The following is a 229,858-nucleotide window of genomic DNA, read 5'->3' as shown; positions in this document are numbered from 1 at the left end:
GGCCCAGGCCGTCACCGCAGCGACGGAGTAGTACCCGGCGATCGTCGAGTCGGTGAGGAAGCCGAGCAGCAGCACGTCGCCCTGGATGTAGACCGCGTTGGCGAGGTTCTCCGAGAACAGCATCGACATCTCGCGCCACGATCCGGGGATGCGCGGTGCCGCGACTCGGGTCTGCAGCGCGGCCAGCAGCGCGATGACGAAGTACGGCGCAGCGTAGAGCAGGCTGGCCTCCGTCAGCGACGGGTCCGGAACGGCGAACAGGTACGCCGTTGCGAGCGCGATGGAGGTCGCTTGGCGAGTGGTGTCCAGGCGCTGTGTCAGATCAGGACGGCCGTCGCGTAATGCCCTGCTCTTGTAGGCATTGAAGACCAACTCGCCGCCGCCGATGACGAGAGCGAACCAGGCGATGTAGCTCACCTGCACCAGGCACAGTCCGCCGACGATCAGTACGGCGCCGGCCAGCACACGAGTGGTGCGCTCGCCCAGGAACTCTCGTTCGCTCACGCGGATGGAGCGCACGGTGAACGGGTGATCCAGGGGTGCGGCGAGGATCGCGGCCAGTGCGAACGCCATGGCGTATTGGCCGTAGTCGCTGATCCCCAGCTTGGCGATCAGCGCGACTGTCCACAGCAGGCCGATTCCGCGCCCGCCGTAGGTCCACAGGGCGGCGACCCCGGCCTTGATCAGATTGCCGTTCACTTCGACCACACAGACACGAAGTTCTCGGCCACCAGGTGGGGAGCGTTGGCGCTGCGCAGTGTCTCCACTTCGTGGCGGAGTCGGGTCAGCGCTTCTCGATCGGTGACGAGGCGAGCGGTGGCGTCGGCGATCTCGACGGTTCCGCCGGCGACAACCAGTGCACCGCCGTCGGTTTCGGAGAGAGCGCCTTCCTCGAGGCAGACGACCGGGGTTTGGTAGGCGATGGCACGGCTCACCGAACCGGAAGCGGGGAACGCGTCGCCGTAGATGGATCGTTTGCCGTAGGGCACCACGAGTGCACGGATGGATTCGAAGAAGGCGTCCTCGTCGGGTCCGTTCACCTCTCCGAGAATTTCGACTCCGTCCACGGGGTCGAGCAGTTCGGTTCCGCGTCCGGCGATGCGAATGGCAATCTCGCTCGGCAGACGATATCGCAGCTGCTGGAGCTGATCGAATCCTTTACCGCGGTAGACGAATCCGAACAGGCCGACGGCAAGGGGGCGATCTTCGGCCGGGGTGATGTCGGGCCGTTCGGGGACGAAGTGCATGACAGCTTCCGCCGTCACGGCGGGGTAGCTGCGTTCCAGGGAGTCGGCACCGGAGCGGGTGAGTGCGAACAGCGTTCGACGTCCGACGACGGCGCGTTCCAGCCTGCGCCACGCTGCCCGCAGTGGGTAGTGCAGGCCGTGGTTGAGCACCTTCTTGCCGGCCAGGAATTTGGTGCGGGCAGGCCACCAGACGATGCCGGGTGGGTCGTGCACGGTCGCGGTCACCAGCGGGTTGCCGGTGAGACGAGCGGTAGCCCAGAACGGCATCACCGAGCCGCCGCTGAGTTCGCAGTGCACGATGACGCGCTCCGGATCGGCGTCGACGAGCTCCTGAATTGCCTTGCGGTGCCGCAGAATGTCTCGTACCGAGTGCGACCCGGGCCCGTCGTGGCGATACTCGATCACTTCGCCGAAGTGGTGACGCACGGCGTCGGCGAAATCGTCGGCATAGTCGCCTACCCCGCCCACTCCGGATCGAGGGGCGAGGTAGACGAGTCGGCAGTCGCGCAGAATCATCAGTAGAACAGCGGCCGATACTTCGGGCGGTAGGCGAGAGCCTTGGGATCGCGCATCGCGCGCACCTTGGCAGGCACTCCGGCGACCACTTCGAGTTCGCCTACGTCTCCACGAACCATGGAGCAACCGCCGACGACCGCTCCGCGGCCCAGGGTCACACCGCTGAGAAGCGTGCTGCGACTGGCAATCCACACGTAATCGTTGATTACGCAGGGCTCGAGGATCGGGGTGAACTCCGGCGAGTTGTGGTCGTGGTAGCCGGCGATGATGTGGGTGTCACTGGCGATGACGACGTTGCTGCCGATCGTGATGCCGCCGCGGGCGTCGAGCATGCAGCGGAATCCGATGGAGCATGCGTCGCCGATGGTGAGGCCCTCGGGATCGAGGATGGTGGTGCCGCGGAAGATCGAGACGTCCTTGCCGATCGTCGCTCCGAACGCGCGCAGGAAATTCTGCCGAATCCAGTGTGACGGAATGAAGGTCACGAACATGTTGAAGCCGAGCGTGCCGACGCGATTGCGCAGCTTCCGTTTGAACGTGATGTCCTGCATCTTGTAGTTCGACACGTCGTAGATCTCGGGTTCCGCGTCGCCCACAGGCCGTTCCACCGCTGTCATGCTGCCATCTCCTCGGTCATGTCGAACTCGACCATCGCCTTGACGATCTGATCGAAGTCCTTGGTCGGTGCCCAGCCCAACAGGTCCCGGGCTTTGGTGGCGTCGCCCACCATTCTTGCCGAGTCGACGGGTCTGAGCATCTCGGAGTCGCTTTGCACGTGGTCACGCCAGTTGTCGATCCCCACGGCCTCGAACGCGGTGGCGACGAAGTCCGCCACGCTGTGCGCCTCACCGGTGGCGATGACAAAGTCGTCACCCTTGCCGTAGTCGGCCATCGCAGCCATCGCGTCGACGTAGTCGGGTGCCCAGCCCCAATCTCGCTCCGAGGTGAGGTTGCCGAGCTCGAGCGTGTCACGAGTGCCGCGGGAGATGGCGGCCGCCGCCTTGGTGATCTTGCGGGTCACGAAGGTCTCCGGGCGTCGCGGCGATTCGTGGTTGAACAGGATGGCATTGGTTGCCTCGAGACCGCGGGAACGATAGACCTCGACCATGTTGTGGCTCAGAGCTTTCGACACACCGTACGGAGAAGTCGGCGCAACTCGGGTCCCCTCGTTCTGCAGTGGTACTCCGGATCCGGCGAAGATCTCGGCACTGGATGCATTCACCACCATGATGCGCCTGCCCGACGCCTCCTGCTGGGTGAAGCAGGCATCGAGCAGCGCAGCTGCAGAGAGTCCGTTGACCTGAGTGGTGAGAACCGGGTCGTTCCACGATCGCCACACCGACGAGATGCCGGCGAGATGGAACACGTAGTCGGGCTCGATGTCGCGAATCAGAACCTGGGCAACCCCGGGCTTGCTGATATCGACGTGGTGCTGCTCGACGAGCGGGTTCACCGAGCTGTGCAGCGCACCGGGTTTGGCAACGCCGTGGAGGGCCCAACCGCGTTCGAGCAGCAGTTCAGCGAGGTAGCTACCGTCCTGGCCTGCCACTCCGGTGATCAGCGCGGTCGGGCGGTGCCCGGTGTTCACGCGATTGCGGCCGTGTCGGGCGATTGCTCGGCGAGGTCGTTCTGCACCATCATCGCAACCAGTTCGGGGAAGGCGACCTTCGGCTTCCAGCCCAGCGCTGCATGGGCTTTGGCGGAGTCACCGACGAGTAGATCGACCTCAGCGGGACGGAGGAACTGTGGGTCGATCTTGACGTAACGCTCCCAGTCCGTGATGTCCACTGCGGCGAACGCATGGTCCAGAAGTTCTCGGATGGAATGCGTTTCGCCGGTGGAGATCACGTAGTCGTCGGCCTCGTCCTGCTGCAGCATCAGATACATGGCCTCGACGTAGTCACCGGCAAATCCCCAGTCGCGCTTGGCGTCGAGGTTGCCCAGCGAGATCTCGGTCTGCAATCCGAGGGCGATGCGGGCGACGGCCTGGGAGACCTTGCGAGTGACGAATTCCGGCCCGCGACGGGGTGATTCGTGGTTGAACAGAATGCCGGAGCTGGCGTGCATGCCGTAGGACTCGCGGTAGTTGATGGTCATGTAGTGCCCGTAGACCTTGGCCACGCCGTACGGGGACCGGGGCCACAGCAGCGTTTCCTCGCGCTGCGGTACCTGCTGGACCTTGCCGAACATCTCCGAACTGGACGCCTGGTAGAAGCGAACCTGCTTGCCCGATACCTGCTCGTAGAGCCGAGTGGACTCGAGCATGTTCAGCACACCACCGCCGGTGACGTCGGTGGTGAGGCGCGCGTTCTCCCACGAGTACGCCACGAACGAGACAGCTCCGAGGTTGTACACCTCGTCGGGGTCGGCGACGGCAAATGCGCGCATCAAGGCCGAGAGATCCAGAAGATCGCCGTGCAGGATCTGGACCTGAGGTAGCTCCCGTTCGACCATGGCGGCCTTCGGGTTGTTCTGTCCGCGAATCAAACCGAAGACTTTGTATCCCTTGCTCAACAGCAGTTCGGCGAGGTAGAGGCCGTCCTGGCCGGTGATGCCGGTGATCAGTGCGCGCTTGGTCATCACGATGCCGCCCTCTCCATGTTTTCTGTGTACATCTCGGACACTGCCGCGTGCAGTTCGGCGGCAAAGCGTTCTTCGTTGAATTGCTCGACGTGCGCTTTGATCTTCAAGGGTTCCCACGTGGTTTGCTCGAGCGCTGTTACCGCGTCACGGATCGAATCCGGTTGGGGCTGACCGAAGTACACACCGGATACGCCTTCCTCGACGGTGTCGAGGAACCCGCCCCAGTGCAGCACTGCGCTGGGCTTGCCGTGGAAGCCCGCTTCGATGGGGGTCAATCCGTAATCTTCATAGCTCGCGGCGATCAAACCGTTACAACCTTGGTAGAGCCAGGTCATCTGTCCCGAGGTCAGATCGCTGAGCATCAGTACGTTGTCGGACTTGAGCTTTCGCAGCCGGTCTGCTTCGGGGCCGCGGCCGACGACGATCAGCTTGCGGTCGGTGCCGGCGAACGCGGCCATGACCTTGTCGACGTTCTTGTACGGCAGCAGTCGTGAGATGCACAGGTAGTAGCCCGAGCCGCTCAGAAACGCGTCCGCCTCGGGGATCGACTCCGGCGTCGCTGTCTCGACGGTGAAGGGCGCGGGTAGCACCGTCGACTCGATGCCGTATGCGTCGGTGATGCGTTGCTTCACCACGGTGGAGATGGCGAGATATCGGTCGGCCGAGAGGGCCGCTCGTTGGTCCCAGGTGCGCAGCGGCGCTGAAAGTGTCTTTAGCGCAGCACGTTTGAGCGGACTCCGCGCCTCACCCAGGTACATCTGTGATTCGTACAGCCAGCGTGCCGGGGAGTAGCAGTAGACGAGCTTGCGACCGGAGGTGTGGAAGCCGTGGGCCCAACCGCTGGTGCTGGTGAGCACCACGTCGGCGTCGATCTCGATCGACGAGGACGCGAACGGGAGCAGTGGCAGGGCGGCGCGGTGGTTCTTGCGAAGGAACCCGATTCGGTTCAACCTGGAAGGCCGCACGTCGAGGTCGGAGAACTCGGGGAACGTCGTCGACGGCTCGAAGAGTGTGGTGTAGATGGGCGCGTCCGGGAACGCGCGAGCCATCGCCAGCACAACCTTCTCGGCACCGCCGCGTTGGGTCAGGTAGTCATGGGCAATCGCAACGCGGAGCCCGGTGCCGTCGGTCATGGTTCCACCTGGCAGTGCTTACGCGAACTAACATGCGACACAACAATATTCGTATCCATCAGTTACCCATCGTGTCGAACCGTACTCGAATGGAGCGAGAGCATCTCGAGCACCGACCCGGGTTCGAGCGTGCGGCACTGCACGACGGAACCGTGGACAAATCGGCGTCCCCCGACGAGACATACGAACAATGGACGTAATCCTGCCACGAAGAGTCATTCGTTCGCTGTATATGAATATCCGTTTCCACGACAAATAGATAGCTCTGAGTGAGGTTCTTCACAACGCAAATTAATCCAGCGAGCCGCCGAAACCCTGCCTTCGCCCAGAGTTAACTTGACCGCAATGAAGACGCCGAGAAAGTCCACTGAGAATGCGAATAAAAAGGCCTACCGGTATGTGAATACCCGATCAGATAGTGCCGAATTCAACGGGTGACGGTCGTCCCCACGAAGGGAGCCCACGTGATGGCGCCGTACTGGAACGTCACGCGCACGCCGCCGCCGTACTGAGGGATCTCGTCGCTCGTGGCCGGGCCCAGGGTTGGATCCCAGGCGCTGAAGATGCCACCACCGATGTTGTGGGTACCGCCGACGGCGGTGGAGAACACACGAAGGCCGTAGGGGCTGTCGAAGTCCTGGTAGGTGCCGTTGAACGGGGTGGTGGGTAGAAATCCGGTGTACCGGATGGCCTCGGCTACAACGCGAGGTACGCCGACGAATCCGTTGGGCATCTCGTACACCACGGCGTCCTGTCGATACTGGGCCCACGTGTCGCGAACGGGGAACACCGGGCCGAGGACGGCTCCGAAGTTGTTGGGAGCGGCCGCGAAGCGGTTGTACTCCGGGGTCCGCGGAATGTTGTTCTGCAGCAGGCTCATCAGCGCCCACAGTGCGGGTTTGGCCGACCAATCGGTGTGCAACAGCCCGAACGTCATCTCCGGATCGTTGCTGCCGGTCTGCTGGTCACGCAGCTGATACAGGAAGATCGGGCCGGTGTACGGCAGCTCACGCCACTTGGTGACGAAGTCGGTGATCATCGCGCTCTGCTGATCTTCCGAGGCCACCGAGGTCGGCACGCCGTACTCGGTTCCCCAGATCTTCTTGGCGCTGTCGCCGTTCGCCACCATCGTCGCGCGCATGTCCATGACCTGCCGGGCCGGGGAGTGGTCGACGTACGGGCCCTCGGAGAACTTCAGCGAGTACTGATACGGGTGGTAGGAGAGCGCGTCGAAGTAGTTCTTCGCGCCTGCCGTGTACATCTGATTGGTGAAGTCGACGGGGTTGACCACTCCGTATGCCTGCTCGGCTGCACCCAGCACGCCGCCGACGACTGTCGCGGCCGAATCGGCTGCTTTGATCTTGGGATATGCGGCCTTGAGCAGGGCGGTGTACCCCGACGCGTCGGGTTGCGGTGCGTAGAACATCGCCCCGTTGGGTTCGTTCCAGATCTCGTAGTCGGCCACTTTGCCCTTGTACCTGGCGGCGACTTTGCCGGCGAAATCACCGAATGCGGCCGGCGAGGCAGGACGGGTGTTGATGGGTTGGTTCACCGGCGAGGTGGCCCACGATGGGGTGTAGGCGATGATGCCCAGCATCGAGATATTGGCTGCTCGCAGCTTGTTCACAATGCGGTCGACGGGTGCCCAGTTGAGCTGGCCCTGGACGGGTTCGACGGTCGACCACGGGATGGCGATGCGCATCGACTTCACACCCATGGCGGTGACGAATTGGACGGTGGTGTCCAATTCGGCGTCCGTGGACCAGAGCAGGCCGCCGCCGTCCGAGATGCCGACACCGGGAGGTGTCGGGGCTGCTTGGGCAGGCGCTTGCGCTCCGAATGCAAGACCGGCAGCGACGATCATTGCTGTTGTCGCTGAAATCAATGTGCGAAAGCCACCGCGAAAGTGAACCATCTTCAATTCTCTCCACCAGGGGGCCTGTGCCAACGTTCGACGGGCCGGTGCGGAGAATCATTGCACTACAAACTGGGTTTTGTGCAATTCCCAAATATCGTCTCGATCGTTATGAAACTGCTGGTCGAGCTTCTCTCGGTGAAACCAAGCTTTTCGTTTCGAGAGCGTGGGCGTTGTCGGCAAGTGGATCGGTTTCCGACGACTTTTCCCATGCGTAGACGAGAAATGCGTACATCACCGAAAACGCCATTGTGGTCGCTGGGATCGTGACAACGGGGAAGTCGAGTTGCAGCGCGACGACGGCAAAGCCGATCATTCCGCCGCCGTAGAACCCGTACTCCCACTGCCGGGCCCGGAGCAGTTTGTATCCGACCACGGCGATGACGACGAGTATCGCGACGAAGGCAATGCCGGCCACCAACCCTCCGCGGTAGATGGTCAGCAGCGGGGTGTTGGCTACGTAGTTCACTTCGAAAGCGACCGTGGGGTCTTTGAATTCGGCACGGCCCCAGCCCAGTCCGAACATCCAGTGGCCCTGCATGTGGCCGGGGAACTCCACCAGAGCGTCGCCGCGTGCACTCGAGCCTGCGTCCCCGCTACCGAACGACGAGAAGACGCGATTGCGCACACTCGGTACGGCGAGAGCGCCGACGAATGCTGCCGCGAAGGAGCCGACGATGGCGAGCCGCTCGCGGGTGCGCAGTTGCTGGAACGCCAACATCAGCAGTACGCCGAAGACCACGGAGAACAGCGCTGCCCGAGAGAGCGTCATGACGATCGACAGGAACAGCAGTGCGGCAAGCATTGTGCGCAGGTAGCCGCGCAGAAGCAGCACGCACAGCATCAGGGCCAGGACGAATCCGATGCCGGCCGCATTGGGGTCGATATACGTCCCGGCCAGGCGAACAGTGGTGGCTCCGGTGGGGCTGTAGACGAAACGAGTGCTTTCTTCCTCGCTGCCGTAGCCGAAGATCGACAGGTAGCGAATCAGTTTCCCGGCCGGATCTGCGACGAAGATCAGCACGGCGAAAGCGGCTGCGGCCGAGGCGGCGTAGACATAGATTCTGCCGAATAGAGCCAGCTCGTCCCGCTGCATACGCAACAGGCAGACGACGACCAATGTGGAAACGACCCATTGGCCGAATTCCACGTAGTCGACGAGTGCGCCACTGGTTGCGAACAACGACAATGCGGAGAGAACGAGCAGTGCGATCATCGGCATTTCCGGCCATGTGATGCGGCTCACCGCTGTGCGGTGGATCACAGTGGCGAGGATGACCGCGATTCCCAAAGCGAAAATTAACGGGGCGTGAACACCGGGAACATATCCGAACGGCAATGCGCCGAGTGAAAAAGCAAGAGCGCGAGTCAGATACAGCGGATGACGTAGGCCGATGTACGCTCCCACAGTCAGCACGACGAGGGCGAACGCGCCCAGTTTCGCTGGAGTTCCGCCGAGAATCATTGCGAATGTAACGAAAACGGGGACGACCACGATGGCCGCCGCACCGACTCGTTGCGTGATGCTCATAAGCACTGATGTTGTCACGCTTTCACCCGCTCGCAACATGTACGCCGTGCCGAATCGTTCGCTGCGCTTTATTCTTTCCCCTTGACCGACGTCATTCGATTGGAGCACTCGTGGAGATTCGAGAGTACGGGCGCATTCTTCGCGCGGGATGGTGGATCGTCGCGCTCGCGATGGTCGTCGGCATCGTCGGAGGTTGGGCCTACACGCTCTTCACGACGCCGCAGTACCAGGCGTGCGCCCGTCTGTTCGTCACCACCGAAGGTGGCAGCTCGGTCGGCGAGGCCTACCAGAACAACCTGTTCTCGCAGGAACGTGTCACCTCCTATGCCGGATTGGCAACCAGCACACAGGTTGCCCAGCGTGCGATCGATCAGTTGCAGTTGGACATGTCTCCGGACGAGCTGCGTTCACGCGTCACCGCCACTCCGATCGACAAGACGGTGTTGCTCGATCTCTGCGCCACCGACGCCGACCCCGCGGTCGCCCAGGTCCTGACCAACGCGGTCGCCGGTCAGCTGACCCAGTTGGTGCAGGAACTCGAAACCTCACAGCGCGGCGGTAGCCCGGCCGCCGGTGCCACCATCGTCGATCAGGGCGATGTTCCGGCCGCACCGATCGGCATGGGGTTGACCACCGTCCTCGGACTCGGTGCTGCCATCGGCCTCGTCGTCGGTCTTGCACTCGCGTTGCTTCGCGGATTGCTGGACCGTTCTGTTCGGGATCGGTCGCGCGCGGAGGAGATCTCGGGCCGCACCGTTCTCGGCGGACTCCCGGTCGATGCAACACGGCCGAAGGCAGCAGTGGCGTCGATGATCAAGATGGGCGAGCCACTGCGCGCGCTGCGCACCAACATTCGCTTCCTCGGCGGTGGCTCGCCGCCGCGCATCATCACCGTCACGAGCCCGTCCGCGGCCGAAGGCCGCACCAGCACCGCCATCGATCTGGCGGCAATTCTCGCCGAAGCAGGGCACCGGGTCCTGCTCGTCGGCGGCGATCTTCGCAGCGCAGCCCTGGGAACCCGCCTGGGCATCGAGCAGCACAGCGGACTGTCGACGGTGCTCTCCGGTGAGCACGGCGTCGAGGACGCGGTTGTGCACGATGTGTTCGACGGTGTGTCGGTACTGCCCTCGGGCCCGGTGCCGCCCAATCCGAGCGAGCTACTGGGATCGGACCGCGCCCACGAGGTGCTCGAGGAACTGCGCGGCGACTACCGCTACGTCATCGTCGACACCCCACCTCTGCTCGAGGTCACCGACGGTGCGATTCTCACCGCATTGTCAGACGGCACACTGGTTCTCGCGCGCACCGGTCGAACGACGCGGGAGAAGCTGCGACGTGCGATCAAGGTGCTCGACGGTGTCAGCGGCACCGTACTGGGAGTCGTCACCACGTTCGAGCCCTCCGCCCGACGCCTTCTCGGTGGCAACTCGTCGTCCGGCGAGTCCTCGGTAAAGCCCTCTGCTGCAGAACCTTCCACGCCGGCTCCGTCGGCACCGGCCCAGTCCGCAGCACCCCGGCCTACGCCGGCGACGAGCGACACTGCGAGCTCCTCGGCGAGCAGAGGATAGCTTCGATGGCAGGTAGGTTCGCGGCCAAGGTCGGCGTGGTGCTGACCGTCGCGGCGGTGCTGGTCTCCTGTTCGCAGGAGGCACCCGTGGTCATCCCTCCCGGCGCGCCGACGGCTCCGGTCACGGCGTCCGCGACGGCGTCGGAGCCGCCTCCTCCGTCGAATTTCGGTGGTACGGCTCCAGGTTCGCTGATCTCGGCCGAACCGATCGACGACATCGCCGTCGACATCACCGAGCTCGGTGCCTCCGCCACCCGGGTGGTGTATCGGTCGACCTCGGGTGTCACCGGTCAACCGACGGAGGTCTCGGGAACCGTCATCGTCCCGGCCGGCACCGCGCCCGAGGGTGGCTGGCCGATCGTGTCGTTCGGGCACGGAACCACGGGAGTGCTGAACGCCTGCGGCCCCTCGCTGTACGCGAACCTGCTCGGTAACGCTCCTATCGTGGCCGCTCTCGCTCTCAACGGATTCGCGGTGGCGATGACCGACTATCAGGGTCTCGGGCTCGAGGGGTCCTACCATCCCTACCTCGACTCGAAGACGTTCGGCTACAACATGATCGACGCCGTGCGAGCGGCCAGGAACTTCATGCCCACGCTGAGCTCTCGGTGGTCGGCATACGGAGTCTCGCTCGGCGGGATGGCGGCGTGGGCCGCAAGCGACCGCAACGCCGAATACGGCGGCGGACTGGAGCTCGTCGGCACGGCCGCGATGGTGCCGGTGTCGGATATGGCCGGTCTGGCCGACGCGGCAGCGAACGAGACGCTCACCCGAGCGCAGTATCCCTTGCTGATGTACGCGTTGGATACGCTGGCGATCTCGCATCCCGAGATGAATCTCGACGACTACCGGTCCGGCTTCGCGCGGGAGCGATGGAACGATCTGCTCGAGTGCGTCCCGCCGGGATCGTTGGATGTTCCCGAGCTGCAGACGCAGCTCGAGCCCTCGGATCTGAAGCCGGTGAGCCAGGAGGCGACGGATCGTCTGCGCGGCTACCTCTCGGCCATGGCTCTGCCGCAACAACGTTCGACAACACCACTGTTGGTCATGTACGGCAGCGAAGACGATCTGATACTCGAACCGTGGACCGAGAAGGCGTTGCAGCGCGCGTGCGACTCCGGAGACGTCGTCGAATACGAGCTGCATCAGGGCGAAGGTCACGGCAATCTGGACAGCAGTCGGTCGTTGCCGTGGGTCAAGGGTATGTTCGCCGGCCAACGACCCGTCAACACGTGTGAGCAGAAGCGATGATCGCGCCCGCCGGTGTGCCGACCCTCAAGGACTACGGCCGTATTCTGTTGTCCGGCTGGGCTTTGATCGTGGCTGCGGCCGTACTGTCGGCGGGCGTCGCGTGGTTGGCGACATCGTTCGTGGAACCGTCCTACACGGCAGCCTCACGAGTGTTCGTCACTGCGCCCGGTCCACCGTCACCCAAGAATTCGTTGGACGGCAACCGTGGATCTCTGGTTCGTGTCGAGTCGTATGTTCAGCTTGCCACCGGCGAGCAGGTGCTCCGACGCGTGATCGCGTCCCAGGATCTGCCGATCGAACCTGCCGAGCTGAAGAAGGACATCACAGTGCTGCCGAGTCCAGGCTCTGCGCTGATCGAGATCTCGGTGGTGAACGCCGACGCCGACCGCGCCCGTGATATCGCCAATTCCGTTGCGGTCCAACTGGTCAAGCTGGCCGCGGAGATCGATCTGGGGGCCGACGGGCCGGTGTCTCAACTTACTCTGGTGGACGCGGCCGCCACTCCGAGCTCGGCAACCAGCCCCAAACGCACGAGCAACGCGATGCTGGGCGGCGTCATGGGGATCGTTCTCGGCAGTGTGCTTGTGCTCGCGAGGGGGATTTCGCGAGATTCGATCGACCATCGAGACCACGTCGAACAATTGCTGGGGCAAGTCATGGGGGAGAAGCGATGAACTACACAGGAACGACGATGCTGCGCAGAGCGGCAACGGCCGGCGCATTGGCGTTGGTCTTGATATCGGCGGGGTGTTCTTCGGACGACGCGGTGGTGGATCCGCAATCCGTGGCTGTCGGGGCCACGCTGCCCGCCGATTACGGCAACGACGGTCCTGGCTCTCTGGAAAGTGCAGAGGAGTTGCTCACGGTCGATCGCCGGCTGAGCGGGATCTCCTCCATCGCAGCGCGGGTGGTGTACACATCGACGTCCGGAGTGGACGGATCCGAGCAACGGGTATCGGGCACCGTCTTCGCCCCGGAAGGTACAGCGCCGGAAGGTGGTTGGCCGATCATCGCCTACGGCCACGGCACCACGGGGGTGCTCGAGGATTGCGGCCCGTCGACCGACCCGGAGCTGCTCGGCAGTTCCCAGATCGTTGCTGCGCTGGTGCGCTCCGGACACGTGGTTGCGGTCTCGGACTACCAGGGGCTCGGTCTCGACGGCACCTATCACCCGTATCTCGATGCACGTACCGTTGGGAACAACCTGATCGATTCGGTACGTGCCGCCCGCAAGTTGGTGCCGAACACCTCGACTCGATGGGCTTCGTTCGGTGGTTCTCAGGGTGGTCAAGCGTCCTGGGCTGCAAACGAATTGGCGAAGAGTTACGGCGAGGGTCTCGACATGGTCGGATCGGTCAGCCTTGTTCCTGCAGCAGACATCACCGGGTTGGCCGCGGCGGCAGCGAGCGGCACGCTCACCGAGGATCAGAAGCCGCTGCTGCAGTGGGTTCTGGTGGGCTTGGCTCAGGCTCATCCCGACCTGAATCTCGACGACTACCGCAGGGGCATCGTGGCCGAGAAGTGGGACGAGCTGTCGGCCTGTGGCGGCGTCCTCGCTGCCGACCGTACGTCCTTGGCGGCTCAGATCAGCGACGACGATCTGCGCCCGGCAACTCCGGAGGCGACCGCGACGCTCGAGGGCTATCTGAGGGAGATGAGCCTGCCCAAGTCGCCTGCGTCGGCTCCGATGTTGGTGATCTACGGCGGCAAGGACACGTTGATCTCACAGCCGTGGACGGATGCGGCGATCGCCGCCGGCTGCGGCAACGGCGACAGTATTCAGTATGTGCTCCAACCGAATTCCGGTCACGCAGACATCGACGGTGCTGCTGCGTTCGGATGGCTGGCGGACCGGTTCGCCGGCACCGAGGCCGTCAGCTTCTGCCCAGCCTCAGCCCCAGCGGCTCCGGCTCCGTGACCTTCAGAAGGCAGCCATGACAGCAACTCCAGACAGCACCGCGGCCGCAGCAACCGAGCCTGCGTCTCCGGTGAGCAGTGAGTCGAAGCGGCCCGCTCGTATTCTCGGCCTCGACGGGCCGCGTGGCTTCGCGTGTCTGTGTGTGCTCGCCGTGCACGTCGGTGGTCACTACTCGCCGCAGACCGTGCTCACGTACAAGCTCGGGCTGCTCGGCCAGGGTCTGATCTTCTTCTTCGCCCTGTCGGGCTTCCTCATCTTCCTGCCTATGGTGCGAAAGTTGTTCGCGGGCAAACCGATGCCGAACAACGTCAGCTACGCGATGCACCGCCTGCTGCGCGTGTTCCCCGCGTACCTGTTCATCTTCCTGTTCGCGAACTTCGTCATGCGCGCGGTGTTCGTGGAGAACGCGGCCGTCGCCGAGCGGCATTTCACCGACAACGGACTGGGAGTGCTCACCGATCCGCTGACGCTGCTGGCCAATCTGACTCTGGTGCACTCCTACATTCCGAGCATGCTCCAAACCGGGATCAACCCGTCGTGGTCGCTGTCGTTGGAGTTCGCGTTCTATCTCGCGCTTCCGCTGCTGACGGGCATCGCGTTCTATCTGCGTAAGCGAACGTCCATCTCGGCCCCGCTGCTGGCGATGATTCCAGTGGTGATCATGTTCGTCATCGGGGTGACCGGAAAGCTGTACACCGCCTCGCTCGTGGGGCCGTCGGGCATCACCGATCCGAAGTTGTTGGATTGGGGACCCAACGAGGTCGCGGTGCTCAGCCGTAGCTTCTGGTCGTTGGCCGACAATTTCACGTACGGGATGCTCGCAGCCGTGGTGTTCGTCGCGATAGACAACGGAATCATGAAGGGTGCCATCGCAACCAAGATGCGGTGGTGGACGGGAATCGCGATGATCCCCACAGCCGCGATCTCACTGAAGCTGATCGACGACAACTCTCGCTGGCAGAGTTCCACCGTCGCCCTCGGCTCGGCCCTGCTCATCCTGTTCATCATCGTTCCACTGGCCCGAGGGGAGAAGTCCTCGCTCGCCGAGCGTGCCGATTGGGCACCGCTGAGCTATGTGGGAACGATCTCGCTCAGCGTGTACCTGTGGCACTTTCCCATCCTGATCATGGTGGGTCGCTTCGGTTGGATGGCCGGCGACAGCCCGCTGGGCATGCTTCGCAATTTCGTTCTGGTCAGCGTGGTCAGCATCGGATTCGGAACGTTGACCTACCGTTTCATCGAGAAGCCTGCGTTGACCTACGCCCGTAGGTTCAAGGCCAGCAAATAGTTTCATGCGTCGAACCCATCGAGCGCTCACAGCATTGCTGCTGCTGCCCGTCCTGGCAGGATGCACCGCCGTCGTACCGATCGGTGCGGAGGTGCAGCGCGGCGTCGCGGCGGCGGTGCGAGGTTCGGATCCCGAGCCAATGGTGATCGCGGACCCTGGGACAGGTAGCGGGTCGATAGTCAGTGCCGAGACCATGCCCAATCTGCCGATCCAGGTGCGGCTTTCGGGAGTGAACGCTGCGAAGGTGGTGTATCGCTCGGTACAGCCGGGAGCGGGGGAACGAGAAGTATCGGGCACGGTGTTCACCCCGTCCGGTGATGCCCCCGAGGGCGGTTGGCCGATCATCTCCTACGCCCATGGCACGACGGGCATCGAGCAGGACTGTGCGCCGTCGGAATCCAGCTCGTTGCTCGGTGCTTCGGCGCTCGTACAGGGCTACACCACAGCGGGATTCGCCGTGGCCATCACCGACTACGAGGGCCTGGGGGACCCCGGCAGTCACGCTTACCTGGACAACATCGCGGCCGGCTACGACGTCATCGATGCCGTTCGGGCTTTGCGTACAGTCTTTCCCGACGCTGGTACTCGGTGGGCTGCGTTCGGTGGTTCGCAGGGCGGCGGCGCTGCGTGGGCCGCGAACGAACTCGCCGGGTCCTACGCCCCCGAGTTGGATCTGGTCGGTTCGGTGGCGCTGGCACCGGGTGCGAACATGGTCGGGTTGGTGGACAAGGCCATCGCGGGGACACTGACCGTCGATCAGGGTCCGCTGCTCCAATGGGTACTCGAGTCGTTGTCGCGACGTGATCCTGCCCTGAATCTCGACGACTATCGCAGCGGAAACGCCGCGCAGGACTGGGCTGCGCTCACCGGGTGTACTCCGGACAAGGCCGGTGCCCGCGACGACGCGGTGAAACGGCTCGGCGACAAAGACTTTGCGCCCAAGTCCGACCAGGCTGCGGCGGCACTGCGCGCGGCGCTGACGGCGATGGCCGTGCCCACGGGGCCGGCGTCGGCACCGATGCTGGTGGCCTACGGCGACGCCGACACCTTCATCGACGCGGCGTGGACCGATGCGGCACTCGAGCAGGCTTGTGCGTTCGGAGACGTCATCACCATCGATCGACAGGCCGGGCGGGGGCACGGAGACGTGAACGGCGACGCCGTCAATCAATGGATAGGTGATCGATTCGCCGGGGTACCGGCGCAGAACGATTGCAGTCGATGAGGGGGATTGAAATGGGATTTCGTGACGACCTGAAGGTGCGTGCGAAGGACGTCGTCAAGAAGCGTCTGGGACGAGGCATTCCGGTGGAGGAGTTCGACGAGCCGTACCTGGTGGTCGCAGTGTTGGGGCAATCGAACGCTCATGGCGGGGGCCGTGGGTTGGATCGATCCGGTCTCGACGCTCCGCATCCACGGGTGCATCAGTGGGCAGCGTCGGGTCGGTCGAAGAACACCATCGTGGCGGGCAGCAATCCGCTGTTTCACGAGGTCCCCTCCAAGGCAGTCGGATTCGCTCCCACGTTTGCAGCGCACCTCGCCGATACGACGGGTAAGCCGGTGTTGCTCGTTCCCTACGCGCGCGGAGACTCGGGGTTTGCTCGCATCCATGGCATCTCGTGGGACCCGGCCGATACCGGGGCCCGCGTCAATTTGTTCTGGGATGCTGTGCAGCGCATCCGAACCGGTCTGGCCACCAAGCCCGGCAACGAGCTCGCCGCGGTGCTGTGGCATGAGGGCGAGAGCGACGTACCGTTGCTGACCGGGCTGGCATACGCCGAGAAACTCGACAGTCTCATCGACGCCTTGCGTGAAGAATTCGGTGATGCCCCGTTCGTTCTGGGTCAGATGGTGCCGGACGAAATCGAATCGGGGGACCCCAACTACGCCGTCATCGACGCGGTACATGCCGATACTCCGCGTCGAAGGACAAACGTTGCGTACGTGCCGGGCCCGAAGGGGCTCTACAACAGCGAGACCGAGAAGATCCACTACAGCGGTGCCGGGCAACGGGAACTGGGACTCCGAATGTGGACGGCCTTCTCGGGAATGGCACCGCGCGTCGTGCAATCGACCGACAATGCTTGACATCGAACGAGAATCTGTTGCTTAGTGGTCCCCGGGGGTGGAACAGATCAGGGAATTCGGCGCTGCCAGAAACACTCTGGACGCCTCTGGTTAATGCACTCGAAACATGTAACGACCTGCGGCTTCGCGTCGATCAACATATCGTTATCACAAGTCACGTTCAGCGCGATGAAGGCAGATAATAGGACTGGGAGGCACGGTGCTGTGTCGATCACGGAAGTTCGACAAGGCACACGTACCGAGGGGGAATCAGTGTCGGTCAGCGATCTGAATACGCAGAATCCGGTAGTTTCGCGGCGCGACGCGAGGAGGATGCGGAAGGTGACGTCTCGGCGCGAGTGGGAAGCGCACTACACCGAGGGTCTGCGGGTGACCGACACTCTTGTTGTTCTCGGTGCCGTGACGGTTGCTCAGATCATCCGTTTTGGTGATATCGACTTCGGTCAGCCGTGGGCCATCGTGAGCTATTTCGGAGTCTCGTCTGTACTCGCGGTGTTGTGGTTGGCGTTCCTCGCCATTTTCCGCACTCGTTCCCCACGGGTGATCGGCAACGGGTCGGAGGAATACGGACGCATCGTCTCGGCCACGTTCCGCTTGTTCGGCACCATTGCCATTCTGTCGCTGCTCTTCCGGTTCGACATTGCTCGTCTGTATCTCGCTATCGCGCTACCTGTCGGCATGATCGGCCTGTTGCTCAGTCGGTGGGGTTGGCGCAAGGTTGTCTCCCGCAGGCGCGCCGGCGGCGGCTATCAGACGTCGGTGCTCATCGTCGGCAGCCGTAGTTCGGCGCTGTCGATGGCCGCATCCTTCGAGCGTTCCCCCCAAGCCGGCTACAGCGTGGTCGGCATCTGCCTCCCCAACTATGAGCCCGGCAACGACACTTCTTTCACCATCGACGGCGTCGAGATCCCCGTGTTGGGAGACGAGCACAGTGTTGTCGAGGCCATCGAGACCTCCGGAGCCGACACTGTCGCGGTGACGGCCACCGAGCACATCGGCCATCGCGGCCTGCGAAAGATGGTGTGGGACTTGGAGAAGAAGAAGGTGGATCTTGTCGTCTCGCCGGGTGTGGTGGACGTGGCCGGCCCGCGGCTGGTGATGCGGCCGGTGGCGAACTTCCCGCTGATCCATGTGGAGAAGCCTCAGTACAACGGCGCGAAGCGGTTCAGCAAGACGGCCTTCGACTTCGTGTTCGCCGCATCGGTGCTGCTGCTGATCTCACCGATCCTCATTGCGCTCGCAGTGATCATCAAACTCACCAGCAAGGGTTCGATTTTCTACAAGTCCGAGCGAATGGGCATCGACGGCAAGCCTTTCCAGATGATCAAGTTCCGCAGCATGGTGCAGGATGCAGACAGGCGTGTGCAGGAGTTGGCCGCTCTCAACGAGGGCGCGGGCGGGGTGTTGTTCAAAATGCGTGACGATCCACGGGTCACCCGCGTCGGCAAGGTGATGCGCAAGTTCAGCCTCGACGAGCTACCGCAGTTCGTCAACGTGCTCAAGCGCGAGATGAGTGTGGTCGGTCCGCGCCCGCCACTTCGTCGAGAAGTGGAAACCTACGACGGCGAGGTGCGACGCCGGCTGCTCGTCAAGCCGGGTATCACCGGGTTGTGGCAGGTGAGTGGCCGCTCCGATCTGTCGTGGGAGGAGAGCGTGCGCCTCGATCTCTCGTACGTCGAGAACTGGTCGATGACGGGGGATCTGCTCATCATCGCCAAGACCGCTGTGGCCGTGTTCAAGAGCGAAGGCGCGTACTGACGTCGGTCCTCTTTCTCGGCCCACTCACCGTGCAGGCGGTCGGTTTTGTTCGTATGATGGTGTGATGTCGACTATTTCGGAGAACGGATCCGGTATTACCATGGCGCAGAGTTCTTTTCATGATTTCTTGTCCGATCGAGTAGACCAGATCGCACGGGTGCATCTGAATCGGTCGACCTCGCTGCACGCGGTGATCTCCGACAGCGTGGACGCCTACACATCGGCATTCGCCGAGTATCACGGCACCGAGGCCCCGTTGGATCTGCTTGCCCCTGATGTTCGCACCGAGTTGAGCGATTTCATCCACCGCTGCGCCGAGGCCGTCGAGGAGCCCGAGAATCCGCAGTTCCCTGTTCGCAGGTGAGAAACCTTCTAGAAGCTGATTGTTTGGCCGGTCCTGTGACTACGGTCTCTTGGGTGACGACCGTGATCGCCTGTGTTTACTATTCCCATGTGTGCGCGTGACCTGAAGGCGGTGTCCTCCAGGCGCTTACTGTGACTGATCGTCACAGGCTCCTTTCTGGGTGCGTAATTGTTCAGAACGACCGACGGGGAATAGAAATGCGAATCACAGTCTTCGGTACCGGCTATCTCGGTGCCACTCATGCCGCGTGCATGGCCGAACTCGGCCACGAGGTGCTCGGTGTCGATGTGGACCCGGCCAAGCTCGCCAAGCTCGAAGCCGGTGAGGTCCCGTTCTGGGAGCCCGGTCTCGAAGAGGTGTTGCAGCGCAACATCGCGGCCGGCCGTCTGCGTTTCACCGCGTCGTACCAGGAAGCCGCAGACTTCGCTGAGGTGCACTTCCTCGGAGTCGGTACTCCCCAGAAGAAGGGGGAGTTCGCGGCCGACATGAAGTTCGTCGACTCGGTCATCGAGACGCTGGCACCGCTGCTGACGAAGCCTGCGGTCATATTCGGTAAGTCGACCGTGCCGGTGGGCACAGCCGAGCGGCTCGGCCGTATCGCCCGCGAACTCGCACCCGCTGGGGACGACGTCGAGGTCGCCTGGAACCCGGAATTCCTCCGCGAGGGTTACGCCGTGAAAGACACCCTTCACCCCGATCGCCTGGTGCTGGGTGTGGACCGTGCCCGCCCGGGCCGCGCCGAGGAACTGGCCCGCGAGGTCTACGCCCAGCTGCTCGACGAGAAGATCCCGTTTTTGGTGACCGATCTGGCTACCGCCGAGCTGGTCAAGGCATCGGCCAATGCATTCCTGGCCACCAAGATCTCGTTCATCAACGCCATTGCCGAGGTGTGTGAGGCAGCTGGAGCGGATGTCACCGTCCTTGCCGACGCCATCGGCCACGACGAGCGCATCGGCCGCAAGTTCCTCAACGCCGGCATCGGCTTCGGCGGTGGCTGCCTGCCCAAGGACATCCGGGCGTTCATGGCCAGGGCGGGCGAACTCGGTGCCGACCAGGCCCTGACGTTCCTGCGCGAGGTCGACAACATCAACATGCGACGCCGTACCCGCATGGTCGAGCTGGCCCGCGAGGCATGCGGATCTCTCCTCGGCGCTCGAGTCGCCGTGCTCGGCGCGGCCTTCAAGCCCGATTCCGACGACGTGCGTGATTCACCAGCTCTCAACGTGGCCGGGCAGATCCAGCTGCAGGGTGCCGCGGTCAACGTGTACGACCCCAAGGCGATGGAGAACTCGCGGGCGCTGTTCCCCACGCTGACCTACAGCAACTCCGCGCTCGAAGCCTGCGAGGGCGCAGATGTGGTGTTGGTGCTGACGGAATGGAAAGAGTTCAAGGCACTCACTCCGAAGGACCTGGAGGGCGCAGTGCGCAGCAAGACCTTGATCGACGGCCGCAACTGCCTGGACCCGGAGCAGTGGCGGGCGGCGGGGTGGAACTACCGCGGGCTCGGCCGTCCCTGATCGCGACCGACAATCCCAAGCGACAAATTCATTCGTTGGAATGATTCTCACGGTCATTCCTTTAGATGTAGCTCGTCGGCTATTCGACTTCTCGCGTACGCCCATGTAGGCAAAATCCTTGTTTCGCCGTCGCGGAGCGGTGTGGTGGTTTGTTCGGCGTGCTATTGGCAGGAGTGAGGCTGTCAATTACACAATAAACGGCGCTGTAACCTGTGGAGCCTCACATTGCGGTGCCGATTGTGTTCAGATGTAACGTTTTTCGGCCCTGTCGCGGTTACACCGAGTGGGCTTCTGTCTCACATATCGCCTAGTCAGCCATGGTGTGGTAGACCGGATACCTGCTGTTATTTATTTGTGATCTCGGCCGCTCGCGTGGTGCATTGGATAACGGCATGGGACTATTTCAATTCGGTACCAGTTGCTTTCCGGATTGGTTCGAACCGAGCAGGTGCGTTCACCTTCGGTGGGCGCCGCAATGCAGAGGAGGGGAGCACGTGGCATCTGTCGGGGCTGCACAACGCTCTCTGTGGGGATATCCGCGTCGGCAGGGCGCTGTCGCAACACGCACCCTGACGTCGCGTCACGTGTGGGAACAGCAATACATCAGGCGGCTGCGCGTAGCTGATGTCGTCGTCGTCGTTCTGTCGATCGCACTGGCTCAGGTCGTTCGTTTCGGGGACAGCGATGTGGCGACGACGGGCTTGCTACCGACACTCACGTACACCGGGGTATCCATTGCCCTGGGCGTTCTCTGGATCGCCTTCCTCGCCATCTTCCGCACCAGATCCCCTCGCGTCATCGGAAACGGCGCGGAGGAGTACCGACGTATCGTCTCGGCAACCTTCCGTCTGTTCGGCGTCATCGCGATCGTGTCGCTGTTGTTCCGCATCGACTTCGCTCGCCTGTATCTGGCCATTGCTTTGCCCGTCGGACTGCTCGCACTGCTGCTGAGTCGCTGGGTGTGGCGCAAGGTCGTCACTCGAATGCGCAGCAAGGGCGAGTACAAGACCTCGGTGTTGATCGTGGGTAGCCGATCGGCCGCGGTATCGATGGCACAGTCTTTCGAGAAATCTCCGTCCTCGGGTTACGCGGTGGTGGGTATCTGCATGCCCGGCTACGAGGCTCCGCGGGACGGGCTGGTTCATGTGGAAGGCACCGACATCCCGGTGCTGGGGGATGAGCACGATGTTCTCGACGCAATCGGTGAGTGCGGTGCCGACACGGTTGCCGTCACCGCAACCGAGCACCTCGGCAACAAGGGCATTCGCAAGATGATCTGGGATCTCGAGAAGAAGGACGTCGACTTGGTGGTCGCGCCGGGTGTGGTCGATGTTGCCGGGCCACGCTTGGTGATGCGTCCCGTGGCCGGCTTTCCGCTGATTCACGTCGAGAAGCCTCAGTACAACGGCGCGACCCGGTTCAGCAAGACCGCCTTCGACCTCACGTTTGCAGCTCTGGTGCTGGTGCTGATCTCGCCGATACTGCTCGCAGTCGCCATCGCAGTGAAGACAACCAGTCGCGGACCGGTGTTCTACAAGTCCGAGCGGATGGGCATCGACGGCACGCCGTTCTCGATGATCAAGTTCCGCAGTATGACCGCCGATGCGGACAAGCAGGTTGCGCACCTCCTCGATCAGAACGAGGGTGCAGGCGGGGTCTTGTTCAAGATGCGTGAAGATCCGCGCGTGACACCCGTGGGCAAAGTACTGCGCCGTTTCAGTCTCGACGAGCTTCCGCAGTTCATCAACGTTCTCAAGCGCGAGATGAGTGTGGTGGGGCCGAGGCCACCGCTGCGCCGCGAGGTCGAGACCTACAACGGTGAGGTTCGTCGGCGACTGTTGGTCAAGCCGGGAGTCACCGGCCTGTGGCAGGTCAGCGGACGATCCGACTTGTCTTGGGAAGAGACTGTCCGGCTTGATCTTTCGTATGTCGAGAACTGGTCGATGGTCGGAGACCTACTCATTATTGCCAAGACCATGAAAGCCGTGGTGGCCAGCAATGGTGCGTACTAAGAACAGAAATCGTCGAGTCATCGAAGAGCCCCACCTCCACGAAGTCGCATTCGGCAGACTTGTGGGCCAAACTGTCCATGCTTTCTTACGAAAGCCCAAGGAATGCAACATTCAGGGTGATTTAGTTACGGTGCAGAATGTATTGGACCCTCTTCACGCCTCACAGCGGCAGACGGGCATTCATCCGAGTGTGATTCCGCGTACCGACGACAGTAAAACCGAGGTCTTATTATGAAGTCGGCAAGGCCGCACCCCGCAGCGCAAATTGTTCCTAGTAAAGCAAAGGTGCTTTGGGCTGCTAACTCCGGGGGGCATTTCGCTCAGCTTAGGCGAATTGCTGCCTCCGCAACCGTATCGGCAGACTCACTCTGGATAACATTCGATACGCCTCAAACGGCCGGTGCCATCGGTGACGAACGCCACGAGTTCGTTGACTATATATCGCCGCGGGACTGGCGAAACACGATTGCAAATGCCAGGATCGTCTGGAAAATACTGAAACGGGAGAAATTTGACTTCTGCATTAGCACTGGTGCCGCATTAGCAGTTGCAGTACTTCCTCTCGCGGCGATCCGAGGTATACCGAGTGTATATCTCGAAAGCATTTCCCGGACAGACGGCCCTTCCCTGAGTGGACGTATCCTTCGCCGGATTCCTGGAATTTCTACTTACACGCAGCATGAGCGTTGGTCGAACAAAACGTGGGCCTACAAAGGCTCCATTTTAGACTCGTGGGAGAGCGTCAACCCACCATGCAGCCGTAGCTCGGCAGACGATGGAGCGCCGCGAACTTTCTTCGTCACGCTAGGTACCATTAAGCCATACCGGTTCGACCGGTTAGTGGACGCGGTAAAGGGGCAGCTTCGGCCAGGTGACAAGGTGACGTGGCAGGTGGGATGCACCACGCGCGCCGATCTCACTGAAGGCGTCCTTTCCGAGGTGTCACCACAAGAGTTCCGCAGACTGGCGCAAGCGGCAGACGTTGTCGTTACTCACGCCGGAGTCGGATCAATAATGGAGCTATTGGACTTAGGGATAAAGCCTCTGGTAGTCCCGCGATCAATGAAATACAACGAACACATCGACAACCATCAGAGTCTCATTGTTCGCGAACTGATCACACGAGACCTAGCGGTCGTGCTCGACCTTGAGAAGCCGACGCGGAGTCAGTTAACCGACACTATCGGCCACAGCGTTCATCAGGCCGACAGAGGTGGGATTTGAAGCACCGATGCCCGCCCGAACATTCTGTTAAGGCGGAGATCAGTAGCAGTGAGCACGATGTGGCGAGCATGACGTGGGTGCAGGCAGGACCCTCCCACAAGGAAAGAGAGAGCATTCGGTGAAGACACCTCATTTCGACCGCATAATTTTTCACAAGTTCGACCCCAAAACTCCGGCACCTGGCGGCATCGACACCTGCATTCGCGGAATACTCAAGTATCACCGCGCAGACGAAAAAATCGGCATTGTTGGGGTCTGGGGAAATGAAGTACTCACCAATCGACATGTCCTCGGCAAGTGGTCTGAGATCTCGATATCTGGACGAACGATCGGATACTTTCCTGTCACGGAATTGGATCCAGGTAATCAGCTGCGAAAGATTCCGCATTCACTACGTATTGGCGTAGCAGCTATCCGATTCCGTAGGAGAATTGGATCTCATGGCGTCGTCCAAGCGCATCGTGCAGACCTCGGGGCTCTCTCGCTCTTGCTGTGGCCAAGGAGCGGACATACCTACTTCATTCACACGCAAGAGTCTGGTATTCTAGGGGAAAATTCTGACTCGTTTTGGCGAAAAGCGGCGGTTGTTCACAGGCTAATTGAGAAGTTTACCGTCAAGCACGCCGATCAAGTCCGGGTGTTTAACCCAGATTACATTGCGGCAGTGGAGAAGTGGAACGCAAACGCGAAAAGCTCACCTACTTGGTGGGATCCAGAAATTGTTGGACAGGCGGAAGAGCGTAGTCCGAAACGCAATATACTCTGGGTTGGCCGATTTGAGCGGCCGAAAGATCCACATCTCGCCCTGGCGACGCTTGAAACCTTAGTGCAGCAGCATCCAGAGGAACAATGGCACCTCACTATGGTAGGAGCTGGGAATTTACATTCTCAGATTCTCGCTGACATTGAGCACCGCGGTCTCCAACGGCACGTGGTATGCACGGGTCGGCTGGCTCCGGCAGACGTTATGCGAGAGATGTCGAGGGCAGATATCTTCTTGATGACGTCTGTACCGGGATACGAAGGCTATCCACGAGTGCTAGTTGAAGCATTAGCTAATGGCCTTCTGTCCGTAGTTACGCCAGGGGCTGACACAGGAAAGCTCGTCGCAGACGGTGTGAACGGATATACCGCGGGTGGCAGGAGCCCGTCGGAACTGTCGAAACTCATACGTGAAGTGCAGCAACTTTCCTCTTCGCAAGCAACAGGCTCTGTGATGCACTTATCCGCACCAGCGGTAATAAGTGACCTATACCAAGACACGCTCATCTGAAGGCAAAGGAACCGCGATGCATGCCCTAGTTACCGGAGTAGCAGGATTTATTGGAAGCGCACTTGCTCGACGCCTCATAGCCCTAGGTCACGACGTTCGCGGAATAGATTCGCTCACCGACTACTACAGTGTTGATCAGAAGAAGTCGAACATAGAAAGCATCGGACTGGACAAATTTGAGTTTCACAACTTAGACCTAAATACGGCGGACCTGAAGAGCCTCCTATCAAAGGTTGACGTTGTATTTCATCAGGCCGGTCAGCCTGGCGTTCGAAAGTCCTGGGGATCTGATTTCGACTCATACATCTACTCAAACATAGCAGCAACGCAGAAGCTTCTTGAGGCGGCTAACGCGATAGACCAAAAAATAAAAATCGTATATGCATCATCCTCATCGGTTTATGGCGACGCACTGTCTTATCCAACATCTGAGAATGACGTCCCGCGGCCAATGAGTCCATACGGTGTCACTAAGCTGGCTGCCGAACACCTGGTGTCCCTGTACGCACAGAACTACGGACTGGATACAGTCTCCTTAAGATACTTCACGGTCTACGGTCCCGGCCAACGTCCAGACATGGCCTTCAATCGCTTCTTGGATGCGGCCCTCAACGGCAGACCCATACCGATCTTCGGAAACGGTGAGCAAATTCGCGACTTCACATATGTAGACGACATTGTGGCTGCAAATATCGCCGCTGCGGAGTGCGGGACGAACCCGGGCTCGGTCTTTAACGTCGCGGGCGGAACATCGGTGAGCGTAAACGAAACCATTGAATTACTCTCAAGAATAACATCTTTGGACATTCAGAAGCAGTACAGTGCTGGCGTCAGCGGAGATGTCTATCGCACTGGTGGCGCAACGGACGCAATACGCAACATTATCGGCTGGAAGCCCCAGGTAACGCTTGAGGAAGGTCTTCACAATCAGTATCGATGGGCACAGGCGACCCTGACCGGGCGCAAATGAGTGTAGCTTTGTGTCCGGCACGCGCTACTGAGAGGTAAGTCTATGGACGGCAGGACCAAACAGGTGGCCGTGTTTACAGTCGTCGGGCTAACTGTCGCCGCACTCGGTGCCGCAACCGCGATAGATATACGGGTTCTTGCAGCAGTGGCGGTTATTGCTACCGCGGCTCTCTTCCTGACGGCGTCTCCCCTCGTGGTTCTGGCGGTGCTCGTGGTGACGCGAACGCTGTCTGACAGTAAAATGCTGCCAGGTTCAGTGAGCTTTGGAGTCAACCTTTTGATCGCGTTGTTCGTCATTGGATATGCGGTTGGGTATTTTGTCTTAAGAAGATTCGTTGTAGGTCAGATTGTACTCTGGGTACCTATTGGTGCCTTGTTGTCATCGATCTACGCGTTATGGCTTGTCGATGGTACTTCCAGCATACTAAACGAGTACACCAGACTTGTTTCAATTGTTGGGATGGCATGTTTGGCCGTGGTGGTGCGTAGGGATGTTGGCGACTTGAAGGTTGCTCAAGCACTCGTGCTAGCGTCATTTCCTGCAGCAACTTTTGTGTTTTTCGGCGAGATAACAAAGACGCCGGAATTTTATAACGCTGCCGGAGGCGCTTTTGGAACATTCGCGAATAAGAACGCCGCTGCGGGCATGTTCGCAGTCGTCGCAGTGGTGTCGCTATACGCGTTTCTTATGACCAAACAAAAGCTGTTTGCCGCGGGTTGCATCTCATCTGTTGCAGCCATGGTTCTTAATGTAAGCCTCGGCGGTGCCATAACTGGATGTGTCGGGATAGCAGTTTTGCTTTTAGGTTATAGGCAAAGAATTACGTTCGGAACGCGGGTAGTGCTATCTCTGGGAGTCTTAGGTGCGCTGGTGCTACTCGCGTCGAACTCCAGCTACATCAAACGATTTAGCGAGATCGACGACAGCGGAGTCAGGGTTGCGTCGGCAGGCGAGCAGACCAACAGTCTGAATTGGCGGCTTTCGAATTGGAGTCGACTGCTTGAAATTTGGCAAGATAGGCCGTTATTTGGGTGGGGATTTGGTTCGACATCTCGGGCTATACAACCGTTGGGCAAACAGCCCCATAGCGAGTATGTACGGTTCCTCGTTGAAGTCGGGCTGGTTGGATTCGTGGTTTTGGTCTTGCTTGCTTGGCTTATTCTCCGGTCTCCAGTTGCTAAATCCTCCATGCCGTTTCACATTGCGTTGTCATCGCTGGTGCTGGTGAATGCCACTGTAGCGAACACCCTAGCTTACGTTCCGATGATGTATATCGTAGTTATTGCTTGGCAAGTTCGAGACTTGAGCCCAATCGGGGCCAAAGACGCCGTATTGTGCGACTCGTCACCCGGGCCGTTCGGCCACCAAAGATCGGCAAGTTTCGTTGGGGTGGTAAAGAAATGAAAGTATCTTGTGTCATTCCGACGCATGACAGGCTTGAGCTACTTCAGCTTGCAATATGGTCCGCTATAGGGCAGACGTGGCGGCCTTTGGAGATCGTGGTGGTCGACGACGGTGACCAATCAGCGGAGGAGCTTGTAGCTTCGATCGCGAAGCAGAGTCAGACCGATATCCGATATCTAAGGAAGAGGACTGGACCATTTGGTGCGTCTTCTTCTCGCAATTTTGGTGCATCAGTCGCGAAGGGGGAGCTACTGGCATTTTTGGATGACGACGATTTCTGGCTTCCGTATCATTTGGAAAGTGCCATCTCGACAATGACGTCCGATGGAAGTCAGTTATGCATCGGTGGACTTGTCCATCTCGCTGGTGAGGACTTCGTGAACGGCCCTCATATGCAGTCCGGTCTGATCGCAAGTGACGTGTTGGCCAAAAATCCGGGCATGACGGGGAGCAACTTTGTCGTGAGCGCAAATACGTTTCGGTCGATTGATGGATTCGATCAGGGACTGCCGGTGTCCAATGACAAGGATCTGCTGGTTCGGTTACTGCAAGAACTAGGCAACTATAGCGTTACTCGAGATCGAACCGTAGTTTATCGCCAGCATGACGGCCCGAAGTTGACCCAGTGGGATTCGCGCCGTGCTCGCGGCCTCCGACTATATCGTGAAAAATGGGACGTCGACCTGTCCCGAGATCAACGTCGGTTCTTGCAGCGCCAGATTGTCAGTTGCGAACGAAGGTCTGCAACGGGTTACGAGCGACTTAAGCTGACGTATTTACTGCTTAGATTGACATCGCCGCCAGAAATTCTACGACAGGGCCTTGGCCGAGTTGGCATCCTCAATTTTTAGAATTAATCCGGTTTTATGGAATAGGCAGACGGAACTGAAATGACGAAACGACTAGGAAAGCGTGGCAAGGTGCGAGATTCTGGTAGAAGGCCTTCGGTCTTTGTCATCGCGTCTGGTCAAGACGACAATATTGGGGACGTCGTACTCAGACGGAGGATGCTTGACAAGCTCGATCACGGACCGGCTTTACACGTTTTCGTCGGCGATGCCAGCGACGGCTACATTCTAGGTTTGGGTCTTTGCCCGAAGACAGTATATCGGAGCTATAGGCGATGGTATATTGCCCTTCTTAGGACGTGCATAGGGCGCAGATGCGTAGTATTAGACAACGCTGGCGAGATAAATGGAAATTGGCACACAGCAAAGAGGTCACTAAGTCTAGTTCTATTTCGAGTAGTTTCCTCTGTGCGTGGAGGCCGTCTATGCCGTGTTGGTGCGGGTATTCGTTCAACCAACGGGCCATGGATGGCGATTCTGCGTCGGTGTGCTCGATTGAACGACTTATCAATCTGGCGTGATGAAGAGACGCAATCATTCTTTGGGTTCGGGCACGTAGGACCTGATTGGGCGTTTGATGATCATGCGTCCCCATCTCGTGAAGTGCAGCGCACATTGCTGTCAGTTTCACTTAGATACGATCGACCGCTACCGTCTGCGGCTTGGTTCCAGGCGGTGGCAACGTTCGCTAAAGACCGGCGCCTGTCAATTCAAGTGCCCGTGCAAGTAGAACGCGACAATGCGATATCGGCGGTAGTCGCTGCTCGACTCGACGCGACCCTTGTTCCTTGGTCGGGGGTTGACCATGTGACCCAGGAAGCTGTGGTCCGTGAAGTTTATGGTAATTCGAGGTACGTCCTCAGTGATCGTTTGCATGTTCTTTTAATTGGCTGGAGTGAAGGTGCGTTTCCGCTAATGGCTCTGCACCATGAAGATGTAAAGGTCGGAAGGAGCTTAGCGCCCGGCGGATTAGCTGAGATGGTAGTCGACACTTCGGTAATGGGTTCGGCCGAAATTTCGTCACTTTTATCTTCAGCGGCTCAAAGTGTAGGGCTGATAGCCGAGACCGCGAAGGCAGGGGCTGAGGCCTCCGTTATTCAGAACGAGCTGTTGCTCCTTGAATACTTGAGTGCGTACTAGTGACTGCGTCGCGGGACGATGACTCGATAGTAGCCGGATCAGGCAATCGTGACCTGAAGGCTGGTTATGGCGGCGTGGCCGCTCGCGGCGCCAGCGCTACATTGGCCGGACAAGCGATCAAATTTTTGGTCCAGTTCGGTTCAATCCCAATTTTGGCGCGCCTGTTAGAGCCGGACGCGTTTGGTTTGGTTGCAATGGTGACTGCTGTTATCGGAATTGCGGAAATTCTTAGAGACTTTGGTCTCTCGACCGCGGCTGTACAGGCTCGTTCCTTGACTGATCGCGAACGGACAAATCTATTCTGGGCAAATTCATCAATAGGAATCTGTTGCGCCGGATTGGTTATGCTTCTTAGTTGGCCGATAGCTGCGATTTATGGTGATGGCCGATTGGGGCCGATCTGCCTAGCTCTATCTGTAATTTTTTTCCTGAACGGCATGGCGGCGCAGTTTATCGCTGAGGTCAACAGGTCGATGAAGTTCGTCCGGTTGGCAATCATAGATCTTTTACCTCAGATTGTTGGTTTGGCCGTTGCGGTAGTAGCTGCGTTTTCAGGTGCGTCGTACTGGTCTCTGGTGATTCAGCAAATTGTCGCGTCAGCTTTTTCGTTGTTGATTGCCGTATTGCTTTGTAGATGGCGCCCCGGATTGCCATGCCGAGAAGTATCGATCGTTGGTTTTGTAAGATTTGGGGGAGGCCTGGTAGGTACTCGTGTGATGTCCTATTTTGCGCAGAACGCCGATAATGTCGCTATAGGTATTACGGCTGGTTCTGCGCAACTTGGCTTGTACAGCAGAGCCTATCAGTTGCTGCTGCTGCCACTTCAGCAGATTAATGTCCCAGTGAGCCGGGTCGCGGTTCCTATTTTGTCGAGAATTCAAGACGACCGCCAGCGATATGATTCGGTTATCCGGAGGGCTCAGTTACTCGCTTGTTACTTCACCGCGACGGTGTTTGCGTTCGTGGCCGGCGTTGCTGAACCCGTTGTTCGAATCGTATTTGGTAGTCAATGGACCGAGGTAACCCCTGTCCTGGCTGTTTTGGCAATCGGTGGGGCCTTTCGCTCCGTGAGTCAGGTAGGCTACTGGATGTTTGTATCCAAGGGCAAGACTGGTTCGCAATTTCGCCTCTATTTGTGGACCCAGCCGTTGATCGTGGTCGCTCTAATTGCTGGGACTGCTTGGGGAATTATGGGTGTCGCCGTCGCTCATTCGATCGCGTATTTCGTTTTCTGGATCCTACTGCTCTTCTTCGCGGGACGGATGACGAACACGAGCGTCAAGCCGCTGTTCCTCGACGCTTGTCGTTCGCTTCTGCTCGTTGCAATGCCAATTGGATTGTTGTCTTTGCTTGTCGTGTCCGCCCTGTCTTTCGGTGATTTCTTGGAGATCATTATCGCTTTCGGAGCTGGTTGTTCATACGTGGGTCTTCTGGCGTTGTTAGTGGTTTCGGTGCGTCGCGACTTATGGTTGCTATTGACTTTCGTTAAGAAGTCGATGGGGAAGTAGGTGATTCTTTATGTGCATTGTCGGACGGTCCATGCGCGATAGAGTATTGATCCTTGTAGTGATGCTTGTCGTTGTCCTTAACGGTGGCCCGTTGATGACGGATAGTGTTTATCAAAAAAGTGATCTGGTGTGGCATGGCGATTTCTCGACTGGGGATCTGAGTCAGTGGTCTAGTTTGCAGGCGGTTGACGAATCTAGAGTTGGGGTGCGGTCGCTGGGAGGGTCGGCTTGGCCGGGTCTTGGTGTCGTTAAGGTCGAGTCTGGTGACCATACAAATTCTCAGAATACCGAGCGTGCTGAGTTGGCGTTGTCAGCGGACTTGACAGGCGGGAGTGAGGGTGAGTTAAGAGAGTACGACTGGTGGAGCTACTTTCCCGATGAGCTCGAGCTCAAGCCATCGGTTGGTTGGTTGACATTTACACAGTGGCATCAGACCGGGTCCAGTAAGTGCTCGCCAAACATCGCTCTGAAGATATCGAAGTCGCCTTCGCTGGGCTATGGCATTTACCTCGAAGTGCGTGGTGGCGACGCAGGCGGAGGGCGCTGTGCATCTGTGCAGGAAACTCGCGTTCGAATTGCTGATTTCGCGAGTCGCAAATGGTACCGTTTTGCCGTTGACGTTCTGTGGTCTGAGTCGAAGGGGTCGGTGGCCGTGTTCGAGTCGGGCGAGAAGCTTGTGACCTTGGTCGATGTCCCAACGCTTTACGTTGGGGAACAGGCTTATCTGAAACAAGGCATTTACCGGTCAAATTCAACGACTGAATCGAACGTGATGTTAGCAAATACGCGCGTTCTTCGCAGGCGTGTGCTTTGATTTTCTCTGGCTGGTGTATCTGATTTAGAGCTTTTTGCCTTCCTGGATTACTGTTGGCTTTTGACTGCTCGATATCTCTGGATTCCTGGAGTGTGTGTATCCCCGTTCAAGACCGAAGCCCAGGTATTTGTCTAACCCGAGTGCAGCGGAACGGTTGGGGCCCGTCCGTTCATTCAGAATCGATATGTGTCCCCTTGTTGCGCGAATCCGTTAGCCGTGATTTTCCTTCTAGCCGCTTCCGAAGCCTTCCGCAGGGTTTTTCGACAGTCAAGAAGACGACCTGGGCCACTGCAATGGTCGCGAAAAGTGACAGTAAGTCTGCGATTGGTCCAAATGATATCGCGTCGCCGATCAGGGCGAGAAGCAGTCGGTGGAAGAGGTAGATCGAGAACGAGAGCACGCCGAGCTTTTTAATCCATTTGTTGTTTAGCCATGACGTGATTGGCCCATCTGGGCGTTCGATCGCGGTCCAGAACAGTGGTGCCATGCAGGCTACGAGTATCAAATCCGCCCAGACGAGGCGAAACCAGTAGGGTTGGTAAAGCGTTACTGCTGAGAAGATGACTAGTGCTATCGGGGCGATGACGCGTGAAGCATTGCGGCGGAACCAAGTCGGAACCGGGTCGCTGAATACTGGATTCGCCAGTAGCGCCATTCCGCTTCCGAACAGCAGTACGTCGAATCGAGTGTCAGTAGAGACATACAGGCGAAAGAAGTCTCCGGTGGTGATCCAAAGGTAGAATCTCCAGAACGTGACACAGGTGGCGATTCCGATAATCACCCAGCCGAGGTTGCGAATCGAGAGCTTGAGTGCGAGTGCCGCGAGAACAAACGCGGGGAAGATGAGGTAGTAGTGTTCCTCCACAGCTAGCGACCAAAGCTGGCTGGTTTCGGGCGGCAAACCTTCACGGCCCTGGAACACGAGATAATAGTTCGTGAACATGAAAATCTCAGAATAAGTCCCCAAAGGGCGCACGGATGTATGGATCAAACCTGTCGCCGCAATGGCCAAGCTTGCGCCGATTGCCACATACGCGGGTGGGAGGATTCGTAGTGCCCGTCGGAGATAAAATTTGCCGATCGCAAACTGCGCGGTCTTTTCCCGTTCACGGCGAAATAGCGTCGTGATCAGGTAGCCGGAAAGGAAGAAGAATATTGTCACCCCGACGTGCCCTGGCCAAATCCTTGGTGCCGTGAACCCGTGCCCGATGAACACAGTGAGTACAGCGATAGCTCTAATTCCGTCAAGCGACGGAATTTGGTACGCCGTGCCCGCTGCAGATTTGCCAGTCGTGTTACTCGCCATACGGCAATTGTGCCGTACGGGTTCGGTTCGCGCGCGTGCTGAGTTAGAGCTGAGGCGGTGTCGCTTTCATCCGAGCCCGTTCACCACCACTTTGGCGATTTCTCGATGCCCGACATTGTTGGGATGGAGACCGTCGGGGGCGATCATGTTCGGATGATCGGCCAACGGTTCATCGATGTCGAGGTAGCGAACATCGGCGCGTTCGGCCGCCGTCTCGACTCCGTCGATCAACGTTGTGAATTCTGCCGGTGGTTCCGTCGAATCCCAGATCGGGCTGGTGACCATCAGCTCCGCATACGGAGCGGCCACCTTGATGGCTTCGAACAGCGACAGTGCAACCGCCCCGGTGACGCTGGAGGTGCCGGCCTCGTAATCATTGCGCCCACCGGACACAACGACGATGTCGGGCTGCGCTGCGGCAATCACATCCAACTTGATGCTGTAGTCGGTTTTCTGGCCGAGGTAGGTCGTGGTGTACCCAGATCCGCCCTCCGCGAGATTCAGCTCCGACCACCCCATCGCTGCCGAGACCAGCGTCGTCCACCGCTTCCCGTTGGTGGAGGCACCGATGCCCTTGCTGTAGGAGTCCCCCAGAAAAGCAACCACCGGTACCGAATCGGGAATGAAACGTGCCGGTGGGGGTGCCGGTTCTGCCTGCTGGGGCTGGGACCGTGTGCCGACCTGCCAACCAACGATTCCGCTGAACGCCACGAACAGCACCGAGACCGCGAGATAGACAAGTACCGTCCGCCGCGCCCTCATGGTGCTGGGACGCTGATGTTTGCGATGAGGGCATCGGTGACGGAGACGGACCAAAGGCGGTATCCCTCGGGGTTCGGGTACCGACTCTCGCCGTCGTAAGTTCCCTCGGCTCCATCGACCGTCGTCGCCGCGTCGATGACCTGGAAGTTGTTCTTCCGGGCGGATATCTCCAGATCGTGAACGTTGGCCTTCACCTGCATGCCGAGCTCTTCGGGCTGCCGAGGTGCCGGTTGGAGTACCGCGACCACAGATGCCTGCGGGTACGTCTCGGCAAGTCTGCGCAGCAAGGGAACGGACTCGGCAGCGAGGGTGCGAGGGCCCATGTCGAGACCGTTGCTCACTAACACCACATCGACATCGGATGGTGGACGATTCTGGAGAAGAGCGTTGGTCAGAAACTCGACGTTGCGTGACACCGACGCATTCCACAGCGAGATAGGCGTGCCGACGCCATCGGCCACCGATATCGGCGGGTCGACGTACCCCTCGCCCGCGAGAACATCCCACTCGTGGATCACAGCAGGTCGGCCGTACTCCTGCGCCAGGCTCTGCATGGTCAGGAACACCCAGCTACCGAGCGAGATACCGGTGCCGTCGCCGATGAGCAGAATGTCGACAGGGTCGTCCGATGCGGCCAACTTATTGGACAGTGGTTGCTGCCCAACGGTATCGGTCGTTGCGGCCGTGACCGGGCGATAAGTGTCCGAGGTACTGCTGCACCCCGTCGCGGCTACCAGCGTCACCACTACCACGGCGGCCGCCAAGCGCCACCGCGTCACGACGTCAACCGCCGACGTGACATACCTTTCGTATCGGTCATCGCGCCGCGCATTGTGTGGACCATGTGCTCCCACGACGGAAACTCGAAGTCAGATGCGAGTGGGAGTCGACCATCGGACAGGCTGAGCTTCATGGCCTGCGCCACTGCGTCGATGTCGGTGGGATCGCAGTACCGTACCGATTCACCGAGCAGTTCTCTGAAGATCGGCCGTTCGCTCACCAGCACGGGTGCGCCGAGGCGCAGCGCCTCGAGCGGGGGTAGCCCGTAGCCCTCGTTCAGCGAGAGGTACACGAACAGAGCGGTATTGCGATACAGCCACGCCAGGTGTTTGGTCTCGACGAAGCCGCTGTACCGAATCGAACCGTCGTCGATGGCCGCGAGTACTCGGCGCTCGAGCTGGTCGGCCTTTCCGTTTGCCGGACCCACCACCACGAACGGGTGGCTCGGTGAGATCGCTCCCGAACTGACAGCGGCGGATAGCGTTGTCGCTAAATTCTTTCGCGTATTCAACCGCCCGACGGACAGTACGAAGGAGCCGGGCCGAAGGTCGAGAGCCGGAGGTGGTTCGGGATTCGCGTCGAGCAGCGCGTGAGAAATGCCGAAGCCGGTGACGGCTGTCGGTGCCAGGCGCGGGTTGTGCTGAACGATCCGAGCCGCCTCGGTTTCACTGCTGACGAACAACACGCTCGCCGCGCGTGCGGCGATCATGATGGGGGAGAGGTAGATGCGCTCGATCGTGGTGAACCACTCGGGGTTGGACTGGAACAGTGCGTCATGCACGAAGACGGCCGATTTTCCCAGCAGCGGAGAATAATTCGAACCCCACGCCATGTCGTACGGGCCGAGACGTACTCGAAGCGAAAGCTCCACCATGTTCTTCAGCGGCTGCGTCGGCAGGTACGTGCGGATCCACCGCAACCCCTGTCGTTCCAAGTCCGACGCCTCGTCGGGAGAGGGCCTCCGTCGGAGCGCGACTGTGAGCACGTCATCTGGAAACTCGCGTCGCCACGCTGCGATCTTCTCGTGTGTGATGACGATGCCGGCGGGCGGACCGCCGAACCAGTAGTAGCCGTCGAACAAGACCCTCATGACGTCTCCGTTCTGTCGCGTCGTGGCAATACGACGAGCATCGCCACCGATACCGCGATGCGTAGCGCGCTCAGGACTGTCAGCGTCCAGACCAAACCGGCTGCACCGCCGACGAATACGCCGATCGTTTGGCTCCCCACATCGATGAGCACCGAGGCCAGGCGCGCGCGATGCGTGAAGACGGGACCGACAAAGAACCGGGTGGCCATCAGCGCCACCTCGAAAGTCTGTGCAGACAGGATCGCCAAGCCCACTGGAACCACGTACGGCAGCGCGGTGGCGGGACCGATGTCGGAGAACACCGTCGAGAGCGCCGTGTACCCCACCAGCCCGCACGCGCCGAGGCCGAGAGCCACTGCGATGTTCCACCGCACCGAGACCGCGAGAACTGCGCGCGTGCCCTGCGCACTGAGGGTGGCGAATTGCTTGAAGATCAACGGCTGGATGCTCTGGATGATGACGAACGCCGGCGCGAACACCAGCGAATAGGCGAACCGAATACCGGCAGTGGCAGTGTCGTCCTGGATCAGATACAGCAGCAGAGTGGCGATCTGGCTTCCGAACCCGAGGTAGACGGCCTCCGCGGTGATCCGCCATGCGATGGAGAAGTGGGAATCGGACTTGGTGGTGGAGGTGGACGTGCCGCAGAAGACGAGCCCGGCCCCGAGCACGATCAGCAAGGTGCTGAACCAGATCGGCAGCAGCGCGGTGTTGTCGACACCGAGCGCAAGCGCACCGGCAGCGATGAGCGCACCAAGGGCATAGAGCGCCGCCAACAGTGCCGCGCGGGAGTAGCTGCCTCGGATTATGAGGACCTGACGCGGCAGATCGGAGATCACCATCGTCGCAGCCAACGCTGCCACCGCGGCGGCATACCCCCACTCACCGCCGCGGCCGATCCATACGAACGAGGCAGCGGCGACGACAGTCGCGAAGGCAATGGTGCCCCGCCAGCTCGACCACCGGTCGATGGAGTCTCCCGGACGCACTCCGATCTTCGCCGCGTCCACTATCGGTGCATAGATCCCCCACGCCCGGGAGGTACCCACGGCGATGAAACCCAGTGCGGCACCCACTGACAGAGATGCGAACTCGCTCACCGTCAACGACACACCGGCCGTGACGTTGAAGACGAAGAAGCCGAGGGACCACAGGCCTTGATCCAGAGTGCGGATCAGCACGCTCGCCCGAGTGACGGACGAGTTCTCCACGTCGGCACCGGTGGTCATCACGGCCGACCCGCCCGGCGGGGAGGTGCAGCATCGAACGCAAGGCCTTCGGCGTAGAGCTGCGAAGCGAGGTCGACGAACCGCTGCTTCGTCCACTGCGTCGTGCTGATGCGCTGCATGGTCGACGCGCGAACGATGGCTTCCGCCATCATGTCCCGGGTAGTCGCCGAATCGGCCGGAAGCACTACCCCGGATGTACGGGAATCCTCGAGCACAGAACTTGCTCCGGTCCGCTCGAAACACACCACCGGTAGTCCACACGCCGCCGCTTCGCCCACGACGCCGCTCGCACCTTCCCGTCCTGAGGGATGCATCAACACATCCGACTGGACCATCATGTCCAATACCGCGGCGCGGTCGAGCGATCCATGAAAGGTCACTCGATCCTGCACGCCAAGCGTCTTTGCGCGTCGATACAGATACGCCCCGTGGCTCGTGCTGTCGAAGCCCACGATGTGGAGGTGGGCATGCTGCAACCTGCTCGACGCCAACGCCTCGATCGCCAACTCCTGGCGCTTGCGAGTGATGAGATGCCCGACGACCAGGATCACGATGCCGTCGTGCTCGGTCCGAACAGGCCAAGTGGTCGGGAGATCGACGACGACGTTGGGGAACCGTCGGCATCTGGTATCCGTTTGTGCGACAGTCGCTTCCATAGCTCCGTTTTGTGCGAGTACCAAGTTGCATCGACGAGCGATATGTTTCGCCGGGATCGAGGCCAGCTGATCGCGCGCCGTCTGCAGAAACCATTGCCTCCGTGAGGCAGATGAGGTGGGGGAGATGGCGAACACCTCGGCGACGCCGCCCGCGCCGATCGGGCCCCAGACCTTGTAGGTGCTCGGCGACATCCTGGTGATCGGCGTCGACAAAATCTCCGAGGCGAATGTGACGTGGTGTGCATAGACAACCGAGTACGTTCGATCGATCTCACGGATGTGCTTGACGGCCAATCGAACCCACAGTTCGTGTTCGATACGGGTGAACCGTGGATAGTGCCATCGAAAGAACGGCGGAGCCAGGGGGATCTCGACGGTGACGATCTCGAGGTGCTGCTCGAACTCGGCGGGGATCCGCCCGGAACACGCCTGAGCCGAACGACGCATCGTCACCAAGATTACCGTCGCGCCTACCGTTCGAGCATGCTCGAGTGTGGCGATGAGGAACTGCCAGCCGATACCGGGTTCGCTGGGCATATCCGGGTGAACAGTGAAGGAGGACAGCACTATCGCGTGTCTACGGTCGTTCACGCGATCACCGACACTCGGTGCCGTCGGCGTTGCCGAGGACGGCTGTGCCCGCGGCCGTCGGTCGCGCTCGGCGGGGAGCTCGACTCCTTTCGTCGCGCCGTAACCGTCAGGGCCATGAACACCCACGGAAACGCGAACCAGATCACGTTGGTCACAGACGTGCAGATGGCCAGTGCCACGAACAGAGGGAGGGCGTGCTTCTTCTGCCGCACACCGAGAAACAGGCTCACCGCGAGCACGACGAAAAAGGCGAACCCGAAGAACCCGACATCGTAGATCAGCGTCAACCACATCGAACTCAGATATGCAGCACCGACGTTGGTGGGGTCGACCGGATTGAACTGTGAGAACGAGTTGAACCCGGTCCCGATAGCTGCGCTCCAGTCACGGGAGGCAATCTGGTCGATTGCCGTGTTCCACAGTTGCAGTCGATATGCCCCGGTGCCACTTTCGGTATCGATGACGTGGACCACCCGCCACAGGAACGTGTCAGTGTCGCCCACGCGGTAGTAGACGTCGTGTAGATACGCGAGCCCGACCGTGAAAGCCAGCAAAGAGCTGACGATGGTCACCGGGTAGGTTCTCGCACTTCTGCCCATCACACAGACGGCGATGATTGCGAGCGCGATCCACGCCGCGCGAGTGGAAGTGAGGACGAGTGCGACGGGGATGGGAGCGGCCAGCAGCAGCACCCGCGGGGTCACAACGGTTCGGTCGTCTGCGAAAAAGTAGATGACACCGATCCACCCGGCACACAGGCACCCCATGATGTTGTACTCGAAGGCGAGGCCATCGACCCGGGTACTCGGGTCGATGAGGAAGCTCAGCACACTGAAAGCCGAGATAGTCGACAGGATTGCGGTACCCGAGCGCACCACAAATCCGTGGTCGAGTGCCACCTGCGTCATGGGCACCACCACGATCAGTGCCGTGATCAACTGCACCGCCATGCGCAGGCTCGCTGCGGTGTCGGGGGCGAACAACACACTGGAGGTGAGTCCCACGGCCACCACCCCTACCGAGCCGATGATCAAGCCCACTGCGAATGGAGATCGGGTTCTGGCCCCGGGCTCGCGACCCGCGTAGGCATGAAGCGCGACGAGGAACAACGGCGTTGCGAGGTATTCGGGTCGGAGGGTGAAACCGCCGACCGTGACCTGCAGGCCGTTGGCGCACAGCGCAAAGAAGTAGATGCTCCAAGCCCACCGGACACTTCGGATCGACAGTATCGCCGCGACGGCTGCCGCTGTCACACAGACCGCAACGATGGCCACCAACGGCGCAGCCAACGCGACGAACACCGCCGCGGCGGCGAACGCGATCAGTCCGCACAATTCTGTCGTGGACGCACTGGGTCTACCACTGATCCATCGACCACCGATATGCGGACGCACGTCCCACAAATCCGATCAGTGCCGGTTGGTGCTGATGGTCGGTGGTGTTGGAACTCGGGCCGGGGTGCGGCCCGACTCGAAGTCGTATCCGTAGCGGTACTCGGACTTCTTCGACGTCGGCACCACCGACATGACGACCCCGAGAAGGGGCGCGCCGATCGTCTCCAGATTGGCTGCGGCCCTACTCACCTCGTCGCGTCGAGTGAAACCGTAGCGAGTGACCAGGATCGTGCCGTCGCACTGGGTGGCCAGTGTTGCGGCATCGGTGACCGGTAGCACCGGAGGGGAATCGACCACCACGTAATCGAATGCGCGCCTGAGCTCATGCAGGAGTGATTGCGCAGCAGCGCTTCCGAGCAGCTCGCTCGGGTTGGGTGGTGCGGGCCCCGCGCCCAGCGCCCACAGATTGTTGAATGTGGTGGTCTGGATGACCTCGTCCACCGTGGCCTCGTGCGCGAGGACCGAGCTGACTCCGACCGATCCGACGATGTCGAGATACTCCGAGATTCGTGGCCGTCGCAGATCGGCGTCCACCAGAACGACCCTGTTGCCCACCTCGGCCAGAGACAGTGCCAGATTGACCGCGGTGACCGATTTGCCCTCTCCAGCAATGGAACTAGTGATCAAGAGTAGGCGTGGGGGGTTGTCGACGGCGAGAAACTTCAGATTCATGCGTAGTTCCCGGTACGCCTCGGCAACGGGGGCAGTGGACCGGCCGAAATCGATGGCTGCGGTGTCTCGCACTTTCTTGGCGTACGGGATGGTGCCCACCAACACGCTGTCGGTCAGCTCCTGTAGTTCACCGACTTTCTTCACAGTGTTGTCGAGCCTGTCCCGAACGAGAGCTCCGGCGATGCCGACCAACAGCCCGATCGTCACGCCCAGAATCACGTTGCGCAGCTTCTTCGGCGTCACCGGTGCCGTCGGGGTCTCGGCGGCTTCGGCTACGGCTACGGACGCGGACGCAGTCCCACCGTCGGCCGGTGTCTCCAACTCGCTGACGAGTGCGGGGAATTGCTCTCCGAGTGCGTTGGCGATGTCGCGGGCCCGCAGCGGGGATGTATCGAGCACAGACGCGTCCAGCAGTACCGAATTGGGTGTGGACGTTGCCTCGATCTGCGCACTGAGTGCGTCCGCGCCGATGGGTAGGGACAACTGATCGACAACCCGCTGCGCCAGCGTGCGTCCGGTGAGAAGTTCGGCGTAGGAGACGACGCGCTGCTGCGAGGCCAGATTGCTCTGATAGACGTCACTGGCGGTGATAGCGGTGGTCGAGACGAAGAAGCGAGTGGTGGCCTGATACGCAGGCGTGGACAGAAGCGAGAACAGCACGGCCGCAGTGGTTCCGACGATCGTCGTCGCCACGATGATCAGCCATCGAGCCTTGAGCGCGGCCGCATACTCGCGAATCAACACGCGGCTACCTCCTCGGCAGGGTGGATCTGTGCGGCATCACCGGTCGTTCGAATGTCATCGTCCATCAATCTACTGGCAGGGGATGGAATTGGGGGAGTATCCACTCGACCGAAGCCGTTACGTGCGCTAGCGACGAAAGCTACTGAGGCGAAACATTCTTCGTAACGGTTTGTCGAATCGAAACCTACCGCCGATAGGTGTTGAGCGGTGCGAATTAGATCGGTGCCCGACGCCAGAATGCTCCGGAACCGTCGATGTCGACAATGTCCTCGTCGATGGAATGGGCCAGTCGATAATCGCGCACAGCCTGCCCCGCTTGCGAGGAGTGGCTGCCGTAGTCGTCGATGATGCAGAACCCTCCGGGGGAGAGTTTGGGGTACAGCGATTCCAGAGCTTGAATGGTCGATTCGTACATGTCGCCGTCCAGTCGCATCAGCGCCAGCGACTCGATGGGTGCGGTGGGAAGTGTGTCCTTGAACCATCCCACGAGGAACTGCACTCTGTCGTCCAGGAGGCCGTAACGCTCGAAGTTGTGCTGCACTGTCCGCGTTCCTACCGCGAGACCGCCGAGCTCGTGATTTCTGTCCCCGGCGTCCGCCGGAAATCTGGTGGGATCAGGTGGCGGCAGACCTTCGAACGAGTCTGCGACCCAGACTGTTCTGTTTTCGTCACCCCATGCAACGAGGTTGGCCTTCATGAAGATCGATGCCCCGCCCCGCCAGACCCCGGTCTCGATGAGATCGCCGGGGACGCTCTCGGACACGACGGTGGCGATACATTCTTCGATGTTCGTCATCCGAGCCAGGCCTATCATCGACTCGGCTCGCGATGGCCAGTCCAAGCCGATGGCGCGATGGTGCTCGTCGTATGGCTTCTTTATCGCTATCTCGATGTCGAACTTCGCCGCGGCTGCGGCGAATCTACTGGCCAGGCGTTTGGTGAGTGAGGGATTGCCCTGCCACCGGACCCCACCCAACACCGAGTCGTTGTCCTCGGCGAGGGCACCGGTAAGCGACCGTTTGACGATGTTCAGATACAACCGTCGAACCTCGTTCGAGTTCGTCTGATCGCTGATCATCGGCACACACTAGCAACGAAATAGGCGGTGCGCCTTGTGATGTGCTTTCCGGTCACGCTGGCAGCAGAGCTTCTTGGACGCGCGGTATCAAGTATTCTCCGTATTGCCGGGTGATATGCCCGGTATCCCAACTGATAACGATGCCCGACACGAACAGTGGGCAGTTGTCGCGATAGCAGAACCAGGAACTGGTATCGATGAACGTTGCACCCGTCTGCTTCGCGGCGGCTTCGTCTGCGCTACGTTTTTTGAGCCAGTTCTCCGATATGGTGCTGGTGCAGTTGGACGGCACCGACAGCCTCCCCGCGCATTCTGTGGCGGCTTTTCCGAGTGGATTCGGAGTAAGGATGACGGCGGCCGCACCGCTGGGTGCAATACGGGCGATGATGTCGGTGCGTGCGGTGGTCCATGCCCGCACAGAGCCCTCGCTGTTCACCATTCGTTGAATCCCGTATTCCATGTCGATCATCACCACCATGCTGGGGCGGGCGGCGATGATCTGATCCACCATCGCATCGCGACTCGCATTGCATCGATCGGTCGCATCCTGATCCACGTCGATGGTGACGTCGGAAGCAATGAATGGGCAGTTGTTCAGGGCCATTCCGTGCACGCGAAAACCATTGGGTACCAATGCCCCGACAATGGGATGCAACCACGCCGCAGAGAAGGAATCACCGACGACGATGGCCGACTGCGGTGCATCCGCGGCCCCGAAGTTGCAGGTATCGAGACTGAGTTCCGGCGGATCCAGGCAACCGGCTTCTGGTGCCATCTCGACTGGCTTACCGCTCTCGACATCATCCAACGGCGGACTGGTCACAGGAAAGGATCTGGCAGCGAGCGATTCCCGGATCGCGGTCTCCAACGGATCCTGAGTCTGCCCCACGGCCGCCGCGGCGAGGACCGGCCTGGGCCCCTCGTCAGGCAATACGACACTCGGCTGATTGAACAGCGCGACCAGCAGAAAGACCATCACCGCACCCAAAGCGCCGACGAACACCCGCTGCCCATCGCGGCTGTCGGTCGAAGCCGGCCGGTGCCCACGGTGCCGAGAGCGGGGCGCGAGGAAGTTCGAGTCGAGCACGGCCTTCTCCACCAGGTGGTACGACGCGATGGACAAGACGATCGTCCCTACGATCGCAGTGACGTAATACGTGATGCCGACGTCGTGGACTGTCAGGAGCAATACGACCAGCGGCCAGTGCCACAGATACAACGAATACGAGATTGTGCCGATGTAGACGACCGGCCGCAGGCGGAGCGGCCGCGTGACTGCCAACCCCGACGAGCCGATTCCCGCTGCGATGACCAAGCACGTCGCAATCACCGGAATCGCGCCAGAGGGGGCGGGGATTGCAACTCCTGCAACCAGCACGCCGTACGAGATGCCGACGAGTCCCGTGACGGCAATGAGAGACCGCAACCACGCCGGCGTACCAAGGAACAGCGGAGCCATCGCAGCCAGTAGCGCACCAGCGGCCAACTGCCAGATGCGGCTGAACGTGGAGAAGTACGCTGCCGTGGGGCTCGCAACGCTCTCGCTCATGGCCCACAGGAACGAGACGGCAATGGCGACACAAGCAAAGGCGGCCACGAGAGGCCGCAACGGTAGGTTCTTTCGCCACCGCATCGCAATGAACAGCAGCCCCGCCATCAGCAGCGGCCAGACCACGTAGAACTGTTCTTCGACGGCGAGTGACCAGTAATGCTGCAGCGGTGAGGGCGGCAACGCCGTCTGGAAGTAGTCCGTGCCCACCGAAACCAGGTGCCAGTTCATCGCGAATGCGGCCGACCACCAGCTGTCGACGACGATGGACTCGAACCTGCTTGTGAGCACTAGTACATACGACGCGGTGACGGTGGCACCGATGACCAACAACGCCATCGGCAGGATGCGACGGGCTCGTCGTCGATAGAAGTCCGCGATGGATACGCGACCGTAACGCACGCCCTCCCGCAGCAGCAGGCTGGTGATGAGGAAGCCCGAGATGACGAAGAACATGTCGACACCGACGTACCCACCCTCCGGCCACTGGAAGACATGCTGCAAGACGACCGATGCCACCGCGATCATCCGCAAACCCTGAATATCGAGCAGGAACCCGAAATCGTTCGACTTCCCGGGTGCAGCGACAACTTCCGGTGGTGCCGCAGCGGCCGACGTGGAGTCGGCTCTCCTCTCGAGCAGAGTCATCTACGATCCCCGATGTGATTGCGCGATACCGGAATACCCGGCCGATGTCGCGAATGATAGTCCCAATCGGTGCGCATTTTCGCGGTAAGAAATCGATCCATTTCGACGAATTGACGAATCCTCGTCTCATTGCCTTTTCGGTGGTCGGGTGAATGCTCCCGTATCCATCCCGGTGATTGTTTGGGGTCTCATTCCTGGCGGTCGAGAACGGTTTCCGTTGCGGTGCAGTATTGTTCGCCACGCGTAAAGCTCTCGATCGGGATGCCGATCGATGGGCGGGGCGCTACCGTGAGCGCATCGGTTGCGACTCGAGGGAGTGCGTCATGCTGCACACGTTGATCGACAGGATCTATTGGCGACTGCGTCACCGGCATATGCCCGACGACATTCCAGCCGGAACATTGATGAGCTTCATCCTCGATCGAGTGGCGCAAGCTCTACGAGGCCAAATTCTGGGGTTGCCTTACGTAAAGGGGCCCGCGGTGCACTTCCGTGGTCGTGGTGTCAAGGTACGTAACGCGGCCAAGCTTCATGTCGGAACCGGCGTCGTGTTCGGCGACGGAGTTGCGATCGACGCGCACTCAGCACACGGCATCACGATCGGAGATCGCACCACGGTTGGCCGCGGATCGTCGATCAACGGATCCGGAGTGATCTCGGAGCCCGGCGTGGGCGTGGTGATCGGTGAAGGCGTGGCTGTGGGAATGTACAACGTGATCTGGGGGCAGGGCGGGATCACCATCGGTGACAACGCGATGATCGGGCCCCACGTATCGATCTTCAGCGAAGACCACGAGTTTGCCGATATGTCCGTGCCGATGAACCGTCAGGGATTCATCCGTAGCCCCACGGTGATCGGTGCGGACACCTGGATCGGTGCCGGCTCCGTCGTCACCCGGGGTGTGACCATAGGTGAGGGGGCAATCGTTGGCTCCGGGTCGGTAGTCACGAAAGATGTGGCTCCGTACACGATCGTGGGAGGGGTGCCGGCCAAGCTGATCAAGGCAAGGGAGCACACTGCCGGATGAGTCGGCCGGAGGTCTCCGTTCTGATCGTCACCTACAACAGCTCGCACGTTATCGGTGATTGCCTGTCGGCGTTGGGTTCGGAACACGAGGTCATCGTCTACGACAACGCCTCGTCCGACGAGACCGTGACTTTGATCGAAGAGACTTTTCCGCATTGTTCAGTGATCGCCGGGGACCTGAACCTGGGCTTTGCGGGTGGAGTGAACAAAGCCGCCGCGCAGGCCACCGGCCGAAACATCATGCTGCTCAACCCCGATGCCGTCATCTCGGCCGCAGACGTGCGGATCCTCGCCGAGACCGTTGCATCCACGCATGGCGGAATCGTTGCTCCGCTCATTCGTACCGACGATGTGCGAGTGGCCGCGGCCGGCCGGATGCCCACCGCGTGGGCGATGGCCTCGCACTACTTCGGGCTCTCCAGGCTTGCCCGTGGCAGACGCGGATTGCAAGGCCATTACCTGCTGCCGTCCGATATCGGCAACGATCTTGTGGCCGTCGACTGGGTCACCGGTGCCTGTCTGATGGTCGACGCCGAGACCTGGCGTCGAGTTGGCGGACTGAGTGAACGCTGGTTCATGTATGCCGAGGACATCGAGTTCTGTTGGCGGGTAAGCCTCAGTGGTGGCGCGGTATTGATTCAGCCTCGCGCCCGGGCACGACACCTGGTGGGCAGCAGCAGCAACACCACGACCGAGACCAACTCGGCCTGGGTGCTCAACCTCTACGAGTTCTACCGCGCCGACCTGGCCCGGTCAGGACTGCAGCGGCTGTGGTGGGGCGTGGTCGTGGGTGCCGGGCTCGCGTTTCGGGCACTGGTGTTCCAGGTGCAATCTCTGCGGAATCCCGCTGGCGGATATCGTCGTTCGGCCCGTGAATTCGCGCATCACTCCCGCGCGATCTTCGGTTCGCTGACTACTTCGTCCGACGGCAGATGACTGCGTAACGCGCTGTCGTAATCGGCGCAGACCCGGTCCCACGTGTAAAGGTCGTGAGCGCGTTGGGTCGAGATGGAGCTGAACTTCTGCTGTAGTTCGGAGTCGTTGAGCAAGGTTTCGATACCGGCGGCGATGCTGTGCGGCGCCGGTTCGACGAAAAGTGCTCCTTCGCCGAGAACTTCGCGGTTGTAGACGGTGTCTCGAGCCACCACCGGTGCGCCGCAGGCCATGGCCTGCACCAGGGCAGGATTGGTGCCGCCCACACTGTGGCCGTGGAAATATGCACCGGCGTTCTCCCACAGTGAGTACAAGGTGTCATCGTCGCTGAGATGCCCGTACCACCTCACGTTGGGCTTCTCCGCAGCCAGCGCGGCCACGCGGTTGTCGAATTCGCCGCCGTATCCGGATGAACCGACGATGACCACATTCCAACGGTCGCTGAGCTTCTCGGCCGCATCGAGAAAGGCGGTGATCGTGTTCTCGGGTACGAATCGCGCGACCATCAGCACGTACTTGCGTCGACCGAGCCCTTCGGGTGGGTCATCTCCGGTTCGAGGGTCACCACCGTACGGAATGAACACCCCCGTTCTGCCGGAGAGTTCCTCCCATCGAGCGCCCAATTCGCGGGAGTCATAGATCAGAGTAGTGGCATGCTGCGCAGTCGCGCGGCCGCCGATGGCGAAGATCGTCTTGGCGATCCGGCCCCATTTCTCGCGTTCCCACTCGATGCCGTCGACGTTGACCAACGTAGGAATGTTGCGGAGACGAAGGAACGGTAACCAGAAGCCGTTCGCGACGTTCATCACAAGTGCCGCATCAGGTTTCGTGACTAGTGCATGAAGCGAGGACGTGGCACCGTAGGTGAGTGTGCTCGCGGATTTGCTGTCGAAACCGGGTGTGACGACCGACCGCACCCGCGGATCCATATCTGCTGGATTGGAGCTCAGCGCAGCATGCCTGCCGTAGACCACGACGTTCCACCCGTGATCTGCCAGGTAGGGCGCGAGATGCCGAACCAGGGTCTCGAATCCACCGTAGAAACTCGGATATCCGCGCGTGCCGATAATTGCGACCGTACGAGTCATGCGTGGCCCCCACCGGAAAGTGATGTGCTGTGCGCTCGCCGACCTCTGTGCACGATCGATAAATGCGCTGTCGAACGCGATGTTATACAACAAGTGCTTTGTCGTCTCAGTAAGCGAGTGTAGTGAATAGTTCGGAGTGCGAACAGTTTTCGAAAAAAGTCAGTGTCTCGCGGAATCGGATTTGGATGCAGGACCGAGTCCGTAATAAGCGCGTAGACGCCGGGTAACTCCCCGAATGCGAGGCTTTAGCAAATAGGCCGGTTTGTTACGATCGCCAGTAAGTTTCGTGAAGTACCGATACAGGGGATGGTGCAAAGAACGCGGGTTCGCTACGAGTGAGCGTGTTGTGCCGAGGGGCGAGGCGTCGGCCGTGCCGATCCGTCCGGATCTGCGGCACACGCAGCGAGTGGTGCCGGAGTCAGGTTGCTCATCGACATCGCACGGGCGTGTTCGCGTCATCGTTCTGTGGTATCCGCTGCTCCGAGTGAGAACCGGGTCGCTGTTTCGGTCGACCAGCAGCTCGAGGCGGTCGGGTGTCGAGGATCACTTCGAGTGACGTTGTGGGTGTGTTCCTGTCTATCGTCGCTGCACAGGCAAGCGTGACCGTAATAGAGGAACAGAGCCGAACAGTGAAGTTCGCACGCACGAATTGGGCTCGATTGCCCCGGTGACACGTCACAACGGGGAATTAACTTAGTTGTGCTCGCATATCGAACGAATGAATTGACACGCGTCAACCCCGAGCTCATCCGGTGCACGGAAAGCAACCAGCTATGTAACGATTGAGCCACGCAGTGACACGTTGCGAGCTGTACGAAACGAACGAGGAGCGCGAAGCATGGAGATACAGGATTATCTGAAAATCCTGAAGGCGAGGTGGATCATCATCGCCGTCACCGTGGTCGTAGCGATCCTGGGGGCCTTGGGTGCGTCCCTGTTGACGACGCCGCTCTACGAGTCCAGCGCACGGATGTTCGTCTCGACGTCTGGTGGTACCTCGGTCAATGAGGCATACCAGGGCAACCTGTTCTCCCAACAACGTGTGGCGTCGTACTCCGAGTTGGTCACCAGTGAAGCGTTAGCCGCTCGAGTTCTCGAAGTTCTGCCGCTCGGACTGACGCCGTCGCAACTGGCTGCGAAGGTGAAGGCATCGTCGACCCCCGATACCGTTCTGTTCGACATCACCGTCACCGATGCATCGCCGGCGATTGCTCGCGACATTGCCAATGCAATGGCAACCGAGCTGACCAACCAGGTACGCGAGCTCGAAACCCCTGAGGACGGGGGAACCCCGTCGGCCGGAGTGAAGACCTTCCAGCAGGCCGATGCATCGTCGACGCCTGTCAGCCCCAAGACCAAGCGCAACCTCGCCTTGGGTGCCGCCGTCGGCCTGCTCCTCGGCATCGCACTGGCGGTCTTGCGCGACCGTTTGGACAACACGATCAAGAATCGTCGTGAGATCGAGTCGATCTCCGGCAAGTCGCTCGTAGGCACTATTCCGTTCGACAAGGAACGCAAGGCGCATCCGGCAGTCGATTTCCAAGACCTCACCCAATCGGCCAGCGCCGAGGCATTCCGTGAGCTCCGCACCAACCTGCAATTCCTCGAAGTCGATCATCCGCCGCGCGTCATCGTTGTCACCAGTGCGATTCCGAGCGAGGGTAAGACGACCACTGCACTGAATTTGGCGATCTCGCTCGCCGAAGCCGGCCATCATGTCGTTCTCGTCGAAGGCGATCTGCGTCGTCCTCGCATCTCGAAGTACATGGGCCTCATCGGTTCGGTCGGCCTGAGCACCGTGCTGGCTGGGCAGGCGAAAGTGGACGAGGTGCTTCAGCCGACCAAGTACGAGGGCCTGCAAGCTATGGCGTCCGGTCCGATCCCGCCGAACCCGTCCGAGCTACTGGGTTCGGAAGCGTCTCGCGCCTTGCTGGTGGAACTGCGCTCCAAGTTCGACTACGTCATCGTCGATGGTGCGCCGTTGTTGCCGGTGACCGACTCGGCCGTCCTGACCACCCATGCCGACGGTGCCCTCTTGGTCACCCGCTACGGGCATACCAAGAGCAACGAGTTGTCCAGGTCCATCGGCAATCTGGAAACAATCGGAGCGCACGTCCTCGGTGTGGTGCTGGCATTGACGCCTTCGAAGAAGGGCGACATGTACAGCTACTCGTACAACTACACCGCCGACACCAACCTGCCCAAGCAGGTGACACCGCCGGTCCCCGCGCCGGCACCTCAGGCACCCGTTGCCCCACTGACGCCGGTGTCCCCTCCCACTCCCGCACCGGTGCCTGCTCCGCCGACACGACAGACATCCCCTCGGTCTGCTTCCGCGTCTCCTGCTGCCGGCCCGCGTACAGCAGAGGCAGCTCGGGAACCCGAGACCTACCCTCGATCCCAGCGGCCGGAGACTCTGCCCAGAAACGGCACTGAAAACCCGAGACTGCGGAAGTAGTTGGTGGAACGTCGGACTCACTTCGACCGCGAGGATTTCGGCTTCGGTCGCCCACTTGCACCGATGACAAGTCCCGCGAGGGTCATCGCCGCCAGGAGTAGCGGGGTCGAGACGTTGGGAAGCTGCGCTGCCAAGACGACTACGGCCAGTAGCTGAATAGCTGCAGTGAGCCTGCCGCTGATGCTCGGGTCGATCTTCTTCTGGGTCATGTGAGTACCTCCTGGGTTGTTGCCTGCTGTCTGGCAAACCCGAAGCTACACGGCTTCTGCTCGTGAAAAATCTTCTGCTACAGCTCATTTCACGCGCTATGTGCCGCTTCAAGGGGCACTCGACACACGTTATGTGCCCTTGTCAGGGCTGGGTTTTCCGTGCCTTTGTATGGGTATCGGCTGGGAGCGCGCCAGTTGAAGGCCGGTGAAAACTCGAGCATTCGAGCAGGAACATCAATGTGGTGGGCAAACGCTGCGGTTTGAAACGGGTGCATAACGCGAGATATGTGTGCACTTACCTCGACCGTCGCCAGACCTGAGGTCACTGGAAAGTTCATTCGATTGAATTACTCCGACCACCACTCTCGCCGGTCCGGCATCTGGACCGACGAGAGTGTGGGCGAGTTACGGTGCGATCAGCACTGCGGAACGTCGACGCTCACCGTGGGCTCATCCACCAACGGCTGCACGGGCACCGTCGCCTCACCTCCTGCGTAGGGCTCCGCGTGTTCCCATGTCACCGTCCGCGACTTGCCCGGCGAATGGTGAGGTACGCAGCGTGCACCCGGATATCGGGGAGGAAGCGGCGCATCGAAAACCCAAGACCGCGGAAGTAGTCAGCAGGAGGGCGGACTCACCTCGATCGTGAGGAGTCCGGCTTAGGCCGTCTGCGCGTACGTTTTTGCGCTACCGGTCGCTAGAGCCGACCCTCGTACTCGGTGAGAACGAACAGCGCGACAACGGCAATTACGAGGATCACCAATACAATCCAAAGAAATGGATGTGTCTGTTCTGGGGGCCGTATCTCGTCGCTACGTCTTTTTCCTATCACGGAACGAAACTGTAGGTCAGTCTTCGGGCAACTGCACTACCCTCGCGTCGACTGTGACGAAGACGCCGGGGATGTTCAGCACTGCGGAACGTCGATGCTCACCGTGGGTTGATCCACCAAAGGCTGGACGGGCACCGTCGCCTCGCCCGGAGCGGAGGGCTCCTCGAGTTCCCACGTCACCGTCTGCGACTTACCCGGCGGAATGGTGAGGTACGCAGCCTGCACCGGCCTGCCGAGCTCGGTGCCGGCCTGGATGGAGAATCCCGTGATCCCGTTGACCTTCATCGACGTGATCTTCGCGCCCTGAGTGCCGTACAGGTAGACGATCGATTCGTTGGTGCCGTACTCCACCGTCGGCTGGAATGTGCTCGCCACGTAGGGCGTCAGGCCGTTCGGATCCACGTTGTTGGTGAGCGTTGCCGTCACCGTCGACTTGCGGGTACCGGCTGTGCAGAATTCAGCCGAATACGTGATGTCGCGAGTCAGGTAGTAATCGAGTTTGTTGCCGCCGGCGTTGTTGACCACCACGTCGGCGAACGGTGCCGGGCTGTCCGGCAACACGTGACCCACTTTGGTGCCGGCCAGAATTGCCTGCTCGGCCGGGTCTGCACTCCACACCGAGATTCGGCCCTCGCTGCCGGCGCGGCCCACCGCGTCGAGCAAAGACCTGGTGGGTGCCGCGCCGGTGGTCATCTTCTGCACCACCGCCGCGGCGATCTCCTGCAGGTAGGCTTTGCGAGCCAGCTGGTCGTCGCCGAACCTGGAATACGCGGTGCTGAGGGTGATGTCGACGACGTTCTCGGCGGTGATCTGCTCGCCGTCGGCCAACGTGACCGGGCCGGTGGCACCGAGGATGTAGCTCAATGCAATCGGGTCGGTGGCAATAGCGCCGTTGAGCACCTCACCCGTCTGCTCCGTCCACATGGACGACCAGATCTGGCCGGCATACGGAAAGTGCGGACTCGCATTCGAGTTACGGAAGTCGGTGGTGGTGTTTCGCGGGGCCCACAGTGCGTTGTACTCGGGACCCAGATCGATGGGCTGTTTCGCGAATTCGAGTTCGTTGTTCGCACCGAGAGTGTCGACTCGGGCCGTACCGTTCTCGGCCCGGATGATGCCGTAGCCACCGAGCAACCCGCCGGTGCCCCGAGCCTCCGCGTTGGTCTGGAATGCGAGAAAGTAACTGCGCGGGCCGTTGTCGCCGAGCATCGACGGCAGTAGTTCACTGGCGATCCGGGTGTTGGTGAGCAGATTCGCGAGTTCGTTCGTCTGATCGATCAATGACGTGCGAGCCTCGTCCACCACGCCGAGGAATGCGGGCTCCTCCACCTGCTGGGCACGCTCACTGAGCTCGGCGGCCGCGGCGGAGGTTTGCTGCAGCACCGGTTGCGCGTCCCGCAGCGCCGCGGTGTCCACCTTGCCGCCGCCCTCGACGAGGCTGCTCGGGTTCAGGCTGGCACCCGCTGCCGACGCGGGGGCCAGCACATCCACGGCCAATCCCTGCACCACATCGCTGATCTGCGCTACCGATTTCAAGGGACTACCGAGATAAGGAACGGCTTTGGCTATCGAAAACGGGATGGACGTCGTCGCCGAGACTGCATCGTTCGCAGATTCGGAGGCACGAGCCGCTGCTGCCTCGGCTCCGGCCGAATCGCCGTCGAGCAACGCGTCCTTGGCCTGAGTGGCCGCGTCGCGCGTGGCCGTCAGACTCGACTGCGCGGAATAGGACTCGTAACCAAGCCACACCACAAAAGCAATGACAATGACCAGAAATACGCCCACCGTGATGAGAATCGGCCGCTTTCTACCCGATTTCCGAACTCGGGTATCAGTGGAACTGGTTGCCATCGTCGGTGGCCTCTCGGTCGAGGAAATGTATTCGCGTGCACAGCCTAAAGGGGAGTGGACAATCTGGCGTACCTGTCGTTCGATCCAGGTAGAGCATTCACACCCGGTCGACTAGTTTGTAATGGGCGATGAAAGATCGACGTCGATGAGCGGCGCGCAGGCCGAATCGAAGCCGTCAGGGCGCGTCCGTTGAGGAGGTCGGGGAGTGTCGCCAGAGGCGGACGAGCGGTTCGAGGATGGCCGCTTCCCCCTGTCGGCTGCTCAGATGAATATCTACCTCGCTCAGCAGCTGGCACCGGACGTGCCGTTCACCATCGCGCAATACGTCGAGATCCGCGGTGATATCGATCCGGCCGTGTTGATTCGTGCGACGGACATCGCCTGCCGACGGCTCGAATCGCCTGCCGTACGAATCGGCGTGGACGACGGTCACCCGTACCAGTGGTCGGACCTGCGGGTGCCGTACGCGATGATCTACCGCGACTTCACGGACCGCGACCATCCCATCGAGGATGCCCAGCGCTACATGGACGAGCAGTACCGGCAGCCCGTGGATCTGGTTCGCGACCAACTGATCGCCTCCGACATCATCCGAGTGGGCCCTTGCCACTACTACTGGTACAGCCGGGCTCACCACATCGTGATGGACGGCCTCGGCGCAATCTCGGTGCAGGAGCGCACCGCTGCGGTCTACACCGCGCTGACCGAGGGCACCGAGATCCCGAAGACTCGTGCCATCGGAGTGCGGGAGATCTACGACTACGAGGCGGCGTACCCCGACTCCTCCCGCTACGAGACCGACCGTCAGTACTGGCTGGGCCGACTCGACGGCCACCTCGAGGCCCCGAGGCTGGCCGGAAGCCCGAGTGAACCTGCCGCTCCCAGCGGAGTGACGGTGAGTGTCGGTGCCGTGTTGGACGCGGACCTCACCGAAGCCGTTGCCGCAGTGGCACATCGGTACAACTCCTCCGACGTTCCCGTCGTGCTCGCCACGTTCGCGCTCTATCTCGCGCGCATGACCGACACCGAAGACGTGATGCTCAGCTTGCCAGTCTCGGGCCGAGCGACCACCAAACTGCGCGAATCGTCCGGCATGATGTCCAACGTCGTGCCGCTGCGCATCGGCGTCGAACCTGGGGTCACCGTCGAAGAACTCCTTCGACGGATTCAAGTGGAACTCACCGGTGCACTTCGCCATCAGAGGTTCCGCGTCGAGGACATGCAGCGAGCAACCGGCGACGGCACCGGCAGTGCCGCTGCCGGACGCGGCGTGTTCGGTCCCACGGTCAACATCATGATGTACAACAGCACAATTCGGCTCGGCGACGTCATCGGCGAATACCGTGTGCTCTCGAGCGGACCCATCGACGACATGATGGTCAACGTCTACCCCGGTGTCGCCGGTACGAGTACCCGCGTCGACTTCCTCGGCAACCCGGCGCTGTACACCACCGAAGAACTCGCAGCCCACCATCGACGCTTCCTGGCACTCCTCGGCGAGGTGGTTCATGCACCCGAGGGACTCGCTGTGTCCGAGCTGGAGGTGGTCGACGCCGAGGATGAGGTGATCGGCGCATCTGCAACTGCAACCGCCGCGCCGCTGCCCTCGCTGCTGACGGCCGGTGCGGTGGTGCGGGCCACCGGGGTCGATCAATCCAGTGACGACTTCACCAGGGTCGCGGAACACATTGCTGCGCAGTTGGTCTCGATCGGTGCAGGCCCGGAGACGCGCATTGCCGTGGCCGTCGATCGCTCCTACGAATCGCTGCTGGCGTCATGGTCGGTCTCGACCTCGGGCGCATCGTTCGTTCCACTCGACCCCACCGAGCCCGCCGAGCGATTGGCTGCAGTACTCGCCGATGCGCACGTCGAGTTCGGCATCACCACTCGTGCCGGTGTGCACCACCTTCCGAGCACGGTCCGATGGTTCGCCATCGAGGACCTGCTCGACGCAGACCCGATCGCGTTCACCCCGCCCACCCTGCACGTCGACAACGAGGCCTACGTCATCCACACCTCGGGGTCGACCGGGAAACCCAAGGCCGTCAGTGTCACTCACCGCGGACTCGCGCAACTCGCGGCCAACGTCGTCGACCGGTATGCCGTCACTCCCGACTCGCGGGTGCTGCACGTGGCCTCGCCGGTCTTCGACGCGTCCATCCAGGAAGTCCTTGCCGCGTTCGCTGCGGGTGCCACCCTGGTGATCGCCCCGGCCGACGTCTACGCCGGTCCTGCCCTCGCCCACGTGCTGGACCGCGAGAAGATCACGCACCTGATCACCTCGCCGACGGTGCTGGCCACTCTCGATGCCGACGACCTCAGCTCCATCGATGTGTTCGACGTCGGGGGAGAGGAGTGCCCTCCTGCGTTGCGCGACAGGTTCGTCGCTGCCGATGCGTCGATGCTCAACGCCTACGGGCCGACCGAGACGACGGTGTTGGCCACGCTGTCCGAGCCTATGCAGGCCGCCGAACGGGTGACCATCGGCGCGCCGCTACCGGGTGTCCGCGGGCTGGTGCTCGACGCGCACCTGCGGCCCACGCCCTGTGGAGGCGTCGGCGAGCTCTACCTCGGCGGCGACGGACTCGCCCGCGGGTACAGCGGGCAGGCGGGCGTGACCTCGACGCGGTTCGTCGCAGACCCGGGGGTACCCGGAGCTAGGTTGTACCGCACGGGAGACATCGTCCGCCGCTCGTACGACGGTTCCACGATGGAGTACCTGGGCCGCGGCGATCAGCAGATCCAACTGCACGGGCGTCGTCTCGAACTCGGCGAAGTGGAGTCCGCGGCAACAACGTGTGCGGGAGTGACCGCCGCTGTGGCCGTCGTTCGCGACAACCGACTCGTCCTGTATGTCACCGGAGTCTCGGCGGGGCTGGACGGTCATCTTCGGAATCGCCTGCCGGCCTGGATGGTTCCCAGCATCGTTGTTGTTCTGGATGCACTACCCATCACTTCGAGCGGCAAGGTAAACCGTCGTGCGTTGCCGGCCCCCATCGCATCGGTCACCACCGACTACGTTGCGCCGCAGACCGACACGGAACGTACCGTGGCGAAAGCATTCGCCGACGTCCTCGGTGTCGAGGATGTGGGGCGTGAGCACTCCTTCTTCGAGCTCGGCGGTGACTCGCTCAGCGCCACCCGGGTTCTCGCCCGTCTCGGTTCCTCGATCTCGTTGACCGTGTTGTTTGCCGACCCCACGGTTCGCGCCGTCGCGGCGGCCATCGACTCGTCCGCGACGCGCGAGGTGTCGCTCGAGCTACTCGATACCGTTCTGCCCGAACGTATCCCGCTGTCGTACGCGCAGCAGCGGCTGTGGTTCCTCAACCAGTTCGATCCCGCATCACCCGCGTACAACATGCCGGTGGCAATCCGAGCTCGAGTGGGATCCGGGGACGATCCCTCGATGGTTCTGACGGCTCTCCGCGACGTCATCGAGCGACACGAAGCGATGCGCACGTACTACCCGGCCGACGGCGACGGGCCGCGGCAGGTGGTGCGGCCTACCGATACCGTCCTGGCCGAGGTATCCGAGCGCACTGTGTCCGAGCGGGATCTGGACTCTGCTGTCGCAGCGGCCGCGGCCGAGGGGTTCGATGTCTCGGCCGAAGTACCCATCCGTGCAACTCTTCTGAGCGTGGAAGAATCCGGCGACGCCGTCGTCGTCGTGGTGGTGCACCACATCTCGATGGACGGGTGGTCGGTCGACCCACTCGTGCGCGACTTCGCCTTCGCCCACGCGTCTCGTGGAGCAGGTCATGCGCCCACCTGGCCACGTCTGCGCGCGCAGTACGGCGAATACGCGGTGTGGAACCGGGCCATGGTGGATTCGGTTGCCGACGAACAGCTCTCGTTCTGGGCTTCGGTCTTGAGTGATTCGGTTCTGGGTGATGCCGACACCGCAGCGGCGGAGCTACCAGCGGACTTCCCCAGGCCTTCGGTGCAATCGATGATGACGGACGCGGTTCCCTTCGAGATCGGATCGGACCTGCACGCGGGTATTCGTGAGCTGGCCCGATCGACGAACTCGACCACGTTCATGGTCGTCCACGCCGCCGTGGCTGCCGCCCTGAGCCGATTCGGTACCTCGAACCGGGTGGTGGTCGGGTCTCCGACCGCAGGGCGAGGTCACGAAGCACTCGACGAGATGGTGGGGATGTTCGTCGGAACCTTGCCTCTCGCAGTCACTGTGGACCCGTCGGGAAGTTTCGCGTCCCTGCTCGATGCTGTCCGCACCGCAGACCTCGATGCCTTCTCGCATTCCGACGTCCCGTTCGAGCGCATCGTCGATGCCCTGACGACCGATCGATCCCTCGACCGGCATCCGCTGTTTCAGGTGATGCTGGCATTCGACAATGCGCCGCACCGATCGGTCGAGGACCTGCCCGTCTCGGTGCTGGAGATACCCACCCGCACCTCGGAATTCGATCTCACGCTCGTGCTGACCGAGGAATACGGTGACTCGGCGGTTCTCACCGGCCAGATCGAGTACGCGTTGGACCTGTACGAGCGGGCTACCGTCGAACACTTCGCCTCGGTGATTCTGAACATCCTGAACGCAGCGGTTGCGAACCCCGCTGTGGTGGTCGGTGACCTGGCCCTTGCCGGCCCGCCGGCACTGCCTTCCTCGCTGGCCGACGGAACGTTGCTCGACGTGTTGTGGCGTGACACAGCTGTTTCCGGTGATGCTGTGGCTATCGACGGCCTGGAATCGGTGACGTACGCCGAGCTCGATCGTCGCTCGAATCGGATCGCACGGCTGCTGATTGCACACGGCGTCGGACCGGAAACTCTTGTCGCTCTGTCCCTGGAACGCTCGGCCGAGTACATCGTTGCGCTGTGGGGCGTCGTGAAGGCGGGCGGAGCGTTCGTGCCCGTGGACCCGCGCTACCCGGCGGCTCGGCGAGAACAGCTGCTGGAGCACATCGAGATCGGGTTCGGCAGCGTCGAGCCAACGGTGAACTGGCTCGACGAGACTCAGGCCTGGAACGTCAGCGACCTGCCGCTGACCGACGCGGACCGCCTGGCGGCGATCGAACCTGCGCACCCGGCCTACGTGATCCACACGTCGGGTTCGACGGGAACACCCAAGCCCGTGATGGTGACGCATCAGGGTGTGCACGCTCTCGCGCAGCAGGTGATCCCGCGGTACGGCGTGACGTCGAGTTCGCGAGTGCTGCATGGATACTCGGTGAACTTCGACGCCGCTGTACTCGAGCTGGTCCTTGCCTTCGGGGCCGGCGCGACCATGGTGATCGCGCCGCCCGGCCTACTCGGCGGGGACGAGATGTCGGCCTTCCTCACTACGCATCGCGTCACGCACTACCTGTCGACGCCCGCGGTGCTGGCCACCGTGCCGCCGACCCCTGGGATCGAGACCGTCGCGGTCGGCGGAGATGTGCTGGGCACCGGCGTTGTGGACGCCTGGTCGGCCGGGCGGTCGATGCTGAACGCCTACGGTCCCAGTGAGGCGACGGTGGTGGCCACGCTGGCCGAGTCGCTGCGCGCCGGTGAACCGGTCACCATCGGTCGGCCGCTGGCGCATGTGGGAGCGTTCGTACTCGACGACCGGTTGCACTCGGTGCCGGTCGGTGGCGTCGGGGAGCTGTACGTTGCAGGCTCGGGTGTGGCTCGCGGCTATCACGCGGACCCGGCGTCGACCGCCACGCGCTTCGTCGCGGCACCCGGCGGCACGCGGATGTACCGGACCGGTGACCTCGTTCGGCAGCAACCCTCGGGCATCTTCGACTACCGCGGGCGCCGGGACGATCAAGTCCAGATCAACGGTGTGCGCATCGAACTGGGGGAGATCGAGAGTGCACTGACGGCGCACCCCGACGTCAGCGGAGTAGTGACCGCTGTGCGTGAGAACAGAATTCACGCCTGGGTCGTTGGTCTCGATCCGCAGGACGCTGCCCAGTGGCTACTGGACAGACTGCCGTTGTCGATGCAACCGGCCGCCATCACCCGGATCGACGGTATTCCACTGACCGGCAACGGCAAAGTGGATCTCGCCGCCTTGTACTCGGAGCCGCTTCCGGTCGGCGATCCGGCGGCGGCGCGCACCTTGGCGCAGGAGGTGGTGCTGGGGATCTTCGCCGACCTGCTGGACATCGACGATCCTGCCGTCGACGCCAATTTCTTCGTCCTCGGCGGGGACTCTCTCATCGCGACGCGTGCCGCCACCCGCATCAGTGCGGCGCTCGGCACCCACGTACCGGTGCGGACGATCTTCGAATCACCCACTGCGCAGCAGCTCGCGTCCGCGATCGAGTTGTTGTCCGAGAACTACACTCCACTACCGGCTCTGGTCCACGATCCCGACGCGCGGTCCTACCCCGGCCTCGCCCCGGCCGAGCGACGAATCTGGCTGCAGAATCGATACGACCCGGCGTCGGCCGCGTACAACATCGCCTTCGAGGTGCCGCTTCCGCCGGACCTGGACCTCGATGTTCTGCGCGCCGCGATAGCGGATGTGCTGGAACGGCATACACCGCTGCGCACGGTGTACCCGTCGACCGCGGATGGCCCCGTCACCGTTGTGCTCGACCCGCAGATCGTGCTGTCGACGTTGGACGACGCCCATGCAGGGCAGGATGCTCTGGCCCTGCACGGCTTCGACCTGACCCTCGAAGCGCCGCTGCGACTGGGCTTGGTGGATCGAGGCGGCGAGCGGACGCTGTCCGTCGTCGCGCACCACATCGCGATCGACGGCCTCTCTCTCCGTCCATTGGCCCGAGACGTCGAGATCGCTCTGCTGGCTCGAACGTCTGGATCCGTACCGGAATTCGGCTCTCTCGCCGTCGACTATTCGGATTATCGAGTGTGGCAGCGGGACGTGCTCGACGCTGTGGCGTCGGATCAACTCGAGTTCTGGCGTCGCACCCTGGCCGGCGTGCCGGAGTTCCTCGACCTGCCGACCGGAACCCCTGAACCCTCGGCCGACACCGCCGTGGAGTTCTCCGTCGGCCCGGAAACCCTCACTCGGCTGCGGTCGCTCGCGCATCGGTTGGGCGCAACGGTGTTCGTCGTGGTCCACGCAGCGCTGGCCGCCGTGCTCGCCGAATCCAGTGGCACCCAGGACATCGCGATCGGAACCCCGGTGGCGGGCCGATTCGACCCCGAGCTCGACCACCTCGTCGGCATGTTCGTCGGCACCGTTGTACTCAGGACGCAGGTCGATCCGTCGACGACGTTCGAGGACTTCGTGACCGTGGTCCGCGACCGGGATCTCGATGCCTTCGCGAACTCGGACGTCCCGTTCGAGTGGGTGGTGGACGCGGTGCAACCCACTCGCGCCGTCGATACCCATCCGCTGTTCCAGGTGCTCCTCGCCTTCGGTGATACAGCAACTCCGACAATCGAACTGGGGTCGTCGTCGATCACCCCGCGTCGGGTGGACATCACGGCCACACAGTTCGACCTGGAGGTCTTGGTCGACGAGTCCGAGGCCGGACTGATCGGCCAGCTCGGGTACTCACCCGCACGGTTCTCGCGATCGGTGATTCTCGGACTCGCCGAGCGCCTGACCGAGGTATTGACCATGGTGTCCACGCAGCCGAACTTCCGGCTCGGCAGTGCGGAGTTCGGACACGCCCCGTCGGCCGTTGTATCTCATCGCGGCAGCGCATCCGAATGCACGCTGGCGGAGGTGTTCGAGCAGGCCGTGACGAGCTGGCCGGACAACACCGCGGTGATCGACGGGTCGCGATCGTTGACCTACCGCGAGGTGGACCGACAGTCGAATGCATTGGCAGACAGTCTGATACGTGCAGGCGCTCGGCCCGGCGCGCTGGTGGCCATTGCCTACCCTCGTTCCGTCGAGTACCTCGTCGCGATCTGGGCCGTGGCCAAGATCGAGGCCGGCTTCCTGTCCATCGATCCGTCGCAACCAGTGGCCCGGGTGCAGGAGATCCTCGATCGCGCAGCTCCGGTCACGGGGATTTCGGCTGCAGACTTCCATTCGGTCGGTGCCGACTGGGTGAGCGTCACCGGCGACGAGCTCGACCGTGTCGATGTTCGTGCAGCACCGCTGGACAGCGTGGCCTACGTCGTCTACACCTCCGGTTCGACCGGGGTGCCCAAGGGCGTGCGGGTGACGCACCGCGGCATCGCGAATCTGGTGCAGAGCCAACGAGACCTCTTCGGAGTGGAGCCGGAATCTCGGGTGCTCCAGTTCGCGTCGCCGAGTTTCGATGCGTCGATATTCGAGACACTGATGGCCGTCGGTGCGGGAGCCAGCGTGGTGATCGTTCCGTCCGAGGTGCACGGAGGGCGCGAGCTCGAAGCGCTCATCGATCGACACCAGGTGACCCACGCCTGCCTCACGCCGACCGTGCTCCAGGTGACCGACGCCGAAGCCGTGCCGTCACTTCGGGTGGTCGTCATGGCGGGTGAAGCCGCCAATTCTGCTCTGCTGCAGCGATGGTCACGTGATCGATCGGTCTTCAATGCCTACGGTCCCACCGAGGGGACCGTCATGAGCACCTGCACTACCGATCAGCGTGCGTGGGGCTCGGCAGAGGCGGCGGGTCCGGTGACCATCGGTGGGCCGATTCGTGGCTACGACGCTGTGGTCCTCGATGCCCGTCTCCGCCCGGTGGGGAACAACGTCGTCGGGGAGCTCTACCTCGGCGGTGCCGGTCTTGCCGAAGGGTATGTGGGGCAGAGCGGAACGACGGCAAGTAGCTTCGTTGCCAATCCGTTCGGGGACGGTCGGCTCTACCGAACCGGCGATCTTGTGCGCTGGGTTGTTGAGAGCAGCGTTGTTCGGGGCAGCGATCGAGAACTGGAATACCTGGGCCGAGTCGATTCACAGGTGAAGGTGCGCGGCCATCGCGTCGAACTGTCCGAGGTGGAAGCAGCGCTGCTGCGTCACCGGAATGTGCGTCAGGCCAGCGTGATCGGACATGCGCACTCGCTCGCTGCCTACGTGGTGGGACGCGTCGAACCGCGGGAGGCTCGCGAGTTCCTGGCCAGGACACTTCCCGCGTACATGGTGCCCGGCACCGTGACCGTCGTCGACGCACTGCCGATGACGTTGTCCGGCAAAGTCGATGTGAGCGCTCTGCCCGAGCCCTCGGTGATGTCGACCGAACGGCGGGCCCCGGTCTCCGCGAACGAGGTGTTGGTGCACACCGTGTTCTCCGACGTACTGCAGGTGGCCGGCGAGGGCGTCGGTGTGGACGACAACTTCTTCGATCTCGGCGGGCACTCCCTCTCGGCGGTGCAGGTGATGGATGCGCTGGGGGACCGACTCGACCGTCGGCTGCCCATCAGTCTGCTGCTGGTGCACCCGACGATCTCGGCTCTGGCAACGCAACTCGACGCGGGCGAGCACGGTGTAGACAGTGCCTTCGAAGTGGTGCTTCCGCTGCGAACCGAGGGTGTGGGCGCGCCGCTGTTCTGTGTGCACCCGGCCATCGGAATCGCCTGGAGCTACTTCTCGCTGCTCGGGGAGACCGACCGCCCGCTGTACGGGCTGCAGGTGCCGGGCATCGCCGACGGTGAAGCTGCGCCGACTTCGATCGAGGAGTTCGCCGAAAGGTATGTGCGCGAGATCCGAGTTGTTCAGGCGCACGGCCCCTATCACCTGGTCGGGTGGTCGCTCGGCGGCGTGATCGCGCATGCTGTTGCCACACAACTGCAGTCGGAGGGTGAGGACGTCGCGCTGCTCGCGCTCGTCGACGCGCAGCTCTCGGCACCTGAAGGTGCCACGGAGTTCAGCATCGACGATCTCGCTCGTCAGCTCGGGGTCGAGGGTGACTCGTTCGAGACCATCGTGGATCGATTGCGCGAGAACAGAAACGAACTGTCGTTCCTGACCGTCGATCATCTGCAGCGAATGTATCGTCCCGTTGCGATGGCTCCCACCTGGGTGGCGTCGTACGCGCCGGCTGTGTTCGCGGGTCCGGTGCACTACTTCGCCGCTCGCGGCTCGCACGGTGCGGAGCACTGGACGGAGTTCGTGGACGGCCGGATTTCGGTTCACCGGGTGGATGTAGAACACGAAGACATGCTGGGCGAGTTCGGTGCCCGTGCACTAGGCCGAGTGATCGGCACCGATGCTGTGGGGAAAGGTGTGGCGTGATGAGCGAACAATTGGAGCCGTACGTCGATGACGTGCGAGCACATTACGACCTGTCGGACGAGTTCTTCGCTCTGTTCCTCGATCCGAGTATGACGTACAGCTGCGCCTACTTCGAGCGTGAGGACATGACGCTGGAGGAGGCGCAGACGGCCAAGATCGATCTTGCGCTCGGCAAACTCGACCTGAAGCCGGGGATGACGCTGCTCGACATCGGCTGCGGTTGGGGAGCTCTCGCCAAGCGGGCCGTCGAGAAGTACGACGTCAACGTCATCGGTCTCACGTTGAGTCGAAACCAGTACGAGCACGGACGCACCGTTGTTGCCGACCTGTCGACCGACCGCACCGTCGACATCCGGTTGCAGGGGTGGGAGGAATTCGACGAGCCCGTCGACCGGATCGTCAGTATCGGCGCGTTCGAGCATTTTCGGCGCAACCGATACTCGGCGTTCTTCGCCAAGTGCCGCTCTGTATTGGCGAACGACGGGCGAATGTTGTTGCACACCATCGTCATCACGCCGCCCGATCCGGCGTCCGGTGCAGGTGGACTCACCCGCGAGGATGCACACTTTTCGCGCTTCATCCTGCGCGACATCTTCCCCGGCGGACAGTTGACGCTCGTCAAGGTGGTCAAGTCCAAGGCAGCCGACGCCGGGTTCGAGTTGCTGCGGGAACACCCCCTGAGGCTGCACTACGCGAGGACCCTCGACACGTGGGCCGAGAAGTTGATCGCGTCCCGGGACGAGGCCATCGCCGTGTCCTCGGAGGCGACGTACGACAAGTACGTGCAGTACCTCACCGGCTCGTCGGCGCGATTCAAGAGTTCACGCATCGACGTTGTGCAATTCACGCTGGCCGCTGCAGACATACCTTCGAACTGACAAGGAATGCCCACAATGAAGAAGGCCCGACTCGGTTGTGTCAGTGGACTGTTCGCTGCCGCGGTGCTGGCGGTCACTGCGTTAGCCCCGGGAACCGCTGCCGCAGCACCTCTTCCGGTCGTCGGGCCCGGCAGTGGTTTCGTCACCACCGGAGGCATCGACGATCTCACCGCCTGCTCCATCGCGGCCGTCGGATACGACGACGCCGGCCGACTCGTTGCGCTCACCGCAGGGCACTGCATTCTGCGCACGGGTCTGCCCGTCACGCTCGTCGGATCGCCTGCCGCCCCGGTCGGCACTACGGCCGTCGGGCATTGGGGACCCGACTACGGCGTCATCGTCCTCGATCCCACCAAGGTCACCCCGGTGTCGAGTCTGGGCGGAATCACTGTGACGGACATCGGCATCGGATCGGTGGGACAGCCGGTCTGCAAGAGCGGGCTCGGCAGCGGACTGACGTGCGGCACCATCGTCGACACTCGGGGCAGTGATCTGATGTCCGATACCGTCACCGTCTGGGCCGACTCCGGAGCTCCGCTCGTGGCCGGAACCACGCTGATCGGAATCGCGAGCCATGCCTCGGGGGCTCCGTTGCTCAGTCCCACCGCCTACGCGTCGGCACCAGAATCGTTGCGCTTGCTGAGCGCATCGGGGGCTCCAGGTGCGGGCTTCCGGCCGGTGTAGTTCAGCCGGTACCGCGAATCTGCGCCTCCGTTCGAGCCTCTGCCTCGGCATAATCGCGAGCTGATGCCTGCAGTTTTCGAGCAAGATCTTTCACGTCGGTCGACAGTGTCGAGTCGGCTGCCTCCCACGCAGACAGCAGGGACGAGAACGCTTCGCCTGCTGCTCCCGGCCAGCACACTGCACCCGCCGGCAATTCGCGAGCCACCACGGCCAGGTCGTCGGATGCCATCTCGATCGCGAGGTCGGGGTGAACGTAACACCCGGTTGGCAGGGCAGTGGGCTGGTACCTTGACCGCGTGGTTGACATCGGGGGAATGAACGACTGGGACACGGCAGGGCTCGAGCGGCTCAGCAGCTCGCTCACCAGCAGAATCAGCACACTGATCGATCTGGGCGATCAGCTCGATCGCCTCGAGCTCATCGACGGCTGGGTGGGCGAGGCAAGTGAGGTGGACGGCACCGACGTCGCGCTCATGTCCACCGATCGATTCACCGGCCCGATTGTCGATCGGATGGGAAGTCACAGCGACTACTACAAGCTGGACACCACGAGTCAGTTCAATCAAGCAGCCGTGATCGCAGGCATTCCCGATGTGGCAGTGGCCCGATGACACGACGAAGAAATGCGTGCACGGCAGCAGCAATACTGGCTGCCGTGTTCCTGGGGGGATGTATGAGCAACACACCGGAACCGTACGAGGGGGAGCATCGTCCGCGTGGGAAGGCCGACTCGGAAATCGTTGCCGAGCAGACCGCCTTGCGGTTCGAGGAGCTGAAGCAGCGGGTAGGGCGGCAGAGCACGGTGGAGCCCGCTTTCGAGCGGATGCAGGAAGACATCAAGGCGGCGATCACGGCGCTGGTGCCGGGACTGGAATGGTCGACCACCCGCACACGCAGCGAATCACCCTGCGATGAGCCGTATTCCAATACGCCCGGCTTGAATGTGAAGCTCGTGCCGTTCAGTTCCGACGCGCCGATTCCAGCCGATCGGTGGCGGGCCGTGCTCGAGGCCGTCAATTCCATCGCCGTCGCCAACGGGTTCGACGGTGTCGGTCAGGGGCGTGACGACGGGACACGGCGCTCGGTGAGTCTGCGCGACCCCAGCGGCGGACAGATACTGCTGGGTGCAGGCGGACGCACCGCGCTGATGATCACGACGGGTTGCTACCTACGGTAGTTCGACGGATCGGTAGGTCATCTATTCGGTGGATAGCGCAAACGATCGGGGAGAGCCAGCATTGTCCGAGGTCCGCGCACCGGCGGATATTTGCCGCTAGGGGAATGCCATGTCCGCTTCGAGTCCTCGCAAGTCACGTCGGGCCAAAGGACGTCATAGGGTCGCCCGGCCGGAACCGACCACCGTGCAATGGCTTCGGGTTGGAGCCCTGACGGTAGGCGTCGGTGCGGCCTTGGTGACGGGCCAAGGTGCCGCCGTCGCATCACCGAGCACAGCAGTTGTGGACTCGGTCAATCTCGACGAAGAGGAAGAGGGCGCAGCGATCGGCCCGGACGAGTTGGTGGACGGGGACTCTGGCAGCTCATCGACCGTCGTGGAGGAGTCAGAGGCACCGGCTGTCGATGATCCTGTCTCGGATCCGCCACTACAGCCGACGACCGCCGCAGCAACGACCGAACCGGCGGTTCCGGCCTCGCTGACCGAAGATCCGGAAAAGGATCGAGCTGAAGATCTGATCAACGGTGATGACGGCCAGTCGTCGTCATCGACAGGAGACGGCTCCATCGAGGGGACCGTGTCGAACTCAGCGCCCAACGTCGACTCGGGCACCAGCGCGCCGCCCACAACTACGCAGGTAAAGCCCACGTTGGAGCCGCCTATCACAGCGGTGGTGCCGAATAAAACCAAGTCGACAGCAACCGCATCCGCCGGGACGCCGCCCTCTTCCGGTATCGACGCTCAGGTCGCGGTCAACTTTTCGTCAGGGTCGCAACAGAACGTAATCGATGCTGCAGTGTCGGTGCACACAAGGACTGCGCCGCAAACGCTGTCGGTCTATGCAGATATAGCCCCGCAGACACAGGAACCAACGCTGCAGCGAAACCTATTGACACTGCTCGGTTTGATGCCATCGAATGGAACGACCCCCAGTACTCCGACAGGAGCCTCGCCATACTTCGCATTGGTGTGGGGACTCACGAGGCGTTTCCAATCGACCTTCTTCAATCAATCCCCCTACGCATCACCGATCGTCACCGGGTCCCCGAGCAATGGGACCGTGTCCGGCAGCATCGGAGCCGGCGACCCTGACGGTGATCCGCTTCGGTACGCACTTGCGGTTGCACCCTCCAGGGGAACGATTCAGCTGAATGCAGACGGAACCTACGTCTACATGGCGAATCCAGCACTAACGGCGTCAGGTGGCACAGACACATTCACCGTGACAGTGGCTGAAACGAACGCGTCCGAACACATCCATGGACCGTCGGGGTTCCTCAACCGCATCCTCAGCGCATGGTCCGGCGGGCGAATACCGCTCAACGATGGTAGTACGACGCGTGTGGTTGTGCCGGTGTCTATCACCGCGGCCGACGGCACTCCGATAGTGGCGACGCCGGCCTTCAGCTACACCGTCGACCCGAACACTGCTGTCGTGATCGGACGAGTGAACGTAGTCGATCCCAACACTGATCCACTTCGATTCACCGTTGTCTCGGCCGTCGACCCAACGAAGGGTGTTTTGTCCGTCAACGCAGCCACCGGTCAATTCGTCTTCACGCCGACTGCCCAAGCGCGTCACGCCGCCTATGCGACGACGGCGGAGGACGCCACGGGATTCACGGTGTCCGTGACAGACGGCAAGGGCTTCGATGCCAGCGTCGTCGTCACACTCCCTATCGTTGCCAAACAGGTTTCCCAGGCATCATCGATACAGCTTTCCGAATTGGCTCAGCTCGTGGCAACAGGGCAGATCGACGTGGTCGAGAACTCCGATGGCGAAATACGCACTATCGAGGGTAAATTCATCGATGCAAGCGTGAAAGACGCGGCCGACGCAGCCGCGACGCTCAACCGTGTCGCCGCGTTGATAGGAGCACCGTCGCAGTTTGCGGATACGGCGCACATTACTTCGAAGACTGTGCAGCAAGTGAGGCGTGACGGCACAGCCTTCGCTGAGACGTACTACTACGCCAGCCCGACACAGAACGGTATTCGCGTGATCGGATCCCAGATTGTGTTGGTGACCAATGCGTCCGGCGACGTTACCGGTCTGTACAGCACCTACGACAACGACTTGACCGCAGTTGACACCGCCGCGGCGGAAAGTATTGACGAGGTGGCCGAAGCCATTGCCGCAGTGAAGGCAGCAATCGCTGCCAAGTCATCCGGAGCGGCCTCGGGCGTTTCTTCGATCTCGTTCACCGCTGAGAAGGTGATTGTCCCTGATACCAACACGGGGAGGCCGACTCTCGCGTGGCAAGTAACAGCAGTCGACACGAAAAGCTTTGGCCTGCGTGCGGTGTCGACGTACTTCGTCAGCGCGAACGGAGCGAGCAGCGGAACCGTAATCGACGAGGATGGAGAATTCGAAGGTGCCAGCGCCATCCGGCAGGGGAACTGGGGCGGAACGAGTTTCAACTACAACATCAAGACAGAAGGAAGCACTCTCGTTTACGAGGGCGTGGACCCAATCAGCGGGCAGATCGTGCGGGTATACAGGGCGACGCGGGATGATGCCGAAGACGCGGTGCTCGTGAAGACGCAGACCGGTTCGCCCGATGGCGCGGCGCTCACCGCACTGCGGTATGTCCAATATGTCTCGAATCATTATCGAAACGTACTGGGATTCGAAATCCCATCGGAGAGAAACAATGCAGACGGCGGTGCATACGGGCACGCAACCGATGTATATATAGTTCCGAAAATCAACATAATAGCTGGCGCTGGAACGAATTTGGCGTCGAGCGACATGATTTTCGGATACGGCAGTGAGGCGGCTCGCGACATAGTTGCTCACGAATACACGCACATCGTCGAAAAGATGATTGTGGGCGACGGCAAGGGCCTCGACTACAACCCCGAGGGTTACGCGATGAAGGAGGCGTACGCCGACCTGATGGGCAACCTCATCGAGAACAAGCCGATGAGCAATCGTGGTCGGTTCGATTTCGGCGAGGATATGCTGGTCTGCGATTCCGTCCCGGACGACCAGAAGGCTCTGTCCCAATGTGCGTTCAGGAACAACCTGGTTCCGGGCGCCGTCAAGAACGAGGGTAACGACTTTCACTACCACTACGACGATTTTGATGGATCGAAAGGAAATGAGCGCGACGACAAGCCCGGCGGTGGATATCGAGCGTATAACAACAGCACGATCTTCAGCTCCGCGGTATCCGCTGCAATGGCAGACGATCGAACCCAGGGCGTCACCAGCGTGGAATGGCAACGGGTTGTGCTTCATTCGCTGTACAAGCTCAGTGTCACCTCAGGCTTCACAGACGCCCGCTCGGCGATCATCGGTTCCGCGAAAGCACAGGGTTTCAGCGTGGACGAGATCCAAGCGCTGCAGAAGGGGTTCGACGACGTAGGAATCGTTGCGACCAACTACCGCATCGGTGCGTCGGTGTCGACGAGCTTGGGTGCGTCCGGAGCACCCATCGACATCGTGACTTCTGCGGACGGAAAGAAATCCTTCGTCATCGATGGCACGAATGCCTTGTACGTCGTAGACACGACTGCTGCACCGAAGCCCGACGTAGTCAAGGTCGAACTGTCTTCATCTGCGACGGACATCGCAGTGAACGCTGCGGGTACTCGCGCGTACGTAGCCAACGGGTCGGCCGGAACGGTGACCGTCGTCGACTACTCAACCGGCGTTCCGATTAGGACGACGGTAAACGTCGGTGGCCAGGCATCCCGCATTTCCACCAGTGATGATGGTCGGCGCACAATCGTCGTCGACTCATCCAACGGCACAGCGATAGTCCTCGACTTCGATGGCGTCACAACGTCGGTCAGCGCTCCGATCAATATCGGAACGAGCCCGGTGGCTGTCGCGATCAGCGCGACCGGATCCAAAGCCATCATTGGAAATTACCAGTCCAGAACGGTGACCATCATCAACGAAGGCGGGACTCAACCGACGCAGACAGTGGCGGTCAGTGGATCACCTCGGTCGGTCGTCATCAGCGCGAACGGAACGCGCGCAATGGTTTACAACGCCAATGGTTCCGTGGACGTCATCGATTTGATCTCCGAAACACTGGAACCCATCAGGATCACCGACACGTTCGATTCCTACGATCAAGTCGGTTTCATGGCAATCAGCGCGGACGGGACGAGAGGCTGGATCACGAATCACTCGACCAGCAATACCGTGGCCTATGTGGATCTCGAGGCAGCGCAACCCGCAGTTTCCTACATCGACATCAATGACTACGCGCACTCGATCGCGACGACCGCAGACGGAAAACGGGCCTTCGTGGTCACCCACGGCAAGCTGTACGTCATCGATGTGTCCAAGCACTTGAACGACCCCTCACGCAGCACCCCCTACGCCAGCAACATCGACATCAACAACAACGCAAGCGATTACCAGCAAGTGACTGCCAGCCGGAACGGCTCGTACATTGTCGCCACGAACATCAGCGGAGACGTGGCGGTGTTGTACGGAACCGCATTCTGACGGGACTAGGGGAACGCGGTTTGGCAAGCTGATGTCCGCTGGGGCAGTCGAGACCGCAGTTATTCCGCGCATCACTTCGAGGGATGCGATTTTGAACCGTCGAACAGCTCGGTGTGCGCTCGCAGGAATGGGAACGGACTCTCGCCCTATCCGTCGCCTTGATCGTTGCGTCGAGTTGTTCCTAACTTACGCCCTGAGGCCGGCTACACCCGATCGATCCCTGCCTGATGTGTCGGGTCGATGAGGAACAGGCTGCTGCCGTCCAATCCGTCTCTGCGGTGGATGTTTCCGCGCAATCCGGCTTCGACCAAACGCACTGCGATGTCGTAGATCTCGTCGAGACGTTCGTCGGTGAGGTCGGGCCGAACCGCAAGATCGATTTCGTCACCGATGTGCCGCATCACTGCCTGGAACGACGGGCTCACTGCGCTGTAGAGCTCTTCGCATTGGGCCACCAGGGCGTCGGACATCACGTAGTCGTCCGCCGCGCCCAGCAGTGGCGTCACACCGAAATCCTCGAGCAGGTTGATCAGCTGCACCCCACTGCGTCCGGCTGCTGTCGACCGATCCGACAGCACCCCCGTTTCCACTTCCTTCGTGGTGAAGATCAGTGTGGCCTCGGCGCTGGGATCGAGTAGACCCAGATCGGCGCGCATCGCCTTGAGCAACAACGAGTGCATTCTGATGATGTACGCGTGCTCGCTCTGCAGGCGTTCGTAGGCGGGCCCGGCAATTCCGGTCTCGGGTGCCAGCGGGGTCAACACTCGGCGATCGATGCCCGTCGACAACTCCAGCGCCAATGGATGAACGCGTCGGCGAGCAACCACCAGTGCTGCGCTGAGTGCGAGGTTCAACTGGTCGTAGGCCTTGTTCAGGGCCCGAGTCGCAGCAGCGAGATCGCCCACCGGCGTCGAGATCACCGCTGCGGAAATCTCCTCGGCCACAACACGATCGACATTGGAGAGGGCGAAGAGCAGCTCTTGATAGCGCGCGGTCACCTGATCGCGATTCCACGAGTCGTTGTCGCTCGACTGGCGCACCTGACGATCGACAGCATTGTGCAGTGCCGCCACCTCGCGGGAGATGACGTCCTCGTTCGCGCCGACCCGACGCACGCTCAACGCAGCCCACGCGGCACCGACAGCGGCGATCACCACGACGATCAAGGTCCACAACGCAATTGCGGACACACCCGACTCCGAAGCAGCCAAGACGCTGGTAGTCATCGCTACATCATGCCGGATTGTGTTACTCAACGTCCTTCTTTCGCCGTTCTAACCTGCAGTGCGACATTCGCCGACGACCTGTGCCGCGATGCGGCGTGGGTCGTTTTCGGGCAGTGAATCGATGAGGATTCGGCGTGGATGCGACGACGGACCGGTGATCAGATATTTCTGACCGGGTCGCACTCGGCCGGCCTCAGCGAGGACCTCGTCGGGCCACTCGGTACTCGGGGCGACGTCGGTCTCGCGTAAGGCGTCGGCGACGATGCGTCGCGGGTCGTACTGGCGCACGTCCATCGTCTCCCAATGGCTGCGGCGCAGCGGAACGCCCATCTCGTCTTCCGCTGCACTGCGAGTGGTGTCGACGAAATGTCGAACAGAGCGCACGGCCCGTCCGAGTTGTTGGGCGTATCCGGGGAGGCGCGAGGGGCCGAGAACGAACCCGGCGATGATCGCGACCAGGAACAGTTTTTCGAAGGTCAATCCGAACATGACGTGAGCTCCGGTTTCGAGGGTGTGAGGGCGCGCCTGGCAGCTCGCCTGTCGTGTACCTCGGTGATCACGATGGCCGCACCGAACAGGGTCGCCATCGGTAGCGCGACCAGGAACATGGACAGGACGTCGGCAGCAGGCGTGACCAGCGCGCTGAACAACGCAATGGCGACGACACTGAGCCGCCAGCTACTGCGCAGTCTGTGTGCGGAGAGGATGCCGAGGCAGTTGAGCATCACCAGCACTGCCGGAAGGACGAAGGCGACACCGGTCGCCAACACGATCTTCATGACGAAATCCACGTAGTACGAGGCGTTGAGGATGGTGCTGTCCTCGTCGGAGGAGAAGCCGGCAAGGACGCTGACCATGCGCGGGAAGATGGTGAACCCGAACATGCACCCGGCCACGAACAGTGGGGCCGCGGCGGCGGAGAATCCGTACACGTACTTCTTCTCGCGACGCGTCAAACCGGGAGTGAGGTAGGCGAACAGCTCACGCAACCAGACTGGACTCGACACGATCACGCCGGCGAACAGGGCGATTCTCAGTTCGAGATCGAAAGCGCCGGTGACAGTTTCGAAGTTGAGACTGGCTTCGCGCGAGAGGGCGAGTTCCTCGACGGGTGCGCGGAGGATATCGAGAATCTGGTCGGAGAGGGCGAACCCGATTGCTATGCCGACGAGCAGGGACACCGCCGCGCGGATTGCACGGCGACGTGCCTCGCGCATATGCCCTGCCAGGGGCATGGTGCCCCGCGGAGCGGTAGCCCGTGTGGTAGCGCCCCGCGGAGCGGTAGCCCGCGAGGCAGTGCTCCGTGGAGCGGTAGCCCGCGCGGCGGTGGCCGTGATCACGACGCGTGTCGGTACGGAACTGTGGCGGACGAAGCGTCGGCAACCGCGTCATCGCGGAGTGCCGCGTTTTTGTCCTCGCGCACTTCGTCTTTGAGGATGCGCAGCGATTGGCCGACGCCCTTGGCGAGTGACGGGAGTTTGGTGGAGCCGAACACGAGCAGCAGGATGGCGAGAACGATGAGGGCGTGCCATCCGGTGAGGTTGTGCAACATGATGTTTCCTTCGGGGTGTGGGGAGAGGGGATCAGTTGGTGGGTGCGGCGCCGTCAGCCGGTGGGCCGCCTGCTGGGGGAGTGCCGCCGCCCATCGGAGGCTGACCGCCACCTCCGGCAGGTGCTCCGCCGCCGCCTGCGGCGGGTTCGGTGGTGGTGTCGATGGCCACGGCCAAGGACCCGACGTAACCGGATGTGGGGTCGCCCGAGAACGTCCCCATCTCGAGGTCGTAGCCGTCGCCGAAGACGTTGTCGTTGTCGAGGCTGCCGAGCTGGGCCAGGTTCTTCGCGGAGCTCGGGTAGGTGTCGAGCTGGTAGATCGCGTCGAGCATGTCCTGAGGGAACGCGACCTGCGAGGTGGCAATGGCGTTGTCCGCGTTGGTTGCCGACGCCGCGTCGGGATAGACCTCGAAGTGCATGTGGGTCCATCGACCGGAATAGCAGCCGGGGACGATGGTCTCGAACGTCACCGTACCGTCGGCACCGGCAGCTTGAATGCCGCGCAGGTACGTCTCGTCTTCGACGCCCTCGGAGTACATCGAATACAGGCCGGCGGCATCGCACTGCCACACGTACACGGCCGCACCCTCGAACGGTCGATTGTCGTTCGCCATGTCGGTGAGTATGAAGGTGAACGACAGTGGCGTTCCCTCGACTGTGGTTCCGCCGTCGAGGCTGGACGTGATGTCGTTGCGCACGATCCCTGATTCTTCGAGAACATTGACGCCGTTGGTGCCGTCGGCCGGGTAGGGGCCGTTGGTCTCCTGGGGGATTTCGCTCGTTGCGCTCGCGGTGGCGGTAGCCGTCGTCGTGGAAGTGGTTGTGCTGGTGACACTTGCGCCGTTCGACGTCGAGGAGCAGGCGGCGAGTGCCACCGCTCCGGCCCCCGCGCCGACGATGCTGAGCACGCGGCGGCGAGTGATCAGGGTGGTGATGTCGAACCCGGCACCCTGATCGACCACCTCTTCGGTGGGGCGATCGAGCAGCCGTCCCTCGTAGGTCGGTCCGGCAGAAGTGTTGGTGGGCTCTGGAATTGGGGGCATCGTCTGATCTCCTGAGATGGCATCGGTTCTTTTCGGTAATGCCAATACTCTGGGATGTTCCGGTGAGAACCCTGGACTCTCACTGCGAGGTTCCTGTGAGCCCCGGGCGGTCGGTTTTACCGACATGGATAGCTAAGGCTAACCTATAAGTCCGATCACCGACATACAGGACATTCATGACTCATCGCGCAACTATTCGATTCGCTGCCGTGCTCACCGCCGCGTTGGCCGGGTCCATCGCACTCGCGGGCTGCAGCTCTTCCGATACCGCCGAGACTCCGACCGCGGTGTCATCCACCGGCTCGTTTCCGCTGACCGTGCAACACATGTACGGCGAGACCACCCTCGACGCTGTGCCTCAACGGGTTGCGACCTGGGGCTTCGGCACAACGGACGCGGTACTCGCGCTCGGCGTCGTGCCGGTGGCCATGCCCGCGGCCGAATACGGCGGCGGCGACGATCTGATCTACCCGTGGATCTCCGACGCCATCGACGCGAGCGGCGAGGCGGCACCGGTTCTGCTCGACAACGTCACCAATGCGTTGACGGTCGAGAAGGTGCTCGCCGCCGATCCCGATGTGCTGCTGGCCCCGCACTCCGGCCTGACGCAGGCCGAGTACGACGCGGTGACCGACGCTGGAATCCCCGTCATCGCTCCGCCCGAAGAGCTGTGGTCGACGCCGTGGCGCGATGTCATCACCACCACCGGAGATGTTCTGGGCGTTCCGGATCGGGCCCGCGATCTGGTCTCGGATCTGGACCGGCAGGTGAGCGAGGCAGGTGCGCAGCATCCCGAATTCGACGGCCGTTCGATCGCATACGTGTCCGAGGCTGCCGACGTGTACTACCTGCTGCTCCCGTCGGACCCCCGAGTGGAGCTGCTCGAGAATCTCGGCTTCGTCTCGCCTGCATCGGTGACCGATCTCGCGACCGACGACGCCACGTACTCGACCACCGTCTCGGCAGAGAACATCTCGAAAATCGACGCGGATGTGGTGTTCACTCAGGTCGACACCGACGACGCCCTGCAGCAGTTCGTCGATTCGCCTGTGTCACGGCAGATTCCGGCCGTTGCCGCGGGTGCAGTCGCAGGATTCGTCGGCCAGGAAGCCGGAGCTGCAGTGGGCCCGACGGCACTGTCGATTCCGTACTTCCTGCCGACCCTGGTCGACGGACTCGCAGCCGCCGTGAACAACGCCGGCTGATAACTACCGAGGAGCGGGGCGGCGGCATTCGGGAACGTCCGGAAGAGTCTGTGCACGAGTAGTCTGACCGCGATGTCCGTCCGTCGACTCCGGGAGTGCCCATGACCTCACGCTTGCCCGACGTGTTCAGCCCATCGGCCGTGCAATACGGCGAGACCGTCAGAGTGGACGACCGCACGACCATTCTGCCGGTATCGCGTCGATCGGCTCGGGGAGCAGAGACCGCCGTGGGGTTGTTCACCATCACCGACGGTACGGCCACGTGGACTCCGGCTGTCGATATGGGCCGTATCCATCTCATCGGTGCACTCACCGGCCTCATTGCAGCGACACTGGGATGTGCGGCGGTCGTGAGACGGCCACCGTGGCCGAACGTCACCATCGATCGTTGAGGGGTCACTCCTGACGAAGGATGTCGCGTGTGATTTCGAGCTGGCCGAGGTGTTGGGCCAGCTCGCGCACCAAGTGGGTCAACACCCACTCCGGGGTGGCGGTTGCGAGCTCCGGGCGTGTGGTGCCGATGACGGTCCGATCGCGAATCCCTTCGCGTAGTGCGACATCCACCCACTCGGGTAGACGCGCCCGAACATCATCGAGCCGGGTGATCACATCGTCGACCCGGCCTGTGGCAGTGAACTCGGCGGCGCGGTCCCGCGGGATCTTCAGGCCAGCGATCACCGAGCCCGCCCAGTACTCGATCACGGCTACGCAGTGGAACACGATGGCGTACGGACTGTTGGCACCTGGCAGGTCCGGTTTCGTGTTGGCCAACTCGTCACCCAGGTCCCGCAGGATCTCCGTCATCGACGACAGGCTTCCGCCGGTGATCGCCAGAACGGCGTCAGCGACTCGGCTTTCGGCGTCGTCTTGCTGCGATATCACCATCGGTACGGTTCTTTGCCTTGCATCACCGGACCGTACACCCGAGCCGCTGCGACGCCAGATCAGGTCTGGCGCGTGACTCGAACCACCGCGTCGCGCAACGTTTTCGAGTGACCGGCCGGTCCGCCGACCGTCCTCGAGCGTTCGGCTGCGGTGTCGACGCGCCACGCTGTGGCGTCGAACAGAGCAGTGATGTCTTTCGCGGTGACGGTGGCCTCGTGCGGCGGCTGTTCGTCGTCCCCGTGTGAATGGTGATGCCCGCCGTCGTGCAGGTGTCCGACGATGAGCAACGAACCACCCGGTGCCACCCACTGGGCGATGTGTCGATAGAAGTCCAACTGCGGAATCGACGGATGCGCGTAGTGGGTCATCACCAGATCCCATCGCTCGTCAGGACTCCAGGTGGTCAGATCGGCCTCGATCCAGGTGACGTCGACGCCCGCCCCCTCGGCCTGCTGCGCGGCGGTGGCGAGAGCGGCGGCGGAGATGTCGGCACCGGTGACCTGCCAACCCTGCCCGGCCAGCCAGATCGCCTCCGCTCCCGCACCGCAGCCCGCGTCGAGTGCGGTGCCGGGTGTCGAACCTGCTGTCTCCTCGACGAGATACGGATTGGCCTGGGCGGTGTGGGATGTTCGATCATTCCAATGCTGCTCCCAGTAGTTCTTGTCGAATGCGTGTGTCATCCCATGGCCTTTCGCGGTGGCGTACAGATGTCAGAGTGTCAGCCCATGCGGCTGTATGGCAAGTAAGTTTGCTGGATCGGCAAGTTTCGGGAAGCACTCGCACCGTCTCAGCGAGGTGCGTCGGTGAACATTCGATTGCGGCCGGCGCGCTTCGCCTGAAACATCAATGCGTCGGCTCTGTCGAGTGTGTGGCGAAGACCTTCGTTCGGTCGCTGGAGCGTGTATCCGGCGGAGAATGTCACACCCGAAGTCGCGGTGGCGGATGCCAGAGCCTCGAGTGATCGAAGAGCGCCACGACGATCGCAGTTGCGCAGAGTGATCACGAATTCCTCTCCGCCCCAACGTGCTAGAAGTCCATCGACGCCGATACACTCACGGGCCGCCGACGCGAAGTCGCGCAGCAACCTATCGCCCGCTGCGTGGCCGAAGTTGTCGTTGAACTGTTTGAAATGGTCCAGATCGAGAACCGCGACGACGGTGTCGACCGAATGGCCGTCGATGACGGACACCGCGTAGTCCGACCAGCCGCGACGGTTGAGTGCCCCGGTCAGCTGATCTGTTCGGGACGCACGCAGGATGCCGTCCTCGACTTCCTTTCGTTCGGTGATATCGAGAGCGGCAGCGAGCGTCCACTCGGCATCGGACGGACCGGTGAAAGGAACCAGAGTCAGGAGAACCCAGCGAATCTCGTCGTTCGGTCGAACGAACCTCACCTCGGCCTTCACGGATTTGTTCGCGGCCATCCCGGCGGCCATCAGATCCTCGACGCTTCCGTGGAGTGCGAGGTCGTCCGGGTGAGTGTGCACCGTCGCGGATCGACCCAACAGTTCCGAGGAGGACAAGCCGACGAGTTCGCAGTAGGCGGCATTGACGTCGACGAACAATCCGTCGGCGTCGGAGAGAGCCTGCGCCACGGGGCTGGAGGCGAACATGCGCCGGTACCAGTGATCCTCCACGACGCACCGACCCGCTTTCTCCCCTTCCTGCATCGGGAGTCTAGTCGAGGTCCGGGCGAGCCCATCGACACGTGCGTCTGCTGGAAGGCAGCAAAACTGGCACGAATGTACGACTTTTGGGAACCGTTTGCTGTCGGGCGCCGTCGAAGTAGTGGGGCAGCCGGCCGACGATGGGGGTTTTCGATGATGACGAAGTGGCGAGAAGTGACGAGCGCCGAGTGCCAAGAAGATTTCGACGATCTACTCGACGTGTGTGTCGAGATCGCCGCCGAACGAATCAGCGAGAGGTGGGGACTCGAACCGGTGGCTGTCGTCAATCACATCTCGCTCGGTCAGAGGGTTCTCCCTTCGGAGGGGCAGGCGGATGCGTCGTCGACCATGTCGGTTCATCAGCAACTCGTCGGACGGTTGCGAGCCACGTCCGACGATCTTCGCTCGTACGCCATCGTGTCCGACGCGACCGTCGAGGGGGCGTCGGACGCTCATCTCGAGGTTCTGCTCGAACACCGCGAATACGCGATGCGCATTCTCGTGCCCTACCTCATGCCGGATGCGAAGACATTCGATCTCGGTCCGATGAGAGCGGTTGTGGGGCAGCGTCTTCTGTGGGGATGATGGCGATGGTGGAGCCCAGTAGGCGGCCCCCGTTCAGGGCGCGGAGTACCGAGGTGGCTCCGGGGTAGGTGTTGTAGTAGATCCCAGCAGATTCGCCCACCGCATACAGGCCGGGAACAGCACTGCCTGCGGTGTCCAGAACTCGTCCCGACGCATCCGTGGCCAGTCCACCGAAGGTGAAGGTGATGACGCACGCCAACGGCCAGGCGAGAAACGGTGCCTCGGTCAGTGGCCGGGCCCAGTTCGATTTGGGTGGAAGCAGCCCCTGTGTGCCGAGGCCATCGCAGGAGTGTGGGTCGAATTTACCTGTGGTGCAGGCATCGTTGAACCGAGAGATCGTCCATTCGAGCTCGTCGACCGGGACGTCGATACGCTCGGCCAGTCCGGCAACTGTCGACGCGGTGTACGGCGGGCGGTCGGTGAGGATTGCCCGGTCGATGCCGACGATATCGAGCAGCCGGGAATCGGCTATGAGGTAAGCGCTTTGGTGTGCATCGCGCCAGATCCGGTAGGCCAGCTCCTCGAAGGTGTTGTCGGGTGAATCGGACCCTTCGTCGAGGAACCGCCGACCGTGAGAGTCGACGACGATGCCGTAGGGGTACGCCATCACCAACGCTTCGGGACGAGTGGACCGCGCATCGGTCGGCTCACCGTGGAAACGGTCGTATTGGCCCCCGCGGGCCGCGCCGTTGTGCACGGCGAATTCGATGCACGCGCCGTCGTTGTAGTTGCCGCCCGGGGCGATGGTCCGCATGGCCTCGGCTGTAGGACCGAGGTAGCGTTTCCGCAGGTCGGGTGACCCCTCGAAGCCGCCAGATGCAACCACTACATGGGCAGCCCGCACGTCGTACGCGCCGTCGGGTCCGTCGATCGTCACCTCCCAGCCTTCGTCGAGTCGAGACAGTCCGATCACCTTCGATTCGTAGCGGAATTGGGCTCCGAGTCGTTCGGCCGACTGCACCAGCTTCTCGACGATCGATGCTCCACCGCCCTGCGGCATGAGCCGCGGACCCTTGGACGTCAGGAAGTACGTGTTGTCGGTGACGAATCGGATGTCGTGTGTGCCGCTCAACCATTCGATGGTCTGTCGGCAGCCGAGAGCGAGGGCGTCGATGTGCTCGCTCGGGGTCCGTCCCTCGCTCAACGAGTGCATTCGCTCGACGAAATCGATGGACGGGTCACCCTCTGCGGTCGTACGAAAGAACGACGATGTCCATGCCGTGTTGCCACCGCGATGGCGTACCGACGCGCGCTCGAGAACCAACAGCTGCGCGCCCGGTGAGTGCTCCAGAATGCTGACGGCACTGGCCAATCCGGCCGCACCGCAGCCGATGACGATCACATCCACATGCTTCATGAGAGGTCCTCGTTCTCGGTCGGTCGAACTTTCCTGGGGAGCGTCAGTGCGACGATTGCGGCGAGCGCCATGCAGCACAGGCACAGAACGGTGACGCCGTTCCATCCGTGGGAATGGAACGTGGCGGTGGCGACGGTGGCACCCACACTGTTAGCCACGTAGTAGACCGTGAGATAAAGAGCCGACGCCTGCGCTCGTGCGGTGGATACCGAGGAGCTTGCGCTCGCCGATGCCACGACGTGGCCGGTGAAGAATCCGGCGGTGACGATCGACAGGCCGATCGCGATGGCGATCAGTGAATCGGCACGCGTCACAACGGTTCCCACTGCTGCCAGAGCTGCACCTGCCAGAAGCGTCCGGTTCACGCCGATCTTTCCGGCGACGCGGCCCACGCGCGGGCTGATGACCGTTCCTACCAGGTAGATGAGGAAGAACGCTCCGACGGCACCCTCGGTGAGACCGAAAGGATCTGCCTCCAAACGGAATCCCAGCACCGTGTACACCGCGCCGAACACCACCATGAACAGGGCACCGAGGAGATACAAGCGCAACAGCAGGGGGTTTCGCAAGTGAAGGCCGAGTGTTCTCACCAGAGCTCGGGGAGTCAGGGGTTGTTCCGGTCGAGCGCCCTCGCCGGGTATCAGCAGCCGAAAAACGACGGCACACGCCATGGAGGTGAATCCGAGAACGCCCAGAGCGATCCGCCAGCCCGCGAATTCCGAGACCACACCCGCAAGGAACCGCGAGCCGAGTCCGCCGATGCTGTTGCCGGACAGATAGATCCCGATCGCGGCGGTGGTGTACCGCGGGTCGACTCGATCGGCCAGGTATGCCATCGCGGTGGCGGGCAGGCCGGCCAATGCCAATCCCTGGACGGCACGCAACGAGATCAGCCACCATGCGTTGGGAGACAGCGGAAGTAACACTCCGATGGACGCGGCGGTGAAGATCGACCCGGTCATCACCGGTACGCGCCCGACGATTTCGGACAGGCTGCTCATGGGGATGAGTCCGATGGCAACGCCTGCGGTGGTGGCCGAGATGGTGAGACTGGCAATCACCGGAGTCACGTGAAGTCCGGATGCCAACTGGGGCAACAGACCCTGGGTCACGTACAGCAGCAGGAACACGCTCACGCCGGCACTGAAGAGAGCCACCATCGCACGCCGATACCGACGGTCGGTCGGAACCAGGAGTCCAGTGCTCCGACGGTTCGACGAGGCAGTGGCGGTGTCGTTGGTCATGGCTGCGACAGTAAGCAGATGCCGCAGATGCGTCCAATGATCAATTGACCTATTATCCATGCAATGATGCATGAGGGGGAGACCGGCGCGGCGGTGACAGCTGCGGATCTGATGCCCAAGCTGGCGCAGTTCGCAGCGGTTGCGAAATCCGAACACATGACCAATGCTGCTGCTGCGCTGGGTGTTCCGCAGCCCACGATGAGTCGGTCGTTGGCCCGGCTCGAGGAGGAACTCGGCATCCAACTGTTCGTGAGACGTGGCCGCTCGGTGCGCCTCACGCCGGCCGGCAAGATCTTCGCTCAGTACGTCGAACGTGCCGTCGAGGAGATCGAAGCGGGAATTGCGCACACGCTCGAGGCAGTCGACCCCGGTCGAGGAAAGGTGTCTTTCGGCTTTCCGCTCACCATGGGTGGCGATGCCGTTCCGCGCATAGTCCGCGACTTCCATACTCGATACCCCCGGGTGTCGATCGACTTGATGCAGGGAAGCGGTGAAGATCTTCTGGATGCATTGAGGTGCAATGCAATCGACCTCACACTCATCTCACCGCCCCCGTCGTCTCCTGAAATCGAGACGGTGACGGTGCAAATCCAGTACCTCCGCCTGCTGGTGCCGCGCGGTCATCGACTCGCACAGCAGCGTTCGGTGTTGCTGCGCGAGGTTCAGGGCGAAGCGTTCATCGGCTTCCCCGACTTCTACTGGATCAGCGACATAGTGCGAAAGCTGTGTACTCGAGCCGATTTCAGTCCCAATGTGGTGTTCACGAGCAGAGAATCCGAGACGATCCGTGGATTGGTGAGCTCCGGACTCGGTGTTGCGGTGATGCCGCCGACGGCAGCTCGGTGGCCCAATATCGTCGAGCTCGAACTGATCGATCAGGATGCGTTCCGAGAAATCGGACTGGTGTGGCTGCGCGATCGGACCTTGCCGCCACCGGTGGAGCTGTTCCGCGATTTCATCGTTTCTCGGCGGCACCAGTTCTCGGGAGCTCCGACGATCGATCCGAAGCGGATCGACCGAAAGCGCTGAAGAACACGCCTTCGGTCGATCCAGTCACGTTGCGCGGGTTACGAACTCAGCGCTGCCTTCGCGGCGCGATCGGCCAGCGTCTCGCCGCCGATCGACCAGTCGTCCTTCGACACCTCTTCGATGGTCGCCCAGACACTGGCGGGCTTTGCGCCGGTGACCTCGACGTAGGTCGACGTCAGCTTCTCCAGCAGTTCCTTCTTCGCCTCGGGCGACTGTCCCGGGGTTTGAACGATGTGCAGTATCGGCATTGCAGCTCCTGACAACGGGAGGGAAGTGTCGGCCGGTCGATCCGACCGCTGTGAACGCTGCCGACGCTAACAGTGTGTACCGAGCCATGTACCGGCAAGTGGCCGTTGTCACATATCGAAACTGCTATACCCCGGACAGCCATCCACTGGCCACGGCGGCGCGTTGCACGATCTCGGCGTAGTCGGTTCCCTGCATGGCGGTGAGGCCGAGCCTCTCTTCCAGCGCGGGCCCGTCGGAGATCGATTTCCACTGCAGGATGGGATCCGGTTCGATCGCCGACCGTGGCCGCAACGACACCAGATCGGGGTTGGTCTGCAGGAGATGCTGGAACAAGATGTGGCGGCTGGTGTCGGCAACCACGAGGTCGGGTGCCCAACCGGCCGCATGCAGGGCGGTGAGGAGTGAGCTTGCGTAGAGCGGGGCCTTCGCGGTGTCGAACCACAGAAGTCGTTGAGTGACGAGCTGCGACCAGGTGACGGTGGGGCCGGCGGCGAACGGGTGGTGTTTGCCCACCACGACACCGAGCTCCTCGCGCCACACCTGCGCGGCGACCAGCCGGTCGTTGTCGAGCGGCAACCGCGCGAGCCCGAAGCTGAGCTCTCCGTGCTCGAGCAGCGTGGCCTGTCGCGTCGAGCCGGCCGAGCGCAGTTCGATGCTGGCCGAGGTCCCCATTGCATCCCGGGCCTGCCGCTCGAGCGCTCGTTCCACCAACTCGATGACGTGCGACGGAACGCCCGAACACACCCCGATCGACCAGTTGTGTTCTGCTCGCACAGCATTGGCAACTGCCGCTCTGAACTGGGTGGGAATGGTCTCCACGCCGTCGAGGAAGATTCTGCCGGCAGGCGTCAGGGTCATCCCACCGGCCGAGCGGGCGAACAGCTCGACGCCGACACGCGCTTCGAGCTTGCGCAGCTGATTGCTCAGACTCGGCTGGGCGATACGCAGTTCCTTGGCTGCCGCAGACACGCTGCCCTCGCGGACCACGGTGAGGAAGTAGCGGAGATGGCGCATGGCGATCTCGTCGAGGTCGGTCATCGTCGGCTCGCCGGGCCATATCCGAAGGACATAGCCCCCAGGCTATACCCCCTACGCTGATTCGGTCTTACCCGATACCGATCTCCTGTCGCTAGCCTCGTCTGTGTCGACACACCGCCGTGTCGGTCCATCTGCATTCACATCACTCGTGCGTACCCGACGAGCACGCGAACGGAGCATTCTCGTGACATCCACTGCACGTACCAGTAGCGGCGACACGGCCGCATTCGCATCGAACGATGTCGTCGGATCCGCTTTGGTCGAAGATGCGATCGAGGCGGCGTCTGCTGCCGCGCCTGCCCCGCCGGCATCGCGCCTGTCCTTCTGGCTGGTCACCGCCGCCACCGCGCTGGCCCTGGCCGCCAGCGGAACACCCTCGCCTCTGTATGTCGACTACCAGGCGAAGTGGGGATTCTCGGCCACCACGATCACCCTCATCTACGGGATCTACGCGGGCGGTGTGCTGCTCGCCTTGCTGATGATGGGTGGTCTGTCCGATCGCATCGGCCGGCGTCCGGTGATGCTCGGCAGCATCGGAGTCCTGGCGGCGAGCATGGTGGTCTTCGTGTTCGCAGACAACGTGGGATGGCTGTACGCGGCCCGTGCGATCCAGGGTGCCGCCACCGGCGTGTTCACCGGTGCAGCCGGTGCTGCGTTGTCGGAGTTGCACTTTCGCCGCGATCATCGCGTCGCGTCCCTGGTGAACAGCACGGCGACGGCGTCGGGCATCGCCTTCGGTGCCGTGCTCACCGGCGTGTTGGCGCAGTGGGCACCGGCGCGGTTGGTGACCCCGTACCTGGTGGTGGCCGGACTGTCCGTGGTGGTTCTGGTGGGGATCGCGATCTGGGTTCCGGAGACGGTGGCGAATCGCCAGTCGTTGCGTAGCAGCCTGATCAGAATCCAGCGACTGAGCCTGCCCGCGGGTATCCGCCGTGAGTTCGCCATCGGGGGACTCAGCGTGACCGCGGCGTGGTCGGTCGGTGGCCTGTATCTCGCGCTCGGCGGCACCATCGCGAAGGAACTTCTGCACGTCAACAATCATCTGGTGGCCGGTCTGGTGATTCTGGCCGTTCAGGGCGTCGGCGGGGTCAGCCAACTGATCTGGAATCTCACCAGGCCCGCGGCCACCATTCGCTCGTCGGCACTGGTTGGATCTGCTGCGCTGATCGTGGGCCTCGTCCTGGCCTCGATCGGACTTGCCACGTCCACCTCGGTGACCTTCTTCGCCGGAGCCATCGCAACCGGTGTCGGCTTCGGCCTCGCTTTCATGGCAGGAACGCGCCGGGTGACCCAAGCGGCACCCGATGCCCAGCGCGGCGAAGTGCTGGCCGCGTATTTCGTGATCGCGTACATCGCGATCTCCGTGCCCGCCATCATCGCGGGGTTGGTGTCGACACACCTCGGCATCACCGAAACCTTCTACTGGTTCGCCGGCATCACCTCGCTGATCGCCGCGGTGGTCTTCGTGTCCAGTGCCCGCGAGCACAATCCCTGATTCAAAAGTGGATGTAAGGAACACGCTCCCCGGATCAGCCCGTCGGTCCGGGGAGCCCGCGTTTCACCTGGGGACATTACCGAGCACATAGCTATCGTTAACGCGCTGTTCACGGCCGGTTTCGTGGTGCGGGTCACGACCGCCCGTCGCCGGTTGCGCAACTCGAATAGCTTTCCTAACTTTCTCCCTGGGACGCGACGACGCCTCCCGCAGAACGTGTGTCACGATCCGACACTTTCTCAGCGGACTGGGGGCTCCATGATCACGAACATCGATGTGACGCTGCGAGACGGCGGCTATCGAAACGGTTTCAACTTCACACTCGACTATGCACTCGAGCACGCGCGGCGAAGCGTCGATGCAGGCTTCGACTGGGTCGAAATCGCCTATCTCAAAGGGTCTTTCGATCCGTCGAAGAGCACCGGACTGACCGGGCGAGGTGATCCGGACTACGTGCGAGCACTGGCGCAGCACATCGGGCCCGATCACACCGGTCTGATCGGACACCCGAAGAACATGAGCTACGCCGACGTGGCGGCATCGTACGACGCGGGGGCGCGATTGATGCGGTTGTGCCTGACGCAGTCGCCGGCGGAGTCCGATTTCGCGATGCTCACTGCGGCCAAGGACATGGGATTCACCGTGTGCGCCAACTTGACTCGTGTCAGCCGTCTCGCACCTCGGGAGATCGCCGATCTCTCACTGCGTGCCAGCGAGGCCGGTGCGGACGTGGTGTACCTGGCCGACTCCAACGGCAGCCTCCGCCCCTCGGATGTCGGATCGCTGATCAATCTCGTGGAGATCGTCACCCCGGCCGCGGCGGGTCTGCACGCCCACAACAATCTCGGATTGGCCCTCGCCAACGCCCTCGCCGCTGTGGGCAGCGGTGCCACGTGGATCGACTCGTCGGTTCTCGGTATGGGCAAAGGTGCGGGCAATCTCATCGCAGAGCAGTGGATCGCATACCTCGATCGTGACCCCGCGATCGACTCGCGAGCTGTGGATCTCGGTACCGTACTGGAGCTTTCGGACTTTCTTGCCGCATCTGTAGCGGAGTCGCGGCCCGCAATTCCGATGACCGATCTGCTGATGGGCCACTTCGATCTGTCCATCGACCAGCGTGAGCACTTCCGCGGCAGCCATCGGGACTCCGTTCTCGCGGCCCGGGACCTGCACGGTATCGCCTCGTGACGCGGGGACGTGCCGTGGTCTTCGGGCCCGTCCAGCCGGTGTTCGATCCGGGCTTCTTCGATCCGATCAGCGCCTGGCTACGGGCGGCGGGCTACCAGGTGGAGCTTGTCGACACCCTCGCCGTTCTCGAGGACGATGCGATGTCCGTGTCGGACGTGGCCGCCGAATGGCTGCGTCGTCGACCGGATCTGGCGGAGTCGAATCTGCTCTGCGGTAACGCATTCGGCGGTGCAGTGGTCCAGGCAATGTTGCCCGCGGTAGCGCCCGACGCCGCGGTGTTGACCGTGTCGGCACCGACGATCGCCGACGCATCACTGGCGCAGCGGCTCGGCGAGGTAGCCGAACTTGCCCGGCACCGGAGGATCGACGACGCTCTACGCACCTTGGACTTCTACGTCCGATCGCACTCTGTTCGGTCTCCGTCCGTCGACGGTGCAGCAACCCGTATCGACGACATCGACGACGCCTGCCGCCGGATCGAGATGGGGATGTCGATGCTGACCTCGATCGACCTCGAACCTGTCGTTGCGGATCACCGAGGGCCGATGCTCGCGATCGTCGGCCAGGAATCCAGATTGGTCACCACGGCAACCGTTCGTGTACCCGAACACGGTGTGATCGCCGATATCCCTCGTTCCGGAATGCGTCCACATCGAGACAACTGGCCGGCCGTCGCGCGTGCTCTCGCGGCGCACCCGATATTCGCAGATGCGCGAGACACGAACCGCCACAACATCGAAGGAGCGGCATGACCACCATCGCAGTATTGCCCGGCGACGGCATCGGTCCCGAGGTGACCGATGCAGCCCTGCCGATCATCGCCGCTGCAGGCCTCGACTGGACACTCGAATTCGGTGACGTCGGATGGTCCTGCTGGCAGACCGAGGGCAACCCGGTTCCGGAACGGACGTGGGATCTCATCGACCGGACGGACGGGTGTCTGCTCGCGGCGATCACCAGCAAGCCGTTGCGCGAGGCCGAAGCCGAACTGCCCGTGGAGCTTCGCGGCACCGGTGTGCGATTCGTATCGCCCGTCATCCAGCTTCGGCAGCGACTCGGCTTGTACGCCAACCTGCGTCCGGTCACGGATTACCGCGCAGACACCTTCGCCTTCGAGGTGGTCCGCGAGAACACCGAGGGGTTGTATGCCGGATTCGACTACCACGGACTCGACGGCGAACTCTGGGATCTGGTGTCGAATCACCCGAATGCGGCCGCCTCGGGACCCGCGGACACCAGTGTCAGTCTTCGCCTGCAGACCCGGGTAGGAATCGATCGGCTACTGCGCTTCGCCTTCGAGCGTGCGGTGGTGGGTGGGCACTCGCTCGTGACACTCGCAGACAAGCCGAATGTGCTGCGGCAGAGCAGCAACTTCCTGCGCGGACGGCTCGAGACCATTGCCGCCGACTACCCCGATATCGACTTCGAGATCGCCAACGTGGACGCCGTCGCACTGTGGATGGTCAAGAGCCCTGGGCGATTCGGCGTCGTCGTCGCCGAGAACATGTTCGGAGACATCCTCTCCGATCTCGGCGCGGGTGTGATGGGAGGGTTGGGATTGGCCAGTAGCGCGAACATCGGCGACGGTGGGTGCTACTTCGAGCCGGTCCACGGCAGCGCGCCCGGAATGGCAGGAGCCGGGCGAGCCAATCCGATGGCCATGATCCTGACCATCGCGCAGCTCGCCGAGCATCTCGGTGAGGACGCCGCGGCCTCCCGAATTCGCACCGCGGTATCGAACGTCATCCGTGCCGGGACCACCGTTACGTACGATCTCGGCGGTTCCGCCAGCACATCCATCGCCGCCAAGGCCATCATCGAGGAGCTATCGTGACACTGCCAGCACCCGCGCTCGACGACGTGATCGATCGCCTCCGCCTCACCGACACCGCCGCAGTGTCCGATGCCCTCGACAGCCTCGGCATTCCGGGTGTGCTCACCGGAATCGCTTGTCGGGTACCGGGAGTGACCATGGTCGGGGTCGCCTACACCGTCACGTACGGGCCGGTGGAAGATACGACAACCTTCCACAATGCCGCCAACTACATCGACGACGTGCCCGCCGGGGCGGTCATCGTCGTCGACAACGGTGGCAGCCTCGAATGCACCAACTGGGGCAACATCCTGACCGCGGTGGCCATGCAGCGCGGTGTCGCCGGCACGGTGATTCACGGTTCCGCCCGCGACATCGCCGAGATCCGAAGCCACGGGTACCCATTGTTCAGCACCGGGGTGTCGATGGTCAGCGGAAAGAATCGCGTCACGCTCGCGGCAACCGGCAACGACATCGATGTACACGGGGTGCGAGTGAGCCCGGGCGATGTGATCGTCGCCGACGACAACGGTGCGATTCGGATTCCTCGGGCGATCGCGGAGGCGGTGGCCGAGCGCGCAACACAGGTCGACGAGACCGAACGACGCATCGCCGACGCAGTGCGGGCCGGTACTCGATTGGACCGAGCGCGAAGCGAATTCGGCTACGCGACACCGTGGGAGCCGGCAAGGCCGTGATGGCGGACCCTGTGCATCTGGAGTTCGTGGATATCCACCACCACGCCGGGGTCGATACGCTGCGGCGACGGCGCACTGTGCTGGAGGCGGGTGAGGAGTATCGGCGGCTCGCAGGATGGGTGGTGGTCAAGTCTCACCTGGCCTCCACCACCGCGGTCGCCTGGGAGGCTCGCCGACGAGGACTACCGGTATCGGGCTCGGTGGTGCTCAATCATCTTGCGGGTGGCCTCGATCCGAGGGTCGTCGAGCAAGCGGTGCTGACCCACGGGCCCGATTCTCCGGCTCGCCCGCTGATCTATCTGCCCACACTGACCGGGCATGCGCATGCCCCGTCGCAGGATGCGTTCCATCCGGACATCGGCGCCCGCAGCGTGGGCATACGTGTGAGTGACGACGAGGGTCGCTTGCTGCCCGAGACCGTCGAGGTGATTGCCGCCTGTGCCGATCTGCCGGTTGTGTTGGCCACCGGCCACTGCGTGCGCGACGAGGTGATGCGCGTCGTCGATTGTGCCGTCGAGCATGGAGTTTCGCGCATCGTCGTCACGCACGCCACTCACCCCATGGTCGGACTGACCGACGACGACCTTCGTGCCCTCGCGGATCTCGAACAGGTCTTCATCGAACTCACCGGTCTGACGTACATCCTGAAGCGGCGCACGCCGGAGGAACTCCTGACGGCCATCGGGGCGCATCCGCGGGTGATCCTCAGTTCCGACCTCGGGCAGCCGGCCAATCCCGATATCGAGGAGTGGCTGAGCGGGACACGAGCGTGGTTGCGGAGCAACGGTGTGTCCGAGCGCGAAATTCGTGAGCTACTCGTCGAACGGCCCTCGAGCCTCATTGCGTCCTAGCAGGGGATTGGCACTCTCGGTTGCCGAGTGCCAAAATAGTGGAGCGTACTTTCGCGCACCGAACCCCAGCTCAGCCTGCCTGAGGAAGGAGAGAACCGTGACTGTCACCTCCCCGAATTTCGATGCCCACGATATGGACGACGACCTGTCGCCGAAGTGGTGGAACCGACGCATCCGTACCCGCGCTCAGGTGACCGAGATCGCCGTGATGCTCGGCGCGATGTCGATCGTCTCGTTCTGGGCCGCCGGGCTCGGCATCGCCGCCGGGATCATCGCCGTCGCCGCCGCGCTGTGGGCCGACCGCACCCCCGACCTCACCGGGGAGCGTGCCGAACGCACCGACACGGCGTTGGCCATCGGCACCGGAATTCTCGGCATCATCGTCGGCGTGGGCTTCCTTGCGATGGTGTTGTAGAGCGACTTCGTCGCACGTGAGCGGAACCTCGTAGCCCGCTACGAGTTTCTATGCACGACGACGGTGAACGAACATTCTGGAGACCGGTCGACCGCACAGCGGTCGGCCGGTTTCGTCGTTTCGAAGCGAATTCCTGGAGTATCTGCGACGGTCCGTTGCACTAACTCGGTTTATGTGTGACGCTGTGTTGCGTACACATTCTTCGTACATATTGTTCGGACGCAGGCGGAAGGAACACCATGACTGCAGTCGACGACTCTCGGACGGTCTACCGAGACACCTTGCATGCGCTGTCGACGGCATCGGTGCATCAGCACTTCGACGCCTTCCTCGACATTCCGTGGGACGAGCCCGAGTACGCGATCGTTCCCAACGATCCGCGCTGGGTGCTGCCCGACGCGGACCCGCTCGGTCACACCGACTGGTACAAGTCACTTCCCCTGGACCGGCAGATCCACATCGGCATGTATCGCCAGGCCAGCATGGTCAAGGTGGGATTGCAGTTCGAGCAGATCCTCATCAGCGGCCTCATGCACTACGCCCTGACGTTGCCCAACGACTCACCCGAATTCCGGTACTCGACGCACGAGGCCACCGAAGAGTGCCACCACACCCAGATGTTCCAGGAACTGGTGAACCGCATCGGCATCGACGTGCCAGGCGGGCCCGCATGGTTCCGCAAGATCGTGCCGGTGCTCGCACTGTTCGCCAGCCGATCTGCGCCGTTCGGATTCTTCGTCGGCGTCCTCGCGGGAGAAGAGCCGATCGACCACATGCAGAAGGGCGTTCTGCGTGCCGGGAGCGTCGGACACCCACTGGTCCAGCGCGTGATGCAGATTCACATCGCCGAGGAAGCCCGCCACATCGGCTTCGCGCATCAGTTCCTGCAGTACAAGGCTCCCCGCCTCGGCCCCTTCGAGAAGGCATCGATCTCGATCCTGACGCCGGTCATCATGCGACTGCTGTGCGACGTCATCATGAAACCGAGCAAGCAGATGCGACGCGACCTCGACATCCCCGACGAGGTAGTGGACGCCGTGTGGTGGAACAGTGACTCATCACGAAAGATATTGCGCGACACCTTCGGTGACGTACGGATGCTTGCCGGCGAATTGGGACTGATGAACCGAGTGTCCCGACGCGTGTGGCGTGCCCTCGGTATCGACGGACGGCCGTCGCGCTACCGCAGTGAGCCGTCGTTCGGCTGAGCTTCTCGGGCGGTGTCGAGAGGGACGGTTTCGAGAGGGACCTGGGGAATGGCGATGCCGCGGGAGGCACCGAGTCCCTTGACCTGGAGCCAGATGGTGTCGGCCAGGAACGTGGCGAAATGGTCCAGGCCGGTGCGTGATTCGGTCTGCCCGCTCCAACTGCGTACCGCGCCCATGCACCCGGAGACCAGTCCTGCCACCCACGGCCGTACCAGCGACCAGTCGTCGGCGGTCAGGTCCGCGTGCACGATCGCGAGGAACGCGGCAACGCTCGCTTCCAGCTGCTCGGCCAGCATCGCATTGGTTTCTTCGAGGGGAGTGGGCGAGTCGGCGCTGACATCCTGTTCGACGAAACGCGTCCACGCGGGATGTTCGGCAACCCATCGCACGTAGGTGCTCACCGTGCGATGAACCACATCGCGTGGGGTGCCGGTCAACTCGAACGAGGTAACCAGGGCGGCCGTCAACTGGTCGCAGATGGCCCGCTGAATGGCGGTGTCCAGGTCGGTGCGATCTCGAAAATGACGGTAGAGCCCGGTGCGATGGACCCCGGCCTCCGCGGAAATCTGAGCGGTGGTGAGCCGTTCACCGGGTGCGATATCGCGGGCCAGCACCGTCATGGCGGCCGCGATGATATGGCGTCGACGATCGGTGTTGTGCTGTTCCCAACGCCGCTTACGGCCATCGGACTTGGGGCGTGACCCACCGTCGCTCATGCTGCATGTTCTCACGTCCGCACTGGCCGGGAGTGCAATGCCTCGGCACCGCTCCTACGCTGGCACCATGACCGACCGTCGTGCTCGAAGTCCCCGGACGCGCACCGGTTGCCATCGGAAGCGCCACGAGCACCGCGGACGAATTGCGCGCCGAGCTCGACGGCTATCTCGGTGTTTCCAGCCAGGCCGGTCGACCCTGACACCAAAGGTTTTCGTGGATCGTCACGGGGTGCGCTTACGTAGTGCGAACAGGACACCCGATGCACCGACCGCGACGACGACGACCGCAACGATCCAGATCGGGAAGCCGCTGTTGTCCTCGACCACCTCGGTGTCCTGAGGTGCGGCCTGTGCGGCCTCGTTGGTGAAGTCGAGGTTCGTGGTCGGCGGTGTTGTCGCCGCCGGGGATGCCTGGGTGAGCTGGAACGGGACACTGCCGGTGATCGGATGCCCGTCGGCCGAGACCACTCGATAGCCGATGGTGTACTCGCCTGCCGAGCCGAGGCCGTCGAGATCGACCGTCACCGTGCTGCCGTCGACAGCGGGATCCGATGCTGCCCAATCGATCCCGTCGGGCGCGATGACGGTGACGGTGGCGAAGTTCGACTGCACCGCCTGATTGAACGTCAAGGTCACCTCGTCCGGCGCGGCGTCGAGCGCGGCGTTCTCGGCAGGATTGCTCGACTGGAGAGCTGCGTGCGCGGACGCGGGAGCGATCGACAGCGCCGTCGCGGCGAGAACAGTGGCTGCAATAACGGCCAGGCGTTTCATCGAGTGCTTCCTTGCTATTCGTGTGGAGGTTCGCCGGTTACCTTGTGGTCGGCGAAATTGAGGCCCTCCCGCACGAGACGGGCGAGGTGGCCGTCGGCCAAGCGGTAGATGACGTTGCGGCCCTCGCGTCGGGTCTCGACGAGTCCGGTGAATCGGAGTTTGGCCAGATGCTGGCTGACGGCGGTACGCGAGGTTCCGGTGGCTGTGGTGAGTGCGCTGACGTCCGCGGGACCGCGATCGAGCAGCCAGAGGATGTGGAGTCGAGTGGGATCGGACAGCATTCGAAAGGTGTCACTGGCAGTCGCCAGGCGGGCGGAGTCGGGTTGGACGGCATGGTCGAGACTGATGCGCGGTTCCTTCTTCGGTGGCATCGAACGTCTTCTCCCTACGCGGAGACGACGACCGGATCACGGGAGCGACTCCACAGGCGTGCTGCGGACAGTCCCGCAAGTGTAGCCAAGCCGGTGAGCACTGCCGCCGCGGTGAACTGTCCGAATTGTGCCCCCACCCAGCCTGCGACCGGATACGTGATCAGAAACGCCGCATGAGACAGCGAGAACTGCGCGGTGAAGATCGACGTTCGAGTTCTCTCGTCGGATTCACGACGCAGAATTCTCGCCGACGGCGTGTTGATCATCGAGGTTCCGATGCCCAATATCGACCATGTGGTGGCGAGAGCAATCCAGGCCGCCGGCCCTCCGCTCAGGGTCGAGACTGCCGTTGCCGCGGCGGTTCCCGCGACGGCTACTGCGGCACCGGTCAGCATGAGGCGGTGGTCGCTAGTAGATCCGAGGGCTCGCGGGATGCACAGTGCTGCGACCATCGAGCCGGCACCGTAGAAACCGAGCGCGATGGCCAGTGAGCTGCTTCCACCTCCGAACAGATCGCGAACGTAGACCACGGAGTTGACGGTCACCAGCGCCGTGGCTGCGGCAACCACCGTGTTCAATGCCATCAAGCCCTGCAGCTCATGGCTTTTCGTGAACGTCCTGATTCCGTCGGTCGGCCTGCTGCGTTCGGCCGCAACGTACTTCGGCAGACGAGTCCCGATCACCATCACCGCGGAGACGACAAAGCCCAGTGCCGTCCCGGCGAACAGGGTGTGAAAGCTGATCACCGTCAACAGTGCGGCCGCGATCAACGGGCTCACCAGGGATTCGAGGTCGTAAGCGAGACGGGACAGCGTCAATGCGCGGGTGTACTGGTGTGTGTCCGGAACGACCGCAGGGATGACCGCTTGGAAGGTGGGCGTGAAGGTCGCCGACGCCGCCTGCAGAACGAAGATCAGGACGTAGATCTGCCACACCTGATCGATGAAGGGCAATGCCACCGCGGTGAGTGCCCGCACGGCATCCGCGGTGACGAGTACGAGCTTGCGGGGGAGCGCGTTCGTCAACGACGAAACAATAGGTGCGACAAAGACATACGCGATCATCTTGATCGCCAGTGCGGTGCCGAGGACCGCTCCGGCGGAGCTGCCGGCGATGTCGTAGGCGAGTAGGCCCAGGGCCACCGTCAGCAGCCCAGTGCCGATCAGCGCGACGACCTGCGCCGTGAAGAGGCGTCGGAATGCGAGGTTGGCGAGAAGCATGGGTCCAACGTACACATATGTGCGCACTTGCGCACGCATGTGAGTTGATGCGTGCTTCTTACAGGCCAAGTGCGAATACTTTCGGTACCGTTGCGAGGTCGGCGTCGCAAATGAGGTGGGTCATGACCGTCATGCGTAATTCATCGAACGAGGTGATGCGCCGCGCCGTCGATCAGTTGCCGTCGATGATCGGCTATTGGGACTCCGGCCTTCACAACGTCTTTGCCAACAAGGTGTATGCGGACTACTTCGGCATCGAGCCGTCGGTTCTGGTCGGTAAGCACATCAGTGAACTGCTCGGGGAGGCGCTGTATCAACTGAACTTGCCGTACATCACCGCTGCGCTCGGCGGTGAACAGCAGCAGTTCGACCGGACGCTCATCGACGTCAACGGCGCTGTGCGCGTCACGCAGGCCACCTACGTCCCCGACATCGTCGACGGCACCGTCGTCGGATTCACCGCGTTGGTCGTCGACGTCAGCGCCCGCGCCGAGATCGAACGGGAGCGCGATCGCGCGATACGACTGTTTCGAATCACGATGGAGAACGCCCCGATCGGCAAAGCTGTGATGACCCGCGACGGACGATGGCTCCAGGTGAACAAAGCTCTGTGCGAACTACTCGGCTACACCGCAGAAGAACTGCAGCACAAAACTTTTCGTGACATCACCCATCCCGACGACATCCCCCTCGCCGACGAACATCTGAAGGGACTGGCCGACGGGACTCTGACGAACGTGGCGTCGGAGAAGCGGTACATCCGCAAGGACGGTGCCACCATCTGGGTGCAGCGCAACGCGACCGTGGTGCGCGACGACGAATCCGGCGACGTGATCATCGCGCAGATCCAGGACATCACCGCACGCAAGGCCGCCGAAGCAAGACTCGAACGACAGGCGCTGATCGACGACCTCACCTCGCTGGGAAATCGTCGACGACTGATGACCGAGCTGAACAGTCTCAGAGACAAGTCCATCGATCGGCCGGTCGGAATGCTCTTCGTGGACGTCGACGCGTTCAAATCCATCAACGACAGATTCGGGCACGCAGTGGGCGATCGCGTGCTCGCCGCCATCGGACGTCGCATCCTCGACAACGTGCGCGCGGACGATGTGGCCTGCCGCATCGGTGGAGACGAATTCGTCGCCCTGCTGCACACTGCCCGATCGGCCGAAGGAGTCGAACGCCTCGCCGACCGAGTCCGCGGCCTCCTCGCCGGTACCTACGACATCGACGGCGCAGACATCCCGGTATCGGTGAGCGTCGGATGGAGTTGGGAACCGACCACCGACCCGGACCAACTGCTGCGAATCGCAGACGAACGAATGTACTTGTCCAAGCGCGCCTGAGATCCGGATCAATGTGGGTGCCAGTCGGTCAGAGTGCAACAGAGTCGCATTCATCCGCAGGCGGGGTGCGTGGCCGGTGGGGTGCGGGGTGCGGGGTGCGTGGTGCGGCGGGGTGCGGGTGCGGGGTGGGGTCTTTCGCAAACGCGCGCGCGTTTGTCAGACGCGAGGGGAATAGGCCCGAATCGGACGCGATCTTGCGCGCGTTCAGCAAACGCGCGCGCGTTTGCGGAGGCGGTCACGACGTCAGATCGATCTCGGTTCCCACTCCGGCGGCACGGGCGCGCTGGATCACCAATTCTGCGACCGCAAGATCCTCGAGTCCGATCCCGGTGGAGTCGAACAGCGTGATCTCCGCGTCGGTCGATCGTCCGGTCTTCCGGCCGGTGATGACGTCGCCGAGTTCGGTATCGAAGTGCCTCTCGTCGACGGCACCCTCGGCGATCGCCAGCAGCGCATCACCGGACTTGGACAGCGCTGTCGCAGTGCTGTCGACCACCACCCTCGACCGCGCCATGGCGTCGCCGTCGACCTCGCGTTCGCCCGGACGCGGCGCGGCTCCGACGACATTGAGGTGAGTGCCCGCATTCAACCACGCGCCGAGCAGGATCGGAGTGATCGACGGGGTGAGCGTGCAGACGATATGGGATTGCCGCACAACATCTTCGACCGACACGGCATGTTCGATCTTCAGATCCAGGTCCGCGATGCTGTCACGAAACCGTTCCACGGTATCCGCGGATCGAGACCAGACGACGACGCTCTCGAGATCGCGTACGCCGTGTAGCGCACGAACGTGTTCGACGGCCAAGTTACCGGCGCCGACGACGCCCACGACGGAACTGTCGGCACGTGCGAGGTGCGCGGTGGCCACGGCACTGGCGGCAGCCGTACGAATCGCCGTGATCGCCCGGCCGTCGAGTACTGCGACGCACTCGCCGGTGCGAGTCGACGTCACCAACATGGTCGAGCGCTGCCGGGGAAGGCCGCGTGCGCGGTTCCCCGGCAGGTCCGACAACACCTTCACCACTGCAAGCTCAGCGGTGCCGGACTGCGCCACCATAGGGATGATCCGACCGTCCTCGGTCCCGTCCATCGACGGCGGAGCCGGATTCTGAGCGCTACCCGTGGACAGCTCGGCCAAGGCGCGCTCCACCGCACCGAACACTGCCGTGCGGTCGAGCAGCGACGAGATCTCCGAATGGCGCAGTACCAGTGTCATGGTCAGCCGACAGACGTGAGCTCGGCTGCGTCGACGACGCGAGAAGTGACCAGGTCTGCGAACGCCGGTGCCGAGCGAACCATGCCTTCTTCCTGCAGTATTCGCATCCAGCGGTCACTGGCATCGCCGTCGATACGGACGGTGTCCCAGGTTTGCGACTGCTGAATTCTGGTGCATGCCGCAGAGAGCGTTGGCATTGCGATGTTCGGCCAGTGCTCGGCAAGCAGCGGTTCCAGCTCGGTCACCGGGGTGGCCTTGACTGTCGCCATAGCGGCGTCGAGACCCGTCGCGAACTTCACCAGACGCTCTTCGAGTTCCTCGAAACGGTCTGTGCGGCAGTAGTACACGCTGTTCGGTCCGAGTCCACCGACCTCGGCGTATTCGACGACGATGTGCCCGGTGCCGCGATCGGACATGATCTGGGCGGTCGTGATGTCGAGAATGATCGCATCGCCCAGGCCGTCCTCGAACAGTTCGACGAACATCGGCGTCGACAAATCTCGCAAGAAGGTGGTGCGAGACGAGTCGACTCCACTCTCGCGCATCATGCCTGCGGTGATTGCGTACGGTGCACTACCGCCGATTCCCGGAGCCAGCACGGTCTTTCCGGTCAGCATCGACCAGTCGAATCCATCCGGTGTCGGTTCCCGCATGACGAGGGCTTTGGGGAACTGGTGATTGAGCTGCGCAAAGACGGTGAGCTGTCGTGATGTGCCCCAGTACATTCCGGGGACCCACAGACCGCCGAGAGCGATGTCGGCTTCGCCGCTGGCGAGGTCGTCGAGCACGCCGGTCCACGGATCGCATGCCTTCGCATGGACGGACAGGCCGTTGTCTGCGAAAAGTCCTGCGTGATCGGCGTAGTACTCGGGAAGGTAGTTCAGTCCGTGCGCGGTAGCGGAGATGGACAGGAAGTCGGTCATGGTGTTCTCTTCTTTCTTTCGTGATACGGCTCTGAATTACGCTGCTACGAAATCCTTTTCGTTCACCGCCTCCAACGATCGGCCGAAGGTCTCCGGGCCGAACTTCGCGGCGACGACGAGGAGGACGTACATGCCGGCGATCATCATGAAGACCCCAGCAACACCGGCGATATCGAAGAAGAACAGTGCGGCGAACGGCATGACGGCTCCGGCGACATTGCCGATTCCGTTGACCACCGAGGTGCCCATGCCGCGGATGGACGTGGGGAACAGTTCGGGTGTCCATACCGAGAGCATCGTGTTGAGCATCATCGTGAAGAACTGGAAGATTGCGCCGAGGATCAAGATGGTGGCAACGCTGTTCGCCAGGGTTGCGAAGGCGATGGCGGAGATGCAACCGAGAGTCGCAGCGGTCATGACGGTGGGGCGTCGACGGACGCGTCCGGCCAGATAGCATGCGGCACAGGCACCGAACAGGCTGCCGATGTTCATGATCATCGTGAACAACAGTGAGTCGGTGAGGGAATAACCGCGGGAGACCAACAGGATCGGCATCAGGAACAGCAGCGTGACCTGAGCACCGAAGGACATCCACGACGCGGCTCCGACGGCGGCTGTGCGGCGCAAGTTCTGTCCCTTGAAGACCTCGGCGTACGACGTCTTCTCGGTGCTGGGCAGAATGTCCTCGGCAGTGACGAATTGCTTTGTCGGTCCGGGGTTTCGGAGACCGGAGATGGAGCCGCTGGCCAGCCGAGTCAGGCTGCGATTGGCCTCGTCGACCCTGCCCTTGGACATCAGGAACCGAGGAGACTCGGGCAGATAGCGACGGAAGAAGACCACCAGTACTGCCGGCAACGCGAGGATGACGTAGGTCCAGCGCCACGAGGTGTCGTCGCCTCCGAGCATGCCACCGAGCGGGCCGAGTACCAGCATGAAGAAGCCGAAGGAGGCGATATTGCCGATGCCGCCGGACGAGATGTTGAGCGTCGCCAGCAATGAGCCGCGGTGTCGGGTTGCAACGAGTTCGGCGAGAATGGCCAAGCCGACAGTGAATTCGCCGCCGAGGCCGATGCCGACGATGAAGCGGCTGGCGAGCAACATTTCGTAGCTCACGGCCGCGGCGCTGATCAGGCCACCGAGCGTGTAGACGAGAAGGTTGAGGCTCAACGCAGTTCGGCGACCCCAGCGGTCTGCGATGTATCCGCCGACGAGGCGTCCCACGAGACCGCCGATCACGGTGGCTGTGTTGATGAGTGTCAATTGGGCGTTACCGATTCCGAGAGATTCCTTGATGAGCGGTCCCATCGCGCCGGTCGAGTTCTGCTCCAGGCTGTCGAAGAACAGACCGGCCATCAGCAGCAGGATCACTGCACCTTGCACTCGGGTGAAGCCGATGCGATCGAGCGCATTGGTCAGTCCTGATGCGGGTGGCGGTGTGGGTTCGTTCGGGGGGATGGGGGTAGGTGGGACGGATTCCGAGGTAGAGGCAGACATGGTGTGCTCCAGCGGGCTGGCAGGCACCGGCAACGGATGTTTCCGGTGAGTCGCCTCTCGTAACTCTCCGAAACGACTGCCTAATTTGTATACAAAAAGTGTGTCATTTCAGTTATCTCCCGCTACGAACATGTTAAGGACTGGATATATCCATCGAATCGTATACGACTTTGCGCTTCAGGCCTCGCCTGGGGCGTTGGTCTCGTCACGTCGGAGATGTTCGTCCATCAAAAAACCGGCTTGTACGGGTGAACCGTTGAGGATTGCCGCAGCCAGGGCCGCGTGATCGTGGACGGACGCGCCCGGATCGTGGCCGAGACCCCAGGCCACCCGGCGATTGACCCCGGCCAGCATCTCGCGCAGTTGATCGTTGCCTGCCGCGATCGCGACCAGGTCGTGAAACGGTCGGGTCGTGTCCGCGGTGGGGGACTGTGCCCGGGCCTGCTCGACTACTGCGGTGAGTTCATCCGCCACCGAGCCGCCCCTGTTCTTGGCGGCGAGCTGAGCGGCCAACACCTCCAGCCCGTGTCGAACTTCGAGGAGTTCCTTGTTCTCCTTGTGCAGCGTTGTCGAGACCGTCGCACCTCGATAGCGAACGATGGTGACGAAACCTTCGGCCTGGAGCTGGGCGAGCGCTTCCCGCACCGGTACCCGAGAGACGCCGAAAGCCTTGGCTATCGACTCCTCGACCAACCGCTCACCGCCGACGCGACGGCCGGACAGAATCTCCTCACGCAACGTCTGAGCAATGATGCCGCCCGAAGATTCGCCGTCTGGATTCACGAGGCGAGTCTAGATCGGATCGACGGCGACACCGATCCGGTCGCCGCAGTCAGTCCAGACGGTTGAACCATCCTCCGCCGCGTAGTCCTGCTCCACCCAACCCGTTGGGATTTCGCCTACCTGTCCACAACCGCTCGACCTTCTCGGACACTGCAACGATGTGATCGCCGTCGAGGGTGACGACTGCTTCCGATACATCGAGCCCGGGGATAGCGGTAACGAATCGCAGAGGACCCGGCGGAGGGATCGGAACGAGGAGCACGCTGGCCTGCAACGAACCCGCCCCTGAATATGAATCTCGGACCTCCATCAGAACCCTGTCGGGTGCCGGACGATCTAATGCCACGGTTCGACCGTCTGCGAACTCGACCCCGAACAACACCGACGTCCGTGTGCCCGGATGGTGCGCAAAGTCAGGCTCGCCCAGAACCAGATCCACGTCCAGTTCGGGGGTGAGAACGGATACGGAAAACATGAGGCCGAACGAGTAGACGCGAATGTTGGACAGCCACGCCACCGCCTTCTCTGTTCTGTTCAGGTCGGGTGACTCGGCCAGCACGGTCGGTCGCTCGCTGCGGAGGGCTTCGTCCGTTGTCGAGTATTCGTATGGCATCTCGGCTCCCTCGAATCTCGTCGGCCCGGATGAATCGTGCAGAACGGTCGACCTAGGTCCGTTGGTCGTGCTTGTACGCAAGATAGAGGTACAGAACTCCGGTGATCGCGCCGCCCAGGCATCCGACCGCGATGTCGAGGGGAATCGATCCGAAACTCGCTACCAGTCGAGCCAGGAGAAATCCGACCGCCACTGCGGGAACCAATGCGAGAGCGTTGATGTAGTCGCTGCGAGTGGCCCCGCCCTTCTTGCTCATCGGGCCGGTCATCACGTACTCGCGAAACGTTCGCTGGTTCGACACGTCGATCCTTCTGTGGTGCAGTCGGTACCGTAACAATATACCGAGCGGTCGACTTTGTCCGATTCGAGTGAGAGACAGGGACGCAATGCGCGCGGTGATCTTCCTGGTGGTACTGGGCGTTGTGTACAAGTGGCCGATGTTCGGAGACAGTCCTGGTGAATGGTCGGCACTGTCACAGGGCATCGCTTTCGGAGCGATCGTGAGTACGGTCGCGACACCCGCGGGCTGGAGGGCCATCCGCCGCATCAGAAGTCGACTCGACGGGACCTATCGCTCGAATCCTGAAGTCCCCGAATGAAATCGGGTGTACCGACCGCGTTGAGTGCGTTCAGATGCACCCAACTCGATTGGTGCTACCCGTTGCGAGCGTGATCTCCGGGAGGCACACTTTTGGAATGGAGGGTGAACCGAATCGGTGGTCGGATAGTCAGGCGGTGCTGGCTATTGTCAACGAGTACTTTCGTAGCCTCGACGATCGTGAGCTCGACGCCGAGCATCTCCGTCGTATTTTCGGTGACGATGGCCGGATCGTTCGGCCGGACGACACCACCACCATCGGTCCCGAAGAGATCGGGCGGACGCACACACACAACTTCTCACGGTTCGAGGCCACCCAGCACCTCGTCACCGGTCACACCATCACGATCGAGGAAGATCGTGCCCAGTTTCGAGCGAACTTGGTGGCCTTACATATCTGGAAGGATCGACCGAAGGGCAACCTCGACGATTGCGCATTCACTGCGGGAGGTGTGGTGACCGCGGCCCTCGACCGGACTTCCAATGGTTGGCGGATTTCGACACTGCACCTCCGTGTCGTCTGGCGAACAGGTCACTTCGGCGACATGAGGCCATCGCACTGAGGCGTGACCTCCGGGTGTCGAAAGGCAACCGGACTTTCAGCTCGCAAGCCTGAATTCTCTACTCGATTCGATAGCTTCATCGACTCGCTTCCGAAAACGGGTGGCAGGCCAGCGACGCTGCTTGCTACCGTCGGGGCATGCATTTGATCTTCGAGTGACGGACTACGTAAGCATCACCGAGCGCCGGGAATACCGGCGTCTGTTGGTGCCGTCGTTCTGGGACCGTCGTGGTCCAGTCCCGTCAACTCAGGCGCACTTATTGTGGTGCGCTTGCTCTTTGGAGATCCAATGTCACATTCAACAGCTGTCTCTGCGCGCTCCGACGCTCAACTCATTGCCTCGAACATCACTGTCGCCTTCGGAGGATCGACTGTATTGAGCGGTGTCGACATCGCGGTGACTGCCGCATCGCGGTGGGCGATCGTGGGCGAGAACGGGTGCGGCAAGTCAACCCTCCTGAACGTCCTGGCCGGAAGGCTGACGCCGGATTCCGGCTGCGTGTCATGCGTCGGAACTGTCGGAGTGGCCGAGCAAGAAATGGTGACCACCGATGAACGAACAGTGGGTGAGGTGCTTCGAGAATCCGTCGCCGATTCGATTGTGGCTTTGACAAATCTCGATGTCGCCGCGGAGGAACTCGCTCTTGGCGTCGGAAGAGCCGAGCAGAGGTACTCCACAGCATTGGAGCGAGTCGAGTCTCTCGATGCGTGGGACGCCGAGCGGCGGGTGCATATCGCTCTCGATGGCCTCGGCGCAGTGAGCGAAAGATCTCGGCTACTGACCGAACTGTCTGTCGGACAACGTTATCGTGTGAGACTGGCGTGTCTACTCGGAGGAAATCACGATTTCTTGCTGCTCGACGAGCCGACCAATCACCTCGACCGAGCGGGCCTCGACTATCTGACAGACCGACTTCGAGCTCGTACAGGCGGCGTCGTAGTGGTCAGCCACGACCGTGCGCTGATCTCCGATGTAGCGCAACATATTCTGGACCTCGACCCGACGCCGGACGGCAGGCCACGCATCTACGGGGACGGATACGACGGCTATCGCGCCGGGCGCGCTGCCGAGCTGGTCAGGTGGGACCAGGAGCATCGACAGCAGTTGGCGGAGACGGCGAGACTGCGCGAGGATCTGAGCAAGGCGCAGAACAGGCTCGTCGGCAGTTGGAGACCCGACAAGGGCACGAGCAAGCATCAACGTGCCACGCGCGCAGGTGGTCTCGTTCGGAACGTGCAACGCCGGCAGCAAGATTTGGAATCTCAGCTGCTGCCCGTTCCGGAACCCCCCTCAGCGGTTGAGGTTTCCGGAGATCGCTGCAGCATCCGGTTCTTCCCTGTTGATTGCGGATGATGTCGCAGTCGATGGTCGGCTGAATGGGCCGGTGGCGTTGAACCTGAAGGCGGGCGGCAAGCAGGTGGTGACCGGCCCCAACGGGTCGGGAAAGTCCACACTGCTGTCCGTGCTGGCGGGTGAGCTGGATCCGACGGCTGGGCAGGTTCGGGCTTCTCGTGCTGCGCGAGTAGTGCTGCTGCGGCAGGAGTCCGTACTACCTCCAGAATGTTCAGCAGGGCAGTACTTCCGGTCCTGTGCGGGCATGAAGGTCTCGTTGTCTTCGCTCGGTCTGTTGCGATCGAGGGAGGCGAACAAGCGAATCGGGGAGCTCTCGATGGGTCAACAGCGTCGACTCGATCTGGCGCTCGCACTGGCTCGCCGCCCACACGTCCTGTTGCTCGACGAGCCGACGAATCACCTGTCCATCGCTTTGGTGGACGAATTGACCCAGGCATTGCACGCAACCGACGCGGCGGTGGTTGTCTCCACCCACGATAGACAGATGCGTCGGGATCTGAGCGACTGGAATGTTCTTGATCTCGAGGGTGAACGATAGATGCGGGGCCGGGTACTCCGACTCACGCGCACGCGTCGGGGCCGTCGAAAGCGCCCACGAATCCGCAAGCGAAGGCGCGGGAGACCTTCCATTCGTTTTCCCAACGGACGAAGGGAATCGGACCGACTGGATAGGGCTCCATATTTCCGAAATGCCCTTGCCCACTAGCGTTGACGGCGTCCGGACCGGCGGGTTCGACCGTCGTGAATTCGATGTGTTGCGGATCGGGTTGGGCACCCCATGCGCGTGCGAGTGACACGTTGTGTTCGACGGGTCCGTCGAACAGACGAGCCCGATGGTCCTCCCGTACACCGTAATTCAGGCTTGCAGCGAGAAGTTCGGTCAGTTGCTCTGCGGTGGGAACAGTGTCGGTGACCGGCTGAGGGGGAGGGGAGAACTGGGTCGAACGAACCGAGGCCACCGGAACTCGGGGTTCATCGACTTCGGCAGGCGCGCAGGCACAGACCATCATCGCGAGAGCGATAGCAGTAACTCCGACGCTTCTCATCCGCTCAGTATGTACCGATTGTCGTGCCACCACTGCTTATTTCCAATGCAATCGGCCGTCGACGACGGCAGGAGTTTGACCGTCGAAGACTGTGTCGGTCTCGAGGCTATCGGCCAAGTCCGTCAACATCGCGCTCAACGATGGCCACTTGGGGCCTGCGCCGTCGGCGTCGACCTTCTGGAACTCTGTGACGCAGCCATGGAGAGGGCCCCACCGAGCGTCGACGAACAGCAGGTAGCCGTCTGCTCCCGCGAACGGAATGAATTCAGGCAAGTAGGTTCCGACGTACTGTCCAGCTGACGTCCCGACCTGAGGTTCGGCACCCATCTCGGCGTCGATCTCGCCCCAGATGTCGAGCTCGAGCTGACGTTCGCTGACGGTGCGGTCGACATCGAACAGCTCGTGCATAGGAAAGATCGAAACCCAGTTTTCGCGGGGGAAGCCATTGACCAGACGGAAGAACGACGTCAATTCCTCGGGCCACAGGCCGCCGGTTGAGCGCATTGCGTCCTGAATCTGTTCGTCTGTGGCACCGGCGATCGAGACGGACGCGAGGTTGCCTCTGAGCCACTGGGAGATTCGGTCCCATTGTTCCGCGACGGACCCCGACTGAATGGGGGACGCGGGTTGATGCGGAGCGGGGTTCACGACTCCGGCGTCGTACTCGGTTTGCTGCTGTATGCGTCGTCGGAGGTCATCTTCGCTCGCGGTACTGCTGCCGTCGGCGGTCGACACCCCCTCGCCGTCGCCGATTCGATAGTTCCGCGCGGGGCCGAGCTGAGTGCCGTCGTCCGCGTGCGTCAGTTCGCGGCCGGTCTGTATCGCCTGCGCTACGGCCTCGTCCCAATCTGCTGATTCGCCAGTACGAATGGTGCTGCTGATGGTCTCGGCACTGCGGGCCGACACGAACCACTTCATCGAGGTTGTTCTCCTTTTGGTGCGACCGAGGTGCTCACGAGGTAGGGCGACGCGAATCCGACAGACGGCTGTTGTGTCCGGAGGTGATGACGATGACTGGAACTGCAACTGGCACAACGAGGGTCGCACAGGTGGCCATGATCGACGGCCAGGGCGCAGTGTAATTCCACGTCGCTTCGAGGACTATCAACGTAGCGACGACGACGACGGCTTGCGCTCGCACCCGAAGAGCTGTGACGTTCATAGGAGATGCAACCGCGAATTTACCGATGATCGCCGGCAAGTAGTGGCCTTCGTTCGCGTGCGACAGTTGCCTGGTCGCGACCGTCATCATCACCGCACCGAGCGCAGCGACCAGAAGACCGACAAACAGCATGCTCGGTACGATACGCGACGGAGGGCTTTAGACTTCCAGGATGACGAAAGCACTCGACAGTCAGCGACGCAAAGCCCCGTCCTGGTTGCGTGAGACGGCCATACTCGTTGTCGTCGCGCTTGTGCTGAGTGTCTTGCTGCAAACGTTCGTCGGTCGGGTGTACTTGATCCCGTCCCAGTCCATGGAGCCCACGCTGCATGGGTGTCCGGGGTGTACAGGTGATCGAATCGTGGTGGACAAGATCACCTTTCGCTTCGGTGATCCGCAGCCCGGTGATGTGGTGGTGTTCAAGGCACCGACGTCGTCGTGGAACGTCGGCTACACCTCGACGCGATCGACCAACCCGATCGCCAAGGCTTTGCAAGACGTGGGTTCGTGGGCCGGACTGGTCGCGCCCGACGAGAACGATCTGGTCAAACGAGTCATCGCAACCGGCGGGCAAACCGTCCAGTGTTGCGACTCCCAGGGTCGCGTCGAAGTAGACGGGCGGCCACTCGACGAGCCGTACGTCGTCATGGACTTCCCGTTCGTCGCGAACACGCTCACGTGCGAGACCACGCCGCAATCCGGTCGCTGCTTCGGCCCGGTGACCGTACCGTCTGGCAATCTCTGGGTGATGGGCGACAATCGAAGCGGCTCAGCAGATTCCAGATCTCATGCCAGGGATGAACTGGGTGGCACCGTTCCGGTCGACGATGTCATCGGAAAGGCGCGTCTGATCGTGTTGCCACCCTCGCGCTGGGGAACCATCGATTCGCCGTCGATTCAACAACACTGAGCGAGACGGCTGGCCCGACTTCAGTTCTGAACCGTAGGTCGCAGAGTGATGTCGCCGATCTCGACATCCTGCGGTTGTTCGATCGCAAAGGCGATGGCCCGGGCGACGGCGTCCGGAGCGATCGCGAACTCGGACATGTTGCGGTGGATCTGGTCTCGGACTTCGGCGTCGTCGATATGGTCGGCCAATTCGGTTCGGACATACCCGGGTGAGATGGATGTGGTGCGCAGAACCCCGTCCGTCGACTCCTGCCGGAGTCCTTCGAGGAGCGTGCGGACGGCATTCTTGGTCCCCGCATACACCGCCTGGGTCGGAACAATTTTCAGACCCGACGTCGAAATGGTCGTCACCAGGTGCCCACTACCCTGCTTGCGGAAGGTGGGCAGTGCCGCGGCAATCCCATGCAGGACTCCTCGTAGGTTCACATCGATCATGGTGGCCCACCCGTCGACATCGAGATCGGCCATCGGGCTGGTTCTGGCCACCCCGGCGTTGCTGACCAGTACATCGAGCCGGCCGAACGTGGCGACACTGTGTTCGACGAGACCGACGAGATCTTCACGGCGGACAACATCGACCGTCAGCATGCTCGCACGTCCTCCGCGTGCACGAATGTCCTCGACGATGTCGCTCAGCCGGTCGGTTCGTCGGGCACCGAGCACCACCGCAGCACCGCGCTCGGCCAACAGTCGTGCGGTTGCTTCCCCGATGCCGCTGCTTGCGCCGGTGATGGCTACTACCTTGTCGCTGAGATCGCCCATGTCGAGACCTTTCGGTTAAAATGGACACGTGTCCGCTTGCTCTCGAAGCGTACCGGACAGGTGTCCACTTAGGGGATGGAGTTTCGTGAACAGCGAGGAAGTACGTCGCGCCGATGCGGTCGACAATCGATCGCGGCTCATCGCTGCGGCCCGAAGGATCATTGCCGAGTCCGACGATTTCAAGCTCAATGCGGTCGCCAAGAGTGCAGGCGTGGGGCAAGGAACGTTGTATCGACACTTCCCCACCCGAGAGGCGTTGCTGTCGGAGGTCTATCGGAGTGACGTCGAGGAGTTGGTCGCGGCCGCCCCGAGGCTGCTTGCCGACCACCCGCCGATCGACGCGCTTCGTCTGTGGTTTGCCCGCGTCGCCGAGTATGCCGAGATCAAGCGTGGAGTCTTGGCTGCCGTCGAAGATGCTGTGTGGCAGGGCTTGTCGGCGCACAGTCTGGGGCCGATCGGTGATGCGGTCACGGTCTTGCTCGACGCCGGTCAGACCGACGGGTCCATCCGGCCCGACGTCGACGCGCGCGATGTCATCCTGCTCATCGGGTATCTCACCCGTCTCGACGCCGGTGAATGGGACCAGCGTGCACGCCATCTACTGGAAATTGTTCTCGACGGGTTGCGGACCCCTCACACTCGCTGATCGCTCAGGTGGGGTGTGGAAACGGCTCAGAACCCGAGATCGCGGTTGCGACGCTCACGCTCGATGCGACGCTGTTCTTCGGCCCGTTCTCGGCAGCGACGCAGAAACTCGGCGTCGGCTTCAGGATTCTGTGCAGCTTGTCGCCCGGGCCGCGTCTCGTATTCCGGGAACTCGGAGTTGGTTGCCCTCCGGTAGCCGGAGCCGCCGCCTGGACCTCCCCAGATTCCACCCCCAACCGGGCGTCCCGCGAACAGCCAGGCCAGCGATCCTGCAAACGGTAGAAACACCACGAGCAGCAGCCAGACGATCTTGGGGAGATACCGGACCCCGCCGTCATCGGCAGTGATCACGTCGATCAGGCAGAACACCCACAGCAGCATCACCAGCAAACCGACGTACGGCATTCGATCCTCCACGCTCGAGACCATCCGGTCTGTTGTATCGAGGATCGTAGCGGGAGAATCGTGAATTCGACAGTGGAAGAGCACGGCCCGGGCGAAAAGTATTCGCTGGCCGAGTGCGTTGTCCCCTGCTACCTTCTGTGCGACGTACGAGACGAAGGAGGCGGTAACCGTGAACGCAGTACCGATATGGGTGCTCCTTCGGAGTGACACGATCTGACAGCAGGTCGGTCCGGGAGCGCCGTTGATCAGCTCTCCCGAAAGGCACGACCATGCACTTCACGTCCGAACAACGTCTCGATGATCACGTTCTCGAACGCAAGTTCACACTCGGCGACATTCCCGGGATCCTGTGGACTCCGGTATTCCACACTGTTCCAACACCTTTGATTCTCGTCGGCCATCCCGGTGGTCTCGATATGATGTATTCGCGTCTTGCCGCACGGGCGCGACACGCGGTGACCGCAGGTTACGCCGCAGCAACCCTCGAACTACCGGGCAGCGGGATGCGTCCGCGATCTGTCGTCGCCGAGCAGGCGCGAGCAGATCTGCGCCGAGCAGTCGGAGCCGGCGAACCGGTCACCGACGACATCATCGATCGACTCGTCCTTCCGCTGGTCGAGCAGGCGGTACCTGAGTTGCAGGCTGCTCTCGATTCGTTGCTCACTGCTCCGGAAGTTATTGGACCTGTCGGCTATTCGGGAGGTGTGATGGCCATCGGTGTTCGACTCGCCGCCGTTGAGCCACGAGTCGCGGCTGCGCTGCTGTTCGCCGGTAGCTATGTCCCCCGCGCCACCTTCGACGAGGCGAAGCAGGTGAGCGTTCCGCTGCAGGTTCTTCTGCAATGGGACGACGAAGGAAACGACAGGAACATGGCGTTGAATTTGTTCGACGCTTTCGGCTCGACCCAAAAAACGTTGCACGCCAATATGGGTGGGCATACCGGTGTCCCGTACTTCGAAAGCGATGATGCAAACCGATTCTTCGACCGGCACCTGAAGTAGCTCCTTTCGGCGGGGTGCGACTGTAAGGTTTGCGATCATGTCGATGACGTGGCCACAGGTTCGGGGACTCAGCTACAGCACGATGGGCAGGTCCGTTCGTGCAGAAATTTACGGACCAGGCGATTACTCGCTGAGAGTGTGGCATACGCCGAAATCGCTGTGGCGACACGAAAAACTTTCGGGTGAGGTCACGTTCGTCGAGAACGACTCCGACCAATATCGCGTCGCAGACGACGGCGTGATGGTGCATTCCGAAAAGTCACCGCACCGGATGATGTCGACCATGGGCGGCGGTCCGGGACGGCTGTTGCACGCGTACGCGCGGTGGCCTCACGTGGAGGCGCATTCCGGGCGAGAATCGGTTGAGGCGATCACTGCACCTCGTCGAGTGGAAGTTCGTGGCCGTGTGGGTTGGGAGGTCAAGATTCATGATCCCTCCAACGGACAGGAAGACACGTACGTTATCGACGCAGTCCTGGGCATCGCCCTGTCATGGAGACGTGATTCGGCCTGGTTCGAGCTGGCGAACCCGGTTCTGGACGAGGATTTCGATCCGTCGATCTTCGTGTGGTCCGGTCCGATCCGTGAACAGGCCGACGAGGCTGTTCCAACAGGGCAAGCAAAGCGCGAGGCTGAACTCCGTGAATTGGCTGGCATGCCTCAACCGGTCATCACCTGGCTCCCCATGCGGATTACCAACCAACCACAGAGCGGAGACGTGCGTACCGGCGCACTCGATCTGCACGTCACAGGTCAGTTCGTACAGATGCTGCTTCGTCAGTGGATCACCGAACTCGGTGAACCGCAATTGGATTGGTCCGTTCAGAACATGCCGGCCGTGTATCGGGCGGACAACGGGCCGTGGACCTACGAGATTCGGGGGTTCACGTCCATGTCGCCCGAGGACTGCGAGCGCATCATCGCATCCATCGAGACGCCAGATCCACCGAGTAGCTCGGTCGATCAAATCCGACAAACCCTGGAGCGGGACGAAGATGAGCGACGCCGGTCGGAACTGGATGCGGTGATCGGCACCGACCGCACGCTGGACGACTACCTCGACGACCAGGGAGGCATCTCACTGCTGATACGCACGGACTTCAGCGACGACATCGCATGGCGCGAGCTGGTGGCGTCCGTTACGGCACCCGGTAGCGGGGACGAGACGGACTTCTATGTCAACCTGACGTGCATCGATAATGAGCGGTACGACGGTCTGACGATCGATGCCCTTCTGGCGTCGATCGGTGAGAGCCCCATCTATTACGTCTTTCTCGCGGACCACCAGACGATCACCGATCCCGAGAGCCCGATCGTGGTAGTCGACACCGGACCCGAAGAGTCGGGTCATCAACCTGGACAGTCATTCCGAGTAGTTCTGTCCGAGATCGCGTCGATCGAGAACAATCTGTCCATCGCGAACATGGATTTCGAGGACTTCTCCGAGAACACAGACGACGACGGAGTGTTCCGAGGATTCGGAGGGTAGGGCCGTCGCTGTCCGCCGCCGGTTCACTGACCCGCGCAGCATCTCCGATTTGGATCGTTACCGATCTCGGGCGAGGACGTCGTATGCCTCGAGTGGTAATTCTCGGAGGAACCCCAATCCTGCGACGCGTCGACACCCGTCCAATTCGACTGTGATGCGGGCAGTTCCGGAACCATCGGGCCGACGCAGGTCGGCCCAGGCGAACCGTGTAGCCGGAGTCGAGCATGGCTGCGCGACGGGTGCGTCGGCGATGTAGCCGAGCAATTCGATGCTGTCCGGCCGGTCGAGGGTGAAGGACGTTCCAGGGACGGTCCCGTACTCGGTCGGCAGGGCAGAGGAGCGGTCGAACACCGGGTACGTGCAGATCTGCAGAAATCCGACATCGTCTGTGGGTGCAACCAAAGCAGGAGGAACCATAAGATCGCCTGCGCGTTGACGCTCGACTGCACTAGCGACGTGAGCGTCGGAGGTCTCGTAAAATTCCCCGGTCGTAGCTGGGCCCGAACACAAGGTCGCGTAGTCGTGGTCGTATCCGGTGGGATAGACGGATCGAGAGACTTCGTCCAGGTCGTTCAACACACGCAGCGGTTCGTCTCGTAGCCCGCACGGTTCGGCAGGCCAGGCAGGGCGAAACGCTCGACCCGATGCGTCGACGAACCACAGTCCGGCGGGTGCTCGGACCTCGTATGCACAGCTCGCTGTGATGCCGCTCGCGAAACGTTTCGAGGGGACTGCAAACGCGCCCATCGCGGCGTCGACGTCCCCGCGGAGACGCGCCGAATCCAACGTCAGAACGTTATCGGTGCTGAGCGCCCGTTCGCATCTGAGCACTTCGACCGGCTCGAAATATCGCGGGGGATAGCCAGGCGTAGGGGCATCGACAGTGACGTTCGGATCCCACGACGCAGAGCCGCCCAGTGCGGCAACGATGTCCTCGGCCATACAGTTCGGAGTCCGCGTGGTGCTTGCTGTGGGTGGTCGGTACGACTCGGTCTCGATTCCGACGAACGGCAGTATGTGGCCACAAGATGTCAGCAGTCCGCACAGGGCGATCACTAGAATCGCCCGAGCGGATCTACGCATACTTCAGGCTACTCAGCATCGCTTTGCGTACCGGTCGGATGCCGCACCCACACATTCGGTTCGGTGTACACGGCCGTCCCCTGCTCCACGTCGGCTATTACCGGTACCAGTGCCCCCGGCACGTGCACCGGCCCAGATCGGTCGAATGGCAGACCCGTCCACTCCCGCCACTCGCCGAGTGTTCCTGGCACAACCATCGACCGCGGCGCAACACTGTCGATGCGACCGCCGGCACGGACGTGGACGCGCAGCCACGGGTCGACCGGCAAGCAGTCCGGCCGAGTTCGGTGGATGTACGACGCGATCGGCTCATCGAGATCGGTTCTGCCGTTGGGGCGGAGCGGAGCCACGAGTTCGCTGAACCCCAGTCGTCCGGCGTTGTCCCGAAGAGCAGCCAGCAGGGTCATCGACAGGTTTCGTCCCTGGGAGCTCGAAGTCAGGGAAATTTCGAGCGCCGACACAACATTGGCGGTCTCACCAGTGAGTCGGGTGGAGATGCCGCGTCTGATCGCGCCGTCCCAGCCGTCGGTAGGAAGCGCGGCGGCGTCGGGCAAATGGAACGGTATGGACACGGCCTTACCGACCACGGCACCTGCCTCGTCCTGACACACGAGGACGTAGTCGGCGAACAGCTCGAAGATGGCGGGATCGAAATACATCGAACCGATCGGATCTTTGGTCATGAACGTCGGCCACGACGAGTCCATGTTCCACAGTGGTTCTACGAGATCAGGACGATCGGCGAGAACGGAAACGGTGACGGTCACCTGTTCATCTTGCCGTGGTGGAACGATGAGATCAGGGTGACGGCGATCATGGCCAGAAAGACTGCTGGGTAGGTGAATTGAACGGCAGCCTCGAAAGCGGGTGATCCCTCGAACATGAAGATTCCGATTGCTTTGATTCCGCGGTAGTCGGTGAAGTACCAGGCGATCATCGGTGCGGTGACCGCTACCGGTGCCAGCCAGCTCCACCAAGTGCGACGGCGAATGGCGTAGTCGATGGCGACGATGGCCAACGGTATGCACCACACCCAGTGGTGACCCCATGCGAAAGGAGACACCATCGGCGTCGCGAGGCCGCAGATCACCAATGCCAGCAACGTCTTACCTGCTTTGTGCGCGCGTGCAGCTGTCCAGAGAGCGAGGAAGGCAACGGCGGCAGCAATGACAAACCAGACCATGAACGGCGGTGTGTGACCCGGCCACAGACGAGCCAGGGCTCCGTGGATCGACTGATTCGCCGGTGACGCGAGTGCGCCGATCCGTTCGGAGTCGACCATCGTCGCGGTCCAGAACTTCCACGAATCGGAAGGGATGATCAGAAATCCTGCTGCAACGGTGACCATGAAGGCGGCACCCGCGGTGAGCGCCGTACGCCACTGTCTGACGGCCAGCAGATAGAGGACGAAGAACGCGGGAGTCAGCTTGAGCCCCGCAGCAATTCCCACACCGACACCGCGGAGACGACTGCCCTCGCCTCGGCTGAGATCGCACAGAACCAAGACGAGCAGCAGCAGGTTGATCTGCCCGAGCCAGATGGTCATGCGCACGGGCTCGAGCCAGGTGAACGCGATCGCCATCGGCGCGCTGACCAGATACATTCCGACGCTTCGATATCCGAGCGCCCGCCAGCTCAGGACTACCGTCGCGTAGACCAGCAGCACATTGATCGCCTGCAGCAGTGTCACGGCAGTCGTCACGGTGAGCAGCGCGAGCGGGGTGAAGACCAATGCCGCGAACGGCGGGTAGGTGAAGGGCAATCCGACATCGAACAGTGCGAACTCGTACAGCGGCTGACCTTTCAGGACCACCTCGCCGCCGTGTCGGTAGACGATGGTGTCTATTCCGTTGCCGAAGAGGCCGAACGGCACTTTCCATCCCAGGAAGTACGCATGTGCTGCGATGGCGATGCACGCTGCAAGGGTCGATCCCGCCAGCCATCGAGGACCGAAGCGATCCGGCGTGTTCTGTCCAGGTTGAATCGGAACGGACTGCGCGCGTGTGCCTTCGACGAACGACTCTTGCCCAGCATGCGTACGCGATCCAGTTTCGGTTCGTAACGGCATGTAGCTGGACGACGTCATGAAAGACACGATAGAACGTTGTGGCTGTGACCAGGGACGCGACACGGACTGACCGGTCGTTTTATGGATCAGTCGTCACAACGTACCGGATTCAGTCCCTGAATTGACGCCGCGATCCAGATGCACTACTTGTTTCTGGACGGGAACAAGGAATTCAGTTGGTATCGAGGATGGTTCGACGAGCCGTGTTTCTTGCCAGCCGAATCGGCTTCGGGTCCGTGTCGCACGAACTGCCCGGCTATCGAACCGATGAGTGCGATACCGAACCCCAGGCATTGAAGTCCGGTCATGTTCTGTCCCAGTGCGATCCATCCGACGACTGCCGCAGTCAGAGGGCTCAGCACGCCGAGGAGCGTGACGTTGGCGGGAGGAAGAGCGCGGGCACCGCGAAACCACAGTGAATAGGCCAAGGCACCGCCTATCACTGCGAGCCAGGCATAGCCGACTACGGCCTCGGTATCGATTGCCCATGGACCGTCGTCGACGATCGGAATCAGCGGAGAAATGACAATGCCGCCGACGAGTAATTGCCACGTAGTGGAATTGAGCGGGTTGGTGTTGGGTGGCACGCCCCAGCGTCTCGTGAAAGTGACACCGGTGGCCATGCTGACCGTTCCGACTACTGCAGCGGCGAGACCGATTGCGTCGAGTCGGATTGTGCCCGATGTGGCCGTCAGTGCGACCCCGGCGACGGCGACGAGGGCCCATCCGATCTGCACGGGGCGTGTGCGGCCCCAGTCGAACCCCGTGGATATCGCGATGATGATGAGTGGTTGCGCAGACCCGACGACTGCGGCGACCCCTCCGGGTAGTCGGTAGGCCGCCACGAACAGCATCGGAAAGAACACGCCGATGTTCAATACGCCGAGGGTTGCGGTCTTCAGTCGCCAACCCTTGCTAGGGATGCCTGGCGCGACGAGCAGCAGAAGTAGGCCGGCGGGCACCGCACGCAGGACGCTGGCCGTCATCGGCCGATCCGGAGGAAGAAGTTCGGTGGTCACCAGATAGGTCGTGCCCCAGAGGATGGGAGCGAGCGCGGCAGCGGCCGTCAATCCGAGAGTCGAGGGCGCGATGTCACGCGGGAGGCGTCGAGAATCGGCTGGTTGTGTCTGCGTGCGAGGTGTCCGCATTGTTGGCTCATCTCTGGCATCGTGTCGTTCAACATCTTAACGCTCAACTATCTAGTGTTGAACGGTAGAACTGCCGTGGCAGAATGTCAAACAATTGAGCGCTGAAGTCTTGAAGGGTGGTTGGTCGATGGCGAACGAGGCACTCGACGCAGTGGACCGGATAGTCGAGCAATGGCGGGCCGAGCGGCCAGATGTGGATGTCAGCCCTATGGCCGTTATCGGCCGCATCAGCCGAGCAGCGTCCGTTCTGGACAAGCGCACGCAGGCTGTGTTGATCGAATTCGGTTTGCAGCCAGGTGAATTCGATCTGATTGCGACGCTCCGACGCGCTGGGGCTCCGCATCGCCTTACCGTCGGACAGTTGTTGGACAGCGCGATGGTGACGTCGGGCGCTGTTACGCACCGTCTGAACCGGCTGACCGACAAAGGGCTGATCGAGCGGGAAATCGATCCCACCAATCGTCGGGTGGTCATCGTGCAATTGACACCGGACGGAGTTGCCGCAGTGGATGCCGCGCTGCCCGCGCACGTGGCCAACGAGGAAGCTCTGCTCAGGTCATTGAATCCGGATGAGCGCAGCCAACTTGCAGACTTGTTGAAAAAGCTTCTCCTGGACCTTCGGTGAAGGTGCGGCGATCGGTCACTCGCACAAGACCTTCCGTATCGCGACGAACTGTAGTACTTGTTGTTCTATGAACACATTCGATACGTCGAAAGGCGCATGAGCGCCCGTAGTCATCCCACCTCCGGTTCCAGTACACCGAGGTGCAGATCATGAAGCTTGCCGAGGCCCTCGCTGAACGAGGGGAACTGATCAAGCGCTCCGAACATCTGAAGATTCGGATTCTGGCGAATGCCCGCCACCAGGACGGTGAATCACCGGCCGAGGATGCTTCGATTCTGTTGTTGGAGTACGGATCTGCACTCGATCGGCTCGAAGTACTCATCCGCAGGATCAACCGGACCAACAGCACCGCGACGATGCGGGACGGAACCATCACCGATGCGCTCGCGTCCCGCGACGTGCTGCGTATGCGGCACAGGGCGATCTCCGCCGCGGCGGACGCGGCGTCGGGACGTGATCAGGAGCGCAGGTACGGCCCGCGTCAACTGCGATCGGAGTTGGTCTACGTTGCAGCTCTTCCGGTTGCCGAATTGCGCTCTGCTGCGGACGATATCGCCCAACGGATTCGGTTGGTGGACCTGGAGATCCAACGCGTCAATTGGGAGTTCGACCTGATCGAGTAGCTCACCACATGCCGGGTAGTAGGTAGTTTTCGTTCGAGGCGAGCACGTGCCGTGGCCGGCGGTTTCCGGCCCTTCTCCTGCGTGATGAGCGGCGTCACGGGCATTGCCCGATCACAGTGCAGCTCAGTACAATTCACGGAGTACGGCGCACATAACACAACGCACTACCGTGTGCTGATCGAACTAAAACGAGGGTGGGTAAGGGGCCACCCGGCATCATGGTCTCCGGGGCTGTTGGCGGCTAGTCTGAACAGCATGAAGGCTCCATCGATATCACTGGAACGGCCCGCTCTGGTCGTCGTCGACGTGCAGGCTGGGTTCGATGATTCCGACTTCTGGGGTCCACGTGACAACCCGCTGTGCGAGAGCAATATCGCTGCACTCGTTGGCTTGTGGAGATCGAAGGCATGGCCGATCGTGTTCGTTCGACACGACTCCGACAACGCGCAGTCACCGCTGTCGCCGTCGGGTGCGGGGCATGCCTTCAAGGACATCCTGGAGGGGACACCTGATCTGTTGATCAGCAAGCGGGTCAACTCGAGCTTCTACGGCACGCCGGATCTGGACGCCTGGCTTCGCAATGAAGGCATCGATCAGGTGGTGATCTGCGGTATCACCACCAATCACTGCTGCGAGACAACCGCAAGGATGGCGGGCAACCTCGGCTATGACACCTATTTCGTCATCGACGCGACCCACACGTTCGATCGCGTCGCACTCGATGGAACCACCGTGCCTGCCGCGACATTGTCGGCAATCACGGCAACAAACCTGCACGGTGAATTCGCGACAGTGGTTACGACGGAGGCCATGCTCTCGAACTGAGGAAGGCACACAATGCAAGTGTCAGGTCGACTGTCCCCGGAGGAATTCTGGGAACAGATGAACCAGATCGAGGGCCGTGTTCTTTCGGGAGCTCGGCAGGTGCGCGTGTTCGGGCTGAAAGAGTGGGTCGGACCGATCATGATCGGGGACTGGGAGTGGGTGGACGACCGGTTGTCGTCCGCCGGACTCGTGCACGGCACTCCCGACGGCGACGTGTCTGTGCAGATCAACACCGTGGTCGGAGATCCTCGGCGAGAGGTGGTTCGAGCGATCGAACGCGCTACCGGGATCTCACCGATGCAGCCCGAATACGAGAGTCGGCACCAGGCAGTCATGGATGCTCAAGGAGACGCCGTGTCGATTCTTGCCGATGGAGTGAGTATCGAATTCACGCAGTGGGGTGGACGTGATCGATGGTGGGCCGCAGGCGTGGTCGACGATGTAGCACTCTTCCTCAAAGGTCGAAACTACCCGGTGCACTCCGTCGATCTGACGGAAATCGACGATGTGCAGCCCTATTTGGACGGATGGCGAGAACACGTGCGGGCCTATCGCGGGGGAATGTAGTCGGACCATGGTGGAACTCCGCCATCCGGAAGTGAGGTCGTTGTGAACACCGCACTCGCTCTAGGGCTGGTCGTGGGTATCGTCGCGTTCGGTTACGGCTCGTCGGTCGGGTTGCGAGGCAAGGTTCTCTATCCCGACTACTACGGCGGCGACGTACCGGACCGAGTGAAGACCACGCCGCACCTGCGCGCACGGGCGAACAAGCTGTTCGTAGTCTGCGGCATCGCTGCCGCCATTCTGCTTCTGGCCCCGCTGTTCTGGATATTCCTCGACTTCCAACGGGACAGAACAACGTGGGAGTTGGCAGGGCTGGCTGCCTATGTGTTCGTCGCTGTGGTTGTCGGTGGCTACCCTTTCGCCAAGATCAAAACCTTATGACCGGCGACCCATCGCTTGCCGTCTGGCAGGCTGGAAGCCATGACCCGATCTTTCGAGGAGATGGTGGCCGAAGCGGACTCCGTTTCGGTCGATGGCTGGGACTTCTCCTGGCTGGATGGTCGCGCGTCCGAAGTGCGGCCGACATGGGGATACCAGCGGCTCATGGGAGAACGCCTGGCGATGGCCGAGGCTGCACTCGATATTCAGACAGGTGGGGGAGAGGTCCTGGCGGGAGCATCATCGTTCCCGCCGGTAATGGTGGCGACCGAATCATGGCCACCGAACGTCGCGCAAGCGACCGCACTCCTGCATCCGCGCGGGGCGGTGGTCGTGGCCGACTCCGACGAGCCACCCCTGCCTTTTGCTGACGGTGCGTTCGATTTGGTGACGAGCAGACACCCCAGCACCGTGTGGTGGGACGAAATCGCCCGTGTCCTGCGTTCGGGTGGAACCTATTTCGCTCAACACGTGGGGCATTCGAGCGTCTTCGAGCTTGTCGAGCACTTCCTGGGCCGCCAGCCCGACGAGATTCGTCGCGCTCGTCATTACGAGGACGAGAGCGCGGCCGCACAAGCCGCTGGACTCGAGGTGATGGACATTCGATTCGAGTCATTGCGAATCGAGTTCTACGACATCGGCTCTGTCGTTTACTTCTTGCGCAAAGTTATCTGGATGGTACCGGGATTCACCGTCGAGCAGTATCGCGATCGGTTACGTGAACTGCACGAACAAATCCTGAGGGAGGGACCATTCGTTGCGCACTCGAGCCGCTTTCTGATCGAGGCCAGAAAATCCTGATGACTGGGCGTGCCCCGGTCTATCCATCAGGGCCCGGGGTCACGAGAACAGTGACGGCACGCTCCGTGAGCGCGTCTTGGACTCCGTCACCTTCTTCCCCCCGAGCCGCCGCGCGCCAGGGCCCTGTTGTCCGAGAACGTCATTCGGATTCGAATACGGACACGATGTGAGTGACAGGCATCCGCATCCGATGCAGTTCGAGAAGTTGTCACGTAGTGCAGTGAGCTCATCGATTCGTGCCGTCAGGTCGTCGTGCCACTGTCGTGAAATTCGCATCCAGTCACGTTTGCCCGGAATCTGCTGCTCCGGCAGTTGATCCAGTGCGTCCTTGATCTTCTCGAGGGACACCCCGAGGCGTTGGGCAGTTCTGATAAATGCGATGACGCGTAGTACATCTCTGCGGTACTCACGCCGGTTTCCACTGGTGCGCCGACTCGAGATCAATCCCACTTGCTCGTAATAGTGCAGGGCGGACACCGCGACGCCGGCACGTTCGGCGACCTGGCCGGGCTTGAGCCACACGGCGTCGGTATCGAGTTGCGTCATGAATTCGTCCTGATTCTCGGTCGCCTTGACATCAAGTGCACTTGATGAAGTGCACTGTACATCGCACTCGACGGCGATGGCAGGAGAGAAAATTGACGACAACGATCACGATGTGGGCCGACGTGCGGTGCCCGTGGTGCTGGATCGGACACCGACAGCTCGGTAGGGCGCTCGATCAACTCGGTCCCGATACGAAGGTCGAATACAGGAGCCTTCTTCTCGAACCCGACGGTCCGGCCCAGTCTGGAATGACAGTCCGAGATGCAGCGCTGACTTCCTGGGGTTTCGACGCCGCACGCTGGGCGGCGCAGAGAAACCGAATCGTGCAGGGTGGCGCATCCGAGTTGCTCGCCATCGACATCGACAGCTCGTTGACGGTCGACTCGCGTGATGCGCACCGTCTTCTCAAACTCGTTGCGGCTCGTGGGCTGAACCGATTCGATGCGTGGGATGCCCTGTACTCGAGCCATTTCGAGCGTAATGAAGATATCGGTGACTGGACTGTTCTGCGCTCGATCGGACTTCGAGTAGGACTGGCCGACGGTGACATCACGCGGCTCGAAGAATCTGACGAATACTCCAGCGAGGTCGACGACGATCTTCGTCGTGCAGCCGACCTCGGCATAAGCTCCGTGCCGACTGTCATGGTCGACTCTGTGCGTGCCACGGGAGATCTGAGCCTGAGTGTCCCTCGGCTCGCGACCGGGTCGGTGGTCGACCGATGAGTGCCACGATGCGCGCTGCTGCCATCGACGAACACGGGCCTGCGTCGGTGCTGAGGACCAGAACGCTTCCTCGGCCCGCACCGCGCGCAGGTGAAGTGCTGGTGAAAGTGCAGGTAGCGGGAGTTCAGCTGACGGACGCGGCAATTCGCGGGGGATGGGTGCCCCCGGGTGCGAGGATCGAGTTTCCGCAGATTCTTGGCAACGAATTCTCGGGAACCGTCGAGGCGCTCGGTCGGAATGTTCACGACGTGGCTGTCGGCGATGCGGTTCTCGGGTTCCGTGTGCTCGGCTGTTACGCGGAGTACGTCACGGTTCCCAACAGTCAGATCGTCCGAAAGCCGACCACGGTCTCGTGGCGCGCCGCGGGGGCACTATCGGCGTCCGGCCAGACAGCGCACACTGCGCTGGAGCGGTTGAGTGCACGTCCAGGCGAAACCCTGCTCGTGCACGGTGCCGCGGGTGGGGTGGGTTCGATGGCGGTGCAGTTGGCGCGCCACCGTGGCCTGCATGTCGTCGGCACCGCAAGCCCAGTCAACCACCGGTACATCGAGGGGATGGGGGCGAGACCGGTCACCTACGGCGACGGCCAGCTCGAACGAATCAGGGCCGAGGCACCGGACGGAATTGATCTGGTGCTCGACGCGGCCGGGCATGAGAACCTCCGTACAGCAGTCGATCTACTGCCTGACCGAACTCGAATCGGCACGATCGTCGACATGGTCCTGGCGAAAGAGCTCGACTGTCGGTGGATCTCGAGCGACAGGTCTGCTGTGCGACTGCAGGAACTGATCGATCTGTGCGCCTCCGGAAACCTGGATGTCACAGTGAGAGAGGCATACCCGCTCGACAACGCAGCCGATGCACACCGCGATGTGGAAACCGGACACGGTCGAGGCAAGGTCGTACTTCTCGTCGGTGACGAACGCTCGTGACCGACAGTGAAGCTCGGCCGGTGAGTGTGCTCCGCGGGCAGCACCGGCCATTGATTCTCGCCCTGCTGGGCATGATGACGTGTGTTGCATTCGAGTCGTTCGCCATCACCACCGCGCTCCCGGTCATTGCCCATGATCTCGATGCCGAACGCTGGTACTCGCTCGCGTACGCATCGACGCTCACCGCAGCATTGATAGGGATGACCATCGGTGGGAACTGGGCGGACCGTCGCGGAGTCGTGGTGCCTCTGGCGGTGGGCGGATCCACCTTCGTAGTCGGTATCGCACTATGCGTCGTGGCACCCACGATGGAAGTGTTCGTAGCAGGCCGACTTCTGCAGGGGATCGGCGGCGGAATCGACTCCGTCGTGATGTACGTCGTGATCGCACAGTTCATCCCGGCCGGACTACACCCACGCGTATTCGGTCTGCTGACGGCCGCGTGGCTCCTGCCCGGCATTGTAGGACCGCTGGTCACCGGTGTGGTCGTCGAGTTCGTCGGCTGGCGAACGGTGTTCGCGCTGGTTCTGATCGGATCTGCAGCGTCGTTGACGTCGCTGCTGATCATGGTCCGCGGTTCGACCCGATTACGTACTGGCACAGCTGTATTCGGCAGTCGGGGAGTGTGGGCTGTCGTTGCGGCGGCGGGTGTGCTGGCTCTGCACTACGCAAGTCAGCAGGAAATCGGTGTTCTCGTCCCGGGCACCCTGTGCGCCGTTGCGCTGATCGGGCTGTCCGCAACACGGCTTCTTCCCCATGGCACGTTCAGGATTCGGCCAGGCGTTCCTCGGCTGACGGCGCTGCGCGGATTGCTCGGAGCGACCGTCGCGGCGACGGACATCTATCTGCCGCTCTATCTCCAACGCCAGCTCGACTACAGTCCCACTCGTTCCGGCCTGATCGTCGCACTCGGGGCCCTCGGATGGATTGCAGGTGCCTGGCTGCAGGGCAGAACCTCCGGCCGCAGCGATGGACATACTCTCGTGCGGAAAGCGGCGGTGTTGGTACTGATCGGGCCGGTCTCTGCATTGCTGTTCATTACCGGTGCGATACCGGTAGCTGCACTGGTGGGTGGATGCATCGTCATGGGAACAGGAATGGGCATGGCGTACCCGCGAATCACTGCCACCGTTCTCGCCGAGTCCACCGAGGACAAACAGGGGACCAACAGCTCTGCCTTGCAGATCGCGGAGTCGATGAGTCAATCGATCCTGATCGCAGTGACGGGTGCGGTGCTTTCTCTCGCAATCGCGCACGAATTCACGATCGCGTACAGCGTAGTCGTCGGTGTAGGGGGAGTCGCTGTTCTTGTTGCGTGCCAGTCTGTTCGCCGCTGAAACGAGCTCAGTGGACCGCCTCAGCGACAGACGAGTTGCTCTGACTCGGGGACGAAGCTGACGCGTCGTCGAATACCTCACGGGCTCGGGCGATTCGATTTTGGTTCTGTTCGGTCCATTCGACGAGAGCTTGGATGGTGCCCAACAACGTTCGCCCTAGTTCCGACAGCCGGTACTCGACGCGCGGTGGGATTTCCGGATACATCCGTCGGTCGATCAGCCCGTCGCGCTCGAGGTTGCGCAGAGTCACCGTCAGCATTCGGGTGCTGATGCCGTCGATTTCTCGTCGGAGCTCTCCGAATCGAAACGTTTTCTCCTCCAGCAGTGCAATCACGAGAAGCGACCACTTGTCTGCGACGCGATCGAGAATCTGCCTGACGCCGCAGTCTTCTCGCGCGTCCCATTGGTATGCGTCACGTCCATCTCGGCAACATCCGTCCACTACCTGGTCGCTTCCCTGTGGGGAACCGACTGACTTCGAAGTGCCTTCTTGTGCCATGCGTTCATGATGACCCAGGCTGAGCACGGTTACAAGAAGTAACCGACTCATTTTTCGTCACCGAGGAGAACATTGTGACCGAATCCGATACTGCTATCGAATGCGATGCGACGAAACGACCGCGGCACGCATGGGCTGTTCTGGGTGTCGTGACCGGAGCCTTGTTTCTCGAGGGCATCGACATCGCAATGTTGAACGTGGCAGTGCCGAGCATTGCGTCCGACATCGGGCTCGAGACCGGCTCGGCCCACTGGGTGATCAGCGCCTACGTGCTTGCGTACGCAGGCTTCATGATTCTGGGAGGTCGCGTCGCCGATGTACTCGGACGACGACGGGTGTTCCTGACGGCCCTCGCTGTGTTCGCGGTGTTCTCGGCCATCGGTGGTCTGGCGCAGGAATCCTGGGTGCTGATTGTGGTCCGCTTCATCACCGGTGCGACCGCAGGCTTCATGACACCGGCCGGATTCAGTCTCTTGACCACCGCCTTTCCCGAAGGCGCACTGCGCAACAGGGCACTTGCCGTCTATGGCGCAATCGGCGCATCCGGATTTCTCCTCGGAGTGGTCGCCGGCGGTCTCCTCACATCTCTGGACTGGAGATCGGTCTTCTTCGTGCCGGCTGTGCTGGGACTCGGATTCTTCGTTGCTGGCTGGTCTTTCATCGTGTCCGACGTGCCCGAGCCCAGGAGTGGGGCTCGCGGATCTTTCGACCTTCTCGGTGGAACGACGCTGACGGCGGCGATGGTCAGCCTGATCTACGGCATCGTTGCAGTCGGAGAAGACACGTCGAGCAATCTGGGGCTGATCGCTTTCGGATCTGCCGCAGCATTGGGTATTGCCTTCGTGGCGATCGAACGGCGATCGGAGGATCCGTTGATTCCTGAGGGAGTCCTGACGACCGGCCTGCTGCCGTGGGCAAGCTCGGTGGGAACACTGTTCATCGGCGCATTCTTCGCCTGGCAATTCGTCTTGACGCTGTATCTCCAAGAGCTACTGGGCTGGACACCGCTGCAGACAGGCTCGGCCTTTGCGGCGATGGGAATCGAACTGGTCATCGCCCCGTTCCTGACACCGAGGTTGGTAGCACGATTGGGCAACGTTGCCGTGATGGTGGCGGGCCTCGTGGCGGTCGCACTCGGTTTCGTTCTCACCCTGCGGTTGACTCGCGACTCGGGATTCGTAGATCTGCTGCCATCGCTATTGCTGTTGGGCGTTGCCTTCGCCTTCATCTACGGACCATTGACGGCCGCGGCAGTAGAAGGAGTCGACGACGAAAAGCATGGCGTAGCAGGCGGAATCGTGTACACCGGATTTCAGTTCGGTGCCGCATTGGGCGTGTCCATCGCGACCATCGTCCTTGTCGCCGGAGATGCGACGGTCCCTACGATCGACGACTATCGACGCGCGTTGATCGTTCCTGCAGTGGCGTCGGTCCTCGCCTTGTTCATAGGCCTACTCCTGCTCCTTCGACAGGAACATCGCGTGAATCAGGATGTGAATTGACCGCAACGGTGACCGCGTCGCGGCGGGTGATGGCTTTGGACTGCCTATAGATCGAAGACTCGGGAAGCAGGAGCTGTCCGGGTAGTCTCGACCTCCAATTGCGCATCGATACGGAGTCCCGATATGGCGATCGAGAACCATCACCTCCTCCAGCTTCCTACGACTGCAGCGTGGCGGCACTGCGGGTTGCGAGACGGCTTCGAGGTGGCGTACTTCGCAACGGGTTCAGCAGACGGTGCGACCCAAATCTGGGGTAGCAGTGTCGCGGTGGAAGGAACCGCGAGCTATGCGGTCAGCTACCGCGTGGTCGTCGACGAAAATTGGAAAACGCGTGAGGCAAGCATCGAGACGCGGACCCGTGGCGCGACCTGGAGCATGGAACTCGTTCGCGATGAGCACGGCACATGGTTTGTCGACGGTGAAGAACGAGCTGACCTCTCAGCATGTACGGATATCGATCTCGAAGCGTCTGTCGTCACCAACACCATTCCCGTTCACAGGCTCTCGGCCATCTCCGGCCCGCACGAAGTACGCGCCGTGTACGTCCGCGCTACGGAGCGCAGGGTGGAAGTACTCGATCAAACCTATTCATTTCCAGTGGTTGGCGCGTCATCGTTCGCATGCGCCTACAGGGCCCCGCAATTCGAGTATTCCGCAGATCTACGGTACGACGCGTCGGGACTCATCGTCGAATACCCGGAGCTCGCCACTCGTGTCGATAGCGTTCACGGCGATATCCAGTGATCGGGCGCTCTGATCAGTTGAGTGGTGTACACCAGGCCGAGCCGAGTGGCTGCAGTTGCACCAGATATCGGGACACTCGCCTCCCTCGCCGGATGGGCGTGATGTCTTGATCGGCAATGTATGTACTGCGCCCGACGCCCGAAGTCAGGGATCCGGTGGGAGAGCGTTCGATGCGGTGATGGAGTTGGGCTCGTGCAACCGGGATCGCGCGAGTGGAGCTGGTGGCGACGCCCTCCGGGCTGGGCATGTATGAGCGGAACGGATTCACTGCCACAGCCTTTCCGGCCATGCGGGCGCAGCTGTGACGATCAGATGTACGCCGTCGCGACCATGGCCACGCCGACTACCGCGGTGGTACTGAGTGCCGTGCCGATAGCGTTATAGGCCGCGAGGCCGTAGCGTCGCCGTTCGAGTAGGCGCACGGTCTCCACACTCGCGGTGCTGAAAGTGGTGTAGCCACCACAGAATCCGACGCCGACTATGGCCTGGACCTGTTCCGGAGCCGAGCGAAACGCCACCAACCCCGCCACGACGCCGAGCACAGCTGATCCGGTGACGTTGATCAACACTGTGGCGTAGGGAAATTCGGTCTTCAGCCGTGATCGGATGACGCCGTCGAGCACGAATCTGCTCACTGCCCCTGCACTTCCGGCGAGAACGACCCACAGCGCGATCATCTCTTCTCCTCCGCCCGGGTGCCGAACCGTTGCGCGAGAACGATGCCCGCTCCGGCAGCGAACGTACCGATGACAACGCTGACGGTCATGTACACCGCGGCAGCGACCACACGATGATCTCGTAGCAGCTCCACGGTCTCGAGGGCGAACGAGCTGTACGTGGTGTACGAGCCGAGTACCCCGGTGCCGATACACAGCCGGATTCGGCGCCGCCATCCCTGGTCGGGGCCGGACAGTGCGAGGCGCTCCAGCAGCATTCCGAGGATGAACGCACCGGTGAGGTTGATGACGAGAGTGGTGAACGGGAACGAGCCGGCGACGGCCGGGTACGCGGACTCCGCGCCGTAGCGAATACCGGTACCCACCACGCCACCGAGAGCTACCGCCGCGATCGATTGTGGTTGGAGGTGCAGTGGACGTGACGAACCCGGGCTGTCGGGGTCTACCGGCATGGATCGATCGGCGGAGGTACCGCTCTGTGTCTCGTCGAATTCGTTCATCGAACCTCTCCCTATCTGCGGACATGCGAGTGCCGAGACAGGGACTGTTGTCGGTCCGAAGACCGAGGTTCGGTTACGGCGAGCCCCACCGCCGCTGCGCACCGAGGCGCGTTTTCCATCATGGCATACCTCGGTGCGGCTTCGCCGCAGTGGCACGGTTAAGTGCCCTGGGCGGCACCTATCCGCACCACTGCCGAAGGCACTGGACCGTCGTAGCGGGCGATCGGGCGAATGATCTTGCTGTCGTGTGACTGTTCGACGATGTTGGCGCACCACCCGACCATGCGGCTGCACCCGAACGTGGGGGTGAACATCGATCGCGGAATTCCACACAGTTCCATCACAACGCCGGCGTAGTACTCCACATTGGCGTACAGCTTTCGATCCGGCTTCAGATCTGCGAGCGCAGCGGCGATGACCTTCTCGACCTGCACAGCCTTGTCGATGAGCTCTCCGCCCATCTCCTGCGCAGTCTCGCGCAGCATCACCGATCGGGGGTCATCGGTTCGATACACCGGGTGGCCGAATCCCATGATTCGTTCGCCTGCAGTGATTTTCGAGCGTGCCCACGCATCGGCGGATTCGATGTCGGCAATCTCGTCGAGCCCGTCGAGGGCGCGATCCGGCGCGCCTCCGTGTAATGGACCGGCGAACGCCCCGATCGCTGCGCACAACGCGGACGCGATGTCCGAGCCTGTCGACGCGACAACTCGTGCGGTGAACGTCGAGGCGTTGAATCCGTGATCGATCGTGGCAGTGAGGTAGCGGTCGACGGCTCGGGCACGGTCGGCGTCGGGCACTTCTCCGGTGATCATGAGTAGCCAGTTCTGCGCCGTCGTCAGCTCTTCGCGTGGCTCGACGGGTTGCTCGCCGGACCGAATCCTGTGCACAGCAGCCAAAATGGTCGGCGTCATCGCGCACAGGCGTAGAGCCGTGGTCCGCTTGTCCGCCTCCGACGACTCGTACAGCGGTACCGCGCCCGCCAGACCGGACAGCACCGTCCGCAACGCCAGGAGAGGCTGCACGGGTCCTGATTGCGCGACCGTTCTCACGGCGGCAGCGACGTCGTCCGGCAGCACTCGCAGGGGTGCCACCGCGTGCAGGAACTCGGCGCGCTCGGTCTCGCTCGGCAACCGGCCTTCGACCATCAGGAACCAGGCATCTTCGAACGTGCCCGTCAGGGCCAGGTCGATGGCCGAGTACTGGCGGTAGTGATAGAACCCCTCGTCACCTCGCACGTCTCCGATCGAGGTGGTGGTGACGACGACGTTGTGCAGCCCGCGTGGGGCTTCGAGAACGGTCATGTCTGATCTCCTTTGTCCTGGTCAACCCCTACGATCCGCGTTACTGTTGATTGTTGTCAATGTTGATCCAGTCAATACGAAGGACGAGCATGACGTCGAACGACGGCCGAAATCTGCTCACCACGGCCCAGGCCGCAGCGCGACTGGGCGTCAAGCCTGAGACGGTGTATGCCTATGTCAGCCGCGGGCTGCTGACCAGCACTCGACTGCCCGGGGTGCGGGGGAGTGTGTTCGACGTCGACGAGGTGGAAGCGCTCGCCGGCCGCGACACAGCCCGTCGAACCGATATCGGTGCAGTGGAACGTATTCGGACCCAGACCACACTGATCGACAACGGGCATCTGTACTACCGGGGGCGTGATGCCGTTCAACTCAGTTCTCTTTCGTTCGAGTCGGTTGCACACTTCGTCTGGACAGGTGAGCTGCTGGAAGACGTGCAATTTCATGCCGATTCCGCAGTGGTGCAACGATGTCGACAAGCACTGGCGTCGATGGCTCCGGACTGCCGCTCGATCGATCGGATACGCATCGCCGTCGATGTAGCGGCCACCTACCGCCCGCTGCGATTCGATATCGGCTCCACCTCCGTGGTGCGCGAAGCGGGGCAGCTGCTGGCCACGGTGGGTGCGGCCCTCGGTGGGCAATCCTCGGAAGGGTCGGTGACGGAATCTGTTTGGGCGGCAGTGAAGTCCGATGTATCGGATCCAGGTGGACGAGTCCCGCTGCAGGCAGCGCTGGTGTTGATGGCCGATCACGGTCTGGCGGCGTCGACTCTCGGCGTGCGGGTAGCCGCGAGCACCCGGGCCAATCTGTATTCGGTTCTCGCGGCGGGACTCGGGTGCATCGACGGCCCTCTGCACGGGTCTGCTGCCGACCCCGTGTACAGGTTCTTGGCGACGGCGATCGATGATCCGGTAGCGGCTCTCGCAACACAATTGAGGTCCGGAACGCGTATCTCAGGGTTCGGTCACGTCGTCTACACCGACCGAGATCCACGTGCCGAGGAACTACTTCGGTTGCTCCGAGATCCCGCGCACGGTGCCGATTCCTCGGTGATCGCTGCCGCGGATGTCGTCATCGACGAGGTGAGCGATCGGTTCGATACCTTTCCCAATTCGGACTTTGCTCTCGCCACGTTCGCCCTTGCCTACGGACTCAGGGCAGACACGCCGGAGATGGTGTTCGCACTCGCCCGAATCGTGGGATGGACGGCACACGCGCTCGAAGAATACGAGGAGGCACCTCTACGCTTTCGAGCGCCGGGCATCTACACGGGGACCCGGCCGGGGACCTACTGAGGCGTCGAGCAATCCACCATCGCGAAAGCGGCGCGCAATTGTGCTCGCGCGGCGTCGATCTCGGCCGGCTTTCCTGCGAGGTGGTGCAGAAGGGCCCGCTGAAAGATGCCGTCGAGGAGGACGTACGCCGACGCCCGATCGAGTGAAGGCGTGGTTCCGCGAAGATCGCAGTAGCGAGCCACCACGCGCCAGATCATGTCCACCCGACGCTCTTCGATCTCGAGCACCTCGGTACGGAACGAATCGTCGAACAGGGCTTGATTCCGCAGGTCGTACCAGAGTCGGTGGATGCCGGCGTCCGCAGCGAGAGTGGCGAAGTACTTGGCCTCGAAGTCCGCGTAGAGGCCCGTGGCGTCGACCGCGTTGGCTACCACCTCGTCGTAGCGGGTGACACAGATGGCCTCGTACTGGCGAACTGCGTGCGTGATGAGGTCGAGTTTGTCGGTGAAGTAGTAGTGCAGGACGCCGTGCGAGAACTCGGAATTCTGCGCTATCTCGCGGAGTGAGGTGCGCGCATAACCCAGTTCGGCCAGCGTGTGCAGCGTCGCCTGCGCCAGTTCGGTTCGTTTGGACTCGAACTTGTTGCGAGCGCGCTCTTCGATACGCGCGCGCGGATCGACCGTCTGTGTCATGGTCCGGGTCCTTTCCGCGCGTAGGTCTCCCAGTGTATGCCCGACGGTGGATTCGCGAACCACTGCATTTCGCCCGTCCTGGACAGTCGTCAAGAAAAAGCTTGACGTCTGTTCAAATTCTAGCTTACTGTGACCCACAGCACATGCCGGAACGGTGGATGCAGATGCGTCCCCTCCGGTGCTCGAACTCGACACCCAACTCGGTCCGCCGTGCGGACGGGCCATCCACGAGAGGACTTTCCATGCCAACGGACAAGCGCGTCGTCGTCTACGGTGCATCGGGATATACCGGCCGACTCATCTGTGAGTACCTGCGCGAGTACAACATTCCCTTCCTGGCCGCCGGACGCGACGAGGGCCGCGTCAAAGGCATTCTCGACGCGGTGCCCGGTATCGAGACCGTCGAACACGACGTCGTCGAGGTCGAACACACGGCCGCGGCCCTGGCCGAGGCGTTTCGTGGGGCCGAGATCGTCCTCAACACGGTCGGGCCGTTCTCTCGATTCGGTCACGAGGTGGCCCAGGCCTGCCTCGAGATCGGGGCGCACTACACCGACACCACCGGTGAGCAGGACTGGATGATCGACGCCGAAACCAAATACGGTGCCGAGTTCGCCTCCCGAAACCTGGTGCTCACGCCAGGTTTGGCGCAGATGTACAGCATCGGCGAGATCGCCGCGAACATCTGCCTCGAGACACCGGGCCTGGACACCCTCGACATCGAGGTGTTCTGGAAAGGGCATCCGACGGTCGCGTCGACCAATACGATTCTCACGAACGCCGCGTTCTCCAAGGCCTACTACCTCGAGCAGAACGAGTACGTGGAGTGGCCGGACGACGGAGTCATGCAGGTAGTGGTGCCCGGCCAGCACGACCTGGGCCTGGCGCTTCCGTGGGGCGGGACATCCCATCCGGTGTGGTTCAAGAACGACCCTCGAGTAGCGAACGCTCGCGCCCTCGGCGGCGTGATCAACAAGCCCCTCATGCTGGCGGTACCCCAAATCATCTCCGCCGCAATGGCTCAGATGGAGGGCAAGTCGGATGCGGAGAAGTACCAGATCATCGACACGGTCTCTGCCTCGGTACGAAGTGAGACACCTCCCCGCGAGAATCCGCGCATCAACACCTCACTCGACTCGGTCTACGCGTCGGGACCACTCGGGCGCGTGCACACGGTGATTCACGGCAACTGCAACTACAAGCAGACCGCACTGCTCAACGCGTTCGCCGCGGCGCATCTGCTGCAGGGACCGCCGAAGAAGGTGGGCTTCGCGTCCAGCTGCCAGGCATTCGGGCATCGGGAACTGCTCGGTGTGCTCCGCGCCTTCGGACTGGTGCTCGAGCCCATCGTCACCGCGCACAGCTGAGGATCGGGCCGATGCGGTTGTCCGACTACCTCGACAAAGGGGTGTCGCTGGGCCGAGACGCGCCCTGTCTCACCATCGGTGACACCACTCGAAACTACGGCCAGGTGTACGACGACACGGTGACCATCGCCGCTGGGTTGCAGCACAACGGAATCGAGGTCGGCGATCGGGTCGCGGTGCTCTCCGCCAACGACCCGCTGGCGCTGACCTGCGTGTTCGCGATCTCGCGAGCAGGGGCGGTGTGGTGCCCGATCAACCCGCGCAACGAAGCCGACGAGAATCGGCAACTGTTCGATCTGTTCGGTTGTCGATTCCTGTTCTTCCAGAAAGCCTTTGCAGACCTGGTCGGTCGCATTCGCGACCAGCTCCCTCGGTTGGAATGGCTCGTCTGTCTGGACGGCGACGTGCCGGGAGCACTCTCCTACGAGCGATGGCTCGTCGAACACGGCTCCGATTCTGTTGCCGAGAGACGACCGGCGGACGGCCTGTGCATGATCGCAGGCACGGGTGGCACGACCGGAAAACCCAAGGGAGTGAGACTGACCGAGGAGAACATGATGACCTCCACGGCAACCGCACTCATGAGCTACCCCTTCGGCGACCGGCCTCGTTACCTGGCTCTCGCCCCACTGACGCACTCTGCCGGAGTACTGACGTTTCCCATCCTCAGTCTGGGTGGACACGTCGTTGTCATGGGCGCTCCGGACGTCGGAAAGTTCCTCTCCCTCATCGAGCAACACGGAATCACCCACGCGTTTCTTCCGCCGACCGTGATCTACGGTGTGCTCGATCATCCGGATCTCGACATCACCGATCTGTCGTCGCTGCGGTGCCTCTGGTACGGGGCCGCGCCGATGTCGCCGACTCGACTGGAAGAGGCGCTGACCCGTATCGGCCCGGTTCTCGGACAGCTCTTCGGGCAGACCGAGGCACCGAACATGATCGCCACTCTTGCTCCGGCCGACCATTTCCGTAGCGACGGTTCCATCGCCATCGAACGACTCAGCTCGGCCGGCAAACCGACGCCCCTGACAACGGTGGCGATCATGAACGATGACGGTGGACTGGTCGAACGCGGCGAGCGCGGTGAGATCGTCGTTCGCGGTCCCCTCGTGATGCAGGGCTATCACGAGAATCCGGACGCGACAGCCGAAGTCGGTGCACACGGCTGGCACCACACCGGCGACATCGGGTATCTCGACGACGACGGCTATCTGTACGTCGTCGATCGTGCCAAGGACATGATCATCACGGGCGGGTTCAACGTCTACTCGGCCGAGGTGGAGCAGGCTCTGCTGTCGCATCCGGCGGTGAAGGAATGCGCCGTCGTCGGGCTGCCCGACGACAAGTGGGGCGAACGCGTCACCGCCGCAGTACTTCTGCGTCCTGGCCGGGATGCATCCGACGAGGAGTTGATCGCCCATGTGAAGGCGAAGATCGGAAGCATCAAGACACCCAAACAGATTCAGATATGGACCGACCTTCCCCGCTCGAAAGTGGGAAAGATCCTCAAGACCGAAGTGCGCAGCACCATGTCTCACTCACTATCGAAGGGAAGCACACCATGACCGAGTTCGAGGGCAAGCGAGTATTCGTCACCGGATCCGGAGCCGGCATCGGAAAAGCCATCTCCACGATGTTCATCGAGCGCGGTGCACGCGTTGTCGTCAGCGACATCGACGAAGGTGCAGCAGCGAAGACGGCCGAGGAGATCGGAGCTGCAGGCATCGCCAACTGCGACGTATCCGACGAGGGTCAGGTACAGAGCGCAGTGGCACAGGCTGTCGAGATTCTGGGTGGACTCGACATCGTCATCAACAACGCCGGCATCGAAGTATCGTCACCGCTGCTGCAGCAGTCGACGGAAAGCTTCGACAAGATCTACGCCGTCAACGTCAAGGGCACATTCTTGGTGATGAAGGCCGCGATCGGCGCGCTGATCGAATCGAAGGGGAACATCGTCAACATTGCGTCGCTGGCCGGCGTCGGCGGAACGGCGTTGCTCGGTTCCTATTGCGCCACAAAGGCTGCGGTCATTCAGCTCACCCGGGTCGCGGCCATCGAGATGCGAGCATCGGGAGTACGCGTGAACGCCGTGTGTCCCGGATTCGCCGACACCGCAATGGTCGATCGCTTGGTCCCGGACTTCGAGGCTGCGACCCAGATCCCGTTCGGAGACCTGGTGGCAGCGAAGCAGGGACGACTGGGAACACCGGAGGACATCGCCGAGGTGGCATTGTTCCTCGCATCCGACCGGGCGACGTGGATCACCGGAAGCCACTACATCCTGGACGGCGGTTTGTCTGCGTCGCTGGTGTAGAGATCGAGGAGCTCCCCGTCATCCCAGGGCGACGGGGAGCAACCCTCGGGGCGTCTCGGACGCGATGTTCGCCAGCGCGTCGTCCAGTCTCGGATATCGAAACTCGAAACCGCTGTCTGTCAACACTTGTGGATCAACCCAGCGACTCTTCAAGACCAGTTCGGTCTCGGTGCGAATCACCCGTGCACCGAACTGAAGCAGCCATGCCGGTGTCGGTAGGCCGTGATTGCGGCCCAGTGCATTCCGGACCTGATGCATCAGCTCTGTGTTGGTCACCGGAAACGGAGTGGCGACGTTGACGGGGCCTGAAATTCCGCGGTTGTCGTAGAGATGATCGAGAACCTGTGCAACGTCTGCGACGTGCACCCAGCTGAACATCTGACCGCCGTCGCCCATCGTGCCGCCGAGTCCGACTCGTGCCAGGTCGATGATCGGATTGATAGCTCCTCCGCCTGCACCCAACACGATCGACATGCGAAGCGCTACTTTCCGAATGGCCACATCGGCGTCGAACAATTCACGCTCCCAGGCACGGGCGACCTCGACCGAGAAACCCGACCCCAGCTCACCCGACAGTTCGTCCATCGGCCGATCACGGGAATCGCGATAGATGGTTCCGGTGCTGGCGTTGACCCACAACTCGGGTGCGGTCTTGACGTCGGCCAGGGCACGTCCGAGGTGGGCCGTCGTCTGGATGCGCGACGACATGATCTCGTCTGCGTTTCTCTTGTTGTAGCGACAGCTCACCGAGCGGCCTGCGAGATTGACGACCAGATCGGCACCGTCGAGAACCTCGACAATGCTGCCGTGATCGGACCACGTTGCATCGCTGGATGTTCCGCGCCCGATGGTCTTGACTTGGATATCGCGTTCTTCGTAGTTGCGACGCAGATACCGGCCGATGTAGCCGGAGGCACCGCAGATGACGACAGTCGATGGTGAATCGTTCACTGGTCCAACCCTTCCGAAGAGGTCATTCGTTTCAGGAGACCGGTAACGTCGGTGACCAACCCCCGCGCCACGGGGAGACGAGCAAGGCGCACGGCCTTGGATACGACGGGCACGAGACCGTCGACCAGTGCGCGCGTGCGTCGCTGGTTGTCCGAGGAGTCGGTCACCCAGTGCAGAGTGACTCCCATGTAAATCATCCAGAGCAACGTCGGGAGAGCGTCTTTCAGTGACGCCGGAACCTTCTGTTTCGACGCGCTGAGGGTGGTTCGCATGAGATCGATGGCCATGGATCTGGCGTCGGACGATTCCTCCGAGAACGGACTGGAGCTTGTGCTCGTCGGCAGCGCCAAGTGCAGGAAGGATCCACCGAACGCGTGATAGGGCTCCATCACGTCCAGGCCGGAATGCAATACAGCGGCCAGATTTTCGGAGAGCGATCCGCCGTCGACGAGAACGCTGAGCGCGCGCTCGCGATGATCGCGCTGAATCACCATGTACAACTCGTTGACGAGCTCATCCTTGCCGGCGAAGTAGTAGTAGGCGTTCCCCAGTGAGACGCCTGCTTCGTCGGCAATGCGACGCATCGTGGTTGCCTGAAACCCCTCCTCGCGAAACAGGCGAAGAGCTACCTCGACCACCTTGTCGCGAGTGTCGGACGTGCGGGCCATCGTATTGACCTCATTTCTGAACGTGTTCAAATTCGACCATAGACCGCAGTTTGAACATGTTCAAGTCCCTGGCCGTGAGGTTCATCCGGGTGCCCTCTCACACCGCGACGCGCGGAACTCAGCAGGCCCTACGGTGTACGCATGGTCTATTGGGCAATGTCACAGGTGGATTCGATGGCCGGCGTCGCGGTCCGAGACGGCTACATCGACGGCGATGACGCTGCATTTGGCGAGATCGCGGATGCCGCGTTGGCATCCCTGGCGGAAGCGCCGTCGGCCGCCGTCTGGGCGACGTTGAGCGCGACGCACGTCTCGGTACCCGAGTTCGGTGATTCGTCGAAGACTCGCGCAGATCTGATCGGTGACGTGCAGCGGCGTATTCGTGACGAGGAGAACCGGCAGCGAGCCGGCGGATCGATGCCGCCGAGCAGTCTGAATACGACGCCACCAGGATCGGTTCGGGAGCAGTGGGCGCGCATCACGGACTGGCTGCACGAGCGTTTTCCGGAGAACAGGATCTCGGGGGCCGAATCCGAATCGATCGAACATGCGATATCCGCGACTGGGCAGAAGTGGCCTCCGGAGCTGGTCGAGTTCTTCGAGCTGGTCGACGGCGACACCTCGGGGCCCGCATTCGTAGCGATCTTGCCGCGCTACCAATTCTTGAATCTCGACCACGTGGTCGTGGAGCGAGCAAGAATGGTCGAAATCTGGGCCGACGTGTGGAGCTCACGTGGGCTGGAAGTGCCGCCCTCTGCGGGGGAAAATGCCTTCACCTTCGCTCCTGCATTCGTCCCGTTTGCAGGCATGGACGGCAACTTCTTGTTCGTCGACGCCCGTCCCGGCGAGCTGTATGGATGCGTCTCCGAATTCGACAAGTCAGGATCGGACGAACGCGGTCCGCGATGGCTATCGATCAGCGCCATGCTGACAGATCTGGCAGACAGTCTCACCCAGAACAGAGAGTTCGACGAGGGCTGGATGTGGTCCGTCGAAGGCGGCGCGCTTCAGTGGGATTGGAGCCGCGCAAATTCGGTTGCGAGGGACATCAGGCGTGCCATCGAGGGCGGCGTTGCCAGGTCCTGATGTACTCAGCCCGCAGGGGTTTCGATGTCGTCTCTGTCGGCGGTCCGGCCTTGATCGAGGAAGCGTACGTCAGCGGTGGCGTGCGAACAGGCGACAAAGTGCATCGAACCCGGGCTTTCGGGTGTAGTCGTCGCGAAGTACGCCCCACTCGTTCTGCCATCGGGCGTCGGTGACGATGTCCCTCAGGCCGAAGAGCTCGTAGGCCGTTACATCGCAGTCCGCGTTGACGACTGCCTCGGCAACCAGTTCGAGGATCTGTGCTTGTGTGGCTTCGTCCCGACCCGCTCCGGTCGGCCACCCGGTTTCGGTGACGTGAAACGGGAGAACGGAGGAGAAGCCGGCGACAGTAGCGCGGTGTCGTGCTGTGCGCACGAGATAGGTTGTCGCGTCCGAAATCTCGTGCAGCGGAACCGGGTGGAAGACATCGGGGAAGAAGTCGAGTCCCAAGTAGTCGAGCTGAGCGACCAGGGCTGGAGTCAGCGAGCCGGCAAGGCGATGCCAGAACTCCTCATCGGCAAGCCCGGCTGCGTTCACGCCGATGAGGACATCGGCACCTGTCCGCGCACGTTCGTCGAGAGCGGCTGCAACTGCTGCGGAGACGGCCTCGAAGCAGCCTGGGCTACCGCCATCGAGCGGTGCTGGCATATCCAGCTCCTCGCCGATCTGAACCTTGCCGCCGCCCCAGGCTTGCACGTCGTTCACTGCCCTCCGCACGAACCGTGCAAACCCTTCGGCGTCCGGTTCGGAGGACTGGTAGCTACAGACGAGGTCGATTCGTCGCCCACTGCCGGCGTACGCCTCGGGGTTCGCAGGGGTGGCCTCGATATTCGCGAAATTCCCTACGCCGGAGCCGAAATGGCGGAAACATCTGACGTAGAACTGCTCGGCACGTCCCTGCAACTCGGTCAACGCAACCAGTGTTTCGTTCACCCGCTCGGGCGGGGCGTCGACTGACTGAAACGTCACCAAGTCTGCGTTCACCACGCCGGGCCATATGCCGAAAATCATAGATTCCCCTTAGCCGTATACGGTCACTCTCCAGGAAACGGTAGCCGTATACGGTCATGGTGTCTATTCTTGACCTGTGCCGACCAATGCTCTGCTGAACCCGCTGGTCCTACCGATCCTTGGGTTGCTCGTCGAACAACCGCGGCACTCCTATGCGATCTTTACCGAGCTCAGGTCTCGTCACGTGCACATGACCGTGCGCAACGGCACTGTCTACACGCTGATCGAGCGGCTTCGAGCAGAAGGCTGGATTCGAAACGGCGACTCCCGAACGCCTCCGGCCGTCGAAATAACTCCCGACGGTGTGGAAGCGCTCAGGCAGAACGTGATTCGACAGGTGAGGGACTCGGAATTGATTGATGGACACGCCTTCACTACCGCACTGGCGTATGTCGGAATACTCGACAAACACGACGCCCGAGAGTTGTTGTTCGTGCGAGCCGCAGCGGTCCGCGACGGAGTTGCCCGACTGGACGACGTGCTGAGCAAGACCGACGTTCCTCCGCTGCACATGATCGAAGCCCACTACATGCGCTCGAAGCTCGCCCACGACGCTGAATGGCTCGAACAGGTCATCGCCGATGTCGACAGCGGGAATCTCGCCTGGGTGACCGGTCGTTGATCGTTTCCGACCTATGCGTGGATCTGATCCGGTCTTCCTCAGGTGAGGATGCTGGTGGCGCGATTCCCGCGCGGCGAAAGCTCATCGTACGTAGCGTCGCTGGTATGAACCACGAAGCCGCTGTAGCAAGTCGACACGTCAGTCGAGTCATAGGGCGCACACCCGATGAGGTGTACGAGTTCGCAGCCAATCCCGCGAACTTACCCAGATGGGCAGCAGGACTGGCGAACAGTCCCGTGACCATCGACGACGATCGACTTATTGCTGAATCGCCGATGGGGCAGGTGACAGTCCGATTCGTGCCACACAACGACCTCGGTGTCCTCGATCATGACGTCACGTTGCCGTCGGGGACCGTAGTGAACAATCCCGTAAGGGTGTTGAGCCATCCGAATGGCGCGGAGATTCTGTTCACGGTCCGCCAGATCGAGCTCAGCGATGAAGAATTCGAGCGCGATCTCGACATGGTCGCCGAAGACCTGAAGAGACTCGCGGAGGTGTTGGAAGCTCAGTGACCATTCGCGTCCATCAACATGGAGATGTACGCGTCCAATCGATCCTGGACAACACGTGGCGTCAAGTCGGTGCGGCCCGCTTCGCGCCACGGGGCAGCCCACAACTGCACTTCCTCGGAGCACGCCAGTGCGTCGCGCACACGCCAGTATTGCCGCGATCGTGTGCTCTCGGAGAGAACGCCGCCGGCATCTTCGTAGGCAGAAGCGAACCGCTGTCCCCACTGAGGCCCGTGTAGCAGAGCGAGATTGGTCGAACAGTGCGCGACGTCGAGGTCCGTCGGACCCCACGAGGCCCCTGCCCAGTCGACAACGCCGGTGATTCGGGGCGTGGCGTTCTGCGGTATGTCGAACAGGACGTTGCCGGGTTGGAAGTCGCGATGCAGCACTCGCCCGTCGTATGCCGGGACAGGGCTGCGGAGTATGTCTATTGCGGCGGCCCATACTTCCCCGTCGGCTCCGAACGGCACCACGACGGAACCCGCAGTCGTCATCGCCTGGTACTCAAGGGGTCTGGGTTCCGCGTTCACCGCGTGAATCTCGACGAGTTGCCGGGCAAGAAGGGGGACCCGCTCGTCCACGCCCTCGTCGGTGAGAACCGTCGAACCTGGCAGATGGGTCATCAGGAGCGACGGGTACTCGCAATGGGCAGCGGTGGGATCGAAGGCCACCAGTTGGGGAGCCGGCACGCCCGAGCCCGAAAGAAGTGTCAGGCCTGCGCTTTCTCGGAGCAATGAATCCTCGGCGTGTAGCAAGCTGGCTGGATCTGTATACGTGCGCAACACCAGGTTCCGACTGAATCCATCTGTCGTCCAGACGGTCAGCCTTCGCATCTCTGCGGTGATACCGCCGGAGAGCGTTTCGGCTTTAGTGATTCGTTCACCGGCGTTCAGGTGTCGACTCACCCATGCACGAGTGGACGGACTCACTGCCGAGAATGAATCGGGTCCGCTCACGATGTCACCGTCTCACTTCGATCGACTCGAGATTGTCGAGTACTCGCTGCACTGCGCGCATCGGGTGAGCAGATCATGTGTGCACGAGACGACGTGCGTCAGAAAGCGCTCGGCATGGTCGAGTTGAGCTTGTTGCCGTCGTATTCGAGCCAGTTGTTCTTCGATGACTGCGGTTCGTCCGAGCTCGTCTCGATGAAGTATCAGGCGAATATCGGCCAAGCTGATCCCGACGCCCTGGCAGGCTTGCAACACCCGCAGTCGTCGCACATGTTCCTCGCTGTAGTCGCGGTGGCCCGACGGTAGGCGCTCGGGCACAACAACACCCACGTCGTCCCAATGCCTCAGAACATGGGTCGGAACGTCGAGCTCCTCGGCAACCTCTCCGATCTTCACCGTGCCGATGCTCTCACGTTGACTTCAGGTCGACCTGAAGTATTACGTTCATCGCCATGACGATCGACAGATTCGATCTACCGGAGCCCATCTTCGTGTCCGTGGGCGGCGCTTCGGTAGCGACCTACGAGCTGACTCCCGATGTGGACGTGCCATCCGCCGACGTCGTGTTCTGCCATGGAACCCCCTGGTCGGCACAGGTCTGGATCGAGGCCGCTCGACACCTCGGCGCTGGACATCGGGTCTATCTGTGGGACATGCCCGGATACGGCCGCTCCGCACAGGGATCCGATGTGCGGACCGGCCTACCCAGCCAGATGCTGCGTTTCGCGATGTTGCTGGACCACTGGGGGTTGGAGCGGCCCTTCGTCGTCGCACACGACATCGGCGGTGCCGTCGCCCTGGGTGCCCATCTGATACACGGACGCGACTACGGCAGTTTGTACTTGTGGGACGTGGTGACCCTGGACCCGTGGGGGTCCGAATTCTTCCGGCTCGTCGCGGACAACAGTGACGTCTTCGCTGCCTTGCCGGCTTCCCTACACAAGGCGTTGGTCTTCGAATACATTGCAGGAGCGGCACATCAGCAGCTGGACCCAAACATTGTGGCGACGTTGACCGAACCCTGGATATCCGACAAGGGTCAGCCTGCGTTCTACCGACAGATCGCCGAACTGCGCCCCGAGGACACGCGACCGACAGTCGACGCGCTTCCCCGAGTCCGCTGCGACACGTCCATCGGATGGGGTCAACAAGACCCCTGGATTCCCGTCGACCAGGCATTTCGACTGGAACAGTTGTTGCCGGGTCGATCGAATGTGATCATTCTTCCGGGCGTGGGGCACCTGGCGCCGCTGGAAGCTCCATCACTCGTGCAACAAGCCTTGGACACATGGTTGGGTTGACATCGTTCTCCGAGGTGGGGTGGCCGCGCCTCGTGGATACTGGGTTCCGTGGTGCTGAGACGAATGGGAACGTCCCTTATCGGAGGCAGAGGGGCCCAGTGGGTTCGCGAGCTGAACGAGCGACACCCATGGAGTCACAACGACTACTTCCACAGTTGGATTCTGGCGAACCTGCCCGACAGGCGTGGCCGTGCAGTCGATATGGGCTGTGGTCGAGGCGGTCTGGTGCGTGCGTTGGCTCCCCATTTCGATCAGGTCGCGGGGGCCGACCGCGATTCGGAGATGCGCCGAATCGCAGAGATCACCTCTGCCGACGTGAACAATGTGTCGATCACAGACAGCCAACTCGACTCCTGGGCAGACGATTCGATCGATCTCGTGACGATGGTCGCCGTCCTCCATCACCTCGACATGGACGACGCATTGCGTCATGTCGAACGAATTCTCGCGTCGGGCGGACGCGTGCTCATCGTCGGGCTCGCGCCACCGCAAAGCGCACGAGATCTGCTGTGGGATGCGGTCTCCATCATCACCAATCCGCTGATCGGATTTCTGCACCGCCCGTGGCCGAGCCCGGTGCCGGCACCGCCGGCACCGTTCCCGGTGAAGGACCCGGTGCTGAGCTTCGACGAGATCGGTCACACGGTGGAGAAGCGGCTCCCGGGCGCGGTCATGCGACACCGCATAGGGTTTCGGCACACGATCGAGTGGACCAAGCCGCGCGTATAGTCACACCCACGGTGCTCGACGTTCCCACCATGGCATCGATCTGGACCGGTCGATCTCGACGGTCACGTCGCGGTACCGCTGATCCAATCGAGCTACCGCGACGCGCAATCGGTGGGCACGACGCCCGTCGCGTCGCATGAGTCGTTCCAATGCGTCGCGGGGCCCGTCGCCGAAGAAGCGGCCGTCGCACGCTGGACAACCCGTGAACCCGGCCAAAATCGGTACCCGATTATCGAGCAACGCTCTGGGCTTCTGGTCGACGCGATCTTCCAGATACTCGACTCGTCGACGCCACTGCGCCAGATATTGGAGTGCCCAACCATCGGTCCGCGCCTTGCGCTGCCTGTGCGGGTTCACCGGACGAACGGGGACATTGCCCTTTCGTGCAGAATCGTCATCATAAGCGCCATATCGGAGGCGGGGCCGGTGAGTGGTGCGGGCTGGTGAAGCGAACGATACCGCAGTATCGGTACTTGCAGAAGTCGACGCAAGGGAAGGCGGAGTCACATGTGGGATGTGCAAACGGCGGGTGTGCTGCGGCTGCCGTCGGGCAGTCTCGTTCGTGGACGCGCCTTGCGCGATCCGATACCGGACGGCCCACGGCCGGATCTCGGGGTCTACCTGCAGGGCAGGGATCCTGGTGGATTCGATTGGGACAGCCGATGGGTTCGGTGGCCCGACTTCTGGCTCCCGTCCGACTCGAAGGAACTCGAGGTTGTACTGCGAGAAGTACTGCGACGCTGCGCAACCGAGAGGGTTGAGATCGCATGCACCGGTGGGGTGGGGAGAACTGGCACAGCACTGGCGTGCCTCGTCGCGCTCGACGGTGTGCCCGGCGCCGCAGCCGTCGACTACGTTCGAGCCAACTACGCGCGTCGAGCAGTGGAGTCGCCCTGGCAGAAGCGCTTTGCGAAGACATTCGTGAAACCGGGTTCTCTGCTCTGAGCAGAATCCCCGACACCTCATGGAATCGAGGCCTAGGCTCCGATCATGGGCGAGGTCATACGAATCGATGAGCGCCGAGCAGCGCGCGCAGTGGAACCGTTGTGGCGTGAAGTGGTCGGCCGGAGGCTACGCGAGCGCAGGCACGCCCGCGGCGACACCCTTGCCGAGACTGCAGCCCGCGCAGGCATTGCGCCGCAGTACTTGTCGGAGGTCGAACGTGGCCGCAAGGACCCGTCGAGCGAAATCCTTGCGGCCGTTGTCGGTGCGTTGGGCACGTCGATGGCGGACATCTCACGCCTAGCGCATCACGACCTGTCGCGAGGAGATGCGACGTTGATGGCTGCCTGACGCCCCTCGAGAACCTGGTCGACGACGCCGTACTCGCGGGCGGCAGAGGCCGTCAACACCAGATCGCGGTCGGTGTCATGGCGAAGCTTCTCGACGTCGCGTCCCGTGTGTTTTGCAAGGATCGATTCCATCTCGGCCCGGACGCGGACCACCTCGTCCGCAGCCAGAATCAGGTCGGGAATGGTGCCGCGTCCCTGCGCCGCAGGTTGATGCAACACCACCCGACTGTGGGTCAGCGCAGAGCGTCGCCCCGGTGCCCCGGCGGCGAGGAGTACTGCACCAGCTGCAACGGCTTGGCCCACACATGTTGTGGCAACAGGTGATCCGATGAACTGCATGGTGTCGTAGACGGCCAGCATGGCGGCCGTGTCACCGCCCTCGCAGTTGATGTACATCGAAATCTCCTGATCGGGAGAGTCGGCCTCCAAGTGCAGAAGTTGCGCGATCATCGCGTTCGCGACACCTGCATCGATTCCGGTACCGAGGTAGACGATGCGCTCACTGAGCAAATGCGAATACACGTCGACGACGCGTTCTCCGCGCGAATCTCGCGTGATCACATTGGGAATCGTGTACGTGCTCATCGTGCCAGCTCCATTCCGAAGGATACCCGCCGCGCAGGCATGACCTGATCGAACGAGTCGACGATCGCATCGACGAACCCGTACTCACGGGCAGCCTCCGCAGTGAACCAGCGATCGTGCAGAGAGTCGTCGAAGATCTGCTCACGTGTTTGTCCCGTGTCGTCGGCGATCAGGCCGAGCACCGTATCTCGGGTATGACGCAGATCGTTGGCCTGCACCTCCACTTCGACGGCCGACCCTCCGATGCCCGCCGAGCCTTGGTGCATGAGTATCCGTGAATGCGGCAGGGCGTACCGCTTTCCTCGCGTGCCCGACGACAACAGGAATTGACCGGCGCTGCAGGCCAATCCGAGCGCGAGGGTCGAGACGTCGCACGGGACGAGGCGCATCACATCGCGGATGGCGAGCATTGCGGGAACCGATCCGCCTGGAGAGTGAATCCACAGGGCGATGTCGGCCGAGGAATTCTCGGCGGCCAACGTCAGCAGGTGAGTGGTGAGGACGGTGCCGTTGTCGTCGTCGAGGGGGCCGTCGAGCACCAGGACTCGGTGCCGTAGGAGTTGGTTGCGGAGTTCGGGCGGGAACATTCGAGGCGATTCGCTCATGACTCGAGTGTGAATCCGAATTCGGTTGCACACCAGGTGTTCTGCTGTGGGCAGCGACTCTGCTCACAGCTGCGTCGGCCGCGGAGGGACAATGGTGAGATGACTGCACTCGAGTTCTCCGAATCCATCACCGTCGCTGCGTCGGTCGACGATGTGTACGCCGTCGTCTCCGACGTCACCCGTACGGGTGAATGGAGCCCGATCTGCCAGGAGTGCTGGTGGAACGAGCCCGGTGGCGGTGGCGTCGGATCTACGTTCACCGGCCGCAATGTGGTGCCGGGTCGCACCTGGGAAACGGTCTCTACAGTGGCGGCGGCCGAACCCGGCCGCGAGTTCGCTTGGGTGGTGGGCGACAACTTCGTCCGCTGGGGCTACACGCTCGAGCCCGTGGACGGTGGCACACGGCTGACCGAGAACTGGAACTTTCTGCCCGGCGGCATCGCCCACTTTCACCGCAAGTTCGGCGACGACGCGCAGCAGGAAATCGACACTCGTAGCCGAGCCGCTCTCGACGGCATCCCGCGCACCCTGGCGGCAATCAAGCGAATCGTAGAAGCCGAAGCCTGACTGGCCACCGACGGATAGCCTGTCCGCATGGCAGCAACGGTTCTGCGTGTGTCTACGGTCCTCGAATCACGGGGCCCTGCAGCAGCAATAGTGCTCAGTGACGAACAGGTTGCGTCCCTCGGCTCCACCAAGACTCCGCCGGTTCGGTTCACGATCGGCGGTCAGACGGTGCGCGGTCGGATCGGGCGGATGGGCGGCGAAAATCTGCTCGGACTCAACAAGAGCGTTCGCGCCACACTCGGCGTAGCGGCCGGCGACACCGTCGACGTGACGATCGAATTGGACGACCAGCCGCAGGTGATCGAGGTACCGCCGGCGCTGGCCACAGCTCTGGACGCGGATCCCGCCGTCCGAGCAGCGTTCGATGCGCTCGCACCGTCGACGCGAAAAGAACACGCCCGCTCCGTCGCCGACGCGAAACGCGACGACACCCGCGAGCGGCGCATCACGGCAATCGTCCAATCCCTTCGGCCCTGAGGCCACGTCCTGCCTGCCGGGAGAGCGCCACAGGCAGCGGTGCGAGCCCATCGTGACACCAGTAGGGCTTGACGGGACACCACTGGGGCTTGACGTGACACCACTGGGGCTTGACGTGACACCATTGTGGTGTCACTCTTGATGCATGGAACTTGGGCAGTACGTCAACGACCTCCAACGTCGGTTGGTCGAGTCGGCAGCAACCGGAGACGAGAACACTCGTGCCGCTGCTGAACGACTCGTCGACGGCATGGATGCGGCGACGCGTCTGGTGATGCTCGACGTGCTGTCGGCCGCGGTAGGAGACATCAACCGCGACCTTGCCCCTGGTTCCGTGGACATCAGGCTCCGCGGACGTGAGATCGAATTCGTCGTGGCGGCACCCGTCTCGGAACCGGAAGACGACGAACAAACCCCTCCCAGCATCGAACTCGACGACACGAGCACATCCCGCACCACTCTTCGACTGCCGGACGCGCTCAAATCGCGAGTGGACGAGGCCGCGGCGTCGGACGGTATGTCGGTGAACACCTGGTTGGTGCGAGCCGTCGCCACCGCTCTTCAACCCAAACAACGCCGAGCCGCGCAACGAACGGTTCGTACCGGGGACAACTTCGCCGGCTGGGCGCGCTGATCGTCGGCTCCAACAAAGCTTTTCAGTAACTCTGCGCCGAGCAGAGTGTCACAACCATGCCCATAGGAGGCATCGCCATGCCCGAATTCGCTACTCCGACGCCGATCGACCTGGCCATCGATCTACAGGTCGGGAGCATCGACGTCGTTGCGACAGAACGCGCCGACACCGTCGTGACCGTCACTCCCACCAACCCGTCCAAAGCCGTCGATCGTAAGGGGGCCGAGAACACGAAGGTCGACTTCGACGGCGAGCGCCTCACCGTCATCGGTCCCAAGGCGCGCATCAGCTTCTTCGGTCCGACAGAGTCCGTCGAGGTGAAAGTCGAAGTGCCGCAGGCGTCTCGACTCACTGCGGAGATTGCAGTCGGCAGCCTCCGCACCGTGGGCGATCTCGGTGCCGTGCGCATCAAGAGTTCGATGGGTCCGGTCGAATTGGATTCGGCAGAGGACCTGTGGGTGCGCGCCGGGCACGGTAACGCGACAGTGGGTACGGCACTGGGCAATATCGATATCACCGCCGACCACGGCCAGATTCGACTCGGAACGGTCGTCGGTGATGCAGTGCTCAAGGCGTCGCACGGCTCGATCATGGTGCGGGAATCTGGCACCGAACTCGATGCCAAGCTCTCCTACGGCGATCTCGATGTCGAGAAGTCGCTCGGCGGAGTGAGCGCGAAGACCGCGTACGGCAGCATCACTCTCCACGAAGTAACCGGTGGCGCAATCCAAGTCGAGAGCGGATACGGCCAGGTCACCGTCGGTGTGCGGCGCGGTGTGCCCGCGTGGCTCGATCTGTCGTCGAAAGACGGACACGTTCGCAACGAACTCACGCCCGAAGGCGCACCCGACGAGACAGAAGAGAGCGTGTCGATTCGCGCTCGAACGCGATACGGCGACATTGCCGTCCGGCATGCACAGCACAGCTGACAGACAAGGACCGGATATGGAAACACCCGCAATTCACGCCCGTGGTCTGCAGAAGTCCTACGGCGACAAATGTGTACTCGACGGTGTCGACCTCACCGTCGACGCCGGCACCGTCACCGCTCTGCTCGGGTCCAACGGGGCAGGCAAGACCACGACCGTCCATATCCTGTCCACTCTCGTTGGGCCGGATGGCGGTTCGGCAACAGTCGCAGGCTGCGACGTCGTCGGCAATCCCGACGGCGTTCGTGCAGCAATCGGTCTCACCGGTCAGTTCTCGGCGGTCGACAACCTCTTGACAGGCGAGGAAAATCTGATGCTGATGGCCAGACTCCGGCATCTGGGACCGAAGCGATCCAAGCCGCGGGTCGCAGACCTGCTCGAGCAGTTCGATCTGGTCGAGGCCGCTCGAAAGCCGTTGTCCACGTACTCGGGTGGCATGCGGCGACGGCTCGATCTTGCCATGACCCTCGTCGCCCCACCGCGCGTCATCTTCCTCGACGAGCCGACCACCGGCCTCGACCCCCGCAGCCGACGCACCATGTGGGATATCGTGCGATCCCTCGTCGCCGACGGCACCACCGTGCTGCTCACCACTCAATACCTCGACGAGGCAGACGAACTCGCTGACCGGATCGCGGTTCTCGACGGCGGCCGGATCGTCGCCGACGGTACCCCGGACGAGCTGAAACGCCGCATGCCCGGCGGCCACATTCGACTGCGCTTCGCCGACATCCTGACGCTGGACGACGCAACCCGCGCATTCGGCGATGCGGTCGTCGACGCCGAGGGTCTGGCGTTGTCGGTACCGACCGACGGAAGCGTCCGCACCCTGCAGGCCGTCTTGAGCCGGCTGGATGCGGCAGGCGTTGCGGCCGACGACCTCAGTATCCACACTCCGGACCTCGATGACGTGTTCATGGCATTGACCGGCCGGACCGGCAGCAAGGTCGAATCATGACGACTGCAACGACATTCGCGATAAGTGACTCGGTCACCATGCTCCGCCGCAGTCTTCTGCACATTCGGCGATATCCGGGCTTGACGATGTTCGTCATCGGCGCGCCAGTGGTGTTCCTGATGTTGTTCGTCTTCGTATTCGGAGGAACCCTGGGCGCAGGTTTGCCCGGTGTGGACCCAGACGCCGGACGGTCTGCATATCTGCCGTACGTGATGCCGGGCATCCTCGCCATGACGATTGCCGGTACCGCCGGTGGAACGGCGACCACCGTTGCCATGGATATGACGGAGGGCATCACCGCGCGGTTCCGGACGATGGCGATCTCGCGTGCAGCGGTTCTGGCAGGCCACGTTCTCGGCAACACGGTGCAGGCCGTTCTCGGAGTGGTGGTTGTGCTGGCAGTGGGAATTGCCGTCGGCTTTCGACCGAATGCCAATCCTCTGCAATGGGTCTCGATTCTGGGAATGGTGCTGCTCATCGCCTTCGCGATCAGTTGGCTCGCGGTGGCGATGGGTATGGCGTCGAAGTCGGTGGAAACCGCGAGCAATCTTCCGATGCTGTTGCTGCTGCTGCCGTTCCTGGGAAGCGGATTTGTTCCGACCGACACGATGCCGTCGGGGCTGCGATGGTTCGCCGACTACCAACCGTTCACGTCGTTCGTCGAAACCCTGCGTGGACTGTTGACGGGGGAGCCGCTGGGTACGAATCTGCCACTGGCACTTGCCTGGTGCGCAGTGATCACACTGGCGGGATACGTCTGGTCGATGGCAATCTACGAGAAGAAGTCGGTGCGCTGACTCGTCGGACATCGGTGGTTGGGTGTCGGCGTCACAAACGCGCGCGCATTCGTCAGGTGCGCGCGATTCCGCTGGCGAACAGGTGACCAATACGCGAGCGTTTCGCAAACGCGCGCGCGTTTGCGGGGACCGGCGGGCTCACACCACCGCAGCAGGCGAGCTCGACGCGACGGCCGCCGCCGGGTCGATCCCCGAGGACAGGTCAGCGAGAATGCCCACAGCCGAGGTGATGTCGGGAAGTGAGCGAGTGAACGGAATACGCTGATGATCGTCGAAGGCGTATCCCGTTCCGAATCGTAATCCGGGTGCCAGCAGCAATCCGTGCGAATGGGCGTCGGCGACGAGGGCACTGGATCGGGTGCCGTCGGGTAGGGAACACCACAATGCCAGGCCTCCGCTCGGAACGCGAAAGTGCCAATCAGGCAATCGATCTCGTATCAGCGCGACGGTGTGATCGCATGCGACTCTCGACATATCGGCGCGCACCCGGCGTACCTCGTCGTATCGACTGAGTAATTCCGTCGCGGCCAGCTGATCGATGACGGACACCGAAAGTTGGCGTCGCGCATACATTGCGGAGATTCTCGCCACCAGACCTGTTTCGGCTCGAACCCAGCCGACTCGCAGCCCTCCCCACACGGTCTTGCTCGTGGACCCGATCGTCACCGTCGCAACGTCCGGGGTTGCCGCACCGAAGGGTTCGATGTCGGGCGACCCGTCTAGGGACAGGTCTGCTGCTACCTCGTCGACGATGGTCAGTATTGCGTGGCGGTGCATGGTGGCGGACAGCTGTCGACGGGTGCGGAGGGGGAGTCGCGCACCGGATGGATTGGAGAAGTCGGGCATGAAATACGCCAGCGTGGGAGCGCTCTGTCGAGCGGCCCGATCTGCTGATGCCACGAATTCGTCGGTGTCGTCCGGGTCGATGGGTACCGGGATGCATCGGCCGCCGAGCGAATGAACGAGCTCGACGACACCCGGATACGTCGGATGCTCGACCAACACTCGGGCACCGGGCTCGGTGAACGTTGCCAGCACCGCATGAATGGCGTCGGTGGCACCGGAGGTGACGAGAATGTTGTCGGCGGTGGTCGGGACCCCTCGCCCTCGGTAGTACGCGGCGATGGATTCGCGGAGCTCGAACAGACCGGACGGAGCATAGCCGCCCAAGGTGAAACGGTCTCGAATCTTCTCCGCCGCAACGCCGTACGCATCGGACAGCATGGGCGACGCAGAGGGGGACGCGTTGACGAACTCCAGGTTCGCAGTCTCCCGATCGCCCGCGAGCGAACCCCACGACGGCAGCGAACCGGTAGGCGAAACGTATGTGCCCGAACCGCGCTGGGCGCTGATCCACCCGCCCTCGCGAAGGTGCTTGTAGGCCGACGCGACCGTGACCCGACTGACATCGAGACTGATCGACAGCGCCCGCTCGGCGGGCAACCGCGTCTGAGCCGACACCTCGCCGTTCTCGATCAACCGCCGCAACTCATCGGCGATCTCGAGGTAGAGCGGACCGCCGGATCTGTTCCGCAGCGTCGACGGGCCGATCCGTGCTGCCAACTCCGGGGCCGAGATCGCCGTTGCGTCGAAAGGATCCATACAGGCCACTCTTGCACACTGGACTGCAATATTCGGCCTAGAACCAGTCCATTGTTGTTCCATGATCGCAATTGGAGCTGTTGTGGCCCTATCTGTCATCGGAGCAGGGTGGACTGTGGTCGCATTGCGCGACGGTGGGAGAAGTGCCCCCACGGGGCCTCCGCGCAGTCGGGTGCAGGCAGACTGATGTAGTTGTCCACGGATCGCAGACGCAATCCGGGGTCGCGGAGGACAATCGAATCCATGCCTGCTCCCGTCGAATTCTCCACCCTCGATCTGCCGCTCGAGGAACGGATCGAACGCTGGGAGGGGCACAATGCGGACGTTCTGATCGGGCTGCGCTGCCGCATGCTGGAGGTGAAGCAGCTCGAAGCCACCGGAACGAACCTTCGGCTCGAATCGATGGACCTGGCGCGCGTCGTCGGAACTTCGCACGTGGTGGAACGAGACGCGGAGTTGATTCGGCGACACCCGTCGGACTCCGTCATGCTGTACTTCAGCCTCGTGGGAGATGCATTCTTCTACTCGGAGGACGGCATTCGTGCTGTCGGGCCGGGTCAAGGGTTGTTGCTCGACGCCGACACAGCCTTCATGCGGGGCTTCTCCCACGGCCTGGAGGAGCTGGTGGTGAAGATGCCCCGCTCGCTGTTCGCGGACGTTTCGGGTGCGGCGTCTCTCGTGGGCCCCACGATGTTCGACTTCTCCCCGAGCGGCAATGTGTACGCGGCGGCGCTCGCTCGGCAAGTGGGAAGAGCAACCGGTCGCGACGCGGCTTCGCCCGACGAGCACGCGATCCTCGAACTCGTCTCGGTGCTGACCACCGGTGCCCGCGCGAACCTGAACTCGGCGCATCGAGCGGCGGCGCGTTCGTTCATCGAGCAACGCCTGCCCGACGCTTCGCTGTCTGCCGCACAGGTGGCACGCGCAGTAGGGATCAGTGCCCGGCACCTGTCGCGGGTGTTCGCCGACGACGGCATCAGCGTGCCCAAGTACATCCTCGAGCGGCGGCTCGCACGTGCCCACGCGCAGCTCACCGCACCCCTCGATGTGTCGGTGACCATTGCCGACATCGCTCGATCGTGCGGGTTCTCGTCCGCCACATACTTCTCGAAATCGTTCGTGGCCAGATTCGGCCACCGTGCAACCGATGTCCGACGCGACGCGGTGATCATTCGATCGGCGGGGTGACACTCACGAAATCGGCCATGTGTGTCGGTTTGCGCCGAGCTCGGCACGATTGATGACAACACCGCAGAGTGATGCAGGACACTCGATCACAGAGCCCGAGACGAGAGTCGGGCACGACGAAGGGTGTGTTCCATGCCGGTGTTCGACGACGGCCAGAAGGCCACAGAGCTGCCCGATTCCTCGGTGGTCGAGACCGACGTTCTCATCGTCGGCTCGGGACCGGCCGGTGGATCCGCGGCATTGCTGCTGTCCACTCTCGGGATCCCCAACATCATGATCACCAAGTACCGCTGGACGGCCAACACCCCACGCGCTCACATCACCAACCAGCGCACCATGGAGGTCTTCCGCGACGTCGGTATGGCAGACCAGGTGCTGGCCGACGCCACCGAGCACGGGCTCGTCGGAGACACCGTGTTCTGCACCTCGATCGCGGGTGAGGAGATCGGCCGCATCCGCACGTGGGGTACCGGGGCCGATCGAGAGGCGGACTACCAGCTCGCGTCGCCGTGCCTGACCGTCGACATTCCCCAGACGTACCTCGAGCCCATCCTGGTGAAGAACGCGACGATGCGGGGAACCCAGGCCCAGTTCTCCACCGAATACCTCTCACACGTGCAGGACGCCGACGGGGTCAGTGTCTCGGTGGTCGATCGACTCACCGGACACCGCTACACGATCCGTGCCAAGTACCTGATCGGCGCGGACGGAGCGCGTTCCAAGGTGGCCGCGGACCTCGATCTTCCGTTCGAGGGCGCGATGGACATCGCCGGGTCGATGAACATCACCTTCAAGGCCGACATCGCCGAGTACGTCGGACACCGACCGTCGGTGCTGTACTGGGTGATTCAGCCCGGATCCAACGTCGGCGGCATCGGTGCCGGGTTGGTTCGCATGGTCCGGCCGTGGAACGAGTGGCTCGTGGTCTGGGGATTCGACATCGCGCAGCCACCGCCGGTGGTGAACGAGGCCGCCGCCGTCGAGATCGTTCGCAGCCTGCTGGGCATGCCGGAGCTCGACGTCGAGATCACCGGAACATCGCTGTGGGGCAACAACGAAATGTACGCCACGCATCTGCAGAAGGGCCGGGTGTTCTGTGCGGGCGACGCCATCCACCGACATCCGCCGAGCAACGGGCTCGGCTCGAACACCTCGATCCAGGACTCCTACAATCTCGCGTGGAAGATCGCCGAGGTGCTGAAGGGTCAGGCAGGCGAAGCGTTGCTCGATACCTACACCGCCGAGCGTGCCCCGGTGGCCGAGCGAATCGTCAAGCGTGCCAACCGCTCCGGTCGTGAGTTCGCAGACCTGTTCCACGCCCTCGGGGTCACCGACGCCAAGACCGAGGAGGAGATGGTCGAACGCATCGAAGAGCGCAAGGCCAACACGCCTGCGGGCGCGGCGAAGCGGGCCGCGCTGGTGAAGGCGATGGAGATCAAGAACTACGAGTTCAACGCCCACGGAGTCGAATTGGGCCAGTTCTACACGTCCTCGGCCGTCGTGCCCGACGGGGTTCTGCCCGAGGCGGTACGAGACCCGGACCTGTACTACCAGGTCTCCACCGTGCCGGGATCCCACCTGCCGCACGCCTGGGTGGGCGACAACATGCATAAGTTCGCGATGATGGATCTTGCGCCCTACGACCGCTTCACGCTCATCACGGGAGTCGCAGGATCGGATTGGGAGTCGGCGGCCGACAAGATCGGTCACGAGTTGGGTGTATCCGTCGAGGCCGTTGTGATCGGACCGGGACGTGACGTCACCGACCTGTACTTCGACTGGTCTCGGCTCCGTGAGGTGACCGAGAGCGGTGCATTGTTGGTCCGCCCGGACAAGCACATCTGCTGGCGTGCACACGAACTCGCGGCAGACCCCGCGGAAGCCCTGCGACAGGCATTGACCGCGGTCCTCTCGCGATGACCTACGACTTCGCCTACGAGGCGAACCCGATGCGGGTGCGATTCGGCGCGGGCTCACTGTCGGCTCTGGCCGACGAGCTCGACCACCTCGGCCTGCGGCGCGTCCTCGTTCTCTGCTCGCCGAGCCAGAAGGGCACAGCCGAACGTATTGCCTCGATGCTCGGAGACCGATGCGTGGGGGTGCGGGCCGACGCCGTGATGCACGTGCCGTCGGAGGTGGCGAAAAGATCCAGCGCCGAGGTCCTTTCCCTCGGTGCCGACGGCTGCGTCACCGTCGGCGGTGGCTCCTCGATCGGCCTCGGCAAGGCCATCGCCCTCGTACACGGGCTCCCGATCGTGGCCGTTCCCACCACGTACGCCGGATCGGAGATGACCCCGGTGTGGGGTCTGACGACCGACGGGCACAAGGAAACCGGTCGCGACATCAGGGTGCTGCCACGCAGCGTCGTCTACGACCCCGAGCTGACGACCGGCCTTCCGGTCGACATCTCCGTCACGAGTGGAGTCAACGCCGTGGCGCACGCCGTCGAAGCGCTCTATGCACCCGACATCAGCCCGATCGTTGCACTGATGGCCGAGGACGGGGTGCGCGCACTCGCGTCGGCGCTCCCGGCGATCGTGGCCGACCACCTCGATCCGCAAGCGCGCAGCGACGCGCTCTACGGTGCCTGGTTGTGCGGTGCCACTCTCGGTGCCACCACGATGTCGTTGAACCACAAGCTGTGTCACTCGCTCGGCGGCACCTTGAACCTGCCGCACGCTCCGACTCATACGGTGGTGTTGCCGCACGTGTTGGCCTTCAATCAGTCGGCTGCACCCAGCGCAGTGACCGCGCTCTCGCGTGCACTTCCCGGTTCCGGGGACCCGGCAACCCGGTTGTGGGAGCTCTGTCGCAGACTCGGAGCGCCACGTTCTCTGGCCGAATTGGGTATGAAGGAGAAGGACATCGACCGGATTGCCGACGACGTGACGAGCAGGTCGTACGGAAACCCGCGTCCCGTCACCCGTGAGGCCGCCACAGCCATTCTGCACGCAGCGTGGGCCGGCGACCCGCCGACCGACATCGGACAGCGAGAGAGACCATGACCGAGCAGACCATGACCGGACAAGCACAGGATGCCGTCGAAGAGCGGTTGGTGGAGAACGTACTTCGATCGTTCGACGACTGCACCGATCCCCGGTTGAAGCAGGTGATGACCTCGCTGGTGCACCACCTGCACGGATTCATTCGCGATGTGCGACTGACCGAACAGGAGTGGAACACCGCCATCGGATTTCTGACCGAGGTCGGTCACATCACCGACGACCGTCGTCAGGAATTCATTCTGCTCTCCGACGTCCTCGGGGCATCGATGCAGACGATCAACGTGAACAACCCCGCCTACGAGGACGCGACCGAGGCGACCGTGTTCGGTCCGTTCTTCGTCGACGACGCACCTCGTATCGAGAACGGTGGTGATGCATCGGGAGGTGCTGCCGGACAACCGTGCTGGGTCGAGGGAACCGTGCGCGACACCGACGGCACGCCCATTCCCGGTGCACGCATCGAAATCTGGGAAGCCGACGAGGACGGGTTCTACGACGTTCAGTACGACGACGCGCGTGTCGGCGGTCGAGCGCACCTCTACAGTGACGACAACGGGCACTATCGATTCTGGGCGCTGACTCCGACTCCGTATCCGATTCCGCATGACGGGCCGGTCGGACGCATGCTCACTGCGACCGGTCGCTCGCCGATGCGGGCATCGCACCTGCACTTCATGGTGACGGCACCGGGAATGCGCACGCTGGTGACGCACATCTTTGTCAGCGGCGACGACCTGCTGGGCAGCGACACGGTGTTCGGAGTCAAAGAGTCCCTGATCAAGGACTTCGTCGAGCAGCCGTCGGGAACAGCGACTCCGGACGGTCGCGATGTCGGTGACAGAACGTGGGCCAGGGCCGACTTCGACATCGTGCTCGCACCAGTAGGCGAGTCCTGACGCGTCAGTGTTCGACCGACCGACCGGCAGTGATCGAATCGACGAACGGAGTCAGCAGCAGCGCGAAATCATCTGCAGCAGCAGCAATATCGTGCGGGGGCTCGGGGATGTAGCTCAACGCCAGACGCACGATTGCCCTGCTGATGACGTCTGCCTGCCGCGGGCTCGCGCCTACCCAGCCGCGTTGGAAGGTGCTCGCGAGTCGGTCTCCCGCGCGCTCGATCAGTACGGCACTGTCGGTGGTGATCAGGCGGAGCAGATCCTCGGGGGCGTCGCCACCGTGCAGTGATCGCACGAGGGGATCCAGCGCACTCAGCTGGAAGAACGACGAGAAACCCTGGCGCAGGGCAGCGCCGGCATCGTCGGGATGCTCGTACAGTGCGGTCTCGCACAGGTCGACGAAAATGTCCGTCAATCTGATGGCGTACCCCTGTGCGACGCCGCGCCGTGAACCGAACTCGTTGTACAGGCTTTGTCTGCTCAGGCCGGCAGCCTTGGCGATGTGACTCATCGTCACGTTGCGCCAGTTGCGCTCGTGCAACAACTCGCGCAGCGCATCGAGTGCGGTATCGCGGGCAAGGGTCGACGCGGCTTCACGGTATCGACCGGGGGTCGACGTCTGTTCGGCTGCGGGCATGAACACGACTCTATCGAACGACCGCATGCGGCTGATCCAGCCAATCCTCTCCGAGGAGATCCCGATCGACACGGTCTTGGCTCGAGATGAGGGATCTGATCTGCCGGATGTCCTTGGGATACCCCACTCCGATAGCTCCGACGAGCGTATCGCCGCGCAGCGCACAGACGGTGAAGCGCCGGTCCTCGATGGAGCCGCGAACCACGACGTACTCGTCGTCCGCGCTGGTCCACCCCGCGAACTGCAGGTTGACGCCGTGCTGAGTGGACCACCCCCACGGAACGTCGAGATCGCCGACGTCGAGACCGAGGATGGACCGGGCGGCCCGGGTCGCCTGATCGACGGCCCCGTTCCAGTGCTCGCTCCGATAGGTGCCGCCGAGGATGGTGTTGGGCACCTCGGCGACGTCACCTGCCGCGTAGATGCCGGCCGCCGATGTTCTCATCTCGGCATCCACCAGGATTCCCGACGCGGTTTCGAGGCCCATGTCCGCCCCGAGCTCGATGTTGGCGACCGAGCCGACGGACACCAGAACTGTGCCGGCGGACCATGAGCGTCCGTCCTGAGCGGTGGCGAGGAGCGTGCCGTCGGGCAGCTTCTCCAGCTCGGTCACGGAGACGTCGGTGTGCATCGTTATACCGTTGTCGCCGTGCAGGTCTCGATACATCTGCGAGATCGCGGCCGGTGCGATCCGGCTCAGCGGAGTCGAGGCTGCCTCCAACACCGTGACCTCGGCACCGAGTGACCGGGCCGCTGCCGCCGCCTCGCACCCGATCAGGCCGCCACCGATCACCAGCAGTGATCCTGTTCGGAGGATGTCGGCGTGCAGCGGGGCGACGTCGGCGGCGCTGCGGAGCGTGAACACGTGACCCGATCCCAATCGATCGAGTTGTCGTGCCCGAGAACCCGTTGCCAGCAGCAGGGCGTCGTACGGGACCTGATCGCCGTCGTCCAGTTGCACGGCCGAATCGGTGACGGCGGTAGCCGTGACGCCGGTGCGAACGTCGACACCGTCGATGGCGGCACCCAGCTGAACCTGATCGACCGACTTGGTTCCCAGCAGCAGCTCCTTGGAGACCGCCGGACGACGGTAGGTGGCCTCCTGTTCGTTGCCGATCAGCGTGACGGACCCGGTGAAGCCCTCGGCGCGTAGCACTTTGGCGGCGGTGTACCCGGTGGCACCGGTGCCGACGATCACGACGCGGCCGGGTTGCCGAGTATTCACCCGCGTTCGACCTCGACCATCTCGAAATCGGCCTTGGCAGCGCCACAATCGGGGCACGACCAGTCGTCGGGAATATCGTCCCAGCGCGTGCCTGGCTCGATTCCGTCCTCGGGCCAGCCCAGTTCTTCGTCGTACTCGAATCCACACTGAACGCAGCGGTAGAGCTTCATGCCTTACTCCTGAAGTCGATTTTTTCGCGAACACCGCAGTCGGGGCACGGCCAGTCGTCCGGTACCTCGGACCATGCGGTGCCGGCCGGAAAGCCCTCGCGCGGTGCGCCGTTGGACTCGTCGTACACGAACTCGCACACCGGGCACTCGAAGGCAGCCATCACTTCGCTCCGTAGGCAGCGAGGATCTTCTCCCGCTTGGACGGCTGGATGTTGACGCGGGTGATGTCGCCGTCGTAGTGATCGAGAACGCGGTGGTCCATCACCTTGCGCCACACGGGCGGGAAATAGGCCAGAGAGATCATGCTCGCGTAACCACTCGGCAAGTTGGGTGCACCGTCCATGCTGCGTAGTGTCTGGTAGCGCCGAGTGGGGTTGGCGTGGTGATCACTGTGTCGCTGAAGGTGATACAGAAAGATGTTGGTCACGATGTGATCGGAGTTCCAGCTGTGCTCGGGGGTGCATCGTTCGTAACGGCCGTTGTCCTTCTTCTGACGCTGCAAGCCGTAGTGCTCGAGGTAGTTGACCGTCTCCAGCAGGGAGAAGCCATAGATTGCTTGAATGACCAAGAACGGCAGCACGATCGGACCGAACACGGCAACGAGAACGGCGTAGAGGACGACGGACATCAACCAGGCGTTGAGCACATCGTTGTGAATACTCCACGTGCTCTTGCCCAGACGCTCCATGCGAGTCTTCTCGAGCTCCCAGGACGACCGCAGGCTTCCCCACACGCTACGGGGGAGGAAGGCCCAGAAACTCTCACCGAACTTCGAGCTCGCCGGATCCTCGGGAGTGGCGACGCGAACATGGTGGCCGCGATTGTGTTCGATGTAGAAGTGGCCGTAGAACGTCTGTGCCAGAGTGATTTTCGACAGCCAGCGCTCGAGCTCGTCCTTCTTGTGCCCGAGTTCGTGAGCGGTGTTGATGCCCACCCCGCCCATGACGCCGATGCTGATGGCCAGGCCGATCTTCGAGAGCAGCCCCAATCCGCCGTCGATGCCGAGCCACGAGAGGTTGTCGGTGGACCAGAGGTAGCAGGCGAACACCAGGCTCGCGAGCTGGAACGGAATGTAGGCATAGGTGCAGTAGCGGTAGTACTTGTCTTCCTCGAGCGCCTTCATCACCTCGTCGGGTGGATTGTCGCCGTCGGGACCGAAGAAGCGGTCGAGAATCGGGAGCAATCCATAGACGAGCAGCGCGCCGATCCACCACCAGACCGGAGCCACCGCATTCCAGCCGAGCTGGTTGAAGGCCCACACCAGACCGGTGGCCAGGAACACTGCCGTGGGCGGAATCAGGCCCATGAGCCAGAGATGTCGCTTGCGGTCGTGCCACTCGTCGACCGGCGTCTGTGCCTGGTCGTCGATGTTCGATGCGGTCATCGTCACTCCTCGTGTAAGTCCGATCACTATGAATTGGACAATACACCGAATTTGTCAGCCTGATGGACAAATCTCGAAATTTGTACAAACTGCTGATGTGGGTGTGGCCACGCCCACAGCGACACTTTTCGGTCAGATCCAGCTGCTACCTTCCGATTCGTTGTGGCCGGTAACAGTCGGCCATGACATTCGTAGGTCCGTCTGTATCCCGTCGGGGGTACTTCACAACAGGAGTAGCTATGGACGCATTCATCGCCAAGATCATCGTCGACGTCATCCTCGGGCTCATCGGCAGCGGAAGCGCCGAGAGCGGCAGCACTGCAGTGAGCGCATTGCTCGGTTCCTGACGACGGGGGCTGCGCCGGTGCGATACCGGCGCAGCCTGCCCGGGAGTCGAGTCGCGGTGAGGGGGGCTCGTTTGTACTCTTGGCCGCGAGACAGGGAGACCGCCACCGCGCCATGAGCAATGACAACGATGACCCGCACGGCGACAGCCGTAGCTCTCGCGGGCGCAGCAGGCACCGACGGCCCAAGAAGACGAGTCGACGCATCCTCGGGGGCTTCGGCCTGCTGGTCGTCGTCGCTCTCGGCCTCGGTGCGTGGTTGGCTTACACGGCCAACGCCGCGTACACCAATTTGAACCAGGCCAGCGAATACGCCCAGGCAGCGAAAACTGCACTGCTGGCGGGAGATACGAGCAAGGCCGAGGACTCCGTCGACGATGCGGTGCGGACCTCGACCCGCGCGAAGGACGCCACCGACTCACTGATCTGGACTGCTGCTGCGGCAATTCCCTATGTGGGGCAACCGCTGGACGTCGTTTCTCGAATTGCCGACGTCGTCAACGGTCTGACCGTCGACGTGCTGACGCCGGCGGTCGCGGTGGGCACCGCTCTCGACCCGAGTCAGCTGCGCGGACCCGACCGGGCCATCGACATCGGTGCTCTGCGCGACGCCTCGCCGGCGTTGTCTCGGGCCGCCGCCGCGGCCGCCGAGCTCGATGTGCAGTCGCAGGCGATCGGGGAACCGGCGTTCATCGCGCAAATCTCCGACGCTCGGACTCGGCTGCAGGATCGGACGCACGAGCTGAACTCCCTGTTGGCGAACACCGACATCGCGGCCAAGGTACTCCCGGCGATGCTCGGGGCGGACGGCCCGCGCAGTTACTTCATGGCTTTTCAGACACTGTCGGAATCCCGAGGAACCGGCGGACTGATCGGCGGATTCGGGATCGTGCGTGCCGTCGACGGCACGGTGACGGTCGATTCGCTCGCCAGCAATGCCGAACTCCGGATTCCCTACGACCCGATCGATCTCGGTCCGGACTTCTTCAACGCCTACGAGACTCGCTTCCAACCGACACAGAATTGGCAGAACAGCAACGTCAGCCCGCACTTCCCGTATTCCGGGCGGATCTGGCAGTCGATGTGGCAGCAGGAGACCGGCGAGCGTGTCGACGGGGCGCTGGCAACCGACCCGGTTGCGCTCGGGTACATCCTCGATGTCGTCGGCCCGATCACGATGAGCGACGGTGAAGTGATCGATGGATCCAACGTCGTACGAGTCACGCAGTCCGACGCCTACTTCCGCTTCGAGAACGACAACTCCGCACGCAAGGCGTATCTCCAGGACATCGCCGCCAGGGTCGTCGCGAAGATGCAGGGCAACATCGCGTCGCCGCGCGCTCTTCTCGAAGCACTCGGAAAAGCGGCCGGCGAAGGCCACATCGCCGTATGGAGCGCGGACGCGGCACTGCAATCGATTCTGGGTCCCACCAAGATCGGCCACGAAGTACCGGACAGCCCCGACCCGTACGCCGCACTGGTGGTGAACAACGGTGCGGGCGGCAAGCTCGACTACTACTTACAGCGCAAGGTCACTTACTCCGCGCAGACCTGTGACGGCGCGACGCGGACCACCCACGTGGTCGCCGAGCTCACCAACAATGCGCCCCTGCAGGACTACACCACGTATATCGCAGGTAGACAGAACGATTCGACTCGATACGACGGGCCGCCGGGAACCAACCGCTCGGTGGTGGCGCTGTACGCAACGCAGGGTGCAACGTTGACGAACGCGACGATCAACGGCACACCCCTGTTCTTGCTGACCGCCGCCGAACGCGGCCACCCGGTGTTCTACGTTCCGGTCGTCATCGAACCGGGTAGGACCAAGACCATCGAGTACAACCTCGTCGAACCGAACGTAGCCGGCAAGGCTTCGGCACCGGTTCAGCCGCAATCGGTTCCGGTACCGACCGAGGTGGATTTCCCTGACTGCTCGTGATCGCAACCCGGCATCGGGAACGGTGGGGCCGATGGGCCCGCGACAACTGCGCGGATACCCGGCCTGCCTCGCACATCTGCGCACGCTGCGAACGGCGATGCTCGCGGGTGGTGATGACGCCGGAGTGACGGACCCGAGTGTTCAGGATCGTCCGTCGGACGCGGGATTCCGCCGATGGGCGTCGATGCTGAACACTCCGGTGCGGTCGGCCTGTGGATAACTCCGCTATGTCCACAGGTTTCGAAACTGCCTCTGGCGCAGACTTCGTCGATCGTCCACCGTATTCACATGGGGGTATGTACAGCGGGGGACTTGATGGCCCGAGGGATGAGTCGCAGCACCATCACTCGTAGAACTGCGTCGGGGCAGCTGATTCGAGTGTTGCCCGGAATCTATGCGACGGACAAGCCGGACTACCTCGATCTGTGCACGGCGGTAACGCTGTGGAAGCCGGGCGCAGTACTCAGTCATCTGACTGCGGCCTGGGCGTGGGGATTGCTGGAGGAAGAGCCGCCCACCGTCGCGGCGACGGTGCTGCCGTCGACCCGGCAGCGCGCACCGGAGTGGGTGAAGATCCATCGCCGACGCCTCCCCGAATCGGCTGTGTGCCAGGGGCTTCCGGTGGTGACGCTGGCCCAGGTGTTCGTCGACGTCGCGGCGATTTTGACCGGTGCGGAATTGGAGCGGTTCTTCGACACGGCCATCGCGCGGCCGGAGTTGCGCCGTCGCATCGCGTCGACGTGTGAGAAGTCCCGCGGAATGGCCGGGATGAAGACCGTCCGAAGACAACTGCGCCTCTGTTGCCTCCAGACCCGATCCGAGGCCGAGCGCGTGGTGGCACGGGCTCTGTCTGCACACAACTTCTTCATGGAGATCAATGCCCGGGTGGGACCCTACTTCGGTGACCTCGTCGACTTCAGGGCGCGGGTGATCGTGGAGATCGACGGGCGTGAATTTCACACCTCGAGCCAGGCATTCGACAGCGATCGCAGACGACAGAACGTTTTTGTGCTGGAGGGCTGGTTGGTGTTGCGCTACTCGGCGGTGCAGGCGCTGGGTGATACGCGACGCGTGGTCGACGAAATCATCGAGGTGGTCAGGCGTCGTCGACGGTCGATCGATGCGGACGGTCGTACGTTGCCGAGGACCTGAAGGTTCGTCGATCGTCCATTGCATGCGGGATCCCGCCGATGGGCGTCGATAGTGAACAACGAGATCCGCGATCAGAGGCGGCCCTCATGGATTGCCAGGATGACCAGAACGACCACAGCAATCGTGAGGATTGCTAAGAGCGCCACGTACATTGGATGTGTCGAGCCTGGCGGTCGAACCCCGTTCGGACCCCTCATCTGGAGCATGTCACAGACTGTAGGCCACCTTCTCGGATTGTGCACAGGATGAGTGGTACAAAACCGCCGCCTCGAATTGATTCGCACACGTGTTCGATCAAGCGTAGTGTTGCGGTCGGTGGAGCTGGGAGGGAAGCCCGGCTCCGCCGCCCAATCTGTGCACAGCTCCCGTGAAGTGGACGGTGATCCGATGGACGACGTAATGCGCAAAGCGAAGGAACTCGAGGCGGTGGTCATCGAGCTCGAGGCGTTGGATCATCGGCGCGTCGGACTGGGGGATCGGCTGGTGGATCTCGAGCACTTCTTCCGGAGAGCCGGGTGCCCCGAACTGTCCCAGCAAGCGCTCGACGCGTTTGTGGTCACGTACGCGGGCCGGGTGCTCGAGTTGGCCGACGGTATGCGCGGTTAGCCCCTGCGTCGGGAAGTTCACGACTTCGCAGACCAGGTGGTTTCGTCTGTGGTTGACTTGTCGATCCAGGTCGGGATACGAGGAAAGCCGCTCTTCACAGTGAACAGTCTTCGTCAATGGTGGTCGCTCCCGGTCGACTACGGGTGGAACGTCGCGTACGCGCGGTCGCAACGCGCACTGTCCATCACCAGAGTTCTCATCGGACTCTTCTGCTGGCTGTACGGCACCGCCGCCGCGATCGCCCTGACCATTCCGGGGCTCGGAGACAGCACTCTCGGTCGTTGGGCCCTGTGGTTCACCGTGATCACGACATTTCCGGTGGGTTCGGCCTGGTTGATCGGCGGCTGGCCGAGATGGCAGATGTCGATCGCATTCGTGCTGTACGCCGATATCGTGCTCGCCGCGGTTCTGCTGAGCGTGGACGGGCCGTCGGAGATGCTGCCCATGGCGGCTTTGTTCACCGTCATGGGCAGCTACGTCGTGGGATTTCACGGACCGAAACTGTTCACCGCACATCACGTGTTCGCGCTGGTGACTACGGCCGCACTGTACGTCTCTGCCCTGGTGGACGGCCCGGAGCAGCGTCTGCAGACCAACCTCTACCTGATCATGCTGATCCTGGTGATGTTCTCGGCCCCTCTGATCTGCCACTCGTTCCTCATGCTGCTGCGCCGCGACGCCACCGGCGCGTTCTACGACCCCCTCACTGGGATGCGGAACCGGCGGGGATTCGATGCGGCGATCGGAAACCTGGAGTTTCGATCCGGTTCGGACGCGTCGGTTACCGCAGTGGTGATCGACATCGACAATTTCAAAGCAGTCAACGACAGGTACGGGCACGAGCACGGAGATTCCGTCATACGAACGACCGCGACCCGAATTCTCGAGGCCTTCCCCGCGCCTGCGATCACCGTTCGGCTCGGCGGCGAAGAGTTCGCGGTCGTCTGCGTGGACGACCGCGATTCGGTGATCGAACGATCCGAATTACTGCGAATCCGACTGTGTGACAAGACGGATCGATCTCCGCTGACCGCTTCGTTGGGCGTCGCGGAGGCGGTTGTCGAGGCGCGGAACATCGAGGCCGACATCAACGATCTGCTGAGCCGTGCCGATAAGGCGATGTACCAGGCGAAAAGGCTGGGCGGCGATCGCGTCGCGCTGTACGTGGACGATTCACTCCCGAGTGGAGCCGTGGGCGAACGGCAGTGACGGCGCCGACCGATTCCGAATCCGGAACCGATCGACGCCGCGAGTGTCTGCTGTTACTTCTAGCGGGCAACCTCGGCTGCGATCGCGGACTGCGTGCCGACGTCGAAGACCGGGTTGGTCAGGTGCACGTCGAGGGTGTTGCCGGGGCCGGCGATGATGGCGTTGAGCACCGAGGTGAACGCGCCACAGTTCTGGAACTGCGGAATCGTGTAGGTGCCCTTGACATGTGAGTCGGTCTGGTTGTTCTGGATCAGATCGATGGCATCGAGAGAACCGGTGAGGTTGGCGGTGGTCTCGGCGGTGACGCAATTGGCACCCGCGGGGATCAGATCGAGCGAGGCCGACCCTGCCGATCCGGTGTCGATACCCAGCGGCTTCACCGAATCGATTCGGATCTTGAAGCTCTGCTGAACATCGAGATCCAAGGTGGGTGCCTCGGCGGGTCCGCCCTGGACGAGGGTGCCGGACACTGGGGTCGCGTCGACGATGGAGATGGTGAACTTCGCCAGCGTTGCAGGGCCGAGTTTGAGGTTGGCGGATGCTTGCGGGAGGGCGAGCGAGCCGGTGACGGTGGCGCCGACCAGGTCGACGTCGGTGACCAGATCGGTGGTCGGGAACACCACCGGCTGACCGGTCTTGGCGATGACCGTCGTCGTGTCTGCCTGGAAGGTGATGGGAAGCGTATCGGCGGCGTTGGCCGGGGCGGCCACCATCGTTGCCAGTGCGACGGACGATGCCAATGCCGCCATGGTGACGACAGACTTGTTGCGGATCTTCACGTGGTTTCCTTCGAGTGATGGGTTATTCGGACGAGGTCGAGCGTCAGGACAGGGTGAAGGCCGGATTCGGCTGGACCGACAGGCTGTTGACCGTGCAGTTACCGGACATCGGCTGGTTGGTCGACGTCAGCGTGTTGGTCATGTTGTCGAACGAACCGGCCAGGGTTGCCGGTCCGCAGTTGTACCCGACCAGCGAGAAGCCCACGTTGGACACTTCGCCGGTGGTGGCGCTGGTGGGGGTGAGGGTCCAGGGCAGGTTCTTGAGCTGCGGCAGGTTGCACAGGCGATTGGAACCGCTGATCTGGGCGTCGGTGATCGATGCCGAGGAGCCGTCGGCGCTGGTGGTACCGATGAGGTTGATGGAGCAACTCACCGGAACTCCGAACGAGGCCGGGGTGCTCACGACGATGGTTCCGGGGGCGGTGAAGGCGGTGCCGGCAGGCGAGATCGTTGCGGCACCGGCGCTGGCGGCACCGACCGTCGCGCCGGTGATGGCAACGGCGGCGAGTACGGCGGCGAGTGTACGAGAGCGGGTCGGCGGGTTGAGCGTCATCGATCGATCCTCCAAGTCCGAAAAGCGGCTCCGGAGCCCTCTCGGGGCAGCCGGTGGCACCGGAGCTCCGGTAGCCAGGAGGGACGTTAGGGCGACGAAACGTATGTCGGAATTGTTTCATTTCAACTCTGTGACAAGTCACAATACGGTCGGTACGTTTGTTGTACGCCATAGTAATGAAACTGGGTTCGAACTTCGAAAGTCCACTCCGTCATGGGTTTTCGGCCCGGTTTCTCGTCGTCGACGAGTCCGAGGAGGCATGACCGCCGGGCAAGGTGCCCGTTATCGGAACGTTATTCAAAGTTACCCAAACGAGATAGTTGCGACGTCGTCCACGACACCTCCGTCGTCCACGATCGTGAGAGCGAAAAGAAACTGACGAAAGTCAGGTTTGAAACACGGATCCACCCCCGCCGGACGGGGGTCGATTTTTCGTGTCAAACTGTGGTGTGACGTTCGCGCTGGCCGAAGCAGGATCCGCAGTCGACACGGACACGGGAGAGTTGACGGTGCAGCCGTATTTCGCCCCGGTCTGTCGGCTGGACAACGGCGCGCTCGCAGCGATCGAAGTGCAGCTGCGTGGTCCCGAGAACGGTCCACTTGCCTCCGCCGACGCACTCAAGCGTGCGGCCAGGGCCATGGACGCCAAGCGTGAGCTCGACGCCCTGGCCTGGGGGGTCGCTCGACTCGAGCAGTCGGTGCGACTGCCGATGCTCGTCTCGATGGACGTCGATTCGCTCGCCGCCATCGACTCCGCCACCGAAGAGCAACTCCGCCGCGACATCGTCGTCGTTACCGAGGCGGCGCTCGTGGACAGCCCGGCTCGTACTCTCGCGGCGATCGACAAGGCCCGGCGCGACGGCAAGGTGGTCGCCGTCGACGATGTCGGTCGTCGGCCACAGTCGATGACGCTCCTGCCGCTCATCGAACCGGATGTGATCATCCTCGCGGGAACGATGGTGTCCACCCGTCCCGACCTGTCCACCGCGCGAACCGCCCACGCCGTGTCTGCTCAGGTGGAACGAACGGGAGCGGTTGTCGTCGCCAGCGGCGTCGACACGGCGCTGCATCGGAGCCGTGCGCTCGGACTCGGTGCGACGTACGGGGTGGGCGAGCTGTACCCGGCCGCGCAGTCGACAGAAGAGCTTCCGGCCGACGCCGCCGAGGTTATGCCTCCGTTCCCGACGTGGAGCACTCCGGCAACAGCGTTGGAATCGCCGTACGCCATCGCATCCGCAGGCAAGATCGCGACGCGAAGTACCAAGCGGTTACTGGTCGCGATGAGCACGTCGCTCGAGATGCAGGCTGCATCTGCGGGACCGGAAACGTTGGTACTGGGCACTTTTCAGAGGGCCGAACACTTCACTCCCACCAGCCGTGCACGCTGGGTGTCGATGGCCGAGCAGATCTCGTATGCCGGCGTCTACGGGGTGGGGATGGGATACGTGCAAGAGGGCGGCATCGTGCATGCACCTCTCGATCCGACGGACTCGCTCGTCGAGGAGTGGAACGTGGTGGTGCTCGGGCCACACTTCTGCGGAGTGCTCGCTGCAATCGACCTGCACCGTGGTGAGGCCGACGCGGACCGTGAATTCGACTACGTGATGTCGTACGACCGAGCGACCGTAGTTCGTTGTGCGCGTGCGATTCTCGCGCGTTTCTGACATACCTGTGATGGCGGTGCCGGAAGGGATGTTTCGGGCAGCCACGGCAGGGCATACCGGTCAGCAGGTGATGAAGTGGTCCGGACTGCAGCATTGCTCAGGCCCCGTACGTTGAAAAAGCAGCGTACGGGGTCGACTCAGCTATGGCCGTTCGGTCGAGGCCCTGTCCACCAACTCCTGCGCGATATCGCGAAGCTTGCGATTGCTGTCCTGCGACTTGTCGACCAGCATCGAAAATGCCGCATCGGCAGAAATGCGATGTATTGCCATCAACATTCCCTTCGCCTGTTCTATCGGTGCTCGCTGCGAGAGTGCCCTCTGAACATCGTCCGGCAGCCCGAAGTGGGTTACGTGCGCTGCGGTCATGGAAGCATTGTTGCGCAACTTGTTCCGACGCAGGTCAGGCACGATAAGACACACCGAATTCGCGTCGAACAGAGCTGTTGGCGTTACCTGATTCGTAGCTTTTCGTGACCGCAGTGTTATCGAACGACTGCGTGATCAGGCGGCAGGGTTGGACAGCGGTCGTCCGATCAAGAACTCGAGAGTGCGGTACGCGTCGGTCCGGCGACCGTTGCTCGCATTGTCGTGGTACGCGGCACCGGCGACGACAACGCCGACCGGAATGCGACCCGACTCGATATCGCGCGCCGTTTGCTCCGCGCAGTTACGCAACACCGGGCAATCGGCGCACAGTCGCCATGCCTTTTCTGCGCGTTTGCGTCCATGGCGGGGAAGTTGCTGCGAGTCGTAGGCATCCATGTCGTCGATGCACGCACCCTTGAGGCGCCAGACCTGGTCATCTGTCATCGTCGTGATCCGTTTCGCGTCGTGCCGATCGTTCCATGACCCGCATTCCCCACCACGGGTAACTCGAAACAACCGAATGCCTTGCGCCGCCGCGGACCGTAGGAGTCAGACTGCGCGACGGGCCGATACCCGCGCGGCTGCGCCCGCCGCCGCGATGGTCACCAGGGCTCCGAGCACGATGGCCGGGCCCTCACCGGGAGCCAGGACGCCACTTTCCGCGCCGAGCGTCACTGCCGAAACCGGAACGCCGAGTTGGGCTGCCGCGAGTATCCCGAGTCCGGCAGGTTGGCCGGTCAGGCGCATGGCAACGTGCACCGCCACGGCTCCGCCTCCCAATACGAGCCCCAGCACGATCATGCCCGGATGACTGCCCAGGGCACGCAGATCGAGGGATGCTCCGAGCCAGACGAAATACATTGGCCCCAGGAAACCTTCGGTGATGGCGAACAGTTGTTTCGTCAGACGTCTCGGTTCTCCGATTGCAGCGACGGCCAGACCGAAACCGAAGCCGGCGAGCATCACCGAGGCGTGAGTGTGGACCGCAAGGGCCGCGAGGCCGAACAACAGAACCAGGTTGAGGCGCAATTCGAGCGCGAGCTTGCGCTGGGCGGAGACGTGGTGGATTCGGCGGCGCAGTCCGGTGAGGTCGAAGTGGCGCAGGACAACGAAGATCAGGCCGGCAGCGGCGATGACCGCCGCCGATCCGAGCGCAGCGGGAACGGCACGCGGTGGATCGATCACGAGGGGCAGCGCGACGATGCAGACTGCGTCGGCAAGCGCGATCTGAGGCAGAAGGGACATCAGCCCGGGTGTGGCCGTCTTGCTGGACTCGACGATCGGCATGATGACCGCGGCCGAGGACGATGCCATCAGTACCGCGTAGAGACCAATGTGTGGTGGATCGAATGCGGCGGAGACGGCCCAGCCGAGCGCGGTGGCCAGCAGCCCGACGGCCACAGCCCGTGCAGCGCCTACCCGGAGGCCGACCCGTAGTCGCGGGTCACGAATGGGAACCTGACTGCCGGCCACGAACATGACGAGGGCAAACCCCACCTGCGCCAGGAAGCTCAGTGTCTGTTCACTCGGATCGAGGACGCCGAAGCCGGTGTGGCCGATGGCAATTCCGGCGACGAGTTCTCCGATGACGACGGGTATCCGAAGCCCGCGCGGCAGCGCCAGCAATGGGCCGAACAATCCCACTGCGGCACACAGGGCAAGGGTCTCGAAGGTCATGCGACCGCGCCGTAGGATCGCAATCCGCTGCTGCCGTCAACGTGGATCCTTCGAGTGCTGTTGGAACGGCGAATGATCGACGGCACTAGCACGAAGGATGATCGCGCGACCGAACGAAGCGTTGCCAGTCTTCGTCCCACTGCCGCATGCGCGAACGGTCGCCGGCCACGGTGGTGAGATGGACCAGACCACCGATGACGACTGCGCCGAGAAACCACACGAACACGGCTGTGGCAGTTCCGTTGACGACGGCACCGGCAGCAGAAGCGGGCGTATGCGCGAGGTTCCCGCGCGCATCGATCCACAGTGGCGTGGTGTCACCGATCGAGACGGGTGATTGCACCTGGGCCGAACCCGTGTGCGTAGTGCCGTCCGGTGCAGCCCATCGCACCGTCGCGGTACCGGTCGCATTCGTGGTGACGTAGTCGTCGGACTGGATCGGCTTCGGATAGTCGATGATTCGAGCATCGACCCGAAGATATTCTGCGCGTTGCTGTTGCGATCGGTGCGACAGGTCGCTGTAGGTCACCGAACCGACCGTCGCGGCGACGGGTACGAGCAACAGAAGCATCGAGACCCCGACGACGAACACCGTTCGTTCGATCCTGTCGGGCACTCGCATCAGTGGATTGGAGATCCATGGACTCCGTCGCCACCAACGGTGCACGTGTTCTGTGAACATGCCCGTCACCTACTCCCGCCGGTCGTGTGTTCGGCATCGACTACGAGTCTGCGCCGCCGTGCACTGATTGCGTAAGGGCACAAGGTCCCGATACGCCCAGGGCGGTGGACCGCGAATTGTTCGATCGGACGTTGGATCAGCTCAGAAATGCCGCGTCGATGACGACATAGGCGGCCACTGCAAAGACGAGGTAGGCGAACAGGCGTTGCAATCGCCCTGTGTCGAACCGAGTTCCGAGGTGTGCAGCCAGGAGTGAGCCGACGATCGCGGTACCTGCGAACGCGAGGGTGATGGACCAGTCGATGCTCGTGCCGCTCAGATGCGAGGCAAGACCGGCCACCGAGTTGGCGACGATGATGACCAGCGAGGTGCCGACCGCGACCGACATCTCGATACCGAGCATCAGCACCAGAACCGGGATGATGAGGAAGCCGCCGCCGACGCCGAACAGGCCGGTCATGAAGCCGACGGCCAGGCCCGCTGGAATCGAGCGTGGCGCACAGCGTCTCCAGTTGATGCTCGATCCCGTTGTCTTGCATGCAGTTCCGATATCTCCGCGCTCGGCGAGCATCCGGGCCCCGGCGGCAACCATCACCGCTGCGAAGCCGAGCAGCAGTATCCTCTCCGGCAGCAGTCGACCGACGGCGCTGCCGGCGAAGGTCGCCGGGATGCCGGTCGCGGCGAAGACGGCCGCCAGTCGCCATTCGACTCGGTTGACTCGCAGTTTCGGTATCACCCCCACGGCCGAGGCGGCACCGACGACGATCAGTGAGATGGGAATCGCTTCCTCCACTCCCAAACCCAAGGCGAACACCAACACCGGCACCGCAAGAATCGACCCGCCTCCGCCGAGAAGGCCCAGCAGAATTCCGATCGCCGCGCCGAACCCGAGCGCCAGAGCCACTGTCATCGTGCAATCACTTCGTTTCGTAGAGTCGCTGTCATACCCCAGGGGGTACTTGACATACCCTAGGGGGTATTGCACACTGTGTCTATCGCCCCGTGAATCGCGCCTGGCGACAGCAAGATGGAGGAAACCGTGATCCTCGAGCAGTACTACCTCGAATGTCTTTCCCATGCTTCGTATCTGATCGGTGACGAGACCACCGGACGTGCGATCGTCGTGGACCCGCGTCGCGACATCGCCGAGTACCTGGACGATGCGGCGAAGTACGGACTCGTGATCGAAGGCGTCGTCAATACCCACTTCCACGCCGACTTCGTCTCGGGTCACCTCGAGCTGGTCGATGCGACCGGTGCGTGGATCGGCTTCGGTGAATCCGCCGAGACCGACTACCCGATCCGGCGACTGCGCGACGGGGAGCGGTTGTCCCTGGGTGAAGTCGAACTCGAAATCCTCTCGACGCCCGGTCACACCTGGGAGTCGATCTCGGTGCTGGTTCGGGAGCGCCCCGGTGCCACACCCACCGCGGTCCTGACCGGTGATTCCCTCTTCATCGGAGATGTCGGACGTCCGGACTTGGTCAATCTCGGGGATGGCTCCACCACCGACCTCGCCCGCGCGATGTATTCGACGATCCACGAGAAGCTGCTGACGCTGCCCGACGAAGTCGTCGTCATGCCCGCCCACGGAGCCGGCTCGTCCTGCGGCAAGAACCTGTCCACCGAGCTGACCTCCACCATCGGTGAACAGCGCGTCAGCAACCCGTCGGTGCAGCCGATGACCGAGGGTGCCTTCGTTGCGCTCGTCACCGACGGTCAACCGGCGGCGCCCTCCTATTTCTCCGCCGACGCCGCGATGAACAAACGAGTCCACCCACTGCTCTCACGAAGCCGCATGATCCCCGCTCTGACGCCCGACCAGGTTCGAGACGAGCTGGCTGCGGGAACCCGAGTGCTCGACGCGCGCAGTGTGGACGACTTCGCGGCCGGTCACCTCCGTGGGTCGGTGAACGTGGGGTTCGACGGCCGCTTCGCCGAAACCGGAGGCATGGTCGCGGAGATCGGCGGGCGCATCGTGCTCATCGCGTATCCGGGTGACGAGCAGGAGGCCGCAGTGCGCTTGGCCAGAATCGGATCGGACAACGTGATCGGATATCTGGGAGTCGATAGGGACGGAGCATTTGCTGCGGGGCTGACCGAGCTGGTCGAGACCGCGCCCCGTACCACCGTCGAGCAACTGGACGCGATGCTCGCAGCGGGTGAGGTGACGCTCGTCGACATTCGTAACCCCGGTGAACGCGATCTCGGCACGATACCGGGAGCGATCCCGATCCCGCTGGCCCAGTTGAGGACTCGGCTCGATCAAGTTCCTACCGGTAAGTCCGTCGTGGTGCACTGTGCCGGCGGATGGCGCTCGAGTGTGGCGGCGTCACTGCTTCGAGCGCAGGGATTCGATGACGTTTCGGATCTGCTGGGCGGGTACAACGCCTGGGCGGACGCCCACGTTCCGGCCTGAAACACGACAGACCAGTAGAGGAGAAATTCATGTGTTATCCCGTTACCTGCACGAAGTGCCGCAAGACCGGATGGGGTGGTTGCGGTCGACATGTCGACACCGTCATGCGATCGGTGCCAACATCCGACCGCTGCACCTGCCGTGAGAACGCGACGCCGCCTCGCGAGGAACGTCGAACTGTGCGGTCGTTCTTTCGTCGCTGAATCGTGAAGTGGAGGGAAGTCCTCGAGGCGGCGGACCTTGTGCCCTACTCCATGGGTTGCCCCGCGGCCACGCTGAACAGATGATGCCCACAACTCGAGTACTCACCGCGCGGAATCGACGATGGCCTTGGTTGGGGGCTGTCTGTGCCGGTATATCCATCAACGCATTCGGTGGCGCGATCGGATTGGCCTCGGGAGCAATCGAGCTGAGCGCCGACGCCCAAGCGCGACTGCCGATGTCGAGTACGGCCCTCGCCGGGCTCGCCTTGGTTCTGGTTGTCGGTGTGCCCATGGGAGTGGCAGCGGCCTCGGCACTGACCGGCGGCGGGAAGTCCGGCCCTATCGCCCACATCGCCGGGGTGCTGCTCGTTGCCTGGATCGTTGTTCAGCCCGCAGTGATCGGCGAAACGAGTTGGCTACAAGGATTCTTCGGCGTGCTGGGAGTTCTCGTTGCTCTTCGGGGGTGGCGATTGACCGTTCTGATGAGCCGTGTCGAGTCCGGCAGCCTCTGATGAGAATACTGGTGTCGACCGCAGGCCGTCACGGAGCGACCGAATCGATCGGGAGGGAAATGGCACGGGTATTCGAGCACGGGTGTGCCGATGTGGACGTGTGTGCTCCGGACTCCGTCGTCGATATCAGCCGATACGATGCGCTGGTCATCGGCAGCTCCGTCTACTCCGGTCGCTGGACCCAGGCCGTCAACGAACTGGTCGCGAGGGTATCGAGGGCGACGCATCCCCCTGTGTGGCCGTTCTCGTGTGGACCGCTGCATTCGAGCGACAGACCGGTCAACGACACCTCTGATGCCGCCCACGCGGTATCGGTGTTGGATGCGTCCGCGCACCGAAGTTTTCCCGGAAAGCTCGACGTGGAACAGCTGTCGGCAGGGGAGCGTCGGGTATTCGCGCACTCCGGTGCCGCCGCCGGGGATTTCCGCGACTGGGTGCTGGTGTGCGACTGGGCGCGAGAGATACTGGCCGGCCTCACGGGTGGGAGACCACGTTCGTGACCTGAGGTGTGGTTCCTGTGCCGGAGCGATGTGCCGAGGGGCAGACGTGCGTATGTATTTCCTCCGCCAACCGAGCCACCGATTCGGTCAGAACGGTATTGGCCTCGATCATGTCCTGCAGCAGCGTCGTGTTCGAAAGTGTGTGTACCGCAACCTCGCTGCTCACCGAGTCCGCGCGCTTTGCCGAGATCAGCAGAATTGCGCCCTGAAGTCCGGCGATCATCGACAGAAACAGATTGAGCAGGATGAACGGATACGGGTCGAATCCGTCGTTCTGGTTGTATGCCGCCCACAGCGCCATCACACTCAGAAACAGAAACACGAACGGCCAGGAGCCCATTCCGTTTCGGACGTAATCGGCCGCGCGCTCGCCGATGGTCAGTGCATCACCGGTACGGACGCCCGGGTGTTTTCTCCACAGGTTCATCGCTCGCAGGTCTCCGAAACAGAGGGTGCAGAAGTGTCCATGGTGCCGAGTATGGCCCCTGGTCGCCGGCGTCACGAGGGCCGAAAGACCATGACTGCAGTGCCTTTTGCCTACGCACCCGCAATCTCGGGAGACGTCCCGACCGGGCGGTGACTTCCGGCCCTACATGCCGGTTGCGGCAGCGCCCACCATCGACAGTGTGCATAGCTCGATGGTCGAGAACGGCATCGGTTTCGAAAATTGGAGGAAATCCACGATGAAAGCAGCTGTTGTCACAGAGTTCGGCGGACCCCTGGTCGTCAAGGACATCCCGATACCGGAACCCGCCCCCGAGCAGGTGCTGGTGAAGATGGAGACGTGCGGCGTATGTCACACCGATATCCATGCTGCGCAGGGTGATTGGCCGGCCAAGCCGACACTCCCGTTCGTGCCCGGACACGAAGGTATCGGAGTGATCGAGGCCGTCGGATCGCAGGTGTCCAAAGACCGAATCGGTGAGCGGGTCGCCATCGCATGGCTCGGTTCGGCGTGCGGCGAGTGCGATCACTGCGTGTCGGGTTGGGAGACGCTGTGTGAGAAGCAGCAGAACAGTGGCTACTCGATCGACGGTGCGTATGCCGAATACGCTGTGGCGCATGCGAAATATGTCGTCCGCGTTCCCGATGGCATCTCCTCGTTCGACGCTGCTCCACTGACCTGTGCCGGGGTGACCACCTACAAGGCAGTCAAGGTCGGCGGCGTCACACCGGCCCAGCGCGTTGCCATCTTCGGCGTCGGTGGCCTCGGTCATCTGGCCGTGCAGTACGCCAGGATCGCAGGCGGATTCGTCACCGCGGTCGACATCGAGGACGAGAAGCTCGAACTCGCCCGAGAACTCGGCGCAGACCACACCGTCAACTCCTCGACGACCGATCCGGTCGAAGCCATTCGGGATCTCGGTGGTGCGGATGTCGCCATCGTCCTGGCGGTCATACCCAGCGTCTTCGATCAAGCCTTTCGATCACTACGTCGCGGCGGCCGACTGGTGTGCGTGTCGATGCCTGCCCACGGGGCGTTCACGGTCCCGATCTTCGAGACGGTGGTCGGCGGGATCTCGGTACTCGGTTCGATCGTAGGGACGAGGAAGGACCTGCGCGAGGTATTCGCATTGCACGAGGCCGGGCGAACAACGGTGTCGGCAGTATCGCGCAAACTCGACGAGGTCAACGACTGCTTCGAGGACCTGATGGCCGGACGCGTCACCGCACGTCAGGTCTTCGAGTTCTAGCACGTCCGACGTCCTGATTCACCACCGCGCGAGCGAGGTGAATCAGGCGATCGGCGTGCTCATCGATACGGGTCAGGCGGACCGCGGCGCAGTTGGCGTCAGTGCTCGGCAGATGGTGCCGGCCCACTCGTCGACCTCGGCGCGGGATCTGTCGTCCCCGTCGCCGGCGTTGATCATCCGCACCACGGCTCGCTCGAATCGTGACAGCGTCGAGCGATCCAGCTTTCCACCGAACACCTTGTGTTCGATCGCCCAGGGAGCTTTGCTCCCGTTGGAACTTTTCGCGGACGGGCTGCTGTCCCCGATCGGCCCACTGGAGAACAACCACACCGGCCTGGTCTCGAGCTCGGATTGCTCGCGGGCGACCAGTGATCGGGCGTCGCCCAGCCAGCGGCCCATGTAGACGCCGCTGCCGATGACCACTGCGTCGTACTCGGCGATGCTGTCCACATCGGCGGCGTCACGCACATCGACTGTCGCGGATGTGGCGGTGTCGGCCAGCCGCGCGGTCATCGCCGTACCCAGCCACTGCCCGAGTTCACGGGTGGAACCATGACGGCTTGCCGTCGCGATCAGCACGCGCATGATGTCTTCTGCTTTCTTTCGCGGGATTCGGCGTTCACTCTGCAATGGAGTTGTGCGGCCAGACGATCCACGGACTTACGGTACTGAGCGACGTCGATATCGCCACGTGCGTATCGGGCCGCGAACAGCTCCTCCAACGTGTCGGGGCCGGCCATGGAGTGCGCTCTCGCCCAGGCGGGAGTCCGAACACCTGACCGCAACACTGCGAAACACAGTGCTATGACAGCGAGAGCGAGTGTGAGGGGGAGTGTCATGCCGGGGGATCCTTCCGGTGATTGCACGTGAACGTCACTGACGATGACTCTGCCGGGTGGCCCCGCCGATGAACAGGGACTTAAGGCCCCTGAGGGCAGTCGAAGGTGGTCGGAGCGAACAGGCGTACGCGCGCCGGAGTGATCACGGCCGGGGGTTGCGCCGGTGCGCCGCATTCGCTGCAATGGTGCGCAGCATCTTTCTGCTCATGACGAATCCGACGGGTTCGACGAAGTAGCGGCCGAGCACCAGGCTGCTCTTCAACGATGCTGCGTGCGAGTACCTTCCGCGCTCGATAAGTCGGGTTCGGCCACCGGGCAAGGGGTGTAGATGGAACGACCACAGTGCACGGTCGGCCGAGCCGGATTCTGCGCCCAGCAGTACGAAACTGTTCGGTTCGTCGACCAGAGTCACCGTGAGAGGTGGTGATTTCGGATGCAGATTGACGGAGTCACCGACGGCCGGTGTCTGGAACCGAGGGTCGATCCCTGTCTTCGAAGTGATGTTGCAGCCGACCATGTTCTCCAGCCCGCGATAGCTGTAGATACGTGACGTCGGAATACGTTGTGTCTGAGCTAGATACAGCAAATACTTGTATGCCGACCGGCCCGGGTGAACTGCCTCGGAATCCAACAGGGTGCCGACCGTCAGCAGTGGGCGGTGCAGCTGCGCATACTCGACGCCGCCGATCGATGCAGTGCCACTGCTGGGGTGATCCAGGCCGACGATCAACCTCATCGTGGTGGACTTGCCTGATCCGTTGGGGCCCAGAAATCCTGTGACAGTGCCGGGTTCGACGACGAACGACAGGTCGTCGATGACGAGCTTGTCGCCGTAGAACTTGCTCAGTGCCCGCACTTCGATTTTTCCGGCCGATGTGGTTGTTGCCGTTGCTTTCATCATGTCCTCGGGTGTCGAGTGATCCAGGTGAAGTCAGAGGTAAGGTGCCCGTCCGGCGGACGACTGCCGACATCGGGGCTCGGTCACCCGGGGTCAGGATCGGCGCGCCCGCCGATCCGCGAGAGACGGCGAGCGGGCGATGGGACGACGGCGACCGGGCAACGAGCGTGCGCCAGGACCGATCGACTGGTCGAGCCGAGCATCATCTCTCCGTAGCCGCCGCGCCCGTGGCTGCCCATCACCACCAATTGCGCGCCCTGCGCGTGATCGAGGACCGCATGCACCGGACGATCCTTGGCTACCACGGTGTGCACCGACACCGATGGATGGCGGTGGGTGTTCGGCTCGAGTATCCGCGCCAGCTGGCCTGCGGCGGCGGGCCGATTGGCCGGCCAGTCCAACCCTCGAATCGGATAGCCGACCGAGAGATCCGCGTCGGACCAAGAGTGCACAGCGGTCAGCGGTACCGACCGAACATCGGCCTCTTCGAACGCCAGCGCCAGTGCTGCCGCGCTCGCCTCGGTTCCATCCACACCGACGACGACCGGAAGGGTCGCGTGATCGACGTTACCCGCTGACCAGCCGCGCACTACCGTGACCGGGCACCGAGCATGGGTGGTGAGGGCAAAGCCGATGGACCCGAGTGATCTCTGCTCGGTGCCGCCGAGGCCCCTGGTGGCAACCACGATCATGCGCGAGTTCTTCGACAGTTCGAGCAGGGTGGTCGCTGCCGAATCCTCGGCCGACACGGTGTCGACGGTGATCGCACCGTGTGTGGCACTGTCGCGGACCGCGAGCGCCGCTGCTTCGTCCAGGATTTCCCTGATCTCCGATCTCGACTGTTCGACAACGCTGTCGGGGAGAATGCCCACGCCGGTAAGCGCTCTGGGCAGCGAGATCGCCGATACGAGAAGCAGATCGGAACTATGGAATCGGGCGTAGGCAACAGCCCACCGCACGGCGTCCAAGGCTGCAGCTGAGCCGTCGACTCCGACGACAGTCGGGTGTGAACCCATCGGAGCGACCTCCTCGGTCGTGGTGTCGGACAGTTCCATCAGACGCCTCCCACCGGCCTGTGCACCGCAGGACAACATCCCTGACACCGGGGACTTTGGTCCTCTGTGTCGGTGACGAAAGATCCCCTCGCAAGCCCCGGAGACCCGTAGTCTCGGAAGTCGAGGCGCCCATCCTGGACGCAGGTGAGGGGTGTCGCTGTGGTGACGGTGTTCTTGGTGGACGATCATGAGATCGTGCGGCGCGGTCTGATCGACCTCATCGACTCCGATCCCGATCTCGAGGTCATCGGTGAGGCAGGTAGCTGCGCACAGGCACTGGCCCGTATCCCGGCCTTGCAGCCGGACGTTGCGGTGCTCGACGTCCGACTGCCCGACGGCAACGGCATCGAACTCTGCCGTGAATTGCTCGATCGCCTGCCCGACCTCAAGACCATGATGTTGACCTCGTTCACCGAGGACCAGGCCATGCTCGACGCGATACTCGCAGGCGCGAGCGGCTATGTCGTCAAGGACATCACAGGGATGGAACTCACCCGAGCGATCAAGGACGTCGGTTCCGGTCGGTCGCTGCTCGACAATCGCGCGGCCGCGGCGTTGATGGACAAACTGCGGTCCGGGACGGCGACCCCCGGACCGATCGACCACTTGACCAGCCAGGAGCGCACCTTGCTGGATCTGCTGGGTGAGGGCCTGACCAACCGGCAGATTGCCGCTCGGATGTTCTTGGCGGAGAAGACGGTGAAGAACTATGTGTCCCGGCTGCTCGCCAAGCTCGGGATGGAGCGGCGCACTCAAGCTGCGGTGTATGCGTCGAAACTTGCCGAGGCCGAGCCGGAAGCCGGGAAGCCCCCGTGGTCTCAGGATGGTTGATCGCCACCCGGATTCCGGATCGTTCTTGCCGCAACTGCGACTCGGGGAGCTGCTGAACGAGGTTCAGGCCCGCATCGGGCGGATCGCCGATGCCCGCGCTCAGGCCGACGGACTGCTCGACGCCATGCTCGTCATCACCTCGGGTCTCGATCTGGAAGTGACGTTGCGGTCGATCGTGGAATCGGCCGCCAAGCTGGTCGACGCGCGGTACGGTGCCCTCGGTGTCCGGGGTTACGGAAAAGGGCTGAGCGCCTTCATCAATTACGGCATGGACGAGGACACCCGTATCGCCATAGGTCCCTTACCCACCGGACGTGGTGTTCTCGGACTGCTGATCGAGCAGCCGACAGTGATACGCCTGGACGACCTCACAGCGCACCCGGCGTCGGTGGGGTTCCCGCCGAATCACCCGCCGATGAAAACCTTTCTCGGCGTACCGATTCGGGTTCGCGACGAGATCTTCGGAAATCTGTACCTCACCGAGAAGAAGGGCGGCAAGCAGTTCACCGAGGACGACGAGGTGGTCACCCAGGCGCTGGCATCGGCCGCCGCGATCGCGATCGAGAACTCGCGACTGTACGAGGACTCGCGTGTACGCCAAGCGTGGATGGAAGCAACCAGGGACATCGGAACCGAGCTCCTTGCCGGCACGGACATCGACGAAGTGCTGCAGATGGTGTCGCGAAAGGCATTGCACCTGACCGATTCGGACGCTGCGTTCATCGCGGTTCCCGAGGACACCGACCAACCGTTCGAGGAGGTCACGCAACTCGTCGTCACGATCAGCGAGGGGCTAAGGGCCGATGCAATCGCCGGGGCGATCATTCCGATCGCGGGTTCGAGCTCGGGGGTGGCTTTTCGGCGTCGCGCAGCACTGCGGAAGGAACGACTGGAATACCGGGCGAGGGAACTGGGCACCGGGTTCGGGCCTGCACTGATTTCACCGTTGGGCGTCGCCGAGGGCGTCAGTGGTGTGCTTGTGGTCCTCCGCACCGAAGGTCGAGAACCGTTCGACGATTCCCAGCTCGATTTGATCTCCAACTTCGCCAATCAAGCTGCACTGGTGATGCAGCGCGCCGACGCCAGCCGTCGCATGCACGAACTCGAGGTCTTGTCCGACCGAGACCGCATCGCCCGTGACCTGCACGACCATGTGATTCAGCGAATCTTCGCGGCCGGATTGGCGCTGCAGAGCACGCTGCAACGCACCGAGTCCGAGGACGTTCGGCAGCGCCTGTCTCGTACCATCGACGACCTACAGGACACTGTGCAGGACATCCGGACGACGATCTTCGACCTGCAGAGTACGTCCCACTCGGCGACGCGTCTGCGCCAACGCGTCAACGCGGCGGTACTCGAACTCACGGAGAACGTCCCGGTCCGCGCCGTGGTGCGCATGTTCGGCCCGCTGTCGGTCATCGACTCCAAACTCGCCGATCACGCTGTCGCGGTTGTCCGCGAGACGGTCAGCAACGTCGTTCATCACGCTCGGGGCGACACTGTGACCGTTACCTTGTCGGTGGGCGACGACATGCAGATCATCGTGTCGGACAACGGGATCGGAATGCCCGAGGACACCACCGCCAGCGGACTGTCCAACCTCGGTGCCCGTGCCGTCGAGTGCGGTGGGTCGATGAACATCGGCCCCGGCCCTTCCGGCAGCGGCACCGAGGTGACCTGGTCGGTACCGCTGCCCTGACGGGTGTTGCCGTTCGTCACCTGTTTCGGTGACCTCCGGCCGCTGCCTCGAGTGGGTGTGCGCTCCTAGCGTTCTCGCTGAAGCTGCAGAACCTGTAGTCGCACCACCGAGAGGAACCCGATGAACATTGCACACACCACCGGACCCGTTGTGGTCGGAATCGACGGATCGACGGCGGCGCTCGATGCAGTCCGGTTCGCAGTCCAGGAGGCCAGGGGCCGTGGAACGTCCTTGCGATTGGTGCATGTGATCCAACCGCATCTGCAGCGCGAAACGGTGTTCGGTGCGCCCGATGTGGACGGCGACTATGCCCGCACCGTGTTGGACCAGGCGGCGATCGTAGCGAAGACGAGCGACGCCACTGTGAGTGTGGAATCTGTCGTGCTGCAGGGTAAGCCGGAATCGGTAATGCTGTCCGAAGCGGCATCGTCATGTCTGACGGTACTGGGTCTCACCACCGAGAACCCTCTTGCTGCTTGGGTTCTCGGATCCATGGTTCGCACGGTGGTCGAATGCTCGGCACATCCCGTGGCGATCGTCCGTCACTTCGACCCCGAGTGGCGGGGTGCGGTCGTTGCCGCACTGGGTGACGCTGAGGTGCCGGTGACGGACGTCGTTGTGGCACAGGCCTTCCAAGAAGCCGCGATGCGAGGGGCCAGCGTGTTGGCCGTGCACACCCAGGCGGTGACGTCGATTCTGGCCAGCGCCATCGGCGGTCCGGTCGACCACTTGCATCCGGAGTCGGCGATGGACGTCAGGTTGGAACCCTTCGGTGCGGAATATCCTTCGGTGCGCGTGGCGTCGGTCTACGCCGAAGCCGACTCCGGATCGGAATTGGTCGCGGTGTCCGAGACTGCACAGTTACTGGTGGTGGGACACGAGCGTGATCGCGTGCCGGGCAGCGCATTGACGACTGTCCTCCGCCGCGCCGAGTGCCCTGTGCTCGTCGTTCCTCACGCATGAGCAATGCGGGTTCGGCAGCGATCGTCGTCGGGGTAGACGGCTCCAGTTCGTCCCTCGATGCGGTCGGTTGGGCGGCGCGTGCTGCCGAATTACGCAACGTACGAGTAAAATTGGTGTCGGTCTACCAGGTGAGGAGCCTGTACGCCACACCGGTCGCGGCCCCCCAGCAGTTCGGTCCCGAGGAGCGGGCCGCCGGGATACCACTCTCGCCTGGGCTTCGCTGGTGGCGCGACGCTCGGTCCTGGCACCGGACAGATTGCCGATCGACATCGAGGCGGTCGGCGGTCCCACCATTGCGACCCTGGTCGATCAGTCCTCGGGTGCATCGATGCTCGTGGTGGGGACGCGCGGTAACGGGGACTACTTCGCGGAGCTGCTCGGCTCGGTGAGCACGGCAGTTGCTGCGCGGGCCCACTGCCCGGTGGTCATCGTGCCGAGAAGCGTCTCAGCCGAATCGGAACGGGACTCGGTGGTGGTGGGCGTCGACGGTTCGACCGGTGGTCAGCAGGCTCTCCGGTCGGCATTCGAGGAGGCCTCACTTCGCCGAATCACTCTCGTCGCCGTGCACGTCACGACGGAGGACTCGACAGGGCGCGGCGTTCTGGCGGACAGTCTCGCGGGCTGGGACGAAGAATATCCGCAAGTGGTAGTGGAGCGAACAGTGTTGCACGGGAACGTGGTCGAGAGCATTCTCGAACTTTCCCCACGTGCACAGGCCGTCGTGATCGGCGGCAGCCGACACGGTGGAGCCAGCGGTCGCTTGCTCGGCTCCACCGTCCGGTCACTGGCTCACCGCGTCGACTGTCCGCTGATCATCGCCCGCGGATAGCTGCCGATCGGTCACGACCACCGCCACTGCCGAATCTCGGGCAGATCCTCGAAATGCTCCCGGATGTAGGCGTCGTGCCGAATCAGTTGGTCTCGGCAGAACTGTCGAAGTTCCGCACCACCGTCCGGTTCGCTCGACGCGCGATCGAGAGCTTCGAGGGCCAGGTGGTACCGGCTGATCTTGTTCAGCACCACCATGTCGAACGGCGTTGTCGTGGTGCCCTGTTCGATGAAGCCGCGAACGTGGAATCGCTGTGCGTTCGGGCGACCGTGCAACAGCTGGTGCACTGCCCGCGGGTAGCCGTGAAACGCGAAGACGACATCGACCGCATCGGTGAACAGATCGACGAACTGCTCGTCGGAGAACCCGTGCGGATGATCGACGACGGGCAGCAGTGCCATCAGGTCGATGACGTTGACCACGCGAACCCGTAGCCCGGGTGTCCACGTACGCAGCAGGTCCGCGGCCGCGAGGGTTTCCTCGGTCGGCACGTCGCCGGCGCACGCCAACACGATCTCGGGATCGATTGGTGTATCGGTGTTCTCGGTACCGGCCCAATCCCACCGCGATGCACCGGCTGCTGCATGCGCGCGAGCCTCGGTGAGCGTCAGATACTGGGGATGGCTCTGCTTGTCGACCACCAACACGTTGACGTGACCTCGGCTGCGGAAGCAGTGGTCGGCGACGGCGAGCAGCGTATTCGAGTCCGGCGGAAGCCATACGCGAACCACTTCGGGGGCCAACGGGATCACCGCGTCGATCAGGCCGGGACCCTGGTGGCTGAAACCGTTGTGATCGTTGCGCCAGCATGTGCTGGTGAGCAACACGTTCAGTGACGCGACAGGCGCGCGCCAGGGGAGAGAGCTCGCGTGCTGCAGCCACTTGGTATGTTGGATCAACATCGACACGCTCACCATCGCGAATGCCTCGTAGCTGGCGAACAATCCGTGTCGACCCGACAGCAGGTATGCCTCGAGCCAGCCCTCACACAGATGTTCGCTGAGGACCTCCATGACGCGGCCGTCGGGGGCCAGGTTGTCGTCGAACTCGGTTGTCGGCAGCTGCCAGCACCGGTCGGTCGCCTCGAACACGGCCTGGAGTCGGTTGCTGGCGGTCTCGTCGGGGCAGAACAGGCGAAAGTTACCGCCGCCGTTCGGTTGTGCGTTGTCGAGGTAGATGTCGCGCATCATCTCTCCGAGTACGGTGGTCGTCTCGTGCGAAGTGCGTCCCGGGGATTCGACGGTGAGTGCATACTGCTCGAGCTCACGAATGACCAAGGGCTGCAACAGGAGACCGCCATTGGCATGTGGGGTGGCTCCGAGCCGGGCGTCTCCTGTAGGAGTGAGTTCACGGATGTGCGCCGCCGGCGTGCCGTTGTCGTCGAAGAGGGATCTGGGATCGTACGAGAGCAGCCACTTCTCGAGCTGCGCCAGATGCGACGGATTCTCACGAACACCGGACAGCGGCACCTGATGGGCCCAATGGGTTCCCTCGATCAGCTTGCCGTCGACCTCGTGTGGTCCGGTCCAACCCTTCGGGGTGCGCAGCACGATTGCGGGCCACTCGATGCCGTGGTGCGGTTCGCCGGCGCGGGCGGCATGCTGAATTCTGCGGATCGTCTCGTGGGCGCGAGTGAGAGCGAATTCCATCTCCGGGAACACCTCTCGTGGGTCGTCGCCCTCGACGAAGATCGGTGCCCAGCCCTGACCACCGAGATAGTCGGCGATCGACTGGTCGGTGCTGCGCCCGAGCACCGTCGGGCCGGAGATCTTCGCGTCGTTCAGATGCAGGATGGGCAATACCGCGCCGTCACGGATCGGATTGAGGAACGCCGGAATCTTCCAGGAACCCGACAGTGGACCGGTTTCGGCCTCACCGTCGCCGACGACACAGGCGACCACCAGATCGGGGTTGTCGAATGCGGCACCCGCGGCGTGGATCAGGGCATAGCCGAGTTCGCCGCCCTCGTGGATGCTGCCGGGGGTCTGCACGCTCACATGGCTCGGAATGCCTCCAGGAGTGGAGAACTGGCGGCACAGGCGACGTACGCCGTCGTTGTCCAGTGAGATGTTCGGATAGATCTCGCTGTACGTACCTTCGAGGTAGGTGTTCGCGACCAAGGCCGGCCCGCCGTGGCCGGGGCCAGTGACGTAGAGCCAGTCCGAACCGGTTCGGCAGATCAGCCGATTGATCAGCGTGTAGATCATCGACAGCCCGGGACTGGTACCCCAATGCCCGAGTAGTCGGGGTTTGATGTGTTCCACTGTCAGTGGTTGCTGCAGCAACACGTTGTCCTGCAGATAGATCTGGGCGACCGTCAGATAGTTCGCGGCTGCCCAGTAGCGCAGATCGGCGTCGAGTTCGTCGGAGCTGTAGGTGGTCTCGGTGGTGGACGCGGTCATCGGTTCGTGGGTACGACGACGACGGGGACATCGACCGAATGCAGCACCGCGCGTGAGGTCGATCCCAGCAGCATCGAGACGAAGCCGCCTCGGCCACGGCTGCCGACCACGATCAGCTGCGCGTTCTCGGAGGCTCGGACCAGTTCGCGAACGGGTCTGTCCTGAACTACCACCCGGCGGATGGTGACGTCGGGATAGTCCTCCGACCATCCGGCAAGGCTCTCGGCCAGCGAAGTCTTCTCGGCGAGTTCCGAATCTGCCCACGGCCCATCCTCGTCACGCGTCAGGACGCTCCCGAGCTCGAGGTCGCTCCACGCATGTACCGCAACGAGATCGACGCCTCGCATCGACGCTTCCTGCAGAGCGAAACCGATGGCGGGCTGGCTGTTGGACGTGCAATCCACACCCACGACGACCGGACCGTCGCTGACGGTGTTCGACTTGATCACTGCAACGGGGCATGTCGCGTGCGACACGACGGCGGTACTGACCGACCCGACCAGGCCGCCGGTGAACTCGCCGAGGCCCCTCGAACCGACAACGATCAGCGCCGGCGCGATATCGAAATGCGTGAGATTGCGTGCAGCCGAGCCGTGTTCGAGACGAGTGTCGAGAATCAGCGAATTGCCCGCCGCGGTCTTGTGCGCAACGTCGACCGCAGCGGTCAACACCCGCTTGGCCTCGACATCCGGATCTGCGAACGCGCCGATACGGAGGCTGATGGCATCGCCGTATGTTCCCGGTGCGAACAGTGACGACGTGACCAACTCGAGCGGGGCGTGGCGTCGTACGGCCTCGCGTGTTGCCCAGCGGACCGCGTCGAGCGATGTGGCAGATCCGTCGACTCCGACGACGACCCGGCTCGATGCATTCATGATGTATTTCCCGTCCATTGACTTCTCGTGTGCGGATACACCTCGAGCATTGCTGGATCGGACCCATCGCAGACAGAGGCGGAAGTCCCTCGACTTCGGGCGGAAGTCCCGCAAATTACCCCCCGGGGGTATCATTGCTATCGTCGGTGGCATGCACTCAGTGGATCGACACGGCCGCCGGGGCAGTGCCGTGATGACGACAGTGCTGATCGCTGTGTCGATTTTCGGGGTGCTCCTCATGCATTCGGTTACACCGACAACAACGGTGAGCGGGGCGCATCCCGCTATGGCGTCGGAGTCCCGCCACGGGAGCGCGGATCAGGTAGCGGCCGCTGAGCCCGATTGCCCGTCGGCACATCAGATGATGCATCCCTGCGCGGGAACCACGGCGTCGTGGCCTGCCCTGTCGGGACCCATGGCCGGCAATGCCATCGACGTCATGTTGGTGACGACCGATGGCATCGGTGGCCGTGCCCAGTTCGCCGCGGAGCGTGCGCCGCCGTGGACTCTGTGGGAGTTGGACCGATCGGTGACCTTGCGAGTGTGACGGGGAGCCCGGTGGACGCGCGTCCACCGGCGGATCGACAGACATCGATTCCCTGTTGTTCACCACTCTTGCAAGGAGATTCACATGCGTACAAAACTGGTCGCTGCGCTGGCTGTTGCCACCGTGAGCGCATTCCTCATCGCCGGCTGCAGCAGCGACAGCTCGCCGGATTCGACGCCGGCGGGGAGTTCGTCCTCGTCATCAGCGTCGGCGAACGTTTCCGAGGAGTTCAACGATGCCGATGCGATGTTCGCGCAGATGATGTACCCGCATCATGCGCAGGCGGTCGAGATGGCCGCGATGGTCGAGGGCCGCACCGACGATCCCGACATCTTGACGTTGGCGTCGGCGATCGAGGCGGCGCAGCAGCCCGAGATGGATCGAATGACCGCGTGGCTCACCGAGTGGGGCCAGCCCGCACCCTCGTCCGACATGGGTGAGATGAGCGGAATGGACCACAGTTCGGGCATGGGCATGATGTCCCAACAGGACATGGATGCGTTGACTGCTGCGTCGGGTGCGGAGTTCGACCGCCAGTGGTTGACGATGATGATCGCCCACCACACCGGTGCGATCGAGATGGCGAACATCGAGATCGCCGACGGCTCGAACCCCGACGCGCAGGAGATGGCTCGCACGATCGTGGCAACTCAACAGCAGGAAATCGACACGATGCAGCAGTTGCTCGGCTGATCCGAACCGATGACGAGTGCCGCGCCCTCTCCTCGGGGGTGCGGCACCGGCGTCGCGACGGGCTTGCTCGAGTACGCTGAACACTCGGAGAATCCATCTCCGCAGTTCGGTCCGAGGGAGAGCGTTCAGATGGCACGTCCACGGGTTTTGGTCCTCGGCGGCGGATTCGGCGGACTTCATGCCGCACGACGCCTCCGCAACGAGGACGTCGATGTGACCGTACTCGAGCGCGGTACCTCGCACGTCTTTCAGCCGTTGCTCTACCAGTGCGCCACCGGTCTGGTGTCCGAGGGCTCGATCGCCAGCCCACTACGTCACCTGCTGCGCAAACAGAAGAACGTGTATGTGGCACTGGGTGAAGCGACGTCCGTTACCGCCGTCGGCGACGGCGGAGTGGTGACGGCCAGTCGATTCGACGGGTCGACCTTCGAGCTGCCCTACGAATACCTCGTCGTCGCCGTCGGAATGCAGCAGGCGTATCACGGACACGACGAATACGTGCAATGGGCGCCGGGAATGAAGACCCTCGACGACGCCCTCGCGATTCGCCGAAAGTTGATCTCCGCCTTCGAGATGGCCGAATCCCTGCCCACCGCCGAGGAGCGTCGGCCGTGGCTCACCTTCGCCGTCGCCGGGGGAGGCCCGACGGGCGTCGAACTTGCCGGCCAGATACGGGAACTCGCCAGCAGGGCGTTGGCGAAGGAGTTCGATTCGATCCACCCGTCGGAAGCTCGCGTGCTCCTCTTTCACGGCGGCGACCGCGTACTCGAATCGTTTCCCGACTCGTTGACGAAGAAGGCGCAGCGCACCCTCGACACCGTCGGAGTGGAAACCCATCTCGTGGTTCACGTCACTGATGTCACGGCCACCGACGTCGAAGTGACGGCCAAGGCCGAACCGAAGACGGTCACTCGCTACGACACGCACACAGTGCTGTGGACCGCAGGCGTGGAAGCTGTTCCGTTCGTGAAGCAACTTGCCGACGCGATGGGCGTGCAGCAGGACCGATCGGGACGCATCGCCGTGCAGCCCGACCTGTCGATCCCGGGACACCGCAACGTCTTCGTCGTCGGAGACATCATGTCGCTGAACAAGCTCGCCGGAGTGGCAGAAGTGGCGATGCAGGGTGGTAAGGCTGCGGGCGCGGCGATCGCGGCCGACGTATCCGGTTCCGCGCGTTCGGATTTCAAGTATCGAGACCTCGGCACCGCGGCCTACATCGCGCGCGGACACGCACTGGTGCAGGCCGGGCCGCTGAAGATGTCGGGATTCCTCGGCTGGGTATCGTGGGGCGTCATCCACATCGCGTTCCTGGCCGGCAACCGCAATCGCGTCGGGACGCTCATCAACTGGGCCGCAACCCTGGCCACCGGAACCCGACGCGAACGCGCCATCACCTACGGCGACCCGGCAACGGCGCGCAAGCCGTACAACTGACCTGAGCGTCCACTATTTTCACCCTCACACGGAATCCCGGTTGTGGTGGCAAATAGTGGACACTGACGTCAGTTGCTGCTGGCGTCGACCGGGTCAGCCGATGCCGGGGATGAAGCCGGGGTAGACGAAGTGCCCTGGGCCGCCGCCGGGGAGCAGGTGGCCCGTCGAACCCGGGTAGTCCATGTTCAACTGAATCAGCTTGTGCGGGTTGCCGTTCGAATCGGCCTGCCAGCATTCGAGCAGCACCCCGTGGAATCCGGTGCACACGATGCGGGTGCTGTTGCCGTAGGGCGAGGTCAGTCGATTCTCGCTGACGAAGGGATTCCAGTAGTCCGGGTCCTGAGGCGTGAGGAACACTCCGGCGACGTCCTGCGGAGCCGTCGGGCTCGGATACGGCGGCGGAGTGGGCCACTCGTCGGCGTTGGCGGTACCCATTCCGAGGGCGGCGGCACCTGCAATGACGCTGGCAATGACGGCTGTGCGACGAAACATCTCGATCGACTCCTTCACGGGGCGGGCACCCAATAGACCACAGACACCCGTCTCGTGGGAACACATCTGTATTCACCGCTCCCGGTCGGGGTGGTGACGGCGGTGATCGTCGTCGTGGCCTGTCTTTTCGCAATCCGCAGCGGCACTCCGGAGCATCACGATCGGGTGTCGGATTCCTCCGGTCCGTGACTCCCCGGTCGGTTGCTCGAGGTAACGTCACCTCATCTTCGGCCGATGTAGAAACTCGACCGGTGTAACTCGACGAAAAGGTGAAACAGCGTGCCACGATCTCGACGACACGGCTTCCGGCGAATCGGTTCGGCTACGGCCGTCGCCCTCGCAGTGGCGATTCTTCCGACCGCGCTGATGACGCCCGTCGCGTCCGCGGACGAGCTGCCCGCTTCGACGACCCAGTCGAGCAACGGATCCCGCATCGAGTCGGTGAGCACTCTCGACAACCGCCAGGTGCAGTTGCAGGTGTTCTCCGCGTCGATGAACCGCACCATTCCCGTCACGGTGCAGCGGCCTGCCGACGAGAGCGTGTCGCGTCCGGTGCTGTACCTGCTCAACGGTGCAGGTGGCGGCGAGGATGCCGCGTCGTGGCAGTCGCAGACCGACGCCGAGGCATTCCTCTCCGACAAGAACGCCTGGATCGTGACTCCGCAGAAGGGGAAGTGGTCGTACTACACCGACTGGCTGCAGGACGATCCGAAGCTCGGCAGCAACAAGTGGAGCACCTTCCTCGGTGAAGAACTTCCCCCGCTGATCGATGCTCAGTTCGACACCAACGGTCGCCAGTCGCTCGCAGCGTTGTCGATGACGGGTACTTCGGTCCTCAACATCGCGATCAAGTACCCCGGCAAGTTCACCGGCGTCGCGGCATACAGCGGTTGCGCACAGACCTCGGACCCGATCGGACAGCAGTTCGTCAAGCTCGTCGTCGAGACGTACGGCGGCGGCAACGTCGAGAACATGTGGGGACCGCTCGACGGCCCCGTGTGGCGCGAGAACGACCCACTGCTCAACGCAGAGAAGCTCCGCGGCACGCAGATCTACATGAGCACCGGCAGCGGCCTGCCCGGCATTCCGAACGACACCTACGCGAACCCGCGCTTGAACAACGACCCGGCGACCCTCGCCAACCAGGTCATCGTCGGCGGCGGTATCGAGGTGGCCACCAACTTCTGCACGTCGAACCTGGCGAAGCGACTCGACCAGCTCGGAATTCCGGCCACCGTCGACTTCCGTCCGGTCGGTAACCACTCCTGGGGCTACTGGCAGGACGACCTGCACAAGTCCTGGCCGTTCCTGGCGGGATCGCTCGGTATCTGATCTCCGTAGAACACGTCAACGGCCCCTCGCACATCGTGTGCGAGGGGCCGTTGTTCGTTTGCCGGGTGTGTGGATCGAGGTGGGTAATCGAACGTATGATCGAACGATGGCACGGCGCGCGCAACCTCGACCGGCGTCCGCCGTGCGCCCCTTCAAGCTGCTCCGACCACCGCTGAAGGTATGGATCGACCTGAACATTCTCTACCCACTACCGCCACACCACGCGTCGAAGTTCAACCCCGAAGGATTCGATGTTCGACGCGTGGTGCCGGGCGATCTGGTCGAATGGTCCATCACCGTGGACGGCGACTGGCTGGGCCGCGTCACGTACGAGCTGATGTCACGCGATCGCAGTGAGACCGTCACGCATTGGGTGCCCAGCCGGGCGCTCAAGCCGCTCTAGAGCCGCACAAGCCCCGCCTCGAACGACGAGGCGGGGCTTTCGTGCAATCACCTTCAGAAGCTGTGCTTACGTGCCTTCTTGGCAAGCTTGCGGGTGGTGCGCTTCGACGGAACGAACAGGTGCGCGGCGCTGCGGCGACGGTTGCGTCGACGGATCAGCACGAACGCGACGGCACCGGCTGCGGCTGCGATGGCGGCGATGACCGGAGTGCCGACCTTCGCGGCCTGGGCCACATCGTCGCTGTCGATGTTGCGAACCGTGTTCTTCACGTCGTCGGCGACGGCGGAGGCCTTGTCGGCTGCCTTATCGGCGACCTGGGAGGCCTTCTCCTTCACGTCGTCGACGTCGACGTTCTGAACCTTGTCCTTGACGGTGTTCTTGACATCCTCTGCCACGTCGGCGGCCTTGTCGGCCGCATCGGAGGCTGCGTGCTTTGCTTCCTTGGCGGCGTCGGCTGCGGTGTCGGCAACGTTCTCGGCTGCGTCGGACACGGAGTCCGCGGCCTGGTGGGTGTTGGCCTTGGCCTGATCCGTTGCACCCTCGGCGCGGAGGCTGTCGTCACCGGTGGCCTCGCCGACCTTCTCCTTCGCAGTCCCGGCCAGTTCCTCTGCCTTGTGCTGAGCCTTGTCGATGAAGTCGGCCATCGGTGCGTACCTCTTTCGTGTAGGTCATCTCCGGCAAACCCGGAGCTGGGGGCGTCGCGGACGACGCCGATAGGTATGAGTCGAAATCGACGCTCCGAAACATACGTCCGACGGGGCGTGTTTCGGGTCACTATCGAGGAGCCCGCCGGCGTTGTGCATCGTGTCCAGTCGAACGGTCGAGATGTCGCGCCACCACCGGAAGGATTTCAGGGAATTCGAGGTGACGTCGGTGCGGTTGGTCAGCGGGGCGAATGCACCTGCGGGGCAAGTGAGTTACCCGGAGCGATGCGGCCGCAGTTGCTCGGAGCGGGTCGATCTGCGAATCGATCCGTCAACCATGCCAACGCGCCGGGAAGCCACAGAGCTGCGCCGACGGTGTGGCTGATGGTGTCGTACTCGTCGTACCGAATGGACAGGCCGGCGTCGCAGTACTTGTTCATCAGGCTGCGGACGTCGCCGGCAACCATGACGCCGTCACCGGGTCCGGTACCCATCGGCCCGGGAAGGGTGCCCTCGAGAATTCCGTTCGAGGCCTGCGCCACGAACATCGGAATGGTGGGAGTCGGCGCCTGTCCCATGTTGATCTTGTTGACCACATCGACGAACTCGGGAACCGAGTTGGGGTCGGAGTACTCCGGCATGACCACGTCCGCCCACTTCAGGCCCGGATATTGGAACAGTACGTTCAGAATCGAGGCATCGTCCACGTGCGCGAAGAGATCGCGTCCGCGGTCGTTGTAATAAGGGGTGAAGTCGATGTCGTAGGCACGGCCGAGGCCGATGATGGCCATTCCTGCGACGCCGGCCCATCCGATACTTCCCTCGATGTAGCGCAGATTCTTGGCCGGATCGACCAGCAATCCGCCCTGGGCGGCACCGATCAGGTTGTCGTCGATATCGGGCGCGTAGCTGGGGGCGAGGATCGCCGCCCAATTGGTCGCGATCGCGCCGCCCGAGTACCCGATCAGCCCGATCTCTGCGTTGTCGCCGATGCCCGTTTCCGCGACGTGCTGGGAGGCCCTCAACGAGTCGAGAGTCATCTGCCCGTACTCGGGTCCCGCTGCGAAATTCGCTGTGGGGCCTTGAGTATCGGCAACGACGACGGTGTATCCGAGCAGGAGCAGAGGTGCCAGGATGGCCGCTTCGCCCGAGGCGATCACACCGCCGACTTCGACGTTCCGGCCGCTCGGCGTCAGACCGAGCAGCGGTGTGTTTCCGGCTATGGCGCGTGATGGGCTGTCGTCGGGATTGAGTGAGTCGTAGGCGGATTGATACGCGACCACTTTGTCGGGTTGCGCGTTCGGTGGCCGAAGGACGGAGGTGACGTTCGCGGCGGGGCGGCCCTGCGAGTCCGTCGATCGGTACAGAATCTGGATCGCTTTCAGGGGAGTCGGCACGTTCACCACGTGATACGGGACGGTCCGAGTTGCCAGAACGGCTCCGGGTTCGAGATCTGCGAGCGCAACCTCGCCGGAGTACCGGAAGAACGGATCCTGAACCGGTGCCGCCGTTGCGGTCGGTGTGGCGACGATTCCGACAGCCCCCACACAGGCGATTGCCAACAGTCTCCGCAGTGTTGAACCAACCATTCGATCTCCCCCGACTCGTACACCCCCCGATTGTGAGGCGCATCACCTGTTGTTACCGCTGGGTAAGGTAGCACAGGATTTTTGTGGCATCCGCCGAATTTTTACTCGTCACGCCCCTCGGGATTCAGGAGTACCGGCAGGGGCATGCGGCCGCCGTGTCGGTTCTCGTGGGGGCTTCCCGATGTGGCGACGCATCTCGGCGGCCTCGTCTTCCGGGCTGCTGCGGGAGATCACCGTGCCAACGCAGACGGCGAGCATGGTCGACACGACCAGCCGCAGAAGAAAAGCGATGTAAACGATGAGCCACATCGTGCACCTTCTCTCGCTGCCTTCACGAGTGGCAGCTCGGTCATCTCGTCGAGCGGATCCTGCACTTTTCTCGGGGAACACGCGCCGAGCCCGATGTGTACGCCGCCGTGAGGGAACGTCGGTTGAAGTCCAGACCCGACCCCCTCGACGCGAGCAGGACGAGGGCGATGACTCCTGCGGCCCCGACCACCACAGGAGTCATCGGGTACTGGTTCCGGGCGCGATGGGGGTGCAGCCAACGGAGGGAGTGAAGTTCATGAGGGGTTCCTGTCTTCGATATGCGTTGAAGACTGTCATTGACACCACCACTCGTCAATGGCACATTACGTGATGTAAGTCGCGATCCGCTGCTCAGTCGGTCGACATTGCGATGGTGTTCGGCAAGACAGTGAGGCGTGGCGTGACGAAAAGCCCAGGTCGGTGGCCCCAGATCGACAATGCTGTCGACAACTTCAAGGACGTTCTCATCATCGGTGCCGGCATATCGGGCATCGGCGCCGCGTATCGCCTGCAGCAGATGGCACCGGAGCTCAGCTACGCGATTCTCGAGGGTCGCGAGCGGGCAGGCGGTACCTGGGATCTGTTCCGATACCCCGGAATTCGTTCGGACAGCGACATCTTCACGTTCTCGTTCCCGCACACGCCGTGGCAGGGGGACACTCTGCTCGCTCAGGGCGAGGACATCCGCAACTACATCGTCGATACCGCCTACGCCAACGGTATCGACGAGCACACACATTTCTCGACCATGGTCACGGCGGCGAACTGGGATTCGTCGACGGATCTGTGGACGGTCGACGCCCTGACGAACGGCGTTCCCACGACCTACCGCAGTCGATTCGTGTTCCTGTGCACCGGATACTTCGACTACTCGGGTGGGTACACCCCCGACCTTCCCGGGCTCGACGAGTTCACCGGGCAGGTGGTGCATCCCCAGCAATGGCCGGAAGGGCTCGACCACTCCGGCACGAGGGTCGTCGTGATCGGGAGCGGTGCAACCGCAATCACATTGGTGCCTTCGCTCGCGGCCGACGCCGCGTCGGTGACGATGCTGCAGCGTTCACCGACCTATATCGCATCACTACCGATGACCGATCCGTTCACCACGATCACTCGCCGCGTACTGCCGGACGCACTTGCGCACAGCGCGTTGCGATGGCGAAACGCACTGTTGATGGTCGGCTCGTATCAACTGTGCCGACGCGCACCGAAGACGGCCCGCAGGGTGTTCCGGGCGATGACGAAGGCGCAGCTGCCGCGCGGATACGACGTCGACAAGCACTTCGACCCGACGTATGCCCCGTGGGACCAGCGGTTGTGTGTCGTGCCGGACGGCGACCTCTTCAAGGCCCTTCGCTCCGGCCGAGCGACCGTGGTGACCGACCGCATCGCCAGGGTGACTGCCGACGGCATCGCACTGGAATCGGGTGACGAGATCCCTGCCGACATCATCGTCACCGCAACGGGCTTGAAACTGCAGGCATTCGGCGGCATCGAGCTCTCACTGGACGGCAAGCCGCTCGCGGCGCACGACAAGTTCGTCTACAAGGGTCACATGCTCGAAGACGTGCCCAACGTTGCCTGGTGCATCGGGTACACGAATGCCTCGTGGACGCTCAAGGCCGATATGACGGCCAAGGCAGTGGCAAAGCTGCTCGTGTACATGCGCTCTCACGGATATACCCATGCGATTCCGGACCGAGCAGGAAAGCCGGTGGAATCCCGGCCGGTCGTCGATCTCGCATCGGGATACGTCACCCGCTCGCTCTACGAGCTACCGAAATCCGGGACCGAACGGCCCTGGTCGGTGCGGCAGAACTATATTCTCGACAGAATCGACGCGCGGTTCGACGACCTGACGGAATCGATGACGTTCGGGCGAACCGTGCCTGCGACGGTGGCCGATCCCGCATCGGTGGACGTTCGGACCGGGTAGACGAGAAGAGATTGGATCGCAATGACTTTCGAGATCGACGGTCCCGCACTGGCGCACACCATCCGCGGTGAGGGCCCGACCCTGGTGCTGATCCACGGCATCGTGCACCGGCAGCACGCGTGGGACAGTGTCATCGAGACACTGTCGCGGCACCGGCGAGTGGTGACGGTGGATCTTCCCGGCCACGGCGATTCGCCGGAACTCCCCACCGAGGCATTCGATCTGGGTCCATGGATCGTGGCCGAACTGGAGCGCTTTCTCGAGCACGTGGCCGTGGACGGCGAGAAACCGCACGTAGCCGGAAATTCGCTGGGTGGGTACTTTGCACTCGAACTGGCCGCCCGCGGGTCGGTTGCCTCGGCCACAGCGCTCTCACCGGCCGGCTTCTTCCGCGGCCACTGGGATCAGACGCGGGCGCTGCTGGTGTTTCGTTTGCTGCGGGCCTTGTCTCGAATCATCAGCCCCATCGCGCCCGCAATCATGCGTTCGGTCGTCGGACGCACCGTCGCCAACGGCGTGTTCTACGCCAAGCCGTGGCGCGTTCCCGCGGAGACGGCCACGATCGACGCGCTCAGCATCACCACCAACCGCGCGATCGATGCGGCCGGAAATGCGGTTCCGCGGTTCAGTATTCCGGTCGACGAGACCGTTCCCGTCACCGTGGCGTGGGGGCGTCGTGACTTGGTTCTGCCGGTGTATCAGGCACCGCTGGTGCGTCGAACGTTTCCGCAGGCCGAAGTGACGACGTACCCGGGTCTCGGGCACGTGCCGATGTCGGACGATCCCGAGCTGGTTGCGTCGATTCTGCTGCGGGGATCACGAGCGGTATCGCAGTCGGCATGAGCGTGGCGGTCAAGGTCGACGGGCGAAGCCTCCGGTGGCGCGACCACAGAATCACTCGGCGGCGTGAATTGCTCGATCGCACCCTGGCAGTCATTCGTGAGCACGGACACGACGTGGGTATGGATGCCATCGCCTCGGCGAACGGCGTCTCGAAAACCGTTCTGTACAAACACTTCACGGACAAGAAGGGTCTCGCCGACGCTGCGATGGCTCGATACGTCGAGACTGCACTGGTGCCCCGGATCCAGGACGCGATCTCCGAGGACCACGACGAGTACCACCTCACCCGTGCGGTGATCAGTGCCTACGTCACGACGGTGTCCACCGATCCCGATATCTACATCTACGTCCACGCCAACAGTGCAGTCAGCGGCAATCAGGACATCATCACCGCGGCGGAGGAGCTGATCGCAGACTTGCTGGCGACGGTCATCGCCGAGAGATTTCGAGAGCGCGATTTCTCCACGGCCGGCTCGATGCCCATCGCATTCGCCATGATCGGTGCGGTCCGGTTGGCGTCACACTGGTGGATCTTCGATAGAACGATGACGGCCGACGAACTCGTCGACTACCTCACCATGATGGTCTGGGGCGGAATCGCGGGGATAGCGCGCGCCGCGGGATCGGCTGCGACTTTTGCCTCGAAGCCTCACTCGTTGACGCTCGACGGCTGAGCGCCCTCCTCAAGCATCAGCGGTCGAACACCGCGCGAACGCTCGTGGAATCGGGCACGGACTGGCAGGCCAATCGGACGCCGTGCTGGAGTTCGTACTCGTCCAGTGTCTCGTTCGCCAGCAACGTCACCGAACCTGCCGTGAGCGTGTAAGCGCAACCGCCGCAGGTCCCTTCGCGGCACACGTACGGCGGGTCGAGACCGAGCTCGAGGAGCCGGTCGAGCAGCTTCGTGTCCGCATTCCAGGCGAACTCGGTTTCCATTCCGTCGATTTCGACCTGAGCGGTGACGGAGTTCGCATCCGTCTCGTGAGGCGACGCAGTGTCGGCGGTGCGAAACGGGTTGGAGTCGAAGGAGGAGAACACCTCTCGATGTGTTCTGCGCGCCGTCGTGCCGGTGCGGGTGAGCCACTCCTCGGCGACGTTCATGTACTGCGGAGGGCCGCACAGGAAGGCCTCGCATTCGGCAGGAACTGTCGTATCCATCGAGGCCAGTCCGGCAGCGGTGGGTAGCCCCGAATCCGAGGTGTACCAGTGGTGCACCTCGAGACGATCGGGAAAGCGGGACTGTAGTTCGTTCAGTTGCTCCCCGAAGATCACCGAGTCGCGGTTCTGGTTGGCGTAGACCAGGGTGATCCGGTTGTCGTGCCGGAACAGGGCCGTTTTGATGATCGACATGATCGGGGTGATGCCGCTGCCGGCGGCCATGAGGACAAAATCCACGTCCCAGCTCTCGGGTCCGAACAGGCCCGACGGCTTCAGTGCCCTGAGGCGCATCCCGCGAACAGCGTTGTTGTGCAACCAGTGTGATGCCAGCCCGCCCTGGATGCGCTTGACTGTCACGGTAGGAAGCGGGTCGCGGACCGGAGAACTGGAGAAGGAGTAGCAACGGGCTACCGAGCCACCGTCGGTGCACGGGATCTCCAAGGTGAGAAATTGCCCCGGCTCGTACCGAAACTGGTCTTCCCGGTGCTCGGGAACCGCGAAACCGAGAGAGATCGCATCCTCGTTTTCACAGGTCACCTCGGCGATCTCCAACTCGAAGATCCTGTCCTCGGAACCGATGGCAGACGGATCGAGGTCCGCCGATGGTCCGCTCCTGAACATCGTCACGTGTGCTCGCTCCCTTGCGCTTTCGGTGTCGGTCTTCACTGTTACATACTCCGCCACTAATTAATAGGCCATTGACAAATGGCGAATAGCGGGTGACAGTGATGACGTGACTCCGACCACCGACGCCGACTACCTGCCTCGCGGCGCATTCAGCGCCGGGTCTCGGCGAACTCGTCTGGCTGCCTTGATGACTCGGCTGACTCTGCGTCCGATGACGAACCTGCTTCCGACGTCCCGCCGCGGCATCGAGTTCTCCCGACGCCTGGTCGCTACCTCGATGAACCTGTTCGGTCCGGTTCCGAAGGGAACGACGGTGGACCTCGTGGCCGAGGGCCCGGTGCGCGGTGAGTGGGTGCGAGCACCCGGCCTGACCCCGGGGCCACGCGTGATTCTCTACATTCACGGCAGTGCATACGTCATCTGCTCGGCGCGTACGCATCGTGGTCTGACCGCGAGGTTGTCCAGGTCTACGGGCCTGCCGGTGTTCACGGTGGACTATCGGCTCGCGCCGGAACACCCGTTTCCCGCCGCGGCCGACGACCTCGAAGCCGCGTACCGCTGGCTGCTGAGCCAGGGGTACGACGCATCGAACATCGTCATCGCCGGGGACTCCGCCGGCGGACACCTGGCCGCCGACCTGATCATCGAGAACGACCGGACCGGGACGCCGCAACCGGGAGCGATGGTGCTGTTCTCGCCGTTGATCGATCTCGACTTCGAGCTCTCGGCGCGGATGGAGCGCACGCGCAAGGACCCGATGATTTCAGCGAAGGCAGCGAGGGGACTCGTGGCGCTGTACACCGACGGTCACGATGCGAATCTCCCGCGTCTCCGGCTCGATCTCGCACTCGTGCGCAATTTTCCACCCACCCTGATTCAGGTGGGTGGAGCCGAGATGTTGCGGGGCGATGCGCGGCACCTGCATTCCATGATCGACGCGGCAGGCGGACAGAGCGAACTCGAGATCTGGCCCGATCAGATGCATGTGTTCCAAGCTCTCCCGAGGTTGATACCCGAGGCCGAGCATGCGCTCGGGCATGCCGCCCAGTTCATCGCCCATGCGCTCGACAGTCAAGTTGTACAAGATGATTCGAAGGAACAGGTGAGCTGATGAGAACCAAGGCCGGAAAACCCTCGTACGGGTCGAGAGCGGTGGTGACCGGTGCAGGCAGCGGCATCGGCCGGGCGTTCGCACTCGAGCTGGCTCGGCGCGGAGGAGCCGTCATGTGCGCCGACATCTCGTTGCCTCGCGCGCAGGAGACGGTAGCGATGGTGAACGCCCTCGGGGCCACCGGATACGCCGTCGAGTGCGATGTCTCGATCCGCGAGAACGTCGAGGAACTGGCGCTGCGTGCCGGCATCGAATTCGACGGACCCACCACGGTGCTCATCAACAACGCCGGCGTCGGCATCGGCGGAAAGCCCGTCGGCAGCATCGGTTTCGAGGACTGGAACTGGGCTCTGGGGATCAACCTGTGGGGTGTGATCCACGGCTGTGAGGCGTTCACTCCTGCGCTTCGAGCCGCCGGTGAGGGCGGAATCATCAACGTGGCCTCCGCTGCCGGCTTTGCTGCAGCGCCGCTGATGGGTCCGTACAACGTCGGCAAGGCCGCAGTGATGAGCCTGTCGGAAACGATGGCGGCGGAACTGTCGGGTACCGGTGTGCGGGTATCGGTTCTGTGCCCCACCTTCGTCAAGACCAACGTTGCCGTCGACGGCCGGATCACGGCGAGTTCGTCCCGGCTGGCCGAGTTCGCGATGCGCTGGACCGGACGCTCGCCGGACAAGATCGCCGCCCGAACGCTCGACGCCTTCGACCGGGGTCGGCTCTACGTCGTGCCCCAGTTCGACGCGAAAGCCGTCTGGCGATTCAAGAGACTGCTGCCCGCCGTGTACGTGCGCTTTCTCGGACTGCTCAATCGTGTGATGCCCGCCGAGCAGGAGCCGGCGAAGAACGAATCCCTCACCTCGACAACCACAGGAGCCTGACATGGCAATGGATTTCGAAGACATGCTGACCAAGATCAAGGACCGTCAGTGGGCATTGGCCGACATCGATTGGGACGGCCCGGGAGCCGAGACCATCAGCCCCGAACTGCACGCCAAACTCAAGCCCTTCATGTCCGATCTGATGTGGATCGAGAACGTGGGTGCTCGCGGATTCGCGGCGATGGCACTCAAGGCTCCGAACGAGACGCTGGCAGAGATCTATCGCTACTTCCACGCCGAGGAACAGAAGCACGCCAACGCCGAACTCGCCCTCATGCGGCGCTGGGGAATGCTCGACGGCGACGAGATGCCCGAGCCGAACATCAACGTCAAGCTCGTGATCGACTGGCTGGACAAGCACTCGGACGGGCTGTCCCTGGCCGTATTGGGCACCGTCATTCCGATGCTCGAGGTGGCGCTGGACGGTGCGCTGGTGAAGTTCATCATGGACGAGATCGACGACCCGGTGTGTCAGGCCGTGTTCAAGAAGATCAACTCCGACGAATCACGCCATCTCGCAGTCGATTTCGCAGTCATCGAGCTCCTCGGCCATTCCCGGATGCGCAAGATACTGGTCGACACCGTCGGTGCCTGGATGAACCCGGCGCTCATCGTCGGCACACTGCGATACATCCCACTGCTGAACAAGATGCGCGACAACATCGTGGAGATGGGTGTCGACGAAGAGCGGCTCTACACCGCGATGAAGCGATTCCGCAGTGTGGGGGAGCGTAGCCCCGAGGCGCTCCGCGTGCCGATGTACCGAATCGTGCAGTGGCACGGCAGCATTGTGATCAACCGCAAGCATCCATACCACCGCCTTGCGGACGGCCTGGTGAAGCTCACTCGCCGGTACCCGACCAAGACTCTCAATTCCGAGCCCACCTGGGCCAAGGAACTGACCTACGAGCCCGTCGCATGAGCGAGTTCGACGTGCGCGAAGGCGTACTCGACGCCGTGATCGTCGGTGCGGGATTCGCTGGAATCGGTACCGCTATCCGGCTGCGCAACAGTGGGATCGAGAACTTCGTCATACTCGAACGCGGTAGCGCGGTCGGCGGAACCTGGCGCGACAACACCTACCCGGGCGCAGCCTGCGACATACCGTCCAGGTTGTACTCGTACAGTTTTGCCCCCAATCCGAACTGGTCGCACACGTACTCCGGCAGCGGTGAGATACTCGACTACATCCACACGATGGTGGGCGAGTTCGACATAAAATCACGTATTCGATTCGGCCACAACGTCGTCGACATCATCTGGAACGAGGCGGCCGGGCATTGGCACCTGAGCATCGACGGGCACGCCGATGTTCGGGCGCGCACGGTGGTGATGGCGTCGGGGCCGCTCGCCAATGCCAGCCTGCCGAACATTCGCGGCATCGACACGTACGAGGGGCACAAGATTCACAGTGCTCGCTGGGATCACGATTACGACTTCCAGGGTAAGAAGGTCGCCGTCGTCGGAACCGGGGCGAGCGCTGTGCAGATCGTTCCCGAACTGGTGAAGATCGCCGAGACGGTCAAGGTCTTCCAACGTACCCCGGGTTGGACGCTGCCCCGAGTCAATCGAAAGACGCAGGCCGGCACCAAGCGTCGTTATGCGCGGTACCCGCAGACGCAGACCCTGGCGCGTTCGCTGTGGTTCTGGGGCCACGAGTCCGTTGCCCTCGGCGTCGTGTGGAAGACCCCGTTGACGCGCATCGTCGAACTGGTCGGTCGCGCCCATCTGCGTTCTCAGGTTCGCGATCCGTGGCTGCGGCGGCAGCTGACACCCCGGTTCCGAGCCGGCTGCAAGCGACTGCTGATGACCAGCGACTACTACCCGGCACTGCAGAAGCCGAACTGCACGTTGGTGACCTGGCCGATTGCAACGCTCTCGCCCAAGGGAATTCGAACCGTGGAAGGCATCGAGCATCGGTTCGACGCCATCGTGTTCGCGACCGGGTTCGACGTGTCCAACACCGGAACCCCCATTCCGATCACCGGGCGCGACAGCCGCGTGCTGGCCGACGAATGGAGCGCAGGGGCCAAGGCATACAAGAGTATTGCGGTATCGGGCTATCCGAACATGTACTTCACCTTCGGTCCCAACTCCGGGCCGGGACACAGCTCGGCGCTGGTGTACATGGAGGCTCAGATCGACTACATCGTCGAGGCGATCTCCCTGGTGCTCGAGGGAAATCTGCACAGCGCCGATGTGCGCCAGGACGTCCAGGATGCGTACAACGAGGAGATGCAGCGCAAACTGGCCAAGACGACCTGGAATTCCGGTTGCAGCAGTTGGTATCTCACCGAGGACGGCTTCAACGCCACCATGTTCCCCGGATTCGCCACCCAGTACGTCAACCAACTCAAAGGTGTCGAACAGGGCGACTTCACCATGGTTCCGCGCCGCGTCGACCTGCCGCGGGAACAGGCACGGGCCGTCGCCCACTCCTGAATCGCTCGCGAGCACGCTTGTCGCTGCGATGACGTTCGGGCTCCGATTCGGAACTTCCTTCCGCCGCGTGGTCGACGTATATCCTGTGAGTCGACGCGCGGCGGAGGTAGGGAGCTCGGTGGAATATCGAATCGACGACTTGGCTCGAGAGGCCAAGACGACCACTCGCAACGTGCGGGCGTACCAGGAACGCGGACTACTGCCGCCGCCCACGCTCCGAGGACGGGTCGGTATCTACGGTGACGATCACCTGACGCGGTTGAAGGTCATCGACTCGCTGCTCCAGCGGGGTTTCACCTCCGCGCACATTGCCGATTTTCTCGCTGGCTGGGAGCAGGGCAAGGACCTGGAAGAAATCCTGGGCCTGCAGGAAATCGTGACTCGTAAGTGGTCGTCGGCCGAGACCACGATCATTCCCGTCGAACTGATTGCGCAGTTTCTCGGTGAGGACAACAACGACATCGTTGCCCGACTGATCGACGCGAAACTGATCAGGATCGACGGGGATCAGGCCGAGATCCTCGACCCCACTCTCCTCGAGGTGTTCGTCGATCTGAGCCAATACGGCTTCACCCTCGAACAGCTGCTGGACCAGCACGAGCGGACCGCGTCGAAGATGAACGCCATCGCGGAGTCGATGGTGGGGAGTGTGACCGACCATCTGGCCGCGAGACACGGTCCGGGTTGGCTTCCCAAGTCCGGGGAGGTGGCCGAGACGACCGAGATGTTCGAGAAGATGCGTAGCCTGGCGATGAAATCTGCGCAGGCAGAGCTGGCTCGCGCCCTCGATCGCGTCCAGGAACAGGCATTGAGCGACTATCTGTCGCAGACGCTGTCCAGACAGAACGAATGACTGCGGTTTGAAGACTGCGACAATCGGACATACGTAACTCTCGACAGCCGAACGGCGGCTGACCGCCTAAGGGGGCACCATGAGGTTCGTAACGTTGATCGTTCTCGTCTGGCTGATCATCGGCGCATTCGCGTCGTACCAGCGTGGAGATTTCGAGAGCGCACCCGACAACTGCGCAGGCGCGGGCACCATCGCCCTGACCGTTGTCGCGGGACCGCTCAACTACTTCGGGGTCAACCCCGAGGTCACCGATTGCAACGTCACCGTCCCGCAGCCGAGTGAGTGATTCGAGTCTCTGACCGCGCGTACACGGAACACCTTCCCTAACCTGGTGAGGTGTTCCGTGGACGCTTGTTGCTGCTTCTCGCCTTCGCGATCCCGGTTGTACTGGTGTCGCTGGTGGGCGTCGGCGGATACATCGCGTTCACCAAGGCCCGCGTCGATCCGCTGACCACCGCCGATGCCATCGTGGTACTCGGCGGCGAGCACGACGGCCGCGAGGCCTACGGCATTTCTCTCGCCCAGCAAGGTCTGGCGAAGACGGTAGTGCTTTCCGACCCGTACGGATCCAGCGACCCCACCATGAAGAAGGCCTGCGCGGCGTCCACTGCCGAGTTCGAGGTGCTGTGTATTCCGCCGACTCCGTCGACCACGCGCGGAGAGGCGATGTTCACCGAGGAGCTCGCCCGCGAGCGCGGGTGGAAGCACGTCATCGTCGTCACGTGGCGCTACCACCTACCCCGCGCCCGGTACATCTTCGACCAGTGCTTCGACGGCACCGTCACGATGCGTCCGACGCCACGCGCCTACGACTTCTCCCTCGTCGAGTGGGAGTTCACGTACCTCTACCAAATTGCAGGGTTCGTCAAGGCCGGCGTGCAGGGGTCGTGCCAGGACGCGGCGAGCGACTGACCCCGGTGGGGCTCAGACGATCTTGTAGAAGAGCGTGACGCCCGACTTCCAGGCCAGGAATCCGAACATCGCCGCAGCGATACCTCCCACGACATTCGCGGCGAAAAAGGTTGCCGCGCTCCGATACCGCCGCTGTCGGGCGAGTCCGATCGTGACCGATGCCAGAGCCGCCATCGGAGCCACCGAGGCCAGGAAGCCGACACCGACCACAGACCTGAGAGCGTCCGGTGGATCGATTGCGAACACGAGCCCCAGCGCTGCACATGCCGTCAGATTGAGCGCGGACAACCGGCGGCGAGACGTGATCGCGAACGCGAACACGAACTGGAGAAGTGCTGCCAGTCCGCCCCCGACCGCCACGAGAACGATGGTCGTCATCGGCTGCCCGGTTTTGCGGTCGGTCTTGTTATAGCTGCGCCGATGGCCATGGCGATCAACGCGATCACGGGAGTGAACACGAGGTAGACCACCGAGTTCCAGGCACCGCGGTGCGTCACCGCCTGGAGCGCGTACAGGCTGAAGGTGGTGAACCCGCATGCCAGCCCGAACACTCCGGCGCGGGCGACGGGGGCCGACCGTCCCGACAGATAACCCAGGGCGGCTCCGACGACGAGGCAGCCGAACACATCGACGCCGAACGTGCTCATCAACAGCCATCGCGGCGTGAAGCGCCACGTCCACACCTCGTACCGCATCGCCGCACCTACCGCACCGCCGACAGTGACCGCGAGGTACTCACCGATCGATCGACGACGGTCCGCTCCCTGCAGTCCCTCGATCACCGAAGCGAGCCTAATGGGAGTCGAGCAACTCGGCCGATCGGAAGAAAGTCGGCCAGGGTGCACCAGGGTAAAGTCGCCTTGTGACTGTGGACGACATGGGCCTCGGGCCCCAGCACTTCGATGTGATCGTGGAATGGCGTGATCGGGATGTGGTTCTGGCCGTGTCCGGTGAACTGGATCTGGTGACCGCTCCCGACTTGTCCGAGTCGGTTGCTCTCGTGCTCGAGAAGTCGCCGACGGCGGTGGTGATCGATCTCAGTAACGTGGGATTTCTCGCGTCCGCAGGAATGTCGCTGTTGGCGTCCACCCATCAGCAACTCGGCGGCGAGGCCGGGTTTGCGGTGGTCGCAGAGGGTCCGGCCACCGGTCGTCCACTCACTCTGGTCGGTCTGGACGAGGTCTTCGGCATCTATGCAACGGTCGACGAAGCTTTCGGTGCACTTCGTAAGGGTAGATCCTGAACTTTTGGGTAGACGGGACTCATGATGGCGACACTCTCCGGAGGTGACGACTCACGTTCCGACAGTTCGATCTCGACGGCAGGCACGCGAATGAAAGAACTGCTGTTCACCGGCGAGCCTGCCGACGCTGATCGGGCGTCGGCTATTCGTCGTGAGCTCGGTGAGTGGTTGGACAGCGTGGGCGTCGATCCGGATCGGGCTTACGACGTGGTGTTGGCAACGTACGAGGCCATAGCGAACAGCGTCGAGCACGCGTACCGGGATCATGCCGATCGTGGGACTCTCGACATCCGCGTGCTGTGGGTGGCGGACGGTCGGATCGATGTGAAGGTGGTCGACCGCGGGGATTGGGCGTCGCACAACTCCGATCCCAATCGCGGGCGTGGCGTCCCGCTGATGCGAGCACTGGCCGACAGTGCGGCGGTCACCTCGGATCAGAACGGCACGACGGTTCACATGATCTGGGATGCGATCCGTAGCACCTGATTCCTCCGGCACACTGGTGGCATGGTCGACTTGCAGATCGCTACAGCGGAGAAGAAGAAGATAACTCTCCCCAACCTTCGTGTGCTGTGGCAGTTCGTTCGACCGCACAGCCGCACCCTTGCGCTCGGAATGACCCTCGGTCTCGTCGGAACGGGTGCCGCCTTGGCTACGCCGATGGTCGCGAAGGGAGTGCTCGACGGCCTCGGCGCCGATGCCTCGCTGATCGGGCCGATTCTGCTGCTCGTGGGTTTGCTCGTAGTGGGGTCGGTGGTGCTGTACTTCCAGTGGATCGTCCTGGGGGTGCTGGCCGAACGTATCGTTCTCGACGCCCGCAAGTCCATCGTCCGCAAGTACTTCGGAGCCACTGTCGGCAGTCTCGGCACGCGGCCCACCGGCGAGCTCGTCACCAGAGTCACCTCCGACACCGTTTTGCTGCGTGAGGCGGCGTCGAATGCGTTGGTGGGCATCGTGAACAGCGTGGTGGGCTTGGTGGGCGCACTGATTCTGATGGCAGTTCTCGACCTGGTTCTGCTCGGTGCGATCGCGACAGCCATTATCGCGATCGCGGTTCTGTTCTCGCGTCTGATGCCGCCGATTGCCGTGGCGCAGCGGCAGTCTCAGGAAGCAGTGGGTCGGTTGGGTGGAATTCTGGACGGCACCCTGCGGGCAATCCGCACCGTCAAGTCGAGCAGGGCCGAGACCCGCGAATCGGAGCGGGTGATCTCCGAGGCACGCACGTCGGCTCGGCACAGCGTGCGAGCGGTGAAGATTTCGGCATTGGCGTGGACGTTCGCCGGTGGCGGTGTTCAATTGGCCATCATCGGGATCCTCGGTCTCGGCGGCTATCGAGTCAGCACCGGAGCGCTCGCGGTGTCGAGTCTGATTGCGTTCCTGCTGTACGCATTTCAAGTGATGGGCCCGGTCCAGACCCTGGCCACCAACATCACCGCGCTGCAGGCCGGAATGGCGGCGGCTGCGCGTATCCGCCAGATAGACGATCTGGTGACCGAGGTGGGCGTGGAAGGCGCAGCGAACTCGACGAGAACCGACTCGGTTTCACCCGCCCTCGAATTCCGCAGCGTCACAGCACGATACGCGCCCGGTCGAGAACCCGCCGTGCACGGCATCGATCTCGAGGTGCCGGCACGTGGACACACGGCGATCGTGGGCCCGTCCGGTGCAGGCAAGACGAGCGTGTTCTCGTTGATCCTGCGTTTCCTCACGCCCGAGAGCGGTGAGATTCGGCTCGGTGGCACGCCCTACGACAACCTGACCATCGACGAGGTGCGATCCCGACTGTCCTACGTGGAGCAGGAGACACCGGTGATCCCCGGTTCGATCCGAGACAACCTGCTGTTCAGCCACCCCGAGGCCAGTGAGGCCGACATCTGGGCGGCACTCGAGTCGGTGCACCTGGACTCGACCATTCGTGCGCTGGACGACGGGTTGGACACCGATCTGATCGGCTCGACCGTCTCCGGCGGTCAGCGTCAACGAATCGCGTTGGCACGAGCCATCGTTCGTCGGCCCGAGATTCTTCTGCTGGACGAGGCAACGGCACAGGTCGACGGTCGCACCGAGGCGGCCATCCACGAGGTGATTCGAGCCATTGCGTCGGAAGCCGCCGTCGTCACCATCGCGCACCGGCTGTCCACCGTGCTCGATGCCGACACGATCCTGGTGATGGAGGACGGAGTGGTCCGCGCTCGCGGCACTCACGAGGAACTGATGAATACCGATTCGCTGTACCGAGAACTGGTGGCTGCGTTGCGAATCGGCGACGCCACCGCGCTGCCGACCCCGAGTTGACCAGCTAGCGTCCGGAACCGGACTCCGTGGTGGTGGTCTCGTCGTCCGACTCGTCCTCGGACGTGGTGGTCGTGCGGTCGGCACCGGTCGTGCGACGCGAGCTCCGCGTCGTCGTCTCGGACCGATCCGGAGTTGTCGTCGTGGGACGAGCGGTGGTGGGCACCGCGACCTGCCACGTGGGGGACGGAGGCACGACGACGATGGTCGAGCTCGGCGACGACACGACCGAGCTCAGGTTGTCCGACTTCAGTGCGGGTGGACGCACCGTCTGACTCGTGTCGTCGAACGCACCGCCCAGAGCGCCGATGGTCAATCCGACGGCGATGGCCACTCCCGCGCTTGCCACTGCTGCCAACGCGATGACCTTGTCGCGCATGCACAGACCCTAACGCCGTGGCCGAACCCGGATGGTCGGCAATGATGCGAGAACGTTACCTCAGCGAGCGAAGCTGTGAGGGATGGACGTTCATTGCGGCGTCAACCGCAGCACGGTGGGCAACGCCTCCGCGATCAGTTCTCCGGCCAGCTCGTACTCCGAGGGCTCGCGGCGGTACGGATCTCCGATGTCCAGAGTGTCGACCCGATGCACCGCCCGCGCATCCGCGAGATCCGCAATCGACTGTGCACCCGACGCAGCGGCCAGGCCGGATGCTTCGAGGAGGGTGAACGTACGACGCATCTGCCGCGGTGCGAGGGCCAGAACGGCGTCGCGATGGGCGGACGTCATCGTCAGGACCAGGTCCGCGTCGGCAGCGATCGCCGGGGTGAGGCGTCGGGCAACAAAACCGTCCGGATCGCCGCCGAGCTGAGTGAGCACCATCGCGGCCGTCGGGTCCATGGCGTGACCGGTCAGACCCTGGGTTCCTGCGCTGCTCGCGGTCACGTCGAAGCCGCCTTCGTGGGCGAATGCGGCAGCGAGGCGCTCGGCCGTCGGAGATCGGCAGATGTTCCCGGTGCAGACGAACAGAACGCGCATGCGGCAACTGTAATGGTGTGGTCGACGCGAGATGTCGCGTCCACTGGGGCGCAGTCGCGGGACGCGCTACAGTGTGCCTTCGGGGGGATCGAGACTGGTTCGTGACATCGGGTCTCGGCGTGTGTTCACGGGGAAATCGACAAGAGGCGGGTAATGACCGAAGTTCTCGGTGTGTCGGTGGGAGCCAGTGCGGTGCGCATGGCTCGCCCTGACGCGCGCCCGCAGAATTCGGGTCGTCTGGGTTTTCACCACGACACCGTCGACGCCTACTGGGATCGCGCCGAGGAGTTGGCTGCCGAGTCGATCGGGGTGGTGCTGTCGCAACCGGGTGACGGCGGCCCCGTGCAGGCAACCGGAGTGGCGTACCGCGACCAGCAGCAGTTCGGTGAGATCCAGCAGGCGATGGCGAGCCAGCGGCTCTACAACTACCGGCTGGTGCCCGAGGCGCGTGCGGCGTTGCAGTATCTGGAGGCATCGGGCGAACTGGGCCACTTCGGCACGATCGGGCTCTACGACCTCGGTAGCTCCGGGTTGACGATCAGCGTCATCGACCGCGGCACCGGCCAGGTGCTGCTGGCCGAGCGCACCATCGACATCAGCGGGGACGACTTCGATCGGCTCATCTCGGACAACCAGCTCGCCAAGCAAGGCGTCGACATTGCCGACAATCAGGAACTGAGCCAGTTCACCGCGCGTTGCCGCGTGGCCAAGGAGCAGCTGTCGACCAGTGGCGCGGTGTGCCTGCCCGGTGACGGCGGCGTCATTCTGATCTCTCGTGAGGCGTTCGAGTCGCTGGTCACCGTTCCGATCGAGTACTCGGCGCGGTTGGTGCGCGACGTCATCGGGCGGTCACCCAAGCACGTCGACGCTCTTGTTCTCATCGGTGGCGGAGCGCGTATTCCGCTGGTGGAGTCGATTCTCAGCGCGTGGATCGGCCTTCCGGTCATCACCCCCGCGGATCCGGAATCCGTCGCTGCCCGCGGCGCGGCACTGCTGGCGACTCCGGTTGCCGACGCGCCGCGTCAGCCCACCCCGGCCCCGGGCGTTCGGCAGTCGTCGTCCGAGCCCGCATCGTTGTCCGGAGCTCCGGATTGGTTGAGCCCCGATCCCGCGACCGACAAGCCGGCCGACTCCAAGCGCAAGGTCCGCGGCGCGGTGCTCGTCGCGGGCGGTCTCGTTGCCGTTGCCGCGCTCGGCTTGTCTCTCGGGTACGGCGGTGGTTCGACACAGCCGACGAGCGCTCCAGCGGAAACGACCGCTCCGATCACGGCGGTGCCCACCACGCCGAGAACGACGGTTCCGCCCACCACTGCGCCACCCACCACTACCACGGTGCCGCCCACGACCGAGGCCGCGCAGGCTCCGGCGCGCACCTATTCCGAGCCGGAATACGATCCGCCGGCTGCACCCGCACCCGCCCCGGCACCGCTGATCCCGGGCCTTCCGCAGATTCAGCTGCCGCAGATCCAGTTGCCGGCACCACCGGTCATCCAACTGCCTCGCTTCTAGCCCGGCTTCGGCGTCGGGCCCCGATCAGGGCAGCTGCAACTCGGCGAGAACCGCCAGGTGATCGCTCTCGGGGATCGCGAGCGGCTGGACCGACAGGGCACGAACGGTATCGTTCGTCACCACATGATCCAAGCGGGCCAGTGGGCGTTCCGAAGGGAACGTGCGGAACAGGCCCGCGCCCGCTGCGTCGGCCGCGTCGGAGAACGGAGACGACGCCAACGTTCGGAACTGCCGGTGATCGTTGGTGGCGTTGAAGTCTCCGGCAACGATTGCGGTGTCCTGGTAGGTCTCCATGATCGACCGCATCCTGGCCAGGTCGGCATCCCATTCGGCGGTGTGCCGGGGCGTTGCCGGCGACATCGCATGGAACGAGACGAGAGTCAGATCCTGCCCGTCGACGGTGGTTCGTGCTTGTACCGGCACGAAGCCGAAGTTGTCGAGGCGGGTGCCGTCGGTCAGCGGGGTGCGGCTCCACAGGCCGGTGCCGTCGGCCACCGGGAGAGCCGCGGTGAAGGAGAACGGGAGAAGTTCGTCGATACCCGCCGCCTGCAGATCGGTCACTTCCTCGGGCGTCAGTTCCTGGACGGCGAGGATGTCGACATCGTGGTCGCGCACGGCGTCGACGATGGCTGCAGCGTCGGCGTCCCCGTGCGCGACGTTGACGGTCAACAGGGACAACTCGGGGCCGGAATTGTCCGGCCCGTCGGCCAGGAACATCGGCACCTGCACTCCGACGACAGCAATGGTGAGCAGCACAGCGACTGCCGACCCGACGCGGGCGCGGGCAGCGGCGAAGAGGATCACTGCGGCGAGGGAGGCCACGCCCAGATACGGAGCTCCGACTACCAGCGCAACGAAGGAGATCTCGGTCACTCCAACTTGCCGGATGACGAACATTCCGAGGGTCATGGCGACCAGAGCCCAGCCGATGACCTGCGCTGCGGTGCGAACGAAACGGCGCATCGCCGCGGTACCTCCTGTTGCGTGCCCGAGTTGGGCATGGATGTGTCTGGTGTTGTCTACACTCGGCATGTGCCCAGCTCAGAGCCGATATGCAAGTGCCATCACGAACAAGCTGCGCACCGGCATTACCGGCGTGGAACCGACTGTTCGCTGTGTGACTGCCCTCGTTTTCGGGGTCCGATACCGCTTCTGTCGAGATGGTGGCCCAGAAAATAGTTCGCCGGACGAAAACAATCTTACCGTCCGATCCTGTGCGAATAATAAATCCAGTCGATAGGATTAGGGGCCTGGATACAGGCAATACGGACAAATGCGGCTCGGGGACCGTCCGACATTCGATCCGGTAGGAGAGGCTTCATGTCGAACGATGCAGTGCTGGACAGGCTCGGAACCGGGTTACGGGTCCTCGAGCTGGACCCCATCACGTACCGACCGCACCCGATTCACAATCACGACCGCATCTGGACCGAAACCAACTGTTACGTCGATCTCTGGATAGAGGTTCTGCACTCTCTCGGCGCGGATCCCACTCCCGCTCTGGCGTTCGTGCTCAGTGCCGGGTGCGACGGCAGGCAATGGGACTTCGTGAAGATCATGCCCGAGGACCTGCGCACCCTCTACGGCATTGACGTGGCCGAGATGAACGTGTGGCGGCCCGTGCTCGAGCATGTGGTCGAGGGTCTGGACGACGGTATCCACGTCACCGTCGAAGTCGACGGCTTCTGGCTGCCCGACACCGCAGGCACCAGCTACCGAAACCAGCACACCAAGACCACCATCGTGCCGAACCTCGTCAACCGCGAGGACAAGGTGATGGGGTACTTCCACAATCGCGGGTACTTCGATCTCACCGGGGCCGACTTCGACGGGATATTCAACCTCGCTCCCGAACCGCATGCCGAGGTGTTGCTGCCCTACGTCGAGCAGATCCGCGTGGACTCTGCGGTACTCGATGCCGGATTCGGTGATCGAGACCTCGACGTCGCTCGCGCGCACCTGGCACGGCGGGCACCGGGAAACCCGGTCGATGCACTTGCCCGGCGCATCGTGGCCGACATTCCGCTCGTCCAAACCGCCGGGCCCGACGCATTCCACCTGTGGTCGTTCGGACTGCTCCGCCAATTCGGAGCCACCGCAGAGCTCGCGGCGAATTACGTCGAATACCTCGACGGACGCGGTGCGCCCGGTGCTGCCGCGGCAGCACCACACTTCCGCGATGCCGCCTCCGGTGCCAAGGCCGTGCAATTCCGAATGGCACGCGCCGCACGTGGCCGGGACGTCGTGCTCGACGAGCCGCTGATCGAGATGAGCAAGAACTGGGCGGCAGCCATGGATCTCGTTGCAGGCGCAGTGGGCACGTGATCGATCTGCTCGACGGCGCTCGGTGGCAGCTGGCCAGAACCGACGCCGGCTCGGTTCTCGACCCCGGTGATCTACCCGCCGATCTCGAGTGGATCGACGCAGAGGTGCCCGGAACGGTGGCGTCGGCCCTCGGCGCGTCGCTTTCTGGAGTGAACCCGGACGATCACGACTGGTGGTTCGTCGCGGAGGTCTCCACCGCCGACCACCGTCGGGTGCGAGTGACGTTCGGCGGCATCGCAACTCGTGCCCAGATCTGGATCGACGGCAACCACCGCCGAACGGTGACGTCGATGTTCGTTCCCGAGATCGTCGATCTGACCGAATGCGGGCCAACAGTTCGTATTGCCCTGCACATCGAATCGCTTAATGCGCAGCTGAAGTCCCGACGTCCACGCGGGCGATGGCGATCGTCGTTGATTGCAGCGCAGGGACTTCGGCACGAGCGCACGACGATGCTCGGCCGGGCGCCCGTGTACGGGCCCCTTCCGATCGCCGTCGGACCATGGCGTCCGGTGTCGATGACGCCGATTCCCGACGTTCGTCGCAGCGAACTGTCGACAGCTGTGTCCGGCACCGACGGCATCGTGGTTCTGCGCGCCGAGCTGGATTCGCCACGAGACGCTCGAATTATCATCGACGACACCATCTCTTCGGTTCACACAGTCGAGCTCGGCACGGTCGAGCACATCGATTCGACTCTGACGTTGCCGGATGTCGAACTCTGGTGGCCGCACACGCACGGCCGACCGCGAACCTACCGGGTGGCGCTCGAGATCGACGGCACCGTTCATCGCATGGGGGTTGTCGGGTTTCGTACGGTGGAGCTGGACCGTACCGCGGGCGGCGCGCAACTCGTGGTCAACGGAGCGGACGTGTTCTGTCGAGGTGGAACGTGGACGCCGCTGAATCCGGTGCGGTTGTGGTCCTCGGAGGCCGAACTGCGTGCCGCGCTCGAACAGCTCCGATCCGCGGGCCTGAACATGGTGCGGGTGGTCGGCACCCTGGTGTACGAGCAGCCCGAATTCTGGTCGCTGTGTGCAGAACTGGGCATCATGGTGTGGCAGGACCTCATGTTCGGCACCGTCGATCCACCCACCGACGAGACCTTCACGGCGTCGGTCGCCCGCGAGCTCGACGCGTTGGCCGATACCGTGTCGGCGAACCCCGCACTGATGGTCGTCAGCGGAGGAAGCGAGACGCAGCAGCAACCGACGATGCTGGGGCTTGCCGCCGACGATCAGCGAATGGAAATGCTGGACAGCGTTGTTCCCGGCTTTCTGGCCGATCGCCTGCCCGCGGTGGCGTATGTGACATCGAGCCCGTCCAGTGTGCAGGGGGAATTGCACACGCATGTGGGTGACGGTATCGCCCACTACTTCGGGGTCGGCGGCTACCTGCGTCCGTTGTCCGATATCCGCACCGCCGGTGTACGTTTCGCGGCAGAGTGTCTGGCTTTTGCCGTTCCTCCGGAGCGAGCGTCGGTGGAGAGGTTCTTCGGGTCCGCCGCAGTGGCCGGCCACCACCCGGAATGGAAAGCCGCCGTTCCACGCGATCGCGGCTCGTCCTGGGATTTCGAGGACGTGCGAGATCACTACGTACGCAGCATCTTCGGCGTCGATCCGCATCTGATTCGCCGGGACGACGCCGAGCTGTACCTCGATTACGGCAGAGCCGCGACGGTCGAAGCGTTCACCGAAGCGTTCGGCCACTGGCGTCGGGCATCCTCGGGGTGCGCCGGTGCCCTGGTGCTCACGTTGCGGGATACGGTTCCCGGTGCCGGCTGGGGCATAGTCGATAGCGCCGGTGTGCCGAAAGCGCCCTTCTACGCCTTGGCGCGGGCCAGCGCGCCTATAGCTCTACTGTTGTCCGACAACGGACTCGACGGTTACTCGGTGGAATTGGTCAACGACGGCCCGGCGCGCACGGGCACGGTACGAGTGGTGCTGCACGCCTCTCGGGGCAGTCACGAATTCGAGCAGTCGGTGAAGGTGGGCACGAACTCCTCGGTGGCGCTGACGGTGGACTCCATCGTCGGCACGTTCACCGACGTCAATCACGCGTATCGCTTCGGCCGTCGAACCTACTCCGCCGTCACCGCCGCATTCCTGGACGCCAGTGGGGTGGAGGTGACACGAACCACCGTCCTCGTCGGCCCGCAGGCCTGTCAGAACACTGTGGGATTGTCCGCCGAGGTGACCGAGACACATTCCGGAACATGGGAATTGACGGTCATATCCGAGTGGGCGGCGCAGTACGTCTGTGTCGACATCGAGAATTTCGAGGTGTCCGACTCGTGGTTCCACCTGGCGCCGAACGAACCCCGGACGTTGACTCTTGTCGGTGATGGCGCGCCCCGCGGACACATCCGGGCGCTTAATTCCGTGGAGCGGGCCTCGGTGGCACCGACGGTCGTGAACAGCTTGGGTCATAGACTGAACTCGTAGTGGACTACGAATTCAGTCCATGGTCCAAGCCGTGCACGTGCCGCTAGCGGTTTGTGCTGAGTTTGCCTCGGGCATAGCCGATTCCGGCCGCCCCGACGCTTGCCACCACGGCCATCGCACCCCAGGCGCGCACCGGATTACCGCGGGCAGCGGCACTGGTTTCGCGACCGACTGCGCGAGGCAGGATCTTGGCGGTGTAGGCCCGCTCCGAGGACAGGGCGTCCTCGGCCCCGATCAAGCGGGCGATAGCTGCCTTCGAGACGCCCTCGGCGTAGCTGCGAGTGATGAGGTAGCGCGGACGAGTGCGGTCTGCGCTGACCGTGTGATCGACGACGATCGAGGGGTCGAACACGATCTGTGCATCGGGATGCGTCTGGCGTAGACGGATGCACAGTTCCGTTTCCTCGCAGCCGAGCGGAACTCGACCGATTCGGCCTATGCCGGAGACGAATCCGCCGAGTGCGACGACCGGTTCGCGGCGGAACGACATGTTCGCGCCCATGAGATTGCGGACCTGAGCGGTTTCCGTTGGCTGTCCGCGGTAGGTGCACCCGACGACCCAATCGAGTTCGCCGGGTTCACCCACTACCTCGGCCGGTAAGAAGGCCGGACGTTTGTCCGGCCATACCGGGTATGCAGAGCCCCCAACGGCGTACACGGCATCGTCCGAGTAATGGGACAGAATGGCTCCGAGCCACTCTGTGGTGCGCGGCGATGCGTCGTCGTCCAGGAAGACGACGATGTCACCGGTAGCGAGATCCAGAGAGGTGTTGCGCGCACCGGACAAGCCGCGCGGGTGGTTGTTCTCCACCACGTTCACGGTGTCGTGCAGCGGCAGGAACTCCTCGCGTGCGCGCTCGGCCAGCTGTGCGTTGTGATCGATGACGACGATCAACTCGTCGGCCGGTACGGCCTGATCGAGGACGGCACGCACGGCGATCCGAAGTTCGGACCACCGAGCCAACGTGTACGCGCAGATGACGACCGAGGAAGTCGGCAGACTCACGCCGTCCTCTCGCGCAGTTCGAGAACCTCGTTGTACGACTCCAGGGCCTCGAACTCGAGGTCCATGTCGGTACGAGCGTCGATCGACTCACGCAACGGACGAACGATGGACTTGCGCTTGATGCGGCGAGCTCGCATGCGCTCGGTCATCAGTGTGCGCAGTACTCGGAAGCCGTCGGAGAAGGTGCGCAGGTTGCTCTGGCCGTAGATCCGGGCCAGTTCGACGCTCGGCACCTCTTCGATACGAACGGAGGCCTCGGCGAAGCGGCAGTTGATGATGGTCTCGATCTCGAATCCGTCGCCCCAGAGCATCATGCCCTCGGCTCCGGGCTGATCGACGACGGGCAGATCCAGCACCGGCACCAGGTCGCGCCAGAAGGCGTTGTAGCCGTAGCAGAGATCGGAGAAGCGGGTTCCGAACAGCGTGTTCGCCACCAGGTGCAGGCCGCCGTTGCCGGCGCGACGCAGCGGCGTGATGTCGTGGCTGCCGCCTCCCTCGCAGAACCGGCTGCCCTTGGCGAAGTCTGCACCGGCGATCAGGGCCTCGACGAAGCGCGGGATCTCGGCAGCATCGGCAGAACCATCGGCGTCGAACATGACGATGATGTCCCCGGTGGCAGCCTCGAAGCCACAGGCGAGCGCATTGCCCTTGCCCTTGCGGGTCTGCTTGATGATGCGGATGTCGCCGCGGATCTCGCGAGCGGCATCGATGGTGCCGTCGACGGATCCACCGTCGACGAGCACGAGCTCGTAGTCGTGGGAGAGCAGGGGGAGGACATGGCGAAGGTTCGCGGCCTCGTTGAGCGTCGGGATGACGACACTGACGCGGGGATTCTGACGATTCAACATATCCATTCCACATGGGTCGAGTGCGATGGGCAGATGTCTCCGAGCTCCGTGAAACGACCCCCGCCGCATCCACAGACAGTGTCTTGGCGCTTGTTGTGAAGCGTTAGAACCTGTTTCCATTGACTGATAGCAAGCTTAAAAGATGCGACGAGTTTGTCAAGCTGCAAACAAACCAACTGGGAGATTGTTTAGAGACGCTAGTCATAGTTTGTGATCCGGCTACCGGGATCGGTACTGGTAGACGATCGTGTCGGCATCCTGGTACCGAACCGACCACGCCGAGTTGGTGCGCAGCCACTGCCGGAAACGGTTCACGGCGTCGTCGGGAACGAACCCGTAGTAGTGCATCGCTTCCAGCGACTGCCGAGTCAACACCATGTACGTCGGTGTATCGCTGACCGACGCGTTGTAGTCGATCTGGCCGAGCTTCTCCGGCGTCGGGAACCCCTGCATGTACTCGGGGCCGAGAGCGTACAGAGGAACGTCCCAGTAGTCGTTGGCCTCGGTCAGACGGCCGTAGTCCGATGTCGACCGAGCTGGGTAGCCCGAGGAGTAGAGCATCGTGACGGCGGTGCCGGAGGGCGACTGGGCGGCCACCGCGCGGGCGTCGTCGATCTGGTCACGATGCTCGAGCACGATCGGCCACAGTCCGAAATACGCTTGCAGGCCGAGGACAGCCGAACCGATCGCGCCGGCCGTGGCGACCGCGACCGAGGTGCGGGCGGTGAGCCTGCGGGCCCGCGACGGCCGGTCCTGGGACGGCTGACGGTCGAACAAGGCGAGGAACATCGGCGTGATCAACAGAACGCACCCGGGGATCGCGTAGAGGTACACCCGGAAGATCGCCTCGCCGCCGTAGCTCTGCCCGGCGAGCAGCATGATCGAGCCGAATGCCATCACCATCGGGGCCCAGAACGTCTTCTTGGTACGCCAGGCGTAGATCGCCGAGACGAACGCCAGGCCGAACACCCCGCCGGACAGCGCCCGGCAGACCAGGGACGTGATCTGTTTGCCCAGCACGCCCTCTTCCTGGACGTTGCTCGCCGCGTTCTGAACCGGGTCGAACCCCTGGAAGAGCCCGTACGGTGCCACGATCGGCAACCGTGGATACAGATACCCCAGCAGGATGACGCCGAGCGGAATCATCAGCCACCACGGCTTGGCTCGTCGGGTCACCAGCAGTACACCGGTGACGGCCATCAACCAGTACGGAGTCAACTGATGCGTCGGCACCAGCGCTGCGAACGGAATTATCGACAGGAACGCCGCGGATCGGGTCAGCGGCGAGGACATCAGCAGCGCCAGGAAGCCGACGGCGAGCAGCAGCGCCCAGGCCTGCGGGGAGTAGTAGTCCTGGCCCACCCAGTTGACGACCTCGGCGAGCATCGCGGCGGTGACGGCGGCCCGCTTGGTGAACTTCATGACTCGGGCCAAACCGTAGATGCACGCGGCGAGCACCACGTGGATCATCGGCGCGAACACGTGCGCCAGCGACAGTGTGTCGTAGCCGGTGACGTGCTGGAACCACGCCGAGACGAGGAAGAAGCTCGGCCACTCGCTGTAGATGTCCACCCCGCTCGGGGCCAGCCGGTTCAGGTCGAGGACGAATTCGGTGACGGCGACGTGCTTGTACGTCCAGTCGTAGATCGGTGCGGACGTGATCAGTGTGACGGTGAATCGTTGCACCACGATGGCGAGGCCGACCGCGACCATCATGGTGCGCAGCTGATTCCGCCGCAGTGCGATCAGGAACGCAGCGATGATCAGGACCATGCACAGCACGAGGCCAGGGCCGGTGCCGGCGGTCAGCAACCCGAACTGCGAGTACGTCGCTCGTTCGAGACCGGGCAGCATCGGCAGCCACAGAAAGAAGGCCAATGCGAGAATCAGGCCGGCAACGTTGCGGCGCAGTGTATCTCGGTCGGTCAGTACGAACTTGGTCGACGCGAAGGCCGCGGCGCGTGACGACGGTGAGACGACCGCACGTGTGCGCGCGATCCACTCGGGCAGGTCGGGACGACCGTGCTTGCGGTACCACAGCACCGACGAGCCGATCAGGGCCAGACACAGCCACAACGTCCACATCCGGGGCGACCAGCGGTATCCCCACATCGCCGCCGACACCATCAGTGTCACCACCGAGATGCTCAGAATCGGCAGCGCAGCCGGAACCGCGGTACGGGGGATGCGAACCCACGACAGAATTGCCGCACCCGGCCCGAAGAACAACAGGACCGTGAGCAGCACGACGCGAACGAGCGTGGGCAGCGCGATCATCGAGGCCAGACCGGACCCCGCTGCCAGAACGGCGATGTCGGCGTAGCGCAGTCGACTGCCCGCGCGTCGCGTCGTGCCTGCCGCGGTATCGGTTGTGCCGACCGGCCATTCGAGGGTCCAGTCGGAGGGGACGAACAGCTTGTGCCGCAGGTCCCCGAGGGACCGGTGGCTGGAATCAGTCGAGGACCGGCTCACGGCTCACCCCCGCCAACGGAGTGCGCTCGCGACCTTCGCGCCTGCTGCGCCGAATGGCCGCGGGGCCCTTGGCGATGGACAGCAATTCCATTCGGCCGATGCCGTCCGGTAGGTCGGCAGCAAGATCGTCAGGGGGCGACGCGACCTTGCTCATCTTGGCCGACAACCGAATTGCGCTGCCGAGCCGGCGGAACGCCACCGTGGCCGCGAGCATCGCAGATCTGCGGTTCGTGGCGACGGTGTACAGCCAGGCACCGAGGCCGAGGCCGTAACCGCGGGCCTGCACCGCCAAGGCATCCGAGTCGGCGCGGTGCCGGTGCCACACGATGGCCGCCGGCTCGTACACCAGCTTGTCGCCCGCCATCAATACCCGAAAGAACATGTCGAGGTCCTCACCGCCGTTGGTCGGGGAGCCGACTCCCAACGCCTCGTCGAATCCTCCCAGATCGAACATCCGACCGCGGTCCACGGCGAAATTGGCCCCGGTTCCGTACATGCCGACCTGGAACGGAAACAGCGGTACGTCGTCCGGGGGGTTCTTCAGGTCGTAGACCCGAGGCGTGACCGAACTCGCCCACCCGACACGGCGGTCGAAGTACGCTTGCGCCTGGGTTCTGATCTCCCCGCTCGGCACGATCCCGGACACGCACGTCACCCGGTCGGCTCGTGCGAAACCGCGCGCGATGCTCTGCAACCACTTCGCATCCACCGCGACATCGTCGTCGGTGAACGCGACGATGGTGTTTCGCGCCGCACGCAGACCCGTGTTCCTCGCCCTCGACAGCCCTGCCGTCGGTTCGGACACAACGCGAATGCGCTTGTCGCTCAGACCGTGGACGTACTGCTGCGTCGCATCGGTCGGAGAGGCGTTGTCGACGACGACCACCTCGAAATCCGGGTATTCCAGAGCGGACACCGATGCGAGCGCGCCCTTCAGGTGATCGACCCGATCCCGGGTGCAGATCACCACCGTGATCGGGGGCAGTGACCGGCCGGGTTCCGGCAGAGCCTCGGGCATAGGAACCTGCGCGAGAGACATGGCCGCTCGTCGCGCGTCTTCTGCCGCGACCGCGCCGTCGACGACATCGAGTTCGACGAAGCCGAGCGGGTCCAGTCCGCGTCGGATCAACAGCCGGGCACGCCGGTAGCCGTCGGAATCGTCGAGGGCGAGAGACTCCGGAAGATCCTGCTCCAGGTCGATGTCACCGATCCACACGGCACCGTCCCATTCGGGAGACTGGAGTCTGGGGAGCGCGGGAGGTAACACGGGAGGGGATCCTTTCGGGTGACACACATAGGGCAGGTACTGCGGTCTCAATCGGTGCGATACCGCACCCAGTCGACGGCCATGGTCGCCGGGTACGGCGTCGAATTGTCGGTTGGCCCGGGCCAGTCGCCGGCAACGGCGACGTTGAACAGCAGAAAGAACGGCTTGTCGAACACCCAGTAGTCGTTTCCGCCGACGAGGTCGGCCGGGGTGACGGTGGCCAAGGTGGTGTCGTCGATGCCGGTGGTCACGCGGCCGGGTGAGCGTTCGACCCAGTAGGTGTGGAAGCCCTCCGACAGCGGCTCCGGTGGAATGCCGCCTGCGTCCACTTTCTGGCTGGTGAGCGAATTTGGCTGGGGCGCATGGATTCCGGTGTGGTACTGGTCTGCCTGGTTCAGGGTCTCCATGATGTCGATTTCGCCGGAGAGGGGCCAGCCGACGGAGTCCAGATCGGTACCGAGCATCCAGAACGCCGGGTGCAGTCCGGCTCCGGCAGGCATCTCGATCCGAGCCTCGACGCGGCCGTAGGTGAACTCGAACTTGTCCTTGGTGGTCACTCGGGCCGAGGTGTAGCCGTCACCGTTGCGCATGGCGTTGATGACCATGTGGCCCTGGCCGTCGAGGGAGGAATTCTCGGTCGAGTCGGTGTAGTCCTGCTTCTCGTTGTTTCCCCAACCGGTCCGACCGACGTCGTGGCTCCATCGGTCGTCCGCCAACGCGTCGCCCGCCGTTCCCGAGAAGTCGTCGTAGACGGTGTATCCGGGCTTGGCTGCGGCGGTGTTCGACGCCGACGTCGTGGAGGTGGCGTCGACGCCGCCCTCGGCCGTGGATCGACCATCGGCCTCGGATCCGTCCGAGCGATGCGCAATTCCGTACACGGTGCCGGTGACGACCAGTCCCAGCACGACGAGAAATGCCAGCACCGACGGCCAACGGCGGCGCGGACGCTCGACGAGCAAGCCGGAGCCGGGGAGCCGCGAGACCTCGACGGTCCCTGTGCCGGACTCCCCGCCCGATGCGGAGTGACGGCTCACGCGGACTCGTCGAGGGTTTTCGGCACTCGCGTCGCGTTGAACTGCGAGACCGAGAGGACCAGGACGCCCACCAGAAGGGAGTAGGTGGCGACGCGTTCCATGGAGCCGATTCCGAGTCCGAATTCGTGACCACCCATGTAGGCGAAGTACCCGGCCAGACCGACGGCACCCAGCGCAGTGACCACGATGCGGATCGTTCGTCGCAGGCTTCGGTGCCCACCGGCGACGACGAGGCCGAAGTTCCCGAAGATGAAGAACACGGTGGCACCGAACGAGTGAATCGGGTAGTTCACGCCCTGGTTGACGACGCCGGCCGTGATCGCACCCGCACCGGCAACGACGAAGAACGAGGCTGCCCTGCCATCGATCCGGCGAACGATGTACCACGATCCGCCCACGGCCGCGATCGCCACACCGAACAGCACCATCGAGGCGTTCAGCAGGACGTAGAGCTGGCTGCACGGCCAATCGCCGACAGGACCGCAGAAGGGGATTCCGAGTTCGCTGATGTAATTGTTCCGGTAGCTGTAGAGCCCACGCCACGTAGCCGAGACGATGTACTCGACGAGGACGAACTGCACCACCGACAGACCCGCCCACCGAGCGACATGGGCAACGAAGCGCGATCGTTTCGCTGCTGCGGTCGGCTCGGCCCGCGCCGTCGCGGCGTTCACTTCGGATTTCGCTTCGGTGGTCATGCGGTCTTCTCCTGAGGGGCGAGCAAGGCGAGGGGGTCGGCTGCCACGAGATCGAGTGCTGCCTGCACGGTGTGACTGTCGAAAACATTGTCGTGGAACGATGCCGAGACGAACACGACCGAATCGATGGTCTCCATCGTGATCATCACCGACTCCGGTCTACCGGGAGCCGCGATCACGAAGAACGCTCGGTCGGCAGGTTCGGCGATCCAGGAAACCGGCTCCAGCTGCCTGACTCTACCGACATCCGAGAACATGAGTTCGACGTTCGGCCGCACCGGAACGCGGTCGTCGAACACACCGGAAACAGCTCGATGCTCGCGCTTGTACTTGATCGTGCTGATCGTCGCGGACGCGATCGGACGGCCCTTGTCGATGGCACCGGACAACGCGTCGTTCACCTCACCGGGCGAGGCGGGATCGATGTCGGTGAAACCGATCCCGGCGGCGAAATTGCCGAGCACCGTGGTCGACGGCGGGAGGTAGCGGCGGCAGTCGAAGAGAAACCCGGCGGATCGAGCGACCGAAAACGACGTACGCACGAATGCCGTGGACACGGCCGCGCACATCACGGCACTGACACTCGCACCGGGCAGATGGGATTCTCGCCACCGACGAATCGCGGTGGTGGTGCCCGCCGGCGTCACGGCAACGGCGACCGCGGCGGACGGTGTCCAGGGCACAAATGCCGGCGATGCGGTGCCGGATACCTCGGTCGATTCTGCGGATTCCTGCTTCATGCCGGGACGAACGCGGCCGTAGATCGTGTCGAGAACCTTCCGCGGATTGCGAACAGCCCAGTGCAGCAGTGACTTTCGTAAAGGATGCCCCTCCACTTTACTGCCGGCCCAGGCCGGAAGCGAAGCGTTCGGGGTGGCGTCGGCCAAGTAGGCGAACAGGTCGACCGGCAACAGGGCGTCGCCGAGGCCGTGATTGAGATCCAGGAACAGGTACCGACCGGCCAGACGGATCCGAACGGGAACCTCGGCAGCGGACGCGTGCGAGAACTCGGTCAACTCCTCGGCCAACTGCTCGTGGTCGACGTGAGGGCCCTCGGTGATGTGCTCGACAACCCGATCCGGCTCGAAATCCCATGCCGCCGTTGACTGTTGGGCGCGCAGACCCAGTCGAGTTGCCGGACCGATGGACGCCAACGCGAGCACGCGGCTCTGCACACGTGCGAGATCGCCGAAATCCGCAGGCCCCAGCACGGTCACGATTCGTGAATCGGACCGAAGCATGTCCAACGAACTTGCTCGATAGATCTGGGTCATGGTGCCGTCCTGTGTTGAGCGTGCACCGGAATGCGACGCGGCGACGGTTCGTCGTGCTGCGGCGGCGCGTCCTGTGGCTCGCTGCGACGAGGTTCGCGACGTCCCGTTTCACCGTGACGGGGTCCACCGTGTCGGGGTTCTCGTCGACTCTCGCGAGGGGAGCCGCCGTCACGATCGTCGATCGGCCCGCGTGGACCGGGATGGTCGGATGATCCTGCATCGTTGCCGGACTGGCCGTTGCTGCCTGCCGACAGCTCACGGATCCACCGAATCAGCGGCACGATCAGCACGAGCGCGCCGAATGCCTCGGCAGCGAGGTAGGCCCAGCCCACGGCCGCGATGCCCATCGACGACGACAGTCCGATCGATCCACCGATGATGAGCGAGGTGGCCACGACCTGCACGATCACGGCCAATCGCATGCGTCGGCGGACACGAGCCAAACCGTCGTAGAGGGAACCGACCACCGACAACGGAATGGTGAGCGCGGCGAGCTGCACGATGATGGTGCCCTGGTCGCGGTAACCCTGGCCGATCAAGCCGAGGCCGAACGGTGCGATGAAGGCCAGGAAGATCGACCCTCCGACAGCAACGATGCACACGAGAGTCATGAACCGTTTGGTCAGGCGGTGGAACTGTTCGGGATGTGCGGCGACCTCGGCGACATACGGGCCGATCAGAACACTGATCAGAATGTAGAGGGCGCTCACGATCGACCAGGTGAGGGAGAAGTATGCGTTCTGCTCGGCTCCGAGGGTGGCGACGACGATCATCGGCACGAGCAGTGGAGCGAGCGAACCGAGAGCGGTGATGCCGTAGGCCGAGCCGAAGTACGCCCACATTTCGCGTCTGGGCGGCAGATCCGGCTTGCCGGCGTACCGCTGTTCGGTGCGCACGTTCTTCATGATGGCGCGCAGGACGAAGATCGATGCCACGATCGCGGGGACCGCCCACGCAGAGATGATCGAGGTACTGCGCTCGGTGGTGAAGAGCGCCAACAGCAGGATGAACTTCAGGACGGCGTGGAAGACGTTCTTGCCGGCAGCCCAGCGTGCAACACCGAGACCGGACGAGGTCTGATCTTGAAGTGCGAACACCGCGAGCACCGCGACGAAGAACGGGAACGTCACGATTTCGGCGGTGTTGGTGAACATCTCGTCCCTGGGAGCGACCAGGAGGAAGCCGCCGCCGAGCACGAATGCGAACGCCGTGACGGTGAGATAGCCGCGCACGATGAACGATTTCGCCAACCGGCCCGAGACCGGAAGGAATCGCTCGTACATCGAACCGAGGCTCAGGTTGGAGAGCGTCGAGAGCATCACCGCGGACGTGATGACGGCAGACGCGCTGCCGACCTCTGCCACGGGATAGAGGCGGCCGGCCGCAGCCCAGAACAGCAATCCGAGCGCCCCGGTGATGGCCGTCGAGAGCATCAGTGCCAGCGAATTGAGCGCGAGGTTACGGTCGGACGCCTTCGAACCCGGTCCCGATTCGGGTACCGACTTCACGTCGGCTGCGGCGAGGTGATCGGGGTTGGTATCCAACACGCGGACCGAAGTGTGACGTGGCACGGTCGAAACCGGCATCGTCGGACTGTTCATCAAACCCATGTCGAACCGCGCAGGTTCGACCGGATACCACCGAAGCTGTTCGAGCTGCTCGTGTTTGGGTGGCGCGATCCTGGGAGCGCGGTGCTTCACAGCCGGACCCGCCCCACTGCTACAGGCGGCGACGGCGCGGAGATCTCGATGTCGAACGCAGCGGACGTGGCCGCGATCAGCTCGGCTCTCACGTTCTCCCGTAGATCGCGGCCGTAGAGCGAATGATCACCGGACTCGAACGACGTGACAGTGGGGACGGATGCTCGACGCTGCAACCGGCGCATACCTTCCGGCCCCCGGTTGGTCTCGAACCAGGTGGCGTCGGAGGGAGAGAGCAGTACCTGCGTCCGCACGCCCCGATCGCTGAGAAGGCGCAACGAGATCTCGGGAACCTGAATCAGTCCGCGCCGTCCGAGCCAGATCCAGAGGGCATAGGGAATCCGCGGTTGCAATGCATTCTTGGTCGCGACACCCCAGTGGTGCAGTCGATCGAGTACGCGCGCCCGCAGTCCTGTCTCCTCGGTGTGCATCGAGGAGCGTTTGACGAACTCGAGTCGACGAGTGGTCCAGTCCAGCGTGTTGAGAAGTACTGCCGACCGCACTCCCATCTCTCGGGCAGCGAAGCTGGAATACCATGACCCCGAGCACATTCCGGACACCAGCACATTGTCGGGGGAGGTACCCGACTGCTGGACGGCGGTGAGGGCGTCCTCGTTTCCTTCGGAACTGTAGAGCCGAGTCACCTCCCCATCGGTGACGGCACCGGACTCGCCGGTGCCACGCCGATCGAAGCGCACCGTGGAGACTCCGAACCAGGGGAGAAGCCGGGCCAGTTCCACCCACATCCGCACCGGACCGACGCGGTGCTCGTTCGCGGTGGGGTAGAACACAACCGTCGGCCCACCGGGTAGGCATCGATCCGAACTGGAACGAATCGCGAAAAGGTCTTGCACGCCGAGGAATTCGATGCTCTCGGCGATTCCGTCGACCACTGATCGCGTTCGACGCAGCACCTCGACGTCGTAGGCGGGTCGGCTCGGGAACTTCGACGCCGTCCAGGTGGCGAGAGTGGCGATGTCGGCGGCCGGGATGATGACCTCGAAGTCGCTCGGCTCGAGAAAGTCGTCGTGACCGGACAACGTGTGCTCGTCGGCCGAGAGTGCGTCGACCAGTCGGCGTACCGGCTTGGAGTCACCTCGCTCGGCGCGGGTGGCGACCAGTACCGGTGCGTCGGTCGTCGTCTTGGCGGCGTCGAGTGCGGCGAAGTCTGCGACCGAATCGGGATGCAGCACAGCGCCGATGATCGACACACGGGGATCGGCGTCGGAATCGGTGGTGACGCTGACCGAATACAGTGCGCGCTGCTCGTGCAGATACGACCGTCCGCGGACGACCGGATCCCACAGTGTCAACGCGGTCAGTGGTCCACACTCGGCGGCGACCGAACAGGCCAGGAGCGCACCCATGCGTAGGCCGACCAGCCCGACCTCGCCCACACCGCAACTGCGCACATAGGCAACGGCCTCGACGACGCTGCGCTGCCAGTGCCCGACCGCGCCGGGCCCGTCCTGATCTCCCCACGAATCTCCGGTGCCGCGGTAGTCGAATCGCAACACCAGAAGTCCCTGCGCACAGAGCTTCTGCGCCAGCAGAGTCATGCCCCGGTACGAGTCCACCTGCTCCTTGCCGAGCGGCGGGCACAGGACGACGCCTCCGCGAGCCCGGCCGTCGGACGGCACGTGGACGGTACCGAACAGAGGTGAATCGGACGGGCCGAACCACGTCGGGTACTTGCCGCCCGGGCTACGCGAGGAGGACTCGGCGGGAACGGAGCCGATGCGCCGAGGAGCGGTGCGGGAACTGTTCACTTCAAATGGTCCTTCTGCGTACACGGGTGAAGCGGAATCGATCAGGGGCGCAGTGCAGCCGGCCACGCGGAGCGATCGAGCCCGTGGGTGCGGAGCATGGCCAGCGCGATGCGTTCCATACCGAACCCGACGCATGCACTGTGAGCCGGTTCGCCGTCGACGGTGGAGATGTCGAAGGTGTGGCCGAAGTGGTCGCGGTGGCAGTTGCACGAGACGACCGCGGTGCCGTCGTCCAGATCTCCGTAGAGCTTGACGACCAGTTCGGTCTTGAGGTTCTCGTTGCGCTGGTTTGCCGCGAGCATGCGTCCGGCGCGACCGAAGAACGGATCGTTGGCGATGACCGCCTCGGCTTCGAGTCCCAGATCTGCCAGCACCTGCAAGCCGCGCGGCACCCAGCGTTCGCGGTGCTCGATCGCCTCGTCGGGGGTGCCGACGCGGACGAACTCGTGCATCCGAAATGCTTGCATCCGAGCCGGATCGACCGCAGGCTCGTGCCGGAAGCAGAAGCCGTAGATGTCCATCAGGGCACCGTCGGCCGGCAGTGTTCCGGTGAGCATCGAGTACGACGGGTGGCAGGCCGCCGAGACCAACATGGTTCCGGCGGAATGCAGAAAGTGATCCCAGTCCTTGCCGTCGGATCTCTCCGCCAACAACGCTGCGTGCTCCTTGTTGTCCCCCTCGAACGTATTGATGGCACCGGTGAGATTGGGGAACGACGCGATGTAATCGGTGCGCTCGAAGGCCTCTCGGGGGAAGACCGGAGCGAAGCGGAATCGCTTGGCCCGATAGCCGTGCTCGGTGGCCCCGGCCGCGACGACGCGAGCATCGATGAATTCGATGATGTCCTCGAATTCGCCGCTGCGCCCGTACAATCCGGGAATCGAGCTGGGCACCAACAGGCCCGCGTCGATGAGTTCGGCGCGGAAAGCTGCTCGGGCGGAGTCGAGTTCGCTGAGTTCGGTCTCCGGTGCAGACTGTGTGGTTGTCATCATTTTCCCTTGTAGACGAGGGAGAGCTGCGAGTTGTGGCCGAGAATGCGCTCGTTGCTCACCATGATTGCGGACCCGTGCGCATCTCGGAGGTGCCGGCCGATGCTGAGCTCGCCGTCCTGTCGGTAGCCCGAGATGCCGCAGATCTGCAGGGCTTTGCCGACGATGTCGATGACGAGCGTCGACGCGGTGACCTTGACATTGTTGATCTTGAGCGCAAAACCGATGGCTCCGAGCTCGGCCGGACTGTCTGCGACGGCCTCGAACTTCGCAGCTGCGCCGAACACCGTGTCCACCAGCTGCTCGTGAACCACCATCAACTCCGCCAGACGCAGTGCGCTCGGCGGCGGTATTCCCGGTGTCTTGCGCGCGGCCTTCTGTACGGACTTGCGCGCCTTGGTCACGGCGGCGTCGGCTATGCCGAGCCAGGCCGATCCCCACAGCACGTGTGCCACCGGCAGCATGGTCTGCGCGGAGATGTCGCCGTAGTTGTCGCCCAGAATGTTCGACGTCGTCGTGCGCGCGGCCAGCATGAAGCCGGGACTGCAGGTGCCGCGGAATCCGAGGGTGTCCCAGGTGCCGGTCTTCTCGAGCGTCACATCGGGCTTCTCGCACACCACCAGGACCTGGTCGCTCGGCGGGCTGTCGACGCTGCGTCGCGCCGTCGCCAGCACGATCTGTGCGTACTCCCCGTACGAGATGACAGGCGCGTTCTTGCTCAGGGTGATCCGCTCACCGTCGTACTCCACCGCACAACTGCTCGAGCGGACGTCGCCGCCGATGTTGATCTCGGTAGTGGCAGAGGCCACCAGGATGCGATCGGTCACAATTCGTCGCTGCAGCTCTGCCATGGCGTCGGACTTGCCGTGGCGCACGATGCTGAGCACCTGCGACTGGTGCATGACGAAGATCATCGCCGTCGATGCGCACTCGGAGCCGAGGGCACGCGCGATGCGGGCGATGTCTGTCAGGGTTGCCCCGCCACCGCCGAACTCGCGCGGAATTCCGACACCGAGCAGCCCGGCGTCGCGCAGCGCATCCACCGATTCGGTGGGGAAACGGGCATCGCGATCGACTTCGTCGGCATAGGTCCGCAGAACGGCCAGCACGTCGGTCATCGACTGGTCGATCGAGCTCTCGTAGACGGTGGTCATGGCTTCAGTCCGTCAGCTGGGCGATGGCCGCGGCGATGGCGTTGATGCTGCCGAACGTCGACTTCTGCAGCATGGTGTCGGGGAATTCGACGTCGAACTCGTCCTCGAGGGCGATCATCACGTTGACGCTCGCGTGCGAGGTCAGGCCGCTGTCGTACAGATCGGCGGCTTCGTCGATGCCCTCCACGGGGACCGGCAGCTTTCCGAATTTCTCCAGAACAGTTCGCACCCGAACCACGTCCTGAGCATTGAGCGTCTGCATCGAAAACCTCCACCGATCGCGTTAACCACGAGACCGGACGGCCTCGTAGTCGTCTCCAGGTCCGCTGGCTGCGCGCCTTTTCGACCCAAAGTCTCCCCAGACCCTCCCAAACAATATCCTAGATTGTTTAGTAGCGTTAGTTCGATGCCCGCATCGGTCCTCTGGACCGCCGTACACTTCGAGTGGAGCGGGGGCTCGTGAGGGCGCCGGATCGGGCGCCGAATCGCAATGTGCAAAGGACTGTCTGGTCGATGAGTGGAGTCTGCGGGGTGTCCGTCGGTACCGGTGCCGTGCGCATCGCGTACATCGCGGACGGGCGCCGCGTCGAAGACTCCATCGACGCAGCGGGCGCACACGACCTGCTGCCCGGCAAGCTGGTCGACCACGGCCCGTTCGAGGACATCGTGCTCGCCGGGTGGGACACCGCAGCCGTCACGGCCCTTCTCGACACTCTGGGCGACCGAACGGTCCCCAAGGCCCGCATGGTCGAGGAATCTCAGGCCCTGATGGCCTATGCGCGCACGGTTCCGGAACTGGCCGACAAGGACTACGTGCTGGTGGTCGACCTGGGCAAGAAGGGGCTGTCGGCCACCGCGCTCGACGTCGCAGGCGACTACATCGAGTGGACCGCACGCACCGTCGACATCAGCGGCGATCGCTTCGACGAGGTGGTCCGCGGCATCGTGATGGCCAAGGGCATCCTGCCTGCACCGGTCGGCCCGGAGGGCGACGAGGAATATCAAGCCTTCTTCCGTGAACTCAAGGAACTCGTCAGCTCGTCGGCGGGTGTCCGGGCACCGAACCGCGGCCCGATGTTGCTCAGCCGCAAGGAATTCGAGCGCGAGATCACCCCACTCGTGTCCGACGCCCTGGACTGGGCGTCCAAGCAGGCTCCCGACGCGGTACTGCTCATCGGCGGCGGCGCAGCCATTCCCGCGGTGCGCACCATCATCGAAGACAAATGGAATGTCCCGGTCCATGTGCCCGACGCGCCGGCAATGGCCATCGCCAAGGGCGCAGCGCTCGACGAGAGACCGGTTCTCGGAGCGGCCGTCGACACCGATGTTCCGGATGCCGGTGTTCTCGAGGCAGGTGTTCTCGATGCGGATGTTCTGGACGCGGATGTGGGAATCATCACCGTGCCGGACGATGCGTCGGAGCTTCTCGATGCGCCCGGGACCACGGATTTCGGCGCGGTCGACGAGTGGATGGTCGACGGCCTGACCGTCGATCAGCTCGCCACCGAAGAACTGGCGATCACCTCGACCGTCTTCGACGCTGCCGCAGCCGACACTTCGGTGATCGGGCCCGCGGTTGTAGAGCCTGCGGTCGAACAGCCTGAGGTTCTCGAACCCGATGTCGTCACCCAGCCGGCGCGGCGCACGACGAGATGGTCGGTGCGCGACGCATCCGTGCTGGCGGCGGTGGCCCTGGTGATCGTCGCGGTGGCAGGTCTGGTGTTCACCCGAGGAAACACTCCGGCACCCACTCCGCTCATCGACGAGCAGATTCCGGTCGATGCCGGCTTCGCTGCCGCGCTCGCCGACGCGGCCGGACCGGCCGAAGATGCAGCTCCCGGGCCGGCCGAGCTTCCCGTCCAGGGACCGGTTCGCCTGTCGGATGCAGATCTGTACGAGCGAGCTTTCACCTACGACGGCGAGCTCTACCGACCTGATATCGGTTCGGAACTGCCGGAATAGACCGCGGGGCGGGAACGGGTGGCTGGAACGGGGAGCGAGACCTGTCCTGTCGTGGCTGCTCTGGGGCGCGCACCCCGTAGTTTCGGTCGAGGCGGTAGCCTGGCGCTCTGGACGAGGTGTACCGCGTCCGCCGTAACTGCCGAACGAAGTGAGGCCGACAACTGTGACTGTGCTGCTTGGGGTGTCCATGGGGACCCGGGCTGTGCGCACGGCGCAGCCCCGAGCCGAGCAGTTCCAGGCTCCCGTCGCCGACGCTTCCGGCCTGGTCACCGACATCGAGCGGCCACTGTTCTTCCGTAACGAACTGATCGACAGCGTGGGCGGCGACCTCCCGCATCTGGCTGCCGAGTCGATCGGTGCGGCCGTCGAAACCGAGCCCGAACTCGCCACCGGTGTCGCCTACCGCGACCCTCGGCAGGCCGATGCGCTGCATGCCGCGCTCGCCGGTGCGCACCTGCACAACTACCACCTGGTGCACGAGGTGGAAGCCGTCATCGAGTACCTCGCGGCAACC

General features: G+C 62.8%; 223 protein-coding genes and 2 pseudogenes (2 of these 225 running past the window's edge). 117 read left to right on the top strand and 108 right to left on the bottom strand.

Features of this window, described 5'->3' with window-relative positions; genetic code table 11:
- The 8 genes from BH93_RS24520 to BH93_RS24485 form a co-directional block, all read right to left on the bottom strand.
- Positions 1 to 708, bottom strand: partial view of a lipopolysaccharide biosynthesis protein gene (locus tag BH93_RS24520; RefSeq protein ID WP_242459060.1) — the 5' portion only. 447 nt of this gene lie to the left of the window's left edge; the window shows 708 of its 1,155 coding nt (coding positions 1-708); its start codon is at positions 706 to 708; the stop codon falls past the left edge of the window.
- A complete protein-coding gene (locus BH93_RS24515) occupies positions 696 to 1,763 on the bottom strand; it encodes a glycosyltransferase (protein ID WP_242459059.1) in 1,068 nt (355 codons plus the stop codon). The genes BH93_RS24520 and BH93_RS24515 overlap by 13 nt, the downstream gene beginning before the upstream one ends.
- Complete coding sequence (locus BH93_RS24510; protein WP_037173088.1) at positions 1,763 to 2,380, bottom strand: acyltransferase; 618 nt, start codon at positions 2,378 to 2,380, stop codon at positions 1,763 to 1,765. Before BH93_RS24510 ends, BH93_RS24515 begins: the two co-directional genes overlap by 1 nt.
- On the bottom strand, positions 2,377 to 3,351 hold the full coding sequence (locus tag BH93_RS24505) for a GDP-mannose 4,6-dehydratase (RefSeq protein ID WP_242459058.1): 975 nt from the start codon (positions 3,349 to 3,351) through the stop codon (positions 2,377 to 2,379). Before BH93_RS24505 ends, BH93_RS24510 begins: the two co-directional genes overlap by 4 nt.
- Positions 3,348 to 4,343, bottom strand: coding sequence for a GDP-mannose 4,6-dehydratase (locus BH93_RS24500; RefSeq protein ID WP_037173083.1), 996 nt, complete (start codon positions 4,341 to 4,343; stop codon positions 3,348 to 3,350). Before BH93_RS24500 ends, BH93_RS24505 begins: the two co-directional genes overlap by 4 nt.
- Positions 4,343 to 5,479: a glycosyltransferase gene (locus BH93_RS24495; RefSeq protein ID WP_037173081.1), complete on the bottom strand. Its 1,137-nt coding sequence runs from the start codon at positions 5,477 to 5,479 to the stop codon at positions 4,343 to 4,345. Before BH93_RS24495 ends, BH93_RS24500 begins: the two co-directional genes overlap by 1 nt.
- A 427-nt stretch (positions 5,480 to 5,906) precedes the next feature.
- Entirely contained in the window at positions 5,907 to 7,343 is a 1,437-nt protein-coding gene (locus tag BH93_RS24490) for a cellulase family glycosylhydrolase (RefSeq protein WP_242459057.1), read from the bottom strand.
- A 160-nt stretch (positions 7,344 to 7,503) separates the two neighbouring features.
- Complete coding sequence (locus BH93_RS24485; protein WP_037147145.1) at positions 7,504 to 8,925, bottom strand: hypothetical protein; 1,422 nt, start codon at positions 8,923 to 8,925, stop codon at positions 7,504 to 7,506.
- A 110-nt stretch (positions 8,926 to 9,035) separates the two neighbouring features.
- Between BH93_RS24485 and BH93_RS24480 the strand changes: the two genes are divergently transcribed.
- The 18 genes from BH93_RS24480 to BH93_RS24395 all read left to right on the top strand — a co-directional run bounded on the left by BH93_RS24480 (position 9,036) and on the right by BH93_RS24395 (position 31,869).
- Complete coding sequence (locus tag BH93_RS24480; protein ID WP_080738997.1) at positions 9,036 to 10,493, top strand: polysaccharide biosynthesis tyrosine autokinase; 1,458 nt, start codon at positions 9,036 to 9,038, stop codon at positions 10,491 to 10,493.
- Between the two features lie 5 nt (positions 10,494 to 10,498).
- Positions 10,499 to 11,743, top strand: a complete 1,245-nt coding sequence (locus BH93_RS24475; protein WP_037173079.1) for an alpha/beta hydrolase family protein — start codon at positions 10,499 to 10,501, stop codon at positions 11,741 to 11,743.
- Positions 11,740 to 12,417, top strand: coding sequence for a YveK family protein (locus BH93_RS24470; RefSeq protein ID WP_037173077.1), 678 nt, complete (start codon positions 11,740 to 11,742; stop codon positions 12,415 to 12,417). Before BH93_RS24475 ends, BH93_RS24470 begins: the two co-directional genes overlap by 4 nt.
- Entirely contained in the window at positions 12,414 to 13,661 is a 1,248-nt protein-coding gene (locus BH93_RS24465) for a lipase family protein (RefSeq protein WP_242459056.1), read from the top strand. Before BH93_RS24470 ends, BH93_RS24465 begins: the two co-directional genes overlap by 4 nt.
- A gap of 16 nt (positions 13,662 to 13,677) precedes the next feature.
- Positions 13,678 to 14,949, top strand: coding sequence for an acyltransferase family protein (locus BH93_RS24460; RefSeq protein ID WP_037173076.1), 1,272 nt, complete (start codon positions 13,678 to 13,680; stop codon positions 14,947 to 14,949).
- 4 nt (positions 14,950 to 14,953) lie between these two features.
- Positions 14,954 to 16,174, top strand: coding sequence for a lipase family protein (locus tag BH93_RS24455; protein WP_037173074.1), 1,221 nt, complete (start codon positions 14,954 to 14,956; stop codon positions 16,172 to 16,174).
- Between the two features lie 11 nt (positions 16,175 to 16,185).
- A complete protein-coding gene (locus tag BH93_RS24450; protein ID WP_052065017.1) occupies positions 16,186 to 17,037 on the top strand; it encodes a sialate O-acetylesterase in 852 nt (283 codons plus the stop codon).
- Positions 17,038 to 17,349: 312 nt separating this feature from the next.
- Complete coding sequence (locus BH93_RS24445) at positions 17,350 to 18,795, top strand: sugar transferase (RefSeq protein WP_052065055.1); 1,446 nt, start codon at positions 17,350 to 17,352, stop codon at positions 18,793 to 18,795.
- Positions 18,796 to 18,859: 64 nt separating this feature from the next.
- Entirely contained in the window at positions 18,860 to 19,159 is a 300-nt protein-coding gene (locus tag BH93_RS24440) for a hypothetical protein (protein WP_155290918.1), read from the top strand.
- A 191-nt stretch (positions 19,160 to 19,350) separates the two neighbouring features.
- Complete coding sequence (locus BH93_RS24435; RefSeq protein ID WP_197914708.1) at positions 19,351 to 20,676, top strand: UDP-glucose dehydrogenase family protein; 1,326 nt, start codon at positions 19,351 to 19,353, stop codon at positions 20,674 to 20,676.
- 392 nt (positions 20,677 to 21,068) lie between these two features.
- Positions 21,069 to 22,688, top strand: a complete 1,620-nt coding sequence (locus BH93_RS24430; protein ID WP_080738996.1) for a sugar transferase — start codon at positions 21,069 to 21,071, stop codon at positions 22,686 to 22,688.
- A gap of 231 nt (positions 22,689 to 22,919) precedes the next feature.
- Positions 22,920 to 23,912: a glycosyltransferase gene (locus tag BH93_RS28325; RefSeq protein ID WP_080738995.1), complete on the top strand. Its 993-nt coding sequence runs from the start codon at positions 22,920 to 22,922 to the stop codon at positions 23,910 to 23,912.
- A 118-nt stretch (positions 23,913 to 24,030) separates the two neighbouring features.
- On the top strand, positions 24,031 to 25,185 hold the full coding sequence (locus BH93_RS24420) for a glycosyltransferase family 4 protein (RefSeq protein ID WP_165712851.1): 1,155 nt from the start codon (positions 24,031 to 24,033) through the stop codon (positions 25,183 to 25,185).
- Positions 25,186 to 25,201: 16 nt separating this feature from the next.
- A complete protein-coding gene (locus tag BH93_RS24415; RefSeq protein ID WP_037173067.1) occupies positions 25,202 to 26,155 on the top strand; it encodes an NAD-dependent epimerase/dehydratase family protein in 954 nt (317 codons plus the stop codon).
- A gap of 42 nt (positions 26,156 to 26,197) precedes the next feature.
- Positions 26,198 to 27,559, top strand: a complete 1,362-nt coding sequence (locus tag BH93_RS24410) for an O-antigen ligase family protein (protein WP_037173065.1) — start codon at positions 26,198 to 26,200, stop codon at positions 27,557 to 27,559.
- Positions 27,556 to 28,410: a glycosyltransferase family 2 protein gene (locus BH93_RS24405; protein WP_037173063.1), complete on the top strand. Its 855-nt coding sequence runs from the start codon at positions 27,556 to 27,558 to the stop codon at positions 28,408 to 28,410. The genes BH93_RS24410 and BH93_RS24405 overlap by 4 nt, the downstream gene beginning before the upstream one ends.
- Before the next feature lie 1,136 nt (positions 28,411 to 29,546).
- Positions 29,547 to 31,055, top strand: a complete 1,509-nt coding sequence (locus BH93_RS24400; RefSeq protein ID WP_052065015.1) for a lipopolysaccharide biosynthesis protein — start codon at positions 29,547 to 29,549, stop codon at positions 31,053 to 31,055.
- A 31-nt stretch (positions 31,056 to 31,086) separates the two neighbouring features.
- Positions 31,087 to 31,869, top strand: a complete 783-nt coding sequence (locus tag BH93_RS24395) for a heparin lyase I family protein (protein WP_165712848.1) — start codon at positions 31,087 to 31,089, stop codon at positions 31,867 to 31,869.
- A gap of 169 nt (positions 31,870 to 32,038) precedes the next feature.
- Here the strand turns inward: BH93_RS24395 and BH93_RS24390 are convergent, their stop codons facing one another.
- From BH93_RS24390 to BH93_RS24345, 10 genes are all read right to left on the bottom strand, one after another.
- Positions 32,039 to 33,175, bottom strand: a complete 1,137-nt coding sequence (locus tag BH93_RS24390) for an acyltransferase family protein (protein ID WP_052065014.1) — start codon at positions 33,173 to 33,175, stop codon at positions 32,039 to 32,041.
- A 66-nt stretch (positions 33,176 to 33,241) separates the two neighbouring features.
- Complete coding sequence (locus tag BH93_RS24385; protein ID WP_037173056.1) at positions 33,242 to 33,937, bottom strand: SGNH/GDSL hydrolase family protein; 696 nt, start codon at positions 33,935 to 33,937, stop codon at positions 33,242 to 33,244.
- A complete protein-coding gene (locus tag BH93_RS24380; protein WP_037173054.1) occupies positions 33,934 to 34,716 on the bottom strand; it encodes an SGNH/GDSL hydrolase family protein in 783 nt (260 codons plus the stop codon). The genes BH93_RS24385 and BH93_RS24380 overlap by 4 nt, the downstream gene beginning before the upstream one ends.
- Positions 34,713 to 35,807 carry a glycosyltransferase family 4 protein gene (locus BH93_RS24375; protein WP_052065013.1) on the bottom strand — a complete coding sequence of 365 codons (1,095 nt, stop codon included), beginning with the start codon at positions 35,805 to 35,807 and terminating at the stop codon, positions 34,713 to 34,715. Before BH93_RS24375 ends, BH93_RS24380 begins: the two co-directional genes overlap by 4 nt.
- Complete coding sequence (locus BH93_RS24370; protein WP_037173053.1) at positions 35,804 to 37,036, bottom strand: hypothetical protein; 1,233 nt, start codon at positions 37,034 to 37,036, stop codon at positions 35,804 to 35,806. The genes BH93_RS24375 and BH93_RS24370 overlap by 4 nt, the downstream gene beginning before the upstream one ends.
- On the bottom strand, positions 37,036 to 38,283 hold the full coding sequence (locus BH93_RS24365) for a glycosyltransferase family 4 protein (protein ID WP_155290916.1): 1,248 nt from the start codon (positions 38,281 to 38,283) through the stop codon (positions 37,036 to 37,038). Before BH93_RS24365 ends, BH93_RS24370 begins: the two co-directional genes overlap by 1 nt.
- A complete protein-coding gene (locus BH93_RS24360) occupies positions 38,280 to 39,677 on the bottom strand; it encodes an O-antigen ligase family protein (RefSeq protein ID WP_037173051.1) in 1,398 nt (465 codons plus the stop codon). Before BH93_RS24360 ends, BH93_RS24365 begins: the two co-directional genes overlap by 4 nt.
- A gap of 15 nt (positions 39,678 to 39,692) precedes the next feature.
- Positions 39,693 to 41,093 carry a polysaccharide biosynthesis tyrosine autokinase gene (locus tag BH93_RS24355; protein WP_037173050.1) on the bottom strand — a complete coding sequence of 467 codons (1,401 nt, stop codon included), beginning with the start codon at positions 41,091 to 41,093 and terminating at the stop codon, positions 39,693 to 39,695.
- 214 nt (positions 41,094 to 41,307) lie between these two features.
- A complete protein-coding gene (locus tag BH93_RS24350) occupies positions 41,308 to 42,171 on the bottom strand; it encodes a TylF/MycF/NovP-related O-methyltransferase (protein ID WP_037173048.1) in 864 nt (287 codons plus the stop codon).
- A 52-nt stretch (positions 42,172 to 42,223) separates the two neighbouring features.
- Positions 42,224 to 44,368 carry an acyltransferase family protein gene (locus BH93_RS24345; protein WP_037173047.1) on the bottom strand — a complete coding sequence of 715 codons (2,145 nt, stop codon included), beginning with the start codon at positions 44,366 to 44,368 and terminating at the stop codon, positions 42,224 to 42,226.
- Positions 44,369 to 44,691: 323 nt separating this feature from the next.
- On the opposite strand from BH93_RS24345, the gene BH93_RS24340 reads away from it, so the two are divergent.
- On the top strand, positions 44,692 to 45,396 hold the full coding sequence (locus BH93_RS24340; RefSeq protein WP_037173046.1) for an acyltransferase: 705 nt from the start codon (positions 44,692 to 44,694) through the stop codon (positions 45,394 to 45,396).
- Positions 45,393 to 46,331, top strand: coding sequence for a glycosyltransferase family 2 protein (locus BH93_RS24335; protein ID WP_052065012.1), 939 nt, complete (start codon positions 45,393 to 45,395; stop codon positions 46,329 to 46,331). Before BH93_RS24340 ends, BH93_RS24335 begins: the two co-directional genes overlap by 4 nt.
- Here BH93_RS24335 and BH93_RS24330 read toward each other — a convergent pair.
- A complete protein-coding gene (locus BH93_RS24330) occupies positions 46,280 to 47,416 on the bottom strand; it encodes a glycosyltransferase (protein ID WP_052065011.1) in 1,137 nt (378 codons plus the stop codon). The two genes, BH93_RS24335 and BH93_RS24330, sit on opposite strands and share 52 nt — an antisense overlap.
- An 838-nt stretch (positions 47,417 to 48,254) precedes the next feature.
- Between BH93_RS24330 and BH93_RS24325 the strand changes: the two genes are divergently transcribed.
- Positions 48,255 to 49,874 (top strand): polysaccharide biosynthesis tyrosine autokinase, encoded by a 1,620-nt coding sequence (locus BH93_RS24325; RefSeq protein WP_037173044.1) that lies wholly within the window; start codon positions 48,255 to 48,257, stop codon positions 49,872 to 49,874.
- Between the two features lie 17 nt (positions 49,875 to 49,891).
- Here the strand turns inward: BH93_RS24325 and BH93_RS24320 are convergent, their stop codons facing one another.
- Together BH93_RS24320 and BH93_RS24315 are read right to left on the bottom strand one after the other, a co-directional pair.
- Positions 49,892 to 50,083, bottom strand: coding sequence for a hypothetical protein (locus tag BH93_RS24320; RefSeq protein ID WP_037173043.1), 192 nt, complete (start codon positions 50,081 to 50,083; stop codon positions 49,892 to 49,894).
- 907 nt (positions 50,084 to 50,990) lie between these two features.
- On the bottom strand, positions 50,991 to 52,766 hold the full coding sequence (locus tag BH93_RS24315) for a DUF4012 domain-containing protein (protein WP_037173041.1): 1,776 nt from the start codon (positions 52,764 to 52,766) through the stop codon (positions 50,991 to 50,993).
- Between the two features lie 205 nt (positions 52,767 to 52,971).
- Between BH93_RS24315 and BH93_RS24310 the strand changes: the two genes are divergently transcribed.
- Genes BH93_RS24310 through BH93_RS24300 form a run of 3 tightly spaced genes read left to right on the top strand, consistent with a single transcriptional unit; the run spans position 52,972 to position 64,418 of the window.
- A complete protein-coding gene (locus tag BH93_RS24310) occupies positions 52,972 to 62,856 on the top strand; it encodes a non-ribosomal peptide synthetase (RefSeq protein WP_080738991.1) in 9,885 nt (3,294 codons plus the stop codon).
- Positions 62,856 to 63,734 (top strand): cyclopropane mycolic acid synthase family methyltransferase, encoded by an 879-nt coding sequence (locus BH93_RS24305; RefSeq protein WP_037173040.1) that lies wholly within the window; start codon positions 62,856 to 62,858, stop codon positions 63,732 to 63,734. Before BH93_RS24310 ends, BH93_RS24305 begins: the two co-directional genes overlap by 1 nt.
- Positions 63,735 to 63,749: 15 nt before the next feature.
- Positions 63,750 to 64,418 (top strand): hypothetical protein, encoded by a 669-nt coding sequence (locus tag BH93_RS24300; protein ID WP_037173039.1) that lies wholly within the window; start codon positions 63,750 to 63,752, stop codon positions 64,416 to 64,418.
- 1 nt (position 64,419) lies between these two features.
- Here the strand turns inward: BH93_RS24300 and BH93_RS24295 are convergent, their stop codons facing one another.
- The gene (locus BH93_RS24295; RefSeq protein WP_037173037.1) at positions 64,420 to 64,647 is read right to left on the bottom strand and encodes a hypothetical protein; all 228 of its coding nucleotides are present in this window, start codon (positions 64,645 to 64,647) and stop codon (positions 64,420 to 64,422) included.
- A gap of 67 nt (positions 64,648 to 64,714) precedes the next feature.
- On the opposite strand from BH93_RS24295, the gene BH93_RS24290 reads away from it, so the two are divergent.
- The 3 genes from BH93_RS24290 to BH93_RS24280 all read left to right on the top strand — a co-directional run bounded on the left by BH93_RS24290 (position 64,715) and on the right by BH93_RS24280 (position 70,060).
- The gene (locus tag BH93_RS24290; protein ID WP_155290915.1) at positions 64,715 to 65,029 is read left to right on the top strand and encodes a hypothetical protein; all 315 of its coding nucleotides are present in this window, start codon (positions 64,715 to 64,717) and stop codon (positions 65,027 to 65,029) included.
- Between the two features lie 62 nt (positions 65,030 to 65,091).
- The gene (locus BH93_RS24285) at positions 65,092 to 65,595 is read left to right on the top strand and encodes an LppA family lipoprotein (RefSeq protein ID WP_037173033.1); all 504 of its coding nucleotides are present in this window, start codon (positions 65,092 to 65,094) and stop codon (positions 65,593 to 65,595) included.
- 280 nt (positions 65,596 to 65,875) lie between these two features.
- Positions 65,876 to 70,060 (top strand): Ig-like domain-containing protein, encoded by a 4,185-nt coding sequence (locus tag BH93_RS24280; RefSeq protein WP_037173031.1) that lies wholly within the window; start codon positions 65,876 to 65,878, stop codon positions 70,058 to 70,060.
- Positions 70,061 to 70,263: 203 nt separating this feature from the next.
- Here BH93_RS24280 and BH93_RS24275 read toward each other — a convergent pair whose 3' ends face one another.
- The 5 genes from BH93_RS24275 to BH93_RS24255 form a co-directional block, all read right to left on the bottom strand.
- The gene (locus BH93_RS24275) at positions 70,264 to 71,286 is read right to left on the bottom strand and encodes a hypothetical protein (RefSeq protein ID WP_155290914.1); all 1,023 of its coding nucleotides are present in this window, start codon (positions 71,284 to 71,286) and stop codon (positions 70,264 to 70,266) included.
- Between the two features lie 48 nt (positions 71,287 to 71,334).
- A complete protein-coding gene (locus BH93_RS24270) occupies positions 71,335 to 71,775 on the bottom strand; it encodes a preprotein translocase (RefSeq protein WP_037173027.1) in 441 nt (146 codons plus the stop codon).
- The gene (tatC, locus tag BH93_RS24265) at positions 71,763 to 72,503 is read right to left on the bottom strand and encodes a twin-arginine translocase subunit TatC (RefSeq protein ID WP_242459054.1); all 741 of its coding nucleotides are present in this window, start codon (positions 72,501 to 72,503) and stop codon (positions 71,763 to 71,765) included. The genes BH93_RS24270 and tatC overlap by 13 nt, the downstream gene beginning before the upstream one ends.
- Before the next feature lie 119 nt (positions 72,504 to 72,622).
- Positions 72,623 to 72,838 (bottom strand): twin-arginine translocase TatA/TatE family subunit, encoded by a 216-nt coding sequence (locus BH93_RS24260; RefSeq protein WP_037173023.1) that lies wholly within the window; start codon positions 72,836 to 72,838, stop codon positions 72,623 to 72,625.
- A 31-nt stretch (positions 72,839 to 72,869) separates the two neighbouring features.
- A complete protein-coding gene (locus BH93_RS24255; RefSeq protein ID WP_037173022.1) occupies positions 72,870 to 73,880 on the bottom strand; it encodes a dioxygenase family protein in 1,011 nt (336 codons plus the stop codon).
- Positions 73,881 to 74,056: 176 nt separating this feature from the next.
- Between BH93_RS24255 and BH93_RS24250 the strand changes: the two genes are divergently transcribed.
- Together BH93_RS24250 and BH93_RS24245 are read left to right on the top strand one after the other, a co-directional pair.
- On the top strand, positions 74,057 to 75,085 hold the full coding sequence (locus BH93_RS24250) for an ABC transporter substrate-binding protein (RefSeq protein ID WP_037173019.1): 1,029 nt from the start codon (positions 74,057 to 74,059) through the stop codon (positions 75,083 to 75,085).
- Between the two features lie 101 nt (positions 75,086 to 75,186).
- Positions 75,187 to 75,477 carry a hypothetical protein gene (locus BH93_RS24245; protein ID WP_052065010.1) on the top strand — a complete coding sequence of 97 codons (291 nt, stop codon included), beginning with the start codon at positions 75,187 to 75,189 and terminating at the stop codon, positions 75,475 to 75,477.
- Positions 75,478 to 75,481: 4 nt separating this feature from the next.
- Here BH93_RS24245 and BH93_RS24240 read toward each other — a convergent pair whose 3' ends face one another.
- The 3 genes from BH93_RS24240 to BH93_RS24230 all read right to left on the bottom strand — a co-directional run bounded on the left by BH93_RS24240 (position 75,482) and on the right by BH93_RS24230 (position 77,582).
- Positions 75,482 to 75,970: a DinB family protein gene (locus BH93_RS24240; RefSeq protein ID WP_052065009.1), complete on the bottom strand. Its 489-nt coding sequence runs from the start codon at positions 75,968 to 75,970 to the stop codon at positions 75,482 to 75,484.
- A 59-nt stretch (positions 75,971 to 76,029) separates the two neighbouring features.
- On the bottom strand, positions 76,030 to 76,650 hold the full coding sequence (locus tag BH93_RS24235; RefSeq protein WP_037173018.1) for a class I SAM-dependent methyltransferase: 621 nt from the start codon (positions 76,648 to 76,650) through the stop codon (positions 76,030 to 76,032).
- A gap of 107 nt (positions 76,651 to 76,757) precedes the next feature.
- Positions 76,758 to 77,582: a GGDEF domain-containing protein gene (locus tag BH93_RS24230; RefSeq protein WP_165712843.1), complete on the bottom strand. Its 825-nt coding sequence runs from the start codon at positions 77,580 to 77,582 to the stop codon at positions 76,758 to 76,760.
- A gap of 207 nt (positions 77,583 to 77,789) precedes the next feature.
- Between BH93_RS24230 and BH93_RS24225 the strand changes: the two genes are divergently transcribed.
- Entirely contained in the window at positions 77,790 to 78,221 is a 432-nt protein-coding gene (locus tag BH93_RS24225) for a hypothetical protein (RefSeq protein ID WP_155290913.1), read from the top strand.
- Here the strand turns inward: BH93_RS24225 and BH93_RS24220 are convergent.
- The gene (locus BH93_RS24220; RefSeq protein WP_052065007.1) at positions 78,148 to 79,578 is read right to left on the bottom strand and encodes an FAD-binding protein; all 1,431 of its coding nucleotides are present in this window, start codon (positions 79,576 to 79,578) and stop codon (positions 78,148 to 78,150) included. The two genes, BH93_RS24225 and BH93_RS24220, sit on opposite strands and share 74 nt — an antisense overlap.
- Entirely contained in the window at positions 79,575 to 80,822 is a 1,248-nt protein-coding gene (locus BH93_RS24215) for an MFS transporter (protein ID WP_052065006.1), read from the bottom strand. The genes BH93_RS24220 and BH93_RS24215 overlap by 4 nt, the downstream gene beginning before the upstream one ends.
- Positions 80,823 to 80,885: 63 nt before the next feature.
- Between BH93_RS24215 and BH93_RS24210 the strand changes: the two genes are divergently transcribed.
- Positions 80,886 to 81,851, top strand: coding sequence for a LysR family transcriptional regulator (locus BH93_RS24210; protein ID WP_052065005.1), 966 nt, complete (start codon positions 80,886 to 80,888; stop codon positions 81,849 to 81,851).
- Between the two features lie 38 nt (positions 81,852 to 81,889).
- Here the strand turns inward: BH93_RS24210 and BH93_RS24205 are convergent, their stop codons facing one another.
- Together BH93_RS24205 and BH93_RS24200 are read right to left on the bottom strand one after the other, a co-directional pair.
- The gene (locus BH93_RS24205; RefSeq protein ID WP_037173016.1) at positions 81,890 to 82,099 is read right to left on the bottom strand and encodes a tautomerase family protein; all 210 of its coding nucleotides are present in this window, start codon (positions 82,097 to 82,099) and stop codon (positions 81,890 to 81,892) included.
- A 124-nt stretch (positions 82,100 to 82,223) separates the two neighbouring features.
- Complete coding sequence (locus BH93_RS24200; RefSeq protein WP_052065004.1) at positions 82,224 to 83,138, bottom strand: LysR family transcriptional regulator; 915 nt, start codon at positions 83,136 to 83,138, stop codon at positions 82,224 to 82,226.
- Between the two features lie 184 nt (positions 83,139 to 83,322).
- Between BH93_RS24200 and BH93_RS24195 the strand changes: the two genes are divergently transcribed.
- The 8 genes from BH93_RS24195 to BH93_RS24160 all read left to right on the top strand — a co-directional run bounded on the left by BH93_RS24195 (position 83,323) and on the right by BH93_RS24160 (position 90,809).
- Positions 83,323 to 84,633: an MFS transporter gene (locus BH93_RS24195; RefSeq protein WP_165712840.1), complete on the top strand. Its 1,311-nt coding sequence runs from the start codon at positions 83,323 to 83,325 to the stop codon at positions 84,631 to 84,633.
- Between the two features lie 258 nt (positions 84,634 to 84,891).
- A complete protein-coding gene (locus tag BH93_RS24190) occupies positions 84,892 to 85,824 on the top strand; it encodes a hypothetical protein (protein WP_052065002.1) in 933 nt (310 codons plus the stop codon).
- Positions 85,821 to 86,576, top strand: a complete 756-nt coding sequence (locus BH93_RS24185) for a hypothetical protein (protein WP_037173015.1) — start codon at positions 85,821 to 85,823, stop codon at positions 86,574 to 86,576. Before BH93_RS24190 ends, BH93_RS24185 begins: the two co-directional genes overlap by 4 nt.
- On the top strand, positions 86,573 to 87,658 hold the full coding sequence (locus tag BH93_RS24180) for an isocitrate/isopropylmalate dehydrogenase family protein (protein WP_037173014.1): 1,086 nt from the start codon (positions 86,573 to 86,575) through the stop codon (positions 87,656 to 87,658). Before BH93_RS24185 ends, BH93_RS24180 begins: the two co-directional genes overlap by 4 nt.
- Positions 87,655 to 88,335 (top strand): RraA family protein, encoded by a 681-nt coding sequence (locus tag BH93_RS24175; RefSeq protein WP_197914484.1) that lies wholly within the window; start codon positions 87,655 to 87,657, stop codon positions 88,333 to 88,335. Before BH93_RS24180 ends, BH93_RS24175 begins: the two co-directional genes overlap by 4 nt.
- Positions 88,335 to 89,186 (top strand): DUF6282 family protein, encoded by an 852-nt coding sequence (locus BH93_RS24170; RefSeq protein ID WP_037173480.1) that lies wholly within the window; start codon positions 88,335 to 88,337, stop codon positions 89,184 to 89,186. The genes BH93_RS24175 and BH93_RS24170 overlap by 1 nt, the downstream gene beginning before the upstream one ends.
- Before the next feature lie 97 nt (positions 89,187 to 89,283).
- Positions 89,284 to 89,601, top strand: a complete 318-nt coding sequence (locus tag BH93_RS24165; protein WP_155290911.1) for a hypothetical protein — start codon at positions 89,284 to 89,286, stop codon at positions 89,599 to 89,601.
- A gap of 239 nt (positions 89,602 to 89,840) precedes the next feature.
- Positions 89,841 to 90,809, top strand: coding sequence for an AurF N-oxygenase family protein (locus tag BH93_RS24160; RefSeq protein WP_037173010.1), 969 nt, complete (start codon positions 89,841 to 89,843; stop codon positions 90,807 to 90,809).
- On the opposite strand, the gene BH93_RS24155 is transcribed toward BH93_RS24160, so the two are convergent.
- The 4 genes from BH93_RS24155 to BH93_RS24140 form a co-directional block, all read right to left on the bottom strand.
- On the bottom strand, positions 90,782 to 91,525 hold the full coding sequence (locus BH93_RS24155; protein ID WP_080738986.1) for a TetR/AcrR family transcriptional regulator: 744 nt from the start codon (positions 91,523 to 91,525) through the stop codon (positions 90,782 to 90,784). The two genes, BH93_RS24160 and BH93_RS24155, sit on opposite strands and share 28 nt — an antisense overlap.
- A gap of 222 nt (positions 91,526 to 91,747) precedes the next feature.
- Positions 91,748 to 92,296, bottom strand: coding sequence for a copper resistance CopC family protein (locus BH93_RS24150; RefSeq protein WP_037173008.1), 549 nt, complete (start codon positions 92,294 to 92,296; stop codon positions 91,748 to 91,750).
- Between the two features lie 14 nt (positions 92,297 to 92,310).
- Positions 92,311 to 92,667, bottom strand: coding sequence for an ArsR/SmtB family transcription factor (locus tag BH93_RS24145; RefSeq protein ID WP_032376110.1), 357 nt, complete (start codon positions 92,665 to 92,667; stop codon positions 92,311 to 92,313).
- Positions 92,668 to 92,681: 14 nt separating this feature from the next.
- Complete coding sequence (locus BH93_RS24140; RefSeq protein ID WP_037172999.1) at positions 92,682 to 93,887, bottom strand: MFS transporter; 1,206 nt, start codon at positions 93,885 to 93,887, stop codon at positions 92,682 to 92,684.
- 122 nt (positions 93,888 to 94,009) lie between these two features.
- On the opposite strand from BH93_RS24140, the gene BH93_RS24135 reads away from it, so the two are divergent.
- The gene (locus tag BH93_RS24135) at positions 94,010 to 95,236 is read left to right on the top strand and encodes a sensor domain-containing protein (protein WP_165712837.1); all 1,227 of its coding nucleotides are present in this window, start codon (positions 94,010 to 94,012) and stop codon (positions 95,234 to 95,236) included.
- Positions 95,237 to 95,471: 235 nt separating this feature from the next.
- On the opposite strand, the gene BH93_RS24130 is transcribed toward BH93_RS24135, so the two are convergent.
- From BH93_RS24130 to BH93_RS24105, 6 genes are all read right to left on the bottom strand, one after another.
- A complete protein-coding gene (locus tag BH93_RS24130) occupies positions 95,472 to 96,455 on the bottom strand; it encodes an ornithine cyclodeaminase family protein (RefSeq protein ID WP_037172997.1) in 984 nt (327 codons plus the stop codon).
- Between the two features lie 2 nt (positions 96,456 to 96,457).
- A complete protein-coding gene (locus tag BH93_RS24125; protein WP_037172996.1) occupies positions 96,458 to 97,378 on the bottom strand; it encodes an ABC transporter substrate-binding protein in 921 nt (306 codons plus the stop codon).
- Between the two features lie 36 nt (positions 97,379 to 97,414).
- Positions 97,415 to 98,872 (bottom strand): MFS transporter, encoded by a 1,458-nt coding sequence (locus BH93_RS24120; protein WP_197914482.1) that lies wholly within the window; start codon positions 98,870 to 98,872, stop codon positions 97,415 to 97,417.
- 177 nt (positions 98,873 to 99,049) lie between these two features.
- Positions 99,050 to 99,655: a GntR family transcriptional regulator gene (locus BH93_RS24115; protein WP_052064998.1), complete on the bottom strand. Its 606-nt coding sequence runs from the start codon at positions 99,653 to 99,655 to the stop codon at positions 99,050 to 99,052.
- Positions 99,656 to 99,704: 49 nt separating this feature from the next.
- A complete protein-coding gene (locus tag BH93_RS24110; RefSeq protein WP_037172995.1) occupies positions 99,705 to 100,268 on the bottom strand; it encodes a hypothetical protein in 564 nt (187 codons plus the stop codon).
- A 52-nt stretch (positions 100,269 to 100,320) separates the two neighbouring features.
- Positions 100,321 to 100,569, bottom strand: a complete 249-nt coding sequence (locus tag BH93_RS24105; protein ID WP_037172993.1) for a hypothetical protein — start codon at positions 100,567 to 100,569, stop codon at positions 100,321 to 100,323.
- A gap of 434 nt (positions 100,570 to 101,003) precedes the next feature.
- Here BH93_RS24105 and BH93_RS24100 point away from each other — a divergent pair, with 434 nt between their 5' ends.
- On the top strand, positions 101,004 to 101,429 hold the full coding sequence (locus BH93_RS24100; protein WP_052064997.1) for a nuclear transport factor 2 family protein: 426 nt from the start codon (positions 101,004 to 101,006) through the stop codon (positions 101,427 to 101,429).
- A 288-nt stretch (positions 101,430 to 101,717) separates the two neighbouring features.
- Positions 101,718 to 103,320, top strand: a pseudogene (locus tag BH93_RS28065) (ABC-F family ATP-binding cassette domain-containing protein).
- A 22-nt stretch (positions 103,321 to 103,342) separates the two neighbouring features.
- Here BH93_RS28065 and BH93_RS24090 read toward each other — a convergent pair.
- The 3 genes from BH93_RS24090 to BH93_RS24080 are packed head-to-tail and all read right to left on the bottom strand — an operon-like array spanning position 103,343 to position 105,122.
- Complete coding sequence (locus tag BH93_RS24090) at positions 103,343 to 103,828, bottom strand: hypothetical protein (protein ID WP_037172991.1); 486 nt, start codon at positions 103,826 to 103,828, stop codon at positions 103,343 to 103,345.
- Between the two features lie 36 nt (positions 103,829 to 103,864).
- Positions 103,865 to 104,746 carry a hypothetical protein gene (locus tag BH93_RS24085; protein ID WP_037172990.1) on the bottom strand — a complete coding sequence of 294 codons (882 nt, stop codon included), beginning with the start codon at positions 104,744 to 104,746 and terminating at the stop codon, positions 103,865 to 103,867.
- A 34-nt stretch (positions 104,747 to 104,780) separates the two neighbouring features.
- Entirely contained in the window at positions 104,781 to 105,122 is a 342-nt protein-coding gene (locus BH93_RS24080) for a hypothetical protein (protein WP_037172989.1), read from the bottom strand.
- Between the two features lie 40 nt (positions 105,123 to 105,162).
- On the opposite strand from BH93_RS24080, the gene lepB reads away from it, so the two are divergent.
- Positions 105,163 to 105,900 carry a signal peptidase I gene (lepB, locus tag BH93_RS24075; protein WP_037172988.1) on the top strand — a complete coding sequence of 246 codons (738 nt, stop codon included), beginning with the start codon at positions 105,163 to 105,165 and terminating at the stop codon, positions 105,898 to 105,900.
- 20 nt (positions 105,901 to 105,920) lie between these two features.
- Here the strand turns inward: lepB and BH93_RS24070 are convergent, their stop codons facing one another.
- Positions 105,921 to 106,661, bottom strand: coding sequence for an SDR family oxidoreductase (locus BH93_RS24070; RefSeq protein ID WP_037172981.1), 741 nt, complete (start codon positions 106,659 to 106,661; stop codon positions 105,921 to 105,923).
- Positions 106,662 to 106,746: 85 nt separating this feature from the next.
- On the opposite strand from BH93_RS24070, the gene BH93_RS24065 reads away from it, so the two are divergent.
- Positions 106,747 to 107,307 carry a TetR/AcrR family transcriptional regulator gene (locus BH93_RS24065; protein ID WP_037172980.1) on the top strand — a complete coding sequence of 187 codons (561 nt, stop codon included), beginning with the start codon at positions 106,747 to 106,749 and terminating at the stop codon, positions 107,305 to 107,307.
- 26 nt (positions 107,308 to 107,333) lie between these two features.
- Here the strand turns inward: BH93_RS24065 and BH93_RS24060 are convergent, their stop codons facing one another.
- Positions 107,334 to 107,711 carry a PLD nuclease N-terminal domain-containing protein gene (locus tag BH93_RS24060; protein ID WP_032376442.1) on the bottom strand — a complete coding sequence of 126 codons (378 nt, stop codon included), beginning with the start codon at positions 107,709 to 107,711 and terminating at the stop codon, positions 107,334 to 107,336.
- 269 nt (positions 107,712 to 107,980) lie between these two features.
- Between BH93_RS24060 and BH93_RS24055 the strand changes: the two genes are divergently transcribed.
- Positions 107,981 to 108,712, top strand: a complete 732-nt coding sequence (locus BH93_RS24055) for a dienelactone hydrolase family protein (RefSeq protein WP_037172978.1) — start codon at positions 107,981 to 107,983, stop codon at positions 108,710 to 108,712.
- 37 nt (positions 108,713 to 108,749) lie between these two features.
- A complete protein-coding gene (locus BH93_RS24050) occupies positions 108,750 to 110,201 on the top strand; it encodes a DUF6924 domain-containing protein (RefSeq protein ID WP_052064996.1) in 1,452 nt (483 codons plus the stop codon).
- A 57-nt stretch (positions 110,202 to 110,258) separates the two neighbouring features.
- On the opposite strand, the gene BH93_RS24045 is transcribed toward BH93_RS24050, so the two are convergent.
- The 4 genes from BH93_RS24045 to BH93_RS24030 form a co-directional block, all read right to left on the bottom strand.
- Positions 110,259 to 111,143 carry a hypothetical protein gene (locus tag BH93_RS24045; protein ID WP_052064995.1) on the bottom strand — a complete coding sequence of 295 codons (885 nt, stop codon included), beginning with the start codon at positions 111,141 to 111,143 and terminating at the stop codon, positions 110,259 to 110,261.
- Between the two features lie 149 nt (positions 111,144 to 111,292).
- Positions 111,293 to 112,051 (bottom strand): acetyltransferase-like protein, encoded by a 759-nt coding sequence (locus BH93_RS24040; RefSeq protein ID WP_052064994.1) that lies wholly within the window; start codon positions 112,049 to 112,051, stop codon positions 111,293 to 111,295.
- Entirely contained in the window at positions 112,048 to 113,370 is a 1,323-nt protein-coding gene (locus tag BH93_RS24035; protein ID WP_242459052.1) for a glycosyltransferase 87 family protein, read from the bottom strand. Before BH93_RS24035 ends, BH93_RS24040 begins: the two co-directional genes overlap by 4 nt.
- 125 nt (positions 113,371 to 113,495) lie before the next feature.
- A complete protein-coding gene (locus tag BH93_RS24030; protein ID WP_080738983.1) occupies positions 113,496 to 114,500 on the bottom strand; it encodes an EamA family transporter in 1,005 nt (334 codons plus the stop codon).
- Between the two features lie 127 nt (positions 114,501 to 114,627).
- On the opposite strand from BH93_RS24030, the gene BH93_RS24025 reads away from it, so the two are divergent.
- The 6 genes from BH93_RS24025 (at position 114,628) to BH93_RS24000 (ending at position 118,316) form a co-directional block, all read left to right on the top strand.
- On the top strand, positions 114,628 to 115,125 hold the full coding sequence (locus BH93_RS24025) for a MarR family winged helix-turn-helix transcriptional regulator (protein ID WP_037172974.1): 498 nt from the start codon (positions 114,628 to 114,630) through the stop codon (positions 115,123 to 115,125).
- A 149-nt stretch (positions 115,126 to 115,274) separates the two neighbouring features.
- Positions 115,275 to 115,748 (top strand): DIP1984 family protein, encoded by a 474-nt coding sequence (locus BH93_RS24020; protein WP_037173462.1) that lies wholly within the window; start codon positions 115,275 to 115,277, stop codon positions 115,746 to 115,748.
- A gap of 255 nt (positions 115,749 to 116,003) precedes the next feature.
- Positions 116,004 to 116,573 carry a cysteine hydrolase family protein gene (locus tag BH93_RS24015; RefSeq protein WP_037172972.1) on the top strand — a complete coding sequence of 190 codons (570 nt, stop codon included), beginning with the start codon at positions 116,004 to 116,006 and terminating at the stop codon, positions 116,571 to 116,573.
- A 12-nt stretch (positions 116,574 to 116,585) separates the two neighbouring features.
- The gene (locus BH93_RS24010) at positions 116,586 to 117,140 is read left to right on the top strand and encodes a hypothetical protein (protein WP_037172971.1); all 555 of its coding nucleotides are present in this window, start codon (positions 116,586 to 116,588) and stop codon (positions 117,138 to 117,140) included.
- 42 nt (positions 117,141 to 117,182) lie between these two features.
- The gene (locus BH93_RS24005) at positions 117,183 to 117,518 is read left to right on the top strand and encodes a hypothetical protein (RefSeq protein WP_052064993.1); all 336 of its coding nucleotides are present in this window, start codon (positions 117,183 to 117,185) and stop codon (positions 117,516 to 117,518) included.
- Positions 117,519 to 117,557: 39 nt separating this feature from the next.
- Positions 117,558 to 118,316 (top strand): class I SAM-dependent methyltransferase, encoded by a 759-nt coding sequence (locus BH93_RS24000; RefSeq protein ID WP_037172968.1) that lies wholly within the window; start codon positions 117,558 to 117,560, stop codon positions 118,314 to 118,316.
- 39 nt (positions 118,317 to 118,355) lie between these two features.
- Here the strand turns inward: BH93_RS24000 and soxR are convergent, their stop codons facing one another.
- Positions 118,356 to 118,862, bottom strand: coding sequence for a redox-sensitive transcriptional activator SoxR (gene soxR / locus BH93_RS23995; protein WP_052064992.1), 507 nt, complete (start codon positions 118,860 to 118,862; stop codon positions 118,356 to 118,358).
- 44 nt (positions 118,863 to 118,906) lie between these two features.
- On the opposite strand from soxR, the gene BH93_RS23990 reads away from it, so the two are divergent.
- Genes BH93_RS23990 through BH93_RS23980 form a run of 3 tightly spaced genes read left to right on the top strand, consistent with a single transcriptional unit; the run spans position 118,907 to position 121,856 of the window.
- Entirely contained in the window at positions 118,907 to 119,587 is a 681-nt protein-coding gene (locus BH93_RS23990) for a DsbA family protein (RefSeq protein ID WP_080738982.1), read from the top strand.
- On the top strand, positions 119,584 to 120,519 hold the full coding sequence (locus BH93_RS23985; protein ID WP_242459051.1) for an NADP-dependent oxidoreductase: 936 nt from the start codon (positions 119,584 to 119,586) through the stop codon (positions 120,517 to 120,519). Before BH93_RS23990 ends, BH93_RS23985 begins: the two co-directional genes overlap by 4 nt.
- Positions 120,516 to 121,856, top strand: coding sequence for an MFS transporter (locus BH93_RS23980; protein ID WP_197914478.1), 1,341 nt, complete (start codon positions 120,516 to 120,518; stop codon positions 121,854 to 121,856). The genes BH93_RS23985 and BH93_RS23980 overlap by 4 nt, the downstream gene beginning before the upstream one ends.
- Positions 121,857 to 121,863: 7 nt before the next feature.
- Here BH93_RS23980 and BH93_RS23975 read toward each other — a convergent pair whose 3' ends face one another.
- Positions 121,864 to 122,190 carry a winged helix-turn-helix transcriptional regulator gene (locus BH93_RS23975; RefSeq protein WP_242459050.1) on the bottom strand — a complete coding sequence of 109 codons (327 nt, stop codon included), beginning with the start codon at positions 122,188 to 122,190 and terminating at the stop codon, positions 121,864 to 121,866.
- Positions 122,191 to 122,429: 239 nt separating this feature from the next.
- On the opposite strand from BH93_RS23975, the gene BH93_RS23970 reads away from it, so the two are divergent.
- Complete coding sequence (locus BH93_RS23970; RefSeq protein ID WP_197914476.1) at positions 122,430 to 123,857, top strand: MFS transporter; 1,428 nt, start codon at positions 122,430 to 122,432, stop codon at positions 123,855 to 123,857.
- Between the two features lie 123 nt (positions 123,858 to 123,980).
- Positions 123,981 to 124,601 (top strand): putative glycolipid-binding domain-containing protein, encoded by a 621-nt coding sequence (locus BH93_RS23965; RefSeq protein WP_037172963.1) that lies wholly within the window; start codon positions 123,981 to 123,983, stop codon positions 124,599 to 124,601.
- A gap of 308 nt (positions 124,602 to 124,909) precedes the next feature.
- Here the strand turns inward: BH93_RS23965 and crcB (BH93_RS23960) are convergent, their stop codons facing one another.
- The 3 genes from crcB (BH93_RS23960) to BH93_RS23950 all read right to left on the bottom strand — a co-directional run bounded on the left by crcB (BH93_RS23960) (position 124,910) and on the right by BH93_RS23950 (position 127,082).
- The gene (gene crcB / locus BH93_RS23960) at positions 124,910 to 125,278 is read right to left on the bottom strand and encodes a fluoride efflux transporter CrcB (RefSeq protein ID WP_037172960.1); all 369 of its coding nucleotides are present in this window, start codon (positions 125,276 to 125,278) and stop codon (positions 124,910 to 124,912) included.
- Complete coding sequence (gene crcB, locus BH93_RS23955; protein ID WP_052064990.1) at positions 125,275 to 125,778, bottom strand: fluoride efflux transporter CrcB; 504 nt, start codon at positions 125,776 to 125,778, stop codon at positions 125,275 to 125,277. The genes crcB (BH93_RS23960) and crcB (BH93_RS23955) overlap by 4 nt, the downstream gene beginning before the upstream one ends.
- 158 nt (positions 125,779 to 125,936) lie before the next feature.
- Positions 125,937 to 127,082, bottom strand: coding sequence for a citrate/2-methylcitrate synthase (locus tag BH93_RS23950; protein WP_037172958.1), 1,146 nt, complete (start codon positions 127,080 to 127,082; stop codon positions 125,937 to 125,939).
- An 89-nt stretch (positions 127,083 to 127,171) separates the two neighbouring features.
- Between BH93_RS23950 and BH93_RS23945 the strand changes: the two genes are divergently transcribed.
- Positions 127,172 to 128,380: a citrate/2-methylcitrate synthase gene (locus BH93_RS23945; RefSeq protein ID WP_037172955.1), complete on the top strand. Its 1,209-nt coding sequence runs from the start codon at positions 127,172 to 127,174 to the stop codon at positions 128,378 to 128,380.
- On the opposite strand, the gene BH93_RS23940 is transcribed toward BH93_RS23945, so the two are convergent.
- Positions 128,374 to 129,012: a TetR/AcrR family transcriptional regulator gene (locus BH93_RS23940; RefSeq protein ID WP_037173449.1), complete on the bottom strand. Its 639-nt coding sequence runs from the start codon at positions 129,010 to 129,012 to the stop codon at positions 128,374 to 128,376. The two genes, BH93_RS23945 and BH93_RS23940, sit on opposite strands and share 7 nt — an antisense overlap.
- 242 nt (positions 129,013 to 129,254) lie before the next feature.
- Between BH93_RS23940 and BH93_RS23935 the strand changes: the two genes are divergently transcribed.
- The 3 genes from BH93_RS23935 to BH93_RS23925 are packed head-to-tail and all read left to right on the top strand — an operon-like array spanning position 129,255 to position 132,699.
- Positions 129,255 to 130,379, top strand: coding sequence for a DUF5938 domain-containing protein (locus BH93_RS23935; RefSeq protein ID WP_037172954.1), 1,125 nt, complete (start codon positions 129,255 to 129,257; stop codon positions 130,377 to 130,379).
- 11 nt (positions 130,380 to 130,390) lie between these two features.
- Positions 130,391 to 131,947 (top strand): acyl-CoA synthetase, encoded by a 1,557-nt coding sequence (locus BH93_RS23930; protein ID WP_037172953.1) that lies wholly within the window; start codon positions 130,391 to 130,393, stop codon positions 131,945 to 131,947.
- Positions 131,944 to 132,699 (top strand): SDR family NAD(P)-dependent oxidoreductase, encoded by a 756-nt coding sequence (locus tag BH93_RS23925; protein ID WP_037172952.1) that lies wholly within the window; start codon positions 131,944 to 131,946, stop codon positions 132,697 to 132,699. Before BH93_RS23930 ends, BH93_RS23925 begins: the two co-directional genes overlap by 4 nt.
- Positions 132,700 to 132,717: 18 nt before the next feature.
- Here the strand turns inward: BH93_RS23925 and BH93_RS23920 are convergent, their stop codons facing one another.
- Both BH93_RS23920 and BH93_RS23915 read right to left on the bottom strand, forming a co-directional pair.
- A complete protein-coding gene (locus tag BH93_RS23920; RefSeq protein ID WP_037172950.1) occupies positions 132,718 to 133,650 on the bottom strand; it encodes a TIGR01777 family oxidoreductase in 933 nt (310 codons plus the stop codon).
- A complete protein-coding gene (locus BH93_RS23915; protein WP_037172947.1) occupies positions 133,647 to 134,318 on the bottom strand; it encodes a TetR/AcrR family transcriptional regulator in 672 nt (223 codons plus the stop codon). The genes BH93_RS23920 and BH93_RS23915 overlap by 4 nt, the downstream gene beginning before the upstream one ends.
- Before the next feature lie 141 nt (positions 134,319 to 134,459).
- Between BH93_RS23915 and BH93_RS23910 the strand changes: the two genes are divergently transcribed.
- Positions 134,460 to 135,404 carry an SMI1/KNR4 family protein gene (locus BH93_RS23910; protein ID WP_155290910.1) on the top strand — a complete coding sequence of 315 codons (945 nt, stop codon included), beginning with the start codon at positions 134,460 to 134,462 and terminating at the stop codon, positions 135,402 to 135,404.
- A gap of 69 nt (positions 135,405 to 135,473) precedes the next feature.
- Here BH93_RS23910 and BH93_RS23905 read toward each other — a convergent pair whose 3' ends face one another.
- A complete protein-coding gene (locus BH93_RS23905; protein WP_037172945.1) occupies positions 135,474 to 136,412 on the bottom strand; it encodes a hypothetical protein in 939 nt (312 codons plus the stop codon).
- Positions 136,413 to 136,488: 76 nt separating this feature from the next.
- On the opposite strand from BH93_RS23905, the gene BH93_RS23900 reads away from it, so the two are divergent.
- Together BH93_RS23900 and BH93_RS23895 are read left to right on the top strand one after the other, a co-directional pair.
- Complete coding sequence (locus BH93_RS23900; protein ID WP_037172943.1) at positions 136,489 to 137,034, top strand: PadR family transcriptional regulator; 546 nt, start codon at positions 136,489 to 136,491, stop codon at positions 137,032 to 137,034.
- 104 nt (positions 137,035 to 137,138) lie between these two features.
- Positions 137,139 to 137,549, top strand: a complete 411-nt coding sequence (locus BH93_RS23895) for a polyketide cyclase (RefSeq protein WP_037172942.1) — start codon at positions 137,139 to 137,141, stop codon at positions 137,547 to 137,549.
- On the opposite strand, the gene BH93_RS23890 is transcribed toward BH93_RS23895, so the two are convergent.
- On the bottom strand, positions 137,543 to 138,379 hold the full coding sequence (locus BH93_RS23890) for an aminoglycoside phosphotransferase family protein (protein WP_242459258.1): 837 nt from the start codon (positions 138,377 to 138,379) through the stop codon (positions 137,543 to 137,545). The two genes, BH93_RS23895 and BH93_RS23890, sit on opposite strands and share 7 nt — an antisense overlap.
- Positions 138,380 to 138,514: 135 nt before the next feature.
- Entirely contained in the window at positions 138,515 to 138,895 is a 381-nt protein-coding gene (locus tag BH93_RS23885) for a MerR family transcriptional regulator (RefSeq protein WP_037172940.1), read from the bottom strand.
- Positions 138,896 to 138,951: 56 nt separating this feature from the next.
- On the opposite strand from BH93_RS23885, the gene BH93_RS23880 reads away from it, so the two are divergent.
- Positions 138,952 to 139,800, top strand: coding sequence for an alpha/beta fold hydrolase (locus BH93_RS23880; RefSeq protein WP_037172938.1), 849 nt, complete (start codon positions 138,952 to 138,954; stop codon positions 139,798 to 139,800).
- A 63-nt stretch (positions 139,801 to 139,863) separates the two neighbouring features.
- Positions 139,864 to 140,529: a class I SAM-dependent methyltransferase gene (locus tag BH93_RS23875; RefSeq protein WP_052064987.1), complete on the top strand. Its 666-nt coding sequence runs from the start codon at positions 139,864 to 139,866 to the stop codon at positions 140,527 to 140,529.
- Here the strand turns inward: BH93_RS23875 and BH93_RS23870 are convergent, their stop codons facing one another.
- Positions 140,530 to 140,886, bottom strand: coding sequence for a hypothetical protein (locus tag BH93_RS23870; protein WP_037172936.1), 357 nt, complete (start codon positions 140,884 to 140,886; stop codon positions 140,530 to 140,532).
- 150 nt (positions 140,887 to 141,036) lie between these two features.
- On the opposite strand from BH93_RS23870, the gene BH93_RS23865 reads away from it, so the two are divergent.
- Positions 141,037 to 141,474 carry a protein-tyrosine phosphatase family protein gene (locus BH93_RS23865; RefSeq protein ID WP_037172935.1) on the top strand — a complete coding sequence of 146 codons (438 nt, stop codon included), beginning with the start codon at positions 141,037 to 141,039 and terminating at the stop codon, positions 141,472 to 141,474.
- 45 nt (positions 141,475 to 141,519) lie between these two features.
- Complete coding sequence (locus BH93_RS23860) at positions 141,520 to 141,822, top strand: helix-turn-helix domain-containing protein (protein WP_032376144.1); 303 nt, start codon at positions 141,520 to 141,522, stop codon at positions 141,820 to 141,822.
- On the opposite strand, the gene BH93_RS23855 is transcribed toward BH93_RS23860, so the two are convergent.
- Both BH93_RS23855 and BH93_RS23850 read right to left on the bottom strand, forming a co-directional pair.
- Positions 141,780 to 142,406 (bottom strand): ClpP family protease, encoded by a 627-nt coding sequence (locus BH93_RS23855; RefSeq protein ID WP_032376145.1) that lies wholly within the window; start codon positions 142,404 to 142,406, stop codon positions 141,780 to 141,782. The genes BH93_RS23860 and BH93_RS23855 overlap by 43 nt on opposite strands.
- Positions 142,403 to 143,011 carry a ClpP family protease gene (locus BH93_RS23850; protein WP_037172932.1) on the bottom strand — a complete coding sequence of 203 codons (609 nt, stop codon included), beginning with the start codon at positions 143,009 to 143,011 and terminating at the stop codon, positions 142,403 to 142,405. The genes BH93_RS23855 and BH93_RS23850 overlap by 4 nt, the downstream gene beginning before the upstream one ends.
- A 99-nt stretch (positions 143,012 to 143,110) precedes the next feature.
- Here BH93_RS23850 and BH93_RS23845 point away from each other — a divergent pair, with 99 nt between their 5' ends.
- The 6 genes from BH93_RS23845 (at position 143,111) to BH93_RS23820 (ending at position 147,373) form a co-directional block, all read left to right on the top strand.
- Complete coding sequence (locus BH93_RS23845) at positions 143,111 to 143,578, top strand: SRPBCC family protein (RefSeq protein ID WP_037172930.1); 468 nt, start codon at positions 143,111 to 143,113, stop codon at positions 143,576 to 143,578.
- Positions 143,579 to 143,605: 27 nt separating this feature from the next.
- Positions 143,606 to 144,055 (top strand): YdeI/OmpD-associated family protein, encoded by a 450-nt coding sequence (locus BH93_RS23840; protein ID WP_037172928.1) that lies wholly within the window; start codon positions 143,606 to 143,608, stop codon positions 144,053 to 144,055.
- Positions 144,056 to 144,200: 145 nt separating this feature from the next.
- Positions 144,201 to 144,689: a hypothetical protein gene (locus tag BH93_RS23835; RefSeq protein ID WP_032376149.1), complete on the top strand. Its 489-nt coding sequence runs from the start codon at positions 144,201 to 144,203 to the stop codon at positions 144,687 to 144,689.
- A 77-nt stretch (positions 144,690 to 144,766) separates the two neighbouring features.
- Positions 144,767 to 145,618 (top strand): DUF4097 family beta strand repeat-containing protein, encoded by an 852-nt coding sequence (locus tag BH93_RS23830; protein WP_037173443.1) that lies wholly within the window; start codon positions 144,767 to 144,769, stop codon positions 145,616 to 145,618.
- Between the two features lie 16 nt (positions 145,619 to 145,634).
- The gene (locus tag BH93_RS23825; RefSeq protein WP_037172925.1) at positions 145,635 to 146,576 is read left to right on the top strand and encodes a daunorubicin resistance protein DrrA family ABC transporter ATP-binding protein; all 942 of its coding nucleotides are present in this window, start codon (positions 145,635 to 145,637) and stop codon (positions 146,574 to 146,576) included.
- Complete coding sequence (locus BH93_RS23820) at positions 146,573 to 147,373, top strand: ABC transporter permease (RefSeq protein ID WP_037172924.1); 801 nt, start codon at positions 146,573 to 146,575, stop codon at positions 147,371 to 147,373. The genes BH93_RS23825 and BH93_RS23820 overlap by 4 nt, the downstream gene beginning before the upstream one ends.
- A gap of 138 nt (positions 147,374 to 147,511) precedes the next feature.
- Here the strand turns inward: BH93_RS23820 and yczR are convergent, their stop codons facing one another.
- Positions 147,512 to 148,975, bottom strand: coding sequence for an aminotransferase-like domain-containing protein (gene yczR / locus BH93_RS23815; RefSeq protein WP_037172922.1), 1,464 nt, complete (start codon positions 148,973 to 148,975; stop codon positions 147,512 to 147,514).
- Between the two features lie 95 nt (positions 148,976 to 149,070).
- On the bottom strand, positions 149,071 to 149,220 hold the full coding sequence (locus BH93_RS23810; RefSeq protein ID WP_155290909.1) for a hypothetical protein: 150 nt from the start codon (positions 149,218 to 149,220) through the stop codon (positions 149,071 to 149,073).
- On the opposite strand from BH93_RS23810, the gene BH93_RS23805 reads away from it, so the two are divergent.
- The 4 genes from BH93_RS23805 to BH93_RS23790 all read left to right on the top strand — a co-directional run bounded on the left by BH93_RS23805 (position 149,219) and on the right by BH93_RS23790 (position 154,064).
- Positions 149,219 to 150,163: a helix-turn-helix domain-containing protein gene (locus tag BH93_RS23805; RefSeq protein WP_037172920.1), complete on the top strand. Its 945-nt coding sequence runs from the start codon at positions 149,219 to 149,221 to the stop codon at positions 150,161 to 150,163. The genes BH93_RS23810 and BH93_RS23805 overlap by 2 nt on opposite strands.
- Before the next feature lie 132 nt (positions 150,164 to 150,295).
- On the top strand, positions 150,296 to 152,083 hold the full coding sequence (locus BH93_RS23800; RefSeq protein ID WP_037172919.1) for an FAD-dependent oxidoreductase: 1,788 nt from the start codon (positions 150,296 to 150,298) through the stop codon (positions 152,081 to 152,083).
- Positions 152,080 to 153,168, top strand: coding sequence for a maleylacetate reductase (locus BH93_RS23795; RefSeq protein WP_037172917.1), 1,089 nt, complete (start codon positions 152,080 to 152,082; stop codon positions 153,166 to 153,168). Before BH93_RS23800 ends, BH93_RS23795 begins: the two co-directional genes overlap by 4 nt.
- Positions 153,165 to 154,064, top strand: a complete 900-nt coding sequence (locus tag BH93_RS23790) for a dioxygenase family protein (protein ID WP_037172915.1) — start codon at positions 153,165 to 153,167, stop codon at positions 154,062 to 154,064. Before BH93_RS23795 ends, BH93_RS23790 begins: the two co-directional genes overlap by 4 nt.
- A 4-nt stretch (positions 154,065 to 154,068) precedes the next feature.
- Here BH93_RS23790 and BH93_RS23785 read toward each other — a convergent pair whose 3' ends face one another.
- The 5 genes from BH93_RS23785 to BH93_RS23765 are packed head-to-tail and all read right to left on the bottom strand — an operon-like array spanning position 154,069 to position 157,480.
- Positions 154,069 to 154,701: a TetR/AcrR family transcriptional regulator gene (locus BH93_RS23785; RefSeq protein WP_037173440.1), complete on the bottom strand. Its 633-nt coding sequence runs from the start codon at positions 154,699 to 154,701 to the stop codon at positions 154,069 to 154,071.
- Positions 154,702 to 154,711: 10 nt separating this feature from the next.
- The gene (locus BH93_RS23780; RefSeq protein ID WP_037172914.1) at positions 154,712 to 155,926 is read right to left on the bottom strand and encodes an NAD(P)/FAD-dependent oxidoreductase; all 1,215 of its coding nucleotides are present in this window, start codon (positions 155,924 to 155,926) and stop codon (positions 154,712 to 154,714) included.
- A complete protein-coding gene (locus BH93_RS23775; protein WP_027495558.1) occupies positions 155,923 to 156,096 on the bottom strand; it encodes a rubredoxin in 174 nt (57 codons plus the stop codon). Before BH93_RS23775 ends, BH93_RS23780 begins: the two co-directional genes overlap by 4 nt.
- A complete protein-coding gene (locus BH93_RS23770; protein ID WP_032405486.1) occupies positions 156,093 to 156,257 on the bottom strand; it encodes a rubredoxin in 165 nt (54 codons plus the stop codon). The genes BH93_RS23775 and BH93_RS23770 overlap by 4 nt, the downstream gene beginning before the upstream one ends.
- Positions 156,257 to 157,480: an alkane 1-monooxygenase gene (locus BH93_RS23765; protein WP_037173439.1), complete on the bottom strand. Its 1,224-nt coding sequence runs from the start codon at positions 157,478 to 157,480 to the stop codon at positions 156,257 to 156,259. Before BH93_RS23765 ends, BH93_RS23770 begins: the two co-directional genes overlap by 1 nt.
- A gap of 459 nt (positions 157,481 to 157,939) precedes the next feature.
- On the opposite strand from BH93_RS23765, the gene BH93_RS23760 reads away from it, so the two are divergent.
- The 5 genes from BH93_RS23760 (at position 157,940) to BH93_RS23740 (ending at position 162,733) form a co-directional block, all read left to right on the top strand.
- Positions 157,940 to 159,766, top strand: coding sequence for a DUF4012 domain-containing protein (locus tag BH93_RS23760; protein WP_080738981.1), 1,827 nt, complete (start codon positions 157,940 to 157,942; stop codon positions 159,764 to 159,766).
- Positions 159,767 to 159,797: 31 nt separating this feature from the next.
- On the top strand, positions 159,798 to 159,986 hold the full coding sequence (locus BH93_RS23755; protein ID WP_037172912.1) for a hypothetical protein: 189 nt from the start codon (positions 159,798 to 159,800) through the stop codon (positions 159,984 to 159,986).
- A gap of 107 nt (positions 159,987 to 160,093) precedes the next feature.
- Positions 160,094 to 160,918, top strand: a complete 825-nt coding sequence (locus tag BH93_RS23750) for a DUF559 domain-containing protein (RefSeq protein WP_242459049.1) — start codon at positions 160,094 to 160,096, stop codon at positions 160,916 to 160,918.
- Between the two features lie 315 nt (positions 160,919 to 161,233).
- Positions 161,234 to 161,524 (top strand): hypothetical protein, encoded by a 291-nt coding sequence (locus tag BH93_RS23745; RefSeq protein ID WP_052064986.1) that lies wholly within the window; start codon positions 161,234 to 161,236, stop codon positions 161,522 to 161,524.
- Positions 161,525 to 161,623: 99 nt separating this feature from the next.
- Positions 161,624 to 162,733: a GGDEF domain-containing protein gene (locus tag BH93_RS23740; protein WP_037172909.1), complete on the top strand. Its 1,110-nt coding sequence runs from the start codon at positions 161,624 to 161,626 to the stop codon at positions 162,731 to 162,733.
- 59 nt (positions 162,734 to 162,792) lie between these two features.
- Here BH93_RS23740 and BH93_RS23735 read toward each other — a convergent pair whose 3' ends face one another.
- The gene (locus BH93_RS23735) at positions 162,793 to 163,512 is read right to left on the bottom strand and encodes a hypothetical protein (RefSeq protein WP_037172907.1); all 720 of its coding nucleotides are present in this window, start codon (positions 163,510 to 163,512) and stop codon (positions 162,793 to 162,795) included.
- A gap of 43 nt (positions 163,513 to 163,555) precedes the next feature.
- The gene (praA, locus tag BH93_RS23730) at positions 163,556 to 164,065 is read right to left on the bottom strand and encodes an alkane oxidation protein activator PraA (RefSeq protein WP_037172905.1); all 510 of its coding nucleotides are present in this window, start codon (positions 164,063 to 164,065) and stop codon (positions 163,556 to 163,558) included.
- A 449-nt stretch (positions 164,066 to 164,514) separates the two neighbouring features.
- Between praA and BH93_RS23725 the strand changes: the two genes are divergently transcribed.
- A complete protein-coding gene (locus BH93_RS23725) occupies positions 164,515 to 165,729 on the top strand; it encodes an EAL domain-containing protein (protein ID WP_037172904.1) in 1,215 nt (404 codons plus the stop codon).
- A gap of 141 nt (positions 165,730 to 165,870) precedes the next feature.
- On the opposite strand, the gene BH93_RS23720 is transcribed toward BH93_RS23725, so the two are convergent.
- The 5 genes from BH93_RS23720 to BH93_RS23700 form a co-directional block, all read right to left on the bottom strand.
- On the bottom strand, positions 165,871 to 166,095 hold the full coding sequence (locus BH93_RS23720; protein WP_080739015.1) for an ANTAR domain-containing protein: 225 nt from the start codon (positions 166,093 to 166,095) through the stop codon (positions 165,871 to 165,873).
- Positions 166,096 to 166,230: 135 nt separating this feature from the next.
- Complete coding sequence (locus tag BH93_RS23715; RefSeq protein ID WP_032405493.1) at positions 166,231 to 166,539, bottom strand: WhiB family transcriptional regulator; 309 nt, start codon at positions 166,537 to 166,539, stop codon at positions 166,231 to 166,233.
- Between the two features lie 105 nt (positions 166,540 to 166,644).
- Entirely contained in the window at positions 166,645 to 167,772 is a 1,128-nt protein-coding gene (locus BH93_RS23710; protein ID WP_037172902.1) for a cation:proton antiporter, read from the bottom strand.
- A gap of 85 nt (positions 167,773 to 167,857) precedes the next feature.
- Positions 167,858 to 168,454, bottom strand: coding sequence for an Rv1733c family protein (locus tag BH93_RS23705; protein WP_155290908.1), 597 nt, complete (start codon positions 168,452 to 168,454; stop codon positions 167,858 to 167,860).
- Between the two features lie 136 nt (positions 168,455 to 168,590).
- On the bottom strand, positions 168,591 to 169,364 hold the full coding sequence (locus BH93_RS23700; RefSeq protein WP_037172899.1) for a sulfite exporter TauE/SafE family protein: 774 nt from the start codon (positions 169,362 to 169,364) through the stop codon (positions 168,591 to 168,593).
- A 129-nt stretch (positions 169,365 to 169,493) separates the two neighbouring features.
- Here BH93_RS23700 and BH93_RS23695 point away from each other — a divergent pair, with 129 nt between their 5' ends.
- From BH93_RS23695 to BH93_RS23685, 3 genes are all read left to right on the top strand, one after another.
- Positions 169,494 to 170,873: an MBL fold metallo-hydrolase gene (locus BH93_RS23695; RefSeq protein WP_037173435.1), complete on the top strand. Its 1,380-nt coding sequence runs from the start codon at positions 169,494 to 169,496 to the stop codon at positions 170,871 to 170,873.
- Positions 170,874 to 171,156: 283 nt separating this feature from the next.
- On the top strand, positions 171,157 to 171,588 hold the full coding sequence (locus BH93_RS23690; RefSeq protein WP_165712831.1) for a hypothetical protein: 432 nt from the start codon (positions 171,157 to 171,159) through the stop codon (positions 171,586 to 171,588).
- 59 nt (positions 171,589 to 171,647) lie between these two features.
- Positions 171,648 to 172,088: a flavodoxin domain-containing protein gene (locus BH93_RS23685; protein WP_242459048.1), complete on the top strand. Its 441-nt coding sequence runs from the start codon at positions 171,648 to 171,650 to the stop codon at positions 172,086 to 172,088.
- On the opposite strand, the gene BH93_RS23680 is transcribed toward BH93_RS23685, so the two are convergent.
- Positions 172,063 to 172,515 (bottom strand): DUF1003 domain-containing protein, encoded by a 453-nt coding sequence (locus BH93_RS23680; RefSeq protein ID WP_037172895.1) that lies wholly within the window; start codon positions 172,513 to 172,515, stop codon positions 172,063 to 172,065. The genes BH93_RS23685 and BH93_RS23680 overlap by 26 nt on opposite strands.
- Before the next feature lie 256 nt (positions 172,516 to 172,771).
- Here BH93_RS23680 and adhP point away from each other — a divergent pair, with 256 nt between their 5' ends.
- Positions 172,772 to 173,782 (top strand): alcohol dehydrogenase AdhP, encoded by a 1,011-nt coding sequence (adhP, locus tag BH93_RS23675; RefSeq protein ID WP_037173432.1) that lies wholly within the window; start codon positions 172,772 to 172,774, stop codon positions 173,780 to 173,782.
- A gap of 72 nt (positions 173,783 to 173,854) precedes the next feature.
- Here the strand turns inward: adhP and BH93_RS23670 are convergent, their stop codons facing one another.
- The 3 genes from BH93_RS23670 to BH93_RS23660 all read right to left on the bottom strand — a co-directional run bounded on the left by BH93_RS23670 (position 173,855) and on the right by BH93_RS23660 (position 176,574).
- Positions 173,855 to 174,367 (bottom strand): flavodoxin domain-containing protein, encoded by a 513-nt coding sequence (locus BH93_RS23670; protein ID WP_037172894.1) that lies wholly within the window; start codon positions 174,365 to 174,367, stop codon positions 173,855 to 173,857.
- A 396-nt stretch (positions 174,368 to 174,763) separates the two neighbouring features.
- Complete coding sequence (locus BH93_RS23665) at positions 174,764 to 175,522, bottom strand: ATP-binding cassette domain-containing protein (protein ID WP_052064984.1); 759 nt, start codon at positions 175,520 to 175,522, stop codon at positions 174,764 to 174,766.
- Between the two features lie 80 nt (positions 175,523 to 175,602).
- A complete protein-coding gene (locus BH93_RS23660) occupies positions 175,603 to 176,574 on the bottom strand; it encodes a universal stress protein (RefSeq protein ID WP_165712827.1) in 972 nt (323 codons plus the stop codon).
- 159 nt (positions 176,575 to 176,733) lie between these two features.
- Between BH93_RS23660 and BH93_RS23655 the strand changes: the two genes are divergently transcribed.
- From BH93_RS23655 to BH93_RS23635, 5 genes and pseudogenes are all read left to right on the top strand, one after another.
- Complete coding sequence (locus tag BH93_RS23655) at positions 176,734 to 177,405, top strand: response regulator (protein WP_037172892.1); 672 nt, start codon at positions 176,734 to 176,736, stop codon at positions 177,403 to 177,405.
- Positions 177,398 to 179,104, top strand: coding sequence for a sensor histidine kinase (locus BH93_RS23650; RefSeq protein ID WP_037172890.1), 1,707 nt, complete (start codon positions 177,398 to 177,400; stop codon positions 179,102 to 179,104). Before BH93_RS23655 ends, BH93_RS23650 begins: the two co-directional genes overlap by 8 nt.
- Before the next feature lie 120 nt (positions 179,105 to 179,224).
- Positions 179,225 to 180,067, top strand: coding sequence for a universal stress protein (locus BH93_RS23645; RefSeq protein WP_037172888.1), 843 nt, complete (start codon positions 179,225 to 179,227; stop codon positions 180,065 to 180,067).
- Positions 180,064 to 180,177 (top strand): annotated as a pseudogene (locus tag BH93_RS28320) (universal stress protein); the annotation flags it as partial. The gene BH93_RS23645 and the pseudogene BH93_RS28320, both read left to right, overlap by 4 nt.
- 113 nt (positions 180,178 to 180,290) lie before the next feature.
- The gene (locus BH93_RS23635) at positions 180,291 to 180,896 is read left to right on the top strand and encodes a universal stress protein (RefSeq protein ID WP_052064982.1); all 606 of its coding nucleotides are present in this window, start codon (positions 180,291 to 180,293) and stop codon (positions 180,894 to 180,896) included.
- Between the two features lie 11 nt (positions 180,897 to 180,907).
- Here BH93_RS23635 and BH93_RS23630 read toward each other — a convergent pair whose 3' ends face one another.
- Both BH93_RS23630 and BH93_RS23625 read right to left on the bottom strand, forming a co-directional pair.
- Positions 180,908 to 183,298, bottom strand: coding sequence for a phosphoketolase family protein (locus BH93_RS23630; RefSeq protein WP_037172885.1), 2,391 nt, complete (start codon positions 183,296 to 183,298; stop codon positions 180,908 to 180,910).
- Positions 183,295 to 184,173 carry a universal stress protein gene (locus BH93_RS23625; RefSeq protein ID WP_037173425.1) on the bottom strand — a complete coding sequence of 293 codons (879 nt, stop codon included), beginning with the start codon at positions 184,171 to 184,173 and terminating at the stop codon, positions 183,295 to 183,297. The genes BH93_RS23630 and BH93_RS23625 overlap by 4 nt, the downstream gene beginning before the upstream one ends.
- A 151-nt stretch (positions 184,174 to 184,324) precedes the next feature.
- Here BH93_RS23625 and BH93_RS23620 point away from each other — a divergent pair, with 151 nt between their 5' ends.
- The 3 genes from BH93_RS23620 to BH93_RS23610 all read left to right on the top strand — a co-directional run bounded on the left by BH93_RS23620 (position 184,325) and on the right by BH93_RS23610 (position 186,850).
- The gene (locus tag BH93_RS23620; protein WP_037172884.1) at positions 184,325 to 184,720 is read left to right on the top strand and encodes a DUF6153 family protein; all 396 of its coding nucleotides are present in this window, start codon (positions 184,325 to 184,327) and stop codon (positions 184,718 to 184,720) included.
- Positions 184,721 to 184,804: 84 nt separating this feature from the next.
- On the top strand, positions 184,805 to 185,413 hold the full coding sequence (locus tag BH93_RS23615) for a DUF305 domain-containing protein (RefSeq protein ID WP_037172882.1): 609 nt from the start codon (positions 184,805 to 184,807) through the stop codon (positions 185,411 to 185,413).
- Between the two features lie 129 nt (positions 185,414 to 185,542).
- Positions 185,543 to 186,850: an NAD(P)/FAD-dependent oxidoreductase gene (locus BH93_RS23610; RefSeq protein WP_037173423.1), complete on the top strand. Its 1,308-nt coding sequence runs from the start codon at positions 185,543 to 185,545 to the stop codon at positions 186,848 to 186,850.
- A gap of 93 nt (positions 186,851 to 186,943) precedes the next feature.
- Here BH93_RS23610 and BH93_RS23605 read toward each other — a convergent pair whose 3' ends face one another.
- Positions 186,944 to 187,342 carry a hypothetical protein gene (locus BH93_RS23605; RefSeq protein WP_032405505.1) on the bottom strand — a complete coding sequence of 133 codons (399 nt, stop codon included), beginning with the start codon at positions 187,340 to 187,342 and terminating at the stop codon, positions 186,944 to 186,946.
- A 54-nt stretch (positions 187,343 to 187,396) separates the two neighbouring features.
- Here BH93_RS23605 and BH93_RS28165 point away from each other — a divergent pair, with 54 nt between their 5' ends.
- The 3 genes from BH93_RS28165 to BH93_RS23595 all read left to right on the top strand — a co-directional run bounded on the left by BH93_RS28165 (position 187,397) and on the right by BH93_RS23595 (position 189,077).
- Positions 187,397 to 187,531, top strand: coding sequence for a hypothetical protein (locus BH93_RS28165; RefSeq protein ID WP_277950835.1), 135 nt, complete (start codon positions 187,397 to 187,399; stop codon positions 187,529 to 187,531).
- A 177-nt stretch (positions 187,532 to 187,708) separates the two neighbouring features.
- Positions 187,709 to 188,674, top strand: a complete 966-nt coding sequence (locus tag BH93_RS23600) for an alpha/beta hydrolase (RefSeq protein WP_371828295.1) — start codon at positions 187,709 to 187,711, stop codon at positions 188,672 to 188,674.
- A 106-nt stretch (positions 188,675 to 188,780) separates the two neighbouring features.
- Entirely contained in the window at positions 188,781 to 189,077 is a 297-nt protein-coding gene (locus BH93_RS23595) for a hypothetical protein (protein ID WP_032376174.1), read from the top strand.
- A 53-nt stretch (positions 189,078 to 189,130) separates the two neighbouring features.
- On the opposite strand, the gene BH93_RS23590 is transcribed toward BH93_RS23595, so the two are convergent.
- Both BH93_RS23590 and BH93_RS23585 read right to left on the bottom strand, forming a co-directional pair.
- Entirely contained in the window at positions 189,131 to 189,721 is a 591-nt protein-coding gene (locus BH93_RS23590) for a CsbD family protein (protein ID WP_080730403.1), read from the bottom strand.
- A gap of 239 nt (positions 189,722 to 189,960) precedes the next feature.
- On the bottom strand, positions 189,961 to 191,310 hold the full coding sequence (locus BH93_RS23585) for a lipase family protein (protein ID WP_037172881.1): 1,350 nt from the start codon (positions 191,308 to 191,310) through the stop codon (positions 189,961 to 189,963).
- Between the two features lie 709 nt (positions 191,311 to 192,019).
- On the opposite strand from BH93_RS23585, the gene BH93_RS23580 reads away from it, so the two are divergent.
- Genes BH93_RS23580 through BH93_RS23570 form a run of 3 tightly spaced genes read left to right on the top strand, consistent with a single transcriptional unit; the run spans position 192,020 to position 195,072 of the window.
- Positions 192,020 to 193,555 (top strand): flavin-containing monooxygenase, encoded by a 1,536-nt coding sequence (locus tag BH93_RS23580; RefSeq protein WP_347402319.1) that lies wholly within the window; start codon positions 192,020 to 192,022, stop codon positions 193,553 to 193,555.
- A 21-nt stretch (positions 193,556 to 193,576) separates the two neighbouring features.
- On the top strand, positions 193,577 to 194,398 hold the full coding sequence (locus BH93_RS23575) for an alpha/beta fold hydrolase (protein WP_032405508.1): 822 nt from the start codon (positions 193,577 to 193,579) through the stop codon (positions 194,396 to 194,398).
- The gene (locus BH93_RS23570; RefSeq protein WP_037172880.1) at positions 194,395 to 195,072 is read left to right on the top strand and encodes a TetR/AcrR family transcriptional regulator; all 678 of its coding nucleotides are present in this window, start codon (positions 194,395 to 194,397) and stop codon (positions 195,070 to 195,072) included. Before BH93_RS23575 ends, BH93_RS23570 begins: the two co-directional genes overlap by 4 nt.
- 16 nt (positions 195,073 to 195,088) lie before the next feature.
- On the opposite strand, the gene BH93_RS23565 is transcribed toward BH93_RS23570, so the two are convergent.
- Positions 195,089 to 196,177: a ferredoxin--NADP reductase gene (locus BH93_RS23565; RefSeq protein ID WP_242459256.1), complete on the bottom strand. Its 1,089-nt coding sequence runs from the start codon at positions 196,175 to 196,177 to the stop codon at positions 195,089 to 195,091.
- 112 nt (positions 196,178 to 196,289) lie between these two features.
- On the opposite strand from BH93_RS23565, the gene BH93_RS23560 reads away from it, so the two are divergent.
- From BH93_RS23560 to BH93_RS23530, 7 genes are all read left to right on the top strand, one after another.
- On the top strand, positions 196,290 to 197,294 hold the full coding sequence (locus BH93_RS23560) for an alpha/beta hydrolase (RefSeq protein ID WP_277950834.1): 1,005 nt from the start codon (positions 196,290 to 196,292) through the stop codon (positions 197,292 to 197,294).
- The gene (locus BH93_RS23555; protein WP_037172878.1) at positions 197,294 to 198,172 is read left to right on the top strand and encodes an SDR family NAD(P)-dependent oxidoreductase; all 879 of its coding nucleotides are present in this window, start codon (positions 197,294 to 197,296) and stop codon (positions 198,170 to 198,172) included. The genes BH93_RS23560 and BH93_RS23555 overlap by 1 nt, the downstream gene beginning before the upstream one ends.
- Position 198,173: 1 nt before the next feature.
- Complete coding sequence (locus BH93_RS23550) at positions 198,174 to 199,094, top strand: hypothetical protein (protein WP_037172877.1); 921 nt, start codon at positions 198,174 to 198,176, stop codon at positions 199,092 to 199,094.
- A complete protein-coding gene (locus tag BH93_RS23545) occupies positions 199,091 to 200,614 on the top strand; it encodes a flavin-containing monooxygenase (protein ID WP_037172874.1) in 1,524 nt (507 codons plus the stop codon). Before BH93_RS23550 ends, BH93_RS23545 begins: the two co-directional genes overlap by 4 nt.
- A gap of 118 nt (positions 200,615 to 200,732) precedes the next feature.
- Positions 200,733 to 201,467 carry a MerR family transcriptional regulator gene (locus tag BH93_RS23540; protein ID WP_032376181.1) on the top strand — a complete coding sequence of 245 codons (735 nt, stop codon included), beginning with the start codon at positions 200,733 to 200,735 and terminating at the stop codon, positions 201,465 to 201,467.
- A gap of 79 nt (positions 201,468 to 201,546) precedes the next feature.
- Positions 201,547 to 201,753: a hypothetical protein gene (locus BH93_RS23535; protein WP_032376182.1), complete on the top strand. Its 207-nt coding sequence runs from the start codon at positions 201,547 to 201,549 to the stop codon at positions 201,751 to 201,753.
- A 50-nt stretch (positions 201,754 to 201,803) separates the two neighbouring features.
- Positions 201,804 to 202,379 carry a YdcF family protein gene (locus BH93_RS23530; RefSeq protein ID WP_037172872.1) on the top strand — a complete coding sequence of 192 codons (576 nt, stop codon included), beginning with the start codon at positions 201,804 to 201,806 and terminating at the stop codon, positions 202,377 to 202,379.
- A 12-nt stretch (positions 202,380 to 202,391) separates the two neighbouring features.
- On the opposite strand, the gene BH93_RS23525 is transcribed toward BH93_RS23530, so the two are convergent.
- A complete protein-coding gene (locus tag BH93_RS23525; RefSeq protein WP_037172870.1) occupies positions 202,392 to 202,757 on the bottom strand; it encodes a CrcB family protein in 366 nt (121 codons plus the stop codon).
- Positions 202,754 to 203,161, bottom strand: coding sequence for a fluoride efflux transporter FluC (locus BH93_RS23520; RefSeq protein ID WP_052064980.1), 408 nt, complete (start codon positions 203,159 to 203,161; stop codon positions 202,754 to 202,756). The genes BH93_RS23525 and BH93_RS23520 overlap by 4 nt, the downstream gene beginning before the upstream one ends.
- Before the next feature lie 125 nt (positions 203,162 to 203,286).
- Between BH93_RS23520 and BH93_RS23515 the strand changes: the two genes are divergently transcribed.
- The 3 genes from BH93_RS23515 to BH93_RS23505 are packed head-to-tail and all read left to right on the top strand — an operon-like array spanning position 203,287 to position 205,917.
- Positions 203,287 to 203,622 (top strand): STAS domain-containing protein, encoded by a 336-nt coding sequence (locus BH93_RS23515; protein WP_371832109.1) that lies wholly within the window; start codon positions 203,287 to 203,289, stop codon positions 203,620 to 203,622.
- Positions 203,623 to 203,643: 21 nt separating this feature from the next.
- Entirely contained in the window at positions 203,644 to 204,108 is a 465-nt protein-coding gene (locus tag BH93_RS23510; protein ID WP_052057768.1) for an ATP-binding protein, read from the top strand.
- A gap of 21 nt (positions 204,109 to 204,129) precedes the next feature.
- Entirely contained in the window at positions 204,130 to 205,917 is a 1,788-nt protein-coding gene (locus BH93_RS23505) for an ABC transporter ATP-binding protein (RefSeq protein WP_052064979.1), read from the top strand.
- Positions 205,918 to 205,921: 4 nt separating this feature from the next.
- On the opposite strand, the gene BH93_RS23500 is transcribed toward BH93_RS23505, so the two are convergent.
- Both BH93_RS23500 and BH93_RS23495 read right to left on the bottom strand, forming a co-directional pair.
- Entirely contained in the window at positions 205,922 to 206,293 is a 372-nt protein-coding gene (locus BH93_RS23500) for a hypothetical protein (protein ID WP_032376185.1), read from the bottom strand.
- 90 nt (positions 206,294 to 206,383) lie between these two features.
- Positions 206,384 to 206,893, bottom strand: coding sequence for an arsenate reductase/protein-tyrosine-phosphatase family protein (locus tag BH93_RS23495; RefSeq protein ID WP_037172868.1), 510 nt, complete (start codon positions 206,891 to 206,893; stop codon positions 206,384 to 206,386).
- A gap of 153 nt (positions 206,894 to 207,046) precedes the next feature.
- Here BH93_RS23495 and BH93_RS23490 point away from each other — a divergent pair, with 153 nt between their 5' ends.
- On the top strand, positions 207,047 to 208,402 hold the full coding sequence (locus BH93_RS23490) for an Hsp70 family protein (protein ID WP_052064978.1): 1,356 nt from the start codon (positions 207,047 to 207,049) through the stop codon (positions 208,400 to 208,402).
- A 24-nt stretch (positions 208,403 to 208,426) separates the two neighbouring features.
- On the opposite strand, the gene BH93_RS23485 is transcribed toward BH93_RS23490, so the two are convergent.
- The gene (locus BH93_RS23485) at positions 208,427 to 209,434 is read right to left on the bottom strand and encodes an endonuclease/exonuclease/phosphatase family protein (protein ID WP_242459047.1); all 1,008 of its coding nucleotides are present in this window, start codon (positions 209,432 to 209,434) and stop codon (positions 208,427 to 208,429) included.
- Between the two features lie 288 nt (positions 209,435 to 209,722).
- Between BH93_RS23485 and BH93_RS23480 the strand changes: the two genes are divergently transcribed.
- Together BH93_RS23480 and BH93_RS23475 are read left to right on the top strand one after the other, a co-directional pair.
- Positions 209,723 to 210,727, top strand: a complete 1,005-nt coding sequence (locus BH93_RS23480) for a DUF1839 family protein (protein WP_052057764.1) — start codon at positions 209,723 to 209,725, stop codon at positions 210,725 to 210,727.
- Positions 210,724 to 213,171, top strand: a complete 2,448-nt coding sequence (locus BH93_RS23475) for a glycoside hydrolase family 2 protein (RefSeq protein WP_052064977.1) — start codon at positions 210,724 to 210,726, stop codon at positions 213,169 to 213,171. Before BH93_RS23480 ends, BH93_RS23475 begins: the two co-directional genes overlap by 4 nt.
- Positions 213,172 to 213,214: 43 nt before the next feature.
- Here the strand turns inward: BH93_RS23475 and BH93_RS23470 are convergent, their stop codons facing one another.
- From BH93_RS23470 to BH93_RS23415, 12 genes are all read right to left on the bottom strand, one after another.
- Positions 213,215 to 214,177: a glycosyltransferase family 2 protein gene (locus BH93_RS23470; protein ID WP_037172866.1), complete on the bottom strand. Its 963-nt coding sequence runs from the start codon at positions 214,175 to 214,177 to the stop codon at positions 213,215 to 213,217.
- Positions 214,174 to 215,031, bottom strand: a complete 858-nt coding sequence (locus BH93_RS23465) for a glycosyltransferase family 2 protein (RefSeq protein WP_080734185.1) — start codon at positions 215,029 to 215,031, stop codon at positions 214,174 to 214,176. The genes BH93_RS23470 and BH93_RS23465 overlap by 4 nt, the downstream gene beginning before the upstream one ends.
- A gap of 213 nt (positions 215,032 to 215,244) precedes the next feature.
- Positions 215,245 to 217,497 (bottom strand): hypothetical protein, encoded by a 2,253-nt coding sequence (locus BH93_RS23460; RefSeq protein ID WP_052064976.1) that lies wholly within the window; start codon positions 217,495 to 217,497, stop codon positions 215,245 to 215,247.
- The gene (locus tag BH93_RS23455; RefSeq protein ID WP_242459046.1) at positions 217,478 to 218,764 is read right to left on the bottom strand and encodes a glycosyltransferase family 2 protein; all 1,287 of its coding nucleotides are present in this window, start codon (positions 218,762 to 218,764) and stop codon (positions 217,478 to 217,480) included. The genes BH93_RS23460 and BH93_RS23455 overlap by 20 nt, the downstream gene beginning before the upstream one ends.
- A 47-nt stretch (positions 218,765 to 218,811) precedes the next feature.
- Positions 218,812 to 219,798, bottom strand: coding sequence for a glycoside hydrolase family 16 protein (locus BH93_RS23450; RefSeq protein ID WP_052064975.1), 987 nt, complete (start codon positions 219,796 to 219,798; stop codon positions 218,812 to 218,814).
- Positions 219,795 to 220,496: a DUF998 domain-containing protein gene (locus BH93_RS23445; RefSeq protein WP_080738976.1), complete on the bottom strand. Its 702-nt coding sequence runs from the start codon at positions 220,494 to 220,496 to the stop codon at positions 219,795 to 219,797. Before BH93_RS23445 ends, BH93_RS23450 begins: the two co-directional genes overlap by 4 nt.
- Positions 220,493 to 221,770, bottom strand: a complete 1,278-nt coding sequence (locus BH93_RS23440; protein ID WP_155290906.1) for a hypothetical protein — start codon at positions 221,768 to 221,770, stop codon at positions 220,493 to 220,495. The genes BH93_RS23445 and BH93_RS23440 overlap by 4 nt, the downstream gene beginning before the upstream one ends.
- The gene (locus BH93_RS23435; protein ID WP_242459045.1) at positions 221,767 to 223,356 is read right to left on the bottom strand and encodes a lipopolysaccharide biosynthesis protein; all 1,590 of its coding nucleotides are present in this window, start codon (positions 223,354 to 223,356) and stop codon (positions 221,767 to 221,769) included. Before BH93_RS23435 ends, BH93_RS23440 begins: the two co-directional genes overlap by 4 nt.
- A gap of 110 nt (positions 223,357 to 223,466) precedes the next feature.
- Complete coding sequence (locus BH93_RS23430; RefSeq protein ID WP_242459044.1) at positions 223,467 to 225,239, bottom strand: hypothetical protein; 1,773 nt, start codon at positions 225,237 to 225,239, stop codon at positions 223,467 to 223,469.
- Between the two features lie 41 nt (positions 225,240 to 225,280).
- The gene (locus BH93_RS23425) at positions 225,281 to 226,228 is read right to left on the bottom strand and encodes an amino acid--[acyl-carrier-protein] ligase (RefSeq protein ID WP_037172863.1); all 948 of its coding nucleotides are present in this window, start codon (positions 226,226 to 226,228) and stop codon (positions 225,281 to 225,283) included.
- Positions 226,228 to 227,382 carry an acyl-CoA dehydrogenase family protein gene (locus tag BH93_RS23420; RefSeq protein ID WP_037172862.1) on the bottom strand — a complete coding sequence of 385 codons (1,155 nt, stop codon included), beginning with the start codon at positions 227,380 to 227,382 and terminating at the stop codon, positions 226,228 to 226,230. The genes BH93_RS23425 and BH93_RS23420 overlap by 1 nt, the downstream gene beginning before the upstream one ends.
- Positions 227,383 to 227,386: 4 nt before the next feature.
- Positions 227,387 to 227,644, bottom strand: coding sequence for an acyl carrier protein (locus BH93_RS23415; protein WP_032376192.1), 258 nt, complete (start codon positions 227,642 to 227,644; stop codon positions 227,387 to 227,389).
- 251 nt (positions 227,645 to 227,895) lie between these two features.
- Here BH93_RS23415 and BH93_RS23410 point away from each other — a divergent pair, with 251 nt between their 5' ends.
- Both BH93_RS23410 and BH93_RS27830 read left to right on the top strand, forming a co-directional pair.
- Complete coding sequence (locus BH93_RS23410) at positions 227,896 to 229,344, top strand: hypothetical protein (RefSeq protein WP_155290905.1); 1,449 nt, start codon at positions 227,896 to 227,898, stop codon at positions 229,342 to 229,344.
- Positions 229,345 to 229,507: 163 nt separating this feature from the next.
- A protein-coding gene (locus tag BH93_RS27830) for an Hsp70 family protein (protein ID WP_197914472.1) crosses the window boundary here: on the top strand, positions 229,508 to 229,858 show its start. Its footprint extends 1,698 nt past the window's final position; only the first 351 of its 2,049 coding nucleotides appear in the window; it begins with the start codon at positions 229,508 to 229,510; the stop codon falls past the right edge of the window.

This window comes from Rhodococcoides fascians A25f (assembly GCF_000760935.2).
Lineage (GTDB): Bacteria > Actinomycetota > Actinomycetes > Mycobacteriales > Mycobacteriaceae > Rhodococcoides.
Note: the sequence above shows the minus strand (reverse complement) of the source record. Positions and strands in the feature narration are given on the sequence as shown.

Coding starts and splice junctions, on each gene's coding strand:
- BH93_RS24515 (WP_242459059.1), bottom strand. CDS start 1,763: ATGATTCTGCGCGACTGCCGACTCGTCTACCTCGCCCCTCGATCCGGA.
- BH93_RS24510 (WP_037173088.1), bottom strand. CDS start 2,380: ATGACAGCGGTGGAACGGCCTGTGGGCGACGCGGAACCCGAGATCTAC.
- BH93_RS24500 (WP_037173083.1), bottom strand. CDS start 4,343: ATGACCAAGCGCGCACTGATCACCGGCATCACCGGCCAGGACGGCCTC.
- BH93_RS24495 (WP_037173081.1), bottom strand. CDS start 5,479: ATGACCGACGGCACCGGGCTCCGCGTTGCGATTGCCCATGACTACCTG.
- BH93_RS24490 (WP_242459057.1), bottom strand. CDS start 7,343: ATGATCGTCGCTGCCGGTCTTGCATTCGGAGCGCAAGCGCCTGCCCAA.
- BH93_RS24485 (WP_037147145.1), bottom strand. CDS start 8,925: ATGAGCATCACGCAACGAGTCGGTGCGGCGGCCATCGTGGTCGTCCCC.
- BH93_RS24475 (WP_037173079.1), top strand. CDS start 10,499: ATGGCAGGTAGGTTCGCGGCCAAGGTCGGCGTGGTGCTGACCGTCGCG.
- BH93_RS24470 (WP_037173077.1), top strand. CDS start 11,740: ATGATCGCGCCCGCCGGTGTGCCGACCCTCAAGGACTACGGCCGTATT.
- BH93_RS24465 (WP_242459056.1), top strand. CDS start 12,414: ATGAACTACACAGGAACGACGATGCTGCGCAGAGCGGCAACGGCCGGC.
- BH93_RS24460 (WP_037173076.1), top strand. CDS start 13,678: ATGACAGCAACTCCAGACAGCACCGCGGCCGCAGCAACCGAGCCTGCG.
- BH93_RS24455 (WP_037173074.1), top strand. CDS start 14,954: ATGCGTCGAACCCATCGAGCGCTCACAGCATTGCTGCTGCTGCCCGTC.
- BH93_RS24450 (WP_052065017.1), top strand. CDS start 16,186: ATGGGATTTCGTGACGACCTGAAGGTGCGTGCGAAGGACGTCGTCAAG.
- BH93_RS24445 (WP_052065055.1), top strand. CDS start 17,350: ATGCGGAAGGTGACGTCTCGGCGCGAGTGGGAAGCGCACTACACCGAG.
- BH93_RS24440 (WP_155290918.1), top strand. CDS start 18,860: ATGTCGACTATTTCGGAGAACGGATCCGGTATTACCATGGCGCAGAGT.
- BH93_RS24430 (WP_080738996.1), top strand. CDS start 21,069: ATGGGACTATTTCAATTCGGTACCAGTTGCTTTCCGGATTGGTTCGAA.
- BH93_RS28325 (WP_080738995.1), top strand. CDS start 22,920: ATGAAGTCGGCAAGGCCGCACCCCGCAGCGCAAATTGTTCCTAGTAAA.
- BH93_RS24415 (WP_037173067.1), top strand. CDS start 25,202: ATGCATGCCCTAGTTACCGGAGTAGCAGGATTTATTGGAAGCGCACTT.
- BH93_RS24410 (WP_037173065.1), top strand. CDS start 26,198: ATGGACGGCAGGACCAAACAGGTGGCCGTGTTTACAGTCGTCGGGCTA.
- BH93_RS24405 (WP_037173063.1), top strand. CDS start 27,556: ATGAAAGTATCTTGTGTCATTCCGACGCATGACAGGCTTGAGCTACTT.
- BH93_RS24395 (WP_165712848.1), top strand. CDS start 31,087: ATGCGCGATAGAGTATTGATCCTTGTAGTGATGCTTGTCGTTGTCCTT.
- BH93_RS24390 (WP_052065014.1), bottom strand. CDS start 33,175: ATGGCGAGTAACACGACTGGCAAATCTGCAGCGGGCACGGCGTACCAA.
- BH93_RS24385 (WP_037173056.1), bottom strand. CDS start 33,937: ATGAGGGCGCGGCGGACGGTACTTGTCTATCTCGCGGTCTCGGTGCTG.
- BH93_RS24375 (WP_052065013.1), bottom strand. CDS start 35,807: ATGAGGGTCTTGTTCGACGGCTACTACTGGTTCGGCGGTCCGCCCGCC.
- BH93_RS24370 (WP_037173053.1), bottom strand. CDS start 37,036: ATGACCACCGGTGCCGACGTGGAGAACTCGTCCGTCACTCGGGCGAGC.
- BH93_RS24350 (WP_037173048.1), bottom strand. CDS start 42,171: ATGATCAGCGATCAGACGAACTCGAACGAGGTTCGACGGTTGTATCTG.
- BH93_RS24345 (WP_037173047.1), bottom strand. CDS start 44,368: ATGACTCTGCTCGAGAGGAGAGCCGACTCCACGTCGGCCGCTGCGGCA.
- BH93_RS24340 (WP_037173046.1), top strand. CDS start 44,692: ATGCTGCACACGTTGATCGACAGGATCTATTGGCGACTGCGTCACCGG.
- BH93_RS24335 (WP_052065012.1), top strand. CDS start 45,393: ATGAGTCGGCCGGAGGTCTCCGTTCTGATCGTCACCTACAACAGCTCG.
- BH93_RS24330 (WP_052065011.1), bottom strand. CDS start 47,416: ATGACTCGTACGGTCGCAATTATCGGCACGCGCGGATATCCGAGTTTC.
- BH93_RS24325 (WP_037173044.1), top strand. CDS start 48,255: ATGGAGATACAGGATTATCTGAAAATCCTGAAGGCGAGGTGGATCATC.
- BH93_RS24320 (WP_037173043.1), bottom strand. CDS start 50,083: ATGACCCAGAAGAAGATCGACCCGAGCATCAGCGGCAGGCTCACTGCA.
- BH93_RS24315 (WP_037173041.1), bottom strand. CDS start 52,766: ATGGCAACCAGTTCCACTGATACCCGAGTTCGGAAATCGGGTAGAAAG.
- BH93_RS24305 (WP_037173040.1), top strand. CDS start 62,856: ATGAGCGAACAATTGGAGCCGTACGTCGATGACGTGCGAGCACATTAC.
- BH93_RS24300 (WP_037173039.1), top strand. CDS start 63,750: ATGAAGAAGGCCCGACTCGGTTGTGTCAGTGGACTGTTCGCTGCCGCG.
- BH93_RS24295 (WP_037173037.1), bottom strand. CDS start 64,647: ATGGCATCCGACGACCTGGCCGTGGTGGCTCGCGAATTGCCGGCGGGT.
- BH93_RS24285 (WP_037173033.1), top strand. CDS start 65,092: ATGAGCAACACACCGGAACCGTACGAGGGGGAGCATCGTCCGCGTGGG.
- BH93_RS24275 (WP_155290914.1), bottom strand. CDS start 71,286: ATGACTACCAGCGTCTTGGCTGCTTCGGAGTCGGGTGTGTCCGCAATT.
- BH93_RS24270 (WP_037173027.1), bottom strand. CDS start 71,775: ATGTTCGGATTGACCTTCGAAAAACTGTTCCTGGTCGCGATCATCGCC.
- tatC (WP_242459054.1), bottom strand. CDS start 72,503: ATGCGCGAGGCACGTCGCCGTGCAATCCGCGCGGCGGTGTCCCTGCTC.
- BH93_RS24260 (WP_037173023.1), bottom strand. CDS start 72,838: ATGTTGCACAACCTCACCGGATGGCACGCCCTCATCGTTCTCGCCATC.
- BH93_RS24255 (WP_037173022.1), bottom strand. CDS start 73,880: ATGCCCCCAATTCCAGAGCCCACCAACACTTCTGCCGGACCGACCTAC.
- BH93_RS24250 (WP_037173019.1), top strand. CDS start 74,057: ATGACTCATCGCGCAACTATTCGATTCGCTGCCGTGCTCACCGCCGCG.
- BH93_RS24245 (WP_052065010.1), top strand. CDS start 75,187: ATGACCTCACGCTTGCCCGACGTGTTCAGCCCATCGGCCGTGCAATAC.
- BH93_RS24240 (WP_052065009.1), bottom strand. CDS start 75,970: ATGGTGATATCGCAGCAAGACGACGCCGAAAGCCGAGTCGCTGACGCC.
- BH93_RS24235 (WP_037173018.1), bottom strand. CDS start 76,650: ATGACACACGCATTCGACAAGAACTACTGGGAGCAGCATTGGAATGAT.
- BH93_RS24230 (WP_165712843.1), bottom strand. CDS start 77,582: ATGTTCGCCTCCAGCCCCGTGGCGCAGGCTCTCTCCGACGCCGACGGA.
- BH93_RS24225 (WP_155290913.1), top strand. CDS start 77,790: ATGATGACGAAGTGGCGAGAAGTGACGAGCGCCGAGTGCCAAGAAGAT.
- BH93_RS24220 (WP_052065007.1), bottom strand. CDS start 79,578: ATGAAGCATGTGGATGTGATCGTCATCGGCTGCGGTGCGGCCGGATTG.
- BH93_RS24215 (WP_052065006.1), bottom strand. CDS start 80,822: ATGACCAACGACACCGCCACTGCCTCGTCGAACCGTCGGAGCACTGGA.
- BH93_RS24210 (WP_052065005.1), top strand. CDS start 80,886: ATGATGCATGAGGGGGAGACCGGCGCGGCGGTGACAGCTGCGGATCTG.
- BH93_RS24205 (WP_037173016.1), bottom strand. CDS start 82,099: ATGCCGATACTGCACATCGTTCAAACCCCGGGACAGTCGCCCGAGGCG.
- BH93_RS24200 (WP_052065004.1), bottom strand. CDS start 83,138: ATGACCGACCTCGACGAGATCGCCATGCGCCATCTCCGCTACTTCCTC.
- BH93_RS24190 (WP_052065002.1), top strand. CDS start 84,892: ATGATCACGAACATCGATGTGACGCTGCGAGACGGCGGCTATCGAAAC.
- BH93_RS24180 (WP_037173014.1), top strand. CDS start 86,573: ATGACCACCATCGCAGTATTGCCCGGCGACGGCATCGGTCCCGAGGTG.
- BH93_RS24170 (WP_037173480.1), top strand. CDS start 88,335: ATGGCGGACCCTGTGCATCTGGAGTTCGTGGATATCCACCACCACGCC.
- BH93_RS24160 (WP_037173010.1), top strand. CDS start 89,841: ATGACTGCAGTCGACGACTCTCGGACGGTCTACCGAGACACCTTGCAT.
- BH93_RS24155 (WP_080738986.1), bottom strand. CDS start 91,525: ATGAGCGACGGTGGGTCACGCCCCAAGTCCGATGGCCGTAAGCGGCGT.
- BH93_RS24150 (WP_037173008.1), bottom strand. CDS start 92,296: ATGAAACGCCTGGCCGTTATTGCAGCCACTGTTCTCGCCGCGACGGCG.
- BH93_RS24145 (WP_032376110.1), bottom strand. CDS start 92,667: ATGCCACCGAAGAAGGAACCGCGCATCAGTCTCGACCATGCCGTCCAA.
- BH93_RS24140 (WP_037172999.1), bottom strand. CDS start 93,887: ATGCTTCTCGCCAACCTCGCATTCCGACGCCTCTTCACGGCGCAGGTC.
- BH93_RS24135 (WP_165712837.1), top strand. CDS start 94,010: ATGACCGTCATGCGTAATTCATCGAACGAGGTGATGCGCCGCGCCGTC.
- BH93_RS24130 (WP_037172997.1), bottom strand. CDS start 96,455: ATGACACTGGTACTGCGCCATTCGGAGATCTCGTCGCTGCTCGACCGC.
- BH93_RS24125 (WP_037172996.1), bottom strand. CDS start 97,378: ATGACCGACTTCCTGTCCATCTCCGCTACCGCGCACGGACTGAACTAC.
- BH93_RS24120 (WP_197914482.1), bottom strand. CDS start 98,872: ATGTCTGCCTCTACCTCGGAATCCGTCCCACCTACCCCCATCCCCCCG.
- BH93_RS24110 (WP_037172995.1), bottom strand. CDS start 100,268: ATGCCATACGAATACTCGACAACGGACGAAGCCCTCCGCAGCGAGCGA.
- BH93_RS24090 (WP_037172991.1), bottom strand. CDS start 103,828: ATGAGAAGCGTCGGAGTTACTGCTATCGCTCTCGCGATGATGGTCTGT.
- BH93_RS24085 (WP_037172990.1), bottom strand. CDS start 104,746: ATGAAGTGGTTCGTGTCGGCCCGCAGTGCCGAGACCATCAGCAGCACC.
- BH93_RS24080 (WP_037172989.1), bottom strand. CDS start 105,122: ATGCTGTTTGTCGGTCTTCTGGTCGCTGCGCTCGGTGCGGTGATGATG.
- lepB (WP_037172988.1), top strand. CDS start 105,163: ATGACGAAAGCACTCGACAGTCAGCGACGCAAAGCCCCGTCCTGGTTG.
- BH93_RS24070 (WP_037172981.1), bottom strand. CDS start 106,661: ATGGGCGATCTCAGCGACAAGGTAGTAGCCATCACCGGCGCAAGCAGC.
- BH93_RS24060 (WP_032376442.1), bottom strand. CDS start 107,711: ATGCCGTACGTCGGTTTGCTGGTGATGCTGCTGTGGGTGTTCTGCCTG.
- BH93_RS24055 (WP_037172978.1), top strand. CDS start 107,981: ATGCACTTCACGTCCGAACAACGTCTCGATGATCACGTTCTCGAACGC.
- BH93_RS24050 (WP_052064996.1), top strand. CDS start 108,750: ATGTCGATGACGTGGCCACAGGTTCGGGGACTCAGCTACAGCACGATG.
- BH93_RS24045 (WP_052064995.1), bottom strand. CDS start 111,143: ATGGCCGAGGACATCGTTGCCGCACTGGGCGGCTCTGCGTCGTGGGAT.
- BH93_RS24035 (WP_242459052.1), bottom strand. CDS start 113,370: ATGACGTCGTCCAGCTACATGCCGTTACGAACCGAAACTGGATCGCGT.
- BH93_RS24030 (WP_080738983.1), bottom strand. CDS start 114,500: ATGCGGACACCTCGCACGCAGACACAACCAGCCGATTCTCGACGCCTC.
- BH93_RS24025 (WP_037172974.1), top strand. CDS start 114,628: ATGGCGAACGAGGCACTCGACGCAGTGGACCGGATAGTCGAGCAATGG.
- BH93_RS24020 (WP_037173462.1), top strand. CDS start 115,275: ATGAAGCTTGCCGAGGCCCTCGCTGAACGAGGGGAACTGATCAAGCGC.
- BH93_RS24015 (WP_037172972.1), top strand. CDS start 116,004: ATGAAGGCTCCATCGATATCACTGGAACGGCCCGCTCTGGTCGTCGTC.
- BH93_RS24010 (WP_037172971.1), top strand. CDS start 116,586: ATGCAAGTGTCAGGTCGACTGTCCCCGGAGGAATTCTGGGAACAGATG.
- BH93_RS24000 (WP_037172968.1), top strand. CDS start 117,558: ATGACCCGATCTTTCGAGGAGATGGTGGCCGAAGCGGACTCCGTTTCG.
- soxR (WP_052064992.1), bottom strand. CDS start 118,862: ATGACGCAACTCGATACCGACGCCGTGTGGCTCAAGCCCGGCCAGGTC.
- BH93_RS23990 (WP_080738982.1), top strand. CDS start 118,907: ATGAAGTGCACTGTACATCGCACTCGACGGCGATGGCAGGAGAGAAAA.
- BH93_RS23985 (WP_242459051.1), top strand. CDS start 119,584: ATGAGTGCCACGATGCGCGCTGCTGCCATCGACGAACACGGGCCTGCG.
- BH93_RS23965 (WP_037172963.1), top strand. CDS start 123,981: ATGGCGATCGAGAACCATCACCTCCTCCAGCTTCCTACGACTGCAGCG.
- crcB (WP_037172960.1), bottom strand. CDS start 125,278: ATGATCGCGCTGTGGGTCGTTCTCGCCGGAAGTGCAGGGGCAGTGAGC.
- crcB (WP_052064990.1), bottom strand. CDS start 125,778: ATGAACGAATTCGACGAGACACAGAGCGGTACCTCCGCCGATCGATCC.
- BH93_RS23950 (WP_037172958.1), bottom strand. CDS start 127,082: ATGACCGTTCTCGAAGCCCCACGCGGGCTGCACAACGTCGTCGTCACC.
- BH93_RS23945 (WP_037172955.1), top strand. CDS start 127,172: ATGACGTCGAACGACGGCCGAAATCTGCTCACCACGGCCCAGGCCGCA.
- BH93_RS23940 (WP_037173449.1), bottom strand. CDS start 129,012: ATGACACAGACGGTCGATCCGCGCGCGCGTATCGAAGAGCGCGCTCGC.
- BH93_RS23935 (WP_037172954.1), top strand. CDS start 129,255: ATGCCAACGGACAAGCGCGTCGTCGTCTACGGTGCATCGGGATATACC.
- BH93_RS23930 (WP_037172953.1), top strand. CDS start 130,391: ATGCGGTTGTCCGACTACCTCGACAAAGGGGTGTCGCTGGGCCGAGAC.
- BH93_RS23925 (WP_037172952.1), top strand. CDS start 131,944: ATGACCGAGTTCGAGGGCAAGCGAGTATTCGTCACCGGATCCGGAGCC.
- BH93_RS23915 (WP_037172947.1), bottom strand. CDS start 134,318: ATGGCCCGCACGTCCGACACTCGCGACAAGGTGGTCGAGGTAGCTCTT.
- BH93_RS23910 (WP_155290910.1), top strand. CDS start 134,460: ATGGTCTATTGGGCAATGTCACAGGTGGATTCGATGGCCGGCGTCGCG.
- BH93_RS23905 (WP_037172945.1), bottom strand. CDS start 136,412: ATGATTTTCGGCATATGGCCCGGCGTGGTGAACGCAGACTTGGTGACG.
- BH93_RS23895 (WP_037172942.1), top strand. CDS start 137,139: ATGAACCACGAAGCCGCTGTAGCAAGTCGACACGTCAGTCGAGTCATA.
- BH93_RS23890 (WP_242459258.1), bottom strand. CDS start 138,379: ATGCGAAGGCTGACCGTCTGGACGACAGATGGATTCAGTCGGAACCTG.
- BH93_RS23880 (WP_037172938.1), top strand. CDS start 138,952: ATGACGATCGACAGATTCGATCTACCGGAGCCCATCTTCGTGTCCGTG.
- BH93_RS23875 (WP_052064987.1), top strand. CDS start 139,864: ATGGGAACGTCCCTTATCGGAGGCAGAGGGGCCCAGTGGGTTCGCGAG.
- BH93_RS23865 (WP_037172935.1), top strand. CDS start 141,037: ATGTGGGATGTGCAAACGGCGGGTGTGCTGCGGCTGCCGTCGGGCAGT.
- BH93_RS23860 (WP_032376144.1), top strand. CDS start 141,520: ATGGGCGAGGTCATACGAATCGATGAGCGCCGAGCAGCGCGCGCAGTG.
- BH93_RS23855 (WP_032376145.1), bottom strand. CDS start 142,406: ATGAGCACGTACACGATTCCCAATGTGATCACGCGAGATTCGCGCGGA.
- BH93_RS23850 (WP_037172932.1), bottom strand. CDS start 143,011: ATGAGCGAATCGCCTCGAATGTTCCCGCCCGAACTCCGCAACCAACTC.
- BH93_RS23845 (WP_037172930.1), top strand. CDS start 143,111: ATGACTGCACTCGAGTTCTCCGAATCCATCACCGTCGCTGCGTCGGTC.
- BH93_RS23840 (WP_037172928.1), top strand. CDS start 143,606: ATGGCAGCAACGGTTCTGCGTGTGTCTACGGTCCTCGAATCACGGGGC.
- BH93_RS23835 (WP_032376149.1), top strand. CDS start 144,201: ATGGAACTTGGGCAGTACGTCAACGACCTCCAACGTCGGTTGGTCGAG.
- BH93_RS23830 (WP_037173443.1), top strand. CDS start 144,767: ATGCCCGAATTCGCTACTCCGACGCCGATCGACCTGGCCATCGATCTA.
- BH93_RS23825 (WP_037172925.1), top strand. CDS start 145,635: ATGGAAACACCCGCAATTCACGCCCGTGGTCTGCAGAAGTCCTACGGC.
- BH93_RS23820 (WP_037172924.1), top strand. CDS start 146,573: ATGACGACTGCAACGACATTCGCGATAAGTGACTCGGTCACCATGCTC.
- yczR (WP_037172922.1), bottom strand. CDS start 148,975: ATGGATCCTTTCGACGCAACGGCGATCTCGGCCCCGGAGTTGGCAGCA.
- BH93_RS23805 (WP_037172920.1), top strand. CDS start 149,219: ATGCCTGCTCCCGTCGAATTCTCCACCCTCGATCTGCCGCTCGAGGAA.
- BH93_RS23810 (WP_155290909.1), bottom strand. CDS start 149,220: ATGGATTCGATTGTCCTCCGCGACCCCGGATTGCGTCTGCGATCCGTG.
- BH93_RS23800 (WP_037172919.1), top strand. CDS start 150,296: ATGCCGGTGTTCGACGACGGCCAGAAGGCCACAGAGCTGCCCGATTCC.
- BH93_RS23795 (WP_037172917.1), top strand. CDS start 152,080: ATGACCTACGACTTCGCCTACGAGGCGAACCCGATGCGGGTGCGATTC.
- BH93_RS23790 (WP_037172915.1), top strand. CDS start 153,165: ATGACCGAGCAGACCATGACCGGACAAGCACAGGATGCCGTCGAAGAG.
- BH93_RS23785 (WP_037173440.1), bottom strand. CDS start 154,701: ATGCCCGCAGCCGAACAGACGTCGACCCCCGGTCGATACCGTGAAGCC.
- BH93_RS23775 (WP_027495558.1), bottom strand. CDS start 156,096: ATGAAGCTCTACCGCTGCGTTCAGTGTGGATTCGAGTACGACGAAGAA.
- BH93_RS23770 (WP_032405486.1), bottom strand. CDS start 156,257: ATGGCTGCCTTCGAGTGCCCGGTGTGCGAGTTCGTGTACGACGAGTCC.
- BH93_RS23765 (WP_037173439.1), bottom strand. CDS start 157,480: ATGACCGCATCGAACATCGACGACCAGGCACAGACGCCGGTCGACGAG.
- BH93_RS23760 (WP_080738981.1), top strand. CDS start 157,940: ATGAGCAATGACAACGATGACCCGCACGGCGACAGCCGTAGCTCTCGC.
- BH93_RS23755 (WP_037172912.1), top strand. CDS start 159,798: ATGGGCCCGCGACAACTGCGCGGATACCCGGCCTGCCTCGCACATCTG.
- BH93_RS23750 (WP_242459049.1), top strand. CDS start 160,094: ATGAGTCGCAGCACCATCACTCGTAGAACTGCGTCGGGGCAGCTGATT.
- praA (WP_037172905.1), bottom strand. CDS start 164,065: ATGACGCTCAACCCGCCGACCCGCTCTCGTACACTCGCCGCCGTACTC.
- BH93_RS23720 (WP_080739015.1), bottom strand. CDS start 166,095: ATGACCGCAGCGCACGTAACCCACTTCGGGCTGCCGGACGATGTTCAG.
- BH93_RS23715 (WP_032405493.1), bottom strand. CDS start 166,539: ATGACAGATGACCAGGTCTGGCGCCTCAAGGGTGCGTGCATCGACGAC.
- BH93_RS23710 (WP_037172902.1), bottom strand. CDS start 167,772: ATGACCTTCGAGACCCTTGCCCTGTGTGCCGCAGTGGGATTGTTCGGC.
- BH93_RS23705 (WP_155290908.1), bottom strand. CDS start 168,454: ATGTTCACAGAACACGTGCACCGTTGGTGGCGACGGAGTCCATGGATC.
- BH93_RS23700 (WP_037172899.1), bottom strand. CDS start 169,364: ATGACAGTGGCTCTGGCGCTCGGGTTCGGCGCGGCGATCGGAATTCTG.
- BH93_RS23690 (WP_165712831.1), top strand. CDS start 171,157: ATGATGCCCACAACTCGAGTACTCACCGCGCGGAATCGACGATGGCCT.
- BH93_RS23685 (WP_242459048.1), top strand. CDS start 171,648: ATGGCACGGGTATTCGAGCACGGGTGTGCCGATGTGGACGTGTGTGCT.
- BH93_RS23680 (WP_037172895.1), bottom strand. CDS start 172,515: ATGAACCTGTGGAGAAAACACCCGGGCGTCCGTACCGGTGATGCACTG.
- adhP (WP_037173432.1), top strand. CDS start 172,772: ATGAAAGCAGCTGTTGTCACAGAGTTCGGCGGACCCCTGGTCGTCAAG.
- BH93_RS23670 (WP_037172894.1), bottom strand. CDS start 174,367: ATGCGCGTGCTGATCGCGACGGCAAGCCGTCATGGTTCCACCCGTGAA.
- BH93_RS23665 (WP_052064984.1), bottom strand. CDS start 175,522: ATGATGAAAGCAACGGCAACAACCACATCGGCCGGAAAAATCGAAGTG.
- BH93_RS23660 (WP_165712827.1), bottom strand. CDS start 176,574: ATGGAACTGTCCGACACCACGACCGAGGAGGTCGCTCCGATGGGTTCA.
- BH93_RS23650 (WP_037172890.1), top strand. CDS start 177,398: ATGGTTGATCGCCACCCGGATTCCGGATCGTTCTTGCCGCAACTGCGA.
- BH93_RS23645 (WP_037172888.1), top strand. CDS start 179,225: ATGAACATTGCACACACCACCGGACCCGTTGTGGTCGGAATCGACGGA.
- BH93_RS23630 (WP_037172885.1), bottom strand. CDS start 183,298: ATGACCGCGTCCACCACCGAGACCACCTACAGCTCCGACGAACTCGAC.
- BH93_RS23625 (WP_037173425.1), bottom strand. CDS start 184,173: ATGAATGCATCGAGCCGGGTCGTCGTCGGAGTCGACGGATCTGCCACA.
- BH93_RS23620 (WP_037172884.1), top strand. CDS start 184,325: ATGCACTCAGTGGATCGACACGGCCGCCGGGGCAGTGCCGTGATGACG.
- BH93_RS23615 (WP_037172882.1), top strand. CDS start 184,805: ATGCGTACAAAACTGGTCGCTGCGCTGGCTGTTGCCACCGTGAGCGCA.
- BH93_RS23610 (WP_037173423.1), top strand. CDS start 185,543: ATGGCACGTCCACGGGTTTTGGTCCTCGGCGGCGGATTCGGCGGACTT.
- BH93_RS23605 (WP_032405505.1), bottom strand. CDS start 187,342: ATGTTTCGTCGCACAGCCGTCATTGCCAGCGTCATTGCAGGTGCCGCC.
- BH93_RS23600 (WP_371828295.1), top strand. CDS start 187,709: ATGACGCCCGTCGCGTCCGCGGACGAGCTGCCCGCTTCGACGACCCAG.
- BH93_RS23595 (WP_032376174.1), top strand. CDS start 188,781: ATGGCACGGCGCGCGCAACCTCGACCGGCGTCCGCCGTGCGCCCCTTC.
- BH93_RS23590 (WP_080730403.1), bottom strand. CDS start 189,721: ATGGCCGACTTCATCGACAAGGCTCAGCACAAGGCAGAGGAACTGGCC.
- BH93_RS23585 (WP_037172881.1), bottom strand. CDS start 191,310: ATGGTTGGTTCAACACTGCGGAGACTGTTGGCAATCGCCTGTGTGGGG.
- BH93_RS23575 (WP_032405508.1), top strand. CDS start 193,577: ATGACTTTCGAGATCGACGGTCCCGCACTGGCGCACACCATCCGCGGT.
- BH93_RS23570 (WP_037172880.1), top strand. CDS start 194,395: ATGAGCGTGGCGGTCAAGGTCGACGGGCGAAGCCTCCGGTGGCGCGAC.
- BH93_RS23565 (WP_242459256.1), bottom strand. CDS start 196,177: ATGTTCAGGAGCGGACCATCGGCGGACCTCGATCCGTCTGCCATCGGT.
- BH93_RS23555 (WP_037172878.1), top strand. CDS start 197,294: ATGAGAACCAAGGCCGGAAAACCCTCGTACGGGTCGAGAGCGGTGGTG.
- BH93_RS23550 (WP_037172877.1), top strand. CDS start 198,174: ATGGCAATGGATTTCGAAGACATGCTGACCAAGATCAAGGACCGTCAG.
- BH93_RS23545 (WP_037172874.1), top strand. CDS start 199,091: ATGAGCGAGTTCGACGTGCGCGAAGGCGTACTCGACGCCGTGATCGTC.
- BH93_RS23535 (WP_032376182.1), top strand. CDS start 201,547: ATGAGGTTCGTAACGTTGATCGTTCTCGTCTGGCTGATCATCGGCGCA.
- BH93_RS23525 (WP_037172870.1), bottom strand. CDS start 202,757: ATGACGACCATCGTTCTCGTGGCGGTCGGGGGCGGACTGGCAGCACTT.
- BH93_RS23510 (WP_052057768.1), top strand. CDS start 203,644: ATGATGGCGACACTCTCCGGAGGTGACGACTCACGTTCCGACAGTTCG.
- BH93_RS23505 (WP_052064979.1), top strand. CDS start 204,130: ATGGTCGACTTGCAGATCGCTACAGCGGAGAAGAAGAAGATAACTCTC.
- BH93_RS23500 (WP_032376185.1), bottom strand. CDS start 206,293: ATGCGCGACAAGGTCATCGCGTTGGCAGCAGTGGCAAGCGCGGGAGTG.
- BH93_RS23495 (WP_037172868.1), bottom strand. CDS start 206,893: ATGCGCGTTCTGTTCGTCTGCACCGGGAACATCTGCCGATCTCCGACG.
- BH93_RS23490 (WP_052064978.1), top strand. CDS start 207,047: ATGACCGAAGTTCTCGGTGTGTCGGTGGGAGCCAGTGCGGTGCGCATG.
- BH93_RS23485 (WP_242459047.1), bottom strand. CDS start 209,434: ATGCCGAGTGTAGACAACACCAGACACATCCATGCCCAACTCGGGCAC.
- BH93_RS23480 (WP_052057764.1), top strand. CDS start 209,723: ATGTCGAACGATGCAGTGCTGGACAGGCTCGGAACCGGGTTACGGGTC.
- BH93_RS23465 (WP_080734185.1), bottom strand. CDS start 215,031: ATGGATATGTTGAATCGTCAGAATCCCCGCGTCAGTGTCGTCATCCCG.
- BH93_RS23445 (WP_080738976.1), bottom strand. CDS start 220,496: ATGACCACCGAAGCGAAATCCGAAGTGAACGCCGCGACGGCGCGGGCC.
- BH93_RS23440 (WP_155290906.1), bottom strand. CDS start 221,770: ATGACCCAGATCTATCGAGCAAGTTCGTTGGACATGCTTCGGTCCGAT.
- BH93_RS23435 (WP_242459045.1), bottom strand. CDS start 223,356: ATGCCGGTTTCGACCGTGCCACGTCACACTTCGGTCCGCGTGTTGGAT.
- BH93_RS23425 (WP_037172863.1), bottom strand. CDS start 226,228: ATGACAACCACACAGTCTGCACCGGAGACCGAACTCAGCGAACTCGAC.
- BH93_RS23420 (WP_037172862.1), bottom strand. CDS start 227,382: ATGACCACCGTCTACGAGAGCTCGATCGACCAGTCGATGACCGACGTG.
- BH93_RS23415 (WP_032376192.1), bottom strand. CDS start 227,644: ATGCAGACGCTCAATGCTCAGGACGTGGTTCGGGTGCGAACTGTTCTG.
- BH93_RS23410 (WP_155290905.1), top strand. CDS start 227,896: ATGAGTGGAGTCTGCGGGGTGTCCGTCGGTACCGGTGCCGTGCGCATC.